Raw genomic sequence first — 226,454 nt, forward strand, 5'->3', positions numbered from 1 at the left:
CCCTGGACGCGTTCGGCCGGATCGACGTCGTCGTCAACAACGCGGCGACCAACCAGCCGTACGGCCCGCTCATGGACGCCGATCCGCGGGCCTGGCGCGAGGCGTTCCTGGTCAACGTGGAGGCGCCGCTGCGGCTGGTGCAGGGCGCGTGGCGGGCGTGGATGCGGGAGCACGGCGGTACGGTCGTCAACATCTGCACGGAGGGCGCGGACCATGTGGGCCCACAGGTCGGTGCCTACGGGACCAGCAAGGCGGCCCTGCTCCATCTCACCCGGCAGCTCGCGGGCGAACTGGCCCCGCGGGTCCGGGTCAATTCCGTCTCCCCCGGTCTCGTACGCACGGAAATGGCCCGTTTCGTATGGGAGCCGGGCGAGGACGACCTCGCGGCGGGGCTGCCGCTCGGACGGATCGGGGAGCCGGCGGACGTGGCCCGGGCCGTCATCTGGCTGGCCTCGGACGCGGCCGAGTGGGTGACCGGGGCGGACCTGCTCGTGGACGGGGGGACCAGCGTGCGGGCCGCGTACTCCTCCGGGACGTACGCGGTGCACGAGCGGCTGCGCTCACGGGCGCCGGGAACCGGCTGAGTGCGGGTGCCCGAGATCAAAGCGGTCGCGCGGTGCCCTCCGACAGGGCGACAGGCCCGCGGGTGGGCCTGTATGGGATCGAACCACGAAGAACGCGTGACCATCGCACCGGGCACACCGGCGCTCCACCGTCACGGTAGAACGCCGGCACCCGGGCCCGCGAGCGAATAAGGGCCTACCACTTGCCGGGCGCGTAGTCCTTCAGGAAGACGCCGTACAGGTCCTCGCCCGCCTCACCGCGCACGACCGGGTCGTAGACGCGGGCCGCGCCGTCGACCAGGTCGAGGGGGGCGTGGAAGCCCTCCTCCGCGAGGCGCAGCTTGTCGTAGTGGGGGCGCTCGTCGGTGATCCAGCCGGTGTCGACGGACGTCATGAGGATGCCGTCGCTCTGGAACATCTCCTGGGCGCTGGTCCGGGTGACCATGTTCATCGCGGCCTTGGCGGCGTTGGTGTTGGGGTGGCCCGCGCCCTTGTAGCCGCGGCCGAAGACGCCTTCCATCGCCGAGACGTTGACGACGTAGGCGCGGCCGCTCGCCGCCTTCTTCGCCGCCTCGGCCATCGCCGGGCGGAGCTTGCTGATGAGGATGAACGGCGCCGTGTAGTTGCACAGCTGGGTCTCGAGGAGTTCCACCGGGGAGATCTGCTCGATGGTCTGCACCCAGGTGTTGGTGTCGACGACGTCCGGGACGAGGCCGCCGGCGTCGATGGCGGTGCCGTCCAGGTGCCGGGCGACGCTGGCGTTGCCGGCGACCAGGGCGAGGTCGGCGACCTGCTGGGCGTCGAGGCCGCTGATGCCGGCCGGCAGCGCGGCGAGGCCGTCCACGGCGCCGGAGCCGAAGGCGCCGATGACATGGTGGGCGGGCAGCTCACCGGCGGGCAGCGGGGCGCTCTCGCCGTCGACCAGGGCGGCGTAGGCGGAGGGCAGGCGGCGTACGGTCTGTGTCGCGTTGTTGATCAGGATGTCCAGCGGGCCCGCCTCGGCGACCTGGTCGGCGAGGGCCACGGCCTGGGCCGGGTCGCGCAGGTCGATGCCGACGACCTCCAGGCGGTGGATCCAGTCCGCGGAGTCGTCCATGGCCTTGAAGCGGCGGATGGCGTCCTTGGGGAAGCGCGTGGTGACCGTGGTGTGCGCGCCGTCGCGCAGCAGCCTGAGCGCGATGTACATGCCAATCTTGGCGCGGCCGCCGGTGAGCAGGGCGCGCTTGCCGGTGAGGTCGGCGCGGACGTCTCGCTTGTCCCGGTTCAGGGTGGCGCAGTCCGGACAGAGCTGGTGGTAGAAGTAGTCGACTTCCACATACCGGGTCTTGCAGGTGTAGCAGGAGCGCGGGCGCTGGAGTATCCCGGCGATCCTCCCGGCCTCGGTGACCGACTGCGGCAGGATGCCCTCGGTCTCGTCGTCGATGCGCTGGGCGGAGCCGGTCGCCGTGGCCTCGGTGACCGTCTTGTCGTGCGCGGTCTTGGCGGCCCTGCGCTCCTGGCGGCGGCGCTGCTTGACGGTGCGGTAGACGCCGGCGGTGGCCCGGCGCACGGCGATGGCGTCCGGGTGGTCGACCTCCAGCTTGTCCAGCTCGTCGAGCACGCCGAGGCAGACGGCCAGTCGCTCCGGGTCGATACCGGGGCCGTACACGACCTCGTCACCGGGCTCGTGGACGACCTCGTCCGTGGTCGCCGGGCCTTCCTCTGTCACCGTCATCGCGCTGCCGTTTCCTTGGCTCACCGTGCGGCGCTCCGACCGCGTCCGCTTTCGAACAGGGAATTCTACGGAGCGCCGGGCCGGTCCTCCAAAAACGGGGACGGTCAAGCCTCGCAGGCGGTGATGAGCGTCTCCACCTCCGCGGTGATCGCCTTGGCCAGGACGTCGAGGTCCGGTACCGCCTCGGCGTCGGCGACGAGGCCGTAGTGGACCTGCCCGCGGTACGTCGAGACGGCGACCGCGAGGGACTGGCCGCGGGCCAGCGGCGCGAAGGGGAAGACCTCCGTGACCACGTTGCCGCCGAGCTTCAGGCCGATGCCGGGCAGGGGGACGCTGGTGACGAGGATGTCGAACCAGAGCCGGGCGGCCTGGCTCACCAGCGGCCCGCCGAGGCGGTGCCCCAGCGCGGGGACGTGGTCCGCGAGCAGGGCGACCGCGCCCGCGCCCCGGTTGGGCCCCGCGTCCTTGTTGCGGTCCATCGCCGTGCGGACCGTCTGGAGGCGGGCGAGCGGGTCGGGGTCGTCGACCGGAAGCCGCATCAGGTAGCCGGAGAGCCGGTTGCCCTGGGGGTGCGCGGTGCGCGGGCGGCGCCTGGAGACCGGGATCAGGGCACGGGGCGCGACGCCCTCGCTGCCGTCGCCGCGCTCGTCCAGCCAGCGGCGCAGGGCGCCGGCGACGACCGCGATCAGGACGTCGTTGACGGTGCCGCCCTGGGCCTTGCGGACCCGGTGCACGTCGTCGAGGTCCACGACGACTCCCGCCGTACGGCGGGTTCCGCTCGGCTCGGAGGTCAGTGCGGAGGACGAGCGCACCCCGACGGTGGACAGGGCGACGGACGCGCCGATGTCGAGGGCGCGGCCCACGTCCGAGACGGTGTCCTTGATGAACCCCCGCAGCTTGCGCACGTCGGGGAAGAAGCCCTTCGCGGGCTCCTCGGGACGCGGCTTGCGGGCCGGCAGGTCCATCGGGTCGAGGATGGCGGCCGCGAGGGTCAGCGCGCGCAGTCCGTCGGCCAGGGCGTGGTGGAACTTGAAGAGCACGGCGAAGGAGCAGCCGTCCTCCCCGGGGAGGACATGGGCCTCCCACGGCGGGCGGCCCCGCTCCAGCGGACGCTCCATGAGCCGCCCGGCCACCGCGTGGAAGTCGGCGGTGGGCGCGTGCAGCCGGACATGGTCCAGGGGGTCGAAGTCGGGGGCGGGCTCGCGCGTGGCGCCCCCGAAGGCCAGTGGCTGCCAGACGTCCCGGATCCGCATCCGCAGCCCCGGCACGGCCGCCGCCCGCGCGGCGAGCAGGTCGGCCGCGTGGGCCCCCGCGGCGGGCGAGCAGGCCGAGAAGACGCCGAGGGCGCCCAGGTGCATGGGGTGTTCCGGGGACTCGATGTTCCAGAAAGCCAGGTCGAGAGGGGCGAGCAGGTCAGAATTCAATGGCTTGCCTCGCGTCGACGACGGGTGGGCAAGCAGTCAATCGTCCACACGCGATTACGGTCAAGTACGATCGAGCTACGCACAGTTAACAGCAGATTAAGTCCAGCCATGGGCGCCCCAGCAGCCACAGGGCGCCCTTCACTGTGTCTCAGGGCACCTGCTGGCCCTTCCCGAGCGCGATCACGCCCCCCTTGGAGACGGTGTAGAGCTCCGCGTCCCGCCCCGGATTCACCCCGATCGTCGCACCCGGCGGCACCTCGACGTTCTTGTCGAGGACGGCACCGCGCACCACCGCGCCCCGGCCTATGTGGACGTTGTCGTGCAGGATCGAGCCCTGGACCACCGCCCCCGGGTCCACCCTGACGCCCGGCGACAGAATCGACCGCGTGACCTGACCGCGGATCAGGCAGCCCGCACTGATGATCGACTCGCTGGCCATGCCGCCCGCGTTGAACCGGGCCGGCGAGAGCTGGCCTGAGTGGGTGTAGATGGGCCACTGCCGGTTGTAGAGGTTGAACGCGGGGCGCTCGGCGATGAGGTCCATATGGGCGTCGTAGTAGGCGTCCAGGGTGCCGACATCACGCCAGTAGCCCTGGTCGCGGGTCGTCTCACCGGGCACATGGTTCAGGCTGAAGTCGTACAGCTGTGCCTCACCCCGGTCGGTGAGCTGGGGCAGGATCGAGCCGCCCATGTCGTGCACCGAGTTCTCGTCCTCGGCGTCCCGCTGCAGCGCCTCTATCAGGGCCTTGGTGGTGAAGATGTAGTTGCCCATCGAGGCGAAGACGCACTCCGGGTCGTCCGCGAGACCGGGCGGGTCGGCGGGCTTCTCCAGGAAGCGCTCCACGGTCAGCCCGTCCGACCCCGGCGTGATCACACCGAACTGCGAGGACTCCGAGCGCGGCACCCGGATGCCGGCCACCGTCACGCCCGCCCCGCTCTCGATGTGCTGGGTGAGCATCTGCCGCGGGTCCATCCGGTACACATGGTCCGCGCCGAACACCACGACGTACTCGGGCTCCTCGTCATGCACGAGGTTCAGCGACTGCAGGATGGCGTCGGCGCTGCCCAGGTACCAGCGCGGGCCGAGCCGCTGCTGGGCCGGGACCGGGGTGACGTAGTTGCCGAGCAGGCTCGACATCCGCCAGGTCGTGGTGATGTGCCGGTCCAGCGAGTGCGACTTGTACTGCGTCAGGACACAGATGCGCAGGATGTCGCCGTTCACGAGGTTGGAGAGGACGAAATCGACCAGGCGATACGTTCCTCCGAAAGTGACCGCTGGTTTCGCGCGGTCCGCGGTCAGGGGCATCAGGCGTTTGCCTTCTCCGCCCGCCAATACGATGCCGAGCACCGAAGGTCCGCCACGACGCATGGCCGCTCCCCTCACCCTGATTGACCCATGCCTGCCCTGGACCGGCCTCTAGTACGCCTGTTTGAGGATCTCCTCATAGAGCCGCACCGTCCGCCGCGCCACCGCGTCCCAGCCGAACTCGCCCACGGCGCGCTCCCGCCCCGCCTCGCCCATCCGCCGGGCGCCCTCCGGATCACCGAGGACCGAGTCCAGCGCACGTGCCAGCGCGGGCTCGAAATCGTCGTCCACCCGGACGAGCACACCGGTCTTGCCGTCCTCGACGACCTCCGGGATGCCACCGATCTGCGAGGCCACCACGGGGGTTCCGCACGCCATGGCCTCCAGGTTGACGATACCGAGAGGTTCGTACACCGAAGGGCAGACGAACACGGCGGCGTGTGTGAGGAGTTGGATCACATCCGGACGCGGCAGCATCTGCGGGATCCAGTGGACGCCCTCGCGGACGCTGCTCAGCTCCTGGAACAGCTCGCGGAACTCGCGGTCGATCTCCGGGGTGTCGGGCGCCCCGGCGCACAGCACGACCTGAGCGGCCGGATCGATGTCCCGTACCGCGCGCAGCAGATGGGGCACGCCCTTCTGCCGGGTGATGCGGCCGACGAAGAGCACGAAGGGACGGTCCGGGTCGACGCCGATGCGGGTGAGGGCCTCGGTGCCGTGGTCGGGCCGGTAGAGCGCGGTGTCGATGCCGTTGTGCACGACGTGCACCCGGGCCGGGTCCAGGGCCGGGTAGCAGGCGAGGATGTCCTCGCGCATCGCTCCCGACACGGCGATCACCGCGTCGGCGGACTCGATCGCGGTGCGCTCGGCCCAGCTCGACAGGGCGTACCCGCCGCCGAGCTGCTCGGCCTTCCAGGGGCGCAGCGGCTCCAGTGAGTGGGCGGTCATCACGTGCGGGATGCCGTACAGCAGCTTGCCGAGGTGGCCGGCGAGGTTGGCGTACCAGGTGTGCGAGTGGACGAGTTCGCGGCCTTCGAGGCCCGCGGTCATCGCGAGGTCCACGGAGAAGGTGCGCAGTGCGTCGTTGGCGGTGTCCAGGACGGGCCAGGGGCGATGGCGTGCGACGCCCTCCGCGCGGCCCTCGCCCCAGCAGTGCACGTCGAGGTCGATCAGGGAGCTCAACTCCCGGGCGAGGAACTCGACATGGACGCCCGCGCCGCCGTACACATCCGGCGGGTACTCCCGGGTCAGCAGTCCCACTCGCACCCGGAACCCCCTGATCTCAGCGGCTGATTGCTCTTCATGGTCACCCAGATGCGGCGCCCGGGGAAGACCGCGGGGGCCGTGTGAAGCAACAGTCCCCGCAGACGCCCCCGCCGGGCACGCGGTAGTAGAGGCAGCAGCTGCGCCGCCGGAGGGTGCCCGCGTCGAGCGTTCCGGCGAGACCGGGGTGGGTGAGGAGTTCCGCGAGCAGGGCGCGGGTGCGGGCGACGGCTTCGGGACGGCCGTTCGCCCGCGCCCATCCCGCCAGCTGCCGGGCGGCGCCGGCCAGCGCGGAGGCCGCGTTGCCGCGCAGCAGACCGGCCGCGACCCCGTGCCGGGTGCGCAGCGCCTCCGCCAGCGGTTCGAGGTGGCCCACGAGGACGGCGTCCGCGAGGCTCGCGGCGTCCCCGGGCAGCGGGCGGACCTCGCAGAGCCACAGGTCGTCGGGGGCGCTGCCGTCGGCGTCCCAGCGCACGAGCCGGGCGTCCAGGTCGGGAATGCGGCCGTACAGGACGGCACAGCCGAGCGCCGCCGACCACAGCCGGGACGCGAGTCCCTGGTGGGCGAGCGAGGCGGCGACGCGCGACTCGGGGGCGCTCAGCAGGTCGGAGACCTTTTGGATACGGAAAGTCATGGAATTTCCGTAAACATCACACTTTCCATCTTCGTACGTCTGAGCTAGCGTCGGCAGTGTTGAACGCGGCGCTGCACCCGTGCGTAGGGGAAAGAAGCCGCCGAGCGGGCGGAGCGCGGCGAGATCGGCGTCGAGGTCCACGAAGAGCAGTAGTACCAAGGCCCCTAGGGGGTGCCCCCAGCGGGGCTCTGCGTGGTGTCACCCACCTTGGGGAGGACACGCCCTCCGTAGTACTCCATCGGCAGTAGGACCCATTGCCTGCTCAGGTACGACGACGGGAATGGCTTTTCGCGGCATCGTGTTGCACATGGAAGCCGACCGTTCGCCGCGCCGGGGCCATCGCCCCCGCCTCTCGCAGAGGAGCAGCTCATGAGCGCCCTCGCGTTGTCCGTGGTCCTGTCGCTCGTTTCCGCCGTCGCGTACGCCGGTGGGGCGATCGTCCAGGAGCAGGTCGCGGTGTCCTCCCCCGAGCAGCAGTTCGCGCCCCTGCGGCGGGCGAGCTGGTGGGCGGCGGTCGCGCTGAACGGTCTGGGCGGACTGCTGCACGTGGTGGCGCTGGCGTACGGACCGCTGAGCCTGGTGCAGCCGCTGGGCGCCCTGACCATCGTGTTCGCCCTGCCCATGGCGGCGCTGTTCGTGCGCCGCAAGGCCGGGGCGACGGCCTGGCGCGGCGCGATCATGTCGACCGTGGGTCTGGCCGGTCTGCTCTCCCTGGTCGGCACGTCCGACGCACAGTCGCTGGGCACGACGCAGCGGGTGGCGGTCGCCACGGCCACCGGTCTCGCCGTCGTCGCGCTGATGATCGCGGGCCGGGCGGCCCACCGGCATCCGGCGGTGCGCAGCATCCTGCTCGCCACCGCGTCCGGCATCGCGTTCGGCATGTCCTCGGTCTTCACCAAGACCGTCGCGGTCGACTGGACCGGCGGTGTGTCCACGGCGGACGTGCCCTCCCTGGCCGTGATCGGCGTCCTGGCCACGGCCGGTGTGCTGCTCTCCCAGGCCTCCTACCGCGGTGCCGGTCTCGCGGCCCCGCTGGCGACCCTCACGGTCGTGAACCCGGTGGCCGCCGCCGCGGTCGGCATCACGATGTTCGGTGAGACGTTCCGCTACGGCACCACGGGCACCGTGCTCGCCCTGGGCTGCGCCGTGGTGACGGCGGGCGGTCTGATCCTGCTGACGACCGAACGGCTCGCACGCACCGAGACGCCGGCACTGCCCGAGCCCGCCGCGGCGCTGCCCGAGCCCGCCGCGAGGGTGAGCGTGCCGACCGCCAGGGTGAGCGTGCCGGAGGCCGTCTCCGCCCAGAAGCTGCTGGCCGGCCTGGCCGAGCCCGTCACCGCCGAGCAGCTCCTCGCCTGCCTCCCCGAGCAGTCGGCGGTCCGGGAGGAGGTCCTGGTCCCGGAGTCGGTCCAGGACCTCGCGCCGCAGGACCCCGACGACGCCCCGCTCTTCCTCTACGGCCCGCTCTACGGCGCGTCGTACGTCCCGATGCCGGTCCCGAGCCGCCATCGCATGCGTGTCAAATCCTGACCGCACGCGACCGCGTCCCCGACAGACCTCAGAGCCTGACACCGCCCGTCCGCAGATACGCGACCGGATCGATGTCCGTGCCGAAGCCCGGCCCCGTCCGCACTTCGAAGTGCAGATGCGGGCCGGTGCTGTTGCCCGTGGACCCGGAGCGGCCGATCCGCTGGCCGGCGCCGACACCCTGTCCGCTCTTCACGGAGATCGCCGACAGATGCGCGTACTGGGTGTACCTGCCGTCCCCGTGCCGGATCACCACCTGGTAGCCGAACGAACCGGCCCACCCGGAACTGACCACCCGCCCCGCCGCGACCGCCTTCACGGAGGTACCGGTGGCAACCGCGAAGTCGACGCCGGTGTGATAGCCCTTCGACCAGGAAGAACCCGCCTTGTGGTACGGCGTTCCGGTGGGGGCGTCGACCGGCGCGACGAGGGAACGACTCGTCTCCCGCGTCTCCTCGGTGTCCGAACCGGACTTCTCCGACGTGGACTTGGAGGACGTCTGGGTGGTCGTCGTGACCGCCTTGCCCCGCAGACTGAGCCGCTGCCCCGGCAGGATGAGGTCGGGATCGGCTCCGATGGCCTTCCGGTTCGCGGCGTAGAGCCGCTGCCAGCCGCCCTTGACGTCCTCCCGCTCGGCGATGCCGGAGAGGCTGTCGCCGTGGACCACGGTGTACATCTCGGCCGTCCCGGCCCGGGACTGGGGCGTGGTCTGCGGCTGTACGTCCTGGACGGAGCTCTTGACGGACCCGGCGGGGTGGATGTCCGGGGTGTCGCCGCCGCGGGTGAGTCCGGCCTCGACCGAGCACGCCGGCCAGGCTCCCGGCCCCTGCCCGTCCAGCACCTTCTCCGCCACGGCGATCTGTTCGTCCTTGGTGGCGAGATCGGCCCGCGGCGCGTACCGCGTGCCACCGAATGCCTCCCAGGTGGACTGGGCGAACTGCAGTCCGCCGTAGTACCCGTTGCCGGTGTTGATGCTCCAGTTGTTCGTCGACTCGCACGCGGCGACCTTGTTCCAGGTGTCCACGTCGGCCGCCTGGGCCGTGCCGGCGCCGATGAGCGGCATCGCCATTCCGGCACCGCCCGCCGTGACGGTGAGTGAGGCGCGGTTGATCCTGTTCGGCTGATACCGGCGGTGCCGGCCGCGTACGGCCATGGAGCTCCCCCTCGACATTCGTCAGGAGGGCCAAAAGTAAGCGCCCCGAACAGGCCATGACAAGACGGCAATCAGCCGCCCTGCACCGCGAACGACCAGGAACGCGCCGCGCTTTCACCACGGCTGAGGCGGACGGGGCCGTCGTCCGTATCTGCGTACGTCACGCCCGGCACCCCGGACATGCGCTCGGCACAGCGGCACGTCAGGATGGCCGGTGGGGCGATACTGACGTGCACGACCGGCACCACCGATACCGGATCCTTTAGGAGCCAACCGAATGAGCAATACAGCCCAGATCGGCGTCACCGGACTCGCGGTCATGGGCCGCAATCTCGCCCGGAACTTCGCGCGCAACGGCTACACGGTCGCGTTGCACAACCGGACGGCGGCGCGTACGCACGCCCTGGTCGAGGAGTTCGGGGACGAGGGCGACTTCATCGCGGCGGAGACCGCCAAGGAGTTCGTGGCGGCACTGGAGCGGCCGCGCCGGCTGGTCATCATGGTGAAGGCCGGCGATCCGACGGATGCGGTGATCGACGAGTTCGCGCCGCTCCTGGAGCCCGGCGACATGATCATCGACGGTGGCAACGCGCACTTCGCGGACACCCGCCGCCGTGAGAAGGCGCTGCGCGAGCAGGGCATCCACTTCGTCGGCATGGGCGTCTCCGGCGGCGAGGAGGGCGCGCTCAACGGACCGAGCATCATGCCGGGCGGCCCGAAGGAGTCGTACGACTCGCTCGGACCCATGCTGGAGAAGATCTCCGCGAAGGCGGTCGACGGTGCGCCGTGTGTGACGCACGTCGGTCCGGACGGCGCGGGGCACTTCGTGAAGATGGTGCACAACGGCATCGAGTACGCCGACATGCAGCTGATCGGCGAGGCGTACCAGCTGCTCCGCGATGTCGCCGGGTACTCGCCCGCGCAGATCGCGGACATCTTCCGGACCTGGAACACGGGCCGGCTGGACTCCTACCTGATCGAGATCACCGCCGAGGTGCTGTCCCACGTGGACGCGGCGACCGGCAAGCCCTTCGTGGACGTGGTCGTGGACCAGGCGGAGCAGAAGGGCACCGGGCGGTGGACGGTGCAGATCGCCCTCGACCTCGGCGTCCCGGTCTCCGGCATCGCCGAGGCGGTCTTCGCCCGGTCGCTCTCCGGGCACGCCGAACTGCGGGAGGCCTCGCGGGGCCTGGCGGGGCCCACGGCGACCGCGCTGAGCGAGGCGGAGGCCGGCGCGTTCGCCGACCGTGTCGAGCAGGCCCTGTACGCCTCGAAGATCGTGTCGTACACACAGGGCTTCCACGAGATCGCGGCCGCCCGCGAGGAGTACGCGTGGGACATCGACCTCGGTGCGGTGTCCGCCATCTGGCGCGGTGGGTGCATCATTCGCGCCGCGTTCCTGGACCGGATCCGGGCCGCGTACGACACGCGGGCCGATCTGCCGAGTCTGCTGTCCGACGAGACGTTCGCCCGGGAGATCGCCGACGCGCAGGACGACTGGCGTGAGGTGATCGTCGCGGCGACCCGGCAGGGCGTGCCTACACCGGGCTTCTCGGCGGCGCTGGCGTACTACGACGGGCTGCGTTCCGAGCGGTTGCCCGCGGCGCTGACGCAGGGGCAGCGGGACTTCTTCGGGGCGCACACGTATCGGAGGGTGGACCAGGAGGGGTCGTTCCACACGCTGTGGGGCGGGGACCGGTCCGAGGTGTCCGCGTAGTGGGGTGAGTGCGGGCCGGTGGGGGGCTGCTCGCGCCCACGCGGCGGAGCCGCACATCAGATACAGCCCCTCGCCCCTGTGGACACACCCGGGTGGGCGGCGTTTTCACGCCGCCCACCTTTTGTGTTCTACGAGAGCGGAGGTCCCGGCTCGGGATTCGGTACCGGCTCCGGGCCCGGGGGGACCGGGGACGGTGGTGTGGGGTCAGGGGTCGGGACCGGGCCCGGTGCCGGAGGGGTCGGCTGCGGTGGGGGGTCCGGTTGAGGGCCCGGGGTCGGGCCCGGGTGGACGGGGTCCGGGAACGGGTTGGTCATCATGTCCTCCAGCCAGTGGTGACGTCGGCTCTGGACTACTCCCCCGCGTACCCGGCGTCCGCCGCACCAGTCACCCGGATGGCCCGCGTCAGAAGCGCCCGGGGTGGGCCGCCAGCCAGCGCTTCGCCGCGCGGAGCAGCTCGGGGTCGGCGGGCGGGGCCTCCTCGGGGTGGCGTTCGGCCCACTTGACGACGTACGGGCAGAGCGGGGCCACCACGACACCCTCGCGCTCGGCGGTGGCGTAGAGCTCGCGGGCCAGGGAGCCCGCGATGCCCTTTCCCTCGTGGGCCGGTTCCACGATCGTGTGGACGGGGACCAGGGCGCGCCCGGGCGATTCGAGGACGAAGTACTCGATACGGCCCACGACTTCACCGTCGCCGAGGGCCTCCAGGCGGCCCGCCGGGCGGTCGTCGCGGATCTCGATGTCGCTCATGGGCACGCTCCTGGTCGAATGCCGTACAGGGATCAGACCGGTACCGACTGCGGGCTGCGCTCCTGGTCGGAGCCCGGCACCGGCTCCGACGGGTCCGCGCCCAGGGCCACGATCCGGTTGTCGCGGTCCACGTGCACGACCCTCGGCTCCAGCGCCCGCGCCTCGGCATCGGTCACTTGAGCGTAACTGATGATGATCACCAGGTCGCCGGGGTGGACGAGATGTGCGGCGGCCCCGTTGATACCGATCACTCCGGAGCCGCGCTCGCCCTCGATGACGTACGTCTCCAGGCGGGCACCGTTGGTGATGTCGACGATGTGCACGAGCTCGCCGGGCAGCAGGTCGGCGGCGTCGAGGAGGCCCGCGTCGATGGTCACCGATCCCACGTAGTGCAGGTCGGCCTGGGTGACGGTGGCGCGGTGGATCTTGGACTTGAACATGGTACGAAACATGAGGAAGCTCCCGTTTTGTCTGCTCCCTGCCTGCTGTGCAGGTCAAGGGCGTTGGCGGCAGCGTACATCCCTTCGCGTACGGATCAGCTCAGCTTCTGCTCACACTCCTCGAGCGCGAACTCGCCGAAGCTGTCCGCGATCTCCTCCATGAGGCCGCCGTCGAGGACCCCCGGGTTCCAGGCGAAGACGGGATACTCGCCTTCCTCGTCGGGCCGGGACGTGTCGAGCACGGCGAACAGCCACACGTCGTCGAGCAGGACCACCATCAGTTCCTGCTCCAGCCGGTACGACGGCGGGAAGGTGAGACCCATCTCCCGCTCGGCCCGGGCGATGGTCTCGGCAGAGCACCCCGGGCCGTAGGACGCACTGTCCTCGTTGGCACGCAGCAGCTCGATGACCTTCCGGCTCGCTTCCGTACCCGTCATCCGCCGCGGTCCTTCACCCGGAGTGATCAGTGACGCGGACGGCCCCGGTGGTGACGCCGGCCGGCACAGCCGGGCGCGCCGACGTCGCACCGGGCCGTCAGCTACGTCGACCGATCGGCTCAGCCGCCGCTCTTGCGCCGGAACGAGCGCTGGCTCGAAGCCGGGCCGTGTGCGGCACGTACCTTCGACGCGTCGGTGTTGGCGGCGACATCGGCGGCGTCCGCCTGGGCACCGCGCTTGCGGGCCAGGGCTTCGCGGAACTTGGCCTTGAGGTCGTAGTTGCCGTCACTGTCCGGCGTCAGAGGTGACGACTCGGCGGCAGCCGGCTCCGAACCTTCCGGGGATGCGGGCTCTGCGGTCATGGTGACCTCCTGGGTTCGGGGTGGGGAAGCACAGCTTGTCATGCCGGGGGCGGTGCGGGGAGCCGGGTCCCGGCCGCGCACCGGGACCCCCGCCACGTCGTGGTTCGCCTCACTCCAGGCCGGTGGGCCTCCGTGACGCCGCCATCGCCTCATCCACGTCCGTCAGCGGCCGCAGCCGGTAGGTGTAGGCGTAGTCGCGGTCGGCGAACAGTTTGTACTCGTCGTGGGTGTGCGCGCCCCAGCTGTTGTCGCCGCCGACGCCCATCTGGTGGTGGCTCAGTCGCAGGACGACCTCCTTGCGCGGGGTGAGCTGGTAGTCGTGGCGGGCCCCGACCGAGAGGTCCTCCGGGGTGAAGTGGGAGGCGTTGACCTCCAGGAGCGGTTCGCCGGTGACGAGCAGCCCGGGGCCGTCGCCGCCGGTGAGGGCGATCCAGCGGACGTCGGTCTTGTTGCCGCTCTCCTGGGGGCGCAGATAGGAGGTCCGCTGGCCGGTGACGGTCCCCGAGTACAGGCCCACGTCGGTGGCGTTGTTGCGGTCCCAGTGGTTCTCCTCGGGCCCGCGGCCGTAGTAGCGCAGCTTCTCCAGACGGGCGGGCAGGAACAGCAGGGTGCCCACCTCCGGGATGTACGGCAGCGAGGAGGCGCCCGGGTGCAGGGTGTTGTCGACCTTGATCTCGCCGTTCCCGAAGACCGTGTACGTGGTGGTGTACGTCGACTCGGTCGTGGTGGGCAGGGTGCCGGCGACCTTGATCACGACGGCCTTGTCTCCCCGGGTGCTGACGCCGACGTCCGTGACCTTGCGGCCGGTACCGGCGTCGCGCCAGGTCTGGTTGCGGGTGTGCTGGCCGTTGCCGTGGTCGTTGTCGGTGGGGGCCCGCCAGAAGTTGGGGGCGGGGCCGGAGGTGATCAGCTCGGCGCGTCCGGCGCGGTAGGAGGTGATGACGCCGGTCTTCTTGTCGACGGTGACGGAGAAGCCCTTGCCCGTGACGGTGACCGTCCCGTCGGCGTCCCTGTGGCTCAGGGCGGGGACGCGGGCCAGTGGCAGCGGTGTCACGGCGGGGCTGCCGGAGTCGACGGCGAGTTGCTGCCCGGCCACCTCGAAGCCGGCCTTGGCCCACTTCGTGGTCTCCCTGGTGGTGAAGGACAGCCGCAGGAAGTACTCCGCGCCTGGCGCCGGGTCGTCCGGCACCTCGAAGGGCACGGTGATGTCCTTGCTCGACAGCGGCGCGAGGTCCAGCTGGGCCCGGCTCAGTTTTCCGCGCCGGACCGCCTTTCCGTCGGCGACGAGCTCCCACCGTCCGTCGAACTCGCGGAGGTTGGTGAAGAGGTACTCGTTGGTGAGGGTCACCGCCCCCGGACCACCGGACGCCCAGGCCGCGTTGATCGCCTGGTAGATCTGCTTGACCTCGGCGGACTTGCCGGTGAGTCCGCGGTCGGCGGTGACGATGCCGTCCCCGCAGAAGGCCCCGTCGTTGGGGTTGTCGGCCCAGTCGCCGCCGTAGGCGTAGAACGTCCTGTCCCGGGGCCGCTCCTCGGTGAGGCCGACGGTGGCGGCGTCGAACCAGAACCGTACGCCGTCGTCGCCGGGTCCCCGGCCCGCGGCGGCGATGTCGGCGGCGCTCAGCGCGCGGGCGTACACCCGGGCCCGCCGGATGGTGCCGCTGAACTCCCGGGTGGGGTTGTCGACGTCGGTGGCCAGGGCCAGGGACGCGGTGTTGTTCGAGGGGCGCCGGGTGGTGGTGCGGGTGGCCCGTGTCTCGCCGTCGACATGGAGGGTCAGGGTGCCCGCGTCCGCGTCGAAGACGCCCGCGATGTGGTGCTCGCGCCCGGTCCAGTCGTCCGGCAGCGCCCAGCTCACGCTGACCCACTGGCCGCCGCCGTAGATGAAGAACTCCAGGTTCCTGTCCGTCTGCTTGAGGGCGTACTGGGTGTCGCCCTTGGCGAGGATCGGCTGGTGGTAGCCGGTCACCTGCGGGGTGACCCAGGCCTCCAGGGTGAGGGAGCCGGTGAGGTCGAGGCCCGGGTCGCGGGCGAAGACGGTGCCGCCACAGACGCCCTCGGCGCGGGTGAACGTGCCGGCGGGGGCCTGGATCTCGCCGCGCAGTGCGGCCGGTCCGGACTCGGTGAACCGCTTGCGCGTGGGCGTGGGCCACTCGAGGGCCTGGTCGACGAAGTCCCAGATCCAGCCGCCCTGGAGGACGTCGTAGCGGCGGACGATGTCCCAGTACTTCTTGAAGTTGCCGTTGGAGTTCCCCATGCCGTGCGAGTACTCGATCATCACGTACGGCCGGGTGTCGTTCGTGTCCTTCGCACGCGCCTCGACGCGGGAGGGACTGTCGTACATCTCGGAGCGGATGTCGCTCATGCCCGGGCGGTCGTCGCCCTCGTACTGGATGACCCGGGTGGTGTCGTACGACGTGATCCAGTCGTACATGGCGTTGAAGGTGCTGCCGCCGCCCGCCTCGTTGCCGAGCGACCAGATCACCACCGAGGCGTGGTTCTTGTCGCGGTGGACCATGTTGCGGGCGCGGTCCACGCAGGCCTCGGTCCAGGCGGCGTGGTTGCCGGGGTACTCGCCGCGGATGCCGTGGGTCTCGAGGTCGGTCTCGTCGACGAGGTACAGGCCGTACTCGTCGGCGAGTTCGAGCCACTGCGGGTTGTTCGGGTAGTGCGAGGTGCGGACGCTGTTGATGTTCAGCCGCTTGATGATCTCGATGTCCTCGACCATCTCCGCGCGGGTGAGGGCCGAGCCGCGCACCGGGTGCATCTCGTGGCGGTTGGTGCCCCGGAAGGAGACCGGCTTGCCGTTGATGCGCATCAGGCCGTCCTTGAGCGCGAACTCGCGCAGGCCGACGCGGTGGGAGAGGGTCTCGATCACCTTGCCCGCCGGGTCGCGCAGGCGGAGCACGGCGGTGTAGAGGTCGGGGCGTTCGGCCGACCACAGCCGCGGCCGGGGCACGGACTTCGCGGCCTGTACGGTCTCCTCCTTGCCGGAGTCGAGCGCGACGGCCTGCTGCAGCGGTCTGGGCCAGACCGGGTGCCCGTTCGGGTCGTACAGCTGGGTCTCGACGGAGTACCGGCCGCCGCCCCGGCCGCCGTAGTCCCGCACGCGCGCGGTGACCGACAGTTCGGCCGCCTTGTAGTCGTCGCTCAGCGGAGTTTCGAGCCTGAAGTCGCGCAGGTGCACGGCGGGCGTGGAGTACAGGTAGACCGAGCGGAAGATGCCGCTCAGCCGGATCATGTCCTGGTCCTCGAGCCAGTCTCCGTCGGAGTAGCGGTAGACCTCGACCGCGATCTGGTTGGTGCCCGGCTTCAGGTGCGGGGTGATGTCGTACTCGGCGGGGTCGTAGGAGTCCTCGTGGTAGCCGACCAACTCCCCGTTGATCCACACGTAGTGGGCGGACTTGACCCCCTCGAAGTGGAGGAAGGTCCGCCGGCCCTTCCAGTCGCGTGGGACCGTGAAGGTGCGGCGGTACTGGCCCACGGGGTTGCGGCGGGTCGGTGCGGCGGGTGGCTGCGCCTCCTCGCCCAGGCCGTTGGGGCCCCACCAGGGGTAGGTGATGTTGACGTAGATCGGGCGGTCGTAGCCGTGCAGTTGCCAGGCGGAGGGGACGGGGACGGTGTCCCAGTCGCTGTCGTCGACGTCCGTGCGGTAGAAGTCCGCGTCGCGGTCGTCGGGGCGGTCGGCGTACGCGAACTTCCACTTGCCGTCGAGGCTCAGCCGGTACGGGGAGCGGGTGCGGTCCGCGGCCAGGGCCTGTCTCACGTCCGCGTACGGCATGAGGGTGGTGTGCGCCGGCTCGGAGCCCAGGCGGAAGACGGCGATGTTGCCGTTCCACTCGGGAGTGGCCGCCGCGTCGGCCGCTCGCGCCGCGGTGATCGATCCGGGCAGGGCGAGCGCGCCGAGGACGGCGGCACCTCCCTCCAGCAGACGGCGGCGGCTGACGGGAGACACCGGAAAGTGCGACATGACCGTGGCCTTCCTCGGGACGACAGTGTGGGGGCACTGCTTGAGTGAGCGTCAGATCCTGTTCGGTGCTGTTGGGAAACCGAACGCACACTAGGTTGTCGGCCCGAGCGAGGCAATGATGTTGTCGGTCTTTGTGTGAACCTGCGGGGTTGACGTGCTGCGTGCGACTGATCTATGCGGCCGTCTCGACCTCCGTGACGTCGCCGGGCCGCTCCGCGAACTGCGTCCGGTACAGCTCGGCGTACCGCCGGCCGGCCGCCAACAGCTCCTCGTGCGTGCCCCGTTCGACGATCCGCCCGCCCTCGACCACCAGGATCTGGTCGGCCGCCCGGACCGTGGACAGACGGTGGGCGATGACGATGGCGGTCCGTCCTTCCAGCGCCTCGGTCAGCGCCTCCTGGACCGCTGCCTCCGAGGTGTTGTCCAGGTGGGCGGTGGCCTCGTCGAGGATGACGACGCGCTGGCGGGCCAGCAGCAGCCGGGCGATGGTCATGCGCTGTCGTTCGCCGCCGGACAGGCGGTAGCCGCGCTCGCCGACCACGGTGTCGAGGCCGTCGGGGAGGGAGTCCACGAGGGCCTCGAGGCGGGAGCGGCGCAGGGCGTCGCGGAGTTCGTCCTCGGTGGCCTCCGGGCGGGCCAGCAGCAGGTTGGCGCGGACCGTGTCGTGGAAGAGGTGGCCGTCCTGGGTGACCATGCCGAGGGTGGCGCGCAGCGAACTCGCGGTCAGGTCGCGGACGTCGGTGCCGCCGATCCGCACGGCGCCCTCGTCGACGTCGTACAGCCGCGGGAGCAGTCCGGCGATCGTCGACTTGCCCGCGCCCGAGGAGCCGACGAGCGCGATCGTCTGGCCCGGTTCGGCACGGAAGGAGATGCCCTTGAGGACCTCGTCGCCGCCGCGGGTGTCGAGGGAGGCGACCTCCTCCAGGGAGGCCAGGGAGACCTTGTCGGCGGACGGGTAGCCGAAGCGGACGTCCTCGAACTCGACCGCGACGGGCCCGTAGGGGGCGTCGAGAGCGTCCGGCTTCTCCTCGATCAGCGGCTTCAGGTCGAGCACCTCGAAGACCCGCTCGAAGCTGACCAGGGCGCTCATCACCTCGACGCGGGCTCCGGCGAGCGAGGTGAGCGGGGCGTACAGCCGGGTCAGCAGCAGGGCGAGGGAGACGACCGCGCCCGGCTCCAGGGTGCCGCGCAGGGCGAACCAGCCGCCGAGGCCGTAGACGAGGGCCAGCGCCAGGGCGGAGACCAGGGTGAGGGCGGTGATGAACACCGACTGCGCGGTGGCCGTGCGGACACCGATGTCGGCGACCCTGCGGGCGCGGGCCGCGAACTCCTCGGACTCCTGCTCGGGGCGGCCGAACAGCTTGATCAGCGTGGCGCCGGGCGCCGAGAAGCGCTCGGTCATACGGGTGCCCATCGCCGCGTTCAGCGCGGCCGCCTCCCGCTGCATCCGGGCCATCCGGCGCCCCATGCGGCGGGCCGGGATCACGAAGACCGGCAGCAGGACCAGCGCGAGCAGGGTGATCTGCCAGGACAGGGTGAGCATGACGGCGAGGGTGAGCAGCAGGGTGACGAGGTTGCTGACGACTCCGGAGAGCGTGTTGCTGAAGGCTCGCTGTGCACCGATGACGTCGTTGTTGAGTCGGGAGACCAGCGCTCCCGTACGTGTCCGTGTGAAGAACGCGACCGGCATGCGCTGCACATGATCGAACACAGCCGTCCGCAGATCGAGGATGAGCCCCTCTCCGAGCGTCGACGACAGCCGTCGCCCGAGGATGCCCAGCGCCGCCTCGGCGACCGCGATGAGCGCGATGAGCAGGGCGAGCCGTACGACGGTGCCCTCGTCGTCGCCCGTCACGATCGCGTCCACGACATGCCCGGCGAGCACCGGGGTCGCGACGGCGAGCAGCGCGGTCGCCACCCCGAGCGCCACGAACTGGGCGATGCGGGTGCGGTGCGGTCGGGCGAACGCGCCGATGCGGCGTAGCGTCGTGCGGGCGAAGGGCCGCGTCTCCTGCTCGGCGTGCATCACGCTCTGCAGCTGTGTCCAGGCTGTGGTTTCCATGCTCATGGGAGCGAACGTACGACCTCAAGCGTTGTTGAGGTCAACACCCCCTGGACGTCCGTCCCCAGGATGTCCGTCCCCAGCACCTCTCCCCGCTCGAAGGATCCGATGACCGTACGCAATCCCCCGGCCGCCCTTCCGCAACCCGCGGTTGGCACGGCACCGAGAACCTCTGAGGACGTGAGCCCCCGTCGCGTCCCCGCCCGCAGGATCCGTCAGATCCTGTGTCTGCTTCCGCTTCTGCTCGTCACGGTGGTCGCCGTGCAGCACCGCACGGTCCTCACCGAGGGTTTCGGCCATCTGGAGTCCGCCGAGTGGCCCTGGCTGCTGGTCGCGGTCTGCTCGACCTGTCTGACCTGGGTCGCCGCCGCCTGCACCCGCCAGGGCGCGGTCGTGCAGGCCCTGCCCAAACGGCGGCTGCTGGCAACCCAGTTCGCGGCCGGCGCGGCCAATCACCTGCTGCCCACAGGCCTGGGCGCCAGCGCGGTCAACCTCCGGTTCATGACGGTGTGCGGGCTCCCGCTCGCCCGTTCCTCGGCCGCCCTCGCCCTGTATCTGCTGGCGGAGTCGATCGGCCGGCTGGGCCTGCTGGCCGCGCTGCTGATCGCCTTCCCCGACGCGCTGAGCCTGGGAGCCCTCCTTCCCGAGGGCGCGCTCGGCGCGCTGCTGCCCGCCCTGGGCCTGGTGCTGGTCGTGGCGGCGGGCGTGCTCGTGTTCGTACGGCGGGTGCGTACGACCGTGACCTCGTTCCTGCGCACGGCGCTCTGCGAGGCGCGCGAGGTGCACACCCGGCCCGCCCGGGCGTTCGCCCTGTGGGGCGGTTCGCTCGCCTTCCCCGCGCTCCAGGCGGCCGGACTGGCCGCGGTGGGGCAGGCGTTGGGGCTGCCGGTGCCGCCGCTGCACATCGCGGTGGCATATCTCGCGGCTACGGTCGCCGTCGCGCTGGTGCCGACACCCGGCGGGATCGGCTCGGTGGAGGCGGCGCTGGTCGTGGCGCTGGTGGCGGCGGGCGGTCCGGCGGCGATCGCGACGGCCGTGGTGCTGGCGTACCGGATCATCACCGTGTGGCTTCCGCTGGTTCCGGGGGCGTTGACGCTCGGGGCGCTGGTACGCATGAAGGTCATCTGAACGAAGGTCGCCTGGCCCCGAGGAGCCGCGGTGAACTCGGCTACGGCGTGGGCGTGTTGGCGGAAGGCCTGGAGGGCGCCGCCAGGTTCGCCTCCGGGGCAGGGCGGCACGGGTCGTTCAAGAACCCCTGGACGGTGACGGCCACCCGCGCACCGGCACGGGCGGCGTCGGCCGCGCTCTGCCCCGGGTGCAGCAGACCGCCGGCGGCAAAGACTCCGGGCCGTGAGGTCTCGGGGGCCAGGGTCAGCCCTCCGCTGCGCGCCAGCTCGTTCTCGGGCACGAAGTCGCCGGTGAACACGACGGTGTCGCACGCCAGGACAGCCGTACGACCGTCTCGGTGCCGGACACGGACGCCGGACAGCCGTCCGTGGCCGAGGAGTTCGACGACCGCGGTGCCGGTGAGCAGGGGGACGCGTCGGCGAAGGCGGGCGTCCTGGGCGCGGAGCCGGGTGGTCCGTGCCCGGTCCGACTCCGTGACCATGGCGACGACGTCGGCTCCTGCGGCCCGTACCGTGTCGGCGGCCGAGTACGAGACGCCTTCCGCACCGACGATCACCGCCCGCGTCCCGATCCGCTGCCCGTACAGGTGCACGGCCTGCTGAAGTTCACCGGTGGTGCAGACACCGGCCGGCCGGGTCCCCGGCACCAGGCGGGCGGCGCGCGGTCGTTCGCGGGCGCCGGTGGCCAGGATCACGGCCCGCGCCTCGATGGTCTCGGGGCCGTCCCGGCCGACGGTGGCGAGCGCGAGGGGGCCGTGGGGCGGGCCCGCCCAGTCGAGGACACTCACTCCGGTCCGTACGACCGCCCCGGTCCGCAGCGCCGCGTCCACGAGGAGCCGTGCGTACCCGGGACCGGTCAGCGGATGCAGCCAGGTGCCGTAGCCGCCGTGCGCGCAGTGCCGTGGCACTCCCCCGGCCCGTTGCTCCCGGTCCAGCACCTCGACCCTCCCGGCGCCGCCGACGGCCAGGCGGGCCGCGGCGGCGAGACCCGCGGGACCGGCACCCACCACGAGGACGTCGACCCTGCGCGTCACCTCCGGGCCTCCTCGAACAGCTCCCGCACGGCCGCTCCGCAGTAGAACCCCTGGCAGCGTCCCGACCGGGCCCGGGTGCGGCGGCGCAGCCCGTCGAGGCCTCCCGGCGGGACCGTACTGGCCAGGGCGTCGCGGATCTCGCCGCGGGAGACGCGTTCGCAGTGGCAGACGAGGGTGCCGTACTCCGGGTCGGCGGCGATGAGTTCGGGACGCTGGTAGGGGCGGGGGAAGGCTTCGCCGAGGTTGGGCATGTGCACGGGATCCAGGTCGCGCGCGGGTCCCAGGTCGAGCCCGTGCTCGGTGAGTTGTCCGACGACATGTCCCGCGATGGCGAGCGAGGCGGTCAGGCCGGTCGAGCGGATGCCGCCCACCGTGACGTAGGACTGTTCCGGGTGGACGTGGATGCGGTAGTCGTCGTGCTCGGTGGCGGCGCGCAGTCCGGCGTAGACGGCGGTGACCTCCTCGTCGAGCAGTGCGGGCAGGACGCGGCGGCCCTTCTCGCGCAACTGGGACAGGCCTTCGGCGGAGGACTGCGTGGCCTGTCGGTCGTCGAGGTCCTCGGCGGTGGGGCCGAGGAGGACGTTGCCGTACACGGTGGGTGCCACCAGGACGCCCTTGCCGAGGGCTGTCGGGACGGGCAGGAGGATGTGGCGGACCAGGCTCCGGGCGAACTTGTCGAAGACGACGAGCTGGCCGCGGCGCGGGGTGACGGTGAAGTCGTGGTGGCCGAGCCGCCGGTCGAGGGTGTCGGCGTCGAGACCGGCCGCGTTGATCACCCAACGGGCGTGGAGGGCACCCCGCGTCGTGACCTGGACGCCTTGTTCCACCCGGCAGTTGAGGTGCAGGTCCACTCCGTGCCGGACGGCCTGCGTGGCGTAGGCCAGCGTTGTGGTCCAGGGGTCGATGATGCTCTCACCGGGGACCTCCAGCGCCCCCAGCGCACCGGGGCCCAGGTGCGGCTCGCGCTCGTACACCTCGGCCGCGCCGAGCAGCCGGGACTCCTTGTAGTCGTTGCGCTCGGCCTTCTCCGCGAGGCGGGGCAGCGCGGCGAGCTGTTCCTCGTCCCAGGCGACGAGGAGGGCGCCGACCGGCTCGACGGCGATGCCCGACTCGGCGGCGAATCGCGCCAGTCGGCGGGAGCCCTCGCGGACGAGCCGCGCCTCCAGCGAGCCGGGGACGGCGTCGAACCCGGTGTGCAGGATCGCCGTGTTGGCCTTCGAGGTGCCCTGCCCCACGTCGTCCCGCGCCTCGACGAGCGCGACGCGCAGCCGCGGGTGGCGGGCGAGTTCGCGGGCGATGGCACAGCCGACCACACCGGCGCCGACGACGGCCACGTCGTAGGTCGTGGCGGGCAGCGGTCCGGCCGTGGTGACCGTCATGCGGGTGTCCGGTCGAGCAGTGCGGCGACCTCCGTGCGGAAGCCGGCGCGGCGCTCGGCGGCCTCGTCGGGAGTGATGCGCGGCTCGTAGACGGCGGCCGGCTTCCAGTCGGGCAGCGCTTCGGCGACCGTCAGGCCGGGCTGTGCGCCCAGCCGGGCCAGGGCGCCGACGCCGAGCGCGGTGGCGTCGGGCAGGGCGGACACCTCCACGGGGCGTTGCAGCAGGTCGGCCTGGGTCTGCATGAGCAGGGCGGAGCGGGTGAGGCCCCCGTCGACGCGCAGGGTGGCGAAGGGCGCGCCGAGGTCGGTGCCGGCCGCGTCGGCGAGTTCGGCGACCTGGGCGGCGATGCCCTCGCACAGGGCGCGCACGACGTGGCCGGGACCCGTGTCGAGGCCGAGCCCGGTGAGCGAACCGCGCAGGTCGCCGCGCCACCAGGGGGCGGCGAGCCCGGCCAGTGCGGGGACGAAGGTGACGCCGGCGCTGTCGGGCACCGTGGCTCCGACGGTGTCGAGGTCGGCGGCGCCCTTGATGACGCCGAGGTCGGTGAGCCAGCGCACGGCGGACGCGGCCGTGTACACCTGGCCGTCGAGGCAGTAGCTCGCTTCTCCGCCGAGCCGCCAGGCGACACAGCTGACCAGCCCGGAGGTGCCGCGTCTCGGGGTGTCGCCGGTGTGGGCGAGGAGGAAGGCCCCGGTTCCGTAGGTGCACTTGGCGGTGCCGGGTGCGGTGACGCGCTGGGCGAGCAGGGCGGCCTGCTGGTCGACAGCGAGGCCGGTGAGCGGGATTTCGGGTCCGAACTCCTTGGTCACACCGATTGGTTGGGCGTTGTCGACGACCCTGGGGAGCCGTTCGTCGGCGAGTCCGTACAGGTCGAGGGCGCGCGGTGACCAGCGGACGCGGTCGAGGTCGAGGAGCTGGGTGCGGCCGGCGGTCGCGGCGTCGGTGACGTAGGCGCCGGTGAGACGGTGGACGAGCCAGGCGTCGGTGGTGGTGACGACGCCCTCGCGGGTGCGGTGGCAGCGTATCCAGGCCATCTTGGGCGCGGCGAAGTACGGGTCGAGGGGCAGGCCGGTCAGTTCGCGCAACTCGTCGGCGTACGGGGTGAGTTCCTCGCACACCGACTCGGCGCGGCGGTCCTGCCAGACGAGCGCCTCGGTGAGCGGGCGGCCGGTGCCGGGATCCCAGGCGAGCACGGTCTCGCCCTGGTTGGCGAGGCCCAGCGCGACGACGGGTTCGCGCGCCTCGGCCAGCGCGCGGTGGCCGGCGTCGACGACCGAGGCGTACAAGTCCTCCGGGTCGACCTCGACCAGGCCGCCGGGCAGATGGCGCGGCCGCACCTCGGCGAAGCCGGCGCCGATGACACCGCGTTCGGGGCAGACGACGAGGGCCTTGGTGCCGGATGTGCCCTGGTCGACAGCGAGCACCGGACCTGTCATCGAGCCCTCCCGGGGGCATGTCGTCGGATCATCCCTCGGCGATCACCGTGCGACAGCCTGCCGTCGTCGGACACATCGCGTCAAGCGGAGCTGACTGTGAGTCAACCCTTCGGTGTCGCAAAGGAGTTCGAAAAGATCGGGAAACGGGGGGAGATGCGGAACCGCCGCCTCTATAGTGACCGCCGCGACCGACGTGAGCTCCCCAACTGCCGCCCAGAGGAGGGCTGTTGTTACTCCACCCTGCCGCCAGAACCCGCCCGCTGCCCGGGGCGGGAGGCTGATGGCCAGAGAAGGAGCCCGCCCCGCCTACGATCCCGCAGGCCACGACACCGCACTGCGCGCCACCCTCCAGGAGTTACGCACGGGGCGCTGGATGTCGATGCGCCGGCTCCTCACGGAGACCACGGCCTGGTGGCAGTGGACCCGGCGCACCCAGGTCCTCGCCACCGCGGCCGCCGGCACCGACGTGGTGCGCACCTGGCTCGAGGAGGAACCGCACAGCGTCCCGGCCACGGTGATGCATGCCAGGGTCTGCGTGGAACGGGCGTTGCGGGCACACCGCGAGGGCCACCCCCACACCCTCGACCTGTGGCACGAGGCCTGGCGGGCGAGCCACACCGCGACCCGGGCCGCCCCGCCGGACCCCGTCCCCTGGGTGTGTCTGATGGCGCTGGCCCGGCTCGACCGGGAGCGGCAGTGGGCCGAGCACCGGGTGGCACCGCCCGGGCCGATGCTGCCGCCAGGCCCGTGGGGACTGCTCGCCGAGGCCGACAAGCGCGACCCGTACAACCGCGAGGCCCACCACCGGATGCTCCAGTTCCTCTACGAGCACGGCACCTCGGGACGGCTCGCGGAGGCCGCCGGTTACGCGCACTGGGCCGCCGACACCGCTCCCCCGGGCTCCGCGCTGCACCTCCTGCCGCTCTACGTCCGGGTCGAGCGCTACCGCCGCTCCGGCGGCCGCGACGCAGCGCTCGACCTGCACTGGGTCGCCGAGGACGCCACCCGCGAGGCCCAGCGCGCACTGTACGCCTGGTTCGAGCAGACCTTCACCGCCGAGCGCTCCCTGCTGGACCTGAACCATGTCGCCCACGCCCTGTGGGGAGCCCTCCAATTCACCGACGCCACACGGCTGTTCGAAGCGCTCGGCCCGTACTGGACGCCCCAACCCTGGGCGTACCGCACCCCCGATCAGGGCGACACCGCCCAGGCCGTGGAGATCTTCCTCCAGGCCCGGGCGCGCTGCCGCCCCGCGTGATCCCCCACCAGTCCCGGAGGTACGCATGTCCCGCACCACCGACGGCCGCCCACCGCACGACGAGGAGCAGCGCCTGCGCGAACTCGGCTACCGGCCGGTCCTCGCCCGGCGCATGGGCGGCTTCGGCAACTTCGCGATCAGCTTCTCGGTGATCTCGATCCTGTCCGGCTGCATGACCCTGTACGGCTTCGGGCTCGGCGCGGGCGGCCCCGCGGTGATGCTGTGGGGCTGGGCCGGCGTCGGCCTGTTCGTCCTGTGCGTGGGCCTCGCGCTCGCCGAGGTCACCAGCGCGTACCCGACATCCGGCGCGCTCTACTACATGGCGGACCGGCTCGGCGGCCGCCGCTGGGGCTGGTACACAGGTTGGCTGAATCTGCTCGGTCTGCTGGGTGCGATCGCCGGCATCGACTACGGCGCGGCCCTGTTCGCGGGCGCGTTCGCCAATCTCCAGTGGGGCTTCGAGCCGACGCCGGAGAAGACGATGCTCATCTTCGTCGTGATCCTGCTGCTGCACGCCGTACTGAACCTCTTCGGCGTGCGCCTGGTCAGCGTCCTCAACTCCATCAGCGTGTGGTGGCACCTGGCGGGCGTCGCGCTCATCGTCGGCGCGCTGGCGGTCGTCCCGGACCACCACCAGTCGCCGTCCTTCGTCTTCACCGAGTTCGTCAACGACACCGGCTGGTCGAGCCCCTTGTACGTGGCGGCGATCGGCCTGCTCCTGGCCCAGTACACGTTCTCCGGCTACGACGCCTCCGCCCATCTGTCCGAGGAGACCTCCAACGCCTCCGTGTCGGCCGCGAAGGGCATCGTCCGCTCCATCTGGGTCTCCTGGATAGCGGGCTTCGTCCTGCTCGCCGGTCTCACCTTCGCCATCCAGGACTACGACGCCACCCGGGCCACCGACACCGGGGTGCCGCCGGCGCAGATCCTGCTGGACGGCCTCGGCACGGACGGCGCCAGCGCGCTCCTCGTCGTGGTGATCGTCGCCCAGCTGTTCTGCGGCAACGCCGAAGTCGCCGCCGCCAGCCGGATGGTGTTCGCGTTCAGCCGGGACGGCGCACTGCCGGGCTCGGCCCTGTGGCGCAAGGTCAGCGCCCGCACCCAGACCCCGGTCGCGGCCGTGTGGCTGTCGGTCTCGGTGGCCGGCCTCCTCGCCCTGCCGTCCCTGTACTCGGCGACGGCGTACGGCGCGGTCACCGCCATCAACGTCATCGGCATCACCCCCGCGTACGCCATCCCCGTACTGCTGCGGCTGCGCGCGGGCGACCGGTTCCAGCCGGGCCCCTGGAGCCTGGGGCGGTGGAGCAGACCGATCGGGTGGGTCGCGGTGGTGTGGGTGGCGTTCGTCACGGTGCTCTTCTGTCTGCCGCAGTCCTCGCCGGTGACGGTCGACACGATGAACTACGCGTCCGTGGCCCTCGCCGTCGTACTCGTTCTCGCCACCGTGTGGTGGTACGCCGCCCGCCGTTCGTACGGGACGCCCACCACGGCGGCGTACGGCTCCGACCGTGACCAGGCGGAACTGGCCGAGGGAATCGTCTGAGCGGGGGCGTCCGCCCCCAGGCCGTCTACGAACTCCTGTGCCGGATACGGCAGGATGAGCGGTCGCGCCCGTCGTGGCGCCGCACGGTCCGCGCGGCCGCTCATCCAGCACTTCCGAACAGGTGGCAATGTGACAGCATTTCAACGGGATCTCACCATGGACGACCTGGTCGTCCCCGGAATCGCCGTGGTCGCGGGCCTGGTTGCCGCGTTCCTGCTGCGGATCCTGCTCAAGTGGCTGGGCAAGCACGCCGACCGCACGAAGTGGAGCGGTGACGACGTCATCGTGGCCGCACTGCGCACGGTGGTGCCCGCGGCGGCGATCGCGGGCGGCATCGCCATCGCCGCGGCGGCGCTGCCGCTGACGAAGGCGACCCAGCGCACCACCAACCAGGTTCTGACCGTTCTGCTGATCTTCGTGGTCACGGTGGCGGCGGCCAGGCTGGTGGCCAGCCTGATGCGGTCGGTCACCCAGTCCCGTCCCGGCGTCGCCGGCTCGGCCACGATCTTCGTCAACATCACGCGCGTGCTGGTGCTGGCGATCGGCTTCCTGGTGGTGCTGCAGACCCTGGGCGTCTCCATAGCGCCGATGCTCACCGCCCTCGGCGTCGGCGGCTTGGCGGTCGCGCTCGCCCTCCAGGACACCCTCGCCAACCTCTTCGCGGGCATCCACATCCTCGCCTCCAAGACCGTCCAGCCCGGTGACTACATCCGGCTGAGCAGCGGCGAGGAGGGCTATGTCGAGGACATCAACTGGCGTCAGACGACGGTCCGGGCGCTCTCCAACAACCTCGTCGTCATCCCCAACGGGGAGCTCGCGAAGTCGAACATGACCAACTTCATGCGCCCCGAGCAGCAGTTGACGATCCTGGTCCAGGTCGGGGTCGCCTACGACAGCGACCTGGAGCACGTCGAGCGGGTGACCATCGAGGTCGTCGCCGAGGTGATGACCGAGATCACCGGCGCGGTCCCCGACCACGAACCGCTGGTCCGCTTCCACACCTTCGGCGACTCCCGGATCGGCTTCACGGTCATCCTGGGCGTCGGCGAGTTCAGCGACCAGTTCCGCATCAAGCACGAGTTCATCAAGCGCCTGCACAAGCGCTACCGCGCGGAGGGCATCCGCATCCCCGCGCCGACGCGCACGGTGGCCCTTCAGCAGGGTGCCGTGGTCATCCCGCAGCAGCGAGGTGCCGGGGAAGCGGGCGAAGTGACCGCCGCCCGCTTCGACTGAGCCCTTACAAAGTCGCCGAGTTGTCGTGGTATCCGCTCGGCCGACTCTCGGGCCGGCGCGGTGACTAGTTCACCGGCGTCACTGTCCAGTCCGGGGGGCCGGGCATCCGCTGGGGAGGACATCTCGACCTTCAGGCCGGGGAGGTATCCGGCTTCCCGGCCGGCCGAGCAGGAGAAGGCGAATCGCCGCTTGAAGATTCGGCACTCCCCACGGGAGCACCAAGAGCGACCTCCAACAGATGCAGGATCTCGGAGTTGACGGACCGCCGATCAATTGCGGCCTGAGCTGTCAGCCGGGCGTGCAGGACGCCGGGCACGCCCGGTACACCTACCGACTTCGCATGTCGTCCACGGCCCGTGCTGCTCTGATGGCGGAGTGGGACAGGTGCCGCTGGATCTGGAACGAGTGCGTGGCTCGCTCGAAGAAGGCACACACCGAAGGCGAGAAGGTCGGGCCCGCTGGACTGGACAAGATGTTGACCAAGGCCCGCGCGGTCACGCCTTGGTTGGCCGAGGGCTCCAGCGTTCCGCAACAGCAACTCATCCGCGACTTCGGCAAGTCACGCGCCAAGGCAGTCAAGGACATCAAGGAACGGCTGCCGATGCACCAGCGTGCCGGGATGCCGAGGTACAAGAAGAAGCACGAGTCGCCGCCAACCCTGAACTACACCCGCCGCGGCTTCCGTATCAAGGACGGCAAACTGCATGTGGCAGGCGGCGTCGCTCTGACCGTCGTGTGGTCGCGGCAGCTGCCCGCCGCCCCCTCGTCCGTCCGGGTCTATCAGGACACCTTGGGACACTGGTACTGCTCATTCGTGGTCCCCGTCCAGGCCGAACCACCGCCAGAGACCGGTCGCGTCATCGGTGTCGACTGGGGCGTGAGGGAGACGGCAACCACCACGAGCACCTCGCACGACCTGTCACACCCCGAACACGGCAGGAAGACCCAGGAGAAGCCGGCCCGCTACGACCGGATGATGGCCCGACGCAGGCCGAAGCAGGGGCAGGCTGCCTCAAAGGGATACCGAGAGGCCGGACGCCTGCGGGCCAAGCTGCACAAGAAGGTCGCCCGGCAGCGTCAGGACACGGGCCGCAAGTGGGCGAAGAAGACGGTGACCGACCATGACACCCTCGCGGTAGAGGACTTCAAGCCGAAGTTCCTCGCCAAGACCACCATGGCCAGAAAAGCCGCTGACGCTGCCATCGGCGCCACCGAACAGGCCCTGATCGAGATGGGACGCAAGCACGCACGCCGCGTGCACCTGGTACACCCCGCGTACACCACGATGGACTGCGCGCAATGCGGAGCGAGAGCCAAGCACGTACTGCCGCTGGGTGAGCGCACTTACACTTGCACCGCGTGCGGAGCCGTATCCCCCAGGGACAAGAAGCACATGTGATGCTCGTCCGGGCGGGTCTGACCCCGGCTGGCGCTGATCGCGTAAGACTCGATCACTCGATCACTCGTTGAGCGACCGAGCGGCGTGAGCCAGGAGTCCTCCTGCTGCAGCCGGAGGAGCAGTCAATCTGGTGCGATATCTCATGGGCCCGCTTTCGTTCGGGCGGCCGAGCGGTCGGCCCAGCCGTCGCGTGAAAATGGCGATCACTCCGCATGGCCACGGGATCAGACGCCTTGGCGGCCTCAGAGGACACACAGGTTCTCGGACAGCGTGCGCGGACCGCTGTCGAGCCTCGGACGGACAGGAGATATCTTGATGTCGAGCAATGTTGCAGACGTGGAGCGGAGCACCCGGTGACTGACTCGACCATCATCTATACGCACACTGACGAGGCCCCGGCCCTGGCGACGTATTCCTTCCTGCCGGTGGTCCAGGCGTACGCCTCGCAGGCGGGTGTCGCCGTGGAGACGCGGGACATCTCGCTGGCCGGGCGCATCATCGCGGTGTTCCCGGAGTACCTGACCGAGGACCAGCGCATCCCGGACGCCCTGCACGAGCTGGGCGAACTGGCGAAGACGCCCGAGGCGAACATCATCAAGCTGCCGAACATCTCGGCGTCCATCCCGCAGCTCAAGGCCGCGGTCGCCGAGCTGCAGGCGCAGGGCTACGCGCTGCCGGCCTACCCCGACGACCCGAAGACCGACGAGGAGCGGGACATCCAGGCCCGCTACGACAAGATCAAGGGTTCCGCGGTGAACCCGGTCCTGCGTGAGGGCAACTCCGACCGGCGCGCCCCCGCCTCGGTCAAGAACTACGCCAAGAACCACCCGCACCGCATGGGCGCCTGGTCGTCGGAGTCCAAGACGAACGTGGCGACCATGGGGCAGAACGACTTCCGCTCCACCGAGAAGTCCGTCGTGATCTCCGAGGCGGGTGCGCTGCGGATCGAGCTGGTCGCCGAGGACGGCGCCACCACGGTGCTGCGCGAGTCGGTACCGGTCCTCGAGGGTGAGGTCGTCGATGCGTCCGTGCTGCACGTGGCCGCGCTGCGGGAGTTCCTGACGGCGCAGATCGCCGAGGCCAAGGCCCAGGGCGTGCTGTTCTCCGTGCACCTGAAGGCCACGATGATGAAGGTCTCCGACCCGATCATCTTCGGTCACGTGCTCCGCGCGTTCTTCCCGAAGACCTTCGCGCAGTACGGCACCGCGCTCGCCGCGGCCGGCCTGACCCCGAACGACGGTCTGGGCGGCATCTACAAGGGCCTGGAGTCCCTGCCGGAGGGTGCCGCGATCAAGGCGTCCTTCGACGCCGAGCTCGCCGAGGGCCCGGCCCTGGCCATGGTCGACTCCGACAAGGGCATCACCAACCTGCACGTGCCGTCCGACGTCATCGTCGACGCCTCGATGCCGGCCATGATCCGCACCTCCGGCCACATGTGGGGCCCGGACGGCCAGGAGGCCGACACCCTCGCGGTCCTCCCGGACTCCTCCTACGCCGGTGTCTACCAGGTCGTCGTCGACGACTGCCGCGCCAACGGCGCCTACGACCCCTCGACCATGGGCTCGGTCCCCAACGTCGGCCTCATGGCGCAGAAGGCCGAGGAGTACGGCTCCCACGACAAGACCTTCGAGATCAAGGCGGCCGGTACGGTCCGTCTGGTCGACCAGGCCGGCAACGTCCTCATCGAGCAGCCGGTCGCCGAGGGCGACATCTTCCGTGCCTGCCAGACCAAGGACGCGCCGATCAAGGACTGGGTGAAGCTCGCCGTCACCCGCGCCCGCGCCACCGGTGACCCGGCCGTGTTCTGGCTGGACGAGACCCGCGCGCACGACGCCAACCTGATCGCCAAGGTCAACGCGTACCTGCCGGAGCACGACACCGAGGGCCTGGACATCCGGATCCTCGCCCCGGTCGAGGCGACGAAGCTGTCGGTGGAGCGCATCCGCCGCGGCGAGAACACCATCTCGGTCACCGGCAACGTGCTGCGCGACTACCTCACCGACCTCTTCCCCATCCTGGAGCTGGGCACCAGCGCCAAGATGCTGTCGGTCGTCCCGCTGATGGCGGGCGGCGGCCTCTTCGAGACGGGCGCCGGCGGTTCCGCGCCCAAGCACGTCCAGCAGCTGGTCAAGGAGAACTACCTGCGCTGGGACTCCCTCGGTGAGTTCTTCGCGCTGGTCCCCTCCCTGGAGCAGTGCGCGACGGCCACCGGCAACCCGAAGGCCAAGGTCCTCGCCGACACCCTCGACCGCGCCACGGCGACCTTCCTCAACGAGGACAAGTCCCCGACCCGTCGCGTCGGCGGCATCGACAACCGCGGCAGCCACTTCTTCCTGTCCCTGTACTGGGCGCAGGAGCTGGCGGCGCAGACCGAGGACGCGGACCTGGCGAAGGCCTTCGCGCCGCTCGCCGAGACCCTCGCCTCCAACGAGCAGAAGATCGTCGACGAGCTGGGCGCCGTCCAGGGCAAGCCGGCCGACATCGGCGGCTACTACCAGCCCGACCCGGCCAAGGCCGCGAAGATCATGCGCCCGTCCACGACGTGGAACGACGCGCTGGCGTCCCTGAGCTGACGCAAGCACTCCGTACGGCTCCGCCCCGGTCGGGTTCTCCCGGCCGGGGCGGGGTGCGTCTCACCAGTTCCGTGCGGAGATCAGCTCCTCCGCGTCCGCGTCCGCGAAGCCGTAGGCGTGGGCGATGAACCAGAACTGCTCGCCTATCTCCTCCCGCGCGACGGTCTCGATCTCGCTGCCCGCCTCGTCGAAGGCCGCCTCGAGGTCGTTGAACTCCTCGGTGGCCGCATGCGTCAGCACGTACAGCGCGGCGAGATCGGCGGGCTGTTCCGTCTCGATCCGCTCGCACAGGCGCAGCAGGATCTCTCTGCCCCGGTCCAGCACGTGGTTGGGGTAGTAGTCGTCCGCGTACAGCGCCTTGAGGAACGGATGCGCGGCCACCTGCGGATTGCTGATGTTCATGCTGTGATCGTGCACCACGCCACTGACAATGCCCCCGGAGCCGCCGCATGACCTCTACCGAACCGTCCTTCGAGCTGGTGCCCGGAGCCGGGGAGTCGCCCGTGATCCTGCACCACGCCACTGACAATGCCCCGGGAGCCGCCGCATGACCTCTGCCGAACCGTCCTTCGAGCTGGTGCCCGGAGCCGGGGAGTCGCCCGTGATCCTGCATGTGCCGCATTCGGCGCGGGAGACACCGGTCGAGGTGCGGGCGGGGATCGTGCCGAAGGGCGCCGCGCTGGAGCGGGAGCTGGACCACATCGTCGACGCGCACACCGCGGAGCTCGCCGCACAGGCGGCCGGGGCGTCGCGCGTCGCTCCGTGGCGGTTCGTGAACCGGCTCTCCCGGCTGGTCGTCGATCCCGAGCGCTTCCCGGACGAGCGGGAGGAGATGCTCGCGGTCGGGATGGGCGCCGTGTACACCCGGACGACCCGGCGCGCGCCCCTGCGGCCCGAGGGCTTCGATCCCGAGCCGTTGATCGCGCGGTACTTCCGGCCGTACGCGCGGGCCATGACCGATGCCGTGGCCGGGCGGCTCGCCGCCACGGGGCGGGCCGTGATCGTCGACGTGCACTCCTACCCCACCGCACCGCTCCCCTACGAACTGCACGGCGACGGCCCGAGGCCGCCGGTGTGTCTGGGGACCGACGCCTTCCACACCCCTCCCGAGCTGGTCGAAGCCGCTCAGGAGGCGTTCGCGGGCTGTGGGGGGATCGGGCTGGACAGTCCGTTCAGCGGGACGTACGTGCCGTTGGAGTTCTACGGCCGTGATCCCCGCGTGTCCGCGCTGATGGTGGAGATCCGGCGGGACACCTACATGAGCGAACCCGGCGGGCCCGCCGGCCCCGGGCTGCGGATTCTGGCGTCGGCCCTCGCCGCGCTCGTCGACGCCGTCACCCGCTGACCTCCGGCTGGAGCACTCCCGCGCGACAGGCACCACAGGGCCGGTGAGGCTGGGGGGCATGAGCGAGGAGACCAGCACGCTGACCGGCCAGGATCTGCCCGACGTACGGGACTGGCCCACCCTCGACCTCGACGGCACCGAGTTCGATCCGATCCTTGCCGACCTCATGCGGGAAGGGCCGCTGACCCGCATCCGGCTGCCGTTCGGCGAGGGCTGGGCGTGGCTGGCCACCCGCTACCAGGACGTCAGGGCCATCACCAACGATCCGCGCTTCAGCCGGACCGCGGGGATGACCCGTCAGGTCACCCGGATCGCCCCGCACTTCAGTCCGCAGCCGGGCTCCCCGGCGTGGGCCGACCAGCCCGATCACAACCGGCTGCGCAAGACGGTGGCCGGCGCGTTCACGGTGAGCGCGATGAAGCGGCTGCGGCCTCGCGCGCAGGAGATCCTGGACCCGCTGGTGGAGGGTGTTCTGCGGGAGGGGCCGCCCGCCGATCTCGTCGAGCGGGTGCTGGAGCCCTTCCCGGTCGCCGTGATCTGCGAGGTCATGGGGGTGCCCGCCGCCGACCGGGAGCGGATGCACGCCTGGGCGGCGCAGATCGTCTCCACCAAGGGCGGGGCCGAGGCTTCCGCGGAGGCCAAGAAGGGCATGTTCGGCTGGATCTTGGACACCGTCCGGGCGCGCGCCCACAGCGAGAGTGACGACGTGTACTCGCTGATCGGCTCGGCCGTGCGGCGGGGCGAGATCAGCGAGGCGGAAGCGGTCGGGCTGGCCGCGCCGTTGCAGATCGGCGGTGAGGCCGTCACCCACAACTGCGGCCAGATGCTGTATCTGCTGCTCACGCGCCCCGAGTTGATGGCGAGGATGCGGGAACGACCCGCGGAGCGCGGCCCCGTCCTCGACGAACTGCTCCGCTACATCCCGCACCGCTCCTCGGTCGGCCTGGCCCGGATCGCCCTGGAGGACGTCGACCTGCACGGGGTGCGGATCGGGGCGGGCGAGGCGGTCTACGTCTCCTATCTCGCCGCCAACCGCGACCCCGACGTCTTCCCGTCCCCCGACCGGATCGACGCCGACCGCGACCCCAACCCGCACCTGTCCTTCGGCAACGGCGTCCACTACTGCACCGGCGCCGTCCTCGCCCGGCTGCAGATCGAGCTGCTGGTCGAGACCCTGCTCGACCGGCTGCCCGGTCTGCGTCTCGCGGTCCCGGCCGACCAGGTCCCCTGGCGCCGCAGAACGATGATCCGCGGACCCCGGTCGCTCCCCGTGACCTGGTAGGCCGACTCTCGCAGCGGGCTCAGACCCGCAGCCACTCCGTGACCACGACGTCCCCGCCCGCCCGCAGCCGCAGCGCGAAGGGGCCGACGGGCGGCGCGTCGCCGGTGAAGCGGCCCATGTCGTCGGTGACCAGGGGCGCGGCCGCCTGAGGGCCGGTGAGCACCTCGATCAGGGCCTGCTGGGGCGGCAGCACCTGCCCCAGCAGCTCCTGTCCGGTCACCTCGACGTCGACGGTGACCTCGCCTGCGCGGAAGGTCAGCATCCGCGGTGCGTCGACGGCTCCCCGCACGGGGATGGCGTCGACCACCGAGTCGAAGGTCAGCTCGGCGATGCGGGCGTCCAGGTCGTGCAGCGCGTAGGCCGCGACGGCCATCTCGCGCAGCTGGGCCGGTACCGGATCGAGGATCGAGGCTGCCTGACGGAGTTCCTCCTCCAGCAGGTCGACGTCGAACTCCTCGCCGTCGTGGGCCTCTTCGTCGAAGTCGTCGTTCACGGTGTTCACACCGCCCCCCTTGCTTCCATGCGTGCCCGCAGCCGGCGCAGACAGCGCTGGCGCAGGGGTCCGATGCTGCCCACGGCGATACCCAGGGCCGAGGAGACCTCCTGGTAGCTGGGCGGCGGTGAGGCCATCAGGATGCGCAGCAACTGCCGGCAGCGGTCGCCGAGTTCCTCGAACTCCTGCCACAGATGACGGATCCGCTCGCTTTGCACGGCCGCCTCCTCGGAGTCGAGCAGCGACTGCTCGGGGGTGCGGTCCTCGCTGACCCGGTCGAGCAGGTGCGGATCGTCCGTGGGCGTCAGCCGCCTTAAGCTCTTGAGCACCTTCAGGCATTCGTGCCGCGCGGTGCTCGCCAGCCACGAGCCGGCCTTCTGCGGTTCACGGATCCGGCCGAGATGCTGGGCGAAGCGGAACCACACCGTCTGGTACACCTCGTGCGCGTCGGCGTCGGACAGCCGGTGCGCGCGCACGACGGACCACACCAGCGGGCTCAGCCCTTCCACGAGCGCTTTCCAGGCCGCAGCGTCACCGTCGACGGCGGACTGGACCAGCGCGCCGACATCTGCTCGGTCCACGGCCCCACCCCTCGTGTACGGCATGTCATCGTACGCCGTGACGGGGGCGAGTTCGGCCCTCACAGTCGGACAGCCGTGCTCGGGCGCCAGGTCGGCGGAATGAGCGCGGTGACGTGCGCCCCTCGCACCTCCGCGAACTCGGTGTTGGCGGCGATCAGTTGCTGCCGGGCGGCCCGCGGGTCGCCCTCCTTGTTGGCGGTCATGTAGGCGGCCACCATGCCGGCGGCGGCAGGGGTGGCGAAGGAGGTGCCGCTCCAGTGCGCGAAGCCGTCGAACATCACCTGGTCCGGCTTGGCGGGGGTGCCGTCGTCGCTCAGCACGCCCGCGTGGCGCGGGTGCTGGCAGGTGCACAGGTAGCTGAAGTGGAAGCGGCAGGCCTCGTACGTGGAGTGCTGGTACACGTACGGGATGGGTGCGTCGAAGCCGGTGAGGGTGCTGGTGAGGCGCTCGCCGGGGGCGTAGGCGTTGACCCAGGAGCCGTGGTTGCTGAAGCAGGCGCCGTGGTCGCCGTCGGTGCGCAGCGCGCCGATCGACAGGACCGAGCCCGCGTAGTCGGGCAGCGAGGCGTAGGCGGCGGGCCAGAACGGCGTGGCGCTGGCGTTGTTGCCGGCCGCGGCGACCAACAGGGTGCGCTGCTGGCGGAGTTCCCGCATGAAGGCGTCCACGCCGAGCAGTCCGTCGGTGCGGCCGTTGGAGGTGCCCGCGGACAGGCTGATGATGTCGGGCCAGCCGCCCTCGTCGACGGCGGCGAACAGCGCCTCGCCGAAGTCGGATTCGAGGATGGCACCGGCGTCGTTGAGGGTGTTGCGCACGGTGATGTCCGTGTTGGGCGCGATGGCCGCGAGTATCCCGGCGATGAAGGTGCCGTGACCGACGTACTGGAGCAGGTTGCCCTGCGGGTCGGTCTCGTTGCCGTGCAGGTCGCCCTGGACGTGGGCCAGGAGCGGGACCAGCTGGTGGTCGTGGGTGAGGCCGTTGTCGATGACGAGGACGCCGACGGCGGTGTCCGCGTCATGACCCGCCTCGGCGGGGGCCGGGTTGGTGCCCTGGTTGAGCGGGGCGGGCACAGGCTCGTCGCCGGGACAGGAGTTCACCGCGATCGACACCACGTGGTTGCGGCTGACGAGACGGCGTCCGGCGCGTCCCTCCGGCTCGCGCATGGCGCGCAGGGCGCCCGCGACGGCCCGGTCGGCGCGCCGGTCGCCGTGGCCGGGGTCGCCGACCTGGATACGGGTGATGCCGGAGCGGTTGGTCTGCGGGCCGGCCCGGCGCACCTGGTCGCCGCTCAGACCGGTCGCGGCGGTGAAGTGGCTGCGCACGGTGTCCTCGACGAGTGCCGCCTCCTCACCGTCCCGGGCGAGGACCACACCCTTCTCGTAGATGAACTCGGCCGAATCGTCGGGCCCCAGTGCCAGGGCGACGTCGGGCATGGAACGCTGGATCTGGTCGAACTGCTCGTTGAATCGCTGTGGTGCCATGGCGTGTCCTCCCGCTGGGCGGTGGTCGTCAGTCAGAGTCGCGGGGCCGTTGATTGATACAGCGCCAAACCTGTGTGGCGCCCTACCCGGAGCACTACCATCCGTTGAGTGACGGCGAGAAGCGACTCGGTTCTCGAACTGCTGCCCATGGTGTTCGCCGCCCCCAACCAGGCCCTGGCGAGGGCGGAAGAGGTACTCGGCTCCGATCCCCTACCGCTGCACGCCTCCGTCGCCCACCAGGTCATCGGTATCTGGCAACGGGACTGGGGCGACCTGAGGATCGCGCTGGAGCATCTGCGGCGCGCCCGCGATCTCGCGGCGCGCGCCGAGTCGGCCGACCGCGAGGCGGATGTGCTGGCCGCGCTCGGGGTGGCCCTGGTGCACGCGGGGCGCACCCGGGAGGGCCTGGACGCGCTGGAGCGGGGTGTCGCGATCGGCAGCGGACACACCCGCGCGCGCGTCCTGTTCCGCCGTGCCTTCGCCTCGTGGGTCCTCGGCCGGCACCGGGAGGCGCTGGAGGACGTACGCCGGGCGATCCCCGTGCTGCGGCAGGCGGACGACGTGATCTGGACCGCGCGGGCGCTCACCCTGCGCGCGACCGTGCATCTGGCGCTGGGCGCGGCGGAGCGGGCGGACGCCGACTTCACCGCGGCCGAGGCGCTGTGGGACACCACCGGGCAGGACCACGACAAGGCCGATGTGGTGGAGAGCCGGGGTCTGGCCGCGTTCCGGTCCGGGGACGTCCCGGTCGCGTTGCGGCTGCTGGACGACGCCGAGGAGCGGTACGCCAAGCTCGGCACGCCGTCGTTCATGCTCTACATCCGGCGCTGCGAGGTCCTGATGGCCGCCGGGCTCGTCCCGGAGGCGCTGGCCGAGGCGGACGCGGCGATCGGGGTGCTCGACCGGATCGGCGGGCAGTCCACCCGCAAGGCGGAGCTGCTGCTGGCCGCCGCGCGTGCCGCGCGTCTCGCGGGCGATCCCCATACGGCGATCGCGCGGGCCGCGCTCGCCGTGCGGCTGTTCGCCGCGCAGCGCCGCCCCTGGTGGGAGACGCATGCCCGGCTGGTGCTGATCGAGGCGCGGGTCATGGCGGGGCGTGGTTCGGGGCGGCTGGTCGCCGACGCGGCCGAAGTGGCCGAGAAGCTGGCCTCGTTCGGCGCACCGGCCGCGCCGGAGGCCTCGTTGCTCGCGGGCCGGATCGCGCTCGGGCTGGGCTGGACGGCCGACGCGGAACGGCATCTGGCCGTCGCGGCCCGCAGCAGACACAGCGGTCCGCCGCTGGCCCGGATGACGGGCTGGGCGGCACAGGCGCTGCGGGCCCGGGCGGCGGGGTCCGGGCGGGGCGTGCTGGAGGCCTGCCGGCGCGGCCTGGACGTGCTCGACGATCACCGGATGACGCTGGGCGCCGCGGAGCTGCGGGCCCGGGCCACCGCCCAGGGTGCCGAACTCGCCGCGCTGGCCCAGCAGGCAAGTCTCGGCTCCGGTCCGCGCCGGCTGCTGGTGTGGAGCGAGCGCTGGCGGGCCACCGCGCTGTCCACGCCACCCACCCGTCCGCCGGCCGATCCGACGCTCCTCGGCGATCTGACCGCGTTCCGCGAGATCGCGGCGCGCGCGGAGGAGGCCCGCATGGAGGGCCGTCCGGTGCCGGCGCTGGATCGCGAACAGCGCCGGCTGGAGCGGGAGATCCGCTCCCGGACCCTGCACATCCGGGGGGACGCGCCCGGCTACGGCAGCCGGTTCGACCCGGCGAGGCTGCTGGAGCGGCTGGGGGACGGGATACGTCTGGTCGAACTCGCCGTGCTGGACGGGCGTGTCCAGGTGCTGCTGTGCGGGCAGGGGCGGGTGCGGCGGTTCGAGGCGGGGCTGCTGGCGGACGCGGTGACCGAGGCCGAGCATGTGCAGGCGGGGCTGCGGCGGCTGGCCCACCCCGGGGCGGAGGCACGGCTTCCGCTGGTGGTGGAGGCGGGGCGCCGTCTGGAGGAGCTGCTGCTCGGTCCGGCGGCGGCGCAGCTCGGGTCCGGCCCGGTCGTCGTCGTCCCCCCGGGCCGACTGCACCGGGTGCCGTGGGCGCTGCTGCCGTCGCTGCGGGAGCGGGTGCTCAGCGTGTCACCATCGGCGAGCGGCTGGCTGCGGGCCCGGGAGACCGAGCCGCCGCCCGGTGGGCGCCAGGTGCTGGTGCGGGGGCCGGGGCTGGCGACCGAGGGCGCCGAGGTGCCCGAACTGGCGGACCGGTACGGCGGGTCGACGGTGCTGGAGGACGACGACGCGCGGGTGCCTCGGGTGCTGGAGGAGCTCGACGGGGCCGCTCTCGCGCACATCGCCGCGCATGGCACCTTCCGGGCCGACAGCCCGCTCTTCTCGTCGCTGCGGATGGCGGACGGCCCGCTCATCGTGCACGACTTCGAGCGCCTTGACCGCAGCCCGTACCGGATCATCCTGTCCTGCTGCGACACCGCCCGCTTCGCGTCGGTCGGCGCCGACGAGCTGCTCGGCCTGGTCACCGCGCTGCTGCCGCTGGGCACCGCGGGCGTGGTGGCGTGCACGGCGCCCGTCAACGACGCGGCGGTGGTGCCGCTGATGCTCGCGCTGCACAAGGGGCTCGACGCGGGGCTGTCCCTGGCGGAGGCGCTGCGCGACGCGCGGGCCGCGCTGCCCGGGGACGCCACGCATCAGGCCACGGGGTGGGCGTTCTCGGCGTTCGGTGCGGCCTGAAGTCCTGGACAGGGCCGAGGGCGTGGCGACGATGTGGCGGCCTGACCCCTCCCCCGATCACGGGGGTCAGACCGCCGGTTCGTGGGCCGGCTCAGGCCGGCTGTGCGTCGGGCAGTTCCACGAGCCACGGCAGGGCGCCGCGGCCGCCCGCGCCGAGCCGGGCGTAGGCGCTGTAGAGGTGGTTGCCGACGGTGCGGATGGACAGGGTCAGCTTCTCGGCGATCTGCCGGTTGCTGAGGCCGGCGGCCGCGAGGGTGACGATCTGCCGCTGGCGGGCGGTGAGTTCACCGAGGACGAGACCGGACAGGGCCGGGGTGCGGGCCCCCTGGCAGCGGCGGGCCAGGTCGACCGCACGGGTGCGTGAGGTGCGGGCGGCCCGGGGGTCGCTGTGGATGTGCACGGCCTGGGCAGAGGCCTCGGCGGCGAAGAGGAGGAACCCCCGATCCTCCAGCCGCTCGGCCGCCCGGTCCAGGGCGGGCCCGTCACCCCGGGCGAGCGCGTCGGCGTGCAGCGCGAAGACCTCCGCGCCGGGCGAGTCCCCGGGGGCTCCCAGGCGTACGGCGTCGTAGGCGTCGGTGACCGTCTCCAGCGCCCCGTCGAGGTCGCCGCGTGCGGCCGCCAGCCAGGGCGCCGTGCGGGGGTCGGTGCGCAGCCGGGGGTCCGCACCGGGGTCGGTCATCTCGCCGGACTGCAGGACGGCCAGGGCGAGTTCGGCACCGCAGGCCGGATCGCCCGCCGTGTCCCGCAGCCCCTCCCTCGCCCAGGCCGCCGCCTCCCGCAGCTCTCCCCGCAGCCGCGCGAACCCCGCGCGCACGGCCGCGTACCAGGACGGCACCGGCTCGCCCTCCGCGACGAGCCACTCCCCCACGGGTGTGTTCAAGGTCCGTACGTCGGCCCGCTCCATCGCCCGTGTCAGCTCGGCCGCCTCGTCCTCCAGGGCCGCTTTGCACTGCTCCGGAGTACGGGCGAGCCGCCGCGCCCGCAGCCGGCCGGCCGCCGCCCGCAGGACGGGGCCGTGCAGGGGGTGGGCCAGGCGTACGCCGCCGTGGTCGTCGACCCGCACCAGGCCCTCGGCCTCCAGGTTCTCCAGAACACGCAGGTCGAGTCCGTCCATGTCGAGCGTCAACGGCTCGGCGAACGCGAGGAGTTCGAGCGTCTCGCGCTCCGGCCGGTCCAGGACGCCGGCCGTCCGTTCCCGCACGGTCGCCGTCACGGGCACCGGCCCGCGCCACGCCCGGTCGTCCGAGCCCGGCAGCCGGACGAGCAGCCCACCGTCCCGCACGGCACCGACCATCTCGCGCATCAACCGCAGATCCCCCCGGCACAGGCCGTGCAGCCGGTTCACTGTGAGCGGCTCCAGGCCGCCGCCGAGGCCCGCCGCCAGCAGCTGGGCCGTCTCCTCGTGGGGCAGTGGCTCCAGAGCAAGGCGGGGCAGCAGCTCACCGGTCCACAGCCGGGACACGGCGCCCGGGACGGGGACGCCGTCCGTGGCCACCACCAGGAGCCGGGTACGGCCGTGCACCGCGAGCTGGTGGACCAGCGCGGCCGAGGCGTCGTCGAGCAAGTGGGCGTCGTCCACCAGCAACAGCCGTACCGCGGACAGCAGTTGGACGGCCCGGTGCAGGGAGACCGCCTCGGGCAGCAGAGGGGCGAACGCGGCGAAGGGGATGTGCCGGGTCTCGGGCGTCCCGGCCACCCTGGCGCAGTCGGTGCCGCGTACAGCCTCCGTGACGAGCCGGGTCTTGCCGCAGCCCACCGGACCGGTCACCACGATGCCGTGGTGCCCCGCCGCCGAGGACCGGCGGATCAGCTCCAGTTCGTCCTCCCGGCCGGTGAACGGCCAGGGCAGTTCCAGGGTCTTCGCGTCCCGTTCGAAAATCGTCACGCCTACAAGAGCCCGAGTACTCACACCTGATACACAGGGACTTGAGTAGCCCTCGACTCAGGCGCCCGGCGAGCACCGACGGCACTCTTGGCGCATGCCCTTCCGCTACTGCTCCCTCGCGCAGCAGCCGGCCCCCGCTTTCGCACCGGGGCTGGCCGCCGAGAGGCTCAGTGCGCTCATCGGCGGAAGCCGGATGTGGGTCAACCACACCGTGCTGCACTACCACTTCTTCGACGGCGAGTCCGATGCCTCGGTCATCGCCGTACCGGGCAGCGGGGCGACCCGGCGGGTGTCGTGGGTCGGCGCCAAGGAGCAGCGGGACATGGTGCGCGAGTGCTTCCAGGAGTGGCAGGACCTCGGCATCGGCGTCACCTTCGCCGAGGTCGGCGACCGCGGCGAGGCGGAACTGCGCATCGGGTTCCAGCTCGGCGACGGCTCCTGGTCGACCGTGGGCAAGGACGCGCTGCGGGTCGGAGTGCACGAGCGGACCATGAACTTCGGGTGGGACCTGACCGCGCCCGGGGAGCGCGGGACGGCCCTGCACGAGATCGGGCACGCGCTCGGCATGCACCACGAGCACCAGAGCCCGTTCGCCGGGATCCTCTGGGACGACGAGGCCGTCTACGCCGATCTGGCGGGCCCGCCGAACTTCTGGACCCGGGACCGGACGTTCTTCAACATCCTGCGCAAGCTCGACGGGCGTGAGGTGAACGGTTCCGTCTGGGACCCGCACTCGATCATGGAGTATCCCTTCTCGGCGGGGCTGATCCTGGAGCCGGAGCAGTTCCGTGCCGGTCTGAACCCGCCGGGCACGCTCTCGCCCTCCGACAAGGAGTACGTCCTGCGCTGGTACCCGTCGGCCGGCCCGTCGCGGCCGCCCGGTCTGGTGCCGTTCCGTTCGGCCCCGCTCGGGCTGGGCCCGGGCGAGCAGGCCGACTTCACCGTCGAGCCGCCGGAGACCCGCGAGTACAGCGTGGGCACCTTCGGCGACAGCGACACCGTCGTGGTGGTCTTCGAGGAGCGGGACGGGGAACCCCGCTATCTCGCCGGTCAGGACGACGGAGGAGCGCCGCACAACGCTACCGTCAAGGCCCGTCTCGTCAAGGGCCGTCGATACTTCGTCCGTGTGCGCCTGTACTCCGCGTGGGGTTCGGGGGAAACCGCGGTCATGTGCTGGTGACAGCGCGTACAGACCGCACACGGGCGATGCCGGCCACTGTCCGGCGCCGGGGGAAGCGGCGGTGGCAGTCTCCTTCGGGGGAGGGAGACTGCCACCGCCCACGCCGTTTGCCCTCGCCGAGGAGTCGCTGGACATACTGCTCGCGGCCGTTGCCGCCGCCGGTCCGCCCGCCTAGGATCCGTTCATGCTTGCTTCGGACGGTGGCACGGGCGATGAGCTGCGGGGTTTCCTTCTGACAGTCCTGTGGCTGCTGCCGGTCACGGCGGGGCTGTGTGCCGTGTCCTGTGGGATGTTCTACGGCGCCGGACGCAGGCTGCGGGCGGCCGGTGAGACGTACGCCGCGACCGCCAAGGCGCGGAACGCCGTGGCGACCGGGATGCTCGCCCTGTTCCTCGCCGGCTGCTGGGGTGCCGCCGCCCTGATCGTCCAGTAGCGACCGGCCGTCGGCGTACCGTCTCCGCCATCAACTCCGTTGCTTCCGGCGGTCCGAGGAGCGCCGGAAGTGTGGCCGGGCCGGGCATCAGCTCGACTGGGCGCAGTGACCTCGCTTGCGCCACTCCTCGGCGAGCAGTTCGTAGGAGCGCACCCGGTCGGTGTGACCGTGGGTGATGGTGGTGATGAGCAACTCGTCGGCGTCCGTGGCCTCCTGGAGCTGTTCGAGGCGGTCGGCGACCGTGGCCGGGGAACCGACGAACTGGGTGTCGAGGCGGTCCTGCACCAGCTCCCGTTCCTCGTCGGTCCATGCGTGGGCGCGGGCCTCGTCCGGCGTCGGGAACGGGATGGCGCCCTCGGCGGTGCGGATGCTGCGGACCCACGGGCCGTAGCCGGTGGCCAGTTCACGGGCGCTCTCGTCGTCCTCGGCGACCACGATATCGGCCGAGACGCTGACGTACGGCTTGTCGAGGGTGTCGGAGGGCTCGAAGAAGGACCGGTAGCCGTCCACGGCCTCCAGGACGGTGGCCGGGCTGACGTGGTAGTTCGCCGCGAACCGCAGGCCCCGCGCGCCCGCCGTCTCGGCGCTCGTGCCGCCGCTGCTGCCCAGGATCCACAGTTCGACGTCGGCCCCCTCGCCGGGCACCACGTGCGCCTCGATGCCCTCCGGGGAGCGGTAGGTGCCGGCCAGCAGGGCGAGGATGTCGTCGATCTGCTCGGCGTAGTCCTGCGACTCGGCACCGGGCAGCAGGAGCAGCTTGCGCTGGAGGGCGATCCGGGGTGAGCCGAGGAGGCGGGCGAAGGAGAAGCGGGGCGGGATGAGCAGGCCGTTCGGTGCCCGGCCCGCGGTCTCGGAGGAGGCGGCCGGCTTGTCCGCCGGTGGTCCGCCGCCCGAGCGGCCCAGGCCCAGGTCGAAACGGCCCGGGTGCAGGGCGTCGAGCAGACCGAACTCCTCGACCGTGTTCAGCGCGGTGCGATGGCCGAGCTGGACGGCGCCGGAGCCCAGCCGGATCGAGGAGGTCGCGGCGGCCGTCAGGGCGAGAACGACCGCCGGTGACGTGCCGGCCACGCCCGGGTTGAGGTGGTGCTCGGCGAACCAGTAGCGGGCGTAGCCGAACCGCTCGGCCTGCCGGGCGAGGTCGATGGAGTTGCGCAGGGCGTCGGCGGCGGTGGAGCCGCTCGAGACGGGGACCAGGTCCAGGACGCCGAGGGGGATCTCAGGCATGGGCGGGCTCCTCCCATGCGGGTTCCCAGGGGAACGGCGGATCCGGGATGTCGCGCCGCAGCACCGGAGCGACCTGAGCCTGGAACAGCTCCAGCGAGTCGCGGTGCTGAGTGTCCGTCAACCCGCTCGCGTCGGCGTGCAGATGGAGGACCGTGTGGCCGAACTGCTCGTGATAGCGCCGCACTTTGTCGATGATCTGCTGCGGGCTGCCGATCAATGCGGAGCTGCGTTCGACGAAGTCCCCGAGGGTCTCGAAGACGACCGGCAGTCCGAACTGCTTCTGGAACGCCAGGGTCGACTCGAAGATCGGCCGGTAGAGCTTCAGCGCCTCCTGGGAGGTGGGCGTCACCAGGAGCCCGGCCGTCCCGGCGCCGACCGCGATCCGCGCCGGGTCGTGCCCGTAGTGCTCCCAGCGCTCGCGGTAGTGGCGGATCAACTCGGCGTACGGCTCGATGGGGTGGGTGACGTTCGCCGAGAACAGCGGGTCGCCGTACCGTGCCGCGAGGTCCACCGACTCCTTGCTGGTGGCGCTGCCGTGCCAGACCCGGATCGGCCGTTGGTACGGTCTCGGCCACACCTCGGCGTCCGTCAGTTCCGGCCGGAAGCGGGTCTTGGCGGTGACCTTGTCCTGTCGCCAGATTTTCCGGAAGACCTCGTAGCTCTCGGCGTTGCGGTCCCACTGGTCCTCGGGTGTGACCTGGAACAGCTCACGTTGGGCGGCGCCGTTGCCCTTGCCGATGATCAGGTCGAGGCGGCCCTCGGAGAGATGGTCGAGGGTGGCGTAGTCCTCGTAGGCGCGCACGGGGTCGAGCAGGCTCAGGGTCGTGACCGCCGTGAAGAGCCGGATGCGCCGGGTCAGGGCGGCGATGTGGCTGAGGACGACGGTCGGTGAGGAGGAGATGAACGGCCGCTCGTGCCGCTCCCCCACCCCGAAGCCGTCGAAGCCCAACTCCTCGGCCAGCACAGCATTGTCGAGCACTTCACGGAACCGGTCGCGCGTCGGCTTCCGCACGCCCGTGACCGGGTCCGGCCGGTGCACGATCAGCGTGATGGCGAGGAACTTCACGACGCCACCCGCTGCTCGCCCCGCGTCTGGTCCGGGTGGGCGAGGCCGAGGTGGTCGCGCAGGGTCGTGCCCTCGTACTCGGTGCGGAAGACGCCCTGTTCCTGGAGCAGCGGGACGACCTGGTCGGCGAAGACGTCGAGGCCGGTCGGGGTGATGTGCGGGACCAGGATGAAACCGTCGCTCGCGTCGGCCTGGACGTAGTCGTTGATGGTCTTCGCAACCGTCGCCGGGGAGCCGACGAAGTTCTGCCGGTTGCCCGACTCGATGACGAGGTCACGGATGGACCAGTTGTTGGCGGCGGCGAGCTCGCGCCATTCGCGGGCGGTGGCCAGCGGGTCGCGGTACATACGGACCTGGGCGCGGCCCTTGGCGATGTGGTCGCCGCTGACGTCCGGGTCGATGTCGGGGAGCGGGCCCTCCGGGTCGTACGAGGAGAGGTCCCGGTTCCAGACGAACTCCAGGTGCTTGAGGGCGGTGGCCCCGCTGACCTGCTGGCGGCGCACCTCCTTGGCGAGTTCCTCGGCCTCCTCGTCGGTGTCGCCGAGGACGAAGCTCGCGGCGGGCAGGATCAGCAACTGGTCGTGGCGGCGGCCGTACTTGGCGAGGCGCTTCTTGACGTCCGTGTAGAAGTCCTGGCCTTCGTCCAGCGTGGCGTACCGGCTGAAGATGGCGTCTGCGCTCGACGCGGCGAACTCGCGGCCCTCTTCCGAGTCGCCCGCCTGGAAGATGACCGGGCGGCCCTGCGGGGAGCGGGGGACGTTGAACTGGCCGTGGATGTCGAAGTGTTGACCGGTGTGGACGAAGGAGCCGGCTTTGGCGTCCCGCAGGAACTGCCCCGAGGCCTGGTCGGCGAGGATCTCGTCGCCCTGCCACGAGTCGAAGAGCTCGTTCGCGGTGGCCAGGAACTCCTTCGCGCGGGAGTAGCGCTCCTCCTGCGGGAGGAAGCCGCCGCGGCGGAAGTTCTCGCCGGTGAAGGCGTCCCAGGAGGTGACCACGTTCCAGGCGGCGCGGCCGCCGGAGAGGTGGTCGAGGCTGGCGAACTGACGGGCCACCTCGTAGGGCTCGTTGAAGGTGGAGTTGATGGTGCCGGTCAGGCCGAGGCGGTCGGTGACGGCGGCGAGCGCGGCGAGGACGGTGAAGGTGTCGGGGCGGCCGACGACGTCCAGGTCGTAGATCTTCCCGCCCTGTTCGCGCAGCCTCAGTCCCTCGGCGAGGAACAGGAAGTCGAACTTGGCGCGTTCGGCGGTCTGCGCGAAGTGGGCGAAGGAGCTGAACTCGATATGGCTGCCGGCCTCGGGGTCGCTCCACACGGTGGTGTTGTTGACGCCCGGGAAGTGGGCGGCCAGATGGATCTGCTTCAGCGGCTTGGTCATGGCTCTGCGGGGTCCTTCCGGCTCAGGCGGCGTAGCGGTTGGCGGGGCGGGCGAGGCCCAGCAGACCGCGCAGGGTGTCGGCCTCGTAGGCGTCGCGGAAGGCGTCGCGGCGCTGGAGTTCGGGGACCAGGCCCCGGGTGATGGCCGGGAGGTCGTGGCCGAGGACGGCGGGGCGCAGCCGGAAGCCGGTCAGTCCGGCGGAGTGCAACTCCTGGAGGAGATCGGCGAGTTGGGCCGAGGTGCCGGTGAAGATGCGGGCGTCGCTCTCGTACGGCTCTCCCGCCGCGGCGTCGAGGCGCTCACGGCGTGCCGCGGCGGCCGCGGGGTCGTCGTCGAGGAAGACCACCAAGTCCCCGAAGATGTGCAGGGGTTGGTCGGCGCGGCCGGCCCTGTCCTGTTCGGCGCGGATCTCGGCGACGATGGCCCGGGCCTGGCCGGTGTCGTGCGGGGTGACGTAGCCGACGTCGGCCTGGCGGGCCACCAGCCGGTACGGGACGGTCTGGTGCGCGAGGGCGCTGACCAGGGGCTGGCCCTGCGGCGGGCGCGGGGTGATGGAGGGGCCCTTGACGCTGAAGTGCTTGCCCTCGAAGTCGATGTAGTGCAGCTTGTCGCGGTCGATGAAGCGGCCGGTGGCGACGTCCCGGATCTCCGCGTCGTCCTCCCAGCTGTCCCAGAGCCGGCGGACGGCCTCGACATGGTCGGCGGCCTCGTCGAAGAGATCGCTGACGAGTTCCTGTCCGGCGGGGCTCTGGAGCTCGGCCAGGCTCAGCGGCGGGACGGTGCGGCGCCCGAAGTGGTCGGCCTCGTCCGGGCGGGGCGAGATCTGCAGGCGCAGCCCGGCCCGGCCGGTGCTGACGTAGTCCAGGGTGGCGATCGCCTTGGAGATGTGGAACGGCTCGGTGTGGGTGGCGATCACGGTCGGCACCAGCCCTATGTGCCGGGTCAGGGGCGCGACGCGGGAGGCGATGAGTACGGCGTCCAGACGGCCGCGGACCTGGTCGGTGCGGCCGTCCAGCTCACCGAAGACCGACGACTGCAGACCGAGGCCGTCCTCGAAGGTCACGAAGTCGAGCAGGCCGCGCTCGGCCTCGGCGACCAGGTCGGCCCAGTAGGCGGCGGTGAACACGTCCCGGGGGCGGGCGACCGGCTCACGCCAGGAGGCCGGGTGCCAGCCGGTGCCGTCGAGGGCCACGGCGAGGTGCAGGGAGGAAGAAGGGGACACGAGTGGGTGCCTTCCTGGAGATCCGTACGAGATCACCGGCCCGGGCATGCGGCACTCAGGGCACGGTGGCGGAGAAGGAGGTCAGGGGCGACAGAGGGCGCCGGCGACACGCTGGAGGTCGATGTAGGGACGGGAGTGCAGAAGGAGTCGGTCGATGTGCCGCACGTCCCCGCCTCCCGCCCTGGTGGTGCGTGTCTCGTCCCGACTCACAACGCCCTCGCCCGGGCATCTGTTCCCGGCGTGCGTACCTGGAGGATGGTCGTCCGGCGGCGCAGGGTGAAGCCGATCGACTCGTACAGCCGGATCGCGGTGGCGTTGTTCGCGGCGGCGTGCAGGAACGGGGTCTCCCCGCGCTCCCTGATGCCCGCCGCGACCGCGCGCACCAGACGGGTGCCGAGGCCCCGGCCACGGTGCGCCGGGTCGGTGCAGACGGCGCTGATCTCGGTCCAGCCGGGCAGGTGGAGCCGTTCGCCGGCCAGGGCTACGAGCCGGCCGTGGTGCCGGATGCCGAGGTAGGTGCCGAGGTGGACGGTGCGGGCGAGGAAGGGTCCTGGTCCGGTGCGGGCGACCAGGTCCAGGATGTCGGGTACGTCGTCGGGGCCGAGCCGTACGGCCTCCGGGGCGGGTTCGGCCCGCAGGTGGGTGTCGACGAGCTGGACGCCCTGGCCGCCGCCGACGACGTCCCATCCGTCGGGGGCGGTCTCGACTCCCTTGACCCGTGCGGTGGTTGCCGGGCCGAGGAGGGTGTGCAGGTCGCTCCAGGCGGCCGGATCCGCCGGGTCGGCGAGCGCGGCGAACGCGTACACGTCCGCCGGGTAGCGCGCCGCCCGGCCCGTCCGCTCGGCGAAGGCCGCGTGCGGTCCGTCCAGGGCGGCCCAGACGGGGTTGTCCAGGAGACGGGTTCCGAGGGCGATCTGGTGGACCACGACGGCCTTTCTCACAGCGCGTTCTGACGGATGATCAGGAGTTGGTGAGCGGTAGCCCGGGCGGGTTGATCTCGGACTTGGCGACGGCCTCGCCCGAGAGGTTCCAGGCCTTGAGCCACTTCGCGTACTGACCGTTCTCGATCAGGTGGTTGATCGCGGCGGCCAGCGGCTTCGCGAGGCCGCTGTCCTTCTTGGCGGTCGCGGCGATCAGACCCTGGAGGCTCTCGCCGGCACCCGAGAACTGGCCCGCGACACGAGTCGCCTGGGGCGAGTTGGCGGTCTGCGTCGCGTGGTAGGAGAGGTTCGGGCTGGGGCCGAAGTAGGCGTCGATCTTGCCGCTGTTCAGCGCCAGGTAGAGGCTGTTGGTCTCCTGGAAGTACTTGACGGTGAGCTTCTTGCCCTCCTTCTCCAGCTTCGCCTTCCACTCCAGGAGGAGCTTCTCCTGGTTGGTGCCGTTGCTGACGGAGACCGTCTTGCCGGCGAGGTTCTCGTAGTTGTTGTCGAAGTTCCAGGTGTCGTCCTTCTTCACCTCGAACGCGAGATCGTCCTTGCGGTAGGAGGCGAACTCGTACTTCTGCTTGCGCTCCTCGGTGTCGGTGACGTTGGAGAAGGCCACGTCGACCTTGCCGCTGTCGAGGCCGATGAACAGGTTCTCCCACGTCGACCGCCGCACCTGCGGCTCGAGCCCGAGGACGGCGGAGACCAGGCGGGCGAGGTCGATCTCGGAACCGGTGAGCGACTTCTGGTCGCTGCCGATGAAGCCGAGCGGCGGGCTGCCGGAGGGCAGGGTGCCGGACCCGATGACCAGCTTGCCGCTCTTCTTGATGTCGTCGGGCAACAGGGAGCTGATGGACTTCACCTCGGCGACCTTCAGGGCGGTCTCGGTGGCCGCGCCGTTGGAGAGCCGGCCCACGGTCACCGTGCCGGCGGTGTCGGAGGTCTTGGTCGCGGCGTCACTCTCGCCCCCGCAGGCGGCGAGCCCGGCGGCGAGGGTGACGGCGGCGGTGGCCGCGGTGATGCCCCGTATCAGGCTGCGTCGGGAGAACTGGGTAGGCATGACTGTCCTTTGTGGCTGGGAGAGGGTGGTGAGGGTGATGCCGTGGGGGAAGTCGTGGGGGGAAGTCGTGGGCGGTGCTCAGCACACCGCGTGTCAGAACACGGCGTGTCAGAACACCTCGCGGGTCAGAGCACCTTGCTGAGGAAGTCCCGGGTCCGCTCGTGCCGCGGCCTGTCCAGGACCTCGGCGGGCGGGCCCTGTTCGACGATCCGGCCGCCGTCGATGAAGACGACCCGGTCGGCGATCTCCCGGGCGAAGCCGATCTCGTGGGTGACGATCACCAGGGTGGTGCCGCTCTTCGCGAGGTCCTTGATGACGGCGAGGACCTCGCCGACGAGTTCGGGGTCGAGGGCGGAGGTGGGCTCGTCGAAAAGGATGACGCCGGGCCGCAGCGCGAGGGCGCGGGCGATAGCCACACGCTGCTGCTGTCCGCCGGACAGCTGCCGCGGATAGGCGGCCGCCTTGTCGGCGAGGCCGACCCGGTCCAGGAGTTCGCGGGCGAGTTGCCGGGCCGCGGTCCGGTCGAGCTGTCCGGTGGCCGCCGGGGCCGCGGCGACGTTCTCCAGGACGGTCAGGTGCGGGAAGAGGTTGAAGTTCTGGAAGACGAACCCGATCCTGCTGCGCTGGGCGAGGATGGCACGCTCGCTCAGCTCCTTGAGCCGGTCGCCGTGCCGGCGTACGCCGATCAGCTCGCCGTTGATGCTGACGTGGCCGATCTCCGGCTTCTCCAGGTGGTTGACGACCCGGAGCAGGGTGGACTTGCCGGAGCCGGACGGGCCGAGGATCACGGTGACCTCGCCGGGCCGCACGCTCAGGTCGACGCCGTCCAGGACCCGATGGGTCCCGTACCACTTGTGCACGTCATGGACCTCGACGGCGGCGGGCACGGCCTTGACGGTCGCGGTGGTCATACGGCGGCCTCCCTGCGGATACGGGCGCGCAGGTCGGTGAGGGCGGTGCGCAGCTTCTGCAACGGGGTCGGCGGCAGGGTGCGGGTGGCGCCCCGGGCGAAGTACCGCTCGACGTAGAACTGGATGACGGAGACGACCGTGGTCAGGATGAGGTACCAGACGGTGACGACCAGCAGCAGCGGCACGATGTCGCCGGGGTAGGTGGCGCCCATGGTCTGGGCGGCGCCGAACAGGTCGAGCAGCGAGACGTAGAACACCAGCGAGGTGGCCTTGACCAGGTCGATGAGCTGGTTGACGTAGTTCGGCGTGATGGAGCGCAGGGCCTGCGGGAAGACGACCTTGCGGAACTGGTAGCCCTTCGGCAGCCCGAGCGCGGCGGCCGCCTCGTGCTGGCCCTGGTCGACGGAGAGGATGCCGCCGCGGACCGCCTCGGCCGCGTACGCCGCCTGGTTCAGGCTCAGCCCGACGACGGCGACGGCGATGTCGGTGGCGAGCCGGGACTCGTCGAAGGTGAAGAAGGCCGGCCCGAAGGGGACGCCCACGCTGAGCGTCTGGTACAGGGCGCTGAAGTTGTAGAGGAAGAGCAGGATGACGATCAGCGGGATGGAGCGGAACGTCCAGATGTAGGTCCAGCTGACCGCCCGCAGGACGGGGCTCTTCGAGAGCCGGGCCAGCGCGAGGACGATACCGCCGAGGAGGCCCAGCACCGCGCTGTAGGCGGTGACTTCGAGGGTGATCAGCAGTCCGTCGAGGATCGTCGGCCGCAGGAACCAGTAGCCGAACCGGTCCCACTGGTAGAAGGGGTTCGACACCAGGCCGTGCACGAACTGGGCGGTGAGGACTAGGACGACGGCGGTGGCGATCCAGCGTCCGGGGTGCCGCAGCGGCAGAACCCGCTGCGCGGTCAGCTCTTTTGACGGGGTGTCGGCGACCGGCGGTGGCTCCGTGACGGAGACGGCGGCGCCTGGGGGTTCACTCATGAGGGGCTCCGGCGGGATCGGATCCCCCGGACACGGGCGCACGGAACGTGGCTACGACGGCCGTTCTACGGCGGGTCGTGGCACACGGGGACGCACGGGAACCGGGGGCTGGGCGGACAACGGCACACCGCGCGGGCGGTGTTCGTCGGGAACGCGGGGGCTGCGGAGGGGGACGTCAGCCCCGACAGCGGGCTCGGCCCGGTGCGGTACACAGTGCGCTGTTCACGCGCAGGAGGTCGACGGAGCGATCGGCGACAAGGAGGTTCGCGTACGGCGGTACGCAGCTCGAGGTACGGCGCGTGGCCGTCCTGGGAGCTGCGTACATGTCCGTCACCGTCATCGTTCTCAGGGGCCGCCAAGGCCCTTCTGCGTCAAGAGTGCCGTAAGTGAAGCCAGTTGTCCGAGCGTCTGTCAACGCCGGTCCACCAGGTGGAACGTCTAGCGGGTCCGCGCGGTGTGCGCCGCCCAGTCCAGGATCTGCACGGCCGATCCCGCGGCCTCCAGGCCGCGGCAGTGGGCATGGTGGCGACGGGCGATGCCGTCGAGGTCGAGGTGCGCGCCGAAGGCGGGGTGGGCCGCCAGCCGGCGGGCGTACGCCCACAGTGCGGGGTGGGCGGCGATCCGCTGCACGGCGGAGGCGTCCAGGTGATGGCGGTGCACGGTGTCGAGCTGGACCAGCGTGACCCACAACTCGACGTCCGCGGCGGTGATCTGATCCCGGATCAGGTACTCCCGTCCGGTGAGCCAGCGCTCCAGCGAGGCCAGGGTCTCCAGCAGCGTGTCGAGCGCCGCGGCACGCGCGTCCGGGTCGGTGCCCGCCGTACCGGCCTCCTGCGCGGCCCGCTCGATGCCCTGGGCGCACAGCCGCTCCACGGCCTCGGTCTCCGACTCCGCGCCGCACGGGTACAGCGCCGGGCGGTCGCCGTCGAAGCGGGCGAGGTCGCGGGTGATGTCCGGGGCATGGGTGCTGACGATGCGGCCCGACCAGTCGTCGCTGAGCACGGGGCCGACGGCGGCGCCCTTGTAGCGGTGCGCGCTGGCCTCGTAGAGGGGGCGCAGCGCCGTGTGGCCGCCGTCGGGACAGTCGGGGATCGCGTCGAGGAACGTCACGGGACAGGCGTCGTCGAGGCCGAGCAGGCTGTGGACGACGGCGATGCGCAGTCCGTCCGGACAGGCGGGCGACAGATGCAACCGGTAGCGGCGCGGCACGGCGTAGTGCCCGCTGCGCGCGTCCCGGCCGATCCGGCCCCGGAACGCGGCGGTGGACTGCGCGGTCGAGGCGGGGGCGAGCGGTGTGACGGACATGGATCTCCCCGGGTTTGGGCGCGCGGACGTACGCGCGGTGGAAGCGACGTCGGGCCAGGACAGGGGGGTGCGCCGGTGCGCGGCGGCGGGGGTGCGGAGACGGGCGGGGCTCAGCCGAGCCGGCGGATCGCGCTGCAGACGCGCTGCAGGTCGATGTGGCGGCGGGAGGTCAGAAGAGGCGACGGCCGAGAGGTACGGCTCACTCGGCCGACTGCCGACTCAAGGCGCCTCATGTTTCCCTACCTGTTCACTAGGATTCCCATCTGGAGTGTCGATCGGCCGCGCGAGGACGTCAAGAGGGCGTCCACGAGGCGGTCACCGAGGCGGGTGGGGACGTCCGTCTTCTGGGGTGCGACGACGCTGGCACTCTGGGAGCGCGGCCGACGATCCAGGCGGGGGCGGGCTCCATGGCATTGCTGCGCGAGCGCCATCTGAACGCGTCCACGATCGGCGCCACGGGCCACGCCGCCGCCGCGTTGCGGCTGTTCACCGGGCTGGAGGCGGACTGCCGTTCCCGGCTCGGGGACGACGCCTGGTTCACGCTCGTCGTACGGCACGGTGTCGCGTACTGGACAGGCGTGCGCGGCCGGGCCCGGCAGGCCAGACAGCAGAGCCAGGACCTGCTGGACGTGTACCGGGAGCGACTCGACGACCGCGACCACCGGGCCCTACGGCTGCTGCGCGACGATCTCGCCCGCTGGACCGGAGAGCCGGGCGGCGCCCAGGACGCCGCGCGGCGGTACACCGAACTCCACCGCGACACCGACCGGATCCTGGGCCCGGAGGCTCCGGAAACCCTCCTGACCCGCCACAACACGGCCTACTGGGCGGCAGCCCACAGGGCCCGCGCCCGCGCCCGCGCCCTGGCCGATTGCCGCGCCCTCCTCGACGACGAGCACCGGGTCAACGGTCCGGCCCATCCGCACACCCTCGCCGTACGTCACAACATCGCGGGCTGGACCGAGGCCGAGGGCGAACCCCGGGAATCGCTGGGCCTGTTCACCACCCTTCTCGAGGACCGCACCGCCGCCCTCGGCCACGAACACCCGCACACCCTCCTCAACGCCTTCCATGTGGGCCGACTGACCCGGCACCACCGGAACGCGTCGGCCGGGGACACCCGACTCGTCGAGCTGTTGCCCCTCTTCACGCGCGTTCTCGGCGGGGACCACCCCTGGACGCGGCGGCTGCACCGGGAGCTCCGGGCCGGACAATGACCTCATGGAGCTCTCCTTCACCGGCCGTGTCATCGAATGGCGTGGTCCGGCGCCCTACTACTTCCTCCCCGTTCCGGACGAGGAGTCCGCCGACATCCGCGAGGTGGCCGCGATGGCCTCCTACGGCTGGGGGGTGATCCCGGTCGAGGCACGCATCGGCGCGACCACCTTCACGACATCGCTCTTTCCCAGGGACGGCCGCTATCTGCTGCCGCTCAAGAACGCCGTACGCAAGCCGCAGAGCATCGCGGCCGGGGACGACGTCTCCGTGCGGCTGACCGTCCTGCTCCGACTCAGATGATCGCCTCGGCGAGCAGGTCGATCTGGTCGAGCCCCGATCCGGTGGGAACGAAGATGAGTTCGTCGCAGCCGCCGGCCGCGAACGCGTCGACGTAGGACGTGACCATCTCCGCGCTCACCGCGGCACTGTCCGCGATCTGCCGGGCGAAGTCGCCGAGGAAGCCGTAGTAGTCCAGCAGGTAGGCGTCCGCCTGCGTGCGGGCTTCGGGGCCCAGCCCGAAGTAGGCCAGCGACAGCTTGCGCGGCGTGCCCGCGCGCCCCGCCTTCTGCCAGGCGGCGTCGACACCGGCCGCGGCCTCGGCGAACGTGTCCGGCGAACCGCCGCCCATGATCCAGCCGTCGGCGAACTCGGCGACGCGCCTGAAGCTTGCCTCCGTGGAACCGCCCAGGATGAGTTCGGGGCCGCCCTCGCGCCCCGGGCGGGGCCCGATCGCTCCGGCGAACCCGTACTCCTCTCCGGCCCAGACGCGCTTCATCTCGGCGAGCTGCTCGTCCAGGCGCCGACCCCGGCCTTGCGTGGACACGCCGCTGGCCGCGTAGTCGTCGTCGCGGGCGCCCAGCCCCACACCGAGGACGAAACGGCCGCCCGATATCCGCTCCAGCGAGGCGGCCTGCTTCGCGAGCAGGGCGGAGTTCGTGTAGAGCGGCGCCAGCAGCACGCTGGTGGTGAGCCGTATCCGGCTGGTCACCGCGGCCGCGGCGGTGAGGGCGATCAGTTCCTCGTAACCGCCGTACACCAGCCGTCCGATGGTGCCGAGGGTGCTGAATCCGGCCTCTTCCGCCCGCCGGGCCCAGTCGAGAAGGGACTGGGGATCGGTGCCGGGCACCGTGTTGGGCAGGCCGATTCCGATGTCCATGTGGGCCTCCGTTCATGGGGAACGCACAGTCGACGCCATCATGCCTTCGCCTGCCGCGGTCGCGGGACGGGTACGCACAGGCCAACCGGCCGGAAGTCACCGGTGGCCGCCCCGCCACGGCAATCCGCAGCGCGCCGGGACCGGACCAATGCCGGCCCTGCCGGGTGGGCTCCTCCCGCACGCCGGACGCCCTCTACTGCCGCAGACTCGGCTGACCCGGTCAGGCCGCGCCGACGGCGGACCCGGAGCCTCAACTCGCCTACTTCAATACTTACTTCATCCCTTGACGCGACTGGTCCATACCTTTAGCTTCACGGGTCAGCACCGCCACCTGCGACGCACTCACCCCCCGACACACCCCAGGAGCGTCCTCAGCCATGCCCCTCTCCGATCGCATAAGGTCCCGCACCCGGCTCACGGTCCTCGGCGCGCTCTTCGCCATCCTCGCCGCCCTGTTCACCGCGACACCCGCCCAGGCGGCCACCGGCTCGATCACCGGCCTCGCGGGCAAGTGCGTGGACGTCGCGAGCGCGAGCAGCGCCGACGGCACCGCCGTACAGCTCTACGACTGCAACGGAACAGGTGCCCAGATCTGGTCCAACTCCGGTGACGGCACCCTGCGGGCGCTCGGCAAGTGTCTGGACGTCGTCGACCGCGGCACCGGGGACGGCGCGGCGGTCCAGTTGTGGGGCTGCTCGGGCGGCGCCAACCAGCAGTGGGTGGTCACCGCGGCGCGCGACATCGTCAATCCGGCCGCGAACAAGTGCCTGGACGTCCGGGAGAACAGCAGCGCCAACGGCACGCGGCTGCAGATCTGGACCTGCTCCGGCGGGGCGAACCAGAAGTGGAACGCGCCCGCGAGCGGCGGCGGCACCACGCCGTCCGGGTTCGTCGTCTCCGAGGCCCAGTTCAACCAGATGTTCCCGAACCGGAATTCCTTCTACACCTACGGCGGCCTCACCGCGGCCCTCAGCGCCTACCCCGGGTTCGCGGGCACCGGCAGTGACACGGTGAAGAAGCAGGAGGCGGCCGCGTTCCTGGCCAACGTCAACCACGAGACCGGCGGACTGGTCCACATCGTCGAGCAGAACACCGCCAACTACCCGACCTACTGCGACTGGAGCCGCCCGTACGGCTGCCCGGCGGGCCAGGCCGCCTACTACGGCCGCGGACCGATCCAACTCAGCTGGAACTTCAACTACAAGGCCGCGGGCGACGCCCTCGGCATCGACCTCCTGGGCAACCCCTGGCTGGTGCAGAACGACTCGGCCGTGGCCTGGAAGACGGGCCTGTGGTACTGGAACACCCAGTCCGGCCCCGGCACGATGACCCCGCACAACGCCATGGTCAACCAGGCCGGCTTCGGGCAGACGATCCGCAGCATCAACGGCTCCCTGGAGTGCGACGGCAAGAACCCGGCCCAGGTGCAGAGCCGCGTCGACGCCTACAACCGGTTCACCTCGATCCTCGGCGTCGCGCCGGGCGCCAACCTCTACTGCTGACAAGGCGGCGCGAAGATGCCCGAGTCGAAGTTCCAGTTCAGACCCCTCGCCCAGACGCTCCTCGGCGCGTTCGGCGCGCTGACGTTCGTCGTGGCCGTCCCGGCCACCGCCCACGCGGACGTCCTGACCCTGCTCCCCCAGAACGCCGATGGCCTGGAGCAGACCTTCTCCCCCGCGTACGACTACGACCGCGACGGCTGCTACGCCACCGCTGCGATCGGCGCCGACGGCACCCTCAACCCCGGCCTCAAGCTCGGCGGCGACGTCAACGGCAAGTGCCACGACCCCGCCCAACTGGCCAACGCCAACACCTACTCACGGGCGAAGTGCAACAACGGCTGGTGTGCCGTGATGTACGCCGGCTACTTCGAGAAGGACCAGGCGACGCTCGGCCCGGCGGCCATCGGACACCGGCACGACTGGGAGCACGTAGTGGTGTGGGTCAACAACGACCAGGTCCAGTACGTGTCGGTGTCCCAGCACAGCGGCTACCAGGTGGCCGCCCGCTCGGCGGTTCGCTTCGACGGCACCCACCCGAAGATCGTCTACCACAAGGACGGCATCTCGACCCACTGCTTCCGCTTCGCCGGCAGCAACGACGAACCGGCGGAGAACGCCACCGGCACCTGGTTCTTCCCCCGGCTCGTCGGATGGAACGGCTATCCGGCCGGCTACCGCGACAAGCTGACCGGCGCGGACTTCGGCTCGGCGACCCTCAAGATCGACGACGGCGACTTCCCGTACCACCTCGCCGCCTCGAAGCCGTCGGGCATCCCCTTCGACCCGTACGCATGACAAGCGGGGCCGCGGTCCGCCTACTTTGGTAGCCGCCCGTGCCATCCGAGGAATGGTTCTTCCCTCGACGATCGCCCGATGCCCGCCATCTCCCGCTTCCCCCAGGGTGAAGACACAACTCACCCTGGGGGAAGCATGGTGATCCTGCACAGTCGGACGAGAGCGGGCGCGCCGACCGCGGTGGCGCTGGCGATGGCAGTGGCGATGACGGTCCTACCGACCTCGGCGTCGGCCGAACCGCCCGCAGTCCCACCGCAGTTGTACGTCGCCCCGTGGGGCAAGGACTCCTGGCCCGGCACCCTGGACCGCCCCTTCGCCACCCCGGCACGCGCACAGCAGGCCGCACGCGCCCGGGCACCGGAGAGGACGTCCGGCCTGGTGGTGAACCTGCGCGGGGGGACGTACACCCTCAAGGAGCCGCTGCGGCTGTCGGAAGCCGCGGGTGACTCCGGGGTGATCTACCAGGCGTACGGCTACGGGACCCCGCGGCAGGAGCGGGTCACCCTCAGCGGCGGCCGACGGATCTCCGGCTGGCGACCGGACCCGGGGCAGCGTGGGTTCTGGCGCGCGGACGTGGGCGGACTGGAAACCCGGCAGCTCTACGTCGACGGGCGCCGCGCCACCCGGCTCTCCCGCGAGGGCGCCGGCTTCGACGGCACGCTGAAGGTGACGAAGAGCGGCTACGTCACCACCAGCACCGCGCCGCGGAGCTGGAAGAACCCCGCCGACATCGAGTTCGTCTACCGCGGCGGCTATGTCGAGGGCCGCTGCGGAGTCGCCGCCGTCTCCGGCACCGCCATCACGATGGACCAGCCCTGCTGGGACCTGGCCCAAGCCCTGTACGGCGGGCCGGAGTTGCTCACGTCACCGACGGCCGTCGAGAACTCCCCCAGCTTCCGGCCCGAGCCCGGCAGCTGGTACCTCGACCGCTCCCGCCCCGGTCACCATGAGCTGCTCTGCTTCCCGCGCCCCGGTCAGGACATGCGCCGCGCCGAGGTGATCGCCCCGGTCCTGGAGAACCTGGTCACCGGCACCGGCCGACCGGGCCACCCCCTGCACGACGTCGGCTTCCGGGGCCTGACGTTCGCGGACGCCACCTGGCTGGCGCCCAGCGAGCCCGCCGGATTCCCCTCCGCGTGGAGCATGTATCTGCGGCCCGGAAAGGGCGACGACGCGCGGCTGCTGACGGTGCCCGGTGCGGTCGCCTTCCGCACCGCCGAGCGGATCACGCTGGAGGGCAACCGGTTCACCCGTCTCGGCGCCCAGGCACTGGAGTTGTCGCGGAACAGCTCGTACAACACCGTCGACGGAAACCTCATCGACGACGTCTCCGACGGCGGCATCCTGGTGGGAGTGGTCCCGCCGGACCAGAAAGGCACCAACCGCGGCAACCGGATCACCAACAACCGGATCCACCACATCGGCGCGGAGTACCACGCCGCCTCCGCCATCTGGGACACCGCGACCCAGCACACCACCATCGCGCACAACCAGGTCGACCACGTCCCCTACACCGGCATCCTGTCCGGCCCCGCCGACGATCTGCGCGGCATCATGCGCGGCAACCGCATCCTCGGCAACCGCGTCTTCGCGACGAACCGGCTCCTGGCCGACGGCGGCGGCATCTACCTGCGGGGCGAACAGGGCACCTCGTTCGCCGACGGCGCCGTCATCAGCGGCAACGCGGTGACCAGCAGCAAGTACGGCGAGTGGAACGTCGGGATCTACACCGACGACAGCACCAACTGGACCACCGTGGACGGCAACGCGGTCTACGACTATGTCGCCGCCATCGGCGGATGCAGCGAGGAGTGGGGCGACCGCCCCGTCCGCAACGTGCGCTACCGCGGCAACTTCTGGGACGACGCGGTGCCCTCGTGGCTGGAGCGGCGGGACTTCCCCGGGGCCTGGCCACCGGCCGACGAGGCACGCCCCGACGAGGGGTGCGGAGACCCGCACGACCTCGAGTTCACCGGCAACACCCTGCTGCCCCCGCGCGACCCCGGACAGGCCTGCGCGGCCGACGCCCGCTGCGCGGCCGTACTGGCGAGCGCCGGACCTCTGCCGCGGTACCGGCAGCGGCTGGGCATGCGCTGACGGAACGACGAAGGGCCTTCGCGGGCTGCTGCCCGCGAAGGCCCTTCACACCGTCGGGACGACAGGATTTGAACCTGCGACCCCTTGACCCCCAGTCAAGTGCGCTACCAAGCTGCGCCACGTCCCGGTGCGACTCCCCCGGGCGAACCGCGGGAACACGCAGGTAAACCCTACCGCATGGACGTGACGACGGCGGACGTCAGCCGCGTACGGCCGTCGGCCGGCCGGCCTGCGACGGTTCGCCCGTGGCCCGCGCCGTCCCGGTCGCACGGCCCGTACGGCGGACCGGCACCAGCAGGGCGGCCAGGGCGGCGGCGAGGCACAGGACCGCGAGCAGGGTGAAGCCGTGGGTGTAGCCGGAGCCGTACGGCAGCCCGGAGGGCTGGAGCCGCCCGGTGACCAGGACGCTGGTGACCGCGGCGCCGATGGAGCCGCCTATGGTGCGGATGTTGGCGTTCATACCGGTGGCGGCGCCGGTCTGCTCGGGCGGCACGCTGCCGACGATCAGGTTGGCCATCGAGGCGAAGGCCAGTCCGATGCCGAGGCCGAACACTCCCGCGACGACGGCGATCTGCCACTGCGCGGCGTGCCAGAGGGCGAGGAACCCGAGGGCCACCGCGCCGAGCGCGGCCCCGGTGGTGAGCAGCGCCTTCGCGCCGACCACGGGTGCCAGCCGGCCGCTCAGGATGCCGGAGCAGAACATCGCCAGCAGCATCGGCAGCATCAGCAGTCCGGAGGTCGTGACGCTCGCGCCGAAGCCGTACCCGGCCGAGCTCGGCGTCTGCACGAAGGCCGGCAGGAAGGACCAGAGCGCGTACATGCCCGCGCCGAAGAGGAACGCGACGGTGTTGGTCGTCCACACCGCGGGCAGTCGCATGACCCGCAGGTCGATCAGCGGGGAGCGCGAGCGGGCCTCGGCCAGCAGCCACAGCGCGAACAGGACGACGGCCACGGCGAACAGGCCGAGCACCCGGGCCGACCCCCAACCCCATGTGCCCGCCTGGCTCAGCGGCAGCAGCAGGGCCACCAGCCACGCCGACAGCAGGACGGCGCCGAGCCAACTGACCTTGCCCTCGGCCCGGTTGGGTGACTCGGGGACATAGCGCAGGGCGATCAGAGTGGTGGCCGCGACGACCGCGACGGGGATCCAGAACAGCCAGCGGTAGTCGAGCGCAGAGACGATGGGTCCGGCCGCGACGATGCCGACGCCGCCGCCCGCGGCGATCACGGCGGACAGGTTGCTGATGCTGCCGGGGACCTCGGACGGGGCGAACTCGTCGCGGATGATGCCGAAGGACAGCGGGAACAGGGCGCCGCCGACGCCCTGGACGACCCGGGCGACGATCAGCATGCCGATGTTCGGCGCCAGGGCGGCTAGCAGACAGCCGGCCAGGACGACCAGCAGGACGGCGACGAGGGTGCGCTTCTTGCCGATCAGGTCGCCGATGCGGCCGAGGATCGGGGTGAAGACCGAGGCGGACAGCAGATACGCCGTCATCACCCAGGTCGCGGTGGACTGCGAGGTGTGCAGCGCGTGCTGGACGGTCGGCAGGGCCGGCGCGATCAGCGACTGCAGCATGGCGAACACGCCGGCACCGGTCGCGAGGACCGCGAAGGTGAGGCGGGTGGACTTGCGGGGCATGGAGAGCCTCTCCGAACACAGAGTGCGGCCGGAGCCTCGTGGGAAGCGGTCGCGGAAAGGGCAGGGACGCGCCTCGACTGATAAAGTGGAGGCACGCCTCCACTCTAGTGGAGGCACACCTCCGCTTCAACCCGGAACGGAGGTGGACCTCCGTTTCAGCCCCGGGAGGCTTCCGTGACCGCCCAGCCGTCCCCCGTCAGCGAGATCGTCGCGACCCGCCGGCCCACCCGGAAGGACGCCGCCCGCAACTACGACGCTCTGCTGGCCGCCGCCCGCGAGGCCTTCGCGGAGCACGGGGCGGAGGCCTCCCTGGAGGACATCGCCCGACGGGCGGGCGTCGGCATCGGCACCCTGTACCGGAACTTCCCCACCAGGCGTCATCTCTTCGAGACCGTGTACGCGGACGAGGTGAACACCCTGGTGCGGGTCGCCGAGGAGGTGGCCGACCGGGAGCCCTGGGACGCCCTGACCGCATGGCTCGACCGGTTCGCGGGCTACATGGTCACGAAGCGGGCCGTCCGCGAGGCCCTCAACGACGAGTCGGAGATCTTCACGGCCTGCCGCGAGTCGATGTACGCGGCCGGCCGCCCCCTGTTCGCACGTGCCCAGCAGGCCGGCGAGGCACGCACGGACATGGACTTCGTCGAGCTGCTGCGCATGGTCGCGGGCATCACCGCGACAGCCTTCGACGACGACGCCCAGCGCAACCGGGTCATGTCGATCGCCCTGGACGGCGTTCGCACGAAGGTCTAGCTTCTCCTTGCCTGACTCAACTAAGTTCGGCCGCATGCCCCTCTTGGCTCGACCCTCGATCGCCGGCCTCGTGGCCAAGGCGATGCAGCGAGCGACCCGGCTGGCCGGCCGACGCCTGGCCATCTCGTCGTACGCACGCTTCCCTGAATACCCGCGCAAGGTCAGGGAGTTGACGATCCCGACGTCGGTCGCCCCAGCTCGGGCGACGGTCTATCTGCCCGCCGTGAGCGAGGACGCGGCGCCTGCGGTGCACGTCAACTTCCACGGCGGCGGATACGTCATGACGCTGACCGAGCTGGACGACCCGCTGTGCCGGTTCCTGGCCGCGGAGGCGGGCGTGGTCGTGATCAACGTGGACTACGTGGTCGCCCCGCAGCACCCGTTCCCGGCGCCGGCCCGGCAGGCCTACGAGGTCGTCCGCTGGGTCGCCGAGCACGGCACCGAGCAGGGCTGGGACGGCGGCCGGCTCACCGTGGGCGGGCAGAGCGCCGGCGGCGGGCTCGCGGCGGCCGTGGCCCGGCAGGCGCTGGAGGAGGCCGGGCCCGAGATCGCCCTCCAGGTCCTGCACTACCCGCCGCTCGACCTGGCGACCGGCATCCGGCGCAAGCGGGCGGCCATCGCCAAACCGATGCTGCGGCCCTGGATGGGCGACGTCTTCGACACCTCGTACATCCCGGACGTACGGGTGCGCCGCGACCGGCTCGCCTCCCCCGCGCACCCGTCGGACACCGCCGACCTGAAGGGCATCGCCCCGGCGCTGATCGTCACGGCCGAGTACGACATCCTCAAGGCGGAGGCGCAGAGTTACGCCGCCCGGCTGCGGGCCGTGGGCGCGCTGGCCGGGCACCATGACGTGACCGGCGCCGACCACGGCTACGACGGCAAGGACGAGGTGAAGGCACGGGAGTCGTACGCGCTCATCGCCCGGCACCTGCGGGAAGCCGTCGGCTGACGACCGAGCCGAACTAAGCTGCTGGGCCATGCGATTGACAGTTCTCGGCGGCTGCGGCGCCTGGCCCACCGCCACTCAGGCATGCAGCGGTTACGTGGTCGAGTACGACGGCTTCCGTCTCCTCGTCGACCCCGGATACGCGACGCTGCCGCGTCTGTTGGCGCGCCTCACCGTCGACGCCGTGGACGCCGTCCTGGTCAGCCACGGCCACCCCGACCACTGCGCCGACCTCAACCCGCTGCTCCGCGCACGGGCGTTGAGCGACGAGCCGCCGCCCGCCTTGCCGGTGTACGCCCCGCACGGGGCACTCGACGCCGTGCTCGCCCTCGACAAGCCGAGCATGCTCGCCGCCGCGTACCGCCTGCACGAGTTCCGCCCCGGCGACCGGCTGAGGATCGGCCCGTTCACCGTCGGCACCCGGCTCCTGCCGCACTTCGTGCCCAACGCCGGTCTCCGGATCAGCACTCCGGAGGCCGTGCTCGTCTACACCGGGGACACCGGTCCGAGCGAGGACATCCCGCGCCTCGCCGAGGGTGCGGATCTCTTCCTGTCCGAGGCGACGTACGTCCACCGGGTCCCGTCGCCCGGTGACGCCCCGTATCTGCTGACCGCGCGACTGGCGGGCCGGTACGCCCGACAGGCGGGTGCCGCACGGCTGTTGCTCACCCACCTGTGGCCGGGCACCGACCCGGGGGCGGCTCTGGAAGCGGCCGGTGAAGCCTTCGCCGGCCCCCTCGACATCGCCGCCCCGGACCTCGTCGTGGACCTCTGACATGCCGGAAGCCGGTCTCCGCAGCGCATGCGGTGACCGGCTTCCGTCCTTGCCCCCGACCCGGTCAGTGGGCGCCGACCAGCTCCTGGTCCGCACCGCTCCGCGCGGCCGGCTTGGAGCTGCGCAGTGCGGCGATGCCGATGAAGACCATGGACGACGGTCCGGCGATCGCGAAGGCGGTGAAGCCGAACTCCCCGTTGCCCGCGGCGAGCAGCTGACCGCCGGGCCACGGGCCGAAGACGGCGCCGAAGCGGCCCATGCCGGAGGTCCAGCCGACGGCGGTGGCACGGCTGTCCGGGGTGGAGGCGATCGAGACCGTCGCGTAGATCATCGTCTGGGCACTGTTGAGGAAGACTCCGGTGAGAAAGACGACCGCCATGGTCACGCCCATCGGCATGTGGACGCCGAGCAGGAAGACGCCCGCGGCGGTCAGCGCGAACCAGAGTGCCGAGATGCGCGGGGCACCGAAGCGGTCGGCCGCCCGGCCCGCGACGAGCATGCCCGCGATGCCGCCGAGGTTGAAGACGACGACGAAGGTCAGCGCGTTGGCGAGCTCGTAGCCCTCGGCGCGCATCAGGGTGGGCAGCCAGGTGGCGACTCCGTAGACCAGGAGCAGTCCGCCGAAGGAAGCGAGCCAGTACAGCAGGGTCTGGATCCACTCGCCGCCGCGGAACAGGTTGAGCAGCGAGTTCCAGCGCTCGGCCGCGGCCTGCCTGCCGCCCTTGGCGGCGGGCAGTTCGACGTCGTACCGCTCGGCCAGCGCGCGGGCCTCCTCGGTGCGGCCCTTGGCGACGAGGAAGCTCAGCGACTCGGGCAGGAACCTGGCGAGCACCGGCGCGAAGAGCAGCGGGAGCACGCAGACCCAGAAGGCGGCCCGCCAGCCGACGGGGTCGATGAGCCACTTGGCGACGTAGGCGGAGAGGATGCCGCCCGCGTGGTGGGCGGTCATCAGCAGGCCGATGACGAGGGCGCCGCGGCCGCGCGGGGCGTAGTCGCAGACCATGCTGATCGCGGTGGGCAGCAGGCCGCCGAGGCCGATGCCCGCCATGGCGCAGACGCCGGAGGCCAGCGAGAAGAGGGTCACGCAGACGACCATCAGCTTCTTGCGGCCGATGCGGTCGGCGACGGTGCCGGCGGTGAGCGCGCCGATCAGCATCCCGAAGGTGGCACAGGAGCCGAGGTCACCGGCCTGGTCGGCGGTGAGACCGAAGGTCTTCGTCTCCAGCAGGTGCGGCAGCACCGAGCCGTGGACGAACATGTCGAGGCCGTCGAAGAGCACGGCCGGCCAGCACAGACCGACGCGGCCCTTTGCCCAGCTCAGACCACCGGTGGCGTCCCGTGCGTGTGGAACGACTCAATGGTCTGCAGACCCCAGGCCTGCCCCTTCTTGCGCTCCTGTTCGGTCCAGGTGATCAGCGGCCAGTCGGGCGCCAGGACGAGACGCGTGAGCGGGTTGCACAGCTCGATGCGGTTGCCGCCCGGCTCGTAGACGTAGAGGAAGAACGTCTGCTGGATGGCGTGCTTGTGCGGGCCCGTCTCGATGAACACACGGCTGTCGATGGCGAGATCGGCCGCGCGCAGGATGTCCTCGCGGGTGTCCGTCGCGAAGGCGATGTGGTGCAGCCGTCCGGTGCTGCCGGTCCGGTCCGAGGTGTAGACGACGTCGTACGACTTGTTCGTGTACGTCAGCCAGCGCGCCGCGATCCTCCCGCTGTCCAGCCGGATCTGCTCGGTGGGCCGAGCGCCCAGGACGTTCTGCTGGAACTCGGCGTTGGCGAGCACGTCGGCGGCGAGGAAGTTGATGTGGTCCAACCGCCGTACGCCCACGCCCCGGTTGGGTTTGGCCTGCGGCTGGTTCTTCAGCGCGGGCCTGACCTCCTCGGGGGCCCGGTAGTGCTCGCTCTCCCAGTACAGGGCGTGTTCATGGCCGTCCGGGTCGGTCGTGACGTAGAGGCGGCCGATACCCGGTTCGTCCTCGACCCACTTGCCCGTGCCTCCCGCCGCCTCGATCGCTTCGACACGGCGATGAAGGGCCTCCTCGCTGGAGGTGCGCAGGGCGAGCCGGCCGAGGCCGGGCTGTTCGCGGGCAGTGAGGACCAGGCTGTGGTGCTCGTAGTCGTCGAAGGTCCGCAGACGGACGGTGTCGCCGTCCTGTCCGTTGACCGTGAGGCCCAGGTAGTCGGTGAAGAAGCCGACGCTGGCGTCCAGGTCCGGGGTGAACAGCTGGGCGTGGCCGATGTGCGCGATGTCGCCGAGCGGCGGAGTCATCGGTGACCTCCTTGGGGTCGTGCGGCAGCCCTGGGGAAGACGGTGCCGTCGAAGATCTTGCGGGCCGTGCGGACCACGGCCGTGCGGCGGGCGGTGGGGAGGCCTTCGGGGGTGGTCCCGAGGCTGCTCTCGATGTCGAGGAATCCGGTGGGATGTTCTATGCGCATCCGGTCGCTGCCGGGCGGAAGCTCCGCGAGATCCGCCCCCACACTGCCGTCGATCCGCAGCCCGGCGGCCACGCTGGCCGCGCCGAGCACACCGATCGAGGTGTGACAGCGCACCGGTATGAAGGTGCGGGTGGTGACCGCGCCGCCGTCGCGGGGCGGCGCGAGGAGGGTGAGTTTGGGGACGGTGGTGTCCGAGACGTCGCCGAGGCCCATCAGCCGGCCCGCCTCCAGGCGGATCCGGCGCAGCCGGTCGGCGAGCGTCAGGTCCTCCTCCAGGTCCTTGGGCGACTCGTACCCGGTGACCTTCAGCAAGTCGGCGGCGATCAGCACGGTCGGCATTCCGTTGTCCACGCAGGTCACCTGGACGCCGTCGATCTCGTCGCGGACGCTTCCCGTGGGCAGCAGCTCGCCCGCGCCGGCCGGGAACTCGATGACCACCGGAGCGGCTGTCCCCGGCACGCCGGAGATCCGTGCGCCGCCGGTGTAGTCCACCCGGCCGCCCGGAGTGGGGAAGCTCGCCGTGGCGTGGTCGCCGGAGTTGACCATGCGGATCCGGACGCGGGTGCGCTCCTCCCCCGCCGGGACCAGTCCGCGCTCGACGGCGAAGGGGCCGACGCCGGCGAGGAGGTTCCCGCAGTTCTGACGGTCGCTCACCTCGGGTCGCTCGACGACGACTTGGAGGAAGAGATAGTCGACGTCGGCCTGCGGATCGGCGGACGGCGAGACGACGGCCACCTTGCTGGTGAGCGGGTGCGCGCCGCCCAGACCGTCGATCTGCCGCTCGTCCGGACTGCCCATGATGCGCAGCAACAGGTCGTCGCGCAGGGCGGGTTCGGCGGGGAGGTCGGCGGCGAGGAAGTAGGCGCCCTTGGAGGTGCCGCCCCGCATCAGCAGACAGGGCACCTCCTCGGGCACGGAGGTCATGACATCTCCCCCGCGTACTCCTCGTACGACCGGTACTCGACGCCGAGGCGCTTGAGCGTGTCCCGCAACCCGTAGCGGTCCAGGCCGAGTTGGCCCTCGGTGAAGGCGGCGCGCGTGGCGGCCTCCTTGGCCTCGCGGGCCTCGGACCTCAGTGCCGTCTCCCGGGCGCGCTCACGCGGGACGACCACGACACCGTCGTCGTCGGCGAGGATCACGTCGCCGGGGCGGATCACCTGGCCGTCGATGGCGATCGGTACGTTGACCGAGCCGCCGGTGGCCTTGACCGTGCCCTGCGAGGAGACCGCCCGGGACCAGGCGGCGAAGCCCATGTCGCGCAGTTCCTGGGTGTCGCGGATGCCGGTGCTGGTGACGACGCCGCGCACCCCGCGCTGCTTCAGGGCGGTCGCGAACAGCTCGCCGAACAGGCCGTCCGTGCACGGCGAGGTGGTGGTGACGACCAGGATGTCGCCCTCGCCGCACTGCTCGACGGCGGCGTGGATCATGAGGTTGTCGCCGGGCCAGCTGAGGACGGTGACGGCCGTGCCCGCGACCCGTACGCCCTGTTGGACGGGGCGAATCTCCGGGCCCAGCAAGCCGGTTCGGCCCATCGCCTCGCTCACCGTCGCCACACCGTACCCGGCCAGCGCGTCGACGTCGTTCAGGTCCGCCTTCGGCGGGTTGGTGACGATCACGCCCATCACGCCAGCTCCTTCGCGATCTGCGGGTAGGGGCGCATGTACGCCTCGGCCATGGTCCTGTGGGCCAGGCCCAGGTTCGGACCGGCGTTGCGCTTGAGCTGGACGCCCCGGCGGACGGCGAGGTCGGTGTAGTAGTCCCACAGGTGCTGCTGGGCAGCGAGGCACTCCATGGCCTTGCGCTTGGTGTCCCAGACCTCGGTGATGTCGAGGAGGACCTCGGGCTTGAAGCCGCTCATCTCGGGCTGGTGCGGCTCGAAGAAGAAGACCGGCGGGGCGCCGATGATCTCACCGGGGCCGGGGTAGCCGATGGCCTGCGCCAGGACGCGGGCCTCCAGGGCCATGCGGCTGGCGGCCGGGTGGTCGCCGTTGTACGGGTCCTCGACGGGGTGGGTGAGCACGACGTCGGGCTGGGTGTCGCGGTAGACCTCGACGAGCCGGTCGGTCAGTTCGGGGGTGACCAGCAACGGGTAGTCGCCGGCGTCGAAGAAGCGGACCTCGGCGCCGAGGGTGGCCGCGGCCCGCTCCGCCTCGTCCCGGCGTATCGCCTTGATCTCGTCCAGCTTCCTGCCCTCGCGCCACGCCTTGGCGGACTCACCGCGCTCACCGAAGGTCAGACAGGCGATGGTGACCTTCTCGCCGCGGGACGCCGCCAGGGCGATGGCGCCACCCGCACGCCACACGAAGTCGCCGGCGTGCGCGGTGATGACAAGTGTCGATCGTGGGCCGGCGGGCGCATTGGCCTGGGTCATGCTGAAATCTCCTCGCTGACAAGTGGGCGCCCGCCCCGCACCGCCGTGATCAGTCGCGCAGCGCCTCGATCACGCTGGTGAGGTGGGCGCGGACGGCCGTCTCGGCCGCCTGCGGGTCCCTGGCCCTGATCGCCTCGATCATGGTCAGATGTTCGTTCAGGGATTGCTGCGGACGTCCCGGGCGCAGCGCCAACTGGAAGCGGTGACGGACCAGTTGGGCATTGAGCCGCTCCAGCAGTTCCTGCGCGGTCTGCTGACCGGAGAACTCCCGGATACGGACGTGCAGTTCGTGGTTGAGCTCGGAGTAGGTGACCGGCTCCCCGTCGGCGACGGCCTTGGACATGGCCGTACCGAGGTCGGTGAGTTCGACCAGCTGCTCGTCGCTCGCCGCGACCGACGCCTTCGCCGCGCACAGCCCTTCGAGGACCATGCGGCACTCGGTGATGGCGACCGCTTCGTCCACGGTCACCACCCGCACCCGGGAACCACGGTTGCGGATCCGCTCCACGAGCCCCTGGGACTCCAGATCGATGAGTGCCGCGCGGATGCTGGCCCGCGTCACACCGAACTGCTCGGCGAGCTCGTTCTCCACCAGCCGCTGCGCCGGTGCCATCTCGCCGTGCAGGATCGCCTGCCGCAGCTGCGCGAGCGCATGCTGCTTGGCCTGCTCCCCGGTGCTCGGACGGGCTTCTTTCGGCATCGTGCCCTCCCTGAGTGAGTGCCTGTCGAACCTAAATCCAGCCAGACGAGATTGTCAACAATTTTGTCCGCTGTATTGCAGGCATGCTTGTCGTCCATGGTCGCAGCTCAGCCCTCGCGATACAGCGACGTGAGCAGTTCCCTCACCGACGGCAGGGCCGGATGCGGGTCGTCCCGCCACCACGCGAGCCGCACGGCGATCGGCTCGCCGTCGCGCACCGGCCGGTACACGACACCGGGGCGCGGGTACTGGTTGGCCGTCGATTCCGGCGTCATGCCGACACAGCGACCGGTGGCGATGATGTTCAACCAGTCGTCGACATCATGCGTCTCCTCGGTGGCCGGACGGACCTCCGGCGGCCACAGGTCAGCGGTCGCGGTACCGGTACGCCGGTCGACGAGGAGGACGCGCCCCGCCAGGTCGGCCAGCCGCACGGACCGGCGCCGGGCCAGCGAATCGTCGGCGGCCATCGCGCACAGCCGCCGCTCCAGGCCGACGATGACCGACTCGAACCGCCGCTCGTCCACGGACCGGCGCACGACGGCCAGGTCACAGGCGCCCTCCGCGAGACCGGCCGTGGCCGAGTTGACCCGCACCAGGTGCAGGTCGGTCGCCGGATGCTCCCGGCTCCAGCGGCGCTGGAAGGCGAGGGTGTGCCGGCCGAGCGCCGACCAGGCGTAGCCCATGCGCAGATGGGCGTGGCCCGACGTGGCGTCCCGGACCAGGTCGTCGACCTCGGCGAGCACCCGCCGGGCGTGCGCGAGCACCCGCAGTCCGGTCGGGGTCGGGGTCACCTCGCGCGAGGTGCGCCTCAACAGCCTTACCCCCAGGGCCCGTTCGAAGGAGGCCAAGGTGCGGGAGACGGCCGCCTGGGAGACCCCGAGGGCCAGGGCGGCGTCGGTGAAGGTGCCCTCGTCGACGATCGCGACGAGACAGCGCAGCTGCCGGAGGTCCACATCCATGACTTCAGCGTATAGATCGGCCGGGCCATGCATTTTGTGCAAGTGCCGAGGGCGCGCACCATCGGCCCATGCAAGAGGCACCCGCACGCCCCGCGGCCACTCCCCCGCCCGCCGCCGGGCCGTCCCGGACGAGCCCGGCCGGGGTGGCCACCATGGTGGGCAGCGGCCTGTCCAACCAGGTCGGTGCCGCGATCGGTTCGCTCGCCTTCCCCGTCATCGGCCCCGTCGGGGTCGTCGCGGTCCGCCAGTACGTCGCGGCGGCCGTCCTCCTCGCCGTCGGCCGACCCCGGTTCCGGTCGTTCACCTGGAGTCAGTGGTGGCCGGTGCTGCTGCTGGCCGTGGTGTTCGGGACGATGAACCTCTCCCTCTACACCGCCGTCGACCGCGTCGGCCTGGGGCTCGCGGTGACCCTGGAGTTCCTCGGCCCGCTGGCCATCGCCCTGACGGCCACCCGGCGGCGCGTGGACGTGTGCTGTGCGCTGCTCGCGGTGGCGGGTGTCGTCACGCTGATGCGCCCGCGGCCCTCCGCCGACCATGTCGGCATGGGCCTCGGCCTGCTGGCCGCCGGGTGCTGGGCGGCGTACATCCTCCTCAACCGCAGCGTCGGCCGCCGCCTCCCCGGAGCGCAGGGCTCGGCTGCCGCGGCGGCGCTGTCCGCCCTGATGTTCCTGCCGGTCGGGATCGTCGTCGCCGTGCGGCATCCGCCGACAGCGTGGGCGGTCGGCTGTGCAGTGGCCGCCGGTGTGCTGTCCTCGGCGGTGCCCTACCTGGCCGACCTGTTCACGCTGCGCCGGGTACCGGCCCCGGCGTTCGCCCTGTTCATGAGCGTCAACCCGGTCCTGGCGGCCATGGTCGGGTGGATCGTCCTCGGACAGCGGCTGGGCCGACCGGAGTGGGCGGGCATCGCAGCCGTCGTCGTGGCGAACGCGCTGAGCATCGGCATCTCCCGGAGAACGGCCCGTCGCCCCGCCGCCAGTGCCGCGATCCGCACCGCCGATCACCCACGACCCCGCCGTAGCCGCCCCCGCCCGCTCGACGCAGCCGCGCACCCGCACCGGCCTCCGGAAGACACATCCTGAGCGGTCCCGGCGGCATCCGGTGCGGTACCGCGCCCCCACCAAACGCGCGGGGCTGTGTCCGAAATGCCGCTCCCACGCGCCGGCCCGACCAGCCCCGTCGGCCCACAGGTTCACCCCCTGCCCTCCCAGCGGAGCGCTCAGCCACCCAGCCAGTAACCGAATCCCCGGCGCGTATGGATCAGCGCGGGCCCCTCCTCGTCCACCTTGTGCCGCAGCCGGGAGACGAGCTTCTCGATCGCCTGGTGTCCCCGGAACTCGCCCCACACATGCCGGCTGATCTGCTCCTTCGACAGCACGCGCCCCGCGTTGGCGAGCAGATGGCGCAGCAGCCGGTACTCGGCGGGCGTGAGGTCGAGCGGCCGGGGTCCGCGGTGGGCGCGGCACGTGGTGTCGTCCAGGACCAGATCGCCGTATCCGGGCATCCCGGGACGCGGCCCGGGACATCGGCGGCGCAGCAGTACCTGCGCCCGGGCCAGTACCTCGGGGACGCGTACGGGTTTGATGACGTAGTCCTCCTCGCCCAGGCCGAGTTCGGGCAGGAGCCGGTGCAGGGAGTCGCAGGAGGCCAGGAAGAGCAGTGGGGGCCGGTCCGCGGGGGCCGTCCGTCGGCCCCGGGCGAGGTCCGGCAGGTCGGGCAGGGCGGCATCCAGGACCACCAGGTCGAACCGCTGCCGGGTGAGTTGTGCCATGCCCTCGGCGCCGGTGACCGCGGTGCCGACCTGATATCCGGCCAACTCCAGTGTGGTGCTGAGCAGTTCGGCGTCGCCGGGATCGCCCACGACGACCAGGACGTGCTGTCCGTCGCCTCGGGGTGGTGACGGTTTCTCCAGGAGATGCGCGTACATGGCACGACCAATCGTGGGGGGAGTACGACGGCGGTACAGTCAGGCGGAGAGCGGCGGGCCGACGGGGTCCTCGGCATGGTCGGCGAAGTCGTCGACGAGCCGGCGGAAGAGGCGGGCCAGCTGTCGCAGATCGCCCTCGGACCAGTCGCCCAGGGCCTGTTCGAGGTAGCGGCGGCCGACCTCGCGGACCCGGCCGACCGCGGCCAGGCCTTTGTCGGTGAGCTGGACGCGCTGGGCCCGGCGGTCCTCCGGGTCCGCGACCCGGATCACATAGCCGCCCCGCTCCAACTGCCGCAGCTGGCGGGTGACATGGGAGGCCTCTACGGAGAGCCGGACCGCCAGCACGCCGGGACGCAGCGGCTCGCTCTCCGCGATGTGCCGCAGAATCGCCACGGCCGCGCGGTCGAGCGGTACCCCCGCCATCGCCATGAGGCGCTCGTGCCGTCGACTCCGCCCGGCCAGATAGGCGACCCGGCTGAGCACTCGCTCCATCTCGGCCAGGGTCGCCGGGGTCGGCGCTTCTGCGGTCATGACACCAGCCTAGATGTACTTGCCTAACTTAAGCAATGTGCGATTGGTTGCTTGACTTAAGTAACGCGGCCGTGCTTGCCTAACTCAAGTAAACCGGTCCGCGTGGGACGGGGTGTTCGACCACTCCCGACCACGCACACCCGGACCGGGGCCGCATTGAGCGGATGCGGCCCCTTGCGCCCGACCCGTGGGGACGGGGTACGGCGCGGTCACCGGGCCCGGCGGACGGGCCACTCCCCCTGCCCGCCGCCGGCCCCGGTGCCATTCACGACGCCGGTCGGGTCGCCCTTGCGCCCGACCGGTCAGGACGTGACCGAGCCCGGTAACACCTCTTCGCCAAACCTCCAGAAAGCGAGACTCTCCATGGACACGATGAAGTCCGTCCTCACCGCCAAGGACAAGGTCGACGTGCGGGACGTCGAGCGTCCCACCCCCGGCCCCACGGACGCGCTCGTCAGGATCCGCGCCTGTGGGATCTGCGGCACCGACACCTTCTTCCTCCATCTCGGCGGCATGCCGGCCGGTACCGACGGCTCGATGCGGGCGATCCCGCTGGGCCACGAGCCCGCCGGCGAGATCGTCGAGGCCGGCGCCGAGGTCACCGACGTCAAGGTCGGCGACCGGGTGGTGGTGAACCCCCAAGGCGTGCCCTCCGGGATCATCGGCTGCGGCGGCGCGCACGGCGCCATGAGCGAGTACCTGCTGATCGAGGGCGTCGAGACCGGTAAGAACGTCACGGTCTTCCCGGACACGGTGCCCTTCGAGGTCGCCGCGCTGAACGAGCCGATGGCGGTCGCCCGGCACGCCGTCAACCGTTCCGAGGCGAAGCCCGCCGACAAGGTCGTCGTCTTCGGCGCCGGCCCCATCGGACTGGGCGCCGCCGTCTGGCTGAAGCTGCGGGGCGTGGAGCACGTCGTGGTCGTCGACATCATTCCCGAGCGCCTCGAGACGGCACTGGCGGTCGGCGCCGACGCCGTCATCAACTCGGCCACGGAGAACGTCACCGAACGGCTGACGGAAGTGCACGGCCGGGCCGCCAACGCCCTCGGCCAGCCCCGCCCCGGCACCGACATCTACGTCGACGCCGCCGGCGCCCCCGCCGTCTTCCAGGCCGTCGTCGACAACGCCAAGTGGCACGCCAAGCTGGTCATGGTCGCCGTACAGAAGAAGTCCGACGCCATCGACCTCGGCGGCATGCTGCGCAGCGAGCTGACACTGATCGCCTCGCAGGGGTATCCGACCGAGATCTTCGAGGTCACGCCCGAACTCGTGGAGCACCACGAGCGGTTCGCCCGGCTGATCAGTCACCGGGTGCCGTTCGGCGAGGTCGAGCGGGCCTTCGAGCTGGCGCTGACGCCGGGGGCCGCGGAGAAGGTGGTCGTCACGTTCGACGGCGAGGCGTGAGCGCTCCGTCGGTAACGCCGGACCAGGCCGTCCGAACCGCGTGGACGGCCATCGGCTCATGGGGTTTCCGCCGGCCGCGGGAACCCCGGACCCGGACCGGAACCCCACACCATGAACGACCCTCTCCAGCCCCCCGTCGACTCGCGGCACCCGCTTGCTTAAGTCAAGCAATACGCTTATGGTTGAGTAACTCAAGCAATCCTTCTTGTTCACGGAGGCCCTGCCATGTCCGACGCCCTTGCCCGACCCACCGCAGCGGGGGACGCCCCGTCGCGGTCGAACGCCGTCGTGGCGGTGCTGGCCTTCGCCGGGATCGTCGTCGCGCTGATGCAGACGCTCGTCATCCCGATCGTCCCCGAACTGCCGAAGCTTCTTGACGCCTCGGCGTCGAACACCGCCTGGGCGGTCACCGCCACCCTGCTCGCCGCCGCCGTCGCCACTCCCGTGGTCGGCCGCCTCGGCGACATGTACGGCAAGCGCCGCATGCTCCTGGTCAGCATCGTCCTGCTGGTCTCCGGCTCGGTCGTCTGCGCACTGGCCGACTCCGTGATCCCGATGATCGCCGGACGCGCCCTGCAGGGCCTGGCCGCCGGTGTCATCCCGCTCGGCATCAGCATCATGCGCGACGTACTGCCCGCCGAACGGCTCGCCGGGTCCACCGCCATGATGAGCGCCTCGCTCGGTGTCGGCGGCGCCCTCGGCCTGCCCTCCGCCGCCTTCATCGCCGACAACTTCGACTGGCACATCCTCTTCTGGGCCTCCGCCGTCCTGGGCGCCGTCTCCTTCCTGCTCGTGCTGCTGATCGTGCCCGAGTCCGACGTGCGGGCCACCGGCCGCTTCGACCTGGTCGGCTCGCTGGGCCTGTCCGCCGGACTGGTGACCCTGCTGCTGGCCGTCTCCAAGGGCGGCGACTGGGGCTGGACGTCCGCCGGCACCCTGGGCCTCGGCATCGCCTCGGTAGTGATCCTGCTCGCCTGGGGCCTCTACGAGCTGCGGAGCAGCCAACCCCTGGTCGACCTGCGCACCACCGCCAAGCCCCAGGTGCTCTTCACCAACCTCGCCTCGGTCGCGCTCGGCTTCTCGATGTTCGCGATGTCCCTGGTCCTGCCGCAGCTGCTCCAGCTCCCCGAAGCCACCGGCTACGGCCTCGGCAAGTCCATGCTCACCGTCGGCCTGGTCCTCGCCCCCCAGGGCATCGTCATGATGGTCATGTCCGGCGTCTCCGCCGCCATCACCAAGGCCAAGGGCCCCAGGCTCACCCTGATGATCGGCGCCCTGATCGTGGCCGCCGGCTACGGCCTCAACATCGTGCTCATGTCGGAGGTCTGGCACCTCGTCCTGGTCTCCTGCGTCATCGGCGGCGGCATCGGCTTCACCTACGGCGCCCTGCCCGCCCTGATCATGGGCGCGGTCGACCCCACCCAGACCGGTGCCGCCAACAGCCTCAACACCCTGATGCGCTCCCTGGGCACCAGCTTCGCCAGCGCCATCGCCGGTGTCATCCTCGCCCAGATGACCACCGACTTCGGCGGCTACGCACTGCCCTCGGAGAACGGCTTCAAGGTCGTCATGGCCCTCGGCGCCGGAGCGGCCCTCCTCGCCTTCCTGATCGCCACCTTCATCCCGGCGAAGCGGGCCGCTGTCCCGGCAAAGACGCCGCAGGACAGCCCGAGCGAGGCGGCGGAGGTCACGGGCGCCAAGGCCTGAGGCACCTCGACAGCAACGGTCCGCCCCCGGAGTTCCGTACTCCCGGGGCGGACCCGTGTTCTTCCACGACGGTCAGGGCGGTCCGCCCTCGTACGCCGCCCGCAGCACCGCCAGCGCCCCGTCCACCGTGACCTCTCTGGGGTTGGCGTACGACTGGCCCGCCGCCTGCTCGGCCGCCACCGCCAAGTCGGCCTCCTTCAGACCGAGTTCGGCGAGGGACCGCGGAGCGCCGAGGTTCCCGGCCAGCTGCCACAGGGCCGTCGGGGCCTCGTCCGCGTCCAGGGCTCTCGCCACGGCGGCCACCGCGTCGGGGACCGCGGGCGCGTTGTACGCGAGGGCGTACGGGAGGACCACCGTGTGGGTCTCCGAATGCGGCAGGCCGAAGGTGCCGCCGAGGACGTGGCACAGCTTGTGGTGCAGGCCCATCGTGGTGGCGCCGAGGCAGGAGCCGCAGAGCCAGGCGCCGTACAGGGCACGGCCGCGGGCGTCCAGGGAGGCCGGGTCGCCGGCCACGTCGGGAAGGGCTCGGGCCATCGCCCGTACGCCCTCCTCGGCCATCAGCGCGATCAGGGGCGAGGCGTCCGGGGCGTACAGCGCCTCGACGCCGTGCGCGAGGGCGTTGACGCCACTGGTCACGGAGAGCGGTACGGGGAGGGAGAAGGTCAGTTCGGGGTCGTAGACGATGCTGCGCGGCAGGACGGAGGGGTCGCGGCCGGTGCGTTTGGCGCCGTGTTCGGTCAGGCCCCAGACCGGGGTCGCCTCGGAACCGGAGTAGGTGGTGGGTACGGCGATCAGCGGCAGGCCGGTGCGCAGGGCGATCGCCTTGCCGAGGCCGATGGACGAGCCGCCGCCGACCGCGACACATCCGTCGGCGTCCGCGGTCCGCGCCACCTCGACGGCCCGGTCGGCGACCTCCACGGGGACATGCATCCGGGCCCCGGCGTGCAGGCCCGCACAGGCCTGGCCGAGGGAGTCGGCGACCGCCCGGGCCGTGTCAGCACCGCGTGCGCCGGAGACGACCAACAGCCGCCGCAGACCGAGGCGCCGGGCCTCGTCAGGGGTAGCCGTCGTGGCGGCGCCGGGGCGCAGGACGACCCTCATGGGCGGGGACTCATGGACGAAGTCCGTCATGAGCGCTCCAGTACGAGGTCCACGCGCGCGTGCCGGAAGGGGTTCGGGACGCCGAACCCCTCGGCCAGGGCGGCGTCGTCGGTCGGGGTGAAGTCGCGGACGAGGCTCTGTTTGACGGCGAACACCGCGTCGGAGGCCAGACAGGGGTCGCCGGCCACGAAGATGTGCGTGGTGACGGGGTCGTGTCCGTCGGCCGAGGCGATGAAGTGGATGTGCGCGGGGCGGTAGGGGTGACGGCCGGTGGCGCGCAGGAGGTCGCCGACCGGGCCGTCCGTGGGGATGGGGTACGAGCTGGGCACACAGGTGCGGAAGCGGAAGCCGCCGTCGGCGTCCGTGGTGAACAGGCCGCGGCCGTTGCCCGGCGGCTGGATCCCGGGCTGCTGGACGTCGTAGTAGCCCTGGTCGTTCGCCTGCCAGACGTCGACCAGGGCGCCGGGCAGGGGAGTTCCGTCCGTCGAGAGCACCCGACCGCTCACCACGCACGGCTCGCCGCCGCCCACCAGGTCGATGTTCGCACCGAGTCCGCGGGCCGGTGACTCGGTCATGTGGAAGGGGCCGAGGACCGTCGACTCGGTGGCGCCGGGGGCGTGGCCGCCGTTGATCGTCTCCATCAGCATCGACAGGCCGAGCACGTCCGACAGGAGGATGAACTCCTGCCGGGTGTCCGTGCACGTCTGTCCGGTCGCCGTCAGGAATCGGATCGCGCCCTGCCACTCTTCCTGGGTCAGTCCGGTCTCGCTCGCGAAGGCGTGCAGGTGGCGGATCAGGGCGGTCAGCAGTTCCCGCAGCCGCGGATCGGCGGTGGTGCCGAGGCTGCGGATCGCCTCGTCGGTGACATCGCTCATGTGGGCTCCTTCCCCCGCGCGCCAGCTGGCCGAACCCGTGCGCTGCCTCACTTGATGACCGCGTTGGCCACCACGACCCCCACGCCGAGCAGTGCGTCCACGAGGCCGATCAGCAGGGCATAGGGCCAGGAGCGGTGCGACCAGCGGGCCGCCACGACGCCCAGGGTGAACAGCAGGGTGATGTTCAGGGTGAACGCCCGGTACTCCACGCCCTTCGCGGGCCACCAGCCCCAGCCCGCGCCCGCCAGGATGAAGACCGTGGGCAGGACCGCCGTGACCAGGGGCCACTCGTTGACGAGGGCGCGCAGGACTTCACCGCGGCGGTGCGGGGTGCGTTCCGCGATGTAGTGGGCGTAGCCGTGGGCGAGGGCGGAGGCCAGCGCCGTGACCAGGAGCCAGACGGCGTCGTAACGACGGGTCGCCCGGTCGGTGTGGCCGTACTGGGTGAGCGCGGCGACCATCGAGCAGGCCAGGACCGCGCCGTAGACACCGCCGAACAGGAGACTCTCGCGTGTGTTGTGCGCGTGCCGCTCGGACGCGGCAGCAGCCCGGGTGTCCGCCATGCCCTCCACGATCACCCGGGCGCGGGCACCCCGCCAGTCAGGCCCCGACGGAGTCTCCTCCCACCTGGGCCGATACCCCACATCCTGTCCACGGACGCGATCGGTTCGCCGGGGCTAGGGTCCTCCCATGACCCACAGTTTCGTTGTCCACATCCCCGACGCCGAGCTCGAGGCCGAGCCCCTCGGCCCGGAGCAGATCGTCTCCGGCACGCCCGAGGTGACCGGGAAGGTGGTCTGGGAGTCACCGGACGGCAAGCGGATCCGTGGGATCTGGCAGATCACGCCGGGCGTCGTCACCGACACCGAGGCGGACGAGCTGTTCGTGGTGATCAGCGGGTCGGCGACCGTCGAGGTCGAGGGCGGACCGACGCTGAAGGTCGGCCCGGGCGACATGGCCGTGCTGCGGGAGGGCGACCGTACGACGTGGACGGTGCACGAGACGCTGCGGAAGGCGTACTCGATCAACCTGTAGGCGGTGGCGCCGCCGTCGTGCCCCGGATCTCCAGCGTGGGCGCCGCCAGATGCACCCGGCCCGCTCCCCCGCCGCCCTCGAAGCGGTCCAGCAGACAGCGGGCCGCGCGGCGGCCGACCTCGTGGTTGGCGCTGTCGACGGTGGTGAGCCAGACGTGGCGCAGGCTCGCGATGCGGGTGTTGTCGTAACCGACGACGGACAGGTCGCGCGGGACGCGCAGGCCCAGTTCCTCGGCCGCCGAGAGTGCGCCGACCGAGGCGATGTCGTTGACGGCGAAGACGGCGGTGGGCCGGTCGGGGCGGCTCAGCAGGCGGACGGTGGTGCGGTAGCCGCCCTCCTCCGTCATGTCGCTGGCCTCCACCACCCCTGCCAGGCCGTGCGCCCGCATCGTCGCCTCGAAGCTGCGCCGGCGCAGCTCGCCGACGGCGCCGTAGCCCGCGATGTGCGCGATCCGCCGGTGGCCGAGGCCGATGAGGTGCTCGGTGACCAGGCGGGCGCCCTGTTCGTCGTCGTTGGCGACCATGTCCACGCCCGGCAGGACCGGCTCCCGGGCACCCGCGACGACGACCGGGATGCGCTCGGCGATCGCCCCGAGCGCGGCCGGGTCGGGGAGGGTGCCGATGACGACCAGGCCGTCGGCGCGCAGCTCGAGGAAGGGGCCGGTCATGTCCTGGCCGATGCGGCGGTTGAGGCGGGTGTCGGCCATCAGCATGTGCAGGCCGTTGTCGTGCAGCAGTGAGTTGAGGCCGTCGAGCAGGTCGACGAACCAGGGGTTGCGCAGATCGTTGAGGAGCACGCCGACCATGGGGGTCCCCCCGCTCGAGCGAAGCCGAGAGTGGGGGAGGGTGCGCTGCTCGCTGAGGCTGCGGGCGGCGGCGTTGGGCCGGTAGCCGAGCTCCTCCATGGCGCGCGTCACCGCCTCGCGCTTCTCGGGGCGCACCTGCTCGGAGCCACGCAGCACGAGGGAGACCAGGGATTTGGAGACGCCGGCCCGGTCGGCGACGTCGCGGATGGTCGGAGGTCTCATGGTATGGACCGTTCCATGAGGGCCATTGTCCTGTCAAAGGGTTGACACCTTGGGGAATGCGACCGAGGGTGGCCTGGACAGATTGTGGACCGGTCCAAAGAGGGGCTGTCATGGTGGATTCGCTCGGGGTCGCCGTCGTCGGGTTCGGCTGGATGGGCCGGGTGCACACCCAGGCGTACTCCCGCGTCCTGCACCACTACCCGCGGCTGGGCCTGCGTCCGGAGCTCGTGACGGTCGCCGAGGAGGTGCCGGGGCGGGCCGAGGAGGCCGCCGCGCAGTTCGGGTTCGCCTCGACGACCCGGAACTGGCGGGACGTGGCCGCCGATCCGCGGGTGCGGGCCGTCAGCATCACCGCGCCGAACTTCCTGCACCGGGAGATCGGGGTCGCGATGGCCGAGGCCGGCAAGCATCTCTGGATCGAGAAGCCGGTGGGGTTGAGCGCCGAGGACGCCCGCGCGGTGGCGGACGCGGCCGGGAAGGCGGGGGTCCACAGCGCGGTCGGCTTCAACTACCGCAACGCGCCCGCCGTCGAGGCGGCCCGCGCCCTGATCGCCTCCGGTGACATCGGCACGGTGACGCATGTCCGCATCCGGCTCTTCAGCGACTACGCGGCACATCCCGAGGGTGCCCTGACCTGGCGGTACGAGAAGGAGCGGGGCGGCAGCGGAGTGCTGGGCGACCTGGCCTCGCACGGGGCGGACCTGGCGCGGTATCTGCTCGGGGACATCGCGTCGCTGACCGCCGACACGGCGATCTTCGTGCCGGAACGGGCCCGCCCGACCGGTGCCACCGCCGGTCATTCCCGGGCTTCCGGCGGGGAGCTGGGCCCGGTGGAGAACGAGGACTACGTCAACTGCCTGCTGCGCTTCGCCTCCGGCGCCCGTGGTGTCCTGGAGGCCTGCCGGGTCTCGGTCGGCGAGCAGAACAACTACGGCTTCGAGGTGCACGGCACCAAGGGCGCGGTCTTCTGGGACTTCCGCCGGATGAACGAGCTCGGCGTGAGCCGCGGCACCGGCTACCAGGACCAGCCCGTCAGCACGGTCTACGTCGGCCCGGGCGACGGCGAGTTCGGGGCCTTCCAGCCGGGTGCCGCCAACGCCATGGGCTACGACGACCTCAAGGTGGTCGAGGCGCACCGCTTCCTGCGGTCGATCGCGGAGGGCACCTCGTATGGGGCCACGCTCGCGGACGCCGTGCACAGCGCCGTCGTACTCGATGCGATGGCGCGGTCGGCGGAGACCGGCGCCTGGGTCAGCCTGTGAGCACTGTCGGCATGTTGTAGGGCGTCACGACCTGTATCGCGGACGGCACCGTCGGTCCCGCGGGCGGCAGCGCGCCGTGCTCGCGCATGACCAGGTGGCAGGCCTCGCGCATGTCCTGGCGCAGGTCGTGGTGGAGGACGGCGGAGAGCCGGTGCTCGCGCAGCAGCCGGTCGTTGTCGTGGTCGAGGTCGTGGGCGATGAACACCGCGCACTTTCGGCCGAGGTCCTCGAAGGCCTTCAGCGTGGCGATGTTGCCGCCGCCGATCGAGTAGACCGCGCGGATGTCCGGGTCGCGTTCCAGAGCGGCCCGGACGAGGTCGTACTGGGTGGCGTCCAGGCCCTGGCCCTCGGCGATCTCGACCAGGGTGCGGTCGGGGTGACGGGCGCGCATGGCGCTGCGGAAGCCCATCTCGCGCTCCTCCTCGTTGCGGAAGAAGCCGCTGCTCAGGCTGGTGAGGACATTGCCGGGGCGGTCGCCGAGCCACTGGCCCATGAGGTACGCGGCGGTCGCGCCGGCGGCGCGGTTGTCGATGCCGACATAGCCGAGGCGCGGGGTGGCGGGCAGGTCGGTGACGAGGGTGACCACGGGGATGCCCGCCTGGGCGAGGCGGCCGACGGCGGCGGCGACCTCGGGGACGTCCGGCGCCTTGAGGATCACTCCCTGTGAGCCACGGCGGGCTATCCGGTCCAGGATTCTGACCTGCTCCTGGGCCGGGCCGGTCTCCCGGAAGTGGAAGCGGGAGCGCACGACCGCCGGGTGCAGGGCGGGCAGTTCCGTCTCCAGGGCCGCCCGGACGGCGGTGGAGAACCGCTCCGGCGCCTGCATCACTATGTCGATCATGAAGGTGCGGCCGACCAGCCTGACCTGGGTGCGTTGCCGGTCCAGGTCGGCGATGGCCTGCCGGACCTCGCGGACCGTGCTCTCCCGGACCCCTCCCCTGCCGTTCAGGACCCGGTCGACGGTCGCCTCGCTCAGGCCCGCCTGACGTGCGATCTCCCGGATCGGGAAGGGGTGGCCCATTCAGTGGCTCCTTGAGGGGTTTTTGATGGCCGCCTGCTGGTTGTTCGACGGGTTTGTACTGACAAGAATGGCAGCGCTGAGTCGCCCCTGTCACCGAGAGGACGCAGATGTCCTTCACCGCCGTACATCACCGTGCCTGGCTGTCCGAGCAGGACTGCGACCTCGACTCCTTCCGCGCGCTCGTCGAGCGGACCGTCGATCCCGCCGACTACCCGCACGCCACCGGCGTGGAGCGGAACGTTTTGCTGTACGACGCCGAGCGCCTCCTCGGCGCCGGGCATCGCCGGAAGGTCCAGGAGGAGCTCGTCCGGGCCCTCTGCGAAGGGCCCGGAGTGGTGGCCTTCAAGGGCGCCTTCCGCGATCACGAGATCGTCGACCGCGCCACCAAGGTGTTCGACTCACTGATCCGCGAGCAGGACGCGGCGGGCGCCACGGCCGGCGACCACTTCGCCAAGCCCGGCGCGAACGAGCGGGTGTGGAACGCGCTGGAGAAGGCGGCCCTCTACGACCCGCCGACCTTCGCCGACTACTACGCCAACCCCGTCCTCGCGCTGGTCTCGGAGGCCTGGCTCGGCCCCGGCTACCAGGTGACCTCCCAGATCAACGTGGTCAACCCGGGCGGCCTCGCCCAGACCGTGCACCGCGACTACCACCTCGGTTTCCTCTCCGGGGAGGTCGCCGCGGCCTACCCGGCGCATGTGCACCGCCTCTCCCCCGTGCTCACCCTCCAGGGCGCGGTCGCGCACTGCGACATGCCGGTGGAGTCCGGGCCGACGCTGTACCTGCCGTTCTCGCAGGCGTACGAGGCGGGCTATCTGGCCTGGCGGCGGCCGGAGTTCCAGAAGTACTTCAAGAAGCACCACGTCCAGCTCCCGCTCGCCCAGGGCGACGCCGTCTTCTTCAACCCGGCGCTGTTCCACGCCGCCGGCACCAACCGCACCACGGATGTGCGCCGCATGGTCAACCTGCTCCAGGTGTCCTCGGCCTTCGGACGCGCCATGGAGACCGTGGACCGGGAGACGGTGACCAACGCGGTCTACCCCGTGCTGCTGCGGCGCGCGTCGGAGGGCGTCGGCGAGGAGTGGCTGGAGAACGTGATCGCCGCCAGTGCCGAGGGCTATCCCTTCCCCACCAACCTCGACAGCGACCCGCCGGTCGACGGCATGGCCCCGCCCACGCAGGCGGACCTGGTACGGCGGGCGCTGCGTGAGCGATGGACGCCGCGGACTCTGCGGGACGAGCTGCGGGCGAGCGCCGAGCGGCGCGAGAGCTGAAAGGACCGGGCTTCATGGGACTTCTCGACGACAAGGTCGTCCTCGTCAACGGCGGCAGCCAGGGCGTGGGCGCCGCGATCGCACGGGCCGCGGTACGCGAGGGCGCGGTGGTCGCCGTGTCCGGGCGGCGCCCGGAGCCGGGCGAGGCGCTGGTCGCCGAGCTGACGGAGGCCGGCGGCAAGGCGCTGTTCGTGCGCGCCGACCTCGCCGACGCCGAGCAGGCCAAGGCGTCCGTGGCCGAGGTGGTCGCCGCGTACGGCCGCGTCGACTGCCTGGTGAACTCGGCGGGGCTGACCTCCCGCGGCACGCTCCTCGACACCACGCCCGAGCTGTTCGACCAGCACATCGCGATCAACCTCAAGGCGCCGTTCTTCGCGATGCAGGCCGCGGTCGCCGACATGGTCGGCCGCAAGGCCCCCGGCACGATCGTCAACATCATCACGTCCTCGGCGCACGGCGGACAACCGTTCCTCGCGCCCTACGTCGCCGCCAAGGCCGGGCTCATCGGACTGACCCGCAACGCGGCGCACGCCCACCGCTGGGACCGGGTGCGGATCAACGGCCTCAACATCGGCTGGACCGCGACCGAGGGCGAGGACGCCACGCAGAAGGCGTTCCACGCCGCCGGGGACGACTGGCTGGAGCAGGCCGCGGCCCGGCTTCCGATGGGCAAGCTCGGCCAGCCGGACGAGATCGCCGACTTCGTGGTCCTGCTGCTGTCGGACCGGTCGGGCGTGGTCACCGGTTCGGTGATCGACTGGGACCAGAACGTGCTCGGCGGACTCGACTGAGGCTCTTCGGGCCTCCCGTTTCGTGTAAAAGACCCTCAAGGAGCTGCAACCCCCATGCGCATCGGAATCCTCGGCCTCGGCCGCATCGGCGCCTTCCACGCCGAGACCCTCTCCGGACTCGACGTGGTCGAGTCGCTCGTCCTCACCGACCCGTTCGCGGACGCCGCCAAGACCGCCGCGGAGAAGTTCGGCGGCGAGGTCGTGGACTCGCCCGAGGCCCTGCTGGCCGCCGGCGTGGACGGCATCGTCGTCGCCGCCGCGACCGACGCCCACCCCGCGCTGATCCTGGCCGGCGTCGAGGCCGGTATCCCCGTCTTCTGCGAGAAGCCCGTCGCCAAGCACATGAGCGACGGCGTCGAGGTCCTCAAGGCGATCCAGGGCAAGGACGTGCCGATCCAGATCGGCTACAACCGCCGCTTCGACGCCGGGTTCGTCGCCGCGCGGGCCGCCGTGCAGGCCGGTGAGCTCGGCAAGCTGCACACCGTACGGTCGACCACGCTGGACCCGGCGCCCCCGCCGGCCGCGTACGTCGCCGCGTCGGGCGGCATCTTCCGCGACTGTTCGGTGCACGACTTCGACATCATCCGCTGGGTGACCGGCCGCGAGGTCGTCGAGGTGTACGCCGTCGGCGGCAACCGAGGTGCCGACTACATCAAGGAGGCGGGCGACGCCGACACCACCGGCGCGCTTCTCACCCTCGACGACGGCACCATCGCGGTGATCTCCAACTCCCGTCACAACGCCCGGGGTTACGACGTCCGCATGGAGATCCACGGCTTCACGGACTCCATCGCCGTAGGCCTGGAGGACAAGCTGCCGCTGCGCTCCGTCGAGCCGGGCGTGACCTTCCCGGCCGGGACGCCGCACGACTTCTTCATGGACCGCTTCACCGAGGCCTACCGTGCCGAACTCACCGCGTTCACCGAGGTCGTCGCGGGCAACCGCACCTCCCCGTGCACGGTCGAGGACGCCCTGGAGGCCGGCTGGATCGCCGAGGCGTGCACACTGTCCCTGCACGAGCACCGTCCTGTCACCATCGAGGAGGTACGGCAGGCATGAGCGAGCCGGGCCGGGAACCACTGCGCATCGGAGTGCTGGGAGCCGCACGGATCACCGAACGCTCCCTCGTCGACCCGGCCCGGATCACCGGCCACCGCCTTGTCGCGGTGGCCGCCCGCGACCGGTCCCGCGCCGAGGCGTTCGCGGGCGAGCACGGCGTGGAGCGGGTCGTGGACTCCTACGCCGACCTGCTCGCCGACCCCGAGGTCGACGTCGTCTACAACCCGCTCGCCAACGGTCTGCACGGGCCGTGGAACCTCGCCGCCCTCGCGGCGGGCAAGCATGTGCTGAGCGAGAAGCCGTCGGCGAGCAACGCCGAGGAGGCCGCCGAGGTGCGGGAGGCGGCGGCGAAGTCCGGGACCGTCTTCATGGAGGCGTTCCACTACCTCTTCCACCCGGTCACCCGGCGCCTCCACGAGATCCTGGAGAGCGGCGAGATCGGCGAACTCCAGCGAGTGGAGGCCCTGGTCGCGATCCCCGCGCCGCCCGGCACCGACCCGCGCTGGTCGCTGCCGCTGGCAGGCGGCGCGGTGATGGACCTGGGCTGCTACAGCCTGCACGCGCTGCGCATGCTCGCCCCCTTCGCGGGCGGCGCCCCACGGCTCGCCTCCGCGCGAGGCGGGGAGCGCGCGGGTGCGCCGGGCGTCGACGAGTGGCTGGACGCGGAGCTGGAGTTCCCGGGCGGGGCCACCGGGTCGGCGCGCTGTCACATGGGGTACGACGAGCTGGAGATGAGCATCCGGATCACCGGCAGCCGGGGCGAGTTGAGCGCGCCGAACTTCGTGCTGCCCCAGCTGGACGACCGGGTCGTGGTCCGCACCGGCGAGGGCGAGCGGACCGAGCGGCTCGGCACCCGGTCGTCGTACACGTACCAGCTGGAGGCGTTCGCGGCCCGGGTCCGCGCGGGTACGCCGCTGCCGCTCGACGCGGACGACGCGGTGGCGACGATGCGGCTGATCGACGAGAGCTACCGGGCGGCCGGGTTCGAGCCGCGGCCGCGGTCGGTCGTCGGCCGGTAGAGGAACGTCGGGTACGGCTTTCCCGTCGCCCTTTCCCACGCCTGCACGGTGCGGTCCGTCCGGGCCTCGGCGAAGGCCCGGACACAGGTGGCGTGGACGTCCGTGGCATCCCGCGTCGGGTGAGGGCGAGGAGGGAGCGCAGGGCGGTGACCTTTGCGTCGAGGTCGGTCACGACGGCCCGAGCCGGCTGGACCGGGCGGCTCGGGTGGGCGCGGCGCAGCACGACGACCGCTTCCTCGGTCCAGGCGAGCAGACGCGGGGCGGACTGGGCCGCAGCAGTACCCGGCCGGGGGTGAGGCACCGCAGCAGCAAGGCGCCGAGCAGCGGCTCACCCACCCCGGGCGCCAGCCCGGCCGGCCCGCGCGCCACCGGCAGCACGACCCTCATGCGCACCTCCGTGGCCCTCGCACGAAGGACAGCCGCGAGGGCACCCCGGGTTGCGCACCTGCCATGATCGACCCCATGGCCGTGCAGATCACCCTCGCCCAAGTCACCGACATCCAGCGGGTCCTGGCGGACCATCCACGCTACTGGGGCGACCGCGATCTGCGCTCGCTCCATCTCCTCGCCCTGGTGCAGGAGTTCGGCTCGACCTGCCTGGTCGCCCGCGCCGCCGACGGCATCCGCGGCTACCTCATCGGCTTCGTCACGCCCGACGGCACCGGGTACGTCCACCTGATCGCCACCCGCGACGACACCCGCGGCACCGGTCTCGGCCGCGAGCTGTACGCCGCGTTCACCGAGGCCGCCCGCGAGCAGGGCGCCGTCCGGCTGAAGGCGATCACGTCGATCACCAACGAGGGGTCGGTCGCCTTCCATCGCAGTCTGGGGTTCGAGGCGCGTGTCGAGGAGGAGTACAACGGCCCCGGTCAGCCGATGGTCGTCTTCACACGAGCTCTTCCCGGAGCACCGTGATCGCGTCCCCGGTCAGGGAAATGGATCAGTACAGGGGCGGTCGCTCCACCAACTCCACCTCCACGCGGCCACCTTCGTTCAGGGCCCGCACGCCCGCCTCGCACACGGCGGCGGCGGCGTAACCGTCCCAGGTACTGGGCCCGGTGACCTCGCCCCGCCGTGTCGCGTCGACCCACACCTGGAGCTCGCGGTCGTAGGCGTCGGCGAAGCGGTCGATGAAGTCCTGGGAGATGGTGCCGCCCCAGCGGCCTGCCATGTTGGTGACCATGGCGTGGCCGTCGCCGATGCGGGCCGTGCCGCGTTCGCAGACCACCTCCGCCTGGACCTGGTAGCCGAAGCCGCAGTTGACGAAGATCTCCACGTCGACGACGGCGCCGCCGTCCGTCTCGAACACCACGAACTGCGGGTCCTGGAGGTCCTCCGGCGCGTTCGCGGACGGTCTCGGCCGCAGCACGGTCACGGCGGTGATCTCCTGGCCGAGGAGCCAGCGGGTCACGTCCGTCTCGTGCGCGACCGAGTCGCTGACGAGCATGTCGCTGGTGAAGAAGGGCGGGCTGGCCGCGTTGCGGTGCCGGTTGTGCACCATCAGGGGACGGCCCAGCTGACCTGTCTCCAGCAGGGACTTGAGCTTCATGTACTCGGCGTCGTAGCGCCGCATGAAGCCGACCTGGACCCGGCGGTGGCCCAGCTTCCGCTCGGCCTCCAGCACCCGCAGCGCCGACGCCGAGTCCGGGGCGAGCGGCTTCTCGCACAGGACCGGGAGGTCGCGTTCGAGGGCGGCGACCAGGGCCGCCTCGTGGGCCGGCCCCGACGAGGCGATCAGTACGGCGTCGACGTCGGCCGCCGCGAGTGCCGTCGCCGCGTCGGTGTAGGCGGTACAGCCGTCGACGCGGGCCGCGACGGCCTTGGCCCGCTCGGCGTCGACGTCCACGACGGCGCTCACCCGTGCGCCGCTGACGACCTCTTCGATACGGCGCACATGGTCGGCGCCCATCTTCCCCGTGCCGATGACCGCGACTCGCAGCGGTGCACGCTGGGTCATGACCGTCCTCTCAGGCTTCGCGGGATCAGGCTCCGCAGGACCGCAGGAACTTGCGGGTGCGTACGGCGATCGGCAGCGGCTTGTCCGGTTCGCACGGGTACATGTCCTGCTCGACGATCGCGAACAGTTCCACGCCGAGCTTCTGCGCGGCCACCAGCACCGGCTCCAACTCCGGTACACCGGAGGGCGGTTCGCACATCACCCCCGCGCTGCACGGCCGGTCCGAACGGCATCTCCTTCGCCACGACGTCGGCGAGGATCGCCGGGTCGACCTGCTTGAGGTGGAGGTAGCCGATGCGTTCGCCGTACGTCTCGATCAGCTTGACGCTGTCGCCGCCGCAGTAGGCGTAGTGACCGGTGTCCAGGCAGAGGTTGACGAGCTCGGAGTCGGTCGAGTCGAGGAAGTGCTCGACGTGGTCCTCGGTGTCGAGGTGGGTGTCGGCGTGCGGGTGCACGACGATGTCGAGGCCGTACGCCTCCTTCACCTCGTGGCCGAGCCGCTCCATGCCCTTGGTGAGGTGGGCCCACTGCTCGTGGGTCAGCTCCGGGGGTTCGAGGATCTCGGCGGTCTTGTCGTCGCGCCAGAACGACGGGATGACGACGAGGTGCCGCGCTCCCATCGCCTGGGTGAGGGCGGCGACCTGGCTGACGTGCTCCCAGGTCGACTCCCACACGGAGGGGCCGCGGTGCAGGCCGGTGAAGACCGTGCCGGCCGACACCTTGAGGTCCCGCCTGGCCACCTCGTCCGTCAGCCGGGCCGGGTCGGTGGGCAGGTAGCCGTAGGGGCCCAACTCGATCCAGGAGTAGCCCGCTTCGGCGACCTCGTCCAGGAAGCGTTCCCAGGGGACCTGCCGGGGGTCGTCGGGGAACCAGACGCCCCAGGAGTCGGGGGCGGAGCCGACCCGGATGCGGTCCAGGGCGCTCACGACGCGTCCTCCTTGGTCGTCACCACCGGCGCCTTGAGGTCCTGCTCCTCCGGGAGCTCCTCGACGTCGACGCCGCGGACCTGGGACAACTCGTGCTTGAGGGCGGCGAGTTCGGAACCGCCGGCCATGTGGTTGGTGAGTTCTTCGAGGCTGACCTCGTCGCGGGAGGCGTTGAGCTCCATGGTGCCCAGGCGCAGCACGCTGAAGTGGTCGCCGACCATGTAGGCGTGGTGGGGGTTGTGGGTGATGAAGATGACGCCGAGGCCGCGGTCGCGGGCGGCGGCGATGTACTTCAGCACGACACCGGACTGCTTGACGCCGAGGGCGGCGGTCGGCTCGTCGAGGATGAGGACGCGGGCGCCGAAGTAGACGGCTCGGGCGATGGCCACGCACTGCCGCTGGCCGCCGGAGAGGGTGCCGATGGGCTGGTCCATGTCGTCCAGGACGATGCCCATGTTGCGCAGCTCTTCGTCGGCGGTCTTCTTCATCGTCTCGATGTCGAGGCGGCGGATCGGCCAGGGGCCCTTGGTGACCTCGGAGCCGAGGAAGAAGTTGCGCCACACCGGCATCAGCGGGACCACGGCGAGGTCCTGGTAGACGGTGGCGATGCCCTTGTCGAGGGCCTCGCGCGGGGTGGAGAAGTGCACCGGGGCGCCGTCGACGAGGAACTCGCCCTCGGTGTGCTGGTGCAGCCCGGAGATGATCTTGATGAGGGTGGACTTGCCGGCGCCGTTGTCCCCGAGGACACAGGTGACCTGGCTGGCGAAGACCTTCAGGTCGACACCGTGCAGGGCACGGATGTTGCCGTAGGACTTGCCCGCGTTGCGGAGTTCGACGATCGCCCCGTCGGTGGCGGGGGCGTCGTCGGTGAGGACGGCGCCGTGGGTGCCGGTTTCGTTGCTGGATGTCATTGCGGTCACCTCCGGGTCGCCGTACGGCTGACCCACAGATTGATCATTACGGCCCCGAGGAGCATCACGCCGAGGAAGGCCTTGAACCAGTCCGGGTTCCAGCCGGCATACACGATGCCCTGCTGCACCATGCCGAACATGAACGCGCCGAAGACCGGGCCGATCGCGGAGCCGGCGCCGCCGGTCAGCAGACAGCCGCCGATCACGGCCGCGGAGATGTAGATGAGCTCCTGGCCCACGCCCTCGCCGGACTGCACGGTGTTGAAGGCGAAGAGGTTGTGCATGCCGACGAACCAGGCGCCGAAGCCGACCAGCATGAACAGGGAGATCTTGGTGAAGGTCACCGGGACACCGACGGCCCGCGCGGAGTCCTTGTTGCCGCCGACGGCGAAGATCCAGTTGCCGTACTTGGTGCGCAGCAGCACCCAGGTCGCCAGCGCGGCGAAGACCAGCCAGTAGACGATGGTGATCTTGATCTGGACGCCGCCGACCTCGAAGGACGAGGCGAAGATCTTCTTCGCTCCGGCGAAGCCGTCCATGTCGCTGATGTCGTCGGTGGCCACGTTGCCGGTGACCAGCTTGGTGACCGCGAGGTTCACGCCCTGGAGGATCAGGAACGTGCCCAGGGTGATCAGGAAGCTGGGCAGACCGGTCTTCATCACCAGCCAGCCGTTGAGGAACCCGATCGCGAGCGACGCGATCAGTGCGGCGATGACGCCCACCCACACATTCATGGAGAGCTGGTAGGCGAGCATGCTCGCGGTGAGCGCCGAAGTGATGACGGCGACGCCGGAGGAGAGGTCGAACTCGCCGCCGATCATCAGCAGCGCCACGGGCAGCGCCATGATCCCGATGGTGGAGGACTGGTACAGGATGTTGGCCATCGAGCCGCCGTCGCGCACCGGCGGGGCGGAGATGAGGAAGAACACCCACACCGCCACGGCGCCGAGGAAGACACCGACGTCGGGGCGCGCCAACAGGCGCAGCGCCAGGGATCGTTGAGCGGTCCGGCCGTCGGTCTCCTTCGGGCCGGGGGCCGGCGGTGTGGTCACCGCCGGCTCGGCATGCTGGGTCATACCCATCACCGGGTGCCCTTCGAGGCGAACTCGGCGACCTTGTCGACGTTGGTCTTGTCGACGAAGGCGGGTCCGGTCAGCACCGGCTGCTCACCGCCGCCCATGTAGTTGCCGTTGTTCTTGTAGAGCCACAGCGAGTCGATCGCCAGGTAGCCCTGGAGGTACGGCTGCTGGTCGACCGCGAACTCGATGGTGCCCTTGCTGATGGCGCCCGTCAGGTCCTTGTTGAGGTCGAAGGTGGCGATCTTGGCCTTGCTGCCCGCGTCCGACACCGACTGCACCGCGGCCAGCGCGAAGGGGGCGCCCAGGGTGACGACGTAGTCAATGGACTTGTCGCTGAGCTTGGCGGTGATCGTCGACGTCACGGACGGCATGTCGGTGCCGTTGACGTTGAGCGTCTGGAGCTTGCCGTCGAAGGTCTTGTCGACGCCGTCGCAGCGCTGGGTCAGGCCGATGTTGCCCTGCTCCTGGACGACACAGACGGCGCTCTTGGCGCCGGCCTCGTTCAGCCGCTTGCCGAGCGCCTCACCGGCGACGGTCTCGTCCTGGCCGAAGAACTCCATCAGGCCGAGCTTCTGCCACTCACTGACACCGGAGTTGAGACCGACGACGGGGATACCGGCCGCCTTGGCCTTGCCTATGACGTCCTTGAGGGCGTCCGGCTTGGCGAGGGTGACCGCGATGCCGTCGACCTTCTGGTCGATGGCGTTCTGGATGAGGCCGGCCTGCTTGGCCGCGCTCGGGTCGGCCGAGTAGACCAGCTTGACGTTGTCCTTGGCGGCCGCGGCCGTGGCGCCCTTGCGGACGATGTCCCAGAAGGTGTCGCCCTGCGACTGGTGCGTGACCAGCGCGATCGTCATGCGCGGAGTGGTGGCCTTGCCCGCTGAGGCGCCGTCTGCGCTCTCCTCGGACTTCTTGCCTCCGGAGCTGCTGGAGCAGCCGGCGAGGGTCAGGGCAGCCGCCGCGGCGATCGCCACAACTGGGGCGAATCGACGAGAACGGGAGTGAGAAGAGCGGTCCATCTTTCCTGCACCTCACTGTGCTTACGGGGGAAAGGGAGAAAGATCCCGGGGGATTCCGAGGCCCGGGATCTTGGCATGTCCGGGTCGCGTGCCGCAAATACGGCGGTTGTACTGGGACGGGATTCCATCCCGTCCGGAGCCCGCTGTCAATACTTTGTTAAGACATCATTTCACAATCAGGTCCGAATGTAAGTACAAAGTCTTGACAGGGCTGCCCTCCGGGTCCTACATCTGGGAGGCGACAGGCCCCCTGGGACCCGAGGAGCGTCACACATGGCCGATTCATCCCAGCCCTTCGACTTGATCACGATCGGCCGCATAGGAGTTGATCTTTACCCACTCCAGACCGGCGTGCCACTGGGCGATGTGCAGAAGTTCGGAAAGTTTCTGGGTGGTTCGGCGGCCAATGTTTCGGTCGCCGCCGCCCGGCTGGGACGCTCCGCCGCCGTGATCACCCGTACCGGCGACGACCCCTTCGGCACCTATCTCCACACCGCGCTCAAGGAGTTCGGCGTCGACGACCGCTGGGTGACATCGGTGGCGGCGTACCCGACGCCGCTGACGTTCTGCGAGATCTTCCCGCCGGACGACTTCCCGCTGTACTTCTACCGCCGACCCAAGGCTCCCGACCTGGAGATCCATACGGATGAGCTGGACTACTTCGCGATCCGCGCGGCCCGGATCTTCTGGATCACCGGCACCGGTCTGAGCGAGGAGCCCAGCCGCTCGGCCACGCTCGCCGCGCTGAAGGCCCGCGCCAAGGCGGGCACCACCGTCTTCGACCTCGACTGGCGCCCCATGTTCTGGCGTGACCCCGAGGAGGCCCGCCCGTACTACGCGGAAGCCCTGCGCCACGTGACGGTCGCGGTCGGCAACCTCGACGAGTGCGAGATCGCCACCGGCGTACGCGAACCCCGCGCCTGCGCGGAGGCCCTGCTGGCGGCCGGAGTGGAGCTGGCCGTCGTCAAGCAGGGCCCCAAGGGTGTGCTCGCGGTCCACCGCGACGGCACGACCGCCGAGGTACCGCCGGTCCCGGTCGAGGTGGTCAACGGCCTCGGCGCCGGCGACGCGTTCGGCGGCTCGCTCTGCCACGGTCTGCTGTCCGGCTGGGAGCTGGAGCGGATCATGCGGTACGCCAACGCGGCCGGCGCCCTCGTCGCCTCCCGTCTCGCCTGCTCCTCGGCGATGCCGACGGCGGCCGAGGTCGAGGGCCTGCTGGACGGAGTCGCGTCGTGAGCACCGGCATCCGCGACCTAGCCTCCCTCAGGGCCCGGCATCCGGAGGCGATCGCCGAGGCGGCCGCCCGCCGCGCGCGGCGCCCGCTGCTGGGCGACAGCGGCCGGCTGATGATCGTCGCCGCCGACCACGCGGCCCGTGGCGCCCTCGGCGTCCGCGACCGCCCGCTCGCCATGGCCGACCGCGCCGACCTGCTGGAACGCCTCTGTACCGCCCTGTCCCGGCCCGGCGTGGACGGGGTGCTGGCCACCGCGGACATCCTGGAGGACCTGCTCCTGCTCGGCGTGCTGGAGAACAAGGTCGTCATGGGCTCGATGAACCGCGGCGGCCTCGCGGGCGCCGCCTTCGAGCTGGACGACCGCTTCACCGGCCACCGCGCCCAGGACCTCGCCCGGCTCCGCTTCGACGCGGGCAAGCTGCTGCTGCGCATCGACCACGACGACCCGGGCTCGCTGACCACGCTGGAGTCGACGGCCCGCGCGATCGACGACATGGCGGCCCACCGGCTCCCCCTGTTCGTGGAACCCTTCCTCTCCCGGCGGATCGGCGGCAGGGTCGTCAACGACCTCTCCCCCGAGGCCGTCACCAGGTCGATCGCCATCGCCTCGGGCCTCGGCGGCACCTCCGCGTACACCTGGCTGAAGCTGCCCGTGACCCACGACCCGGACGACATGGCGGAGGTCCTGGAGGCCTCCACCCTGCCCGCCGTGCTGCTGGGCGGCGAGGTCGACGACCAGGAGGCCGCCTACGAACGCTGGCGCAAGGCCCTCAGGCTGCCGACGGTCCAGGGCATGGTCGTGGGCCGCTCCCTGCTCTACCCGGCCGAGGGCAGCGTGGAGACGGCGGTCGACACGGCCGTCGGGCTGCTGTGACACGACGGGTACGGAAGGCACGGAGGCACCGATGACGTATCACCTCCCCGCGGGAAAGGCCCTCGGCGGCCCCTACCTGGTCGACGTGTCCCCCGAGTCGGCCGGCTGGGGCTCCTCCGCCCTCCGCGTCCTGGAGCTGCCGCCGGGCGGCACCCACACCTTCGACACCGGCGAGAGCGTGTTCACGGGCGTCAGCGACCTCGCGTACGTCCCCCGCGATTGCCGTACGACAGTCTCGACGACCGGCGGCGGACGCGGACCGGCCTCCGACGTACCGGTGGAGCTGCGCGGCACGGGCAACTGCTCCCGGCGGGTCAACAACTTCGGTGCGGCCGCCCGCGCCGGAGGCGCTGATGGACAGGGTCTGGAATGCGACAAGCTCATCCCCGGTGGCAACTGGTCGTCCTTCCCGCCGCACAAGCACGACGAGCACCGTCCGGGTGAGGAGGCGGTGCTCGAGGAGATCTACTACTTCGAGATCGACGGTCCGGGCGGCTGCGGCTACCCACGCGTCTCACCGTCCGGCCGGGGCCGCAACACCGACGTCCTGGCCGAAGTGCGCGGCGGCGACGTCGTGTTGATCCCGGACGGCTGGCACGGACCCTCCATGGCCGTGCCCGGTCACCACATGTACTACCTCGACGTCATGGCGGGCCCCGAGGCCGAGCGCGTCCGGCTGATCCGCGACCACCCGGATCACGCCGGCGTCCGCGACCCCTGGCCCGACCAGCCGGCCGACCCCCGGCTCCCCCTCTACACGGCACCGGAGAAGTCCTGATGAGCACGCCCACCCGCCGCCTGACCGTCGCCCAAGCCCTGGTGCGGTTCCTGTCCGTCCAGTACACCGAGCGGGACGGGGTACGGCACCGGCTGATCGCCGGTACCTGGGGCATCTTCGGCCACGGCAACGTGGCGGGGCTCGGTCAGGCGCTGCTGGAGGCCGGTGAGGGCGTGATGCCGTTCCACCAGGGCCGCAACGAGCAGTCCATGGTGCACGCGGCCGTCGGTCACGCCCGCCACCTCGACCGGCTCTCCGCGCAGGCCGTGACCACGTCCATCGGCCCGGGCGCGACCAACCTGGTCACCGGCGCCGCCCTCGCGACGATCAACCGCATCCCGGTCCTGCTCCTGCCCGGCGACTACTTCGCCACCCGCACCGCAGACCCGCTCCTCCAGCAGCTGGAGCACCCCACGGAGGCGGACGTGTCGGTCAACGACACCCTGCGCCCCGTCTCCCGCTGGTTCGACCGCGTCACCCGCCCGGAAGCCCTGATCCCCTCGGCCCTCAACGCCATGCGGATCCTCGCCGACCCCGCGGAGACCGGCGCCGTCACCCTCGCCCTCCCCCAGGACGTGCAGGCGGAGGCCCACGACTGGCCGGAGGAGTTCTTCGCCGACCGCGTGTGGCGCGTACGCCGTCCCGCTCCCGATCCCGTCGAGCTGGCCGAGGCGGTACGTGCCGTACGGTCCGCCGCCCGCCCCCTGATCGTCGCGGGCGGCGGCATCCACCACAGCAGGGCGGAAGAGGCGCTGAAGGCGCTCGTGGACGCCACCGGCATCCCGGTCGCCTCGACACAGGCCGGCAAGGGCTCGCTGCGCCACGATCACCCCGCCGACCTCGGCGGCATCGGCCACACCGGGACGTCGGTCAGCGACGACCTGGCCCGCACCGCGGACCTGGTGATCGGCGTGGGCACGAGGTACACGGACTTCACCACCGCCTCGGGCACGCTCTTCCTCGACCCCGGCGTGCGGTTCCTCAACCTCAACATCACCGGCTTCGACGCCCACAAACTCGCGGCGCGGACGCTGGTCTGCGACGCCCGGGCGGGGCTCACGGCGTTGACGGAGGCGCTGTCCGGCCACCGGGTGGACCCGGCCTACGAGTCCGAGTACCGCACCGGCAAGGAACGCTGGGAGCAGGTGGTCGACGCGGCTTTCGGCGCCGCCGACGAGAACGCCGTCCCGACCCAGACCCAGCTCCTCGGCGCTCTCGACGCGGTCGTCGGCGACGAGGACGTGGTGATCAACGCGGCGGGCTCGCTCCCCGGCGATCTGCACAAGCTCTGGCGGGCCCGCGGCCCCCGCCAGTACCACCTGGAGTACGGCTACTCCTGCATGGGTTACGAGATCCCGGCCGCGATCGGCGTCCAGCAGGCGAGCCCCGGCACACCCGTGTGGGCGCTGGTCGGCGACGGCACCTATCTGATGATGCCGACCGAGATCGTCACGGCCGTCCAGGAGGGCCTGCCGATCAACCTGGTCCTCATCCAGAACCACGGCTACGCCTCCATCGGCGGCCTCTCCGAGACGGTCGGCGCGGAGCGCTTCGGCACCGCCTACCGCTACCGGGCCGCCGACGGCACCTTCTCCGGCGCCCCGCTCCCCGTCGACCTCGCCGCCAACGCGGCCAGCCTCGGCATGGACGTGCTGCGCGCCAAGACGGTGCGCGAGCTGCGGGAGGCACTGGCCGCGGCCCGCGCCTCGGACCGGCCGACCTGTGTGTACGTCGAGACCGACACCGCCAACCCGGCCGCTCCCCCGACCGAGGCCTGGTGGGACGTGCCGGTCGCCGAGACCGCCTCCCGCGAGGCGGCCGTACGGGCCCGCGGGGAGTACGACCGCCAGGTCGCCGACCGCCGCCGCCACCTCTGAACCACCGCTCAGGAAAGGCCCCGCACCATGAAGACCCTCACCCACTGGATCGACGGCAAGCCCGTCGAAGGTCTCTCCGGCCGCCACGGCGCCGTCTACAACCCGGCGACCGGCGCACAGGAGAAGCAGGTCGCGTTCGCGACGGTCGACGAGGTGGACGCCGCCGTGGCCTCCGCCAAGGCCGCGTTCGAGAGCTGGGGCACCTCCTCGCTGGCCAGGCGCACGGCTGTCCTCTTCAAGTACCGCGAGCTCCTGGACGCCCACCGCGACGAGATCGCCGCGCTGATCACCGCCGAGCACGGCAAGGTGCACAGCGACGCGCTCGGCGAGGTGGCGCGCGGCATGGAGATTGTGGAGCTGGCCTGCGGGATCAGCGTGCAACTGAAGGGCGAGCTGTCGACGCAGGTCTCGACCCGGGTCGACGTCGCCTCGATCCGGCAGCCGCTGGGCGTGGTCGCGGGCATCACCCCGTTCAACTTCCCGGCCATGGTGCCGATGTGGATGTTCCCGCTCGCCATCGCCTGCGGGAACACCTTCGTGCTCAAGCCCAGCGAGAAGGACCCCTCGGCCTCCTTCCGGCTGGCCGAACTCGCCTCCGAGGCGGGTCTGCCGGACGGTGTCCTCAACATCGTGCAGGGCGACAAGGTGGCCGTCGACCGCCTCCTGGAGCACCCCGACATCGAGGCGGTCTCCTTCGTCGGATCGACACCGATCGCCAAGTACATCCAGCTCAAGGGGGTCGAGCACGGCAAGCGGGTGCAGGCGCTCGGTGGCGCCAAGAACCACATGCTGGTGCTGCCCGACGCCGACCTGGACTTCGCCGCCGACCAGGCGATCAACGCGGCCTACGGCTCGGCGGGCGAGCGCTGCATGGCCGTGTCGGTGGTCGTGGCGGTCGGCGACACGGGTGACGAACTGGTCGGCAAGATCGCCGAACGCGCGAGGAACCTGACGATCGGCCCCGGCGACGACCCGTCGTCCGAGATGGGTCCGCTGATCACGCGCGAGCACCGCGACAAGGTGGCGTCCTACGTGACGTCCGCCGCCGAGCAGGGCGCGGTGGTCGTCGTCGACGGCACCGGACACTCCGTCGAGGGCCACGAGGACGGCTTCTTCCTCGGCGTCTCGCTGCTGGACAAGGTGCCGCTGACGGCGGACGCCTACCGGGACGAGATCTTCGGCCCGGTGCTGGTGGTGGTCCGTGCGGAGTCGTACGACGAGGCCATCAAGCTGATCAACGACTCCCGCTGGGGCAACGGCACCGCGATCTTCACCCGGGACGGCGGCGCCGCCCGCCGCTTCCAGCTGGAGGTCAAGGCGGGCATGGTCGGCGTGAACGTGCCGATCCCGGTCCCGGTCGGCTACCACTCCTTCGGCGGCTGGAAGGACTCCCTCTTCGGCGATCTGCACGTCTACGGCAACGACGGCGTCGCCTTCTACACCCAGGGCAAGGTGATCACCACGCGCTGGCCGGACCCGGCCGACGCGGGCATCAACCTCGGCTTCCCCAGCCACTCCTGACGCTTCCTCAGAAGGGAGGGACGTTCCATGGCGAAGACCGGCGGCTCCTCACGTGCCGCTACCGCCCCCGCACTCGATGCCCTGGACTTCGCCCTGGACCGGGGCAGTCCGGTGCCGCTCTACTACCAGCTCGCCCAGCAGCTGGAGGCGGCGATCGAGCACGGGGCCCTCGCCCCGGGAAACCTCCTGGGCAACGAGATAGACCTGTCCGTACGCCTCGGTCTGTCCCGGCCGACGGTCCGCCAGGCGATCCAGTCCCTCGTCGACAAGGGACTGCTGGTCCGGCGGCGCGGGGTGGGCACGCAGGTGGTGCACAGCCAGGTCAAGCGCGGCCTGGAACTGAGCAGCCTCTACGACGACTTGGAGGCCGCCGGACAGGGGCCGACCACGGTGGTGGTGCGCAACGAGCACACCCCGGCCTCCGCCGACGTGGCCGCCGCGCTCGGTGTCGCGGAGGGCGGCGACGTCGTCGTCCTGGAGCGGCTGCGCGCCACACACGGCCAGCCGGTCGCGATCCTGTGCAACTACCTGCCCGCGACGCTCCTCGAACTCGACTCCGCCCGGCTGGAGTCGACGGGCCTGTACCGGCTGATGCGCTCGGCGGGCATCACCCTGCACAGCGCCCGCCAGACCATAGGGGCCCGCTGCGCCACGGCCGAGGAGGCGGCACGCCTGGACGAGAAGGCCGGGGCCGCGCTGCTGACGATGCAGCGCACGGCCTACGACGACACGGGCCGGCCGGTCGAGTACGGGACGCACATCTACCGTGCGTCCCGGTACGCGTTCGACTTCCAGCTACTGGTCAGGTCGTGAGGCTCGCGGTGAACGGCGTGACCGGCCGCTCCTCGCGTTCGCCGTCCACGGTGATGTCGACGGCCTCGTTGTAGAAGGCGAGGAGTCCCTTGACCGGGGCCACCGCGAGCAGCGGCTCCGGGTAACTCCACAGGATGTTGCGGGGGATGTCGCCCTCGCCGCGCCGGCTCCAGTACTCGGCCGTGCCCTTGTACGGGCAGCCGGTGCGGTGGTCGGTCGGGGTGAACAGGTCGAGGCGGATGTCCTCGCGGGGGAGGTAGTACCGCGTGGGCAGCGAGGTCTCGAAGAGCAGTACCGGTCGCCGGCTGTCGGCGACGACGGTACCGGCGATCTCGACCACGACATGGCGGCTGCTGGGCAGGGCGTCCACCCGTTTGTGCGGGTCACGGGGGTGGACGAAGATCTCTTCCTCCTCCTCGTACCAGTGGTCCAGGCCGCTGTCCCAGTGCCGGAACCACTCGAAGGCGATGTGCCCGGCGAGGTCGTCGGCCGGGAAGGTCCACGCCGCGTTCTCCACGAGCTCGCCGTCGACCTCGAGGTCGTAGAAGGTCTGCGATCCGGTGTGGGCGCCGGTGCGCGGGTTCTTCGCCGGGCGGAGGAGGTCCGTGCGGACCTCCTCGCGGGGGAACGCGTAGCACGGGACGGGGACGCCGGGCTCCCAGACGAGGACCGGGTGGCGGCTGTCGACGACGGTGACGTCGCGTTTGCGGCCGCGCACCCACCGCTCGCCGGGCTCCCACAGCAGGCCTTCGGGGGTCGTCCGGACGGACCGCTCGGTGGGGAACAGGCTCATGGCGCACTCTCCCTTCGGGTCCTTCGGAGCCTACTGCGGCCGTGGTCAGTGCGCCCCGTCCAGCCGGGCCCGCTGCTCCTCGGTCAGCTCCAGGTCGATCGCGGCCAGGTTCTCCTCCAGCTGGGCCACCGAGGACACTCCGGCCAGCGGAATGATCGGCAGCGTGCCGCCGATCTGCCAGGCCAGGACGACCTGGTTGACGGTCGCCCCGGTCTCGCGGGCCACCTCGCGCAGGACCTGGAGGCGGGCCGGGGTGCCCGGGTGGTCGAAGTCGGCGGGCAGCCGGTCCGGGTGCGTGTAGGCGCCCTTGAGCAGGGGCGAGTAGGCGACCAGGGTCAGGCCGGGCTCCTCGCGCAGATAGCCGAGGAGGTCGGGTCCCGCGTGGCCGAGGCTGCCGTCGGGGAAGAGGTCGTCGGGGACGTCGTAGCGCGGGCGGAGGTGGCTGTGGGCGTACTGGAAGACCTCGTAGCCGGGCAGTCCGGCTGCGGCGGCGATCGACCGGGCCCGCTCGACCCGCCACACGGCGTGGTTGCTGACACCGAGGAGGCCGACCGTGCCCTCGGCGACCAGTTCGGCGAAGCCCTCGACGGTCTCCCGCAGGGGCACCGCGTGGTCCTCGACATGGGCGTAGAGCAGATCGAGCTTGTCCACGCCGAGCCGTTCCCGGCTGCGCTCGGCGGCCTCGCGGATCACCTTCGCGGACAGGCCCTCCGCGTTGTCGACATAGCTGGTGCCGGGGGCGAGGGGGCGGGCGCCGAGCTTGGTGGCGATCACGATCTCGCCGCCGATGCCGCGGCTGCGCCGCCAGCGCCCGAGAAGCTCCTCGCTCTGGCCGCCCTGGCCACCGTCCATCCAGAAGGCGTAGTTGTCGGACGTGTCGATGAAGTTGCCGCCGGCCCCGACGTAGCGGTCGAGCAGGGCGAAGGCGGTCTCCTCGTCGGTGTGCGAGCCGAACAGCATCGCGCCGAGAGCGAGCACACTGACCTCGCGGCGGGTCTTCGGGTCGGTGCCGATCGTGCGGTACTTCATGGGAAATCCCTCCCGTTCACGCATCCGCGTTCGGGGTGCGCGAACGGGAGTCTGCAACCTGAAGTGCACTTCAACGCAAGGGGATTCACGCCTTACCGGCGAACGGTCCCTCCAGGGCCGCCCATTGCAGCAGCATGATGGTCTTCGCGTCGGCGATCTCCCCCGCGCGGATCATCTCCAGGGCCCGGCGGAAGGGCAGTTCGAGGATCTCGATGTCCTCGCCCTCCTCGTCCAGGCCGCCGCCTTCGTGGGTGTGGGTGGAGGGGCCGTACTCGGCGGCGTAGAAGCTGACCCGTTCGGTCACGGACCCCGGGCTCATGTAGACGTCGAAGACGTGCCGGACCTCGCCGATGGTGTGCCCGGTCTCCTCGATCACCTCACGCCGTACCGCGATCTCCGGGTGCTCGTCATCGTCGTCGAGCAGCCCGCCCGGCGTCTCGATCAGCATGCCGTCGGGGTGGCCGTTGACGTAGACGGGGAAGCGGAACTGCCGGGTGAGGAGGACGGTTTCGCGTTCGGCGTCGTAGAGCAGCATGGTGGCACCGTTGCCGCGGTCGTGGGTCTCGCGCTGCTGGGTGCTCCATGTGCCGTCGGCGAGTTGGAGGTCGAAGGTGGTGGCCCGCTCGACGTACCAGTGGCTGGACAGGAGTTTCACGTCGCGGACCTTGACGCGGGGGTTGCCGGTCAGGTCGAGGCCGGTGCGATGGAGTCCGGTGCGGCCCCGGCCGTCGGGGGTGTCGATGCCGGCGGTCATCGGGCGTTCCAGGTCGGGCGGAAGATCAAGGTGGTCATGTCTCCCTGTCTATCAGCCCCGGGAGCTTCGGTGCGGGCAACCGCCGGTCAGGCCTTGGGGCGGACGCACCACGGAGGCGTCCCGCGCTCCGTGGTGCTCCTGGGGCCTCGGCTCAGGTGCGCACCTTGGCGGTCATGGAGAACTCGTCGGCCTCGGCGAGGTCGAAGTCCCCGTGGTCGCTGCCGAGCCCCTGGGCCACCAGTGCCGCCGCGGCACTGCCCAGAATGGCGGCTTCTCGCGGCGTGCGGTCGAGGCTGATGCCGCGCAGGAAGCCGGCGGAGAAGGCGTCGCCGCATCCGGTCGTGTCGACGACGTCGACCTCGAAGGCGGGGACGGCCTCGGTGCCCTCGGCGGTCACCAGCAGCGCGCCGTCCCCGCCGCGAGTGACGGCGACGAGCCCGGCCCCGGCGGCGACCAGCTTCTTCGCGCCGGTCACGAGGTCGCCCTCGCCGCTGAAGCCGAGGACCTGGTCGTCGTTGGGCAGCAGGTAGTCGACGTACGGGAGCAGCGGCTCGATCTGGTCGAAGGTGCCGAGCTCACCGGGGGCGAGAAGGTCCACGGAGGTGACGACGTCATGCTCCTTGGCGTGCGCCAGGATGCGCGCGGCGACGTCGGCGCCGATCAGCTCCGGTCCGCCCAGGTGGAGATGGGTCGCCTCGGCGACCGCGTCCCAGGGGACGTCGTCGAGGCCGTAGGTGATGTTGGCGCCGAGGAGGTGGAGGGAGGGGCGGTCGCCGTTGGGGCGGATGGGCAGGACGCTCGCGGAGGTGGAGGTGTCGATACGGCGGACGAGCAACCCGGTGTCGATACCGGCCTTGTCGAGCAGCCGCACCAGCAGGTCGCCCGTGGGGTCGGTGCCGATCGCCCCGGCGGTACGCACCCGCGCGCCGAGCTTGGCGAGGGTGAGCGCGGTGCCGGCGGCCGTACCGGCGGCGGTCATGCGGATGTCCTCCACCAGGGTGGCGCCCTGCCCCTCGGGTATGGCCTCCACCGGCCGTACCAGCACGTCCAGCACGTGCACGCCCATCGTGACGACCTTCATCAGGGTCCCTCCTGCACAGGTGGTACGGATTGTGTGGTGCCGTAATTGCGCGCGACGGCGGCCTCGATGACCGCGAGTTGCTGCTGTTCGTCGAGGACGCGGGGCTGCCCGAGGGCGGCCGCGCTCTGATAGACCCCGCAGGCCCACTCCAGCAGCAGGGCGTGCTCGACCGCCTTGTCGAGCGTCGGAGCGTGGGTGACCGCGCCGTGGTTGGCCATCAGTGCTCCGCCGCGGCCCTCCAACGCGGTGAGCACCGACTCGGCGAGTTCCGGGGTGCCGAAGGTGGCGTACGGTGCCACGCGTACGGTGCCGCCGAGAGTGAGCAACTGGTAATGGATGCAGGGCAGTTCGTCGAGGACGAGGGAGAGCGCGGTCGCCATGGGCGCATGGGTGTGGACGACGGCGCCGGTGCCGTAGCGGTGGTAGACACCGAGGTGCAGGTCCAGTTCCGAGGTCGGCCTGAGACGTCCGGACACGATCTTTCCGTCGAGGTCGACGACGGTCACCTGGTCCGGGGTGAGGTCGGCGAGGACCGCGCCGGTGGCGGTGATCGCGACGCGGTCTTCCGTGCGCACGCTGACGTTCCCGGCCGTGCCGATGAGGAGTCCCTCGGCGCCCAGCCGACGGCAGGCGTCGGCAACGGCGGCCCGCTCCGCGCTCCACGCCGAGCTTGAGTCGGTCATGCGCGCGACGCTAACCTAAACATGAAACAAAGTCACGTTCACGTTCGGAGGTTGTTGCGTGGCCGATCCCATCGCGGACACCGACTGGGCGGCGGGCGTCGCCTCGCTGCGCCGCACGCCCCAGCAGGCCCGCAGCAAGGCCCGGCTCGCCCGGGTCCTGGAGACCGCCGAGCGCGTGCTGGTCGAGGAGGGCGTCGAGGCGCTCACCACGACCCGGATCGCGGCCGAGGCGAGGGTCTCGGTCGGTTCGCTGTACCAGTACCTGCCGGACCGGGGCGCGATCATCGAGGCCCTCGCGGCCGGGTACTTCGCGAAGCTGGAGGCCGCGATGGACGACCTGGTCGACGCGGCCGCCGCGCAGCGCTGGGCCGACCCGGTCGGCATCCTCATCGACGCGTTCGCCTCCATCTACCGCACCGAACACGGCTTCCGGGCCCTGTGGTTCGGCAGCGGCCTGACCGAACAGACCCGCGCCGCCGACCGCGAGCACAAGCGCCGTATGGCCGACGGCATCCGCCGCATCCTCCTCGCCCTCGACCTCGCCGAGGACGACGAGGCACTGGCCCGCACCTGTCACGCGGCCATGCTCGCGGCCGACGCTCTCGCCCAGGAGGCGTTCCGGCGGGACAGGGCGGGGGACGCGGCGCTGCTGGACGAGGCGAAGGTCATGCTGCGGGGGTATCTGGGGGAGGTGGCGGAGCGCTACCGGGGCCGGACGCGGCAGGGCGACCGCTGAAACGCGACCGGCGGACCTGCCTCATCAGGCAGATCCGCCGGTGAACACCGTCGGGACGACAGGATTTGAACCTGCGACCCCTTGACCCCCAGTCAAGTGCGCTACCAAGCTGCGCCACGTCCCGGTGCGTTTTCGCGCGGTGAACCGCGTGATCGCGCGAAGAGCACTTTACCCCACATGGTGGGTCGCTTCGAAGACGGTCCGGGCCGCGCGGGACAATCGGCACATGGGCAGCACATCCTCAGGACAGCAGGCCGACGCCAGGGACCGGGACGACGAGGGCCGGGCGCGCAACGCCCGGCCGCGGGACGGGCTCGGGCGACCGCTGCCGTACGGCGCGGACGGGGTGGAGCGGCAGCCGGAGGGGGTGGTACGCACCCCCGAGCGGAGCGTCGCGGAGGCCCAGGAGCTGCTGGACGCGGGCAAGCCCTTCCACGCGCACGAGGTCTTCGAGGACGCCTGGAAGTCCGGACCCGAGGAGGAGCGGGCCCTGTGGCGGGGCCTGGCCCAGCTCGCGGTCGGCCTCACACACGCGGCCCGGGGCAACGTCACGGGCGGGGCGCGGCTGCTGCGGCGCGGGGCCGGGGCCGTCGAGGAGTGGGCGTCGGATACGGGAACGCAGCGGCCGTACGGGATGGACCTGGCCGGGCTCGCCGGGTGGGCTCGGGAGCTGGCGGAAGATGTGGAGCGGAGTGGCGGGGCCGTGGACGCGGGGCTGCGGGCACCGCACCTGCGACAGTGACACCGGAAGCGGCACCGGCCTGAAGCGCCCGGAGCCGGGGGCGCGCCCGGGTCTCGGGCCGACCCGAGGATGTCGAGCAGGGTGACGGAGCCATGGACGCAGGGCTGCGGGCACCGCACCTGCGACAGTGACACCGGAAGCGACGCCCGCCTGAAGCGCCCGGAGCCGGGGACGCGCCCGGGTCTCGGGCCGACCCGAGGATGTCGAGCAGGGTGACGGAGCCATGGACGCAGGACTGCGGGCACCGCACCTGCGACAGTGACACCGGAAGCAGCGCCCGCCTGAAGCGCCCGGAGCCGGGGGCGCGCCCGGGTGTCGGGCAGACCACGGCCTCGAAGGAGTCCCGGAGCGAGTGCACGGACTCGGATCCACGGGCCGGACTCGTCCCGGGGCACGGCGCCGGACCTCGGGCGCGACCTCTCCCCGCGTCCCTGTGCCGCGCCCGGACGCGGTGACCTCCCTGTCAGTGGCGTACGGCAGACTCGGGGCGTGCGAAAGATTCATGTCATCGGTATCGGCGCGGGCGACCCCGACCAGCTCACCCTCCAGGCGGTCAGGGCACTGCGGAGCACGGACGTGTTCTTCGTCCTGGACAAGGGCGAGGTGAAGAGCGACCTGACGGATCTGCGCCGGGACATGCTGGAGGCGCACATACCCGAGGGGACGTACCGCGTCGTCGAGGCGCGGGACCCGGAGCGGGACCGCAGGGCGGGCGGCGCGGCCTACTCGCCCGCCGTCGGGGACTGGCGCAGCGCCCGTGCCGAGATCTACGAGCGGCTGATCACCGAGGAACTGGGCGAGGACGAGAGCGGCGCGTTCCTGGTGTGGGGCGACCCCGCGCTGTACGACAGCACGCTCGGGATCCTGGAGGAGATCCTGGAGCGGGGTGCCGTCAGCTTCGCGTACGACGTCGTGCCCGGCATCAGCAGTGTCTCCGCGCTCGTCGCCCGGCATCGCACCGGACTGAACCGGGTCGCCCGGCCCGTGCAGATCACCACCGGGCGGCGGCTCGCCGAGGGGTTCCCCGAGGGCGTGGACGACGTGGTCGTGATGCTCGACGCCCACCAGACCTTCCGGCAGTACGCGGACGAGGACATCGACATCTACTGGGGCGCCTACATCGGCACCCCGGACGAGATCCTCGCCTCGGGCCCGATCGCCGAGGCCGCGCCCCGGATCGAGCGGCTGCGGGCCGAGGCCCGGGAGCGCAAGGGCTGGATCATGGACACGTATCTGCTGCGCCGCAACCCCGGGGAGCGGTAGGGCACCGGAGCGGCCACGTCCCGCAGGCGCCTCTGGGCAGCCGGTGTGACCGTGGGATCATCGACGCCTACGCCGACACCGTCCAGACCGTCTTCCTGTGGACGGTGCCGGTGGCGGCGCTGGGGTTCGTGGTCGCCCTGTTCCTCAGACAGGTCCAGCTGCGCGACAGCGCGCGGGCGGGCTCCACCGACATGGGCGAGGGCTTCGGGCAGCCGTCCGGGGCGGACTCGCAGCGGGTGCTGGAAGCGGCGGTCGGGAAGATCATCGGCACCACGGGGGTGGAGGACGCGCGCCGTATCGTGGCGGCGTCCGACACCCGTCTGGACATCGCCGGTGCCTGGGCGGTGATGCAGGTGGAACTGTTCACGCGGATGACGGGCCACGCCGGCCTGGGCCTGATCGCCGCCCGCCGTCACATGCCGCCCGAGGCGCTGCTGCCGGTCTTCGACCGGATGATCGACGAGGGCTACCTGACTCGCGCCGGCAACTTCTTCTCGCACACCGACGCGGGCGCCCGCGAGGCCCGTGTCATCGGCAAGGCCTGGGCCACGTGGCTGGAGGAGCGGGTGCAGCAGGACATCGGCCGCCCGGCGGGCACGGATCTGCGGGCCGCGGTCGACGCGATCTCCAAGCGTCTGCTGGTGGAGGACCTGGGCAACGGACTGACGCAACGGTCCGGGGAACTCGCCTCCGCCCGCTGAGAATCCGGGTGCGGGACGGGCCGGGCGCTCGTCATACTCCCGGCATGCCTCCCCTCCGCTTCCACGATCCCGGCCTCGACGCGCACCACTTCAGCGGCTCGATGCTGGTCCGCTGCCCGCGCTGCGACCGGATCGCGCACTTCGAGCGGAGCGCGCCGCCGCAGCCTCGGGTGATCTGCCGGTCCTGCGGTCTGTGCCGGCCCACGAACCGGTGCGCCTGGCCCAAGCTGTGGCTGCGGGCCGAGACCCGTCACGGTGTCGTGTCGGCGTACAACCTCGAACACCTCGACCTGCTCAGGCGGTTCGTGGCGGCGGACCTGCGGGAGCGGGACCCCTGGTACGAGCACGGGCGCAAGATGACATACATCGGCCGGCTCCCCGCCTGGATCAAGAGTGCCAAGAACCGCACCGAGGTGCTGCGCGCCATCGACCGCATGCGGGCCTCGGTCATCTCCGGCTGAGGCCCAGCCGCTCCAGGGCCCCGGCAACATCGGGCACCGTCTCCACGCCCACGGGCAGCGGGGGACGTCGTACGACCACGACGGGCAACGCGAGTCGGCGTGCGGCCGTGAGTTTGGCGGCCGTCGCCGCTCCCCCGCTGTCCTTCGTGACCACGACGTCGACGCAGTGCGTGGACAGCAGCGCGGACTCGTCGTCCACGGTGAACGGGCCGCGTGCCAGCAGGACTTCGGTGCGCGGCGGCATCGGCGGCTCGGGCAGTTCCACGGAGCGTACGACGAAGTGGAGCTCGGTCAGGTGCGCGAAGGCCGCGAGGCCCAGGCGGCCGGTGGTGAGGAACACCCGGGGGCCCAGCAGCGGCAGCAGGCCGGCGGCCTCCGCCAGTGAACCGACCGGGTACCAGCGGTCCTCGGGACCGGGCCGCCACCCCGGGCGGCGCAGCACCACCGCCGGGACGCCGGTCGCGGCGGCGGCCCGGGCCGCGTTTTCCGTCATGGCCTCGGCGAACGGATGCGTGGCGTCGACGAGGGCGTCCACACGCTGCTCCCGCACCCAGTCCGCGAGCCCGTCCGCACCGCCGAAGCCCCCGATCCGCACGTCCCCGGTGACCGCTCCGGGGCGTTTCACACGACCCGCGAGCGAGGTGGTGACGCGAACACCGGGGAGCGCGGTGAGCGCGGCGGCGAGTTCACGGGCCTCGGTGGTGCCGCCGAGGATGAGGACGTGGGGGGCCATGAAGGAGAGCGTACGAAGGACGTGCGGGAGAGCGGGCACGGGGGGACTCGTTCGATCTGTCCACGATCACCGCGCCCTGAAGTGTGGGGGTCGTGTGGCATGGGTCCGGATCGCTCCGCCGGACCGGGCGGATCGCTATCGTCCTGCCATGGACTCCGTGCGCGCCGTACTGATCGACATCGACGGGGTTCTCACCGTGTCGTGGGAGCCGTTGCCGGGTGCGGTCGAGGCGTTGCGGGAGATCCGCGAGGCCGGTTTCGCCGTCGCGCTGGTCACCAATACGACGTCCCGGACACGGGCGTCGATCGCCGGGACGCTGGCGGAGGCGGGGTTCCCGGTGACGGCGCGGGACATCCTGACCGCGCCCGCCGTCACCGCCGCGTACATCGCCGAGCACTTCCCAGGGGCCCGCTGTGCGCTGCTGAACAGCGGGGACATCGGGGAGGACCTCGGGGACGTGGACGTGATCGGTGCCGGGGACACCGGGACGGTCCCGGACGTCGTGATCGTCGGGGGTGCGGGGCCCGAGTTCGACTACGTGGCGCTGAACCGGGCGTTCGGGCATCTCCAGCGCGGCGCGCGGCTGGTGGCGATGCACCGGAATCTGTACTGGCGTACCGACGACGGGCTTCAGCTGGACGCGGGGGCGTTCCTGGCGGGGCTGGAGAAGGCGGCCCGTACCGACGCGGTGGTGACCGGGAAGCCGTCGCGGGCGTTCTTCGCCTCGGCGCTGGCCCGGCTGGGGGCCGGTGCGGACGAGGCGGTGATGGTGGGGGACGACGTGGAGTCGGACGTACTGGCGGCGCAGGCCGCCGGTGTCACGGGCGTCCTGGTCAGGACGGGCAAGTATCTGCCTGAGACGCATCGGGACGCGAGCGGCACCCCGGACCATGTGATCGACTCGTTCGCGGAGCTGCCCGCGTTGCTCCGGGCGTGGTCAGCGGAGCAGTAGCTGGAGGCCGCCGACGATCGTCGCCGCGATCACGAGCTGTTCGAAGAGCCGCTGGTTGATCCTGTTCACGGCCCACTTGCCGAGGAACGCGCCGGGCACGACGAACGCCACGAGTGCGGCGTCGAGCAGGAGCGAGTGCCCGTCGATCAGGCCGAGGCCCACGCTGAAGGGCACCTTGGACGTGTTGACGATCAGGAAGAAGAAGGCGGAGGTGCCCAGGAAGCCGAGCTTCCGGAAGCCCGCCGACAGCAGGTACATCGACATCACGGGGCCGCCGGCGTTGGCGACCATGGTGGTGAAGCCGCCCAGGACGCCGTAGGAACGGGCCTTGATCCGGCCCGTCCTCGTGGCGACCGAGTCCGGTTCGTCGGCCTGGTCGGCGGCGCGGCGGCGCCACACCGTCACGGCGGCCATCAGCAGCAGGATGGCGCCGATCGACGTCCGGACCATCTCGTCGTCGGCCCACATCAGGAAGAGCGTGCCGGCGACCACGCCCGCCGCGACCGCCGGGAACAGCTTCCACAGGGTCGGCCAGTGGGCGTGGCGCCGGTAGGTGAGGACGGCGAGCACGTCCCCGGCGATCAGGATCGGCAGCAGCACGCCGGTCGAGGCGCGGGCGGGCAGGACCGCGGCGAAAATGGCGAGGCTGACCGTGTTGGCCCCGCTCACGGCGGTCTTGGAGAAGCCGACGAGGGTTGCAGCGAAGGCGAGGGCGGCGAACTCCCAGCCGGTGATGTGCCAGAGCGTCATCGTGTTCATGCGGGACCCGATGCTATGCGCATCCAACGGGTGCCGTAAGGAGCGTCTCGCCTGATGACCCTTCCCGTGCCTAGTACCTCTCCACCAGCACCGCGCTCCCCTGTCCCACGCCCACGCACATCGTCGCGAGGCCCCGCGCCGCTCCCGTGCGCCGCATGCGGTGCAGCAGTGTCGTGAGGATGCGGGCCCCCGAGCAGCCCAGCGGATGGCCGAGGGCGATCGCGCCGCCGCTCAGGTTGACCAGCTCCGGATCGATACCGAGGCGGTCCACGCAGGCGAGGGCCTGGGCGGCGAAGGCCTCGTTGAACTCGGCCTCCTGGAGGTCGCCGACGGTCCAGCCGGCGCGGGCGAGCACCTTCTGTGTGGCGGGGACGGGGCCGATGCCCATCACGTCGGGGTGGACGCCGGCCGAGGCGCCGGCGACATAGCGGCCGAGCGACTCCAGGCCGAGGTCGTTCAGCGCCTCCTCGCTGACCAGGAGGAGGCCTGCCGCGCCGTCGTTCATGGGTGAGGCGTTGCCCGCCGTGACGCTCCCGCCCTGCCGGAACACCGGCTTCAGCCGGGACAGCTTCTCGTACGAGGTGTCCTCACGGATGCACTCGTCGGCGTCCACGACCACGCCGTCCGGTAGCTCCACGGGCAGGAGTTCGTCGTCGAAGTGGCCGTTCTTGCGGGCTGCGGCGGCGCGTTGATGGCTGCGCAGGGCGAACTCGTCCTGGCGTTCGCGGGAGACGGCGTAGCGGTCCGCGACCTCCTCCGCCGTCTCGCCCATGGACAGCAGCCCGTGCAGTTCCTTCATCGCCGGGTTGACCAGCCGCCAGCCGAGCCGAGTGTCCACCGTCTCGACGCGGTGCGGCAGGGCCTCGTCGGGGCGGGGCAGGACGAAGGGGGCGCGGCTCATCGACTCGGAGCCGCCGGCGAGCACGATGTCGGCCTCGCCCGCGGCGATGGTGCGGGCGGCCGTCGTCACCGCTTCCAGCCCCGAGGCGCACAGCCGGTTCACCGTGGCGCCCGGCACGGTCTCGGGCAGGCCCGCGAGCAGCGCCGCCATGCGGGCGACGTTGCGGTTGTCCTCACCGGCCTGATTGGCGGCGCCCCAGTAGACGTCGTCGACGCGGGCGGGGTCAAGCGCGGGCACATCGGCGACGAGCCCGCGGATGACGGCCGCGGCGAGGTCGTCGGGGCGCACGCGGGACAGGGCTCCGCGCAGCTTTCCGATGGGGGTGCGGCGGGCGGCCGCGAAGTGGACGGGACGCACGGCTGGTCTCCCCGGTCGAATTAATTAGCACTGCTAGTTTCGGAGTGTAGACCGCCCCCTCACACCCTGGGAAGATCCCCGGGGACCTTCACCGACGCAGCTGGAGGAGACATGACCGAGGCCCGGGAGCACACCCTCGACGGACTGGTCGTACGCGAGTGGCCGCACCCGCGGCCGCGCCGGCTCGCGCTCGTCGTGCACGGGTACGGCGAACACATCGGGCGCTACGAGGAGCTCGCCGACGTCCTCCACCGGCACGGCGCGGCTGTCTTCGGGCCCGACCACCGGGGCCACGGGAAGTCGGCGGGCGAGCGAGTGCTGGTCGAGGACTTCGAGGACGTGGTCACCGATGTGCACACCGTGGCCGACTTCGCCCGAGCCGCCCACCCCGGCCTGCCGGTCGTCCTGATCGGACACTCCATGGGCGGCCTGATCTGCGCCCGCTTCGCACAGCGCCACGGCACCGAACTCACCGCGCTCGTCCTGTCCGGACCGGTGATCGGCGACTGGGAGCTGCCCCGGCGGCTGATCGCCCTGGACGAGATCCCGGACACGCCCGTCAGTCCGGCCTCGCTCTCCCGTGATCCCGCGGTGGGAGCGGCGTACGCGGCGGATCCGCTGGTCTGGCACGGGCCGATGAAGCGGCCGACGGTCGAGTCGTTCCTGCGCACGCTGGAGACCGTGGCCAAGGGCGGTGACATCGGCCGGCTCCCGCTGCTGTGGCTGCACGGAGACGACGACCGGCTGGTGCCGCTCGCCGGCAGCCGCGTCGGGGTCGAGCAGCTCAGCGGGGGTGTCCTGACCGAGCGGATCTATCCGGGCGCCCGGCACGAGGTGTTCAACGAGACGAACAGCGCAGAAGTCTTCGCCGACCTCACCCGTTTCCTGGACGTGGTGCTCGACGGGTGATCCCGCGGCGTTTGCAGCGATTCGCCCTGGGCACCCGCGCCGACATGGAGTGGTCGGCAGACCGCCTGTGACCAGGGACGCTGTGACCAGGGACGCGTCGCACCGCTCCGGATCGGCACGAACCACGCCAGAAGGAGGAGCACGGTATGACCGTGGTGAGGAGCACCCTTCCCGAGGACGCCCGCCGGATCGCCGGGGACGCCCTGCAGAGCACGCTCGTGGATCTGCTCGGGCTGTCGCTGATCGGGAAGCAGGCGCACTGGAACATCGTCGGCCCGCGCTTCCGCTCCATCCACCTGCAGCTGGACGAAGTGGTGGACACGGCCCGCAGCTACTCCGACACCGTGGCGGAGCGCGCCGCGGCGCTCGGGCTGCCGCCCGACGGCCGCCCGGAGACGATCGCCAGCGCGTACACCCTGCCCGGCCCGAAGGAGGGCTGGCAGCGGGACAACGACGTCGTCGCCCTGATGATGGAGACCCTGGAGACGGCGATCGGCCGACTGCGCGAGCGCATCGCCGCGACCGAGAAGGCGGATCCGGTCACCCAGGACCTGCTGATCGGCATCACGGCGGAACTGGAGAAGCAGCGCTGGATGTTCGACGCGGAGAACTGGCCGAGGGACTGACCGCCACCCGCACGTACGGAAGGTGCACATGATGACCGACGCCCTCGAACTCGACGCACTGTGGGAGGACTTCCACCGCGTGGTGAACATGACCTCGCAGGAGCTGGCGGCCTGGCTGCGGGTCAGCGACGCCGACGAGGACACCGAGCCGCTGCCGGAACACGCCGGGTCGCCCACCGGGCAGCACGTCCTGGCGATCCTGCAGAAACGGCGCACGGATCTCACCGATGACGACGTGGAGGTGATGTACGAGGTGGTGGACACCGTGTCGGCACAGGCGGACCCGGAGAACGAGCCTGCGGCGGAGGACACGCGGCGTCGGCACCTGCTGATGACGCTGGGCCACGATCCGCTCAAACCGTAGGAATGACACCGCAGTTGACCTGAACCGGGTGGCCGAAGACCGACTCCGCCCGGCCCGGATGATCGTGCGAGACTGCTCGCAACCTTGACCGGCGAGCAGAGGAGTCACAGTGACCGGGACCGAGCCGGCCGCCGTCCAGCGGATCGACACGACCAAGCCGCACCCGGCCCGCGTCTACGACTGGTACCTCGGCGGCAAGGACAACTACCCGGTCGACGAGGCCCTCGGCCGTCAGATCGCCTCGCTCAGCGGCGACGCCCCGCGGGCCGCGCGCGCCAACCGCTGGTTCATGAACCGGGCCACCCGTCAGTTGGTCGCGAACGCGGGGATCCGCCAGTTCCTGGACATCGGCACCGGTATCCCCACCGAGCCCAATCTCCACCAGATCGCCCAGCAGGTCGCCACGGACGCCCGCGTCGTCTACGTCGACAACGACCCGATCGTCCTCGCCCACGCCGGCGCCCTGCTGCGCGGCACCGAGGAGGGCGTGACGGAGTACATCGAGGCCGACGTGCGTGAGCCGCGGACGATCCTCGAACAGGCGGGCCGCATCCTCGACTTCGACCGGCCCGTCGCCCTGTCGCTCATCGCGCTCATGCACTTCGTCGCCGCCGAGGACGGCGCGTACGACCTGGTGGACACGCTGGTCGGCGCGCTGGCCCCGGGCAGCGCTCTGGTGCTGTCCGCGATGACCGCCGACTTCGAGCCGGAGAACGTACGGCGGGGCATCGAGGCCTACGCGGCGGGCGGGGTGACGCTGGTGGCCCGTACGCGGGACGAGTTCGGCCGGTTCTTCAAGGGACTCGACGTGCTGGAGCCGGGGATCGTGTCGGTCAAGGACTGGCGTCCCGAACTCGCGGTGAACGAGGCGCCGGACCCCGCGGCGGGACCGGTGTCGCTGTACGGGGCCGTCGGGATCAAGTCCTAGCCCAGCAACCACCCCCCGTCCACGGCGAGTTCGACGGCGTTGACCGACCGGTTGCGCAGCAGGAAGTCCACGGCGTCCACGACGTCCGCCATCGTGGCGAGCCGTCCGCTGGGTGTCCTGGTGCGTAGTCCGGCGAGCACCTCCCCCGGTTTGGCCAGCCAGTACGGGCTGTCCCCGACGACACCGGGGTGCAGGGCGTTGACGCGGACGGGGGCGAGTTCGACGGCGAGGGTGTGCACCAGTCCGCGCACGCCCGCGTTGACGGTCGCCACGGTCGTCGCGCCCGGGTAGGGCCGCTCCTTGGCCTGTCCGCCGAAGACGACGATGGCACTGTCGTCGTGCAGCCGGTCCCGGAGCGCGTGGACGACCTCGGTGTAGCCGACGAGCTTCAGCGTCACCAGGTTCAGGGCGGCCTCGATGTCGTACGCGCTCACCCGGTTGTCGTCGCGGGCGACACCGGCCAGGACCAGATGGTCGACAGGACCGATGCCGCCGAGCGCCGCCGCGATCTCCCGCGGCCGCGACAGGTCGAGGGCGATGCCGCGCAGCGCACCGGTCTCCTTGGCCGCCGTGTCGGCACGATGGGCGTCCCTGCCGGTGAGGACCACCTCGTCCCCCCGCCCCGCACGGAACCGGGCGAATTCGCGGCCGATCCCCGACGTACCGCCGACGACGAGCACACTGCTCATGACTCCACCACCTCCCTCAGGTACTCCCAGTCCCGTGTGAACCGGTACGAGTGGCGGACCGGCGGCTGCGGCGCCTGTGTCTCCAGCCAACGCACCGGCCCCGCACCGGCGTTGGTGAACCCGTGCACACAACCGGCGCCCGCCCAGGCCACATCGCCGGGCCCCAGCCGGTACACCGAGCCGTCGAAGGTGGCGTCGACGGTCCCTTCGAGGATCAGGTACGTCTCCTCGAAGGGGTGGTCGTGCGTGCCCGCGACACCGTCCGGGGCGTACTGCACCATGAACATCGTCGAGGCGACCGCGCCCAGGTCGCCGTCGACCATCATCTTCACCGTGATCCCGCTGTAGACCAGCAGCGCGGTGCGCATGCTCGCCGACACCGCGAGCAGGTCCTGGGACTGTTTGCCGGGTTCCATCTGCGCGGGCTCGAAGTGCCCGAAGGACCGGGTGCGCGGGTCACGGACGTCGAGGCGGACGGGGTCGCGGCGGGGCAGCGCGGGCACCGCCTGGGTGTCGTGGCCGTAGCGGGCGCGCGGCACGGGCGCGAGCATGTCCGCCCAGCGTGCGACGGTGTCCCCGGCGCCCCGCCAGGCGTGCGGGACACCGGTCGGCAGCAGCCCGTAGTCGCCCTCTTCGAGGAGGTAGGACCCTTCGGGCACGTCGAGGACGACGGTCCCGTCGAGCACGCAGAAGCTCTCCTCGTACGAGTGGACGTGGGGCCCGATCGCGCCGTCCGGCAGCAACTCGCAGATGCCGAAGCCGGTATGGACACTGCCGTCGTCCTCGCCGACCAACCCCCGCCGCCGGTGGCCGTGTTCGTCGTACGCCGGTGGCGGTACGTCGGTGGCGCGGCGCACCAGGTGAGCGGTCACCGGGCGGCCTTCGCGGCCAGGAGCCGGTCACGGGACTCCTCGACGAGGCGCCGGGCGCGGGCCACGTCGGCCGTCAGCTTCCCGTCCCGCTTACGGATCACGCCGTCGACGAGCACGGTGTCCACATTGGAGACATCGGCGGACAGCGTCACCGCGGCCGCCGCGTCGTGCACCGGCGCCACGTTCAGCGCGGTGGCGTCGATCGCGACGACGTCGGCCCGCTTGCCGGGGGTCAGCGAACCGGTGCGGTCCTCCAGTCCGGCGACATGCGCGCCGTTGAGCGTGGCGATCTCCAGCATCCGACGGGCCGTCAGCATCGCTTCGGGCACCGGGACATCGGCCTGCCAGCACTCCGCGTTGACGCGGGCCCGTTCGGCGCCGAAGGCCGCACGGATCTGGGTGAACATGTCGCCGGGGACGGTGGTGACGACGTCGATGCTCAAGGAGGGCCGCAGTCCGTACTCGATCGCCTTCATCACCGGCGGCCAGCCGTGCCCCATCTGCGTCTCGACCTGCGGCGCGACGGACACCGTACCGCCGCTGTCGGCGACCATCCGCCACTCCTCCTCGCTGAGGTAGCAGCAGTGGATGTAGGTGGTGTCCGGGCCGAGGAGCCCCAGGTCGTGGAGTTGCTTGACCATGCCGAAGCGGCCGGCCAGCCGTCCCATGCCGACATGGACGGTGAGCGGGATGTCCAGTTCCCGGGCCAGACCCCATTCCGCGGTGACGACGTCGTTCACACAGAAGCCGGGGCCGCGGGTGGCGAGACCCATGGTAAGCAGGGAGTCGTCGGAGGCGAAGTACTCGGCGCGGATCCGTCGTACGTCGTCACCCGGGATCGCGATCTTGCTCTCGAACCAGTAGTCGGCGAGGGAGGTGTTGGCGCTGCCGTAGGCGTACTGGGCGCGGATCCCGGACTCGGCGAGGGCCCGGATCGCGGCGTCGGGGTGCTCGGGGGTGTTGTTGATGTGCGACCAGTCGACGAGCGTGGTGATGCCGGCGTTCAGGCACTCCAGGGCGCCGGCCAGGTTGGCCGCGTACACGTCCTCGGGGGTGTAGAGCGGCGCGAAGGTGTCGAGGATGCCGACGAAGTAGTCGTCGAGCGTGGCGTCCGGCGCGACCCCGCGGATCGAGGCCTCCCAGGTGTGGCGGTGGGTGTCGACGAAGCCGGGGATCACGATCCGGCCGGTCATGTCGAGGGCTTCGGCATCGGCGCTGATCTCGGGCCGTACGGCTGCGATCCTCCCGTCCTCGATGAGGACGTCCCCTCGGGGAAGGTCCCCGATGTCGGGGTCCATCGAGATCACGTGACCTGCGCGCAGGAGTGTCCGAACGGTCATCGCCCTTCCTCCTTCGGGGTGTTCAGTACGCGGTGAGGTCGCGGACGGTCGCCACGACCTTGTCGACGGTGGGGATGACCCGCTCCTCCAGCGCGTCCGCGAACGGCAACGGGACGCACTCGCCCGCCACCCTGCGCACGGGCGCGTCCAGCAGGCCGAAGCCCTCGTCGGCGACGACCGAGACGACGGTGGCGCCCCAGCCGCCCTGGTACGGGTTCTCCTCGACGGTGACGAGCCGCGAGGTCCGGGCGAGCGAGGCGAGCACGCAGCTCATGTCCAGCGGCACCAGACAGCGCAGATCGACGACCTCGGCCTCGACACCCTCCTCGGCGAGCCGGGCGGCCGCCCGCAGCGCCACCGGCACCATCGCGGCGAGGGCGACGAGGGTCACGTCGGCACCTTCGCGCACGACGGCGGCGCGCCCCAGCACGACCACGTGGTCCGGTGGCGGGGGCGAACCCTTCGACGCCAGCAACCCCTTGTGCTCGAAGAAGACCACGGGGTCGTCGCTGCGGATCGCCGCCGCCATCATGCCGATCACGTCGGCGGGCGTCGCCGGAGCCGCGATCTTCAGGCCGGGGACGGTGAGCGCCCAGTTCTCGGTGGCCTGCGAGTGCTGGGCGCCGAAACCGAGCCCGCCGCCGTTGGCGGTGCGCACGACGAGGGGCACGGTGACCTGACCACCCGTCATGTAACGCACCTTGGGTATCTCGTTGGCGAGGTAGTCCCAACAACAGGCCAAAAAGTCCGAGAACATGATCTCCGCGACGGGCCGCATCCCGGTCATGGCGGCGCCCATCGCCGCGCCCACGATGGCCTGTTCGGAGATCGGCGTGTCCCACACCCGCTCCGGCCCGAACTCCTGGAACAGCCCGGCGGTTGTCTTGAACACCCCGCCGGCCTCCCCGATGTCCTCTCCCAGGCACACGACGGCCGCGTCCCGGCGCATCTCCCGCGCGATGCCCTCGGCGACCGCCTCCCGGTAGGTGATCACGTCCGCCATGCGGCACCCCCGTCGGCCCATACGTCGGTCAGCGCCTGCTCCGGATCGGGCGCGGGCGCGCTCTTCGCCGCCTCGACCGCCTTGCGTACGACGTCCTGGGCGCGCTCGTCGGCCGCGGTGAGCGTCTCCTCGGGCACGCCCAGCTCGGTCAGCCGTCCCCGCGCGATGTCCAACGGATCGTGCTTGAGCCAGCGTTCGACCTCCTCGGCCGGACGGTAGGTCGCCGGGTCGGACCGGCTGTGACCGAAGTGCCGGTAGGTCGCGGCCTCCAGCAGGGCGGGCCCGTCTCCTGCCCGGGCCCGCCCCGCCAGGGCGGCGACGGCGTCCCGGACCGCGACGACGTCGTTGCCGTCGACCGTCTCGCCCGGAATGCCGTAGGCGGACGCCCGGTCGGCGGCGGGCCGGGCGACCGCGGTGACGGAGGCGATCGGCGTGTACTCCATGTACAGGTTGTTCTCGCAGACGAACAGCACGGGCAGCTTCCACACGGCGGCCAGGTTGAGCGCCTCGTGGAAGGCTCCGATATTGGTCGCGCCGTCACCGAAGAAGGCCACCGCGACCTGGTCGGTGCCGCGCAGCCGCGCCGACCAGGCCGCGCCGGCCGCCATCGGGAGGTGGGCGCCGACGATGGCGTAGGAGCCGAGCATGCCCGTGGCCGCCTTGGTCAGGTGCATGGAGCCGCCCTTGGCGCCGCACAACCCCGTCGCCCGGCTCATGAGTTCGGCGAGGCATTCCTCGGGGGTGGCGCCCCGCGCCAGGGCGTGGTGGTGGCCGCGGTAGGTGGCGAAGACGTAGTCGTCGGCGCGCAGGGCGGCGCTCGCGCCGACGGCGATCGCCTCGTGTCCGGCGGCGAGGTGGGTGGTGCCCTTGACGAGGCCCTGGAGGAACAGGTCGTGGGCGGCCTTCTCGGTACGGCGGATGAGGACCATCTGCTCGTACAGGGCGAGGAGTTCGGCGCTATCCACCATGGGTGTCACCACCCCGGTTGAGATGGGACTGCGACTCCCGCCGGGTGTTGAGTTCGCCACCGACCGTCCAGTACTTGCGGCCCGCCACCAGCAGTTCCTCGGCCGGGAACTTGGTGATGACCTCGCAGCCGTCGGCGGTGACGACGAGCTCCTCCTCGATCCGGGCGGCGGACCAGCCGTCGGCGGCCGGCCAGTAGGTCTCCAGGGCGAACACCATGCCCTCTTCGAGGACTTCGGGGTGGTCGAGGGAGACCAGACGGCTGAAGATGGGCTTCTCCCAGATGGACAGCCCGACCCCGTGGCCGTACTGCAGCGCGAAGGCGGCGGTCTCGTCGGCGAAGCCGAACTCCTCGGCACGCGGCCAGACCCGGACGATGTCGGCGGTGGTGGCGCCGGGGCGGACGAGCGCGATCGCCTCGTCCATGTACTCCCGGCAACGGACGTAGGCGTCCCGCTGGGCGCCGGACGCGCTGCCCACGGCGAAGGTGCGGTAGTAGCAGGTGCGGTAGCCGAGGTGGCTGTGCAGGATGTCGAAGAAGGCGGGGTCGCCGGGGCGGATCAGACGGTCGCTGTAGACGTGCGGGTGGGGTGAACAGCGTTCCCCGGAGATGGCGTTGACGCCCTCGACGTACTCGCTGCCGAGGTCGTACAGGACCTTGCTGACCAGCCCCACGCACTCGTTCTCGCGTACGCCGGGCCGCAGATAGCCGTACAGCTCCTCGTAGGCGGCGTCCACCATCGCGCAGGCCTGGGCCAGCAGGGAGATCTCGTCGCGGGTCTTGATGCGGCGGGCCTCCAGGAAGACCTGCTGGCCGTCGACGACGTCGATGCCCTCGGCGCGCAGGGCGGCGAGGACCGGCATCTCGGCGACGTCGATGCCCAACGGCTCGTCCGCCAGGCCGTGTTCGCGCAGCTCGGCGGCGATCTTCGCGGCGACATCCGCGGCGATCCCGGCGTCCGGGTGGAAGGCGCCGCGGAGGGTGGAGATACCGGCCCGGGCGCCGGTGGGCGGGCCGCCCTTGCCGTCGCTGTAGTCGAGCCAGGGGTTGTAGAGCTGGTGGTGGCGGGCGGCGGAGCCGAAGTCCCAGACGACCGGTTCGCCACCGCGCGTCAGCAGCGCGAAGCGGATCAGCTTGTCCATCGCCCAGGTGCCGATGTGCGTGGCGGTCATGTAGCGGATGTTGGCGAAGTCGAAGCTGAGCACCGCGCCGAGGGAGGAGCGGTTCAGGGTCTCGTGCAGCCGGGCCAGCCGTTGTCCGCGGAGCCGGTCCAGGTCGACGCGCTCTTCCCAGTCGACGGCGTTGGGTCCGAAAGTGCGGATCGCCATGGCGACCACCCCCACTTTCGAGTCAACGACCGTGTCCCGGAAGTGTCAAGTGCTACTGAACACTCCGGCCCGCGACGAACCAGACCCCCACGGCCGGTTCGGCGCCGTCGTTGCGGTAGCGGTGCGGGGTCGTCGACTCGAAGCAGACGGCGTCGCCGGGGCGCAGGACGCGTTCCTCGAAACCGAGGGTGAGGACGAGTTCACCGGAGGTGAGGTAGCCGTACTCGGTGCCCGCGTGCCGCATCAGACCGCCCGAGGTGGCGGAGGAACCACCGGGCCGGTAGGTCACCAGCAGAAAGTCGGCGTCCGTGCCGGGGACGTGCCCGAGCCGCTCCCACACGACACCCGAGTCCAGCTCCAGAACCTCCCGCTCACCCGGGGTGACCAGGGGACCTATGCGTCGGCCGGGGTCGGCGGCGAAAGCGGCCATGGCGTGCAGCGCGGCGCCTGCGACCGTCGCCGCGGCGGGCTCCCGCGCCTCGAAGAGCGACTCGACGGAGATGCCGAGTGCCGTCGTGATCGCGTACAGCGTGCTCACCGACGGCTGGCTCTTGCCGGTCTCGATCTGCGACACCAGGCTCGCGGAGACCCCGACCTCCCGCGCGAGGGCCCGCAGACTGAGCCCGCTCTCCAGGCGCGCCCGCCGAATGCGCGCGCCGACGGGCGGCACGGCGACAGGTGACACCGGCGACTCCTCTCCCTCGCGGGAATGTGCAGCACCATTGAACAGCCGGGACCCACCGCACGGCCAGCACCGCAGGCAGGCGCGGCACGACAGCTCGCACCGGACGGATGGGCGGGACCGGACGACGGGCACGTCGCGGCGCCGCGGTGTTCGGTGCGAGCGGAGCGGTCCTCGCCCTGTCGGGTACCGCGAGAGCGGTCGAGGACCGGCATGGCCCCCCAGCACCAGCGCCTCGGCCCGTGACACCGGCGCCCGCACTCCGAGAGGGTCCGTGGGCACGGGCGCTTCGGCGGGAAACGGCAGGGCCCGGACGAAGCCCTCGGCCTCGGCGCCCCGGCCGGGAACGTCGGCGCCGGAGTTCCGGCCGGAAACCGATGGCATGCCGGTGACCCGTGGGCGCGGGCGCCGGGCGGTGAGATCGGCCGAACGGCCGACCCTGACCGCCGCGGTCATGGCCGTATGGCCGAGGCGCGCACCCGGGCCCGCGGGCGAGGCTGGAGCCACTTCAGCGCCACCCGGAGCTGCCACTCCGGCCCCCTCCGACCCGCCCCCGTCCCCTCCACTCGCAGGAGTTCACGATGCAGCGCAGCAAGTTCCTCGTCGGTGCCGTCGGAGGCGCGACCGCGGTCGTCGCCGTCGGCGGCCTCGGCACGTACCTGCTCTCCGGGACGGAGTCGACCACCGGGCTCGACGACATCAGCACGGTGACCGTCGACGGGCACAGGGCCCTGTCGGGCACGGTCGTCGCGGGCCGCACCCAGAGCAAGTACCACCCGCTGCCCTGGGTCGGCGAGAAGGTCACCGGTGTCACCTGCCCGACCGGTCTGAAGGCCGTGGCGGGGGCCACCGTCACCTGCACCGGCAGAACCACGGGCGGCAAGGCCGTCACGATCCCGGTCTCCGTGGTCAAGGCCACGCATACGTCCGTCACCTGGAAGTTCGAGCGCTGACAGAAGGCCACCTCACCTCATGAGCACTGTTCTGGCCGGTCGCGGCCTCGTGAAGAAGTACGGCTCCACCACCGCCCTCGCGGGCGTCGACGTGGAGGTCGGCGAGCGGGACTCCCTCGCCATCATGGGCCCGTCGGGCTCCGGCAAGTCCACCCTGCTGCACACCCTCGCCGGGATCGTCCGCCCCGACGGCGGTCAGGTCCTGCTGCGCGGCGAACGCATCGACACGCTGGGCGAGAACCGGCTCAGCGCCCTGCGCCGCAAGCGGTTCGGGTTCGTCTTCCAGTTCGGCCAGCTGCTGCCGGAACTGCCCGCCGACGAGAACGTCGCCCTGCCGCTGATGCTGGAGGGCACCCCCCGCAAGCAGGCCGTGGAACGCGCCCGCCGCTGGTTCGCCCCGCTCGGCCTCGACGGCCTGGAGCACCGCAGGCCCGGCCAGCTGTCCGGCGGACAGGCCCAGCGCGTCGCCATCGCCCGCGCCCTGGCCGTCGAACCGGACGTGGTCTTCGCCGACGAGCCGACGGGCGCCCTCGACCAGACCACCAGCACCGAGGTGATCCGTCTGCTCACCTCCGTCACCCGCGAGCAGGGCGCCGCCCTGGTCATGGTCACCCACGACGCCGACGTCGCCGCCCACTGCGACCGGGTCCTACAGGTCCGCGACGGCCGGATCAGCAACCACAGCCAGTTCACGGTCGCCTGAGCCTCTCGGAGATGTGATGCGCTCCCCCGTCCTGCCCCTGACCTGGCACCTGGCCCGGTCCTCCGGCCGCCGCGGCCTCCAGAGCCAGTTGCTCGCAGCCGGTGCCGCCGCCGTCGGCGTGTTCGTCATGCTGGTGATGATCGCCGCCACGACCGGTTCCGCCGTCCGCGCCGACCGCACGGCCTGGCGCACACCCGACGCCGTCGAACACGGCACGGCCGTCCAGGCGCTGGCCACGACGTACGTCCGCCATGAGCCCGTCACGGTCGTGTCGCTGGCCCAGCTGCCCGACCGCACCCCGACCCCCGCACCGCCCGGTCTCCAGAACTTCCCGAAGCAGGGCGAGGTGTACGTCTCCCCCGCCCTGGCCGACCTGCTGCACAAGCTGCCGGCGGACCAACTCGCCGAGCGTTTCCCGAAGCCGGCGTCCTACGGCACGATCGGCTCCGCCGGTCTCGCCTCGCCGGACGAGTTGGTCGCCGTGGTGGGACGGGCGCCGAGCGCCGCCGCGGTGTCCTCGGCCGCCGAGGGCGGCGCCACCTGGTACGACATCGGACAGGCCTGGCGCGCCGAGATCTCCGGGTTCTCCGGCACCGCGCGGAGCCTGTTCACCGCCTCCGACCAGGCGGCGGCCATGCTGGGCGTCGTGCTCCTGGGAATGCCCGTGGTCGTGCTGGCCTCCGCGGCCGGGCGGCTCGGCGCGGCCCGGCGCGAACAGCGGCTCGCCGCCCTGCGGTTGGCCGGGGCGACACCGCGCCAGATCATCGCGATGACCGCCCTGGAGGCGGCCACCGTCGGCCTGGCCGGGGCCCTCACCGGTGCGCTCGCCTACGCGGCCCTGCTGCCCGCCCTCGCGAGGATCCCGTACGGCATCGGCGGCTGGTACACGAGTCAACTCTGGGTCGGGACCGGCTGGTTCGCGGCCGTCGTGCTGGGCGTCACCGCCCTCCTCACCGTCAGCGCGGTGTCGATGCTGCGCCAGGTGGCGACCTCGCCGCTCGGCGTGGCCCAGCAGGCGAATCCGAGGCGCACCCGGATGATCCGTCTGGTGCTGTTCGTGGGCGCCCTCGGCTACATCTGGGCGACCTCCGGCGGTGGCGGCCAGCTGAACAAGCGGCAGCTCCTGACCCTTCTGCTGCTGTTCTACGGCACGTTCTGGCTGTTCGGCCCGTGGGTCGTGGACCGGCTCGGCCGGGTGCTGGGCCGCTTCGCCCGCCGACCGGCGACCCTGCTGGCCGCGCGCCGGCTCAGCGACGACCCGCGGGGCGCCTGGCGTACCGTCAGCGGTCTGGTGCTGGCCGGGTTCGCGGCCGGGTTCTTCTCGATCAGCATGCTGGGCAGCGACACCGGGCAGTACCGGGACCAGGTCGCCGTGGTCACCGCCGACGCCGGCACCGCCCGGCATGCCGCCGCCGAGGCCCGTACTCTCCTGCACCGGGCCGGTGTCACCGCGACCGTCACCGCCGGGCGGGAGGACGACTTCGACACCCTGCTGGGCGGCGCGCCGGGTGTCATCGCCCAGGTCTCCGGCGGCACGGAACGTATCGACACCGCCGTCACCGCGCTCTCCCCGCTCGCCCCGGGCACACCGCCGTACTCCAGCGACTACGCCGGCGCGAGCGACAGCATCGCCACCGGACGGATCGCCCAGGTCAGCATCGCGACCCTGGCCCTGAGCTTCGTCGTGGCGAGCGCCTCGGCGGGTCTGACCGCCGCCGCGAACGTCCTCGATCGGCGCCGCGTGTACGGCCTGCTCCGGCTGGCAGGCACCCCGCTCAAGGTGCTGGACCGGGCCCGGGTACGCGAGACGGTCGTCCCGCTGGTGGTCCTGGCGGGTGGCACCACCGCGATGGGCATGTACGGTGCCGGCAAGCTCAACCAGGCGCTCGGCACCACGGTCAACGCCACCGGCCTCCTGCAACTGGCCGTCTGCGCGGTGCTGGGCGCGCTGGCGATGTTCGCCGCGATCAGCGCCAGCCGGCCGCTGCTGCGGAGGGTGACGGCCGATCCGGCGCAGACCGCGGACTGAACCGACCCTCCGCGCACGGCCCGCCGCCACGACAGCGGCGGGCCGCCCGGCCACCCGTATCCGTGAGGCATGATCGAGCCATGACCGCTCCCAGCCCGGCCGGCGCCCCCGGCAGCCCCATCCGGGTGCTCATCGCCGACGACCAGGACATGGTCCGCACCGGCTTCCGTTTCTTCCTGAACGCGCAGCCCGACATGACCGTCGTCGCCGAGGCCGCCGACGGTGAGGAGGCGGTGGCGCTGGCCCGTGAACTGCGTCCGGACGTGTGTCTGCTGGACATCCGGATGCCGAAGCTGGACGGTCTGGCGGCCACCCGGCTGCTGGCCGGGCCGGACGTCGCCGACCCGCTGCGGGTGGTCGTGGTGACCACCTTCGACCTCGACGAGTACGTGTACGGCGCGCTGCGCGGCGGCGCCTGCGGCTTCCTCCTCAAGGACTCCGGTCCCGCGCTCCTCGCGGAGGCGGTCCGGGCCGCCGCGGCCGGCGACTCGCTGGTCTCCCCCTCGGTCACCGTCCGCCTGCTGAAGCATGTGACGGACGCCCCGCAGCCGGCCGCCCCCACCCGCCCCGCACCCGTGACCGAGCCGCTGACGGACCGCGAACTCGACGTGGTCCGGCTGGTCGCCCTCGGCCGCACCAACGCCGAGATCGCCGCCGAGCTGTACGTCTCCCTGTCCACGGTCAAGACGCACCTGTCCAGCGTGCAGCTGAAACTGCGGGCACGGAACCGCGTGGAGATCGCCGCGTGGGCCTGGCAGCACGGACAGGTCACGCCCGGTGCCTAGGCCCTGTCGTCACATTCCCGCCTGCCCCGCGACGCCATGCACGCTCCCCCACTGCCTTGAGGGCGTGGGGGAGCGTGCCGGGCGTCGCGACGGGGCAAACGTTGCCTGCCGCGGCACTAGTCTCCCGACCGGATGAGCCCCGTCAGATACCGCCACAGCGACGACCGCCGCTTGACGGCCGGGTCCTGTGCCTCCGGTACGCCGTCGGCGGGCGCCTCGGCCGGTACGGGCCGCGGCACGAACGTGCCGGACAGCTCGTAGCGCACCGGCAGGGATCGCAGCCCCCGCATGAACGGCGAGGAACGCCAGGGCAGTTGGTCCACCGGCAGGGCGAGCTCCAGATGACCGAACCGTTCGACGATGCGGCTCACCCCGGCCGCCGCGATCGTCGACGCCAGCTCCCGGGCCGGGCACTGACGGGGGCCCGCACCCCACGCCAGATGCGCCCGGCTGCTGATGCTGGAGGAGCCCGGTGTCATCTGCCCGGCGAACAGGGGGTCGGCGTGCGCGGCGGCGGAGGAGACCCACACGGGGTCGCCGGCGTGGATGGTGTAGTCGCCGAGCGGGGTGTCCGCGGCCGCGAACCTCGGCACGAAGTTGACCAGCGGCGGCTTGCGCATGACCACCCGGTTCATGGTCTCCCGGACCATGCCGGCGGACAGCGTCTGGCGCACCCCGCCGTCGCCCTCGCCGGAGATCACCTCGACGACGGTGTTGGAGATGAGGATGCCGACGTGGTCGGAGGTCATGCCGAGCAGCATGAACAGTTCGCGGGCCAGTTCGTCGACCGTGAGGTCCGGGTGGGCGGCGAGCAGATGGGAGGGGAAGTCGTCGCCGGGCTTCTCCCGCTTCGCGGCGGCCAGCTCCGAGAGCGTCACCAGCAGTCGCGCCAGGGCGGGTTCGGCGTCCGGGCCGGCGTCCAGCACCCGCCACATGTCCATCAGGGCGTCGTCGCCCTGCGAGCCGGGGAAGCCGAGAAGGTGGCTCGCCGCCATCAGCGGCAGCGGGCGGGAGAACTGCGCCGACAGGTCGGCGTTCCCCGTACGGCCGCCCTGCGCGAGCAGGCCGATCAGCTCGTCGGCGTAACCCGTGACGGCGGCCTTGAGCCGCTTGGCCTGCGGATGGCGCGGGTCCTGGAAGGGCCGCAGGGCGGTGTCCCAGGCGCCACGGAGCCGGGGGTAGCCGGGGCCGCCCTGGATCAGTACGTGGTTGACCTCGAGGGAGGGGCCGAGCGGCCAGTCGGCGGGCACCCGCCCCTCGGTGCGGGCCCGCCAGTTCTCCAGACCCTTCGGCCAGCCCGCGTCGTCCTGGAGCACCTGGAGCGACTCGCGGTAGCCGAGCACGAGCCAGGCGGGCACGCCCAGCAGGTCGACCGGCGCGACGGGACCGTGGCGCTCACGCAACCGCTCGTAGACGAGCGCGGGGCGCGTCTCGTAGTCCCGCGTCAGCAGGGGTTCGGGAGCCAGGTCCTCCAGCCGTGCCCCGTCCGACGTGGACTCCACCTCGTCGACCACATGGAACTCCATCGTGCTGTCGCCCCCTTCGGCACCCCGGCCATGACAGACCGCACGGGACCCTACCCGAGGCGTGACAGGCGTCAAGTGCCGGGGTACTGACCGGTAGCGATCAGTGTCGTTCACCCTTCTCTGCCACCAGCTGCTCCAGCCGGTCGAACCGCTCGTGCAGCGCCTGGACCGCCTCGTGGCCCAGCCGGTGGCGGCGCTTCTGTTCCCGGCCGACGAACCAGGTGGCCAGGGCCGCGGTGACCATGCCGTACGTGGTGATGCCGACGACCATCACCACCGTGCCGACGACCCGGCCCCACGGCGTCACCGGGTAGAAGTCGCCGTATCCGACGGTCGTCGCCGTCTCGATCGACCACCACAGCGCCTTCGGGTACGACGTCAGATTGGCGCCCCGCGCCCCGTCCTCGGCGGCCACCGCCGCCCACGAACCGAGCAGCATCACCACCGCGAGAACGGCCGTGGCACCGCCCGCCGCCTTCAGATGGAGCGAGCGCCCCTCCCGGGCCAGCAGCAACTCGACGGCCCTGGTCAGGTATCCGGGCAGCATGGCCACTCCTTCGGGTGCGGGCGCTTGGAGTCAGTGTCGGCGGCGGTGCGCGGGCGGGCATGCCGGGCGGCTCGTTCGAGTTGCCGTGCGCCGCACGCCGTCATCTGCTGGGGCCGACGCACCCCACGCGACGGAGGAGCCATGGCGCCGGAGCCCCGATCGGTGCCGGAGACCTTCGCGTTCGCCTGCGGAGACTGCGGCCACTCCTGGGAGGCCACCTTCCAGGTCATGTTCTTCACCGACCCGCTGGACGCCTCGGGCCTGACCACGCAGGAGTACGTCGACGAGGCGGGCAGGGCCATCAGGTCGCCCCTCGCCGACGCGGTCTGCTCCGAGTGCGGCGGCCGCAGGGTGAACGTCCTGGAGGCCGGGCACGCCGAACACACCCGGCACGCGGAGCCGGAACCCCGCACCCGCCACAAGCACCGCCTCCATCTCCCCCACCGCTCACCCGAACGGTCCGACTGAGCTGGTGAGCCGCGCGGGCCGGTGATGCGCTGAGGGCACCCCCGCGCCCCCAGGAGGCATCCGCGATGACCCGTTGTCCGTCCCGACCCGCCCGCTTCCTCGCCCCGGCCCTGGCAGCGACCGTGCTGCTGACCTGTGCGGCCTGCTCGGACGACGACAAGGACGCCGGCGCCTCGGTAATCGGCGCCTCCCCCCTGGCCGCCGACTCCCCGACCGCCTCCGCTCCGGCCCGCCTCACCGAGGCCGGGGCCCGCCGGGCCCTCATCACCGAGACCGACCTCGAGGACGACTGGACGCGGGTCGAGGACGCCGCGACCTGGCGCGACAGCCTGCTCATCGGCAAGGTCGACGTGGCCGACTTCCTCACCGCCAAGGCGGACGCCGCCGACTGCCAGAAGCTCCTCGACGGCCTCTACAGCGAGGAGTTGCTCGGCAAGCCGTCCGGCGCCTCCGCGCTCACCGGCTTCGAGGAGGAGGACTCCCGGCTGCTCTACCAGGTGGGCGCCTACCGGCAGCCGGGCCTCGACGCCTCCCTGGCCTGGCTGAAGTCCCTGCCGACCAAGTGCGACCAGTTCGTCGCGATCGACTCCGCGGGCGACCGGCGCACCGTGCAGGTCACCGAGACCTCGCTGCCCGAGGAGGGCGACGCACGAGAGGGGCTGCGGGTGACGGTCCAGGGCACGTCCGGCGGCAACCCGGCCACTCTCACCCTGGACGTCGCCGCCGTACGCGTCGGCACGGACGCGATCACAGTGACGGCCGGTGGTCTGGACGGCGTCGAGGACGACACCGTCAAGGACGCGGTGAGCGCGGGCACCAAGCGCCTCGACGACGTACTGAGCTAGGACAACCCCTCTTCCGCACCGCCCACTTGAGCCGATCCCGGGACAGCTTGATCATCCGGCGGCACAATGGCGACGACGGGCTGCGGCGCCGCGGTCGTCGGAGCGAGGAGAGGACGAGACGTGAGTGACACCCCGGACCTGCCGTCGAGGCTGAACACCGGTGTCGCGCACAACGCGCGCGTGTGGAACTACTGGATCGGCGGCAAGGACAACTACGAGGTCGACCAGCGGGTCGGCGAGCAGGTCGCCGGGATGTTCCCGGTCATCCGGTCCATCGCCCGCGCCGACCGCGACTTCCTCGGCCGGGCCGTGCGCCACTTGGCCGCCGAGCGCGGGGTACGCCAGTTCCTGGACATCGGCACCGGCCTGCCGACGGTGGACAACACCCACGAGATCGCCCAGCGCATCGCCCCGGACGCGCGGATCGTCTACGTCGACAACGACCCCGTCGTCCTCGCGCACGCCCACACCCTGCTCACCAGCACCGGCGAGGGCGTCACCGCCTACATCGACGCCGACGTCCACGAGCCGGAGGCGATCCTCGAACGCGCCGCGCACACCCTGGACTTCACCGAGCCCGTCGCGGTGATGATGCTGGGCATCCTCAACTTCGTGCTCGACTACGACAAGGCGCGGGACATCGTCCGCCGGGTGCTGGCCGAAGTCCCCTCCGGCAGCTGTCTGGTGCTCACCCACCCCACTTTCGACGACGCCCTCGGCGGCGCGGGCCAGATCCCGGCCATGAAGTTCTGGAACGAGAACGCCACCCCGCCGATCACCGCCCGCAGCGGCACCGACATCGCCGCGTTCTTCGAGGGACTGGACTTCCTGGAGCCGGGTCTGGTGTCGTGCTCGCAGTGGCGCGCCGAGACCGACTCCCCGCACGTGGTACCGCAGTTCGGCGCGGTGGCCGTGAAACCCTGACACGCTGGCCCAGCCCGTCGTGGAGGACGTATGACACCCCTTTCCGACCCCGCCGACCCGGTCCCCGGCGGACGTCCCGGTGACGTCGACCGTGCCACCGCCCTGAGCGACGAACTGGCCGAGAGGGGCGTGCACGGCGTCGTGCTGTCCTACGTCGACACCGCGGGCGTCGGCCGGGTGAAGACGGTCCCGACGGCCAGGCTGGCCTCGGCCGCGGCCTGGGGCGTCGGTATGTCGCCGGTCTTCGACACCTTCCTGGCGAACGACTCCATCGTCAGCACCGACGTCCTCGGCTCCCCGGACGGCGACCTGCGCCTCTACCCCGACCTCGACCGGCTCGTGGTCCTGGCCGGGCAGCCCGGCTGGGCCTGGGCGCCGGTCGATCGCGTCACCCAGGAGGGCGAGCGGCACCCGGGCTGCACCCGCACCTTCCTGCGCCGGCTCGTCGCGGACGCGGAGCAGCGGCACGGGATCACCTTCAAGGCGGCCGTCGAGGTCGAGTGGGCGATCGGCCAAGGCCCGTCGGCCGAGGGGGACTTCGTCCCGGCCCTGTCGGGTCCGGCCTACGGCGCGATCCGCCAGGTCGAGGTCAGTGACTACACGGCCGATCTGCTGGCCGCGTTCGCGGCACAGGGCGTCGACGTCGAACAGCTCCATCCCGAGTACGCGGCCGGGCAGTTCGAGGTCTCGGTGGGCGCCCTGGACCCGGTGGCGGCGGCCGACCGGAGCGTGCTGGTGCGGCAGACGATCCGCGCGGTGGCCGCGCGCCACGGGTTCGTGGTCTCGTTCGCCCCGGCGGTCCTCGCCCAGGGCGTCGGCAACGGCGGCCATCTCCATCTCTCCGCCTGGCGCGACGGCACGAACCTCCACGCGGGCGGCGACGGCCGCTACGGCATGACGGCACAGGCGGAGTCCTTCGCGGCCGGGGTACTGGCCCACCTCCCGGCCCTCACGGCCGTCACCGCCCCCAGTCCGGCCAGCTATCTGCGCCTCAAACCCTCCCAGTGGGCAGGGGTGTTCACCGCCTGGGGCCGCGAGACCCGCGAGGCGGCGCTGCGCGTCGTCACGGGCACCCTCGGCCTGCGCGACCAGGCGGCCAACCTGGAGGTCAAGCCGGTCGACCTGGCCGCCAACCCGTATCTGGCGCTGGGGAGTGTGATCGCCGCGGGCCTGGACGGCATCACGTCGTCCACGCCGCTCCCCGAGGAGATCACCGGCGACCCGGCCCGCCTCGAAGCCGGCACCGCGACGGCCCGCGGCGTACGCCGGCTGCCCGCGTCGCTGGCGGAGGCGGTGGTGGCGTTCCGCGGGGACAAGACGCTGCGCGGCGCCCTGGGCACGGTGCTCGCCGACGCCGTGATCGCCGTACGGGAAGGCGAGATCGCGGCCGTGGCCGGGCTGGACGACGAGCAGGTCGCGGCGGCGTACCGCTGGAAGTACTGACATGGGCGCGGTCCACGAGGCGCTCGCCGCCCTGAGTCTGGTCGACCACCACTGCCACGGTGTCGTGACCGCCGACCTGGACCGGCCCGGCTTCGAGTCGCTGCTGACCGAGGGCGACCGCTGGCCGGGCGGCTCGCCCTTCGACACCCCGGTGGGTGTGGCCGTACGCCGCCACTGCGCACCGCTGCTCGGCCTGGACCGGCACGCCCCGCCGCGGGAGTACCTGGCGCGGCGGACGGAGCTGGGCTGGCGGGAGGTGAACCGGCGCTTCCTGGCCGCCGCCGGCACCGGCACGTACTGCGTGGACACCGGTTTCGGTCCGGCCGAGCTCGCCGCGGACGACGTGTACGAGGTCGTCCGGCTGGAGAGCGTCGAGGAGGCGATGGCGGCCGGGGGCGTGGAGCCCGACGCATACGCGCGGGCTTTCCACTCGGCCGCGCGGCAGGCGGTGGGGCGGCCGGGCGTGGTGGCGGTGAAGTCCGTGGCGGCCTACCGGACCGGCTTCGATCTGGATCCGGCGCGTCCGTCGGCGGCGGAGGTCGAGCGGGCGGCGCGGCACCGGCTCGCGGCGGGCGGCCGGCTGGAGGACCCGGTCCTCGTCCGGAACCTGCTCTGGACGGCGGTCGACCTGGGCCTTCCGCTCCAGCTGCACACGGGGTTCGGCGACAACGACATCCGGCTGCACCGGGTGGATCCCACGCACCTCACGGACTGGCTGCATCTGACCGCCGGTACGATCCCGGTACTGCTGCTGCACTGCTGGCCGTATCAGCGGCAGGCCGGCTATCTGGCGGCGGTCTTCGAGCAGGTGTACCTCGACGTGGGCCTGACCTTGCACCACGTCGGTCCGGCACGGGCACGGGCGGTACTGGAGGAGGCGTTGGAGATCACACCGTTCCGCAAACTGCTGTACAGCTCCGACGCGTACGGTCTGTCCGAGTTCTACGCGCTCGGCGCGCTGTCCTTCCGCAAGGGCCTGGGCGAGCTGCTCCAGGACCGGGTGGACGACGACGAGCTGAGCCTGTCCGACGCGCTGCGGCTCGCAGAGTGGGCGGGAGCACACAATGCCCATCAGGTCTACCGTCTTTCCGGCTCCTCCTGAAAGTATGATCAAGCAATGTCTGACATGACCGAAACCACGCCCGGCTGGCTGACTACGGACGACCTCGAGCAGGCGCGCGCCCGTATGCCGATCCTGTACGTCGAGGCCGTGCCCGTACGCGTCGACGACAGCGGCGAATTGACCAGCGTCGGCCTGCTGCTGCGCATGGGTTCCGGCGGGACGGTCAGCCGGACGCTGGTCTCCGGCCGTGTTCTGCACCACGAGCGCGTCCGCGACGCCCTCATGCGGAACCTGGAGAAGGACCTCGGCCCGGTGGCGCTGCCCCGCATCCCGGCGGCCCCGCAGCCCTTCACGGTGGCCGAGTACTTCCCGACGCAGGGCATCACGCCCTACCACGACCCCCGTCAGCACGCGGTGTCGCTGGCCTACGTCGTCCCGGTGACCGGTGACTGCCGCCCCCGCCAGGACGCCCTCGACCTGGTCTGGTTCAGCCCCCAGGACGCCGTGTCGGAGGCGGTGCAGAGCGAGATGCCCGGCGGGCACGGCGTGCTGCTGAAGCAGGCGCTGGCACACCTGGGCTGCGCGGTCTGACCGGCCGGCCCTATTCGGCGTTGCGCTGGGTCGTGCCCGGCTCGCCCGTGTCCCGCCGCCACTCGACGACCAGCTCGTCCTTGGTGCCGAACCGGACGAGATGCCGTCCCACCACGTCCTCCAGGACGGCGAGGTGCTCGGCATCCGTCTCCACCGCGAGCAGCAGGGCACCCTCGGTCGCGGTGAGCGTGCCGGTGCCGTTCTGGAACACGATGCCGCCCTCCCCCGAACCCTCGTCCCAGCTCGTCTCGCTGCGGCGGCCCAGATGGGAGGCGAGCTGTTTGGCGTAGCGGTGGGGGCGGTCGGTGGCGACTCGGGCTTCCGATCGGGGCATGGTGGTACTCCAGCTGTGGATTCCGGTGCGGTCGGGTGCCCTGAGCTTACTGAGACCTCACGGATCCCTGAGGAGTACAACCATTCGGCGAGCGCTGACGTCTCACTCCCGGGAACTCGCGTTCCCCGCGGTTCGACCGACCGCCACCGCCGATTCATACAAAGGGACCCGCATGTTCCAGGCCGTTCCCGGCTCTCGTACGCTCCGACAGACCACCGGTGCGCTCGGCGCCGTCGCGCTGCTGGCACTGGGCGCCACGCCCGCCGTCGCCGACGACCCGACGCCCGAGCTGGTGCTGGGCGAGATCGCGCCCGTGACAGGGCTGAAGCCGGGCAGTGCCTTCGACGTTCCGGTCTCCTTCACGAACACGGGCACCGAGGCGCTCGGCAAGGTCTGGCTGTCGTACTCCCTCACCCAGGGGCTGAGCCACACCGAGCTGCCCTCCAACTGCGCCCGCTACGAGGTCGGTTCCTTCGACGAGGCGCCCAGCTACTCGTACGCGGTCTGCGAGTTCGACCAGACCGTGGAACCCGGGATCGTCTACGCGCCCGAGAGGTCACAGGAGTTCAAGGCCCTCGGCAAGGCCTACACCGATGAACTCCGTGCCGTCGTCTCCGCGGACGACCCCGCGCCCACGGAGGGCGTCGACGAGGGGCCGGTGCCCGGGACCGGGCCCGCCGTGAAGCTCGTCGAGCAGCCCGACGCCACTCCGGCCGCCCCGGGCTCCGGCGAGCACGAGGGCTGGGACGCCGCCGATGTGCCGGTGAACGCGGTCAACACGGCCGACTTCCAGGTGTCCGGTGCGAAGTTGAAGGGCAAGGTCGGCGAAACCCTGTCCTTCGAGGTGAAGTTCACCAACGCCGGACCCGCGTGGGTGCGCAGGGAGTCCGGCACCGGGGCGACCAAGGTCGTCGTCAAGATGCCCGCCGGGACGACCGTGACCAAGGCCCACGGATTCTGCGACAAGACCGCGGCCCGTACCTACGAGTGCGGCACCAGCCAGGCCTGGGTCGACCCGGGCGACGGTCAGACCTACACCTTCAAGCTGCGGATCGACAAGGCGGTGGCCGGAGCCGAGGGCTCGGTGAAGCTGGCCGGTGAGCCCAGGCCGTTCGACGAGAACACGGCGAACGACACCGCCGCCATCCTCCTCGACGTCGCCGGCAGCGGCGGCGGTTCGACGAGCGGAGGCGGCACCGCGAACGGGGGCGGGTCCACGGGCGGCGGGGGCTCCACGGCCACACCGAGCGCTGACCCCACCGACGGTGGCGGCTCCACGTCGGCCACCGGCGGTTCCACCACGGGCGGCTCCTCCACCCTCGACGGCGACCTGGCGAGCACCGGCTCCTCCTCGACGCTGCCCCTCGCGGGCGCGGCGGCCGCGGCCGTCGCCGCCGGAACCGGTGCCGTGCTGGTGGTACGGCGTCGGAAGGCCCGCCCGTAGCGGTCCTCAGCCGCCCCTCCTGATCTGCCGCAGGATCGTCTCGTCGCTGATCTTCGTGTCGGCGGCGAGAAGCTGCGCCTTGCTCAGGATCAGCGACAGCCGGTCGTCCTCGAACGGCAGGAACACCTTGCCCTCGGCCCCGCGGCGCGCCGGGACGATGCACAGATAGGAGTCGTCCGGCTCCATCAGGATGTTCGCCGAGCCGAGGTGGATCCGGTACGTCCGCAGATCGCCGCGCACGCTCAGCCAGCGGCCGGCAATCGCACACCGGTCGGCGATCTTCAGGCGCGGCAGGATCCGTTCCAGTGCCTCGCGGCGGACCTCGGCGCTCGCCGTCAGGTCGCCGAAGCCGGCTCTGCGCCAGTAAGCGGCGTGACGGCTCTCGCCCCGGTCGCTCCACTCGGGGTCCGCCGCGATCGAGGTGACGCCCACGAACAGATCGATGTCGCGCATCGCCTCGCTGAACACCAGCGGCTCCACGTCGGCCAGCGGAGTCTCGCGCCAGCGCCGGCCGTCTCTTCGTTCGAAGCGCACCTGGTCGGTGGCGGCGCGCTCGATGTCGTGGCCCCCGTCGTCCGCGGGTTCGTGGTGGAAGCAGACCCGCCACCGGCCGTCGGCGAACTCGGCCCGGGCCTCCCCGTACCGCCCGCCGTCGTAGTGGCCCAGGAAGTTGCTCTGCCAGCCGCGCTCCTTGAACAGCGCGTAGAGCTGCCGGTAGTGGACGATGTGGGCGGCGAACCGGTTGGAGTAGACGCCGGTCTCCTCCTCGGCCGGAGTGAGCAGATAGAGCTCCCGGAAGGCCTGCTTGAACGGCTGCCGCAGCCGCTCGCCGACGATCCGCTCCCGCCACGCCCCGATCTCGTCCACCGACGCCCGGATGGGGTGCCACAGCCGCACCCGCTCAGGCCGCCCGTCCGGTCGAGCGGCCGGTGCCACGGCGTGCCACTCCCCGTCAGCGCCCTGGAACTCCCAGATCAGACCCCGCACGAGCACACCGGTGACCGGGTGGTCGCGGTAGTGGCGACACCATGCGTCGTACGGCCATTCCCGAGCCGCCGACATCAGCGCCTCGAGCCGGCCCCGCTCCCCCGCCAGTGTGCCGCGCACCTCCCTGACCAGGTCCTTCAGCTCCTTGAGCGCCTCGGGGAACCCGTCCTTCAGCCCGGCGGGCGCCGTGCGGGACGTCCGCCCGTCGGGGGCGGTGAAGCCGATCCGTACGGTCGTCGCGTCCTCGATCTCCACCCGGACCCGGTGGCCGCCCACCTCGCGTTCCAGCGAGCCGTCCGCTGCCAGACCGTGATCGGGCACGCTGCGCTCGACGAGCTGCTCCGGGGTGATGCCCTGCCGCCCGGCTGCCGCCGTGAGTGCGGTGTCGAGCTGCTTGCGCAGACCCCGGTGCCTGATCCGGGACCGGAGCCGCCACAGGGACTCCAGGGCGGCCGGGTCGTCGATCTCGGCCAGCGCGTTGATCGCGGCGCCCGCGAGCTTGAGGTCCTCGACAACGCCGGTCGGCCGGGCGGCGCCGGTGCGCAGCGCCAGGGCGTCGAGACAGGGCACCGCGGCCGGGCCGGCGGTCAGGGCGGCGGCCCAGACCGTGCCGCGCGCGAGGTCGCCGTCGTTCTGGTGGACGAGGTAGTGGTAGTGGTGGTCGCCGTACTCCCAGGCGGTCTGCCGTCCGCGCTCCCTGCTGCACAGCGGCTCGCCCTTCGCCAGTGCCCTCAGTGTCTCGGCGACGAGGTCCCGCGCCGAGGCCGCTTCGACGGCCGCCAGACACCTCCGGCGCCAGCGCTGTGTGGGACGCGGCGCCGTCAGGTCGGTCAAGTGACGTATGAGTCCGGCCAGTTCGGCACTGGGGGCGGCGACCGCCCGAGCGCGGAGCGGAGCGGCCCAGGGCGCCTGTTCGGGGATGAGGCCGTCGGGGATCTCCGCGCCGTCCACGATCGCGAGCAGGGCGCGGAGACGACGGGCGAGGGAGGCGGCTCCCGATCCGATCTCCGTGTCCAGGAGCTCCGTGTGCGCCCACCGCAGCCAGGGCACGAGCGTGCGGAGGTTCTCGGCGTCGAGCTCCTCCGCGGCGGTCAGGGCGGACCCGAGCGCGTCGGCGAACCAGAAGCCCATGTCGTACTCGGCGGAGCGCAGCAGCATCACTGCGACCTCGGCGGGCGTCCACCCGCGCACCCGTGAGACCAGGGAGCCGATTTCGGATTCGTACTGCCACAGCGTGTCGCCAAAGCTCGCGGCGAGCATCAGGCTCAGGACCGCGGCCCGGCCCTCCTCGTCCCCGCAGGCGGCGAGGCCCGCGTCGATCTCGGCCCGGGTCACCGCGAGCCGCGCCTCGTACTGTTCGTGCGGGCCCGGACCGTGCACCACCGATCCGAATTCGGCTCGCTGCCGTTCCAGAAGATCGACGAGCCACCGCGCACGGGCGAGCGCGCCCGCCCGCACGTCGTCGAACGGGTCGTTCCTGCGGGCCTCGGCCACCAAGGAGTCGTAGAGCATGGCGGGATGATGGCAGGGGGCACTGACAACGCGATCAAGCGATGCAACGAAAAAGGGCCCACCAGGCTCTCGCCTGTGAAGACCCTTCACTGAGTCGCGTCGCTTGAGTCACCGGGTACGGGAATGCGGATCGCGCCCTGTGATGTGCATCGTCAGTCCGCCCTCTCTGGATGCGTAAGGTTCGCTCCGGTCGCCGGGTCGAACACGTGAGCCTTGGCCATGTCGACCTGCAGCTCTACGGGTTCGCCCTCGCGGGCACGCGTGGCGGCGTCCAGACGGGCCACGACGTGCTGGGTGTCGGCACCCGTGTCGCGCAGGCCCGAGTCCTTGGCCAGCTCCTCCAGTTCGGTGGTCGTCGCGGGCCCGCCCTCCGCGGTGAAGTAGACGAACACATCGGAGCCCAGCGACTCCAGTACCTCCACGGTGGCGGTGAAGACCGGACCCGTCCGGTCCCGGTCTTGCGACAGGGCGACGTCCTCGAACGCCTCCGGTCGTAGCCCGACGATGACCTCGCGGGGCGCGTTCTGGCGTTCCAGCGCCTGCCTCGTACGGTCGTCGAGGGTCAGGTCGCCCAGGGACGAGCGCAGGGCACCCTCTTCCAGGGTGGCGTTCACGAAGTTCATCGCCGGGGAGCCGATGAAGCCCGCGACGAAGATGTTGCGCGGCAGGTCGTACAGCTCGGCGGGGGTGCCGATCTGCTGGACCAGGCCCTGCCTCATGACCACGACCCGGTCGCCGAGCGTCATCGCCTCGGTCTGGTCGTGGGTGACGTACACGGTGGTCGTGCCGAGGCGCCGCTGCAGCCGGGAGATCTGGGTGCGCATCTGCACCCGGAGTTTGGCGTCCAGGTTGGACAACGGCTCGTCCATCAGAAACGCCTTGGGATCACGGACGATCGCCCGCCCCATGGCCACCCGCTGGCGCTGACCGCCCGAGAGGTTGGCGGGCTTGCGGTCCAAGTGGTCGGTCAGGTCGAGGATCCGGGCGGCCTCCGTCACCTTGGCGTCGATGGTGGCCTTGTCCACCTTGGCCAGGCGCAGCGGGAAACCCATGTTCTCCCGGACGTTCATGTGCGGGTACAGGGCATAGCTCTGGAACACCATGGCGACGTCGCGTTCCTTGGGAGCGAGGTCGTTGACGACTTGGTCTCCGATGCGCAGGGTGCCCTCGGTGATGTCCTCGAGTCCTGCGATCATGTTCAGGGTGGTGGACTTGCCGCATCCCGACGGCCCGACCAGGATCACGAACTCCCCGTCGGCGATCTCGAGGTCCACGTCCTTCACGGCGAGGGCCCCGTCGGGAAAGCGCTTGGTTACTCCCTCGAGGATGATCTCGGCCATGGTGGTGTCTCCTTGCCTTCATGCCTTCCGGGTCCGAGTTCTGCGGTCGGTGTCTCGGACCGGGGCCTGTCTGCCACGGTAGGCCCGTTCACCCCTTGACTGCCCCGGAGGTCAGTCCGGCGACGATCCGTCGCTGGAAGAACAGGACGAAAACGATGATCGGGATGGTGATGACCACAGCGGCGGCGGCGATCGACCCTGTGGGCTGCTGGAACTGGGAGCTCCCGGTGAAGAACGCGATCGCGGCGGGCACCGTGCGCGCGGACTCGGTGGACGTCAGCGAGATCGCGAACAGGAAGTCGTTCCAGCAGAAGATGAACACGAGGATGGCCGTGGTGAACACGCCCGGCGCGGCCAGCGGCACGATGACCATCCGGAAGGCCTGCGCAGGCGTCGCCCCGTCGACCTTGGCGGCCTTCTCCAGATCCCAGGGGATCTCCCGGAAGAAAGCCGACAGGGTATAGATCGCGAGCGGCAGGGAGAAGGTCATGTACGGGATGATCAGCCCGACCCAGGTGTCGAAGATCCCGATGATCCGCTCGATGTTGAACAGCGGTGACACCAGGGAGATCGGCGGGAACATGGCGATCAGCAGTGACATGCCGATGAGCACCCGCTTGCCGGGGAAGCGGAGCCTGGCCACCGCATAGGCGGCCATGGTGCCGAGCGCCACCGCGATCACCGTGGCGATAAGGGCGATACCGATCGAGTTGATCAGGGCCCGGGTGAACTCGGCGGTCTCGAAGATGCCCCGGTAGTTCTCCCAGGTCCAGTCCGTGGGGATGTAGTTGCCGTCCGTCAGGGTGGCGGGGTCCTTGAACGACAGCGCGGCGATCCACCAGACGGGGAACAAGGCGTACAGCACCACCACCACGTTGATGACACCCCAGCGGGCGGCATGCGACTTCCCGACCTCGGCCATCAGCGCTTCACCTCCGCGCCGGGTGCTGCGGTGCCGAACAGTTTGACGAAGGTGAAGGCGATGATCCCGACGCAGAGGAAGATCAGGACCGAGATCGCCGACCCGATGCCCAGGTTCAGCGAGGTGAACAGGTTGTCGTACCCGAGGATCGACAGGGAGCCGGTCCCCTGGGCGCCCGCGGTCAGGATGTAGATGTTGTCGAAGATCCGGAACGCGTCCAGTGTGCGGAAGAGCAGGGCCACCAGGACGGCCGGTTTCATCAGAGGCAGCATGATCTTGGTGAAGCGCTGCCAGGCGGTGGCACCGTCCACCATGGCTGCCTTCATGGTCTCCTCAGGGACCAGCGCGAGGCCCGCGAGCAGCAGCAGGGCCATGAACGGCGTCGTCTTCCACACCTCGGCGAGGATGATCAGCCAGAGGGCGGGCCACTGCTCGGTCAGTGGGGCCTCCCCGTCGGGCAACAGCTCGGCGAGGTACCCGAGTTCCGGGGTCCAGGCGTACTGCCAGGAGAAGGCGGCGACCACGGTGACGATCCCGTACGGAATGAGGACGGACGTGCGGACGACGCCGCGCCAGAAGATCGTGCGGTGCATCACCAGGGCGAGCCCCATGCCGAGGACCAGTTCGATCGTCACGGACACGGCGGTGATGAACAGCGTGACCCAGAAGGCGTCCCACCAGAACGGGGAGGACAGCACTGCCCCGTAGTTGCTCAGGCCCACGAACTCCGCCTGTCCGGGAAAACGCAGGTCGTACCGCTGGAGGGACAGATAGACGGCGTACCCGATGGGGTAGGCGGTCACGGTGATCATGACGACGACAGCGGGCGCGCAGAGCAGCCAGCCGAGCCGCCGCTCCTGCCTGGCGCCCGCCGAGAGCGCCGCCCGGCCCGGCCCCGCCTGCTCCTTCTCCGCCTCAGGGGGTGGCGGGGTTCCGGCCGGTTGCGCCCGCGTACTCATCTCGGGCCGTCCGGGAACGAGGCCCGCGCGCCGCGGCGCCGGCTGACCAAGTGGTGCGGGAGGAGGTGGTTCATGGGATCACACCCTCGGATCGCAGGGCATCGTCGATCTGCTCCCTGATGGTGTTGACGGAGCTCTCCGGTTTGATCCCGGACGGCGGAGACAGCGTGTGGGAGACCGCGATCGACACGTTCTGGTAGACCGGGGTGATCGGGCGCACGCTCGCCGACTCCAGGGCGGCCAGCACGTCCTTGGAGAAGGGGTACTCCTTCATGAACGCGGGCTCGTCGTACAGGGCGCGCAGGGTGGGCGGCAGACCGCCCTCGAGCGCGGCGGTGAGCTGGTTCTCCCGGTTGCGCAGGCACAGCGCCGCTTCGAAGGCCAGGTCGGGGTGGCGCGAGTAGGCGCTCACCGCCAGGTCGATGCCGCCGATGGTGGGTCGTGCGGGGCGGTTCGCGTCGACCCGGGGGTACGGGGCCCAGCGGAAGTTCTTGAACAGTGCGGGGTTGTTCGCCTTCATCGACGGATAGACGAACGGGTAGTTGAGCTCGAACGCCGCCGTCCCCGACTCCATCGCGAGGCGGTTCTGGTCCTCCATCTGGTTGGGCAGGGAGGGGTCCGCGGCGGGGGACCTCGCCAGATCACGCATGATCCCGGCGGCTCGCACGGCAGGAGCACCGAGGGAGGGCTCGGTCGCGCTCCGGTTGAGGATGGAGCCGCCCGCACTGTTGATCAGCGTGTTGAACCAGACGGTCAGGCCCTCGTACTGGGCGCCCTGGATCTCCACGAAGTGCGGTTTGCCCTGCCGGGCGAGGGCGCCGGCCATGTCCAGCATCTCGGCCCAGGTCCTCGGTGGGGTGGGCACCAAATCCTTGCGGTACCACAGGAGCTGGGTGTTGGTGTTGTACGGGACGGCGTACAGCTTGCCCTTCCAGGTCGAGGTCTGCAGCGGTACGCGCAGGGTGCCCTCGGTGGCCTGTCGCTTCGCCGCCCCCGTCCATTCCCGGATCCAGCGTGCTTCGGCGAACTCCGCGGCCCAGGTGACGTCCAGGCCCAGGATGTCGAGCGAGTCGTCCTCGGCGGCGAGTCTGCGGACGAGCTGCTGACGCTGGCCGTCCGCGGCACGCGGGAGCTTGTTGTAGCTGATCCGGTAGCGGCCGCCCGACGCCCGGCTGCACCGGTCGGCCGCCTTCTGGAGCGCACCGGAGTCGTCGGGGAAGTTGTACCAGTTCAGGGTGGGCCGACCGGAGCCCTCGTCACTGCCACAAGCGGCGAGCAGAGACACCAGCAACGGCATTACTGCGAACGCCCGCAGCCATCGCGTCCCTCTGAGGCGTCCCTTCTGACCCGAAGGGAGCCGACAGCCGCACCTCGCATGCACGCGCTTCACACCTCGCTTCCGGACGGTGGCACGGGACTCGGACCTCGCAGCGATTCCCTCCCGGCGAACACTAAAGACCACATAAAGCAAGATCAAGCACATATCGCATCTAATCGCCCAGCTCTACGGCATGGTGCGCGTGGTGCGGGGCGGTCGCGAACGCGTCGACGCAGCGCCGAGAAGTTCTGCGACGAAGGCGTTCCTGCGCGCAGGAGACACGACACGGACGGATGGTCGACCACTTTGAGGGCCCGACCGGGTTGACATGACCCCTCCGCACCCTCTCCGGTGGCGTCTTCCCGCCTACGACCCTTGACGCTGGGGAGCAATAGGTGGAAGGTCGTATATACACCGTAAACATACGGCGCAGCTCACTCGCGATCAGGAGGGCCTGCTATGACGCGCGGTGAGCTGGTTTCGGCAGATCTTCCCAGGGCAAAACGCCAGCTTGCGCAAATCTCGGACGGCGACGCCTCGCGGTCGCCGACGGCAACCCCGTCTGCGGACGCCCGTACCCGGTCCGCACCGTCCGCCCGACGCCCTTCGCACCCGCGCCCCCGCCCCGACTGCGATCACACCCCCGCCCCGATCTGCCTGGCCGAGTTGATCCGCCCGTCGAGCGCCTCCGCAGGGGCCTGTGCCGCTGCACCCAGCTCCCGGGGCCTCATCGCCATGCTGCTCGATCCGCCGGCGCGCCGCCTCGAACGAATGCCCGTCGTCCCGCTCCTCGGTCTGATGACCTTCCACTACTTCGTCCGCTCCGCCGACGGCACGGCTGTCACTCGCCCTCGGGTTCCTGTCATCGCTGCCGACAGTCGTGGCCATCACACCTCCTGCCCGGGATACGCCACCGCCCTGGGCCGGTGAGGTGTGGTGAACACGGACCGACGCCGCGCGCACAAAGGAGCCACGCCCATGAGTGCACCGTCAACGGTCCTGGTCACCGGTGGAGCCGGCTTCATCGGCAGTCACGCCTGCGTCGAACTGCTGGACCACGGCTATGAGCTGATCGTGGTCGACAACTACTCCAACAGCACACCACAGGTCTTCGCCCGCGTGGAACGGATCGCCGGCCGTTTCGTCGGTGCCGTCTACGACCTGGACATCCGTGATCGGCATGCCCTCTCGGCCGTTTTCGACCGCCATCCCGTGGACGCCGTCGTGCACTTTGCCGCGCACAAGGCGGTGGGCGAGTCGACACGGATGCCCATCGAGTACTACGACACCAACGTCGGCGGCACGACCGCCCTGATGCGGACCATGCACGAGCACGGCGTGCACCAGCTCGTGTTCTCCTCCTCCTGCTCGATCTACGGCGACGCCGGACACGGACCGCTCGACGAAGCCACCCCCGCCCGGCCCGCCAATCCGTACGCGGCCTCCAAGTGGGTCTGCGAACAGATCCTCGCCGACGTCTGCCGCCGATGTCCCGAATACACCGTGCTGTGCCTGCGGTACTTCAACCCGGCCGGCGCCCACCCCAGCGGTCTGCTCGGCGAGGACCCGCGGGGGACGCCCGAGAACCTGATGCCGTACCTGGCGCAAGTGGCCGTCGACCGACGGGAACAGCTGCGTGTGTACGGGGGCGACTACCCCACGCCCGACGGGACCGCGATCCGCGACTACATCCACGTCCTGGACACCGTCGAGGCACACCGCGTCGCGCTCGACCACCTCACCGACGCCCCGGGTATGCACGTGTACAACCTCGGCCTCGGCCACGGCAGTTCGGTCCTCGACGTCGTCGCCGCGTTCTCCAGGGCGTGCGGCAGACCCGTTCCGTACGAGGTCGCGCCGCGCCGCCCCGGCGACGTGGCCGAACTCGTCGCCGACGCCTCCGCCGTGGCGCGCGCCTGGGGCTGGCGCCCCCTCCGGAACCTCAACGACATGTGCCGGGATGCCTGGCACTTCCAGCGGCTCAATCCCCACGGCTACGCAGGATCTCCCCGGCGGCCGAGGGCGCAGGAGAGCTGACCGACCGGTGCCGAGATGCAGTCGGCGCCTCACCTGCCTACGATCGATGAAGAAGGCCCAGGTCGACGCGTAGTCCGCGCCCGGCCTCCTCCGAGCAGGGGAGGCTCGCCTTGCGATTGCTGCTGGCCCACCGGCTGATGGTTGTCTACGTCATGCCGGCCGCGGGCGCCGCCGCTCTCTACATGACCATTCCCAGCTTGCGGACGCCCATGTGGGCCCTCATGAGTCTGGGAGGTGCCGCGGCCATTCTCACCGGTGTCCACGTCAATCGGCCGGCGCACCGATGGCCCTGGCTGGTGGTCGCCGCCGGGCTGCTGGCCTTCGCGGCGGGCGACATCTACTCGCCGTCTTCATCGGCGAACGCGTACCGAAATACAACATGCTGGTTGACGGCGGCATCCAAGGGCTGACAAAACTTGTGCTGCCTCCTGTCCTGCTGGGCCTCGGCTCGTTCGGCATCGTAGGGGCGTCCGGAGGCGGCTACTTGGCTGCCTTTCTCGCATCTCTGTTCTTCATGCGACGGAGACTCGGCTTCCGCTTCGATGCCCGCCTGGTCCGCACCCCTTTGGTCGAGCAGGTCAGATTCTCCGCCGCAAGCTACATCTCAACGGCGCTCGCCCTCGCGCCGATCATGGCGATTCCGCTGATCACGCTACAGCAGCTAGGTGCTGCCGCAGTTGGCTACTTCTACGTGGCGTTCCAGATCGCGAGCCTGCTCAATACGCTGTCGCACCAAGTCGGTGAGGCGGTGTTCGCCGAGGTCTCCCACGAGGAGTCACGCTTCGCCGAGCTCCTGCGACGCTCGGTAATCATCGTGGCTGTTGTACAACTCCCTGCATCTGTCGCTGTCGCCGCAGCCAGTGGCTTCCTGCTGCAGATATTCGGGGACAGCTATGCAACCCACGCACGGACACTGCTTGTCGTTTTGGTGGTCGGCGCCCTCAGCACGGCGCTGAACAGCTTGGCAAGCTACGCGCTCAAGCTGGCCCGACGCCTGACACACCTCGTGCTGAGCCACATCCTCCTCGCCGCTGCGACTATCGGCCTGGCCGCCATGTGGGCGTCCCACGGACTTGTCTGGATCGGCTGGGCCTGGTGCATCGGCAACCTCGCGGCCGGCATCTACGGCATGGCGGCGGCCCTGACCAGCCTACGCAGCCACCCAGCTCCAGCCCCGGCAGAACCACTCGTTTCAAACCAGGAAGGTCACCGAGACCGTCGTCGAACCCACTCGCCGTGACCCGAGCATCTCGGTTCGGGTCAATCAGGAGGCATCTCATGAGAACGCGTACGGTCCTGCTTGCCTCGGCGTACTTCTCTCCCGATCGCGGTGGTCCGGAGCGGTATGTGTGGCATCTCTCAAGAACACTGCACTCCCGGCAGGGCTACCGCGTCATCATCGCGACGACCGCGCCCCGCAGGACGAAGCCCGGCAGGTACGAAGGCCCCGACGGCATCCCGGTGTATCGCATCGCGGCGCCCTGGATGGTGCCAGACACGCCGGTCGGCCTGTACTGGCAGCGCAAGCTTCGCAGCATCATCGACGAAGAGCAGGTGGATCTCGTCAACGGCCACGCGCCCATGTCGCTCTTCGCCGACGCCGCCGCGCGCGCGTGCAGCGACCTGCCGTTCGTGTTGACCTACCACATCGGTCGCCTGCGCAAGGGCCGCCTACTGCCCGAAGCAGCGTGCACCGTGTGCGAACGCGCGGTGCTGGCCAGAGCCGCGCGCCGTGCACAGGAGATCGTGTGCTCCTCGGACTTCATCGCGGCCGACCTGCAAGATCTCTTCGCGGGACGTGCCACAACAATCGCGCCAGGTGTTGATCTCGGATCCTTCACCGCGAGCCCGGTGCGGGAGGTGCGCTGGGAGCAACAGTGCGACCGCACTGTCGAGGTCTTCGACCGTGCTGTCGATAGAAGGAGCCGCCCGGGGCGCACCGTCGCCGTCGTCACGCCCAACTACCCGCCGTTCATCGGCGGCGCCGAGAACTATGCTGCGCGCGTCGCACACGCGATCGCGGACGACCCCGCGCTGCGCGCCGTCGTCATCACCGCGAGCACGACGGGTTGGCGTACCTCGGTCGGGGCCGACGGTGACGTGCCAGTCATTCGACTCGGAACCTGGCTACGCCGGGACACCATGCCGGTCAGTCCGTTGTGGCCGCTACAGCTGCGCCGATGGTTCCGCCGGCTCCAGGTCGACGTCGTCAACGCCCATGCCCCGGCCCCCGGCCTCGGGGACATCGCGGTCGCCGTCTCCGGGCGGCGCCCGACTGTCATGACCTACCACTGCGGATCTATGATCCAGGGCCACACGTTCCGTGACCGAAGGGCCGGCTGGTACGAGCGGCACATCCTGCCCCGAGTGTTCGCGCGCGCCAGTGCGCTCGTCGCCGAGGCACCGGTGTCGCTGGCCTCCCGTTATCCGGGCGCCATCCAGATCACTCCAGGTGTCGACCTGGAACGGTTCACCCCGGGCCCGCCTCCCTCGACACGGCCACGCACCATCCTCTACGTCGGACGCATGGATCGCGGGTCGTCATGGAAAGGTATCGACGTCCTGTTGCGTGCGTTCGCAGTCCTGTCCGACCTGCCCGACGCGCGACTGCGCTTGGTGGGCGGCGGGAATGCCCTCCCCGACCACGTCGCACTCGCCGAGCAACTCGGCATCACCGACCGTGTGGAATTCACCGGTGCGCTCACCGGGGATGCCCTCGTCGCCGCCGTGCAGAGCGCCGCGATGATCGCGCTAGCCTCACGAACAGAGGCGGAATGCCACCCACTTGTGCTGATCGAAGCGATGGCCTGCGGTACACCCATCGTGGGTTCCGATGCGGGAGGCATCCCCTACATCGTCACCCCGGGCATCAACGGGCTGCTCGTCCCACCTGACGACCCCGAAGCACTGGCTGCGGCCTGCCGTCGCCTGCTCCAGGACGGCGACCTCGCCGACCGCATGGGCACAGCCGGCCGACTGCGCGCGGTCGAACGCTACGCCTGGCCGACCCTGACCGACCGCTACCTCCAACTCCTCCGGTCACTGCTTCCTTGAACGCCGACCAGTTGCCGAGCGCGCGCCCCGCGCGGGGTGCAAAAGGCAGGCTTGGTGCTTCCATGGGCACGGACGCCCACAGCAGCGGGCGGCGTGCAACATCAGTGCACGGTCAACGGGGCTCGACCGCCACGGCGCAGCGCGTCCGCGACAGCCAAACCTGCCATTCCTCGATCGCGCATGTCGTCTCTGCCCGCCCGCCCTCGCCGAAGTGGTGAGCGCGCCCGCTGCTGGACGCGCTGGACAGGGCTCTCTCTGCTCTTGACTGTGAGGGTCCTGTCCTGCAATGTATATATACGACGTAAGCTTACATACTTCCCCGAGGGAGCCGTCCGAACTGCCGATCTAGTACCGCAAGCGCGGTGACGAAGGCAGGACGGCGACCTTGCCGACCGCATAGCACAGCCGGCCAACGGCACGCTTGGCGTCAGCCTCGACAGGCTACTCAGCAGGCGCGGCGGAGCGGGCGGGATGGTCCGGCATTGAGGAGCTCTTCGACGCCCTCAAACACCACTCCGGGGAGGTTGCGACAGGATGAAGACCGTCTTGGGACATCCATCCGACCGCACTGTCGAGGTCTTCGAGCGTGCCGCAGACGGCAGCGGCGGCCCGCTGCACACTATTGCCGTCGTCGCGCCCAACTACCCGCCGCGCGTCGGCGGCGCCGAGAACTATGCTGCGCGCGTCGCACACGCGATCGCGGACGACCCCGCGCTGCGCGCCGTCGTCATCACCGCGAGCACGACGGGTTGGCGTACCTCGGTCGGGGCCGACGGTGACGTGCCGGTCATCCGGCTGGGGACATGGGCTCGCCTGTCGAACACGCCGGTAAGCCCATTGTGGCCGCTACAGCTGCGCCGATGGTTCCGCCGACTCCAGGTCGACATCGTCAACGCCCACGGCCCGGTGCCCGGGCTGGGGGATCTGGCGGTCGTCTTCTCCGGGCGGCGCCCGACTGTCATGACCTACCACGCCGGATCTATGATCAAGGGCCACAGGTTCCACGACCCGCTGGCCGGCTGGTATGAGCGGTACATCCTGCCCCGGGTGTTCGCGCGCGCCAGTGCGCTCGTCGCCGTGGCACCGGTGTCGCTGGCCTCCCGTTATCCGGGCGCCATCCAGATCACTCCAGGTGTCGACCTGGAACGGTTCACCCCGGGCCCGCCTCCCTCGACACGGCCACGCACCATCCTCTACGTCGGACGCATGGATCGCGGGTCGTCATGGAAAGGTATCGACGTCCTGTTGCGTGCGTTCGCAGTCCTGTCCGACCTGCCCGACGCGCGACTGCGCTTGGTGGGCGGCGGGAATGCCCTCCCCGACCACGTCGCACTCGCCGAGCAACTCGGCATCACCGACCGTGTGGAATTCACCGGTGCGCTCACCGGGGATGCCCTCGTCGCCGCCGTGCAGAGCGCCGCGATGATCGCGCTAGCCTCACGAACAGAGGCGGAATGCCACCCACTTGTGCTGATCGAAGCGATGGCCTGCGGTACACCCATCGTGGGTTCCGATGCGGGAGGCATCCCCTACATCGTCACCCCGGGCATCAACGGGCTGCTCGTCCCACCTGACGACCCCGAAGCACTGGCTGCGGCCTGCCGTCGCCTGCTCCAGGACGGCGACCTCGCCGACCGCATGGGCACAGCCGGCCGACTGCGCGCGGTCGAACGCTACGCCTGGCCGACCCTGACCGACCGCTACCTCCAACTCCTCCGGTCACTGCCCCCCCCTCCGACACCCGTCCGCCACCGATCACGTCAACAGCGTCGCACAGCACGCTGAGAAACAGGCTCGGCACTGCCGTCCACGCGGCGCTGCCCTCGACAGTCGGCTCGGCGGGCATGGCGCGCCGGAGCATCGGGCAGCACCGTGGGCCACACCACGGCGTCAGGGAGTTCCTCTACGCCGCCCTCAGAAAGGTTACGACAGGATGAAGATCACTCCGGAGCGCCAGTCCAACTGCACAGTCGAACTCTTCAATCGTGCCGTAGAGCGTAGCCACCGCCCTGTGCGCACTGTTGGCGTCGTCGCCTCCTACTACCCACCGCACATCGGTGGCGTCGAGAACTATGCCGCCCGTATGGCCCATGCGGTCGCGGACGACCCCGCGCTGCGCGCCGTCGTCATCACCGCGAACATGGCTGGGTGGCGTACCTCGGTCGGGGTCGACGGTGACGTGCCGGTCATCCGGCTGGGGACATGGGCTCGCCTGTTGAACACGCCCGTTAGCCCATTGTGGCCGCTACAGCTGCGCCGATGGTTCCGCCGGCTGCACGTCGACGTCGTCAACACCCATTTCCCCATCCCCGGCCTGGGAGACATCGCGGTCGCCGTGTCCGGGCGGCGCCCGACCGTCGTGACCTACCACTGCGGATCTATGATCAACGGCCGCAGGTTCCGCGACCCTCTGGTCGGCTGGTACGAGCGGCACATCCTGCCCCGGGTGTTCGCGCGAGCCAGTGCGCTCGTCGCCACGTCACCGGTTTCACTGGCCTCCCGTTTCCATGCGGGCGTCCTCCAGATCACGCCAGGTGTCGACGTGGAACGGTTCACCCCAGGTCCGCCCGCTTCGACGCGGCCACGCACCATCGTCTATGTCGGACGCATGGAACGCGCCGCGTCGGATAAGGGTATCGATGTCCTGCTCAGGGCGTTCGCGGCGCTGGCCGATATGCCGGACGTACGGCTGAAACTCGTAGGGGGCGGGAATGCCCTCCCCGACCACGTGGCGCTGGCCAAACAGCTCGGAATCACCGACCACGTGGAATTCACCGGCGTGATTTCCGATGACTCCCTAGTCGCCGCAGTGCAGAGCGCCGCCATGCTGGCACTGCCATCGCTGACGGAGGCGGAGGGCTTCGGCATGGTGCTGGCCGAAGCGATGGCCTGCGGCACACCCGTCGTGGGTTCCGATGTGGGAGGCATCCCGCACGTCATCACGCCGGGTGTTACGGGACTCCTCGTTCCACCGGGCGATGCGGAGGCGCTGGCTGCGGCCTGCCGTCGCCTGCTCCAGGACGGCGACCTCGCCGACCGCATGGGCACAGCCGGCCGACTGCGCGCGGTCGAACGCTTTGCCTGGCCGGCCCTGACCGACCGCTACCTCCAACTCCTCCGGTCACTTCCCTCTACAGCACCCGTCCGACAGCGACGCCCAGCACGCTGAGAACAGGCTCGGCACCGCCAGCCGCACGGCGCTGCCCTTTCCACACGCCAAGTCTCAGTAGTCGCGCCAACGCGGGAAGTCCGACCCCATCGATGCGGAGAATGCCGCCCGCGCGGTGCCACTGCGACTCCGACCCCGAAGAGCGCCGAGGGCACAGTGGAGATGATCCACCACACCAAGATCGCCCGAGATACGGCTGTGAAGTCCCGGACCCAGGCCATGGTCACCCTCAAGGCCCTGATCGTCACCGTCCCCGACGAGTGCGCGAACAGCTTCGGGGCCGGTCGAAGATGGCCCTCATCGACCGGTGCGCGACACAGCTGCCCGACCCGGTCACCACCGTCCTGGCCTCGGCCAAACGCTCCCTGCGATCGCTGGCCCGCCGCTGGCTGGACCTCGACCAGGAGACCAAGGGGCACGACCAGCTGCTGGGCAAGCTCACCAAGTAGCAGGCTCCGCCCTCGTGGACGCGTTCGTGATCGGCGCGGACACCGCGGCCGAAGTCCTGGTCGTGGTCGGCGACAACCCCGGATGGATCCACTCCCAGGCGGCGTTCGCCAAGCTCGCCGGCGTTTGCCCCGTCCCGGCCTCGTCCGGCAAGACCAACCGGCACCGGCTCAACCGAGGCGGCCATCGACAGCTGAACTCCGGCCTCTACCGGGGCGTCATCGTCCGTATGGCTTCCACCAGCCCACCATCGACTACGTGGCCCGACGCACGAGCGAAGGCACGACGAAAAGAGAGGTCATCCGCTGCCTCAAGCGGTATCTCGCACGCGAGATCTACCAGGTGGTCAGGCATCCAACCGGACCCGTCCCAGCGGCTTGACGAACTATAGGAGCGTCAGCGCACACTCCGCCCCGGCCCGCCCCTCAGACGGCGGCACCGGCAGCCCCAGCAGTCCGCAGTAACAGTTGTCGATGGCTGCGCACATCACCTCCGGCGCAAAGGCCTCCCGCACACGCTCGCGCCCATGCTCCCCCATGGCGCAAGCCTCCCGCGGATGGTCAAGCAGCCAGCCAACCGCCCGGGCCAGACCCTCCGGATCAGCCGGCGCCGCGAGCAGCCCCGTAGCCCCGTGCTCCACCAGATCAGGCACACCATTGACAGCCGTCGCGGCCACCGGGCGGCCGGTGGCAAGCGCCTCGGTGAGTGCACGGCCGAGCCCCTCGTAAAGCGACGTGATCACGAAGACATCCATCGCAGCGACCAGCCAAGCGGCGTCCGGACGGAAGCCAGTGATCCTTATGCGCACGCCGAGTTCGGCGGCGAGCCGTTGGACCTCCTCCGCCAGCGGCCCGTCACCGACCATGATGAACGCTGTGTTCGGGTGCTCGGCATGTACTGCGGCGGCCATCCGGACGAAGTCCAGCGGGGCCTTCTGTGCGTCGATCCGGCCGACCGTGCCGACGAGAGTCGTACCGCGGGGCACGCCGAGCACATGTCGGGCGACGGGATCGAACCGCTCGGGAATGTGCCGCAGGTCCACGGCGGACGGCACCACCTGTACGCGACCCGGCGGAGCCAGTCGCTCCTCGACGGCCTGCTCGGCCACGCGCGGCGCGACGGCGAGGAACCGGTGGGTGAAGCGGCGCGTCGCCCGCTCCAGCCAGCGGTAGGCCGTGCGCTTGGGCCGGGACAGGTACGGATGGAAGCTGAAGCCGTGGAAGGTGTGCACCACCACGGGTGTGCGGCACAACCGCGCGGCGATCCGGCCGAGGAATCCGCCCTTGGCCGAGTGGGTGTGCACTACGGTGAACCGCTCCCGCCGGAGGAGCCGCACCAGCCGCCACAGAACCAGCAGATCCGCGGGGGTCAGGGTGTGCCGGTATCCCGGTATCTCGACCGTGCGTACCCCGGCGGCCCTGGCCCGCTCCCACAGTTCGCCGCCCGGCACTCCGGTGATCCAGACCTCGTACCGGTTGGGGTCCATGCCCGCGGCCGACAGCAGCGTGTTACCACCAGCTCCCGCGTGGAACCGCGTGATGACGTGCAGGACCTTGATGCGGGGCAGCGCCGGCGGCAACGGCAGCAGCGCCGCCGGCGCCACCTTCGGGGGTGGCGTGGGCCAGTCGGCGGCCGTTGCGTCCGACGGCCGCGAGTAAGTGGCAGGGGTCCCGCTCCGCATCATCGATCACCACCGGAGTTTCAGGCGTATATATACATTGTACTCTTCGAGCGATTCGAGGTAATCCGCCCCAAGATGGGGTGTACGAGGCGCGCGTCGAGTCGAAGGGATCCCGTATGCCCCTCGTCGAGCTGACAGCCGTCGAAAAGCTGCTGGTGTGCCCGCGCTGCCGGTCGGACGTGGTGTCCGAGCCCGGCGGCTTCCGTTGCACCGCTCCGGCCTGCCCATGCCACGTCCCGGCGGCCTTCCCCTGGGCCGGGCCATGGCCGGTGCTCGTCGACTTCGAGCGCAGTGTCGTGGACCGGGCGGCGGTGTTGGCACGGGCCGGTCGCCGTGACGCAGCGGAGCTGCCGACCGCCACGGGTGCCGAGGGACTTCCCGCTCCCCTGCGCCGCATCGCCAAGCCTCCCAACCGCGTCGCCGCCCGCAACATTGACCTGCTGCTGCGCGGTCTTCCCGGCCCCTCGCCGAGACTGCTTGTCGTCGGCGGGGCCACCGTCGGCAACGGCGTCGGCGCCGTCTACCGCGATCCGCGGGTCCAGGTGATCGGCTTCGACATCGTCGGCAGCCCGCTGACCCAGTTCATCGCCGATGCCCATGGGATTCCGCTGCCAGCGGGGAGCGTCGACGCGGTGCTGGTGCAGGCCGTACTGGAGCATGTACTCGATCCGGGCCTGGTCGTCGCCGAGATCCACCGGGTGCTCACGGACGGCGGTCTCGTCTACGCGGAGACACCGTTCCTGCAACAAGTGCACGCCGGTGCCCACGACTTCACGCGTTTCACCGCGAGTGGCCATCGCTATCTCTTCCGCCGGTTCGAGGAACTTGCCGCGGGCTCCGTCGCCGGCCCCGGCACCCAACTCCTGTGGAGCGTCGACCATGCGATCCGGGGCCTGACCCGCTCTGCCCTCGCGGGCCGTGCGCTGCGGGGCCTCATGTTCTGGCTGCGCGCCCTCGACCACCTGGTCCCACCGACCTTCGCGGAGGACGACGCGTCGGCCGTCTACTTCCTGGGGCGCAAGCGGGAGCGGGAGATGACGGCCGCGGAGATCATCGGCTACTACCGCGGGGCGCAGGTGTCCGACTGACCGGACAGGCGGCGCCGTCCCGTGCCCCTGACGCTGGTTGTGGAGCAGGGTCCTTTGCGTGCGACACCGGCGACGATGTAGCGCGAAGCTTCGGGTGCGAGGCGTTCGCAGACGACCCGGTCCACCGCTCCCAGGGCGCGACGCTGCTTCTCCGAGCGTCCCAGCAGACCGAGCACCCCGAGCGTCGTGACCTCGTATTCCTCGAACGGAGACAGCAGTGTGTCGATCTCCCCCAGCGAAGGGTAGAGCCAGCCTCTCTGCCCCCAGCCGAAGTGATGGCGAAGTGCCTCGTGTACCCGGCTGCCTCGCGCTCCTTCGACGAACCACAGTTCGCCGTCGGCCCGCAGAGCCCGCCAAATATTCCGCACCGCGGTGCGCTGCAGCGTCATCGCGTCCCTGTCACCGATGCCGAAGACACCGAGCAGCGACTTGAAGGCGACCACGTCGAAGCTCGCGGTGTACGGGAGGTCCAGCACGTCGATCGCCTTGTACTCGACAGCCTGCCCGACCCCGTAGGCGGCGTGGCAGTGGCGAAGCGCGTCCGACGGCTCCTCCACGCCCGAGCAGACAACGCGGAAGCCCTTCGCGGCGAGCCACAGGGTGAGGTTTCCGTGCGTGCCGCCGGCGCCCACCTCCAGAGCCCGCAGTCCGGTCGGGCGCAGGCTCGTGTGCCGTTCCCAAAAGGCGAGCGCCCTGGACCAGTTCACCGTGTCCCAGCCCACGCTCTCCTCGATGAGCTCCTTCCGTAGCATCATCTCGTCTCGCTTCCGTGCAGATCTCGGCGCCCGCGGAGGGCCGGAGCGACGGACGGGCCCGCCGACTCGTCTCGGTGTGATGCGCGTTCGGCGGCGACCATCGCGGCGAGCCCGGTACGGATGTCTGTGACGGGCCGGTAGCCGAAGGCGTCCCGTGCCACGGCGATGTCGGCCGCCGTGCGCCGGGCGTCTCCGGGACGAGCGGGCCCCGACACCACGTTCACCGATGCGGTCAACTCCCCGAGCAGCGCGATGACCTGGTTCATCGTCACCTCGCAGCCGCCGCCGAGGTTGGCGACACCGTTCCACGGGGAGAGCGCGGTCTCCCGCATGGCTGTCACCACGTCCCCGACATAGGTGAAGTCACGGCTTTGGCCACCGTCCCCGTAAAGCGGGAAGGGGCGATGCGTACAGGCGGCCGCCACCAACCGGGAGAACGCCATGTCGGGCCGCTGCCGGGGGCCGTAGACACTGAAGAGCCTCAGGGAGGCCGTCGGGACGCCGAATACGGTGCGGTAGGTCTCGCACAGCTGCTCCGCGGCGAGCTTCGTGACGCCGTACGGGGAGACCGGCCGCGGGCGGAGGGTCTCCGGCGTCGGGTACGTCTCCGCGTCCCCGTAGACCGACGAGCTGGACGCGAAGACCAGTCGGCGCAGCCCCGTGTCCCGCGCCGTCTCCAGTACGCGCTGGGTGACGAGGACGTTGCGTTCGAGGTAGACGGCGAACTCCCCGCCCCAGGAGCCACGGACGCCGGGCTGGCCGGCCAGGTGGTAGACGGCGTCGGAGTCCGCGAACAGCGGCTCCAGGCGGAGGTCCAGAAGGTCGCCCTGCCGGAAGGTGAAGCGGTCATGCCCCAGCAGCCGGTCGAGGTTGTGCCGCTTGCGCGCGGGCTCGTAGAAGTCCGTCATCGCGTCGATGCCGATGACCTCGTCCCCGCACGACACCAGATGCTCGCACAGGTGCGAGCCGATGAATCCGGCCGCGCCGGTCACCATGGCGCGCATCAGGCCTCACCCCCTCGATCGTGCCGGCCGACTCGTTCCCACGGGGCGGTCAGCACGTACAGAACGGTTCGGGCCGCGACCCGTACGACGTTCCCCACTGTGGCGTGGCTCAGGAACTGCGCGTCCAGCGCCACTCGTTCGGGTACGAGCACCGTCAGGTAATACCCCTCGGGATCCGGGCGCCCGTCGAGCTGCGCGGCGTACGCGTGCGATCGGAGCTGGCAGGGCCCGGTCAGCCCCGGGCGGTGCCGGAACACCCATCGGCACTCCGGCGGGTAGCGCCGGGCGAGGTCGGGGACCTCGGGACGCGGGCCGACCAGCGTCATGTCCCCGCGCAACACGTGCCACAGCTGGGGCAGTTCGTCCAGGCTCAGGCGGCGCAGCAGCCGTCCCGTGCCCGTCACCCGCGAGTCCGAGCTGCCGGTGACGCCAGGACCCGCGCTGCTCTCCCGCATGGTGCGGAACTTGTAGAGCGTGAACTCGCCCCCGCCTGCCCGTATCCGTCGCTGCCGGAAAATCACCGGCGGGCCACTCGTCGCCCTCACCAGCAGTACGAGGAGCCCGAGCAGCGGTGCCAGCAGAAGCAGCAAGGTCGAGGCGACGACGATGTCCAGAACCCGGCGCCCCAGCGCCACCCGCACGATGTCCACGGGGGGCAGTGCCTGCCGGGGGACGCGGTCAGTGATGTCCATGCGGTGCCCTCCTCGATCCGGAGGCTTGCAGATACCGTATATTTACATTGTAAACACAATATGCCGCCGATCGTGAGGGCAATGTCGAACGCACTCCGGCACCGCGGCCCCGGTGGCGGGTCAGCAGTGCGCAACGTAGGTTCGAAAGGACGGTGATCTTCCTGCTGACCGTGAGGATGAGCAATGTTCGAGCCGTACTACTTCTCGAGCGACTCCTTGTCAGCCCTCGCCGCCTCCCATCGTGAGCGGTTCCGTACCGCCGAGCCGTTTCCACACGTCGTTCTGGACGACTTCCTGCCCGAAGGGGTTCTGGACCGTGTGGTGGCAGAGTTCCCCGATCCTGGCGAGATCCCCTGGAATCAGTTCGACAGGGCGACGTCGAAGAAGCTGGCGAGCGAAGGGGACGAACTCTTCGGGGAGTTCACCCGGCATCTGATGGCGCAGTTCAACTCCTCGGCGTTCCTCCGCTTCCTCGAGGAGCTGACTGCCATCGACGGCCTCGTCCCAGACCCGTACTTCGAAGGCGGCGGCCTCCATCAGATCGAGCGCGGCGGGTTCCTGAAAGTACACGCGGACTTCAACTGGCACAAAAAACTGCGCCTTGATCGCCGCCTGAACGCCATTCTCTATCTGAACCGGGACTGGGAGGAGTCCTACGGCGGAGCACTGGAGTTGTGGGATCGGAACATGACACACGCAGTCAAGAACCTTCTTCCGGCGTTCAACCGCTTTGTTGTCTTCGCGACCACGGATTTCGCCTATCACGGGCATCCGGAACCGCTGACATGTCCGCCCGACCGGACCCGGCGCTCGCTCGCGCTCTACTACTACACGAACGGCCGCCCGGCAGAAGAACGCAGTTCTGCGCACAGCACCCTGTACCAGAGGCGACCCGGAGAACGCGGGGGCCGCACCCGCAGGGCGGTGGAGCGCATGACTCCGCCGGTCCTGCTGGACGCCGCGAGACACGCCAGGCGACGAGCGCGCTCCGCCAGCCGTGTTGATCGCTAGTCGTACTGACACTGCTGGGGGCTGCCGCAAAGCCAGCGCAGGAACTGCCAGTAGACGGGCACCGTGGCCCGCAGTTCCACCCACCGCCCCCGCAGCGCCGCCGCGGCCAGCCGCACGGCCGGTTCCAGGAACAGGGTCAGTGCCATCAGCGTCCACGCCCGAGGCCTCGTCCAGTGGCGGAAGGCGTACGTGCTGCGGCTGCGCAGCAGCAGGTAGTGCCGCCAGGGCCCCAATTGTGAGGAACTCACCTGTCCGGCGTGACGGACCCGTACCTGCTCCATGTAATAGGAGAGCCAACCGGCGCGGCGCGCACGCAGGGCGAAGTCGACGTCTTCGAGATACAGGAAGTAGCGCTCATCGAAGCCGTCCAACTCGGTGAACAGTTGTCGGCGTACCAGGAAGAACGCTCCGATGACCTGGTCCACGGGGCCCGACCCGGTCAAGTCCTGTGGCCGAATGTGATGTGAGGGGAAGAAAGCGGGCGCGACGCGGTCGAGCCCGGTCATCTTGCCGAGGTAGACGCGCAGGGTGGGAAATCTCGAGCACGAGACCTGCCGATTCCCGTACTCGTCGAGCATGAGCCCTCCGAAGATCCCGATGTTCTCCGCAGGCGGTGTCCCCAGGAACGGGCCGAGAGCCTCCAGAGTGTCGGGGTAGAGCTCCGTGTCCGGGTTGAGGAAGAGCAGCAAGTCGCTGTCGCCGTACGCGGCGCCCTGGTTGCAGGCGACGGCGAAGCCGCGGTTGCGGGTGTTGCGCACCACCTCGAGCGGGATGTCGGCCGCGTCCAGTCGCTGGAGGGAGGAGTCGGTGGAGGCGTTGTCCACAACGACGATCCGCGCCACCCGCAGCTGCGACCGATCGGCCCGGACGATGGAACGGAGGCACTCCCCCAGGTGCCGACCGGCGTTCCAGTTCACGATCACGACGTCGGCGGCCGGGACGGTCCGCGGTGCCGCAGTCATCGGGACGCCGGTCCCAGTTCCAGGGCCCTCGTCCACCGGGACAGCCACGCGTCGTACGAGTACCGCCGGGCAGTGATCTCCCGGGCAGCGCGTCCGAGCCGCTCCCGGGTGGCGGCGGCGTCCTCGATCAGGCCGAGGATCGCACTCGTCCACTCGTCCTGCGTGCGTACCGCCGGCATGCCGAACTGGGACAGCAGGTCGGCGTTGACGCCCAGTGGTTCGGCCACGGCGGGCACCCCGGCGGCAGCGTACTGGAGGAGTTTGTAACCGCACTTGCCGAGGCTGTAGGCAGTCACCGGCAGCGGCATCAGCCCGATGTCCATGGCAGCCAGTGCCGTCCGCTGGGTCCCGGGGCTCCAGGCGACCCGGTCGATGAACGACTCCAGGCCGCCGAGCGACGGGGTGGTGGTGCCGACGAGCGTCAGCCGCGCGCCGGTGCGCCGGTGCACCTCGGTGAGCGCCGTGCCGATCAGCCGGAGGTACGCCTCGTTGTGCGGCGAGCCGATCCAGCCGAGCCGTGGCGGGTCGCGCAGCGCGTACGAGGTCTTGGGCTCGTAGTCCTCCAGGGCCACGCAGCTCGGGATCACCACGACGTCGTGATGGTATTGAGAGGCCCAGTCCGCCAGTACAGCGTTGCCCGCGATGACCCGGTCCGCGTGGCGCACGGCCACGTGCACCTTGCCCGCCTTGGGCGCCAGTCTGCGGACGAGACCACCCTCGCCCAGGTCCCACTGCAGGGCGTCGTCGAAGTCGTACACGGCGAATTCTGCACTCCGCAGCAGCCGCCGCTCCCACCAGCCGCGGCTGAGCGGGGAGGCCTCCCGGTGCAGCAGCAGCCGTCCGGGACGGGCACCGGCAATGGCGCCCAGTCTCAGTTCCGCGCGGGCCAGGGACACCGGGTGACGCACGAGTCGGCTGGCGGAGGCGTCGGACAGCGACAGATAGCTGCCCACGGTGAACTCCGCGCCGATGCGGTCCAGCCACCCGAACACGCGGACCCGGGAGCTTCCCGCTCCCCGGCCGTATGGCGTGACCACACAGCGATCCAGATGACGAGCCATGTTCCCTGTCCACTCGTATGCTGATACCGTACATTTACGACGTAAACACATATTGCGCCCCCGGTCGGATGACGTCAAGAGCACCCGGACCAGCCCGGACGAAGGGGAACCCCATGGATTTTCACGAGCTGATGACCGCGGTGCGCCGCCGGTGGCGGTTCGTCATCCTGTGCGTGCTGCTCGGACTGGCAGGGGCCGCCGCCGCGACCGCCCTGATGCCGCGCACCTACACGGCGACAGCCCAGCTGTTCGTCAGCACCCGCGACAAGGCCAGCGCCGACGCCTATCAGGGAAGTCTGTTCACGCAGCAGCGGGTCAAGTCCTACACACACATCGTGACCACCCCGGCGGTCCTCGACGGGGTCATCTCCCGTCTCGACCTGCACACGACGCCCGGACACCTCTCGGAGAAGATCAGCGCCCATGCACCGCTCGACACCACCCTGGTCGACATCCGGGTGACCGATGGGTCGGCCACCCGGGCCCAGGCGATTGCTGACGAGACCGCGCGTCAGTTCACGACGTACATCTCGACCGTCGAAGGCTCGCCGACCGCGGCATCACCGCTGGTCAAGGCCGACGTGGTCGGAGGATCCCAGCCGCCGTCAGCGCCGACCAGCCCACGCCCGGCGGTGAACACGGCCATCGGCCTGTTCGCCGGAGTCGTCCTGGGTGTCGGGGGCGCGCTCCTGCGGCACTCCCTCGACACCACCCTTCGCTCGTCGGACGACATCGGCGCCCACCTGGGCCTGACCACCCTGGGTGTCGTTCCCCCGCCCGACCGGCGCCACCTGCCCAACGGGCCACGGGCCGGCACCTCGCGGCGGGAGGAGGCCCTGAGTCAGCTGCGCACCCGTCTCGGCTTCGCCGCCGGTGACGACATCCCCGGCTCGTTGCTGATCGCAAGTGCTCTGCGCGCCGAGGGCAGAACCCGTACCGCGGTCGATCTGGCAACCGCCGTCGCCCGCACCGGCAAGCGGGTGATTCTCCTGGAGGCCGATCTGCGCCGGCCGCGACTGACGGCGGAACTGGGCCTGCGCGGCACCCCCGGACTCACCGGTGTCCTCAGGGGCGGTACACCGCTCTACGCCGCCCTGGAGAGCTGGGAGGACGGGCGGATACGCGTGCTGCCGAGCGGTAACGTTCCGGCGGACCCCAACACGCTCCTGTCCGGACCGGACATGGTGCAGCTGGTACGCGCCCTGGAGGCCGACGCGGATCTCGTGGTCGTGGACAGTCCGCCGCTGCTGTCGTTCGCCGACGGTGCAACGCTCGCCGCCGCCGCGGAGGGCGTGCTGTTCGTGGCCCGGGCCGGCAAGACCCACCGCGAGGACGCGCTCCGCGCCCTGGACACCCTCTCGGCGGTCCGCGCGCGGGTGCTCGGTGCCGTCCTCACCGGGACGCGCGCCAAAGGGCTCGCGCACTGGAAGCAGCCCCGGGGCTCGGAGCCCCCGGACGGCGTCCTGCCGGTCGACGGGCCCGCGTCCTCGCCGGTAAAGGCCAGGGCCGCCGCACCCGGCCGGCAGCACGAACAGGCGGGGTGAGTACCGGATGACGCAGGATCCGAACCGCATGACGCTGATCATCGGCATCATGGCCCTGCTGTCGCTGGTCCCCGCGACGTTGGCGCTGCGGCGCGCCCGCACCTTCAGGGACTGGAACCTCACCTCGACCATGGTCTTCCTGATCGGTGTGCTGGCCAATGTGCCGACGACCGCGTACGTGCTCCATACGGGCAGTCGGGTGCGGATCGACTCGTTGCGCGAAGTAGAGATCGGGTTCCCACAGTGGGTGAACCAGATCGGAACAGTCACCAACGGCGTCCTGCTCGCGGGCTGCGTCCTCTTCCTTCTGTACCGGCTGCTGATCGCCCGGGCACGGATCAACGCCCTGCCGCTGCTCGCCGCCGCGATAGCCGTGCTGTTCGCCCTCTCCGACGGTCTGCACGGACAGCAACTCCTCGTACCGCGACAGCTCGTCCTGCTGGCGGCACTGCTCGCCGCGGCCGTCGCCCGCCCGGGCCGTTCGGCGTTCCTGGGCGCGGCGGGCGTCGTCCTGTTGTTCAGTGTCCTGGGTGGGATCGAGGCGCTCGTCGCGCCGACCACTGTCCTGCGGGAGTGCCGCCCCGACAACCCGTGCGGCATGCTGGGAGTCCACTACGCGGGCGTCTTCACCAACGAGAACATCTTCGCCCTGCTGCTGGTCCTCGGCCTGCCCTTCCTCTGGTTGGGGCTACGCGGACGCGTGCGGGTCGTTCTCGTGTGCTACGTGGCCTTCCTGGCCGTCGCCACCGGCAGCATGCTGGCCGATGTCACCGCGGTCGCGACCGTGTCCCTGTTGATGCTGCTTCGCCCGAAACTCCCCGACCAGGCCGCCATGGACAGCGCGCGCAGCTCACCCGGGCGCGTCCTGCTGACCGTGCCGGTCCTGATTACGGCAGGCGTCATCGGCCTCGCCACGCCGTTCCACCACCCGAGCACCGAGCGTCTCGGGGACCGCGCCACCATCTGGGACATGGCGAGGGACGAACTGAGCGGGTCACCGCTCGTCGGGTTCGGTGGCAAGGCGTGGTCCGCCAAGTATCAGACCGGTGAGATTCCCGCGGCCGTCTCGCCGTCCCTTCACAACCAGTGGATCGACGTGCTGTACGGAGGCGGGATCATCGGCCTCTTCCTCTTCCTGCTACTCCTGACGCACATGCTGGTCAGGGGCGGTGTTCGCGGCTTCCCGGCCGCCGCGAGCGTGCTGCTGCCGGTGCTGCTCGCCTCGGTTCTGGAGCGCCCCTGGTCGTTCGGCATCAGCAACTCGTTGACCTTCGCGCTCGTCGCCGCCGTACTCGTGCCTACGGCCGTTCCTCGAGCAGCGTCTCCAGCGGCTGGAGGGTCCGGTTCCAGTCCAGCCGCCGCGCCTGCTCGTGCGCCTCGTCGGCGGCCCGTTCCCACCGCGCCCCGTCTCTGAAGTGGTCAATGATCGACGCGAACGACTCCTCGGTGTAGGGCACAGATCCGCGCAGCAGGTCGAGGTGGCGCCGCCAGTGGGGCACGAGAACGGGAAGTCCGTACGCCAGGTAATGCAGGTGCTTGGCCGAGAAGCCTTCCCGGCGGAGCAGATCACGAGTGCAGGTGATGAGTCCGAACTGGTACTGCCGCAGGACTTCGGACGAGGCGTAGCCACGGTAGTTGAGTCCCAGCGCCGGATCGGGCGGCGGTCCTCCGTAGACATCGACGTGCGGGTATCGCCGACTGAGTCTGGCCAGCAGCCCGAGGTCGATGAACTGCGAGCTGAGCGAACCGAGATAGGCCACACGCGGCGGATCGGCGAACCTGGCCCGCTCCGCCGACGGGGTGCACCCCCAGTTGAGCTGGACGTAGTTGCGTCCGCTCAGCCCGTAGTGCTCCCTGGCGTACCGTCCGTAGGACTCCCAGGAGAACGACAGGTGGTCCATCTCCTCCAGGAAGCGCGTCTCCCAGCGGCGGAACCTCCGATGCTGACGGCCCGTGAGCCGGTGTTCGTGGAACACCTCGTCGGCCCAGGGGTTGGGGCAGTCGTAGAAGGTCCGTGCCGAGGTACCGGTCGTCAGGACCCCGGCGTCGTAGGGCGTTTCGCAGATGACGAGGTCGTACTCGTCGAGGTCCAGTTCTTCCGCGAGGATGTGGCGCCTCAGTCGGTGATCGGCCAGCAACACGTAGTACGACAGATGACGTCGCCCGAAGGCCCACCGGCGGGTGAGGACCTTGGAGGCGACGTCGTTCAGGTAGAGCGCGAGCCGGGCGGGCCGGGCGGAGCCCGGCAGCATCCGGCCCAGAGACCCCTGCTCGCTGGAGGCCCTGGCCAGACAGCTGGTGTCCAACAGCCGCACGTCATGGCCGCGTTCCCGCAGGAAGCGCTCGATGGCCAGAGGTTTGACGCTGTTGGCGTAGCCGTCCAGCTGGGCCACGATGAGAATGCGCCTGACACGGCGTGCCGTTGCGGTGGCGGAGCCCATGGAGCCTCCTTCGTCACGCTTATTCGTCACGGACAGTCCTTCGGATCGCGGTGGCGGCGAGGTGCGGCAGGAGTAGCGCCGCGGCAGTGGCCAGGCCGACGAGCACGGGCAGGACCGCCAGCAGCAACGGCAGCACCCCATGCCACCCCACCCGCAGGACCAGCAGGTTTCCCAGGACGGCCACGCTCGCGGCTGCCGCGGTCGCGAGCAGCCAGCGCCTCGGCAGCCGCCGCTCGCGCAGCCCCGCCAGCCGCCGGCACAGGACCACGAAGTACGTGGAGCCGGCCATGAGGCCGACGGAGGTGGCCAGGACCACGCCGACGACGCCGAACACCAGGGTCAGCGGAACGGTGAGGACGAGGTTGACCACCGTCGAGCACCAGGAGTAGCGGGTCTCGTACCCGGGCCGGCCGATCGCCCGCACGAAACAGGTCCGCGTGCCGGTGAACGCCACCTGTACCGAGTACCCCGCCATCAGGATGGCGGCGACGGCTCCGCTGAGGCCCAGCCCGGGGCCGAGCCAGATCTGGACCGTGAGACCCACTGCGGCCGTCGTCACCACCCCGTAGGTGAGGACGGCGGGCAACCAGCGGGGCTGCAGCAGGTGGAACTCCCGCACGGCACCCGGAAGTCCGCGCGCGGCATAGACGTGCGTCATGCGGGTGAGCATCGGCGGAAAGGCGTACAGCGGCAGGCTGCGCAGGGCGTTCGCGACCTGGTAGCCGGCGGCGTAGATTCCGACGTAACGCACAGGCAGCAGCGCGACGACCACCAGGGCGTCGATCTCGCCGTTGAGGAAGACCGTGAAGCCGGACAGCTGCATGCGTACGGCATAGCTCCAGAAGTCGCGGCGCTCACTGCGCGGAGGTAGCAGCGGCCGCCGGATGCGGATGTGGCGTGCGCCCACGCACAGGCCGCCGACCGTCACGAGCAGATACCTCCCGGCCGCCAGTACCGCGAGCAGCGGCAGGTCCGCTCCGCGGTCGATCAGCACGATCACCGCGGCCACATACGCCAGACAGGATCCGCCGCTGACCCCCGCCAGGGCGCGGAAGCGGCCGTTGGCCTGCAGAAGCGCGACGGACGAGTTCGAGGCCAGGGCGAGGGTGAGTAGGGCTCCGAGGGCGAGCAGCAGCTGTCCGGCCTCGCCCTGCAGCCGGGGCGGTACGCCCGCGGCGGCGGTGATCGCGGGCGTGACCAGCAGACACAGGCCGGTGACCGCTGCGCCCAGTGCGACGAAGAGGACGAGAGCGCCGCTCACGAGCCGTCCGGTGCCTTCCCGGTCGCCGCGCGCGGCGTGGTAGGCGTAGAAGCGGGCCAGTGACGCACCGACGCCACCATCCAGCACGGTGAGAGTGGCGAGGAAGACCAGCACCAGCGACCAGACACCGAAGCGGTCGAGGCCCAGATGGCGGATGAGGTAGGGCGTGAGCACCAGGTTGGTGAGCAGTGGTGCCACCTGGGCCAGTGCGCTGAAGCCCACGGCGGGCAGCAGGGTCCGATCGGACGGAGCCGTTGCGGCGCGGTCGGAGTCGCGGGGGGCTGACGGCGGGGCGTCCCCGGCGAAGGCTCGGCCGACCGGGTTCCGGAGGCGCATCGGGTGCCTCACTTCCCGGTGCCGGGCGGATGTCCCGTCTCGGCCGCCCGCCACGTCTCCCGCAGTTTCTGTCGGTCCAGGATCAGGGCGTACTGTCCCTTGATCATCTCCGAGCGAACGATCGGCGCGGTGGAGAAGGAGGCGTCGGAGGCGGCCAGGTTACGTAGGCCGAGGGCGAGGTTGCGCAGGTCGCCGTTGGACATGCGGTCGTCCATGCTCACGGTGCGGGTGATCGCGTCGAGCATGCGATCGGTGCCGAGCGGATCGGTGAGGCTGACCCCACCGCGCACCTCGACGACCAGGCTGCGCAGGAACTGCTGCTGGTGTCTGATGCGGTCCAGCTCGCCGCCGGGGAGGCCGTGGCGTTGCCGCACGTACGCCAGCGCGTCCTCACCGTTCATGACGTGGGTGCCGGCCGTGAGGTGCCGATGCTGCTCAGGGTCGTAGGAGTCCTCCTGGACGGTGACGGGTACACCGCCGACGGAGTCGGTGAGGGCCCTGAAGCCGTGCCAGTCGATGATGCCGAAGTGGTCGACACGGGTCCCGGTGAGCTGCTCCACCGTCTGGACGAGGAGGGACGGACCGCCCCAGGAGAACGCGGCGTTGATCTTGGCGGAACCGTGGCGCGGAATCGGCACCCAGCTGTCCCGCGGTATGGACACCGTGAACGCCGAGCCCTCGTCGGCACTGAGATGCACCAGCATCAGCGTGTCGCTGCGCTGTGCCCCGTACGTCCACAGCTGCGCGGCGGCGTCGGTACCGGTCGTCGGTTTTTTGGAGCGGCTGTCGACGCCGGCGAGCAGGAAGGTCGTACCGCCGTCGTATCCCTCGGGCTTGGGCGGACGGGGGCCGCTGGGGAAGGCATCGGGGATGCGGGTGACCTGGTCGCCGTAGTGGTTGGTGGCCCACCAGGCGCCGCCGAGGCCCAGGCCCAGCAGTGCGAGTACGCCGACGAGGGCGATCGCCAGCGCGCGGCGCAGAAAGCGGCGCGGGGACCGGACGCTCTGCCTGGGCGCCCTTTCTGGCCACTGACGGGGCGCGGTCATCAGAAGTCGTCCGGGTACGGGTCGGCCATGCCGGCGTGTGGCCGGGGAGTCGACTGTGACGCGGGGAATCCGGGAAGGAATTCGGCGAGTACACGGCGCACCTCGTCGGTGTCGTTGCGCTCCGTCGCGGTATACAGGGCGGGGAGGTTCTGGGCGAGGGCGGCCGGGCGTTCGTGCCGGGCGGTGGACGTCGCGGCGAGGATCCGCGGGTGGGCGGTACGCGCGTGCCGCTCGTGGGCGGCGAACAGCGTCTCGTTGAGTTTCTCGCCCGGCCGCAGGCCGGTGAAGCGGATGTCCACGTCGGGGACGTGCACGGAGCGGGCGAATTTGCGGACAAGGTCCACGATCCGCACGGGGACGCTCATGTCCAGGACGAACACCTCACCGCCGCGGGCCATGCGCGCCGCCTCCAGGACCAGGCCGACGGCCTCCTCCACGGTCATGAAGAACCGGGTCGCCTCGGGGTGGGTGACGGTCACCGGGGACCCCGTGCCGATCTGCTGCGCCACGACCGACAGCAGCGAACCCCGGCTGCCCAGCACGTTGCCGAAGCGGACGGCCGCGAACACGGTGCCGGGCGGGGCGTCCTGCTGGCCGCTTTGCACAATGAGCTCGGCCAGCCGCTTCGTCGCGCCGAGCACCGACACCGGATCGGCCGCCTTGTCGGTGGAGATCAGTACGAAGCGTCCGGTTCCGGCCGCCGCGGCCGCGCGCACCAGGTTCTCGGTGCCTCGGACGTTCGACTTAACGCCTTCGCAGGGGTGCAGCTCGAGGAGTGGGAGGTGCTTGAGCGCGGCGGCGTGGAAGACCACCTCCGGGCGCAGTTCGCGGAAGATCTGGTCGATGCGGGGGCGGTCCCGGATGTCCGAGATCACCACGTCGTCGGCGCGTAGGGCATCGCCGTAGAGCTCCAGTTGGAGCCGGTGCAGGTTCGACTCGTCGTGGTCGAGCAGGAAGAGGCGGCTCGGGCCGAAAGCCCGCACCTGGTGGCACAGTTCGCTGCCAATCGAACCGCCGGCACCGGTCACCAGCACTCGCCGCCCGGCGATCGTCGAGCCCGTGTCAGGGCTCACCACGTGTATCTCGGCGCGGCCGGTCAGCTCGTGTACGTCCAGCGACCGCATGTCGCTGCCCATCACGTCGCGGCGGAGCGCCGCGATGAACGACGGCAGGTAGCGCACGCTCATCCCCGAGGCGCCGGCGGCCCGCGCCACCTGGCTGAAGCGCTCCGGGCCAAGACCGGGGATCGCGACGACCACCACCTCGATCCGGTGGGTCAGCGCTGCCGTCCGGGTGTCGTCCAGCCCTCCCAGCACGGGCAGGTCGCCGATGACACCGGCCCGGCGTTTGGCCGGATCGTCGTCGAGGAAGCCGACGGGCTCGAGGCCGAACTGCGGGGTGTGCGCCAGATCCCGGGCGAGCGCCTCTCCGGCCTCCCCAGCGCCAATCACCAGGGTGCGCAGTCCGGCCGACGGTAGCGTCTCCGCCGGGTGAGCAGCGGCCGGGGGAGCCAGCCGGGTCAGCTCCGCACAGACACGGTCGACAGCCCGCTCGGTCAGGCCCGGGTAGAGGGGCAGCGACAGCAACTGCGGGAACAGGGCGTCGGCGCCTGGCAGGCCGCCCGGCGGAGTGATCGCGGCGTGCTGGAGGTACGGCATGTGGTGCAGGGGGATGAAATGCACGGAGGTGCCGATGCCGAGCTCCGCCAGGCGGTCGATCAGCTGGTCCCGGCCCGTCCCGTACTCGTCCAGCACGCGCACCACATAAAGATGGTGGGCGTGCCGGCCCGGGGTGGCGGACTGAAGCGGCTGGAGTCCTGGTACGGTCGCCAGCGCTTCCTCGTACCGTGCGGCCAGGGCCCCCCGCCGCCGCTGCCAGTCGTCGAGCCGGTCCAGCTGGGCCCGCCCGATGGCCGCCTGTACGTCCGTCATGTTGGCCTTCAGGCCCGCCTCCTCGACGGTGTACCGCCAGCTGCCTCCCGGCAGGGATCGTCCCCATGCGTCGGCGGACATGCCGTGGAGTCGAGTCCGCCGGATTCGCTCGGCGAGATGCGGGTCGTCCGTGGTGACCATGCCGCCCTCGCCGATGGGCAGGTTCTTGGTGGCGTAGAAGCTGAAGCAGGTCGCCCGCGACAGGCCGCCAACAGGCCGGTCGCCCACCGACGTGCCCAGAGCATGGGCGGCGTCCTCGACGACATGGGTGAGGGACAGCCGCGCGGCTTCCGCGAGGTCGGCGACGGGCGCCGGGGCTCCCCCGTAGTGCAGGACCATCATCGCCTGAGGGCATCCGCACACCCGGGCCGCCCGGGCCACGGTAGCCGGCGTCGGCATCGCGGTGCGCTGGTCGACGTCGACCAGCACGGGCCGCAGTCCGGCGTGCAGAACGGCCTGGGCAGCGCCGCAGAAGGTCACGGCCGGGACCAGGACCGTCCCGCCGGGCGGCAGTCGCAGGGCGCGCAGCGCCAGTTCGAGCGCCGCCGTGCACGAGCTCACGGCGACCGCGTGCTCGGCCCCCACGTAAGCCGCGAACTCGCTCTCGAAGCGCTCCGTCTCATGACCGGTGGTCACCCAGCCCGAGGCGAGCACGCGCTGTGCCGCTCTCCGGGCCTCGGGGCTTATCCGGGTCACGGCGAAGGGCACGTCCGGTACGTCCGTGCGCTCCACGATGAGAGCGTCGGTGGGGGGCACACCGTTCAGGGCAGGCCGGGGACGACCGGCGGATTCCCGCCGGGGCCGGAGACGGTGGACTGTCATTTCACGCTCCCGGTTCGGGCTCGCTCGGGGACGATGTCCCCATCCTTTCAGATGACGTATATTTACGTCGTATACATACACTCTGCCCCCGCTGGTGTATAAGTCAACACAGGGAACATGGCGCGGGTCGACCACGGGAGGCTGGGCATGACCAGGGAGCAGGCCAAAGGGCGGGGGAAGGGTGCCGGAGCCAGTCCGGCGCGCCGCGCCAGCGACCGTGGCCGTTATGGACGGCTGAGCCGGGAGCGCGTGCTGACCAGCGCCCTCGAGCTGGTGGACCGGGAAGGCCTCTCGGCGCTGAGCATGCGAAGGCTGGGCGCCGAGCTGGGCGTGGAGGCGATGGCGCTCTACCGGTACGCGGACAGCAAGGATGCCCTCCTGGACGGCCTGGTGGAGGCCCTGTATCTCGAGCTGGAGGAGCGGCTGGCCGCCGAGCCGGGCCCGAGCGCCGAGGAGCCTGCCTGGCGCAGCGAGCTCCATCGCATCGCCAGGGCGACATACGACGTCTGCCTCGCGCACCCCCAGGCGGTCCCGCTACTCACCACGCGCATGCTGACGGTCCCGCTCGCCCAGCGCCCCCTCGCCGTCCTCAAGGACCACGAGAGAGTGCTCGCCCTGCTCCGTGAAGCGGGCCTGGACGAGACCCGCGTCCCCGCCGTGTTCCGTGCCTTCACCGCGTGGCTCCTCGGCTATGTGTCGGCGGATCTGCGGCCCATGGTGGACAACGCCGACGAGCCGGATCCCGCCTTCCGTCTCGGACTGCACCGTATGCCGCCCCAGGAGCTGCCCACGCTCAGGGAAACCGCCCCCGCACTCGTCGACCGGGGCGGAGCGGAGGGCCTGGCGGCCGGATTGGACGCACTGCTCGACCGCTTCGCGGAAAACGGGTGAGGGACGACGCGGCAACCGTTCGGCAGGGAATCGACGCGTTGCACGCGGGGGCATTGGCCCGACGCCGCCACGACCCCCGACCACATGCGCTGTGATTTCAGGCACGCGCGCGTCCCGAGATCGCCGGGCCGGTAAGGAACCAAAACCCTTCCACGTCCGGCCGATTCGGCCACCCGGCCATAAGAACGCCCTGCCCCGCGACCACACCACACAGGTAAATGATCAAGTTTGGGGACAGCTCGACCTTTATGCGAGGCCTGGCGATTTGGTAGCTTCCCGGCAGCGCGCCGATCCGGTGCTGATCACTGAAATCGATCCCTACACCCGGAGTACCTGGTTTGTTCCGAGCACGGAGATCACCGGTGGAGATATTCACCGCCTCCCGCCCCCGATCCCGCCGGTCGATGTTGGCACTGGCGGCAATTCCTCTCATGGCCGCAGCGCGACGCCCTACCCTCGACGTCGTTCGCGTGGTGGACTACGCCACACCGCAGTTGGCGGCCAACGCCGCCGCCAACAAGCGTCTCGTCTTCCCGTCAGGACAGACATATACGGTCACTTCGCTGTCGATTCCGGCGAACTGCTACGTGGAGGGCAACGGCTCGATCCTGCGATTCCCGGACAACTCCACTACATCAACCACTCACAGCGACGAAATCCTGAGGGTGGGTGGATCGGGCGTCACGATCGACAACCTCACGTTCGACGGACGTGCGGCGAACCAGGGAGCCACCTGGTCCCAGTTCCGCCACTGCGTGAAGATCCATGGAAACTTCAGCAACGTGGTGGTCAAGAACTGCGAGTTCAGGAACATCATCGGAGACGGCGTCTACGTGAATATCGGCAGTTCGGCCAGGAACTGCACCATCGGACCGAACAACACCTTCACGTCCGACTACTTCAACCGGAACGGTGTCTCCGTCGTCACCGGTACGCAGATCGAGGTGTACAACAACACCTTCGTCAAGTGTTCGCGTGCCGGGATGCCCGGGCCCATCGACCTCGAACCGAATTCGTCCACCGAGACCCTGGCCGACGTATTCGTTCACCACAACACGATCATCGGCGGTTCCACGACCGGTACGGGTACGTTGCCGGGTGTTGTGTACAGCGGGTTCCAGAACGCGGCGGCCAACAACATCAACATCCACGACAACGACATCAGTGGAACCAGGTTCACGGACGGTGTCGTGATCATCGGAATCAATGGCGGTCCGTTCAACGCTGTGAGGAACCTGAACGTCTTCAGCAACAACATTCACGAGATCGGGAATGCGGGCAGGTTCGGCGTCAGCATCAACTACTGCATCGCCGCGAATGTGTATGCCAACACGTTCAACGGCATGCAATGGGCCATCTACAACTACAAGGCCGTTCTGGGCACTTCGACCGGCAACACGTTCGTCGGAGTGGCAACGCAGATCACCAATGACGATCCCTACTTCGTATAGGCGAACAGGTTGAGCACCGCCGTCTCGGTCAGCTCATACGGCGGTGCTTGAGCAGGATCTCCGTCAGACCGCGGTGCGGGGTGAGGTAGTGGTCGCCCTGGGCCCGAACCCCAACACCCCAGCGGCAGCCGCGGCACCCGCAGAACAGCAGCACCGACAGCGCCGCCGGCATCGTCGGAGTAGCGGGCAGCAGCCGTCCTGAGGTCGGTGACCACGACCGCCTCGAAGCGGGCCTCCGGCACCGGGTGTTGGCCGGCTTGCAACCGCCGTGCCTCACCCGTGCGGAATCTCAGGTCGCTGTCTGTCTTGGTGACGGCTCTCGCACCTCGCACGGTACGGGGGCCAGCAGCGCGACGAACGTGATCAGCGCGATCCCGTCGCCTCGGCGAGGCGGCGGGCGGGCAAGGTGGCGGCGGGCATCGGCAGGCTGTCGCGCGCGGTGCTGTGGAGGCGCTGCACGTACTCCTCTCGCGGTACGAGAACACAGCCCAGGTCACGGACGTGCGGGCTGTCCCGCTGCGCGTCGAGCAGCTCGCCGCCGGATTGTGCGAAGCGCTCCGCAAGGTCGGTCACCGCGACCTTCGAGGCACCGGGACGGTGGAAGAACATCGAGTCCATGCTGAAGACCGATCCGACCTGCAGGCCGAAGACGCCGCCGATCAATTCTCCGTCCTCCCACACCTCGACGCTGTGGGCATGACCCAGATCGTGCAGGCGGACCAGGCTTGCGATCAGCTCGTCGGTGAGCCACAGGGGGACGCGGTCGGCGCGGCATTCGCGGACGACCCCCTCGAACCGCCGGTCCAGGCTGGTCGACCACGGCAGCCGGTTGCGCAGCCGCCGGGCGAGGTTCCGACTGAGGTGCGTGGCCGAGACGGGCAGCACCGGCCTGGGGTCGGGCGACCACCAGGAGACGGCGTAGGGATCGGCCGATTCCTCGCCCACGAGCCGGATGCGGCCCTCCTGGACCTGATCGGCGAAGACCACCTCGTTCAGAGCGCGGGTGTACTCGTCGGATGCCGGGAACGGATAGACCCCGGCGCGGTACGCCGCCAGGAGGCCGGCGGGACTGAGGTCGGCGCCGAAGGCCACCGGCCCGTCGGGCGCCGCCCCCAGCACGTCCAGCGCCTCCCAGCGAGGGCATCGGCTCACCACCGTGGCGCTCCCTGCCCTTGGCCCTTCACCGGCCGGACGTCGTCGGCCTGCTGGAGGAAGTCGATGCAGCGGTCCATCATCTCCGCGCCCACCGGCGGGATGTCGATCCCGGCCTCCACCAGCGCCCGTTCCGCGTTGGCGCGGGTGAACTCCGTGAAAACGCCCTGGAAGTACATCTCGCTCACGGTGATGTCGGCGCGCGCACACCGGTCGACGAAGAGCGGGACGAACGGGGTGATCGGGTCGGTGGGGTGCCCGGCCGCGTACTTCACCAGAGCGGCGACCCACTCGGCGTACGGGATCTCCTGGACCGGGTAACCCCGCCGGCGCAGGCGCTCGGCGAGAGAACTCAGCAGCGTGGGACGGGGGTTGGTCAGGTGGTAGACCTCGCCGCGGGCGGGATGGCGGGTGGAGATGTGTCCGATGGCGCGGGCGAGGTGGTCGGCCGGCAGGAAGTCCAGCGCCAGCCGGGCGTCCGGGCACAGCCCGGTCCGCGCGATGAAGTCGAAGAGGGCGGCCAGCTCGCTGCTGGTGTTCATCACGCCGGTTCCGTTGCGGCCCGTGATGTCCATCAGGCGGTAGACGGCGACCGGCAGGCCCGCGTCGGAGGCTTTCTTCAGCAGCGCTTCGCCGACCCATTTGGTCTCCACGTATCCCACCGACAGATACTCGGGGAAGCGCAGCGGGGTGTTCTCCGTCACCTCGCGCACCCCGGCCGGCCCGAATCCGGCGAGCACCGCCATGCTGGAGGCGAAGTGGACCGGGACGGCCCGGCCGGCGGCTAGGCGGATGATCTCGTATGTTCCGTCGACGTTGACCGCGCGCAACTCGTGGTACGGGTAGATGAAGTTGACCTGGCCGCCGAAGTGGTAGACGGCGTCGATGGTCGATCCCAGCTCCTCGAACCGGTTTGGGGACAGCCCCAGTCCGGGCTTGCCCAGGTCGCCGACGACCGGCTGGACGCGCTCGCTGGACAGATCCGTGAGGACGTACCGCTGGTGGCTCGCGCGGATCCGCTCCATGCCGCGCTGGTCGTCGGAGGCCCTGACCAGGCAGAGGACCCGCCCTGTCGTCCTGCGCAACAGCTCGTCGATCATGTACGCGCCGCAGAACCCCGTCGCCCCGGTGAGGAGGACGTCGCCGGGGCGCCGGGGGTCCGGAGCCGACGCGTCACTGCCCACTGCCGGCATGTGCCGACCGGTCTCGGCGGCGAAGTCGACGCTCCCGCCGTCCGGGTGGGCCAGTGTGCCGGCACGTGCCTGGCGTACGGACTCCGCGAACGCGGCGAGCGTCGGATACCGCAGCAGCGAACGGGTCAGGTCGCGGATCTGCGCGACGCCGATGCCGAACACGACGCGGGTCCGGGCGAGCATCTCCATGGCCAGCAACGAGTTGCCGCCCAGCTCGAAGAAGTCGTCGTGCGGACGGACATGGTCCACATCCAGGATCTGGCCCCACAACTGGGCCATCCCCTGCGGCACCGGACGGTCGTCGGCGCCGGTCGTCGGCGCCGCGGTCGCGGGTTCCGGCACGGCCCTGCGGTCGAGTTTTCCGCCGGGTGTGACGGGCAGCCGCTCCACCGCGTGGAAGGCCGCCGGGATCATGTGGCCCGGCAGGACCTCGGCGAGTGCCGACCGCAGCCGTGCGCGCAGCACCTCGCCGCCGGCCGGCGGCGAGGTCGGCGTGAAGTACGCGATGAGGTCCCGCTCGCCGCCTGCGCGTGTCCGGGCCACCACCATCGCCTGCCCGATCTCCGGGTGGGAGGCGAGCGCGGCCTCGACCTCGGCCGGGTCGACCCGGAACCCGCGGATCTTCATCTGGTCGTCGACCCGGCCCAGGACTTCCAGGTTGCCGTCCGAGCGTCGGCGGCCCAGATCCCCGGTGCGATACATCCGGTCCCCGGGCGCCGAGCCGTGCGGGTCGGGCAGGAACTGCTGTGCGGTCAGGGCGGGTTGTCGCCAGATACCGCGTGCCAGCGCCGGGCCGCCGATGTAGATCTCGCCGCGCTCGCCCGGCGGCACCGGGCGCAGTTCGGCGTCGAGCACGTGGACGTGATTCCCCTCCAGGGGCCTGCCGATCGGGGCGACGGCGGTGTCCGGCGCGGCGAGTACTTCCTCGTTCAGATCGCAGAGCGTGGAGGTGATGGTGGTCTCGGTGAGTCCGTAGGCGTTGACGAGCCGCGCACCGGGGATCCGGTGCAGAATGGCGCGGCAGTCCTTCATCGTGACGATCTCGCCGCCGACGATGACGAGTCTCAGCGACGTGAGGCTCTGGTCGCGGTCCGGGACGGAGACGATCCGATGCCAGTAGGCGGGCGTCAGGTCGGCAACGGTGATCCCGTGCTCCGGGAGGCGGTGCAGCAGGTCGGTGGGCGCCCACGGGTGTGTTCCCGCGAGGACGAGTGTCGCGCCGCTGATCAGCGTGGCGAAGATCTGCTCCAGTGACGTGTCGAAGCCGAGCGCCGCGGTGTGCAGCACCCGGTCACCGGGCCTCAGTTCGTATGCCCGGGCCGCCGCGGTGAGGGAGTGGGCCATTGACCGGTGGGCGATCATCACTCCTTTGGGAGGTCCGGTGGATCCGGAGGTGTAGATCACGTAGGCGAGGTCGTCCAGTCGGGGGTCGGGGGCAGAACGCGTTCCCTCCGGCGCGTGCGTGGCCGGTTCCCCGGCGTGGACGATCCGCACCTCGCACCCGGCGAACAACGGGGCGTGCTCGCGGCTCGAAACGATGAGGCGTGAACCGCTCTCCCTGACCAGACCGGCCATCCGTTGCCGCGGAGTCGCCGGGTCGAGGGGCAGGAACGCGCCGCCGGAGTTCAGCACCGCCAGCAGCGCGACGACCAGCTCGGGTACGCGGTCGAGGCACACGGTGACGACGGACTCCGCGTCGACACCCGACTCCCGCAGCTGGTTGGCAAGCCGGTCGGCACGGCCGCTCAGTTCGGCGTAGCTGAGCCAGCCCTCGTCCGAGAGCACCGCGAGAGCGGACGGCTCACGCCGCGCCCGTTCCCGGACCAGCTCGGGCACAGTGCTCGGCCCGGACTCCGGGGGTCGCCGCTCGGCGCGGGCGCTCGCGGGCCGCATGTCGGTCCACAGGCGGTCGACCAGACTCCCGCACCACGCGGCGGACTCCGGTCCGCCGATCCGACGCCACCCGGCCGGAATCCGGCGGTCGGTGGGCCAGATCGCGTACTGCTCCTCGTCGTTGCGCAGCACGACGCACGGCGCAGCCGACTCTGCCGACAGGTGATCACGTTCCGTCACCTCGGACCTCCTGCCTCCCGCGGTGCCCTGCGGAGTACAACCTGCGCCCCCCGAGAAAGGGCCGCCGCCCTCACCGCTTCCTTTCCGCGGGCGCCCCGGGCAATCCAGCCAGGCGGCCGAGCGGCGGCGCGAGGACGAGGTGCTTCGCCTCCTCGGCGCTGACCGGCTTGGCGAAGAGATACCCCTGGCCGAGTCGGCAGCCCATGGAGATCAGCAACTCCTGCTGCCTCACGTCCTCCACTCCTTCGGCGATCACCGTGAGGCCGAGGGTGTCGGCGAGATGCGTGATGCCCTCGACCAGGGCGTACTGCTCGGACGAGCGTCCGAGTTTGTCGACGAACGACTTGTCGATCTTGAGTATCGAGATCGGGAACTCACGCAGATAGCTCAGCGACGAGTAGCCCGTTCCGAAATCGTCGATCGCGAAGCGGATCCCGAGGTCGGTGAGCAAACTCATCTCAGCCAGGATGCGCTCGTCGTTGTACATCAGCACACTCTCGGTCAGTTCCAGTACGAGAGACGACGGTTCGATGCCGGAGAGTTCCAGGGCACGCCGCGCCACGTTGTGGAACTCGTCGTCCCGGAACTGACGCGGCGACACATTCACGCTGACGTAAGGTGCGTTGCGGTCGGCCGTCCCGGCGCGCAGCACAGTGTCCTCCCACCGGACCGCTTCGGCCGCGGCCTGGTCGAGCACCCAGGCGCCGAGGGGGACGATCTGCCCGCTCTCCTCGGCCAGCGTGATGAACTGCTCCGGCAACACCATGCCGCGCGTGGAGTGGGGCCAGCGAACGAGTGCCTCAAAGCCGGCGATCTGCCCGCTGGCCAGCTCCACGATGGGCTGGTAGAGCACCATGAACGACGTCTCGATCGACGAACTGTCCAGACCCGCCTGCAACTTGGCACGCTCGGCCATGCCGCTCTGCAGCTCCGGGTGGTAGCTGCGCCACTGACGCTTGCCCGCCGTCTTCGCCGCGTACAGGGCGAGATCGGCGTGCGTCAGCAGTTCGACCGAGTCGATGCTGTCCTCCGTCGTCGCGACGCCGACGCTGGCGTACATGCTCACCGGCCCCACACTGAGCCGGAACGGCTCGGCGAACACGGACATCACGTGTTCGGTGAACCGCTCCACGCCCGCCGACGTGACGGAACCCTCCACCAGGAGGGCGAACTCGTCGCCGCCGATGCGCGCGGCGGTGTCGGAGGCACGGACGGTGGTCTGCAGCCGGAGTGACAGCGCGACCAGGAGTTCGTCGCCCACACCGTGGCCGTGTATGTCGTTGACGACCTTGAACTCGTCCACGTCGACGATGAGCACGCCGACCACCGTGCCCTCGCGCTGAGCCTGCACCAGGGCGTGGTTGATCCGCTCCTGGAAGAGCACGCGGTTGGCCAGGCCGGTGAGCGGGTCATGGAACGCCTGGTGGGTGAGTTCGCGTTCGAGCTTGCGCTGTTCGGTCACGTCCCGCAGGGTGAGCACCACTCCGCCGACGGTGGCCTCCTCGCGCAGGTCGCTCCACCTCACCTCGACCTCGATGGTCGCCCGGTCGGTGCGGACCATGCGCCAGTGCTCGCGCCTGGTCTGGTACTCGTTTCTCCGTATCCGGTCGAGCGTCTCGGCCACCGCGCGGCTGTCCTGCGGCGGCACCAGATCGATCAGCTGGGTGCCCTCCAGGTTCGCAACGCCCAGCATCTGGTCGGCGGAGGGACTGGCATAGCGGACCCGGTCGTCGTCGAGGATCAGGATGACGTCGGAGGCGTTCTGGACCAGCGTGCGGAAGTACATCTCGCTGTTGCGCCGGTTGACCTCCTGGGCGAGGGTGACCCGCGCCGCGGCAAGTGCCGTCTGCGTGGCGAGAGTCTCCACCGTGTCGCGGAACATCAGCAGGTCGTGCTCTTTCCCGGCCACGATCAGCGCCCCGATCTGCGGGTCGCCCGAGGGGTGATCCTGCGAGGTGAGCGGGCAGACCAGCGCGTGCCCGGTGTGGGGCGGCACCTCGTCCGAGCCCGCGAGGCGGGCGGCAAGATCGGGCCCCACACTGTCGAGGGTCACCAGGCGGTTCTCGCCGGACGCGATCAGTTCCCGTACGGCTGCGGTCGCCCGTGCGGACAGGGGCTCGCCTGCACCGCCGTGCGCGCCGTTCACGCAGAGCGTGTTGTCCGGCAGGGTGAGCAGCGCGGAACGCGGCGGGCCGTGCGACATCAGCTCCGTCACCGCGGAGTGGACGGCGGCGGCCACATCCCGCAGATCGCCCGCTCCGCCCAGCGACGACACCGCGTTGCGCAGCACCTTCTCCCTGCCGACCGTCCGCCGGAGGGTCGCCACCACGCCCGCCAGGCGGTAGAGCACAAGGAGGAAGAGCACCGCGGAGAACACCCCGATGACGCCGACGTTGGACCTCACACCGCGCACCGCCTCCGTCAGGAGGATGGCCGGTGCGATCACCGACGCCAGGGTGAGCAGGCTCAGCCGGCCCGTGACGGCCTCGGCGCGCCATGTCACCGGCTGCGTCAGGGACCGCATGGACGGATCGAGCGCGGCGGTAGCCCAGGCACCGTACAGGACGGCCCAGCCGAGTTCGACCGCGCTACCCGTGCGCCATGTCCCGTTCAGCTGGATCAGGCCGTACAGCACGTCGGCGGTGAGCAGGCCGAGGGTGCCCGCGGTGAGGAGCATGAGCGAGCGGCTCTTGCCGCCATGGCCGACGAGCAGGCGCAGCAGCATCGCCAGGACGAGGATGTCACCGAGCGGATAGGCGATGGCGAACGCCTTCTGCACCCAGGTGAGACCCTCGACGCGGGCATACGGATCGATGAGGAAGAGCCACGACAGCAACGCCAGGCCGACTGTCAGCGTCAGCGCGTCGACGAGGCTCGCCCGGTCGCGCCAACTCGTGCTCCAGTGGACAAAGCCCAGCAGCCCGGCCGCATAGAGCGGATATGCCGCGAGATAGAAGCCGTCGGCGATCGACGGAAACGGGATCTCCTCCTGGAGCGACCCCATGAGGATGATCTGCGTGGCCTGGCCCGCGACGAAAGCGAGGTTTCCCGCGGCGAGCAACAGCCAGGGGAGTCGGTGCGCTGGGCGGTTGAGACGGACACCAAGGAGAATACCGACAACGCCGGTCGCCCCAATGGCTACGAAGATCATCCGCTGTTCCGGGAATATGTAGTAGAACGCTGTCAATACGACGATGCATGTGCTGACAGCAGCCATCGCAGCCTGGCTTCGCAGTCGCACGTTCATCCCAACTAACCTCCGGGGAGGGTTACTTGTCGGGCGGGCCGAGCTGGGCGACTGGCACCGGGAAGCGGAGAAGCCCGTGAGATCGGGCTGACAAAGGAGAATTCTCCGGGCCGGGACTCGGCCTGGTCACCTATGAACGATCGCCGGTATACGTGGTCTCCGGTATACACGGCCGCCGTTATTGCGGGCTCCTTCTCGCTGAGACATAGACGTGTCTTCCATCCAGCTTACCCGGATTGCCATTTGCCGCACGCGCACGGAGGGATACCGCGTGCGTCCCTGGATACGGCGCCATGCACGAAAATGGAGTACAAGGAGAACGCAGTATCCGGGTCTGCTCTTCTCGGGCGTGCCCAGCATGGGCGCGCTCGTCAGGTCCCGCTCGGCGGAGATCCACCGGGAGTCACCGCGGCTGCTGCACACCGCGTTCTCCCTGGGGTCGGTGCTCGACGAGGCGATCTACGTCGTCGACCCCGCCCTGGCGATCACGCTGTCGACCAGCGTCAGCCCGTGACGGACGCGCTGACCTCCGGGCCCCGCTGTTGATCGCGTCCAACCGCCCGGTCGGCTCCTGCATGCTCGCCTTCGACGACATCCACCGGTTCCCCGACGACGAGCGTGGCCTCCTCACCGCGCTGGGCGGCCTGATCGCCCAGGCCCTCGAACGCGCCCGGCTCCACGACGCCGCATTCGTACTCGCCCGCGGCTCGCAGGACGCACTGCTGCCCACGCTGCCGGGCCTCCGCGTCACCTGGCGCCATCTTCCAGGCACCAGGGGGATGGACATCGGAGGCGACTGGCACGACGTCATCCCCATCGGTGACGAGGTCGCGTTGATCATCGGGGACGCCGAGCGGCACAACGTGGCCGCCGCGGCCGCCACGAGTCAGCTACGCAGCGCGATGCGGGCCTTCGTCACCGCCGGCCATCGGCCGAGCGACGTCGTCGCCAGTACCCACCTGCTCCATATGGACCTCGACCCCGCGCTGCACGCCCTCTTCCACCCCGGTTCGGGCGGCGTGCGCATTGTCCGCTCGGCGTCGAGGCAATGCCCGACTGCCCGGAGACGGGAGTTGCACCTCGCGTCCGGATCGGTCCTCGCCCTCCACACCGACGGGCTGCTGCGGGATGCCTGCCGGTCCCCCGACGCCGCTGTCAGGTGCCCCAGATCTTCCGGTACGCATCCCGGTAGCCCGCCGGGTCCCAGGTCGTGGCACCGTCGCTGTTGTCAGCCGTGGTGATGTGGACGGGAGCTACATATCCGCTGGCGGGATGGCCAGAGAAGGCGCGGTTGAACTCGTCGACGATCTGCCAGCCCTGCAGGGACAGCGGCTCGGGCACGGTGGCCGCCTGGTACTGCTCGCTGTTGATGCGCTGGAAGGCGGAGGGGTCGCCGTCTCCGGCGCCGATGTTGAAGGGCGGGCCGGAACCCTTCTTGCCGGCACCACGGAAGGCCGGAGCGGCATCGGCGAAATAGAGGTCGTTGATGGCGACGGAGTGGGTCCACTCGTTCTGGAAGCGGGAGAGGAGCGAGGAGATCTCCCGTGGGGTGCGGCTGCTCGCGTCCGGGATCGGGATGTTCTCGTACGCCAGCAGCTTCACGCCGGAGCAGGTGACAAGCTCCTTCCTGATCAGCTCGGACTTGTTCTTGGCGAAGGGGATCGAGGCGTCGGTGAAGACCACGACCCCGGCGTGGCCGTTGGAGTGCGAGATGACCCATTGCGCGCTGACTCTGGCCACCTCCTCGACGTTCGTGGTGACGTTGGTGAAGAGCCTGGGTCGCCGGCTGGGGCCGGGGGAAGCGACCGCGTGCCAGCCGACGAGCGGGATACGTGCCGCGTTGGCCCGGGAGACCTGCTGCGAGGTCGAGTTGGGGTCGAAGCCGCCGATGACGATGCCCGAGGGCTTGAGGGTTACGGCCTCGCTCATCGCCGCCTGGATGCCGGCGGGGGTACCGCCGCCGTCAATCACCCGGACGTTCCAGCCGATGACCTGTGCGGCTGCCCTCACGCCTTCCGCGACGCCCGCGACCCCGGGATTGGTCATGGTCTGGGCGACGTAGACGATGGTCCTGCCGGACGCGGCCGGCGGGCCGCTGGCCGGTCCGTTCCAGGGGGCGTCCGTCTTCTCCGCCTGTCTGACGGCGGCCTGGGCCCTTGCCTGGGCCGCGGGGCAGCCGCTCGTGCCCGTGGTGGAGCCCTCCGGGCCACTGGACGAGCCGCGTTCGCAGCCGGCAAGGACGGTTGCCGCAGCCAGCAGGGCGGCGACGGACCGGGCCTGGAGCGCGCCGGGGGTGGCTTTGCGGTTGCAGTGCACGGGAGCTCCTCACAGAGATGAGCGGGAGGATGAGGCCGGGGCAGCCAGGTGGTGCCCATGGCGTGGTTCATGGAGAGGTGCCCGCTGCGCCACCGTCCTGCGTCGCGGAGGATGGCGGCTCCGTCGGTACGTCAGGCGAATCGCGGGCCGCGATGGCGCCGGTGCGCAGACGGCGCGCGGAGTAGCCGGCCAGGCCGACGGCGAGGAGCAGGGTGCCCCCGTAGAACAGCGGGACCGTCCAGAAGTCGGCGCCCATCTGGCCGATGCCGGTGAGGCCGACGGCGAGGACAGCGACGGCGACGAGGGTGCCGATCGCGTTGGGGCGGCCGGGTCTGATCGCGGTGGAGCCGAGGAGGGCGCCGACGAAGGCGGGCAGCAGGTAGTCGAGTCCGACGCTCGGATTGCCGATCTGCTGCTGGGCCGCGAGCAGCACACCGGCGAAGCCGACGATCAGCCCCGATGCGGCGAACGCGTAGACGCTGTACCTGCGGGTCGGGATGCCGATGAGGTCGGCCGCGCGCGGGTTCGAGCCGACGACGTACAGGTACCGGCCGAGCGGCAGCCGCTCCAGCACCAACCAGAGGACGACGGCGAGGGCGAGCACGTAGAAGGCGGGGACCGGGAGGCCGAGGAACGTGGAGTTGTAGAGGTCGGTGAAGGCGGCCGGGAGGCCTTGCGGGCCGGGGACGATCCGGCCGCCGCCGGTGATCCAGCCGGTCATGGCGTACAGCATGCTGCCGGTCCCGAGAGTGGCGATGAAGGAGTCGATCCGGCCGAACTCGACGACGACGCCGTTGAGGACGCCCACGACCGCCCCTCCGACGATCACCACGAGGCAGGCGAGCGGCCAGGACCATCCGTCGTTGACGACGAGCTGCATCACCATGACGTGCGCCAGGCCGAGGCCGTAGCCGATGGAGAGGTCGAACGAGCCGGTCACGATGGGGACCATGGCGGCGAGCGCGAGAACGGCCGGGATCGACTGGTTGGAAAGGATCGAGTCGACGGTGTCCAGGGTGGGAAAGGTACGCGGCAGGGTGAGGGAGAAGATCAGCAAGAGCAGGGTGGTGAGGGCCAGGAGGCCGTAAGCGCCGATGAGGTGCCCGCCCAGGCCGTGCAGTCGGGCAGACCGACTCAGCCTGCCCAATCGGCCGAGTCGGTTCGGTCGGCCCTTTTGATGCGGTCGTGGCCGGGGCGAGGAGGGGGAGGGAGTCACGGGTTCGGCGCGGTTCCGGAGGGGGGCATGGCCGAAGCCGCCCGGGTGAGCCCGGCTACGGTGAGGTCCGGACCGCTCAGCTCGGCCGTCATGGACCCGCGGACGAAGACCAGGGCGCGTCGGCACACGTCCACGACCTCCTCGAAGTCGGTGGAGATGAGCAGGACCGCGAGACCGCCGGCCAGTGCCTCGTCGAGCAGGCGGTGGACTGCGGCCTTGGCCCCGACGTCCACGCTCGCGGTCGGCTCCTCCAGGATCAGCAGGCGCAGGCCCACCCGGAGCCACCGGCCGATCATGACCTTCTGCTGGTTTCCGCCGGACAGGGTGGCGATGGGGGCCTCACTGTCGCGGGGACGCACCGAGAACCGTTCGATCAGGGTGGCGGCCTCGGCGCGTTCTCGGCGAGGGCTGATCCAGCCGAGCGCCGACAGGCCTCCCGCACGGGGGTTGGCCAGGAGGTTCTCCCGTACGGTCAGCTCGGCGAGGCAGCCCTCCTGCTGTCTGTCGCCCGGCACGAAGGCGACACCGAGTCCGACGGCGTCGGCGACCGTACGGGGACGGTACGGGCGGCCTCCAAGAAGGGCACATCCCTCGAGGAGGGGTCGGGAACCCGCGAGGGCTCGGCCCAGGTCCATGTGTCCGGCGCCCGAGAGGCCGACCAGGCCCAGGGCTTCCCCGGCCCTGAGCTCCAGGCTGACCGGTCCCGCGCCGACGGTCCGGACACCGTCGAGGGTCAGGACGGCCGGGCCGTGGACCGAAGCCGCGGCGGGGTGGTGCTCGGTCAGCTCCTCGCCGACGATGTCGTGCACGAGGCGGGCAGGGCTCTGGCCCGCCAGCGCTCCGCGCCTGACCAGGTGGCCGTCGCGCAGGACGGCGAAGGTGTCGGCGACCTCGTACACCTCGTCCAGACGGTGGCTCACGTAGAGGATGCCGTGCCCCCGATCGCGCAGGGCGTGCAGCACACGGAACAGCCGGGCGCAGTCCGCGGCGGGGAGGCGGGCGGTCGGCTCGTCGAGGACGATGAGCTTCGCCCGTGCCGACAGGGCTCGTGCGATGGCGACCAGTGAACGCTCGGCCGGGACGAGCCGGGCGATCGGTGCGTCGGGATCGAGGTGTCCGGCGACGATACGCAGGGCCTCGGCGCATCGCTCTCGGTTCCGCCGCCAGGAGATCAGTCCGGCGCGCCGCGGATACCCGGCGCTCAGGGCGATGTTCTCGGCGACCGTCATCCATTCCACCAGACCGAGATCCTGGTGGATGAAGGACATGCTGCGGGATGCGGCATGACTCCCGAGCGGGTGCCCGTCCACCGTGATCTGCCCTGCGTCGGCGTGGTGGACGCCGGCGAGCACCTTGATGAGCGTGGACTTTCCGGCTCCGTTGGGACCGAGAAGGGCGAGGACGCTGCCGGCGTGGACATCCAGGTCGACCCCGGCCAGCGCGAGGGTCCCGCCGAACCGCTTGGCGAGCCCGCGGACGCGGACCAGAGGTTCCACGGACTTCTCCAGTGATCGTCCTGGCAGGTTCTTCCCGAGGCCATGAGCGATGCTAGCCGAACATATAGCTACACATCAGACATTTACCCCCTCCCGTGCCCCCAACGGCTCAGCGCCGCGCTCGCCCCGCCCTCACGCGCCGTCGAGCCCGCATTCGGCCCAGATGACCTTGCCGTCCGGGGTGTAGCGGGTACCCCAGCTCTGTGACAGCTGCGCGACGAGGAAGAGTCCACGGCCGCCCTCGTCGGTGGTGGCCGCCCGGCGCAGGTGCGGGGCGGTGTTGCTGGTGTCGGAGACCTCGCAGATCAGTGTGCGGTCGTGGAGCAGCCGTACCCGGATGGGTCCGGCACCGTGGCGGATGGCGTTGGTGACCAGCTCACTGAGCATCAGTTCCGCGGCGAACGCGGCCTCGTCGAGCCCCCATTCGGCCAGCTGTCGGGTGGCGGAGGCGCGGACTTCGCCGACGAGGGCCGGGTCGGCGGCCAGCTCCCAGGTGGCGATCCGAGCGGAGTCCAGGGCGTGGGTGCGGGCGACGAGCAGAGCGACGTCGTCGCACAGGTGGGCGGGCGCCACGGTGTCCAGGATCGCCTGGCAGGTCTCCTCGGGTGAGCGCTCCTGATGGTGCGCCAGGGCCACGCGCAACTGGTCCAGGACCACGTCGACGTCGCGGTGACGGTCCTCGATGAGTCCGTCGGTGTAGAGGACCAGTTGGCTGCCTTCCGGGAGGTGGATCTCGACCGCTTCGAAGGGCAGGCCGCCGAGGCCGAGAGGAGGCCCGGCGGGCAGGTCGGGAAACGACACGTTGCCGTCGGGGTGGACCAGCGCGGGCGGGGGGTGGCCGGCACGGGCCATGGTGCAACGCTGAGAGGTCGGGTCGTAGATGGCGTACAGACACGTCGCGCCGATGATGCCGGCGCCGCCGGAAGCAGGGTCCTCCCGGTCCAGGCGTCCCACGAGGTTGTCGAGGTGGGTGAGCACTTCGTCCGGGGGAAAGTCGAGTTCGGCGAAGCTCCGTGCGGCGGTACGCAGCTGGCCCATCGTGGCGGCCGAGAGCATGCCGTGCCCGACGACATCGCCGACGAAGAGGCCGACGCGAGTGCCGGACAGGGGGATGACGTCGTACCAGTCTCCGCCGACGTCGGATTCGGACGGCAGGTAGCGATGGGCGACCTCTACGGCGTCCAGGTCGGGCAAACCGTGCGGGAGCAGGCTGCGCTGCAGGGCCAGGACCATGGTGCGTTCGCGCGTGTACCGCCGGGCGTTGTCGATGGACAGGGCAGCGCGGGTGGCGAGTTCCTGGGCCAGCGCGCGGTCGTCGTCTCCGAAGGGGGCGGGGTCCTGCGAGCGGTAGAAGGCTGCGACGCCCAGGACGACACCGCGGGCGACCAGGGGCACCGCGATGAGGGAGTGGACTTGGCTCAGCAGTTGTTCGGTGTGCTCGGGATCCTGCGCGAGCCAGCCCGCGGCGACCTTCAGGTCCGGTTCCAGCACTGCCTCCCTGCTGGTCAGACACCGCAGTTGAGGCGTTGTCGGTCCGTAGTCGACCTGCTTGCCGACGGGATGGAAGGGCCAGTCGGCACGGCTGCCGTGGACCACCGTACGGCGCAGGTCACTGCGGGGATCGGCGGACTCCTCGCCACGCAGTACAGGCTCGGGCAGATCGATGGTGACAAGGTCGGCCAGTCGCGGCACCGCTGTCTCTGCGAGTTCTTCGGCGGTACGGCGCACGTCCAGGGTGGTGCCTATGCGGGTGCTGGCCTCGGACAACAGCTCCAGACGGCGCCGCGCGGCCAAGGCGTACGTCCCCACGTGCGGCTCCCCCACCATCACGAGCCCTCTCGCGGGAGGCGGGGAGTCGAGGTGACCGTCCGTCGCACCGCCGACGTCGGCGGTCGTACCGCCCGCAGCGACGTGGCCGGGTACCGTGACGGAGAGATGCCTGGGCGCCGCGACGCCGGGAACGGCCCCGGAAGTCAGGAGTGCGGAGGCGACGGCAGGCTCGGCGGGGAGGCCCAGCTCCACGTCGACCTGGTGCGGCACCGTGAAAGGCTCGCGCTGCAAGGGGGCAGGGAGGACGGCCTCTATGGCGATGCCCTCGACTCGGGAAGCACTGGTCATCGGACGGCTCACGAGCGTGACTTGCCGGCCGTCGGACAGGGACACCGTGACCGCGGCCCGCTGCGCGCGTGAGATCAGCTCTGCGGCCTTCTCCATGATGATCGCCCGGTCACGGGGGTTCAGTTCGAGGGCCAGTCGGTCCACGCCAACGCGGCGGAAGCCGGCGGCGACTTCGGCTGCGGTGTCCAGGTACGCCCGCAACAGTCCGTGCTCACGCGCGGAACTCTGTGCCAGCAACCGCCGTTCGATGGCCTCGGCCGACTTGCGTATCACGAGGTCCAGCGCCGGGTCCTCGGCGCTGCGCGGGTAGCCGAAGCACAGGACACCTTCGATGCGGCCGCTGAGCGGGTCGCGGACGGGAAGCGCGCGGCAGGCGCTGCCCTGGGAGCGCTCGGCAAAGTGCTCAGCACCGTAGACCCGGATGAGTCGCCGCTCCGCAAGGGCGAGACCGATGCCGTTGGTACCGGCGACCTGCTCGGCGAACACGAAGCCTGGGATGCTCTGGATCGCCGGGAGACTTCGGGCCAGCGACGTGTCTCCGAAACGGCGCAGCAGAACCATCCCGCTCGCATCGGCGACGGAGATGTTCATCGCGCTGCCGGCGAACCTGGACTGCAGCCGGTCGAGCACCGGCACGGCTGCGTGGACGAGTCGGCCGTCGGGATCGAGATCCCCCCGGAAGGGAAGGTCGGACTGGTCCGCCGACAGCCCCATGGACCGGCAGCGCTGCCAGGAATTCAGGATCGACGTTCGCACACCCGCCTCGACCGGCTCCCCCTGCAGAAACCGCTCACGAAAGCGGGCGGGCCCCGTGCCGCCTGTCGCACGCCCCGTCGGTATCGATTCGCCGCCGGACCGAACCACGCTCCGCCTCACTCACACTTCAGATAATCGACATTTCGAAATTATCCGACATTGACGAGGATACGGGCATCAGGGAAATGCGTCACGGTTCGTAAGGCCTCTCACGCACGGTACCGGACCGGTAGCCCAGGCGGCCTGAGCCCGGTCGCGGGTGGCTGCGGGTTGTCATCACGCCGCCGGTCACGTGTCACACGAACGACAACAGCGGGCCTGCCGATGTCGGCAGACCCGCTGATGAACACCGTCGGGACGACAGGATTTGAACCTGCGACCCCTTGACCCCCAGTCAAGTGCGCTACCAAGCTGCGCCACGTCCCGGTGTCCGTCTGACCTGGGCTTTCCCCCGGCCGAACGTGCAGGGAAACAATACCGCACTCGGGTCGGTGGTCGCGCACCCGTTTATGCGGGGCCGCCGGTCCCGGGGCGGGCGTCGGCGCGCACGAGGTCACGTATCGCGGGGACCGTGAGCAGGGCGGCGCAGACGACGAGGCTGGTCGCACCGGAGACGAGGAGGACGTGGTCGGCGCCGAGGACCGCGGCGGAGGGGCCGGCGAGGGCCTGGCCGACGGGCATCAGGGCGAGGGAGCCCGCCACGTCGTAGGCGTGGATGCGGTTGAGGGCGTCGGCCGGGACCTGGGTCTGGACGCTGGTCGACTACATCACGCTCCAGAACGCCATACCCACTCCGGCGACCGCGGCACCGGCCGCCATGGCCGGTACACCGAGGCCGGCGCCGACGCTCGCCGGGAAGGCCCCGAAGCCGACCAGGGCGATCGCCCCGGCGCGGAGCATCCGGCGGGGGCGCAGTCGCAGCGCGAGCAGTCCGCCGATCACCGTGCCCGCGCCGAGGGCGGAGTTCACGAGGCCGTAGGCGCGTGGGCCGTGCTCCTGGACCACCTCCGTGGCGACCAGGGGGACGGTCGGGCCCGAGACGGCGATCATGTAGAGGCCCCAGATGGCGATCACGCCCCAGAGCCAGGTGCGGGATCTGAACTCCCGCCAGCCCTCGACCAGATCGGCCCCGAAGGTGCTGGTGGTGTGCGGGGGCCGGCCGTCGTCGGGGGCGCGCGCGGGCAGTCAGAGCAGGAGGAGGCACAGGGCGCTCACGGCGTAGGTGGTGGCGTGGGTCGCGAAGACGCCGCCTGGTGAGGCGAAGCCGACGAGCACACCGGCGAAGGCGGGGCCGGCGAGCTGGGCGCAGGCCTCGGCGACGCGTATCGCGCCGTTCGCGCCCTGGACGTCGGTGGCGAGGCGGCGCACCGTGCTCGCGACGCCGGGCTGGAACAGGGCGCCGGCCACGCCGTTGGTGAATCCGATGGCGCAGATCTGCCAGAGCACCACGTGCCCGGAGAAGAAGAGCGTGGCGGCCAGGGCCTGGGTGCCGACGCGCACCAGGTCGGCGCCGATCATCAGCCTGCGGGTGTCGAAGCGGTCCGCGATGACCCCGCCGAACACGACGAACCCGGCGAAGGCGGCCGCCGTGGCGGCCATGGCGAGGCCGACCGCACCGCCCCGTACCCGTGCTGGAGCAGTCCTGCGGCGAGGGCGACGGGCAGCATGGTGTCGCCGAGTCTGGCGACGGCCCGCGCGCCGAAGAACAGGGCGAAGTCCCGCGACCAGACGGTGGGACTCGCCGGCTTGCTCCCCTGGTCACCGGCGACGCGCTCGGCGTGCGACGACGTCCCGGTCACCTCTCACACCCTCCCGGCAGGTCCGCCCCGGCTCTCACGGCTCCGGATCATGCCACGGGGGCCGACGGCGTCCGAGGGAATTTCAGTCCGCGGCCGGTCTGCCCAACTCGGGGTGGCTGTCGAGGAGTCGGGGCGGGGCGGCCTGGCGCCAGGAGTCGGCCAGGATGGCCCGCAGTTCGTCCTCGTCCTCCAGCGCGGCGAGCCGGGCCCGCACCCAGGCGAACTGCGCCTCGTGCTCGGCGATCCAGAACTTTGCCGGCTCGGCCAGCACCAGTTCGTTCCGCTCCTCCTTGGGGCAGCGCACCGCGAGGGAGGTCTCCTCCTCGGGCAGCGTGGCGAACATCTTGCCCGCGACCCGGAACGTGGGCATGCTCCAGGCGATCTTCTCCGTGGTGTCCGGCAGGGACAGGGCGATACGGCGTACGTCTTCGGCATCCGGCATGGCAGGCACCGTAGTCGCTCGCACTGACAATCACCTGGTGGGAGCTGCTGCTCCCAGTTGCTTGAAGTAGAGGGTGGTCGGCCGCAGCACCCCGGCCGGGTCGGCCGCGTAGTCCGGGATCACGCCGGAGCGGGTCCAGCCGGCCGTCGTGTAGAGGTGCTCCGCCGGGCTGTCGGTCTCGGTGTCCAGGTGGAGGAGGGTGACGCCGGCCGCGACGGCGGCCTCCTCGGCGGTCGTCAGGAGTCTGCGGCCGAGGCCCCGGCCCCGGGCGTCCCGGTGCACCATCAGCTTCACCAGTTCGGCGCGGTGGCGGCTGTTGGGTTTGTCGGGAAAGGCCAGGCTGACCGTGCCGACCACCCGCTCGACGTCGTGGGCCGCCCAGATCGCGAGCGACCCGGCGGCCACACCGGCGGCCCGCTCCTTCCACCAGGCGGTGGCCTCGGCGTGGTCGAGGGGTCCGAGGAAGCCGATCGAGGCGCCCCCGTCCACGGTGTCGGCCATCAGGCCGGCCAGCGCGTCCAGCCGGTCCAGGACCTCCTTCTCGTCCAGGCGTGTCACGTTCACGGCAGCACCACCGCCAGGGCGTAGCGCACCGGCTCGGGTCCCGCGCACCGGAACCGCGTCGGCCCCCACACCCGCAGCCGCAGGCAGTCGCCGGTGTCGAGGTGGTGCTCGACGTCCTGGGCGGTCACGTCGAGCGCCCCCTCCAGGACCCAGATGTGCTGTTCGAGGCCGGGTACGGGCGGCCGGTCGTAGGCGATGTCGGCGCCCGCGGCGAGCCGTCCCTCGACGAGTTCGCCGCGCAGCCCGGTGTGCGGCGGTGACACGGACCGCCGCAGGAAGCCGGAGGCCCGGTCCTCCCACACCGGCTGTTCGGCGGCCCGCACCAGCGGGGCGGGTTCGGCCTCGACCTCGCTGAGCAGCTGGGACATGGTCCGCCCGTACACCCCGCACAGCCGGTTCAGCAGTGAGGCGGTGGGGCTGGTCTCCGCCCGCTCGGCCCGCGACAGGGTCGACCTGCTCACTCCGCTGCGCTCCGCCAACTCCCCCAGCGACCAGCCGCGTTCGGCCCGCAGCTCGGAGAGGCGGGCGCCGAGCCGGACGTCGACGGGGTCGGGTCCCGTCTCGACGACGACATCCTGTTTCATATCCGGGATGCTATCCCGGATACGGGACGCCGGTCATCGTGACCCCTCTCACTCCCGCCTCACTCCCGTCCGCCGAACGCCGCCAGTGTCCGCTCCAGCGCCGGCATCGCCCGCACCACCCGCTGCGAGCGGATCAGCAGGTCCCACGCGGGCTCGAACTTCTTCCAGCCGCCCGAGTACGCGAGGTGCCGCAGCCGCTCAGGACGGCCCGGCTGGGCCGCCGATCCGCGCCAGATGTTGGACCAGCGGTAGAAGTCGCGGTACGCGCGCCAGTAGCCGTCCTCCAGCTGACGTGGCGTCATCATCTGGGGCCGGTAGACGACATGCCGGGTGTCGTACAGGTCCCAGTCGCGGTGCACGATCCGGTCCTCGGACTCCATCTGCTTCCACAGTCCGGTCGACGGATAGGGCGTCATGATGTGGAAGGTCGCCGTTTCGATGCCCTGCTCGACCGCCCACGCGACGGTGCGGTCGAAGACGTCCGGGCCGTCCTGGTCGAGTCCGAACACGAAACTGGCGTTGACCATCACCCCGGCGTCGTGCAGGCGCCGTACCGCGGCCGCGTAGTCGGCGCCGATGTTCTGGTTCTTGCGGCGCTCGGCGAGGTTGGCGTCGTTGACCGTCTCGAAGCCGACGAACAGGCTGCGCAGCCCCGCCTCCACGGCCTTCTCCAACAGGCCCGGCTTCAGTACGGAGTTGACCGTGCCCGCCGCCTGCCACAGCCGCCCCATACCCTTCATGCCGTCGAACAGGGCCTCCGCGAAGCGCCGGTTGCCCAGCAGATGGTCGTCGAGGAAGTAGAGATGGCGGCCGGGCAGCCGGTCGATCTCCGCGAGGGCGTCGTCGACGGTCTGGGTGTAGAAGGACTTGCCGCCCTCGAAGAAGGCATCCTTGTAGCAGAAGTCGCAGTGGTGGGGACAACCCCGCGACACCACGAGGGAGTTGGGCACCAGATAGAGGTGACGCTTGATCAGGTCGCGTCGGATGGGCGGCAGTCCGGCCAGGGTGCGCTGGGTCGAGTCGTAGCGGCGGGCGGGGACTCCGTCGCGGAAGTCCTTCAGGAACAGGGGCCAGGTGTCCTCACCGGGGCCGGTGAAGATCGTGTCGGCGTGGGCCGCCGCCTCGTCGGGGAGCGAGGTGACATGCAGACCGCCCATGGCGACATGCACACCCCGGGCTCGGAAGTGGTCGGCTATCTCGTAGCTGCGCCTCGCCGAGGTGATGTACGGCTGGACGACCAGGAGGTCGGGGGTATCGAGGGCCTCGAGATCGATCCGCTCCACGTGTTCGTCGTGGAGGGTGACCTCGTCGTCGGGGTCCAGATAGCCGGCCAGGGTCGCCAGGCCCAGGGGCGGGAACAGCGAGTACTTGATGGGCCGGAACAGCGGGCTGGTCGCCTCGGTCAGGGCCGGGAGGATCATCGTCACACGCATGACAGCTCAGACTGCTTTCGGCCGGTGGCCGGTTCCCTACGGCTGGGCGGCTTCTTCGAGCGCTTCGAGCACCGGGCGGATCAGCGGGTGCCCCTCCGCTCCACGCCGTACGGCCGCGAAGACCCGGCGGGTGGGCGCGACGCCGTCGACGGGCCGTACGACCACGCCGGTCAGATCCATGCCGATCAGCGCGGACCGCGGTACGAGCGCCACGCCCGCGTCGGCCGAGGCCAGGGCGACGACGGCCCGGAAGTCGTCCGAGGAGTGCTCCAGGCGGGGCTGGAACCCGGCGTTCTCGCAGGCGAGGACCACCACGTCATGACAGGGGTTGCCCGGGTAGGGGCCGATCCACGGGTCCTTGGCCAGCTCCGCCAGCGGCACCTCGCTCACGTCGGCCAGCCGATGGCGTACGGGGACGACCGCGTCGAAGAGCTCGGCGTACAGCGGGACGTGGGACAGCCGGGGGTCGTCGGCGGGCGGCGCCCCTCGGTACTCCACCGCCACGGCGACGTCGACCTGGCGGTCCAGCACCATCGGCAGACTGGCGTCGCCCTCGGCGTCCTGGACGCGGATGCGGATGCCGGGCGCGGTGTCGGCGAGACGGGCCACCGCGGGGGCGACGACCAGGGCGATGCCGGTCGCGAAGGAGGCGACGGTGACCGTGCCGGCCTGCCCCGTGTCGTACGCGGCCAGCTCGGCCTCGGCCCGCTCCAGCTGGGCGAGGACGGCGTTGGCGTGGCTGAGCAGGATCTCGCCGGCCGGGGTGAGCCGTACGCCCTTCGCGCCGCGCTCGACCAGGCGGTGCCCGGTCTCCTGCTCCAGCGCCGTGAGCTGCTGGGAGACCGCCGAGGGGGTGAGGTACAGCGCGGCGGCAGCCGCCGTCACCGTGCGGTGGTCGGCCACCGCACGCAGGATGTGGAGCCGCCGCGCTTCGATCATGAGATCGATTGTCTCAAATGCCCCGTGCGCTCCGGCTCAGCCCCCCAGCTCCGCCCGCGCCGCGACGAAGGCGTCGACGGCCCGGTCGACGTCGGCCGTGGAGTGGGCGGCCGACAGCTGAACGCGGATACGCGCCTGGCCCTGGGGGACGACCGGGTACGAGAAGCCGATCACGTACACACCGCGCTCCAGCAACAGCTCCGCCAGGCGTCCCGCCTTGCCCGCGTCCCCGATCATCACGGGTGCGATGGCGTGGTCGCCGGGCAGGATGTCGAAGCCTTCCTCGGTCATCCGGCGGCGGAACAATGCGGTGTTCTCGGCGAGCCGGACGCGCAGGTCGTCCGCCGACTCCAGGAGGTCGAGCACCTTCAGCGAGGCGGCGGCGATCACCGGCGCGAGGGTGTTCGAGAAGAGGTACGGGCGGGAGCGCTGGCGCAGCAGGGCGACGATCTCCGCACGGGCCGCCACATAGCCGCCGGACGCCCCGCCGAGCGCCTTGCCCAGCGTGCCGGTGATGATGTCCACGCGGTCCATCACCCCGTGCAGCTCGGGAGTGCCGCGGCCGCCGGGACCGACGAAGCCGACGGCATGGGAGTCGTCGACCATGACCATGGCGTCGTAGCGGTCGGCGAGGTCGCAGATCTCGCGCAGCGGCGCCACATAGCCGTCCATCGAGAACACGCCGTCGGTGACGATCAGACGGCGTCGCGCGTCGGACGCGTCCTTCAACTGGGCTTCCAGGTCGGCCATGTCACGGTTGGCGTAGCGGAGGCGGCGGGCCTTGGACAGGCGGATGCCGTCGATGATCGAAGCGTGGTTGAGGGCGTCGGAGATCACCGCGTCCTCGGGGCCAAGGAGCGTCTCGAAGACACCGCCGTTGGCGTCGAAGCAGGACGAGTAGAGGATCGTGTCCTCCTGGCCGAGGAACGCCGAGAGACGGGCCTCCAGCTCTTTGTGCACCTCCTGCGTCCCGCAGATGAAACGCACGGACGCCATGCCGTAACCCCAGCGGTCGAGTGCCTCGTGGGCGGCGGCGACCACCTCTGGGTGGTCGGCGAGACCGAGGTAGTTGTTGGCGCAGAAGTTGAGGACCTCACCGGGGCGGCCGCCCGCGGTGACGGCGACGGCCCTGGACTGCGGGGTGCCGATGACGCGCTCGGGCTTGTGCAGACCGGCGGCGCGGATCTCGTCGAGGGTGGCGCGCAGGTCGTTACGGACGGTATCGAACATCTCGGGCTCCAAAGAGGGACGTAAGGGCGAGTGAGCCGAAGGGGCGCGCCGATGTCGAGAGGGCGAGCGCGCGGAGGCCCGAAGGGCTGAGCACGGTCGGGCTCTCGACATCGGCAAAAGGCGCCCCGGAGGCGAACCGAGCCAAAAATTCAAGCAGACCAGTCGAGGATGACCTTGCCGCCGCGGCCGCTCGCCGCGTCGGCGAACGCCGCCTCGAAGTCGCGGTAGCCGTATCGGCCGGTGATCACGGGGGCGAGGTCGAGGCCGCCCTCCAGGAGCACCGACATCGCGTACCAGGTCTCGAACATCTCACGGCCGTAGATGCCCTTGATGGTGATCATCGAGGTGACGATCCGTGCCCAGTCGACCGGGAACTCCTGCGACGGCAGGCCGAGCATGGCGATCCGGCCGCCGTGCGTCATGTTGGCGATCATGTCACGCAGCGCCTCGGGCCGGCCGGACATCTCCAGGCCGATGTCGAAGCCCTCGCGCAGCCCCAACTCCCGCTGCCCGTCGGCGATCTGCCCCTGCGCCACATTGAGTGCCAGGCTCACGCCGATCTTGCGGGCCAGCTCCAGCCGCTCCTCGCTCACGTCGGTGACGACGACGTTGCGGGCACCGGCGTGCCGGGCGACCGCGGCGGCCATCAGCCCGATCGGACCGGCGCCCGTGATGATGACGTCCTCGCCGACCAGCGGGAAGGACAGCGCGGTGTGCACGGCGTTGCCGAACGGGTCGAAGATCGCGGCGACGTCGAGGTCGACGGGGACGCGGTGCACCCAGACGTTGGCGGCGGGCAGGGCGACGTACTCCGCGAACGCGCCGTCCCGTCCGACGCCGAGCCCGACCGTGGCCCGGCACAGATGGCGGCGCCCGGCGAGACAGTTGCGGCACTTCCCGCACACCAGGTGGCCCTCACCGCTGACCCGGTCGCCGACGGCGATGTCGGCGACGTCCCGCCCGGTCTCGACGACCTCGCCCACGAACTCGTGCCCGAGCACCAGCGGGGTACGGATCGCCTGCTGCGCCCAGCCGTCCCAGGACCGGATGTGCAGATCGGTGCCGCAGATGCCGGTGCGCAGCACCTTGATCAGTACGTCGCCGGGTCCGACGGCGGGCTCCGGGACGTCCGCGAGCCACAGCCCGGGCTCCGCCTTCTCCTTGACCAGCGCCTTCAACGCGGCTCCTGTGGGTGCGATCCCCGTGCGCGGACATACCGAAGAAGCCCGCGTCCGGGGAGAGGGGGTGGGATCGCGTAGCAATCTGCCGTACGGCAGCGCCCCAGGTCCATCGAGGTTTTCTTAACCCGCGCCGCAGCTCCGCTTCACGCCCGCCACCGGTGAACCCTTCCGTGGGGAACACCGGGCCGCGGATGCCCGTTGGAATCCCTGAGGACGCCATGGACCCACGGGGAGCCGCACATGAACACCGCACGTGATCTCGCTCTGCTCGCTCTGGGCGCGGCGCCCGAGGCTCCGGTGGAGCAGGGCGATGTGTCGCTCGCGCTCGCGGGCTCCGAGCTGCTGGACCTCGTCGAGGCCGGTGCGCTCCAGGTGGACGACGACCGGATCGTGCCCGGTGCGCCGCAGGTCACGGGCGACCCGCTGCTGGACGAGGCCGCCGCCACGCTCATACGGGACGAGCCGTACGAGTCGGTCGGGGACTGGCTGTGGCGCAGGGGCGACGGGCTGTCCTCCGCGTACCACTCCGCCATCGAGCGGGAAGGGCTGGCGGCCCGGCCGGGGGGCCGGGTGCTTCCGCCGCGGAGCGGACGGACGACGCTGGTCGACTCGCCCGAGCGGACGCGCGCCGAGACCCGCCTCGCGTCCGGCGACCCGGCCTTCACGGCCCTGGTGGCCGCCGCCGGGATCCGGGAGGAGCCCGCCGAGACCCTCGAGATCACTGACGACGTGGTCACGAGCGTGCTGGCCGCCGTCGGGGACGCGGTGATGGAGCTGGAGGCGGTGCGGCAGCGGCGGGCGATAGAGAACTCCGCGTTCGACAACATCTGGCGGGGCGGGGTCTGAGCCTCGGCGCGGCGAGGCGGGGGCTTCAGAGCGGGAGGCCGTCGGCCTCCATCCGCTCCAGTCTCGTGACGAGTTGCGCCGCCGACGACTTGATGGTTTCCAGGCCGGGCCTCCCCCAGGGCCGCGGCTCCACGTCAACGACACACACCGTGCCGAGGACCATTCCGGTTCTGTCGATGAGGGGCGCGCCCAGATAGGAGCGGATGCCGAACTCGTCGACGACCGGGTTACCGGCGAACCGCGGGTAGTCGCAGACGTCCTCGAGGACCAGGGCCTTGCGACGGACGACCACATGCGGGCAGAAGCCGTGGTCGCGCTCCAGATGACGGCCGAGCTCCGGTTTGGTCTCTTCGGCGCGCACCACCACCGGCCGGGCGTCCGGGGTGTGCAGTCCGGCGAAGAACTGCCGTTTCTCGTCGATGAAGTTGACCATCGCGTACGGCGCTCCGGTCAGCTCGGCGAGCCGGTCCGCGAAGGCGTCCAGGGCCGGCTCCGGCCGCTCGCCCAGACCCAGCCCGTGCAGTCGGGCGGCCCGTGCGGGCGCCTCCTTGTCCTCGGGGGTGAGCAGCAGACGACCGGCGGGGCGCACCGGGTCGTAGCTCATCGGCGGGTTCCGTCGCTGTGGGTGTGGGTCATATGCGCTCCGTGGCGTCGGGTGCGGGGATCACATGTGGGCGCCGTGGCTCGGCGCGGGTGCCGGAGCGTGGGCGATGAGGTGCCGTACGAGGGTCAGCAGGGTCTGGACGCCGGAGCTGGAGATCCGGGCGTCGCAGCGGACGATGGGGATCTCCGGGGCGAGGTCGATGGCGGCGCGGACCTCCTCGGGGTCGTAGCGGTAGGAGCCGTCGAACTCGTTGATCGCGACGATGAAGCCGAGACCGCGTTGTTCGAAGAAGTCGACGGCGGCGAAGCAGTCCTCCAGCCTGCGGGTGTCGGCGAGGATGACCGCGCCGAGCGCACCCTCGGAGAGTTCGTCCCACATGAACCAGAACCGCTCCTGCCCGGGCGTGCCGAACAGGTACAGCACATGTTCCGGATCGAGGGTGATGCGGCCGAAGTCCATGGCCACGGTCGTCTCGACCTTGTTCTCGATCCCGTCCAGGTTGTCGGTCGCGGCGCTGACCGTGGTGAGCAGTTCCTCGGTGCTGAGCGGCGCGATCTCGCTGACCGCGCCCACGAAGGTGGTCTTGCCTACTCCGAACCCTCCCGCCACCAGGATCTTGAGTGCGGTGGGGAAGGGGTCAGAGCTGTCGTCGTAGTCCATCGAGCACTGCCTCCAGAAGGGCCCGGTCAGTCGGGTTGTGGGTGAACTCGGGGGGCTTGGTGGTGAGCGCCCCGCAGTCGACGAGGTCGGACAGCACCACCTTGGTGACGGCCGCCGGCAGTTTCAGATGGGCGGCGATCTCGGCGACTGAGACAGGTGCCCGGCACAGATCGAGTGCCTGGGTGTGTTCGAGGCCGAGATAGCCGAGGGGGGTGGCTCCGGTGACCATCACCTGCGACAACAGGTCGAGCGCGATGGTGGGTCTGGTGCGGCCGTTGCTGACCGTGAAGGGGCGCACCAGGCGTCCGGCCGCGTCGTCGAGCCAGGGCCCGTCACCGGCCGCCGTCACATTCAAGGCCTCATCGCCGTCGGTTCGCCTGCGTGCTGCCGGGGTGCGGTCACCAGATAGGGGCGCACGCTCTTGACCAGCATCGCCATCTCGTAGCCGAGGACGGCGGCGTCGGCCTCGCGGCCGGCGAGCACCGCGAGACAGGTGCCGGAGCCCGCGGTGGTCACGAACAGCAGGGTCGCGTCCAGTTCGACGACCACCTGGCGGACGTCTCCGCCGTCCCCGAAGCGGACTCCGGCGCTGCGGCCGAGGGAGTACAGGCCGGAGGCCAGGGCGGCCATGTGGTCGGCGCTGTCGGTGTCGAGACCGTGGACCGACTTCACGAGCCCGTCGCAGGACAGGAGTACCGCGCTGGTGGTGTGCGGGACACGCTGCACGAGGCCGCTCATCAGCCAGTCGAGATCGGATACATGGCCGGTCGGCGCTTCGCTCGCCATGGTGGATCGACTCCTTGAGGTACGAAGGTCTGCGGGAGCGCTGGGGGGTGGGGTGGAAACGGGGGTGGTCATCCGGCTGTTGCGCTCCCGTCGTGCCGGGTGGGGGTGTGGTCGGGGCGGGCCGCGGACCCGCCGTCGTGCGCGCCGCGCACCTCGGCTATCCGGCCCTGGTCCATGGCGGGGGCGTCCTGGGGTGCCGGGGCGGGGTGCGGTGCGCCGAGGTACGTGGGCCCCGTCCGGTCCGTGTCGAAGCGCACGGCCTCCATGTGCGGGGCCTCCGGGCGGCCCGCGTCCGGGTGGGGCGCCCCCGTGTGCTCGGCCTCCAGGTGCTGCTGTGCCTCGGCGAGGCCGACGCCGCGCTGAAAGGCCGCCATGAGACCCGGGTCGTGACCGGCGAGGTGGTCCGTCTCGGGACGCGGTGCCGCCGGGCCGTCGCGCAGCTGGGGTGCGATGTGTTCCTGGGCGCGGCGGCGGGGCAGTTGGGGCTTGCCCATGGTGCCGCGCACGGTGCCGGTGCGCGGGGCGGGAGGCACGGCGGTGCGGTCGTCGGCACGGTGCCGGTCGTCGGGGCGGACGCCGGGGACGGCCTCCGCCGGGTTGGGCCGGGCCTGGTGGGTGCCGCGCACGGGCAGCGGTACCGCCGCGCCGGTGTCGGGCGCCGGGACGGCGGCTCGCGGGGCGTCCGGCTGCCGGCGAGGCGCGAAGGGTACGACGCGCTGCGGCCCGGTATCGGCGACGGCACCGCCATCAACACCGGCTCCGGCTCCGGCGTACGGATGCTGCGGCGGCGGTACGGAGACCCCCGTCCTGTCCGTCGAACCCTGCGGCGGCACCGGCGGACCCGGAACGCCCGGGCCCGTGTCCGGCGCTCCTGTCCCGCCCGGTGACCGCGGCATGGCGCCCGGCGCGTCCGGGTCCGCGCCCAACAGCCCCTGCGGTACGACGAGTACGGCCTGTACGCCGCCGTAGATGTTCGTCTGGAGCCGGACGTTGATGCCGTGCCGCCGGGCGAGCTGCGAGACCACGAACAGGCCGATGCGGCCGTCCGCCAGCAGGCTGCCCACATTGACCTGGTCGGGGTCGGCGAGCAGGGCGTTCATCTTGTTCTGCTCGCCCACGGGCATGCCGAGCCCGCGGTCCTCGACCTCGACGGCGAGCCCGGAGGTGACGAGGTTGGCCCGCAGCAGGACCTGGGTGTGCGGCGCGGAGAACACCGTCGCGTTCTCGACCAGTTCGGCGAGCAGGTGGATGACGTCGGCGACGGCGTGCCCGCGCAGGGTTCCGTCGATGGGCGGCACGAGCTTGACCCGGGAGTACTGCTCGACCTCGGCGATGGCGGAGCGCAGCACCTCGGTCATGGAGACGGGGTGGCTCCACTGCCGGCGGGAGACGGCGCCACCGAGCACGGCGAGGTTCTCCGCGTGCCGCCGGATGCGGGTGGCGAGGTGGTCGACGTGGAAGAGGCCCTTGAGCAGGTCGGGGTCCTCGATCTCGTTCTCCAGCTCGTCGAGGATGGAGATCTCGCGGTGCACCAGTGACTGGAGGCGTCGGGCGAGGTTGAGGAAGACCTCGAGTTTCTGCTCGCTGCCCGCTTGGCTGGAGAGCTGGGCCGCGTGGACCACCGCGGTGACGGCGCCGTCGTGGGCGCGGGTCAGGTCGGCGGCGAGGAGTTCGAAGTCGTCGGCGTCCTCGGGGGGACCGCCGCGCGGCTTGCGCTGGGGCGGTCCGTCGCCGCGGCGCAGCGCCTCGACGAGGGCCCGCAGATCCGCCTCGCCGCGCGCGCTGGTGCGGCGCAGGGCACCGATGCGGTCGCTGACCGCCTTGGCCGCGCGGTCGGCGGCCACGGCGGCGATGAGAATGCCGGCGAGGGCGACCGAGAAGGCGCCGGCGAGCACGCCCCACAGGGTGAGACCGGGCTGTGCGCCGGTGGAGCGGACCGTGAAGAGGACGGCTGCCGAGCCGCTGAGGCCGACCGCGATGGGCGGCAGAACGGCGAGCCGCAGCAGCTGTGGCCGTAGGTGCGTCTCGGGCAGCGCGGGTGCGGGCCGGGCGGCCGGCCTTCCGTGCCGGCCTCCTTCGCGGCGGTCTGCGCGTGTCGCCGGTGCGCGGAGCTGAGCCATCGGTGTCCTCGTACTGGTGGTCCGTCGGGCCTGGTCGCCGGGCGGGCCCGGATGCCCGCGGGCGGGTTCCCGTGGTCCGGTGCGTGCTCCCGCCTGTTCCCCGGCGCGCTCGCCGCGGGCGGCGCGCACTCCGACGCGGTCGTCCGTCACCGGCTTCCCCCGGTGCCCGGTTGCGGTCGAGCTGGGGGGATCCCCATCGCGTCGACTCCCTCCTCCGGCTCGCGGCTGCACGTACCAGACCCCGCTCCCTGATCCGGTCGGATTCCGATGACGCCCCGGCAGGGTGTGCGCCATCGCGGCGTCGGTCGAGAGCGCCGAAAAGGCGGCCCTGCGTCGCCCGACGGACACTCACAGTAGTCGGCAAGGCATCATGTGCGGTGGGCAGTTGACAAACTCGTACGCGGAGCGTCCCGCTCTGGTATGAGGCTTCGTACGACAGCCCGATAAGCCCTCGGACGTCCGCTCGGGAACGAGCGGGCTTCGATCGGACCTGGTCAGAAGCGGTCACGAGAAGACGGCGAGGGCCGGAGAGCGTGACGCTCTCCGGCCCTCGCCGTCAGTCGCTGTTCGGCCCGGGATCAGCCCGCGGGCACGGGTTCGGGCTCTCCGGTGCCCTCGGTCGCGGCACCGGGAATGTCACGGGCCGTGTCAGCCGCCGGGCCCGCCTCGCTGCCCACGCCGTCCGCGGGCCACCCGCCCGCCGGCACCGCCGCGACACCTCGCCACCACGGCTCGCCCGGCACGGTCTCGGCGGTGGGCTCGAAGGGCTCGCCCGGCCGGGGCAGGGCAACCCGGGACCCGGCCCGGCGGGCGGCCGCGAGGGTGCCCTCCCCCGGGTCCGCCCACGCGTGCGTGGCCAGGTTGAAGGTCGCCCAGTGGATCGGCAGCATCGGTCCGGCCGACGGTCCGCCCTGGAGGTCGAGGTGGGCGCGCATGCCCTCCTCGGGCGTCATGTGGATGTCGGGCCAGAAGTCGCTGTACGCGCCGATCTGGATCATCGTGGCGTCGAACGGGCCGTGCTCGGCACCGATGTCCTTGAAGCCCTCGAAGTAGCCGGTGTCGCCGCTGTGGAAGACCCGGTGCTCCTCGCCGGCGACGACCCAGGAGGCCCAGAGGGTGTGCTGGGTGTTGCGCAGGCCGCGGCCGCAGAAGTGGCGGGCCGGGGTGGGGGTCAGGGTGAGACCGCCGACCTTGGTCGTCTCGTGCCAGTCCAGCTCGCGCAGCCGGTCGGCGGAGACGCCCCAGTGCTCCAGGTGGGCGCCGACGCCGAGCGGCACCGCGAAGAGGGTGTCGGTGCCGGCCAGCGCCTTGATGGAGGGCATGTCCAGGTGGTCGTAGTGGTCGTGCGAGATGACGACCACGTCGACCGGGCCGAGCGCGGCCAGCGGCAGGGGGACCGGGTGGAGGCGCTTGGGGCCCGCGAAGGGGATCGGGGAGCAGCGCTCGCCCCACACCGGGTCGAAGAGCACCCGGTGCCCGTCGATCTCCGCGAGCACGCTGGAGTGCCCCATCCAGGTCAGCCGCAGTCCGGTGGCCGGCGGCCGGGAGATGTCGGCGAGCGTGGTGGGGTGCACGGGGATCCGGCCCTCGGGGGCGCGGTGGGGCCGCTCGTCCTTGTCGAAGAAGACCTTCGCGAACTCCACCGTCGAGCCGGAGGGCCGGGTGCGAGCGAAGCCGCCCGGGTTCTGGAAGACCCCGTCCTTGAAGTGCGGGGATCTACGAATGCGTGCGAGGCGCTCACCGCTCGGGTCCACGCCGAAGGCCGCGGGCTGCAGCGCGCGGAGCCCGGAGCTCAGGGAACGGAAACCGGACACGGTACCTCCAGGTGGAGTCGGTGAGGCGTTCCATTATGGTCGGCTTCTCCGACAAACCAGGACCGCCCTGGTCACGGCCGCGTGAATTCCACCTCGGCACTGCCCCACGCCGTGACGTCCACCTCGTCGCCGACCGCCAGCTTGCCCTGCCGCAGCACGGAGAACTTCACGCCGAACACGGTGCCGACGGCGCCGCGGCGGTAGCCGGCCAGGGTGCGGATGGGTTCCGGGCCACCCTTGGCGCCGCGCTCCTGGTCGACCAGAGTGACGGCACAGCGGACGGCGAGCTTCGCGTAGGCGAGCTTGGTGCCGCCGATCAGCATGCGGTGGGCGCGGTCCTCGGTGTGCGGGGTGTCCCAGCCGCCGATCACGATGTTGGGGCGGAAGCGGTTCATCGACAGGGGTTCCCCGCCGCGCTCGGCGATCCTCTCGTTGAGCAGGTCGAGGCTGGAGCGCGAGAGCACGTGCAGCGCGCCGCTGTCCGCCCAGCCGGCGGTGCCCGGCGTTCTGCCGTCGGTCACCCGGTCGTGCTCCGGCGGTACCCGGACGAGCCGGCTCGGGACGCCGAGCACGTCGGTGAGCCACCGCGCCGCGGAGTCTCCCTGGTCGATGCCCCGGAACGGCTTCCCGAACAGTTCGACGGGCCGCCGCTCTCCGATGGTGTCGACGTCGACGGCCACCTCGCCATGGTCCGGCGCGCGCAGCGTGAGCCGCTCGCCCGCGGCGTCGATGCCGGGCAGGATCAGCGCGAGCCGCGGGTCGCGCCGCTGGGTCCGGAACACCCCTTCGTCGCTCACGACCATGAAGGCGCGGTCGTGGGCGAGCCCGGCCGGCGTCACCATCGCCTCGCTCGCCGAGATCCCGGCGCATCCCTTCACCGGGTAGTACGACAACTCGACGACGTTCGCCACGTCCCCGCCCCCATCCACCGACCAGTACGTTCCCGAACGGAACGTAACAGCCCCGGATCCGGACCCGTCAACCGGTTTCCCCTCGCGTTGACAGCGCCCCGACCACCTCCCGATACTGACTCACCATTCAGTAATCGACCAGGAGAAGCCTTCATGACCACCCCCCTGCTGTCGCTCACCTGGACCGACCATGTCACCGGCCGCCAGGGCTTCCTGGTCGTCGACCGGCTGGTGCGCGGCGTGTCCAGCGGCGGGCTGCGCATGCGCGAGGGCTGCACCCTGGACGAGGTCACCGGACTGGCCCGCGGCATGACGATGAAGGAAGCGCTGCACTACGACCCCGAGGGCCGCTACATCCCCCTGGGCGGCGCGAAGGGCGGCATCGACTGCGATCCCCGGGACCCGGCGGCGTACGGCGTCCTCGTGCGTTTCCTGCGAGCGATGGGACCGTACGTCGAGAGTCTCTGGACCACCGGCGAGGACCTCGGCCTCACCCAGGACCTCGTGGACCGGGCGGCGACCGAGGCGGGGCTGGTCTCCTCGATCCAGGCCGTGTATCCGCTGCTCGACGACGAGACGGCGGCCCGGCGACGGCTCGCGGAGGCGTTCGCGGTCGAGGTGGACGGCATCGGGCTCGACGAACTGGCGGGCGGCTGCGGGGTCGCAGAGTCGGTGCTCGCCGCCCTGGACCGGGCCGGGGTGCCGTACGCGGGGACGCGGGTCGCGGTGCAGGGGCTCGGCACGATGGGCGGAGCCACGGCACGGTTCCTTTCGCGCGCGGGGCTCCGCGTCGTGGCCGTCGCCGACATCAAGGGCACGGTCGCCAACCCCGCCGGCCTCGACGTGGAGGCGCTGCTCGCCGCGCGGGACGCCTACGGCACCGTGGACCGTGCCGTGCTGCGCCCCGGTGACCGTGAACTGCCGGGCGACGCCTGGCTGTCCGCCGACGCGGAGGTGCTGGTGCCCGCGGCGGTGTCCTACGCGATCGACGCCTCGAACCAGGGCCGGATCACCGCCCGCTGGATCGTGGAGGCCGCGAACATGCCCGTCCTGCCCGCGGCGGAGGCGCTGCTGGCCGCGCGGGGCGTCACCGTGCTGCCCGACGTCGTCGTGAACTCCGCGACGAACGCCTGGTGGTGGTGGACCCTGTTCGGCGACATCGGCGCCGACGCGGAGGAGGCGTTCGCGCACACCCGCCGCGCCATGCGGGCGCTCGTCGAGCTGATGCTGGCCCGCGCGGAGGCCGACGGGTCGTCACCGCGCGCCGCCGCACACGCGATCGTCGCGGACCGGCTGCCGGTGATCGCGGAACGGTTCGGGTGGTACCGGTGACAGCGGTCCCTCGGCCGCCCGGGGGACACGCTGGATAGGGTGGCCGCGTGGCGAGAGTGCGGTTGAGTGTGGCCGAGCGGCGCGAGGAGCTGCTGCGGGCCGCCGTCGAGCAGATCGAGGCGCGGGGCGTGGCGGCGGTCAGGATCGCCGACGTGGCCTCGGCGCTCGGGGTCAGCAACGCGCTGGTGCTCTACCACTTCTCGACGAAGGAGAAGCTGGTCGCCGCCGCGTTCCGGCATGCCGCGGAGGACGACCTCGCACAGCTGCGCAAGCTGCTCGGCCGCCGCACGACCGCGCTGCGCCGCCTGCGGTCCGCCGTGCGCTGGTACGCCCCGACCGGCCAGGCCAAGGGCTGGCGGCTGTGGATCGAGGGCTGGGCGGCGGCGCTGCGCGAGCCCGCGCTGCAGGAGGTCACCCGGGACCTCGACCGGCGGTGGAAGGCGGCGATCGCCGAGGTCGTCCGGGAGGGCATGACCGCGGGCGAGTTCAACTGCCCCGACCCGGACGGCACGGCCCTGCGCCTCACCGCCCTGCTCGACGGTCTCGCCGTACAGCTGACGTCCTATCCGGGAGCCGTGTCCCGGTCCCGCGCCCAGGAGTGGGTGGACGAGGCCCTGGCCCGGGAACTCGGCCTGGGGGCCGGGACGTTGAGCGCACAGGAGCGCTGAGGGGCCGCACCGGCCCCGCACGTGGAGCCCCTCAGATCCTGATCCGACCTCGTCCGCAGAGAGGGCCCCGCCCGTGGTCTTACCGACTGCCTCACCTCCCCTGCCCGGCACGACGAAGGTGCTGTCCGTCGGACTGCACCCGCGGGTGCTCGACTACAGCCGGATGCCCGAGGGTGTCGACGAGGTGGCCTTCACCGCCCGCATCGAGGCGGCGCACACGGCGCTGCGCGAGGCGGGGTTCGATGTGGTCCCCTGTCTGATCGACACCGATCCGAACCGCTCCGAGGCGGCCGTCCGGGAACAGCTGCGAGCGGATGCGTTCGGCTTGGCGATGATCGGGGGCGGCGTACGGATGGCGCCGGAGCACACCGTGCTGTTCGAACGGCTGGTCAACGTGCTCACCGAGGAGGCGCCCGGGATCCGGTTGTGCTTCAACTCGTCGCCGGAGAACACGGTCGAGGCGCTGCGGCGCTGGATCCGGGCGTAGCCGCCCCGGGCCCGTCCGCACCCGGACGGTTCGTCAGCCCAGTGCGTACACCGCCGTGACCCAGGCCGTCGCCCTGATCTCCCCCGGTGCGAGGGGTGCCACGCCGATGCCCGCGCCCGGCACGTCCCCGGAGACCGGTGGCATCGGGAGGACGTACCCGGTGCCGCCCTCGCTGAGCGAGACGAGGCGGCCGAGGCGGTGGCCGCCGAGCCTGGCGTACTGCGCGGTCTTGGCGTGGGCGTCCCGGTACGCGGCCTTGCGGGCGCGGGCCTGGAGCGGGCGGCGGTCGTCGAGATCGAAGACGACGGAGCTGATGCGGCCCGCGTCGCCCGTGGCCTCGGTGACGGCCGTGCTCAGGGCGCCGGTGGTCGCCACCTCGCGCACCTTGATCGAGAAGGACTGCGCCGCCCGGTAGTCCTTCGGCGTCGACTCGCCGTCCTGGTAGTCGTACACGGGGCTGAGGGAGACGTTCTCGGTACGGATGTCCCGGGCGGCGATCCCCTGGGCACGCACCGCCTTCAGCAGTGCGGCGGCCGCCTGGTTCCGCGCGTTCAGCGCGGCCCGGGCGGTCTTGGCGGTGGCCTCCACCCCGGCGCCGACCACGGCGATGTCGGGCTCGGCGACGGCGCTGCCCTCGCCGGTCACGGTGACGGTGGCGGGCGCCGACGTGACACGGGCCGCGGGGACGGCAAGGCTCGCGGCGGCGGCCCCGGATGCGGCGACGGCGGGCACGCCCAGGGCCAGGAGGATGACGGCGACCGCCGTGCCGGTCGTACGGGGAACGGGCATGCGCGTCCGGTCCTTCCGGGGGCCGGGTGACGGTGTGCCGTCATCCCAGCACCGGCCCCGGGACCGGACCGCGCACCACTCCCGCGCGGTCACCTCACTGGTCGAGCCGCCACCGCGCGGCCCGTACCGCCGTCACGCCACCGAGGCGATCCGCATCTTGATGTCGTCCGGCGACAGCGCGCCCTTGGCCGTCACATGGTCGCCCGAGGACTCGCCGCGCAACCGCCGCCCGATCCACGGCACCAGGTACTCGCGCGCCCAGTGCACATCGTCGCGCCGCACGTCGAGCGTGCCGCGCGGCGGCAGCGGAGGCCACGGCTGGTCGGGGTCGGCCGGGACCTCCAGGCCGAGCACCTGACCGGCGCGCAGCGCCACGCGCGTGTGCCCGTCGGCGGAGAGATGGAGCCGGTCGCCGTCCCAGGCCCTGCGGTCCTGGATGGTCTTCAGGGACCACAGGTCGAGGACGGGACAGCCGTAGCGGTCGGCGACCGCCCGCACATGTCCGTTGTACGTGGCGATCTTGCCGCGCAGGTGCTTGAGCACGGGCACGTCACGGGTGTCGAAGCCGGTCGTCACGATCACGGTCCCGCACGCCTCGGAGAGCCGGGCGATGGCCCGCTCGAAGCGCTCGGCGACCTCGTCGGGGTCGGTCCCTGGTCGGAGGATGTCGTTGCCGCCGGCGCAGAAGGAGACCAGGTCCGGTCCGAGTTCCACGGCCTTGGGAAGCTGGTCCTCCACGATCTGGTCGAGCAGCTTCCCGCGAACGGCGAGGTTGGTGTACATGAAGGCGCCCTCGGGCCGCCGGTCCGCGAGAAGTACCGCGAACCGGTCGGCCCAGCCGACGAACGCCCCGTCGGGGCCGGGGTCGCCGACGCCCTCGGTGAAGCTGTCCCCCACCGCAACGTACGACCCGATCACTCTTCTGCTGTCACTCTTCGAATCGTCTGCCACACCCGGCATGATTCACCTTCGAATGTGACCTACGCGACCGTAAGGAAAGGTTGACGGGCGGTGAGATAAGCCACTCCTAAAGTGTTGGCCAAGCCCGGAATACCTCTCCGATCAGCGATGTTGAGGGCTCAGCTGCCACACTCTGAAGTGGTTCAGACGGAAGTGGCTCCACGTCGTCCGGAAGGCGAAGTGCCCGCTCGTGTACGGCTCCGGGTCGGTGTAGTCGAAGACGAGGCGCCCGTTGTTCCACCACCGCTGGGTGGAGCCGTCGGAGACGATCCGGACCCGGTGGGGCGCGTTCGCCACGAGCAGCGGCTCCGTGTAGTCGTAGATCAGCGGACGGACGCCGGCCTCACCGACGTAGCGCCGCAGCCGGGTCGTGGTGTTGGTGTTGGCGCCGTAGCCGACGTAGTACGTCTTGAGGTAGTCGTACTCGGCCAGCGCCCCGCCCCGCCGGGTGGCGAAGAGGTCCTCGGGGGAACGGACGTCGACCGCGTTCCAGAAGTTGTTGAGGTCGGAGACCCGGTCGTTGACGCCGCCCTCGGACACGGGCGTGGCCGTGTACTCGATGACGTAGGGGCCTTCGAGCCGCTTCTTGAACCAGATCGTCGCACCGGCCGGTACCTCGACGTCCAGGGTGCCGCGGGAGGTGGTGACGGTGCCGCCCTTCTCCAGCTCCACGGCCCACTGACCGAGGCCGTGGCGGAAGTCGTCGTGGGCGATGAGACGGCCGCGCCGGTGCGAGGAGTGGGCACTGGCGGTCGTGGCGGGGGCGAGGGCGGCCAGGGCGGCCCCTGCCGCGAGGGTGGTGAAGGCTCTACGCGTGGTCGTCACTGCGGACGGCTCCTTCCGGGAGGGTGATCGAGGGCTTCGGCACCCGGCGGGTCTCGGTGCCGAGGTAGTAGTCGGTGTACGTCGACTGCAGATAGCCGCGCACGGTCCAGCCGAGGCGGTACTCGGCGTTCTGCGCGAGGGTGTAGAGGCGTGTCCTCGTCGGCTCGGTGGTGGTGTAGAGCCGCAGCGCGGTGTGGTCGGCAGTCTCGGCGAGGATCTCCTCGCGCCAGTCGCCCACGATGTCGCCGTAGAACGGGGTGGCGTTGCGGGCGCCGGAGACGACACCGGACGGCTCGAAGATCTTCGAGGTGGTCTCGGACGCCGGGTCCCACTTCTCCACGTGGGTGAAGTCGAGGTTCTCCGAGGCCTTGTCGCCGTCCCACCAGATGCGGAAGTTGACGCTGGGCGTGGTCGTGGAGATTTTGCCGTCCTGGACGTTGCGGACGCCGGCGCCGGGGGCGGTGACGTCGGCGGTGGAGGTCCAGTACTCGTAGCCCGGGTGGTCCGGGTCGATGTCGCCGGTGCTGCCGCGGCCGACGTCGATGTCGGTGTCGTTGACCCAGTCCGCCGGGTGCTGTCCGGTGACCAGTCGCTCGCCGGTGTCGGCGTCGTAGTAGTACCAGGGGAAGGTCGGGATCACGCCCGACTCGGCCTGCTGGATGGCGAATCCCTCCAGGCCGGGGCGGTCGGGGTCGAGGTCGGCGATGTGGAAGCGGTCGCCGTGCCCGGCGCCGTCGACGACGTACCGGAGCGTGCCGTCGCTGTTGACGACGTAGTTGCCGTCGGCGATCTCGTCCTTGCCGTCGAGGTCGACGTCGACGGTGCGGATCTGGTGGAAGCTGGTCGCGCCGCTGGTGGAGGGGACGACGTACTTCCAACGCGGTGTCAGGCCGGCGCCGTTGAGGTCCCAGGTCTGGAAGAGGATCCGGAAGGAACCGCGCTTGGCTCCGACGCGGGTGACCAACTTGGTGACCAGGCTGGGGTGTTCGCCGTCGAGGTAGGCGATGCCGAAGTGGCCGCCGGAGGGTCCGTCGGCGACGAAGTCGTCGGGGACGGGCTGTCGGGTGCGCTCGGTGCCGGTCAGGCCGTCGATCACGGAGACGAACTGGTTCGCGGGCGAGGCCGCGGTGACCTTGGAGCCGTCCGCGAAGGTGGTGCCGTCGGCCGTGTGCACGAGCACCTCGGCCTTGCCGTCACTGTCCAGGTCGAACACCGTGACGTTGTCGTCGTTGCGGTAGCCACCGATCGCCGTGGAGCCGCTGATCGCCGCGGGCGCCGGGTCGTTGGCGCCGTTCCCGCCGGCCTGGGTGTACGAGCCGGGCCCCTGGTCGACGCGCCACAGCCGCTGGCCGGTCAGCGTGTACGCCTCCAGCAGATCGGGCTTGTCGCGGGTCCCGGAGAGCCGGCTGACGACGATCTCGTACAGCCCGTCGCCGTCGAGGTCGCCGGGCCAGGCATGCTGCACGGTGTAGCCGTCGGCGGTCGCGAGCGGGATCTCGGCGTAGCCCTGCGCGAAGTCGAGCGCGGCCGAACTCCGCTTCTGCTCATGCCCGTTGACGACGGCTCGCACGGCGTAAGCACCCTTGCCGGGAGTGTTGTCCTGGTACGTCGTGGACTTGGTGACCGGCGTGCGGTTCAGCCGCCGTCCGTTCTTGTACACGTTGAAGGCGATGGCGTTGCCGTGGCGCGCGTACTCGGTGCCGAGCAGGCGCCAGCTGAGGAAGGCGCCCTTTCCGGAGGGTACGGCGACCAGTCCGCGGTCGAGGTTCTCGACGACCCGGCGCGGGGCTTCCGCAGCGTGTCCGGCGGGTGCGGAGAACAACCCGGCCAGCAGGGCCGCCGAGGCGACGGCGACGGTTCTCCGGCGGTACGGGCGGTGCACTAGTGCTCCTTTGCAAGAAGGGCGATCAGTCGGTCGGCCGCCTTGCGATGGCCCTGGGAGCTCGGGTGGACGGTCCCGTTGAAGTCCCCGTCCGTCAGGGAGAGCCAGTCGGTCGTGTCGACGAACTCGGTCCGGGTGTCGGCGAGTTCGGCGACGGCGGCGGCGATGTCCTCGGCGTGTGCGCCGTTGAACGGCCGCAGCGCGAGGATGCGCGCATGCGGTGCCGCGGCCCGCAGCGTGGCGAGGTAGGCGCGATAGGCGGCACGGAACTCGTCCGGTCGACGGCGTACCACCGCTTCGGGCCGCCGTCGACCGATACGTAGATCTGCGCGGGCACGGTGATCGACGAGACGTCGAAGAGGGCGTGGACGCTGTCACCGGTGAAGCGGAAACGCAGCCGCGCACCGGAGTTGACGGTGGTCGCCGCCTCGGCGGTGCGGCCCCAGTGGCCCTCGTAGGCCAGGCGCCGGTCGTCGGGGCGCACGACATCGCCGGTGGCCGCCACGGGCCGCACCGCCCCCATGACCAGCCCCGCGGCCACCGCCGCGATCAAGCAGGTACGTCTCATGACGGGATCCGGTCTCCGATCAGGGCGAGGTTCTGGATCGCGGCGAGGGCCCACTGGGCCGAGGAGTTGGTGGAGATCCACGGGATCTCCTCAGTGGTGCGCAGGACTGCCGGCGTCCTGACGGTGACCGGGTTCCAGTCGTTGGACGGGAAGTAGGTGTCGCTGCCGGTGTAGAACTCGTTCCACGCACGCTTGGCGAGCGTGGCATCGTCCTGGTGGTGCGCCGCGTAGGCGGTGATCCGGGAGTGGGCGGCGGGCAGCGCCGACTTCCAGGTGGAGCCGGTGAGTTGGCGCTTCTGGGCGTCCGTGGCGTTGTAGTACTGCGCGTAGTTCAGCCAGGCGGTACGGAACTCGGGCTCCTCGTCCCCGAACAACGACACGAGCTCGCTGTTGGTCTCGACGAGCCCGAACACGGCGCTCAGATGCGACACGCTCACGGCGGTACTGGTCGTGACGGCGAACTTGCCGGTGTCCGCGTCGAGCAGCCCCGTCCCGGTGAAGAAACCGTTCGGCTGAGCGGCGATCGACCGCACCGAGTTGACCAGCTTGGCCTTCGCCTCCGCCGCGTTCGGGCCCTGCCGCTCCCACTCGGTGAGCCAGGCCGCCGAGATGCCGCCCCAGTCGGTGCCGAAGCCGACCGACAGCGCGTGCTGGTCGCCGGGCGTGTAACCGTCGGCGCGGACCTTGCGCTGCGGGTCGACCTCCAGGAACGTCCGCTCCACGTCGACGAGTTCGCTCAGCAGATCGCCGGTGCGCTCGTCACCGGTGAGGAAGTAGTAGAAGCGGCGGTTGGCGGCCGTGGAGATACGGACCTGCTTGGCACTGTCCGCCCAGTGCTGCACGCCGTGCCGGGTGCCCAGGCCCGCCCACTTGCCGAGGTGGTAGACATCGACCTCGCCGGTGTGCCGGGTCATGGCCTCCGCGAACCGGAAGACCTCGGCGGAGCCGGTGCGCAGGAAGTGGTACCAGAGCCACAGGTCGGTGCCCAGCTCCGAGTTGTCCCAGGCGAATCCGCCGATGTCGTACCGCCAGACGCGCCGGTCGTTGTCGTAGGTGTGCTGGACGTCGCCGTAGTCCAGGAAGCCGTACCAGCGGTGCTGCTCACGCTGCCCGACGTAGTAGGCGAACAGCTCGTCGAGGCGATCCTCGACGACCGCCCTGGCCTTGTCGGAACGGTCGACGGGCGCCCAGTCTCCGAACACCCCGGCCGCGTGCAGCCGTTCAGGCGTGGCGGTGAGGAGCGGCGGCGTCGCGGTGGCGGCGGCCTGCGCGGCGAGCACACCGGCCGACGGCGTCTTCTCCACGGCCCAGAAGGTCAGTTCACTGGTCCGTGCGATGCCGTACGGCGTACCGAAGCCGGGCTCGTAGTCCTCGTAGGTGATCTCCAGACCACCGTCGGACTGCTTCTCGTACGTGTCCTGCCCCAGCCCGTCGTGGTAGAAGCGCAGGTCGAGCGGGAGCGCCTCGGGCGAGTACAGCCATACGGTGGCCTCGGCGGCGTCCGTATGGGCGCCCCGGACGTCCAGTTGGGCCGGGTGGCGCTGCCAGAAGTCCCTGAGTCCGAAGGAGAGTCCGCCGCTCGCGCCACCGACGTAGCCGAAGCCGCCGGCGCGCCGCCCGGCCGCCGCGTGGATCCAGCCGTAGCCCGCCTTGGTGCGCTTGCGGACCGTGTAGCCGTCGGCGTTGGGCTGGGTGAGTGTGTAGTCGCCCCAGGCCGGGATGTAGGCGAGGCGGCTGGAGACGCGGGTGTCCCAGGTGGCGGTGTCGGGCAGCCTCTCCCCGGCGATCTGGGCGCCGCGGACCGCCGCGCCCGGGTCGCGTCGCAGCCCCGTGATGCCCTGGACGGCCTCGCTGAACAGTCCGCCGTCGGAGTCGGCAAACCGTATGTGCCGGTCGTAGGGCTGATCGCTGAGCGGCACGGTGAAGCGGACGCCGAGGCCGCGCAGGAAGTCGCCCTGGTCGGAGCCGGGCTTCTGTTCGCCGTCCCAGACGAAGGTGTGCACGAGGCGGAAGGAGTCCGCGCCGGCGAAGAAGGAGAAGCGCAGGGTGTACGGCAGCCAGTCGCGGCCGCCCTTGCGGTGCCGGCCCTCGACGCGGACGACGGCCCGGACCGGACCGTCCTGCTCGACCTCGACCTTCTCGACCCGGCCGGCGAAGCTCTCGACGTCCGCGCCCTCTCGCACGGACTCCTGTCGCAGGGCGACCAGCTTCCCGTCCCGCGCGATCTCGGCCGCACCGCGCCGCACGCTGCGCACGACGGTGTCGGAGCCCTTGGTGCCGAACACGGCCGTGATCACACCGGTCGACACCTCGACGCGGCTGCCGGACCGGGTGACGGCGACTTTCCGCTCGGGGGCCGCCGGGCTGCCCGCCGCGAGGTTGTACGCGGAGGCCTTCGGGGCGCCGGGCGCGATCACGTGCGCGGTCCACTTCACCGAGCCGTCGGGCCAGTGGCCGGTGACCCAGCTCTGGACGGGAACGTCGTCGCCGGCGGCGGTCGTCAGCCGGAACCTCTGCTCCGGCCGGTGTGTCCCGCGGGCCCATGGCACGCCCCAGGTGGTGCCGGCGTGGGCGTCGGGCGTCGCGCCCTCCAGCCAGTGGAGTTCGGTGTCGTCCGCGTCGGCCGCGGCGGCGGTGCGGGACTGGGCCCAGGAGAACTGGGCCGCGGCGGCCGCGGCTGCGGCGCCTTTGATGACGGTGCGTCGGTCGACGCCGGGCACGGGGACCTCCGGAAGATGCGAATAGAAAGCGCTTGCATCACTACGGAGATCACTCTGTCCCCACCCTCCCCTCACTGTCGACGCTTTGGAGAGCCGTGCCACAAGAACGCAATAAAGTGATCATGAAACCGCAAGAACGAACACCGAAGGCCGGACCCGGGGATCGGGATCCGGCCTTCGGTGGCACAGGGGGCGGGCGTCAGCTGACGGAGACGCCCTTCGCGCGGAGGTAGGCGAGCGGGTCCACGTCCGAGCCGTAGTCCGGCGTGGTGCGGATCTCGAAGTGGAGGTGCGGGCCGGTCACATTGCCGGTCGCGCCGGAGAGGCCGACCTGCTGGCCCTCGGCGACGGTCTGGCCGGACGAGACCGAGAGCGAGGAGAGGTGGGCGTACTGGGCGTAGTAGCCGTCGGCGAGCCTGATGACGACCTGGTTGCCGTACGCGCCGCCCCAGCCGGCGGAGACGACCGTGCCCGCGCCCACGGCCTTGAGCGAGGTGCCGGTCGGGACGACGAAGTCGACGCCCGTGTGGTAGCCGCTGGACCACATGCTGCCGGACATCCGGTACGGGGTACCGACGGTGGCGCCGGCCACGGGGAGGGTGAAGCCGCTGGAGCTGCCGGCGCCGGTCGTCTCGCTGCTCTGCGTTGCCGTCGTGTTCGACGAGGACGCCTTCGAGGATTCGGCGGATGCCGAGGACGCGGACGAAGAGGACTTCTGCTTCTCGGCCGACTTCTGCGTCCCCGCGGACTTCTCCGTGCTCGCCGCGGCCTTCTTGCCGAGGGTGAGCTTCAGACCGGGGTGGATCAGCGACGGGTCGGAACCGATGGCCTCGCGGTTGTCGGAGTAGAGCTTCTTCCAGCCACCGCTGACGTTCTGCTCGTCGGCGATTTTCGAGAGGTAGTCACCGGACCGCACCGAATAGGTGCGCGCGGTCGCGGTGTTCGCGGCGCTCTTCTCCGCTGTCTTCTTCTCGGTGGCCGTCTTCCCGGCGACCGGAAGGGACTGGACGGCCTTCGCCGAAACGGACTGCGGGGTGGCCGCGTGGGCGCCTGCGGCACCCATCAGCGGGAGGGCGAGTGCGGCGCCACCGGTGCCGGCGACGGCGATCGAACGGGTGAGGCGCTGGGCCTTCGGACGGCGGTGCTTACCCTTCGCGGGCATGGCGAATTCCTCTCCGGCGCCTGCGAGGTGAGCTGTCGGGTTCGGGCTGGAGATGCCCGGCCGCACCGAGGTGCGACTTAACCCCTAGCCGTTCCGGAGACCGGAACAGGCGGTTGTACCTGTGGGTCCCCCGCTCCTGCCGTTCACGGGTGAGTTGTGCGGTCCCCGGGCGGCGGCAGGATTGGGCGTCCGTCCGGATTGATGGCGAACGTAGGCGAGCAAGACGCAAAGGGACAAGTGAGAGGTTCCCGGTGAATGCGTTCCTCTTGATCCGCTGTGAGAATTACCGGTCACCCTGCGTGAATTGCGCACGCCTCCCGCCATGCAAAACCCCTGAAAAAGAACGGGAATTACGTGAACATGACGGGCGACACACGGTCACGGGTATGACGCTCCTCACGTGGCACCTTCACAGCTTCCCTTATTCCAGAGCGAGTTGGAATGAAGGATGATGAAGGCGCCAATTCGGACAGACAGCTCAGATGCGACGCAGCCGGAGAACTGCCGCATCCAGGTCGCCGCGCAATCCGACGCGAAGTCCGTGATGCAGCAATACGGCACCCCTGTGAACTTCGCCCGTTTCGAGGCATTCGTACGACGCTGTCGGGTCGAGCCCGCGCAGCCGCAGCGCCGGTACGGGCTCGCCGTAGCTCTGCGCCTGGAGCCAGGCGAGCACGACGGTCTCGTCCCCGAGGACGTACTGGACGGCACTGAGCCCGCCCCGCGGCGGTCGCAGCCGGTGGAGGTCACCGCGCTGCACCACGGGCCGGATCTCCTTGTAGAGCTCCACCCACTCACCGGCCTCGGCGAGCTCCTCCTCGCTCCACTGCGTGAGGTCGCCGCCGACGCCCAGCACCCCGGCCATGGCGCTGACGAACCGGAAACGCAGCGAGCTGACCCGGCCGTTGAGCATGGCGTTCGGGCTGTCGGTGACCCAGGCGGCCATCACGCGCGCGGGGTGAATCTGGCCGAAACCGTGCTGGATGGCGAGCCGGTCGAGCGGGTCGGTGTTGTCGGAGGTCCACACCTGGTCCGTGCGGCCCATGACACCGAGGTCGATACGGCCGCCCCCGCCCGAGCAGGACTCGAAGGCGACGCCGGGATGGGCGGCCCGCAGCCGGTCCAGCATGGCGTAGTAGGCGCGCACATGGTCGATCCAGAGGCGCTGCGGGTAGGCCTCTCCCGGCCAGCCGGCGTCGGTGAAGCTGCGGTTGAAGTCCCACTTCACATAATCGATCGGGGCGCTGCTCAGGAGTGCGTCGAGATGGCCCCAGAGGTACTCCTGGACGTCCTCGCGCGCGAGGTTCAGCACGAGCTGATTACGGAACTCCGTCCGCTTTCGTCCCGCTTGGTGCTGCACCCAGTCCGGGTGCGCCCGGTACAGCTCGCTGTCCGGATTGACCATCTCGGGCTCGACCCAGATGCCGAACTGCATGCCGAGCGCGTGCACGTAGTCGGCGAGGGGCTTCAGGCCGCCCGGGAAACGGTCGCGGTTGGGCGTCCAGTCGCCGAGGCCGGCGCGGTCGCTGGTGCGGGTGCCGAACCAGCCGTCGTCGACCACGAACAGCTCGACGCCGATCGCCGCGGCCCGCCGGGCGAGGGTGCCCTGCTGCTCCTCGGAGATGTCGAACTCGGTGGCCTCCCAGGAGTTGAACAGCACCGGCCGGTCCCGGTCGGCGTCCGGGATGACGTACGCCCGCTGGTACGCGTGCCAGGCCCGGCTCGCCCCGCCGAAGCCGCCGTCGCTCCACAGGCCGGCGAAGACGGGCGTCGTGAAGGACTCCCCCGCCGCCAGCCGCAGCAGGCCCGACTCGTCGTGTCCGACGCCGCCGGTGATCTGCACGCGCGCGTCGGAGAGCTGGGCCACGGCGATGCGCCAGGAGCCCGACCAGCCGAGGGCGCAGCCGTAGACCTCGCCGCGCTCCTCGGTGGCGTCCGTGTCCAGCGCCACCCACGGCAGGTACTGGTGCCCGGTGTGCCCGCGGCGGCTGCCGATGACCCTCTCGCCGTAGGTGAGCGGGGCGCCGGTCAGCCGGGACTCGGCGGCCCAGCGGCCGTGCAGATGGGACAGCCGCCAGTCCTCGCGGTCGGGCAGGGTCCAGGTGGCGGAGTCGGCGCGCAGGAGCTCCACGGTCTCGGGCCCCTGGTTGTCCAGGGTCACCCAGCGCTCCACCACATCGCCGCGCATCCGGTAGTGCAGCGTGATCGCCAGTCCTCCGTCACGGAACCGGAGCCGCAGCTCGCCGCCCTCCGTGTCGCCGGAGGTCTCGTGGGACTCGAAGGTCCACTCGGTGCCGCGTCGCTCGTCGGTGCGCACAGACAGCGCGGGCCGCACGAAACGGGGGCCGCCCTCGACGGGGTACTCCTCGCGACCGTCGAGCGGGGACTCGAAGCCGCGTTCGGCGGGCAGGGGGCGGGCGGCGAGTTCCTCGGCGTCGGCGAGCTCGATCCTCGGGCCCCAGTGGAGATGCAACAGGACGTCGTCCCCGGTGAGGTGGACGGCATAACTGCTGGCAGGCCCGGAGAGAAGCCAGGTACGGCCGGTTTCGGAGATCTCCAGCATCAAATCCTCACAGATACAAACAGGTGCGCTCAAGTGCCAACATCATCAAGGGCCGCGAGCCCTGGTTGCAACGCCTGTGGACAACTGATTGCCCCAGGAACCGATGTCGTATCGTCGAGGAGGTGCCCGCTGACGAGCCGTGGCGGCGGGACCGGCTGGGAGGAGCCCCCGTGACGCAGCAGATCCCGTCGACCGAGCCCGAGCTGACCGGAGTCCGCAACTTCCGGGATGTCGGCGGTCTGCCGACGGTGGACGGACGGCGGGTGCGGTACGGGGTGCTGTTCCGCAGCGGTCACCTGGCACACGCGACCGACGAGGACGCCGCGTTCCTCTCCTCCCTGGGGCTGCACACGATCTTCGACTTCCGCAACGCGTCGGACCAGAAGCTGGAGGGCCCCGACGTCGAGCTGCCGGGCGTGCGCAATGTGAACCTCCCGCTGAGCGACCCGGCGGACGGCTCGGAGTTCTGGAAGATGGTCCGGGACGGCGAGATCGAGCAGCTGCGCGAGATCCTCGGCGACGACAAGGCGGCGAACCGGATGATCGCCTCGTACCGGAAGATCGTGAAGGAGCGCACCGCCGAGCACTCCCGCGTCCTGCACTCCCTCGCCGAGGAGAGCGTCCCCGCGCTGATGCACTGCGCGGCGGGCAAGGACCGTGCGGGCCTGTCCATCGCCGTGACGCTGCTCGCCCTCGGCGTGGAGCGGGAGGCGATCGTCGCGGACTACCTGGAGTCGAACGCCAAGCACCGCCGCTACAAGGTGCACCGCAGCAGCAAGTCCGTCGCCGCCTACTCCCCCGAGGTGATGGAGCTGCTCGGCCCGCTCTTCGACGCGCGCGCCGAGTATCTCCAGGCCGCGTTCGAGACGATCGAGGAGACCTGGGGCAGCGTCGACACCTACCTGGAGCAGGGGCTCGGCCTGACCCCGCAGCTCAGGGACCGGCTGCGCGAGCGGCTCCTCGACTGAGAGCCGCCGCCGGGTCTACTGCTGGGCTCCGAGCTCGAACAGCAGGTAGATGAAGGCCGCGAAGAGGTGCCCCACCGCGATGTAGATGATCAGCCGCACCCAGATACCGCGCGGGAACCGCTCCTCCATGTCCTTCATGACGTCTCTCCAGGGGTGGGGCCCAGGCACAGCGTGGCCGTGGGGCTCTGCAGCAGGGTGTGGACGAAGAGCAGCTCGACCCCGTCGGGATCCTGGGCCGCGATGCGGTGCGGGGTCAGCGAGTCGAAGTGCGCGCTGTCGCCCGGGGGCGGATGCGCGGTGCATTGAGTGCCCGAGGGGACGCGGAGGCAGTGCTGCGCAGCGCGTCCCCGTCGGCAACTGTCTCATCGGCTCCGAGACGGTCGTACCTTGAAGTTCTCTCCCTGGGCGGGCCTGGGAGACTCCCCTGGATCGCTCCGGGGAGTTTGACAGGTCACGCCCGTCCGGCGACGACCCTTCCGGCCGCCGGAGCAAGTCAGTGACTCGCTCGGGTTGTTGGAGCTTGGTTATCACCCCAACGGAGCACTGAGCGTACCAGGCGCACTACGAAGCGTGAGTCGCCGGCGGCAGCCCGGCGGCACGGGCCGCGGCCTCCAGGGTGAGGGAGGCGCGGCGCCGCAGCGCGCGGAGCTGCGGCGCGACGACGGTGAGGGCGTCGGCCGGCTCGGGTTCCGGAGAGCTCATGTCTCCATTCAGCCGGAGGTTTGCCTTCAGGGCAATTTTCTTGCCTCAGAGGCAAACCACTCCGACTACCGGTTGGCCACCGCCTGCTTGACCAGGGTCTTCCCGAAGTCCCACATCAGCCCGCCCCCGCCGTGCGCGTCGTCCATGATGTCCGTGAAGGCGTCGACGAACCGGTCCACCTCCCGCTCCCCGACGGTCAGCGGCGGGATCAGCTTGATGACCTCCAGATGGTCGCCGGAGACCTGGGTGAGGATCCGGTGCCGCTGGAGCAGCGGTACGACGACCATCTGCGCGAACAGCCCCTTGCGGGCGGCCTGGAGCATGGTCCAACGACTGCGCAGACCCAGGGACTTGGGCCGGCCGAACTCGATACCGACCATCAGGCCCCGGCCGCGGACATCGGCGAGCAGCTCGTACTTGTCGACCAGTGCCGCGAGCCGGTTCTTGAGCAGCTCGCCGGTGGCGCGGGCGTTCGCGGTGATCTGCTCGTTCTCCATGACGGACAGCACGGCCAGCCCGGCCGCCATGGCCTGCGCGTTGGACCCGAAGCTCGCCGAGTGGACCAGGACACGGTCGATCGACGAGAAGACCTTCTTGAAGATCCAGTCCTTGCCGAGCGTGGCGCCGACCGGCACATAACCGCCGGAGAGCGCCTTGGCCACGCACACCAGGTCCGGCTCGACGCCGTCCTCGTGCTGGTAGGCGTAGAAGTCGCCGGTCCGCCCGAGCCCCGTCTGCACCTCGTCCGCGATGAGCAGCGCCTTGTGCCGGTGCAGCAGTTCCTGGGCGGCGCGCAGATAGCCGGGCGGGGGCTCGAGGACGCCCTTGCCCTGGATGGGCTCGACGATCAGGGCGGCGACATCGCCCTTCTTCAACTCCCTTGCCAGGGCGTCGAGATCGCCGAGGGGTACGGCCGTGTCGGGCAGCAGCGGGGCGAAGCCGTCACGGAAGCCGTCCTCGCCGTTGACCGACAGCGAGCCCGTGGTGAGCCCGTGGAAGGCGTGGTCGCAGTACAGGATCCGCGGCTTGCCGGTGGCCCGCCGGGCGAACTTCAGCGCGGTCTCCACCGCCTCCGTACCGCTGTTCCCGAAGAACACCCGGTCCAGGTGCGGGCTGTGCGCGAGAAGCTTCTCGGCCAGCAGCCCGGGCAGCGGCTGGCAGTCGAAGCGGGTGAGATCGGCGAGCCCGGCGTCGAGGACGTCGTGCAGCGCCTTGCGGACGACGGGGTGATGACGGCCCAGGCCCATCACGCCGAACCCGGCGAGCATGTCCAGGTAGTCGTTGCCGTCCGCGTCCCAGAAGTACGCGCCCTCGGCCCGCTCGTAGACCTTGTCGAAGCCGATGGTGTGCAGCATGCGCGGGAGCTGGTGGTTCAGGTACTTCGTGTGCAGCTCGTAGCGCTCGGCTCCGCGCTCGGCGAGGAGTCTGCCGAGGTCGAACTCCGTGGTCATTCAGCCTTCTCCCTGACAGGGCCGCCGGTCTGCCCGCCGACGGCCGACGTTCCCTCGGCCTCCTTGGCGGCCAGCGTCTCCTCGGCCTCCTTGACCGCCAGACTCGCGCTGATCCGTCCGGCGACCTCCACCGGCGTGAGCCCGATGTCGGCGAGCACCTCACCGCGCTTGGCGTGCGCGAGGAACTGCTCCGGAATCCCGAACCGCCGCACCGGTATGTCGACTTCGGCGTCGCCCAGCGCGAGGGCCACCGCGGAACCGACCCCGGCGGCACGGCTGTTGTCCTCGACGACGGCGACCAACCGGTGCTCGGCGGCGAGGCCGGGCAGCGCCGGGTCGACGGGCTTGATCCAGCGGGGGTCCACGACCGTGCAGTCGATACCTCGGGCCTCAAGCAGCTCGGCGGCCTGGAGGCAGACGGGCGCCATCACACCGACGGCCACCAGCAGCACCTCGGGCCGCTCCCCTCGGTGCAGCACGTCCATGCCGCCCACGCGGTCCACCGCGGGGATCCGCGGGCCCACCGACTCCTTGGGGAAGCGGACGAGCGTCGGCGCGTCGTCCACCGCCACGGCCTCCCTGAGCTGCGAGCGGAGCTGGTCCGCGTCCCGGGGGGCGGCGATCCGCAGGCCGGGGACGACCTGGAGTATCGACAGGTCCCACATGCCGTTGTGCGAGGCCCCGTCCACACCCGTGACACCGGCCCGGTCCAGCACGAACGTCACTCCGCAGCGGTGCAGCGCGACGTCCATCAGGAGCTGGTCGAAGGCACGGTTGAGGAAGGTCGCGTACACGGCGACCACAGGATGCAGCCCGCCGGTCGCGAGCCCGGCCGCTGACACCGCCGCGTGCTGCTCGGCGATGCCGACGTCCCACACCCGGTCCGGGAACCGCGCCGCGAACTTCCCGAGCCCCACCGGGTGCAGCATGGCCGCCGTGATGGCCACGACGTCCTCGCGCTCCTCCCCGATCGCGAGGATCTCGTCCCCGAACACCGAGGTCCAGGAAGGCCCGTTGGAAGGCGCGAGCGGCTCGCAGGTGAGCGGGTCCATCACACCGACGGTGTGGAAGTGGTCCTCCTCGTGGGCGAGGGCGGGCTCGTAACCGCGCCCCTTCTCCGTCAGGCAGTGGACGAGGACCGGCCCGTGGAAGCGTTTCGCGCGCCGCAGCGCCGACTCCACGGCCCCGATGTCATGCCCGTCGATCGGGCCGACGTACTTCAGCCCGAGGTCCTCGAACATGCCCTGCGGAGCGAAGGCGTCCTTGAAGCCCTTCTTCGCACCGTGCAGCGACTCGTAGACCGTGTTGCCCACGACCGGGGTCCGCAGCAGTACGTCCTTCCCCCAGGCCAGGACCTTCTCGTAGCCGTCGGTGGTCCGCAGCGTCGCGAGATGGTTCGCGAGACCGCCGATGGTCGGCGAGTACGACCGCTCGTTGTCGTTGACGACGATGATCAGCGGCCGGTCCTTGGCGGCCGCGATGTTGTTCAGCGCCTCCCAGGCCATGCCGCCGGTGAGCGCTCCGTCGCCGATGACCGCGACCACATGCCCCTTGTCGCCCTGCACCTGGCAGGCCTTGGCCAGCCCGTCTGCCCAGCCGAGCGCGGTGGAGGCGTGGCTGTTCTCCACGATGTCGTGCTCGGACTCCTCACGCGAGGGGTAGCCGGACAGACCGCCCTTGCCGCGCAGCTTCGAGAAGTCCTGACGTCCCGTCAGAATCTTGTGCACATAGCTCTGATGACCGGTGTCCCACACAAGGCGGTCCACCGGCGACTCGAAGACCCGGTGGAGCGCGATGGAGAGTTCCACCACCCCCAGATTGGGCCCGAGGTGTCCTCCGGTCCTGGCCACGGAGTGGACCAGGAACTCCCTTATCTCTTCGGACAGTTCACCGAGTTCCGCCTCGGACAGCGCCTTCAGGTCACGTGGTCCCCGGATGTTCTCCAGAATCGTCACGTCGGGCCCCCTTCGGTCCGTGCTGTTCAACTCACGGTGACGGCCGGCTCCCCCGACGCGACGCCGTCCTGCTCCATCTGTTCGGCGATCTTCATCGCCTCCTCGATGAGGGTCTCCACGATCTTCGACTCGGGGACGGTCTTGATGACCTCGCCCTTGACGAAGATCTGTCCCTTGCCGTTGCCGGAGGCGACCCCGAGGTCCGCCTCCCGCGCCTCGCCGGGACCGTTGACCACACATCCCATCACCGCGACCCGCAGGGGCACTTCCATGCCCTCCAGGCCCGCCGTGACCTCGTCGGCCAGCTTGTAGACGTCGACCTGGGCGCGCCCGCAGGACGGACACGACACGATCTCCAGGCGCCGCTGCCTGAGGCCCAGCGACTCCAGGATCTGGATGCCGACCTTGACCTCCTCGGCGGGCGGCGCGGACAGCGAGACCCTGATCGTGTCGCCGATGCCCCTGCTGAGGAGCGCCCCGAAGGCCACCGCCGACTTGATCGTGCCCTGAAAGGCGGGACCGGCTTCCGTGACCCCCAGGTGCAACGGGTAGTCGCACTGCTCGGCGAGCAGCCGGTAGGCGTTGACCATGACCACGGGGTCGTTGTGCTTGACCGAGATCTTGATGTCCCTGAAGCCGTGCTCCTCGAACAACGACGCCTCCCACAGCGCCGATTCGACGAGCGCCTCCGGTGTCGCCTTCCCGTACTTCTGCAGGAGCCTGCGGTCCAGCGACCCGGCGTTGACGCCGATCCGGATCGGCGTGCCGTGGTCCGCGGCGGCCCGGGCGATCTCCTTGACCTTGTCGTCGAACTGCTTGATGTTGCCGGGATTGACGCGTACGGCCGCACAGCCGGCCTCGATCGCCGAGAACACGTACTTGGGCTGGAAGTGGATGTCCGCGATCACCGGGATCTGCGACTTGCGGGCGATGGTCGCGAGGGCGTCCGCGTCGTCCTGCGTGGGGCAGGCGACGCGGACGATCTGGCAGCCGGACGCGGTGAGTTCCGCGATCTGCTGGAGAGTGGCGCCGATGTCGGACGTACGGGTCGTCGTCATCGACTGCACCGACACCGGCGCCCCGCCCCCGACCGCCACCGGCCCGACCTGGATCTGCCGCGACACGCGCCGCTCGGCGATCGGCCGGACCGGTACCTCGGGGAGGCCCAAGGAGACGGCGGTCATGTCCTCACTCCCGGTTTCCGGAGACCGTCTCGCGCATCGCGCGCAGCGACTCCTTCAGCGAACCCATGGTGGCGAGGACGGCGGTGGGCTCGTAGCCGCAGTGCGCCATGCAGTTGGCGCAGCGCGGGTCCTTGCCGCGGCCGTACTTGTCCCAGTCGGTCTCCTCGATGAGTTCGCGGTACGTCGGCACGTACCCGTCGCTCATCAGGTAGCAGGGGCGCTGCCAGCCGAACAGCGAGTAGTTCGGGATCGCCCACGCCGTGCACGGGAAGTCGACCTTGCCCTCCAGGAAGTCGAGGAACAGGGGTGAGTGGTTGAGCCGCCACTTCTTGCGGTTGCCGCCCGCGAAAGCCTTCTTGAAGAGCTCGCGGGTCTGCTCCACGCCCAGGAAGTGCTCCTGGTCGGGCGCCTTCTCGTAGGCGTAGGCGGGCGAGATCATCATCTCGTCGACGTGCAGGTCGTCGTTGAGGTAGTTGAGCACCTCGATGACGGTCTGCGGGGTGTCCGTGTTGAAGAAGGTCGAGTTGGTGGTGACCCGGAAGCCGCGCTTCTTGGCCTCCTTGATCGCCTCGACGGCTTCGTCGAACACGCCCTCCTTCGCCACCGACTCGTCGTGCCGCTCACGCAGCCCGTCGATGTGCACGGCGAAGGCGAAATAGGGCGAGGGCGTGAACTTGTCCATCTTCTTGCGCAGCAGCATGGCGTTGGTGCAGAGGAAGACGTACTTCTTCTTCGCCACCAACTGCCGCACGATCTCATCGATCTGAGGGTGCATCAGCGGCTCACCGCCGGCGATGGACACCATCGGCGCACCGGACTCCAGCACCGCCCCGACGGCCTGCGCCACCGGCATGCGCTGCTTGAGCACACCCGCCGGGTGCTGGATCTTGCCGCAGCCCTCGCACGCGAGGTTGCACGCGAAGAGGGGTTCCAGCTCCACGATCAGCGGGAACTTGTCCCGCTTGCGGAGCTTCTGTTCGGCCAAGTATGTAGCGACCTTGATGGACTGACGCAGCGGCATGGCCATCTGGCTCACCTCCTGGGGAGCAGCAAGGAACGGTGCCATTCATAGAAAGCGGGAAGGACGGAACGAAGGACGCGGAAAGCTGATATTCCACCGCGCACCGTGCCGATCCGGACGAGTTCATGTTCTGGAGCGTCCACGACCACCCGGACGGCCGCAACGGGGCGTACCCCCGACCGCACGGCGCTGTGGAGCGTCGCCGCGGACTCCATGTCGACCGCGATCGCGCCGGTCGCGAGCAGATCGGACCGTTCGTGACCGCGTACGACGTGATCGGAGCCGGTGAGCGGTCCGGTGTGGACGGTGCGTCCGGGGGCCGCCCGCAGGAGCTCCTTGACGAGTAGGTCGGTCCCGACGCAGGGAACGGTTCCGTCCGGATCCCGGGTCTCCTCGGCGACGACGAGATCGCCGGGGTGCATGCCGGGGGCGAGCCCCGCACAGAAGCCGGTGGCCAGTACCGCGGCATCGGCGAGCGCGGGATCGGTGAGGGCGCGGGTGACGGCCCGCTCGGCCGCCTTGGGTCCCATGCCGGTGCGGAGCACGGTGACCGGCCCGTCGGCGCCGGCGCGGTCGCCGCTGCGCAGGGCGAGGTGCTCGATGCCGAGCGCGCAGGCGATCAGCAGCGGGGCGGAGGCCGGCCGGGTGGTCATCTCACGCCTCCCCCGCCTTGGCGAACGGCTCTCCGTGGACGTACCGGCCGAGTGCCGTGAGCGGGAAGACCTGCCGGTAGAGGTGGTAGTTGATGGAGAAGTCCCACGGGAAGCCGGTGCCGGTGAAGTAGGGCTCGTCCCAGGAGCCGTCCTCCCGCTGGGTGGCCGCGAGCCATGCGACGCCCCGCTCGACCGCGTTGGAGTCCTTCTCGCCCGCGGCCAGCAGGGCCATCAGCGCCCAGGCCGTCTGCGAGGCGGTCGAGGCGCCACGGCCGCTCCACACCGCGGCCTCCTTGTAGGAGCGCAGATCCTCGCCCCAGCCGCCGTCGTCGTTCTGGACGGACTCCAGCCAGCTCACCGCCCGCCGGATCGCCGGGTGCGCGGCGGGGATGCCGGCGGCGGTGAGCGCGGGCACCACCGACCCGGTGCCGTAGACGTAGTTGACGCCCCAGCGCCCGAACCACGAGCCGTCCTGCTCCTGTTCGGCGAGCAGCCACTCGATGCCGCGCCGGGTGCGCGGGTCGTGCGCGAGTCCCTCGACGGCCAGCATCTCCACCACATGGGCGGTGACATCGGCGGACGGCGGGTCGATGACCTCACCGAAGTCGCAGAACGGCAGCCGGTTGGGGAACGGGCTGGTGTTGTCGACGTCGAAGGCGCCCCAGGCACCGTTCTTCGACTGCATACCGAGGTTCCAGCGCACCCCGCGCCCGATCGCGTTCTCCACCCGGTCCGGGTCGTGGTGCCTGACGCGGCGCAGGGCGAGGACGACCTCCGCGGTGTCGTCGATGTCGGGGTAGTTGTCGTTGTGGAACTCGAACGCCCAGCCGCCCGGGGGCAGTTGGGGGCGCTTGACGGCCCAGTCGCCCGGCCGGACGATCTCCTCGCCGAGCATCCAGTCCGCGGCCTTGACGAGCTGCGGATGGTCGGCGGGCACTCCGGCGTCGGCGAGCGCGATGGTGGCCAGGCAGGTGTCCCACACCGGCGACTGGCAGGCCTCGATCATCCGGGACCCGTCCTCACGCCAGATGGCGAAACGGTCCAGCGACTCCAGTCCCGCCCGCATGACCGGGTGTTCGAGGTCGTAGCCGACCAGGTGGAGGGCGATGACCGAGTACACGGCCGGCGGCTGGATACCGCCCCAGCAGCCGTCGTTCTCCTGCCGTTCGATGATCCAGCGGGCGGCGGTGTTGATGGCCGCCTTGCGCAGCCGGCGCGGCACGACCTTGCGCGCCTGGTGCAGCGCCTTGTCCAGACGCTGGAAGGCGCCGTCCCAACTCGCCACCGGGGCAAGGGGCTTGGCCGGGTTGGGGTCGGCCGGATCGGTGTGCAGTTCGTCGAGCGGGAAGGGGGCGGGCCGTACCGGCCGCTTCGCCGAGACGATCGTCAGCGGGACGATGGTCTGCCGGGCCCAGCAGCCGAAGTCGTAGATGTTGAGCGGCACCCACTTCGGGAAGTAGATGAGCTCGGGCGGCAGTTCGGGCAGGTCCTCCCACTTCCACCAGCCGAACAGGGCGAGCCAGATCCGGGTGAAGACACGGGCGGAGGCGATACCGCCCTGGGCGCGGATCCACTCCGACGCCCTCGCCATGTGCGGCTCGTCGGGTGCGTCACCGGCCAGCCGGAGGGCGACGTACGCCTCGATGGTGGTGGAGAGTTCGCCGGGTCCGCCGTAGAAGGAGGCCCAGGTGCCGTCCTCGCGCTGCTCGCCGCGGATGAACAGGCCGGCCGCGCGGGTGGTGGACTCGTCGCCGATACCCAGAAACTGACGGAGCAGCAGATCCTCGGCGTCCATGGTGACGTTGGTCTCCAGGTCGCCCTTCCACCAGCCCTGCGAGTCCTGCCGTGCGAGCAGGTACTCCGTGGCGCGTTGCACGGCGCGTACGGCGGCTTCGTGTACCCCGGCCGCCGCGGGGGTCTCGATGT

Annotated in this window: 200 protein-coding genes, 3 tRNA genes, 6 pseudogenes and 1 riboswitch (2 of these 210 only partly in view); of the genes and pseudogenes, 81 read left to right on the forward strand and 128 right to left on the reverse strand. The window is 70.9% G+C overall.

All coding sequences use genetic code 11. The annotated features are described in order from the left end of the window. Positions 1–584, forward strand: the 3' portion of a protein-coding gene (locus QF037_RS08050) for an SDR family oxidoreductase (protein ID WP_307023283.1). Its footprint begins 223 nt before the window's first position; 584 of the gene's 807 nt are visible here — the last part of the coding sequence; its start codon lies off the left edge, out of view; it ends in the stop codon at positions 582–584. A gap of 175 nt (positions 585–759) precedes the next feature. Here QF037_RS08050 and QF037_RS08055 read toward each other — a convergent pair whose 3' ends face one another. The 5 genes from QF037_RS08055 to QF037_RS08075 form a co-directional block, all read right to left on the reverse strand. Next, positions 760–2,277 (reverse strand): SDR family NAD(P)-dependent oxidoreductase, encoded by a 1,518-nt coding sequence (locus QF037_RS08055; RefSeq protein ID WP_307023285.1) that lies wholly within the window; start codon positions 2,275–2,277, stop codon positions 760–762. Positions 2,278–2,381: 104 nt separating this feature from the next. Beyond that, a complete protein-coding gene (locus QF037_RS08060) occupies positions 2,382–3,701 on the reverse strand; it encodes a wax ester/triacylglycerol synthase family O-acyltransferase (protein ID WP_307023287.1) in 1,320 nt (439 codons plus the stop codon). Positions 3,702–3,849: 148 nt separating this feature from the next. Next, complete coding sequence (gene glgC / locus QF037_RS08065) at positions 3,850–5,070, reverse strand: glucose-1-phosphate adenylyltransferase (RefSeq protein WP_307023289.1); 1,221 nt, start codon at positions 5,068–5,070, stop codon at positions 3,850–3,852. A 48-nt stretch (positions 5,071–5,118) separates the two neighbouring features. After that, positions 5,119–6,273, reverse strand: coding sequence for a glycogen synthase (gene glgA / locus QF037_RS08070; protein ID WP_307023291.1), 1,155 nt, complete (start codon positions 6,271–6,273; stop codon positions 5,119–5,121). A 40-nt stretch (positions 6,274–6,313) separates the two neighbouring features. Continuing rightward, complete coding sequence (locus QF037_RS08075; RefSeq protein ID WP_307023292.1) at positions 6,314–7,063, reverse strand: (2Fe-2S)-binding protein; 750 nt, start codon at positions 7,061–7,063, stop codon at positions 6,314–6,316. Positions 7,064–7,273: 210 nt separating this feature from the next. On the opposite strand from QF037_RS08075, the gene QF037_RS08080 reads away from it, so the two are divergent. Then, entirely contained in the window at positions 7,274–8,434 is a 1,161-nt protein-coding gene (locus tag QF037_RS08080) for a DMT family transporter (protein WP_307023294.1), read from the forward strand. Between the two features lie 28 nt (positions 8,435–8,462). Here QF037_RS08080 and QF037_RS08085 read toward each other — a convergent pair whose 3' ends face one another. Further along, positions 8,463–9,584 (reverse strand): transglycosylase family protein, encoded by a 1,122-nt coding sequence (locus tag QF037_RS08085; protein ID WP_307023296.1) that lies wholly within the window; start codon positions 9,582–9,584, stop codon positions 8,463–8,465. A 277-nt stretch (positions 9,585–9,861) separates the two neighbouring features. On the opposite strand from QF037_RS08085, the gene gndA reads away from it, so the two are divergent. Continuing rightward, complete coding sequence (gene gndA / locus QF037_RS08090; RefSeq protein ID WP_307023298.1) at positions 9,862–11,301, forward strand: NADP-dependent phosphogluconate dehydrogenase; 1,440 nt, start codon at positions 9,862–9,864, stop codon at positions 11,299–11,301. A 402-nt stretch (positions 11,302–11,703) separates the two neighbouring features. Here gndA and QF037_RS08095 read toward each other — a convergent pair whose 3' ends face one another. The 6 genes from QF037_RS08095 to QF037_RS08120 all read right to left on the reverse strand — a co-directional run bounded on the left by QF037_RS08095 (position 11,704) and on the right by QF037_RS08120 (position 19,319). Then, complete coding sequence (locus QF037_RS08095) at positions 11,704–12,048, reverse strand: GNAT family N-acetyltransferase (RefSeq protein ID WP_307023300.1); 345 nt, start codon at positions 12,046–12,048, stop codon at positions 11,704–11,706. 32 nt (positions 12,049–12,080) lie between these two features. Continuing rightward, a complete protein-coding gene (gene panD / locus QF037_RS08100; RefSeq protein ID WP_307023302.1) occupies positions 12,081–12,500 on the reverse strand; it encodes an aspartate 1-decarboxylase in 420 nt (139 codons plus the stop codon). 83 nt (positions 12,501–12,583) lie between these two features. After that, positions 12,584–12,925 carry a hypothetical protein gene (locus QF037_RS08105; protein WP_307023305.1) on the reverse strand — a complete coding sequence of 114 codons (342 nt, stop codon included), beginning with the start codon at positions 12,923–12,925 and terminating at the stop codon, positions 12,584–12,586. Between the two features lie 119 nt (positions 12,926–13,044). After that, the gene (locus tag QF037_RS08110; RefSeq protein WP_307023307.1) at positions 13,045–13,287 is read right to left on the reverse strand and encodes a DUF5302 domain-containing protein; all 243 of its coding nucleotides are present in this window, start codon (positions 13,285–13,287) and stop codon (positions 13,045–13,047) included. Positions 13,288–13,396: 109 nt separating this feature from the next. Further along, complete coding sequence (locus QF037_RS08115) at positions 13,397–17,257, reverse strand: glycoside hydrolase family 2 TIM barrel-domain containing protein (RefSeq protein WP_307023309.1); 3,861 nt, start codon at positions 17,255–17,257, stop codon at positions 13,397–13,399. Between the two features lie 172 nt (positions 17,258–17,429). After that, positions 17,430–19,319: an ABC transporter ATP-binding protein gene (locus tag QF037_RS08120; protein ID WP_307037045.1), complete on the reverse strand. Its 1,890-nt coding sequence runs from the start codon at positions 19,317–19,319 to the stop codon at positions 17,430–17,432. Between the two features lie 108 nt (positions 19,320–19,427). Here QF037_RS08120 and QF037_RS08125 point away from each other — a divergent pair, with 108 nt between their 5' ends. Further along, entirely contained in the window at positions 19,428–20,447 is a 1,020-nt protein-coding gene (locus QF037_RS08125) for a lysylphosphatidylglycerol synthase transmembrane domain-containing protein (protein WP_444972112.1), read from the forward strand. A gap of 100 nt (positions 20,448–20,547) precedes the next feature. Here the strand turns inward: QF037_RS08125 and QF037_RS08130 are convergent. The 3 genes and pseudogenes from QF037_RS08130 to QF037_RS08140 all read right to left on the reverse strand — a co-directional run. After that, positions 20,548–21,480 (reverse strand): annotated as a pseudogene (locus QF037_RS08130) (NAD(P)/FAD-dependent oxidoreductase); the annotation flags it as partial. Then, positions 21,477–22,859, reverse strand: a complete 1,383-nt coding sequence (locus tag QF037_RS08135; RefSeq protein ID WP_307023313.1) for an FAD-dependent oxidoreductase — start codon at positions 22,857–22,859, stop codon at positions 21,477–21,479. The pseudogene QF037_RS08130 and the gene QF037_RS08135, both read right to left, overlap by 4 nt. After that, positions 22,856–24,295, reverse strand: coding sequence for an FGGY family carbohydrate kinase (locus QF037_RS08140; RefSeq protein ID WP_307023315.1), 1,440 nt, complete (start codon positions 24,293–24,295; stop codon positions 22,856–22,858). The genes QF037_RS08135 and QF037_RS08140 overlap by 4 nt, the downstream gene beginning before the upstream one ends. A 280-nt stretch (positions 24,296–24,575) precedes the next feature. On the opposite strand from QF037_RS08140, the gene QF037_RS08145 reads away from it, so the two are divergent. The 5 genes and pseudogenes from QF037_RS08145 to QF037_RS08165 all read left to right on the forward strand — a co-directional run bounded on the left by QF037_RS08145 (position 24,576) and on the right by QF037_RS08165 (position 32,301). Beyond that, the gene (locus QF037_RS08145) at positions 24,576–25,553 is read left to right on the forward strand and encodes a hypothetical protein (RefSeq protein ID WP_307023316.1); all 978 of its coding nucleotides are present in this window, start codon (positions 24,576–24,578) and stop codon (positions 25,551–25,553) included. A gap of 25 nt (positions 25,554–25,578) precedes the next feature. Next, entirely contained in the window at positions 25,579–27,096 is a 1,518-nt protein-coding gene (locus QF037_RS08150; protein WP_307023318.1) for an amino acid permease, read from the forward strand. Between the two features lie 156 nt (positions 27,097–27,252). Continuing rightward, positions 27,253–28,329 carry a mechanosensitive ion channel family protein gene (locus tag QF037_RS08155; protein WP_307037051.1) on the forward strand — a complete coding sequence of 359 codons (1,077 nt, stop codon included), beginning with the start codon at positions 27,253–27,255 and terminating at the stop codon, positions 28,327–28,329. A 340-nt stretch (positions 28,330–28,669) separates the two neighbouring features. Then, a pseudogene (locus QF037_RS08160) lies at positions 28,670–29,799 on the forward strand (RNA-guided endonuclease InsQ/TnpB family protein). Positions 29,800–30,081: 282 nt separating this feature from the next. Further along, positions 30,082–32,301, forward strand: coding sequence for an NADP-dependent isocitrate dehydrogenase (locus tag QF037_RS08165; RefSeq protein WP_307023320.1), 2,220 nt, complete (start codon positions 30,082–30,084; stop codon positions 32,299–32,301). Between the two features lie 60 nt (positions 32,302–32,361). Here QF037_RS08165 and QF037_RS08170 read toward each other — a convergent pair whose 3' ends face one another. Further along, on the reverse strand, positions 32,362–32,703 hold the full coding sequence (locus QF037_RS08170) for a DUF5713 family protein (RefSeq protein ID WP_307023322.1): 342 nt from the start codon (positions 32,701–32,703) through the stop codon (positions 32,362–32,364). A 145-nt stretch (positions 32,704–32,848) separates the two neighbouring features. On the opposite strand from QF037_RS08170, the gene QF037_RS08175 reads away from it, so the two are divergent. Continuing rightward, positions 32,849–33,646: an N-formylglutamate amidohydrolase gene (locus QF037_RS08175; RefSeq protein WP_307023324.1), complete on the forward strand. Its 798-nt coding sequence runs from the start codon at positions 32,849–32,851 to the stop codon at positions 33,644–33,646. 58 nt (positions 33,647–33,704) lie between these two features. Next, a complete protein-coding gene (locus QF037_RS08180) occupies positions 33,705–34,928 on the forward strand; it encodes a cytochrome P450 (RefSeq protein ID WP_307023326.1) in 1,224 nt (407 codons plus the stop codon). 19 nt (positions 34,929–34,947) lie between these two features. Here the strand turns inward: QF037_RS08180 and QF037_RS08185 are convergent, their stop codons facing one another. The 3 genes from QF037_RS08185 to QF037_RS08195 are packed head-to-tail and all read right to left on the reverse strand — an operon-like array spanning position 34,948 to position 37,480. Next, complete coding sequence (locus tag QF037_RS08185; RefSeq protein ID WP_307037054.1) at positions 34,948–35,421, reverse strand: hypothetical protein; 474 nt, start codon at positions 35,419–35,421, stop codon at positions 34,948–34,950. 5 nt (positions 35,422–35,426) lie between these two features. Then, complete coding sequence (locus QF037_RS08190; protein ID WP_307023328.1) at positions 35,427–36,002, reverse strand: RNA polymerase sigma factor; 576 nt, start codon at positions 36,000–36,002, stop codon at positions 35,427–35,429. A 59-nt stretch (positions 36,003–36,061) separates the two neighbouring features. Further along, a complete protein-coding gene (locus tag QF037_RS08195; protein WP_307023330.1) occupies positions 36,062–37,480 on the reverse strand; it encodes a S8/S53 family peptidase in 1,419 nt (472 codons plus the stop codon). A 147-nt stretch (positions 37,481–37,627) separates the two neighbouring features. Here QF037_RS08195 and QF037_RS08200 point away from each other — a divergent pair, with 147 nt between their 5' ends. Beyond that, positions 37,628–40,192: a CHAT domain-containing protein gene (locus QF037_RS08200; RefSeq protein ID WP_307037056.1), complete on the forward strand. Its 2,565-nt coding sequence runs from the start codon at positions 37,628–37,630 to the stop codon at positions 40,190–40,192. Positions 40,193–40,283: 91 nt separating this feature from the next. Here the strand turns inward: QF037_RS08200 and QF037_RS08205 are convergent, their stop codons facing one another. Further along, complete coding sequence (locus tag QF037_RS08205) at positions 40,284–42,077, reverse strand: LuxR family transcriptional regulator AbsR2 (RefSeq protein WP_307023332.1); 1,794 nt, start codon at positions 42,075–42,077, stop codon at positions 40,284–40,286. A gap of 94 nt (positions 42,078–42,171) precedes the next feature. Here QF037_RS08205 and absR1 point away from each other — a divergent pair, with 94 nt between their 5' ends. Together absR1 and QF037_RS08215 are read left to right on the forward strand one after the other, a co-directional pair. Beyond that, positions 42,172–43,257 (forward strand): beta-glucuronidase AbsR1, encoded by a 1,086-nt coding sequence (gene absR1 / locus QF037_RS08210; protein ID WP_307023334.1) that lies wholly within the window; start codon positions 42,172–42,174, stop codon positions 43,255–43,257. A 184-nt stretch (positions 43,258–43,441) separates the two neighbouring features. Next, positions 43,442–43,690 (forward strand): hypothetical protein, encoded by a 249-nt coding sequence (locus tag QF037_RS08215; RefSeq protein ID WP_307023336.1) that lies wholly within the window; start codon positions 43,442–43,444, stop codon positions 43,688–43,690. Positions 43,691–43,777: 87 nt separating this feature from the next. On the opposite strand, the gene QF037_RS08220 is transcribed toward QF037_RS08215, so the two are convergent. The 11 genes from QF037_RS08220 to QF037_RS50905 form a co-directional block, all read right to left on the reverse strand. Continuing rightward, positions 43,778–44,914, reverse strand: a complete 1,137-nt coding sequence (locus QF037_RS08220) for an LLM class flavin-dependent oxidoreductase (RefSeq protein WP_307023338.1) — start codon at positions 44,912–44,914, stop codon at positions 43,778–43,780. Further along, positions 44,907–45,980, reverse strand: coding sequence for an LLM class flavin-dependent oxidoreductase (locus QF037_RS08225; RefSeq protein WP_307023340.1), 1,074 nt, complete (start codon positions 45,978–45,980; stop codon positions 44,907–44,909). The genes QF037_RS08220 and QF037_RS08225 overlap by 8 nt, the downstream gene beginning before the upstream one ends. Further along, the gene (locus QF037_RS08230) at positions 45,977–47,353 is read right to left on the reverse strand and encodes an NtaA/DmoA family FMN-dependent monooxygenase (protein WP_307023341.1); all 1,377 of its coding nucleotides are present in this window, start codon (positions 47,351–47,353) and stop codon (positions 45,977–45,979) included. The genes QF037_RS08225 and QF037_RS08230 overlap by 4 nt, the downstream gene beginning before the upstream one ends. 22 nt (positions 47,354–47,375) lie before the next feature. After that, complete coding sequence (locus QF037_RS08235; protein ID WP_307023343.1) at positions 47,376–48,623, reverse strand: LLM class flavin-dependent oxidoreductase; 1,248 nt, start codon at positions 48,621–48,623, stop codon at positions 47,376–47,378. A 33-nt stretch (positions 48,624–48,656) separates the two neighbouring features. Then, complete coding sequence (locus QF037_RS50900) at positions 48,657–48,785, reverse strand: putative leader peptide (RefSeq protein WP_373463686.1); 129 nt, start codon at positions 48,783–48,785, stop codon at positions 48,657–48,659. Then, on the reverse strand, positions 48,782–49,516 hold the full coding sequence (locus tag QF037_RS08240; protein WP_307023346.1) for a GNAT family N-acetyltransferase: 735 nt from the start codon (positions 49,514–49,516) through the stop codon (positions 48,782–48,784). Before QF037_RS08240 ends, QF037_RS50900 begins: the two co-directional genes overlap by 4 nt. Before the next feature lie 19 nt (positions 49,517–49,535). Further along, positions 49,536–50,558, reverse strand: coding sequence for an ABC transporter substrate-binding protein (locus QF037_RS08245; protein WP_307023348.1), 1,023 nt, complete (start codon positions 50,556–50,558; stop codon positions 49,536–49,538). Positions 50,559–50,683: 125 nt separating this feature from the next. Then, positions 50,684–51,469 carry an amino acid ABC transporter ATP-binding protein gene (locus QF037_RS08250; protein WP_307023350.1) on the reverse strand — a complete coding sequence of 262 codons (786 nt, stop codon included), beginning with the start codon at positions 51,467–51,469 and terminating at the stop codon, positions 50,684–50,686. Further along, a complete protein-coding gene (locus QF037_RS08255; protein WP_307023352.1) occupies positions 51,466–52,449 on the reverse strand; it encodes an amino acid ABC transporter permease in 984 nt (327 codons plus the stop codon). The genes QF037_RS08250 and QF037_RS08255 overlap by 4 nt, the downstream gene beginning before the upstream one ends. 438 nt (positions 52,450–52,887) lie before the next feature. After that, on the reverse strand, positions 52,888–53,754 hold the full coding sequence (locus QF037_RS08260) for a glutathione S-transferase C-terminal domain-containing protein (protein WP_307023354.1): 867 nt from the start codon (positions 53,752–53,754) through the stop codon (positions 52,888–52,890). Between the two features lie 110 nt (positions 53,755–53,864). After that, the gene (locus tag QF037_RS50905; protein ID WP_323185116.1) at positions 53,865–53,987 is read right to left on the reverse strand and encodes a putative leader peptide; all 123 of its coding nucleotides are present in this window, start codon (positions 53,985–53,987) and stop codon (positions 53,865–53,867) included. A gap of 174 nt (positions 53,988–54,161) precedes the next feature. Between QF037_RS50905 and QF037_RS08265 the strand changes: the two genes are divergently transcribed. Then, positions 54,162–54,971 carry a hypothetical protein gene (locus QF037_RS08265; RefSeq protein ID WP_307023356.1) on the forward strand — a complete coding sequence of 270 codons (810 nt, stop codon included), beginning with the start codon at positions 54,162–54,164 and terminating at the stop codon, positions 54,969–54,971. 4 nt (positions 54,972–54,975) lie between these two features. After that, the gene (locus QF037_RS08270) at positions 54,976–55,272 is read left to right on the forward strand and encodes a DUF1905 domain-containing protein (protein WP_307023358.1); all 297 of its coding nucleotides are present in this window, start codon (positions 54,976–54,978) and stop codon (positions 55,270–55,272) included. On the opposite strand, the gene QF037_RS08275 is transcribed toward QF037_RS08270, so the two are convergent. Then, positions 55,265–56,128 carry an LLM class flavin-dependent oxidoreductase gene (locus tag QF037_RS08275; protein ID WP_307023360.1) on the reverse strand — a complete coding sequence of 288 codons (864 nt, stop codon included), beginning with the start codon at positions 56,126–56,128 and terminating at the stop codon, positions 55,265–55,267. The two genes, QF037_RS08270 and QF037_RS08275, sit on opposite strands and share 8 nt — an antisense overlap. Positions 56,129–56,505: 377 nt before the next feature. Here QF037_RS08275 and QF037_RS08280 point away from each other — a divergent pair, with 377 nt between their 5' ends. The 3 genes from QF037_RS08280 to QF037_RS08290 all read left to right on the forward strand — a co-directional run bounded on the left by QF037_RS08280 (position 56,506) and on the right by QF037_RS08290 (position 60,522). Next, positions 56,506–57,630 carry a chitinase gene (locus QF037_RS08280; protein ID WP_307023362.1) on the forward strand — a complete coding sequence of 375 codons (1,125 nt, stop codon included), beginning with the start codon at positions 56,506–56,508 and terminating at the stop codon, positions 57,628–57,630. A 15-nt stretch (positions 57,631–57,645) separates the two neighbouring features. After that, complete coding sequence (locus QF037_RS08285; RefSeq protein ID WP_307023364.1) at positions 57,646–58,425, forward strand: NPP1 family protein; 780 nt, start codon at positions 57,646–57,648, stop codon at positions 58,423–58,425. A gap of 135 nt (positions 58,426–58,560) precedes the next feature. After that, entirely contained in the window at positions 58,561–60,522 is a 1,962-nt protein-coding gene (locus QF037_RS08290) for a right-handed parallel beta-helix repeat-containing protein (RefSeq protein ID WP_307023366.1), read from the forward strand. Between the two features lie 53 nt (positions 60,523–60,575). Here the strand turns inward: QF037_RS08290 and QF037_RS08295 are convergent. Beyond that, positions 60,576–60,649 (reverse strand) — tRNA-Pro (locus QF037_RS08295). Positions 60,650–60,721: 72 nt separating this feature from the next. Then, positions 60,722–62,164: an MFS transporter gene (locus QF037_RS08300; protein WP_307023368.1), complete on the reverse strand. Its 1,443-nt coding sequence runs from the start codon at positions 62,162–62,164 to the stop codon at positions 60,722–60,724. A gap of 174 nt (positions 62,165–62,338) precedes the next feature. On the opposite strand from QF037_RS08300, the gene QF037_RS08305 reads away from it, so the two are divergent. From QF037_RS08305 to QF037_RS08315, 3 genes are read left to right on the forward strand one after another with little or no spacing between them, the layout of a single operon-like run. Next, a complete protein-coding gene (locus QF037_RS08305; RefSeq protein ID WP_307023370.1) occupies positions 62,339–62,917 on the forward strand; it encodes a TetR/AcrR family transcriptional regulator in 579 nt (192 codons plus the stop codon). A gap of 34 nt (positions 62,918–62,951) precedes the next feature. Then, positions 62,952–63,869 (forward strand): alpha/beta hydrolase fold domain-containing protein, encoded by a 918-nt coding sequence (locus tag QF037_RS08310; RefSeq protein WP_307023372.1) that lies wholly within the window; start codon positions 62,952–62,954, stop codon positions 63,867–63,869. Between the two features lie 28 nt (positions 63,870–63,897). Beyond that, positions 63,898–64,641 carry an MBL fold metallo-hydrolase gene (locus tag QF037_RS08315; protein ID WP_307023374.1) on the forward strand — a complete coding sequence of 248 codons (744 nt, stop codon included), beginning with the start codon at positions 63,898–63,900 and terminating at the stop codon, positions 64,639–64,641. Between the two features lie 64 nt (positions 64,642–64,705). On the opposite strand, the gene QF037_RS08320 is transcribed toward QF037_RS08315, so the two are convergent. From QF037_RS08320 to QF037_RS08350, 7 genes are all read right to left on the reverse strand, one after another. After that, positions 64,706–65,920, reverse strand: a complete 1,215-nt coding sequence (locus tag QF037_RS08320) for an MFS transporter (protein ID WP_307023376.1) — start codon at positions 65,918–65,920, stop codon at positions 64,706–64,708. Between the two features lie 38 nt (positions 65,921–65,958). After that, complete coding sequence (locus QF037_RS08325) at positions 65,959–66,909, reverse strand: VOC family protein (protein WP_307023378.1); 951 nt, start codon at positions 66,907–66,909, stop codon at positions 65,959–65,961. Next, positions 66,906–68,000, reverse strand: coding sequence for a 4-oxalomesaconate tautomerase (locus QF037_RS08330; RefSeq protein ID WP_307023380.1), 1,095 nt, complete (start codon positions 67,998–68,000; stop codon positions 66,906–66,908). Before QF037_RS08330 ends, QF037_RS08325 begins: the two co-directional genes overlap by 4 nt. After that, on the reverse strand, positions 67,997–68,701 hold the full coding sequence (locus tag QF037_RS08335; protein WP_307023382.1) for a 4-carboxy-4-hydroxy-2-oxoadipate aldolase/oxaloacetate decarboxylase: 705 nt from the start codon (positions 68,699–68,701) through the stop codon (positions 67,997–67,999). The genes QF037_RS08330 and QF037_RS08335 overlap by 4 nt, the downstream gene beginning before the upstream one ends. Then, on the reverse strand, positions 68,698–69,447 hold the full coding sequence (locus QF037_RS08340; RefSeq protein ID WP_307023384.1) for a PIG-L deacetylase family protein: 750 nt from the start codon (positions 69,445–69,447) through the stop codon (positions 68,698–68,700). The genes QF037_RS08335 and QF037_RS08340 overlap by 4 nt, the downstream gene beginning before the upstream one ends. A 49-nt stretch (positions 69,448–69,496) precedes the next feature. Then, entirely contained in the window at positions 69,497–70,147 is a 651-nt protein-coding gene (locus QF037_RS08345) for a GntR family transcriptional regulator (protein ID WP_307023386.1), read from the reverse strand. A gap of 107 nt (positions 70,148–70,254) precedes the next feature. Beyond that, a complete protein-coding gene (locus QF037_RS08350) occupies positions 70,255–71,109 on the reverse strand; it encodes a LysR family transcriptional regulator (RefSeq protein WP_307023388.1) in 855 nt (284 codons plus the stop codon). Between the two features lie 68 nt (positions 71,110–71,177). Here QF037_RS08350 and QF037_RS08355 point away from each other — a divergent pair, with 68 nt between their 5' ends. Next, positions 71,178–72,188 (forward strand): EamA family transporter, encoded by a 1,011-nt coding sequence (locus tag QF037_RS08355; protein WP_373463687.1) that lies wholly within the window; start codon positions 71,178–71,180, stop codon positions 72,186–72,188. Between the two features lie 137 nt (positions 72,189–72,325). On the opposite strand, the gene QF037_RS08360 is transcribed toward QF037_RS08355, so the two are convergent. Together QF037_RS08360 and QF037_RS08365 are read right to left on the reverse strand one after the other, a co-directional pair. Continuing rightward, positions 72,326–73,033 carry a response regulator transcription factor gene (locus QF037_RS08360; protein WP_307023390.1) on the reverse strand — a complete coding sequence of 236 codons (708 nt, stop codon included), beginning with the start codon at positions 73,031–73,033 and terminating at the stop codon, positions 72,326–72,328. A gap of 39 nt (positions 73,034–73,072) precedes the next feature. Beyond that, a complete protein-coding gene (locus tag QF037_RS08365) occupies positions 73,073–73,564 on the reverse strand; it encodes a MarR family winged helix-turn-helix transcriptional regulator (protein WP_307023392.1) in 492 nt (163 codons plus the stop codon). Positions 73,565–73,927: 363 nt separating this feature from the next. Here QF037_RS08365 and QF037_RS08370 point away from each other — a divergent pair, with 363 nt between their 5' ends. Then, positions 73,928–74,968, forward strand: a complete 1,041-nt coding sequence (locus QF037_RS08370; RefSeq protein ID WP_307023394.1) for a zinc-dependent alcohol dehydrogenase — start codon at positions 73,928–73,930, stop codon at positions 74,966–74,968. Between the two features lie 225 nt (positions 74,969–75,193). Further along, complete coding sequence (locus tag QF037_RS08375) at positions 75,194–76,675, forward strand: MFS transporter (RefSeq protein WP_307023396.1); 1,482 nt, start codon at positions 75,194–75,196, stop codon at positions 76,673–76,675. Between the two features lie 72 nt (positions 76,676–76,747). On the opposite strand, the gene QF037_RS08380 is transcribed toward QF037_RS08375, so the two are convergent. The 3 genes from QF037_RS08380 to QF037_RS08390 are packed head-to-tail and all read right to left on the reverse strand — an operon-like array spanning position 76,748 to position 79,214. Beyond that, a complete protein-coding gene (locus QF037_RS08380; RefSeq protein WP_307023398.1) occupies positions 76,748–77,806 on the reverse strand; it encodes a maleylacetate reductase in 1,059 nt (352 codons plus the stop codon). Continuing rightward, positions 77,803–78,651, reverse strand: coding sequence for an intradiol ring-cleavage dioxygenase (locus QF037_RS08385; protein ID WP_307023400.1), 849 nt, complete (start codon positions 78,649–78,651; stop codon positions 77,803–77,805). Before QF037_RS08385 ends, QF037_RS08380 begins: the two co-directional genes overlap by 4 nt. A gap of 47 nt (positions 78,652–78,698) precedes the next feature. Next, positions 78,699–79,214 (reverse strand): hypothetical protein, encoded by a 516-nt coding sequence (locus QF037_RS08390; RefSeq protein ID WP_307023402.1) that lies wholly within the window; start codon positions 79,212–79,214, stop codon positions 78,699–78,701. 127 nt (positions 79,215–79,341) lie between these two features. On the opposite strand from QF037_RS08390, the gene QF037_RS08395 reads away from it, so the two are divergent. Continuing rightward, a complete protein-coding gene (locus tag QF037_RS08395; RefSeq protein WP_307023404.1) occupies positions 79,342–79,686 on the forward strand; it encodes a cupin domain-containing protein in 345 nt (114 codons plus the stop codon). Here the strand turns inward: QF037_RS08395 and QF037_RS08400 are convergent. Continuing rightward, a complete protein-coding gene (locus QF037_RS08400; RefSeq protein ID WP_307023405.1) occupies positions 79,676–80,713 on the reverse strand; it encodes a LacI family DNA-binding transcriptional regulator in 1,038 nt (345 codons plus the stop codon). The genes QF037_RS08395 and QF037_RS08400 overlap by 11 nt on opposite strands. Positions 80,714–80,823: 110 nt before the next feature. Between QF037_RS08400 and QF037_RS08405 the strand changes: the two genes are divergently transcribed. Further along, positions 80,824–81,975: a Gfo/Idh/MocA family protein gene (locus QF037_RS08405; RefSeq protein ID WP_307023408.1), complete on the forward strand. Its 1,152-nt coding sequence runs from the start codon at positions 80,824–80,826 to the stop codon at positions 81,973–81,975. Here the strand turns inward: QF037_RS08405 and QF037_RS08410 are convergent. Next, complete coding sequence (locus tag QF037_RS08410) at positions 81,965–82,996, reverse strand: LacI family DNA-binding transcriptional regulator (RefSeq protein WP_307023410.1); 1,032 nt, start codon at positions 82,994–82,996, stop codon at positions 81,965–81,967. The two genes, QF037_RS08405 and QF037_RS08410, sit on opposite strands and share 11 nt — an antisense overlap. A gap of 107 nt (positions 82,997–83,103) precedes the next feature. On the opposite strand from QF037_RS08410, the gene QF037_RS08415 reads away from it, so the two are divergent. Genes QF037_RS08415 through QF037_RS08430 form a run of 4 tightly spaced genes read left to right on the forward strand, consistent with a single transcriptional unit; the run spans position 83,104 to position 87,139 of the window. Further along, positions 83,104–84,270, forward strand: a complete 1,167-nt coding sequence (locus QF037_RS08415; RefSeq protein ID WP_307023412.1) for a phytanoyl-CoA dioxygenase family protein — start codon at positions 83,104–83,106, stop codon at positions 84,268–84,270. A 14-nt stretch (positions 84,271–84,284) separates the two neighbouring features. Next, on the forward strand, positions 84,285–85,061 hold the full coding sequence (locus QF037_RS08420) for an SDR family oxidoreductase (protein WP_307023413.1): 777 nt from the start codon (positions 84,285–84,287) through the stop codon (positions 85,059–85,061). Positions 85,062–85,115: 54 nt separating this feature from the next. Beyond that, the gene (locus QF037_RS08425) at positions 85,116–86,120 is read left to right on the forward strand and encodes a Gfo/Idh/MocA family protein (RefSeq protein WP_307023415.1); all 1,005 of its coding nucleotides are present in this window, start codon (positions 85,116–85,118) and stop codon (positions 86,118–86,120) included. Further along, the gene (locus tag QF037_RS08430; protein ID WP_307023416.1) at positions 86,117–87,139 is read left to right on the forward strand and encodes a Gfo/Idh/MocA family protein; all 1,023 of its coding nucleotides are present in this window, start codon (positions 86,117–86,119) and stop codon (positions 87,137–87,139) included. The genes QF037_RS08425 and QF037_RS08430 overlap by 4 nt, the downstream gene beginning before the upstream one ends. A 168-nt stretch (positions 87,140–87,307) precedes the next feature. On the opposite strand, the gene QF037_RS08435 is transcribed toward QF037_RS08430, so the two are convergent. Then, positions 87,308–87,526, reverse strand: coding sequence for a hypothetical protein (locus QF037_RS08435; protein ID WP_307023417.1), 219 nt, complete (start codon positions 87,524–87,526; stop codon positions 87,308–87,310). A 75-nt stretch (positions 87,527–87,601) separates the two neighbouring features. On the opposite strand from QF037_RS08435, the gene QF037_RS08440 reads away from it, so the two are divergent. Further along, positions 87,602–88,054, forward strand: coding sequence for a GNAT family N-acetyltransferase (locus QF037_RS08440; protein ID WP_307023421.1), 453 nt, complete (start codon positions 87,602–87,604; stop codon positions 88,052–88,054). A 25-nt stretch (positions 88,055–88,079) separates the two neighbouring features. On the opposite strand, the gene QF037_RS08445 is transcribed toward QF037_RS08440, so the two are convergent. The 5 genes and pseudogenes from QF037_RS08445 to QF037_RS08465 all read right to left on the reverse strand — a co-directional run bounded on the left by QF037_RS08445 (position 88,080) and on the right by QF037_RS08465 (position 93,031). Further along, the gene (locus QF037_RS08445) at positions 88,080–89,096 is read right to left on the reverse strand and encodes a Gfo/Idh/MocA family protein (RefSeq protein WP_307023422.1); all 1,017 of its coding nucleotides are present in this window, start codon (positions 89,094–89,096) and stop codon (positions 88,080–88,082) included. Positions 89,097–89,121: 25 nt separating this feature from the next. Next, positions 89,122–90,022 (reverse strand): annotated as a pseudogene (locus QF037_RS08450) (sugar phosphate isomerase/epimerase family protein). Then, a complete protein-coding gene (locus tag QF037_RS08455) occupies positions 90,019–90,933 on the reverse strand; it encodes an ATP-binding cassette domain-containing protein (protein ID WP_307023423.1) in 915 nt (304 codons plus the stop codon). Before QF037_RS08455 ends, QF037_RS08450 begins: the two are co-directional and overlap by 4 nt. 5 nt (positions 90,934–90,938) lie before the next feature. Beyond that, on the reverse strand, positions 90,939–92,015 hold the full coding sequence (locus QF037_RS08460; protein WP_307023424.1) for an ABC transporter permease: 1,077 nt from the start codon (positions 92,013–92,015) through the stop codon (positions 90,939–90,941). Further along, on the reverse strand, positions 92,015–93,031 hold the full coding sequence (locus QF037_RS08465) for a sugar ABC transporter substrate-binding protein (protein WP_307023426.1): 1,017 nt from the start codon (positions 93,029–93,031) through the stop codon (positions 92,015–92,017). The genes QF037_RS08460 and QF037_RS08465 overlap by 1 nt, the downstream gene beginning before the upstream one ends. 273 nt (positions 93,032–93,304) lie before the next feature. Between QF037_RS08465 and iolC the strand changes: the two genes are divergently transcribed. Genes iolC through QF037_RS08495 form a run of 6 tightly spaced genes read left to right on the forward strand, consistent with a single transcriptional unit; the run spans position 93,305 to position 100,128 of the window. Then, entirely contained in the window at positions 93,305–94,267 is a 963-nt protein-coding gene (gene iolC / locus QF037_RS08470; protein ID WP_307023428.1) for a 5-dehydro-2-deoxygluconokinase, read from the forward strand. Continuing rightward, positions 94,264–95,139, forward strand: a complete 876-nt coding sequence (locus QF037_RS08475; protein ID WP_307023430.1) for a Cgl0159 family (beta/alpha)8-fold protein — start codon at positions 94,264–94,266, stop codon at positions 95,137–95,139. The genes iolC and QF037_RS08475 overlap by 4 nt, the downstream gene beginning before the upstream one ends. A gap of 31 nt (positions 95,140–95,170) precedes the next feature. Further along, positions 95,171–95,917, forward strand: a complete 747-nt coding sequence (locus QF037_RS08480; RefSeq protein WP_307023432.1) for a 5-deoxy-glucuronate isomerase — start codon at positions 95,171–95,173, stop codon at positions 95,915–95,917. Further along, positions 95,917–97,794: a 3D-(3,5/4)-trihydroxycyclohexane-1,2-dione acylhydrolase (decyclizing) gene (gene iolD, locus QF037_RS08485; RefSeq protein ID WP_307023434.1), complete on the forward strand. Its 1,878-nt coding sequence runs from the start codon at positions 95,917–95,919 to the stop codon at positions 97,792–97,794. The genes QF037_RS08480 and iolD overlap by 1 nt, the downstream gene beginning before the upstream one ends. Before the next feature lie 27 nt (positions 97,795–97,821). After that, entirely contained in the window at positions 97,822–99,315 is a 1,494-nt protein-coding gene (locus QF037_RS08490) for a CoA-acylating methylmalonate-semialdehyde dehydrogenase (protein WP_307023436.1), read from the forward strand. 27 nt (positions 99,316–99,342) lie between these two features. Beyond that, a complete protein-coding gene (locus QF037_RS08495; RefSeq protein ID WP_307023438.1) occupies positions 99,343–100,128 on the forward strand; it encodes a GntR family transcriptional regulator in 786 nt (261 codons plus the stop codon). Here the strand turns inward: QF037_RS08495 and QF037_RS08500 are convergent. The 5 genes from QF037_RS08500 to QF037_RS08520 form a co-directional block, all read right to left on the reverse strand. Next, the gene (locus QF037_RS08500) at positions 100,118–100,921 is read right to left on the reverse strand and encodes a DUF427 domain-containing protein (RefSeq protein WP_307023440.1); all 804 of its coding nucleotides are present in this window, start codon (positions 100,919–100,921) and stop codon (positions 100,118–100,120) included. The genes QF037_RS08495 and QF037_RS08500 overlap by 11 nt on opposite strands. A 45-nt stretch (positions 100,922–100,966) precedes the next feature. Then, on the reverse strand, positions 100,967–101,950 hold the full coding sequence (locus tag QF037_RS08505; protein WP_307023442.1) for an aldo/keto reductase: 984 nt from the start codon (positions 101,948–101,950) through the stop codon (positions 100,967–100,969). Positions 101,951–102,035: 85 nt separating this feature from the next. Then, positions 102,036–102,704: an NUDIX domain-containing protein gene (locus QF037_RS08510; RefSeq protein WP_266820163.1), complete on the reverse strand. Its 669-nt coding sequence runs from the start codon at positions 102,702–102,704 to the stop codon at positions 102,036–102,038. A gap of 151 nt (positions 102,705–102,855) precedes the next feature. Next, positions 102,856–103,785, reverse strand: coding sequence for a carbohydrate kinase family protein (locus QF037_RS08515; RefSeq protein ID WP_307023446.1), 930 nt, complete (start codon positions 103,783–103,785; stop codon positions 102,856–102,858). Then, a complete protein-coding gene (locus tag QF037_RS08520) occupies positions 103,785–104,468 on the reverse strand; it encodes a class II aldolase/adducin family protein (RefSeq protein ID WP_307023447.1) in 684 nt (227 codons plus the stop codon). Before QF037_RS08520 ends, QF037_RS08515 begins: the two co-directional genes overlap by 1 nt. Before the next feature lie 58 nt (positions 104,469–104,526). On the opposite strand from QF037_RS08520, the gene QF037_RS08525 reads away from it, so the two are divergent. Beyond that, positions 104,527–105,204 carry a TetR/AcrR family transcriptional regulator gene (locus QF037_RS08525; protein ID WP_307023448.1) on the forward strand — a complete coding sequence of 226 codons (678 nt, stop codon included), beginning with the start codon at positions 104,527–104,529 and terminating at the stop codon, positions 105,202–105,204. Between the two features lie 50 nt (positions 105,205–105,254). Here QF037_RS08525 and QF037_RS08530 read toward each other — a convergent pair. After that, positions 105,255–105,328 (reverse strand) — tRNA-Pro (locus tag QF037_RS08530). Positions 105,329–105,430: 102 nt separating this feature from the next. Between QF037_RS08530 and QF037_RS08535 the strand changes: the two genes are divergently transcribed. From QF037_RS08535 to QF037_RS08550, 4 genes and pseudogenes are all read left to right on the forward strand, one after another. Continuing rightward, entirely contained in the window at positions 105,431–105,946 is a 516-nt protein-coding gene (locus QF037_RS08535) for a DUF309 domain-containing protein (RefSeq protein WP_307023450.1), read from the forward strand. A 489-nt stretch (positions 105,947–106,435) separates the two neighbouring features. After that, on the forward strand, positions 106,436–107,209 hold the full coding sequence (cobF, locus tag QF037_RS08540) for a precorrin-6A synthase (deacetylating) (RefSeq protein WP_307023452.1): 774 nt from the start codon (positions 106,436–106,438) through the stop codon (positions 107,207–107,209). Beyond that, a pseudogene (locus tag QF037_RS08545) lies at positions 107,092–107,910 on the forward strand (MFS transporter); the annotation flags it as partial. The gene cobF and the pseudogene QF037_RS08545, both read left to right, overlap by 118 nt. 44 nt (positions 107,911–107,954) lie before the next feature. After that, on the forward strand, positions 107,955–108,371 hold the full coding sequence (locus QF037_RS08550; protein WP_307023454.1) for a hypothetical protein: 417 nt from the start codon (positions 107,955–107,957) through the stop codon (positions 108,369–108,371). Here the strand turns inward: QF037_RS08550 and QF037_RS08555 are convergent. After that, positions 108,358–109,104 (reverse strand): cobalt-precorrin-6A reductase, encoded by a 747-nt coding sequence (locus QF037_RS08555; RefSeq protein WP_307023456.1) that lies wholly within the window; start codon positions 109,102–109,104, stop codon positions 108,358–108,360. The genes QF037_RS08550 and QF037_RS08555 overlap by 14 nt on opposite strands. On the opposite strand from QF037_RS08555, the gene QF037_RS08560 reads away from it, so the two are divergent. Continuing rightward, positions 109,103–110,056, forward strand: coding sequence for an HAD-IIA family hydrolase (locus QF037_RS08560; RefSeq protein ID WP_373463688.1), 954 nt, complete (start codon positions 109,103–109,105; stop codon positions 110,054–110,056). The genes QF037_RS08555 and QF037_RS08560 overlap by 2 nt on opposite strands. Here QF037_RS08560 and QF037_RS08565 read toward each other — a convergent pair. Both QF037_RS08565 and QF037_RS08570 read right to left on the reverse strand, forming a co-directional pair. Continuing rightward, positions 110,042–110,815: a sulfite exporter TauE/SafE family protein gene (locus QF037_RS08565; RefSeq protein WP_307023460.1), complete on the reverse strand. Its 774-nt coding sequence runs from the start codon at positions 110,813–110,815 to the stop codon at positions 110,042–110,044. The two genes, QF037_RS08560 and QF037_RS08565, sit on opposite strands and share 15 nt — an antisense overlap. 70 nt (positions 110,816–110,885) lie before the next feature. Next, complete coding sequence (locus QF037_RS08570; protein WP_307023462.1) at positions 110,886–112,073, reverse strand: thiolase family protein; 1,188 nt, start codon at positions 112,071–112,073, stop codon at positions 110,886–110,888. Positions 112,074–112,184: 111 nt separating this feature from the next. Here QF037_RS08570 and QF037_RS08575 point away from each other — a divergent pair, with 111 nt between their 5' ends. The 4 genes from QF037_RS08575 to QF037_RS08590 all read left to right on the forward strand — a co-directional run bounded on the left by QF037_RS08575 (position 112,185) and on the right by QF037_RS08590 (position 114,900). After that, entirely contained in the window at positions 112,185–112,982 is a 798-nt protein-coding gene (locus QF037_RS08575; protein WP_307023464.1) for an alpha/beta hydrolase, read from the forward strand. A 146-nt stretch (positions 112,983–113,128) separates the two neighbouring features. Continuing rightward, on the forward strand, positions 113,129–113,608 hold the full coding sequence (locus QF037_RS08580; RefSeq protein ID WP_307023466.1) for a Dps family protein: 480 nt from the start codon (positions 113,129–113,131) through the stop codon (positions 113,606–113,608). Between the two features lie 31 nt (positions 113,609–113,639). Continuing rightward, the gene (locus QF037_RS08585) at positions 113,640–113,972 is read left to right on the forward strand and encodes a DUF3140 domain-containing protein (protein WP_307023468.1); all 333 of its coding nucleotides are present in this window, start codon (positions 113,640–113,642) and stop codon (positions 113,970–113,972) included. Positions 113,973–114,081: 109 nt separating this feature from the next. Further along, complete coding sequence (locus QF037_RS08590; RefSeq protein ID WP_307023470.1) at positions 114,082–114,900, forward strand: SAM-dependent methyltransferase; 819 nt, start codon at positions 114,082–114,084, stop codon at positions 114,898–114,900. On the opposite strand, the gene QF037_RS08595 is transcribed toward QF037_RS08590, so the two are convergent. From QF037_RS08595 to QF037_RS08625, 7 genes are read right to left on the reverse strand one after another with little or no spacing between them, the layout of a single operon-like run. Beyond that, entirely contained in the window at positions 114,897–115,589 is a 693-nt protein-coding gene (locus QF037_RS08595; RefSeq protein WP_307023472.1) for an SDR family oxidoreductase, read from the reverse strand. The genes QF037_RS08590 and QF037_RS08595 overlap by 4 nt on opposite strands. Further along, the gene (locus tag QF037_RS08600; RefSeq protein ID WP_307023473.1) at positions 115,586–116,461 is read right to left on the reverse strand and encodes a cupin domain-containing protein; all 876 of its coding nucleotides are present in this window, start codon (positions 116,459–116,461) and stop codon (positions 115,586–115,588) included. Before QF037_RS08600 ends, QF037_RS08595 begins: the two co-directional genes overlap by 4 nt. After that, entirely contained in the window at positions 116,458–117,801 is a 1,344-nt protein-coding gene (locus QF037_RS08605; protein WP_307023474.1) for an amidohydrolase family protein, read from the reverse strand. The genes QF037_RS08600 and QF037_RS08605 overlap by 4 nt, the downstream gene beginning before the upstream one ends. A gap of 22 nt (positions 117,802–117,823) precedes the next feature. Beyond that, positions 117,824–118,804 (reverse strand): alpha-ketoacid dehydrogenase subunit beta, encoded by a 981-nt coding sequence (locus QF037_RS08610; protein WP_307023475.1) that lies wholly within the window; start codon positions 118,802–118,804, stop codon positions 117,824–117,826. Beyond that, positions 118,792–119,769 carry a thiamine pyrophosphate-dependent dehydrogenase E1 component subunit alpha gene (locus QF037_RS08615; protein ID WP_307037060.1) on the reverse strand — a complete coding sequence of 326 codons (978 nt, stop codon included), beginning with the start codon at positions 119,767–119,769 and terminating at the stop codon, positions 118,792–118,794. The genes QF037_RS08610 and QF037_RS08615 overlap by 13 nt, the downstream gene beginning before the upstream one ends. Further along, positions 119,762–121,099 (reverse strand): M24 family metallopeptidase, encoded by a 1,338-nt coding sequence (locus QF037_RS08620; RefSeq protein WP_307023476.1) that lies wholly within the window; start codon positions 121,097–121,099, stop codon positions 119,762–119,764. The genes QF037_RS08615 and QF037_RS08620 overlap by 8 nt, the downstream gene beginning before the upstream one ends. A gap of 52 nt (positions 121,100–121,151) precedes the next feature. Then, positions 121,152–121,784: a helix-turn-helix domain-containing protein gene (locus tag QF037_RS08625; protein WP_307023477.1), complete on the reverse strand. Its 633-nt coding sequence runs from the start codon at positions 121,782–121,784 to the stop codon at positions 121,152–121,154. A 578-nt stretch (positions 121,785–122,362) separates the two neighbouring features. Between QF037_RS08625 and QF037_RS08630 the strand changes: the two genes are divergently transcribed. From QF037_RS08630 to QF037_RS08645, 4 genes are all read left to right on the forward strand, one after another. After that, on the forward strand, positions 122,363–122,734 hold the full coding sequence (locus QF037_RS08630) for a DUF4333 domain-containing protein (RefSeq protein ID WP_307023478.1): 372 nt from the start codon (positions 122,363–122,365) through the stop codon (positions 122,732–122,734). A 19-nt stretch (positions 122,735–122,753) separates the two neighbouring features. Beyond that, positions 122,754–123,437 carry an ABC transporter ATP-binding protein gene (locus tag QF037_RS08635; RefSeq protein ID WP_307023479.1) on the forward strand — a complete coding sequence of 228 codons (684 nt, stop codon included), beginning with the start codon at positions 122,754–122,756 and terminating at the stop codon, positions 123,435–123,437. A 16-nt stretch (positions 123,438–123,453) separates the two neighbouring features. Then, entirely contained in the window at positions 123,454–125,466 is a 2,013-nt protein-coding gene (locus tag QF037_RS08640; RefSeq protein WP_307023480.1) for an FtsX-like permease family protein, read from the forward strand. 80 nt (positions 125,467–125,546) lie between these two features. Then, the gene (locus tag QF037_RS08645) at positions 125,547–126,251 is read left to right on the forward strand and encodes a response regulator (protein WP_307023481.1); all 705 of its coding nucleotides are present in this window, start codon (positions 125,547–125,549) and stop codon (positions 126,249–126,251) included. Between the two features lie 116 nt (positions 126,252–126,367). On the opposite strand, the gene QF037_RS08650 is transcribed toward QF037_RS08645, so the two are convergent. Then, a complete protein-coding gene (locus tag QF037_RS08650; RefSeq protein WP_307023482.1) occupies positions 126,368–127,777 on the reverse strand; it encodes a cytochrome P450 in 1,410 nt (469 codons plus the stop codon). 100 nt (positions 127,778–127,877) lie between these two features. Further along, the gene (locus QF037_RS08655) at positions 127,878–128,324 is read right to left on the reverse strand and encodes a potassium channel family protein (RefSeq protein ID WP_307023483.1); all 447 of its coding nucleotides are present in this window, start codon (positions 128,322–128,324) and stop codon (positions 127,878–127,880) included. Between the two features lie 141 nt (positions 128,325–128,465). Here QF037_RS08655 and QF037_RS08660 point away from each other — a divergent pair, with 141 nt between their 5' ends. The 6 genes from QF037_RS08660 (at position 128,466) to QF037_RS08685 (ending at position 133,658) form a co-directional block, all read left to right on the forward strand. After that, positions 128,466–128,792 (forward strand): hypothetical protein, encoded by a 327-nt coding sequence (locus QF037_RS08660; RefSeq protein WP_307023484.1) that lies wholly within the window; start codon positions 128,466–128,468, stop codon positions 128,790–128,792. Positions 128,793–128,857: 65 nt separating this feature from the next. After that, entirely contained in the window at positions 128,858–129,637 is a 780-nt protein-coding gene (locus QF037_RS08665) for a hypothetical protein (protein WP_307023485.1), read from the forward strand. A 66-nt stretch (positions 129,638–129,703) separates the two neighbouring features. After that, positions 129,704–130,561, forward strand: coding sequence for an SAM-dependent methyltransferase (locus tag QF037_RS08670; protein WP_307023486.1), 858 nt, complete (start codon positions 129,704–129,706; stop codon positions 130,559–130,561). A gap of 30 nt (positions 130,562–130,591) precedes the next feature. Continuing rightward, positions 130,592–132,004, forward strand: a complete 1,413-nt coding sequence (locus tag QF037_RS08675; RefSeq protein ID WP_307023487.1) for a glutamine synthetase family protein — start codon at positions 130,592–130,594, stop codon at positions 132,002–132,004. Position 132,005: 1 nt separating this feature from the next. After that, entirely contained in the window at positions 132,006–133,106 is a 1,101-nt protein-coding gene (locus QF037_RS08680; protein WP_307023488.1) for an amidohydrolase family protein, read from the forward strand. Positions 133,107–133,121: 15 nt separating this feature from the next. Further along, positions 133,122–133,658 carry an NUDIX hydrolase family protein gene (locus QF037_RS08685; RefSeq protein ID WP_307023489.1) on the forward strand — a complete coding sequence of 179 codons (537 nt, stop codon included), beginning with the start codon at positions 133,122–133,124 and terminating at the stop codon, positions 133,656–133,658. Positions 133,659–133,668: 10 nt separating this feature from the next. On the opposite strand, the gene QF037_RS08690 is transcribed toward QF037_RS08685, so the two are convergent. Next, the gene (locus tag QF037_RS08690) at positions 133,669–133,992 is read right to left on the reverse strand and encodes a DUF2218 domain-containing protein (protein WP_307023490.1); all 324 of its coding nucleotides are present in this window, start codon (positions 133,990–133,992) and stop codon (positions 133,669–133,671) included. A gap of 172 nt (positions 133,993–134,164) precedes the next feature. Between QF037_RS08690 and QF037_RS08695 the strand changes: the two genes are divergently transcribed. Then, positions 134,165–135,436, forward strand: coding sequence for an LPXTG cell wall anchor domain-containing protein (locus QF037_RS08695; protein ID WP_307023491.1), 1,272 nt, complete (start codon positions 134,165–134,167; stop codon positions 135,434–135,436). Between the two features lie 6 nt (positions 135,437–135,442). Here the strand turns inward: QF037_RS08695 and QF037_RS08700 are convergent, their stop codons facing one another. From QF037_RS08700 to QF037_RS08720, 5 genes are all read right to left on the reverse strand, one after another. Continuing rightward, the gene (locus QF037_RS08700) at positions 135,443–137,935 is read right to left on the reverse strand and encodes a DUF4132 domain-containing protein (RefSeq protein ID WP_307023492.1); all 2,493 of its coding nucleotides are present in this window, start codon (positions 137,933–137,935) and stop codon (positions 135,443–135,445) included. A gap of 152 nt (positions 137,936–138,087) precedes the next feature. Then, positions 138,088–139,275 carry an ABC transporter ATP-binding protein gene (locus QF037_RS08705; protein WP_307023493.1) on the reverse strand — a complete coding sequence of 396 codons (1,188 nt, stop codon included), beginning with the start codon at positions 139,273–139,275 and terminating at the stop codon, positions 138,088–138,090. A gap of 88 nt (positions 139,276–139,363) precedes the next feature. Next, positions 139,364–140,197: a carbohydrate ABC transporter permease gene (locus QF037_RS08710; RefSeq protein WP_307023494.1), complete on the reverse strand. Its 834-nt coding sequence runs from the start codon at positions 140,195–140,197 to the stop codon at positions 139,364–139,366. Further along, complete coding sequence (locus QF037_RS08715) at positions 140,197–141,156, reverse strand: carbohydrate ABC transporter permease (protein WP_307023495.1); 960 nt, start codon at positions 141,154–141,156, stop codon at positions 140,197–140,199. Before QF037_RS08715 ends, QF037_RS08710 begins: the two co-directional genes overlap by 1 nt. Before the next feature lie 70 nt (positions 141,157–141,226). Continuing rightward, complete coding sequence (locus tag QF037_RS08720; protein WP_307023496.1) at positions 141,227–142,453, reverse strand: ABC transporter substrate-binding protein; 1,227 nt, start codon at positions 142,451–142,453, stop codon at positions 141,227–141,229. Positions 142,454–143,209: 756 nt separating this feature from the next. On the opposite strand from QF037_RS08720, the gene QF037_RS08725 reads away from it, so the two are divergent. The 9 genes from QF037_RS08725 (at position 143,210) to QF037_RS50910 (ending at position 151,572) form a co-directional block, all read left to right on the forward strand. After that, the gene (locus tag QF037_RS08725) at positions 143,210–143,404 is read left to right on the forward strand and encodes a hypothetical protein (protein WP_307023497.1); all 195 of its coding nucleotides are present in this window, start codon (positions 143,210–143,212) and stop codon (positions 143,402–143,404) included. Between the two features lie 48 nt (positions 143,405–143,452). Further along, entirely contained in the window at positions 143,453–144,511 is a 1,059-nt protein-coding gene (gene galE, locus QF037_RS08730) for a UDP-glucose 4-epimerase GalE (protein WP_307023498.1), read from the forward strand. A 110-nt stretch (positions 144,512–144,621) separates the two neighbouring features. Further along, a complete protein-coding gene (locus QF037_RS08735; RefSeq protein ID WP_307023499.1) occupies positions 144,622–144,921 on the forward strand; it encodes a hypothetical protein in 300 nt (99 codons plus the stop codon). Next, positions 144,891–145,751 (forward strand): lipopolysaccharide biosynthesis protein, encoded by an 861-nt coding sequence (locus QF037_RS08740; protein WP_307023500.1) that lies wholly within the window; start codon positions 144,891–144,893, stop codon positions 145,749–145,751. Before QF037_RS08735 ends, QF037_RS08740 begins: the two co-directional genes overlap by 31 nt. 38 nt (positions 145,752–145,789) lie before the next feature. Beyond that, entirely contained in the window at positions 145,790–147,565 is a 1,776-nt protein-coding gene (locus tag QF037_RS08745; protein ID WP_307023501.1) for a glycosyltransferase, read from the forward strand. 534 nt (positions 147,566–148,099) lie between these two features. Next, positions 148,100–149,350, forward strand: coding sequence for a glycosyltransferase family 4 protein (locus QF037_RS08750; RefSeq protein ID WP_307023502.1), 1,251 nt, complete (start codon positions 148,100–148,102; stop codon positions 149,348–149,350). A gap of 148 nt (positions 149,351–149,498) precedes the next feature. Beyond that, positions 149,499–150,734 (forward strand): glycosyltransferase family 4 protein, encoded by a 1,236-nt coding sequence (locus QF037_RS08755; protein ID WP_307023503.1) that lies wholly within the window; start codon positions 149,499–149,501, stop codon positions 150,732–150,734. Between the two features lie 260 nt (positions 150,735–150,994). Then, positions 150,995–151,183 carry a hypothetical protein gene (locus QF037_RS08760; RefSeq protein WP_307023504.1) on the forward strand — a complete coding sequence of 63 codons (189 nt, stop codon included), beginning with the start codon at positions 150,995–150,997 and terminating at the stop codon, positions 151,181–151,183. Positions 151,184–151,245: 62 nt separating this feature from the next. Continuing rightward, positions 151,246–151,572, forward strand: a complete 327-nt coding sequence (locus tag QF037_RS50910; protein ID WP_373463949.1) for a transposase — start codon at positions 151,246–151,248, stop codon at positions 151,570–151,572. Here the strand turns inward: QF037_RS50910 and QF037_RS08765 are convergent. Then, entirely contained in the window at positions 151,567–152,862 is a 1,296-nt protein-coding gene (locus QF037_RS08765; RefSeq protein ID WP_307023505.1) for a glycosyltransferase, read from the reverse strand. The genes QF037_RS50910 and QF037_RS08765 overlap by 6 nt on opposite strands. 116 nt (positions 152,863–152,978) lie before the next feature. Here QF037_RS08765 and QF037_RS08770 point away from each other — a divergent pair, with 116 nt between their 5' ends. Further along, positions 152,979–153,950, forward strand: coding sequence for a class I SAM-dependent methyltransferase (locus QF037_RS08770; protein WP_307023506.1), 972 nt, complete (start codon positions 152,979–152,981; stop codon positions 153,948–153,950). Here the strand turns inward: QF037_RS08770 and QF037_RS08775 are convergent. The 3 genes from QF037_RS08775 to QF037_RS08785 are packed head-to-tail and all read right to left on the reverse strand — an operon-like array spanning position 153,923 to position 156,401. Continuing rightward, positions 153,923–154,705 (reverse strand): class I SAM-dependent methyltransferase, encoded by a 783-nt coding sequence (locus QF037_RS08775; protein WP_307023507.1) that lies wholly within the window; start codon positions 154,703–154,705, stop codon positions 153,923–153,925. The two genes, QF037_RS08770 and QF037_RS08775, sit on opposite strands and share 28 nt — an antisense overlap. Next, entirely contained in the window at positions 154,702–155,709 is a 1,008-nt protein-coding gene (locus tag QF037_RS08780) for an NAD-dependent epimerase/dehydratase family protein (protein ID WP_307023508.1), read from the reverse strand. Before QF037_RS08780 ends, QF037_RS08775 begins: the two co-directional genes overlap by 4 nt. Next, positions 155,709–156,401, reverse strand: coding sequence for a sugar transferase (locus tag QF037_RS08785; protein ID WP_307023509.1), 693 nt, complete (start codon positions 156,399–156,401; stop codon positions 155,709–155,711). Before QF037_RS08785 ends, QF037_RS08780 begins: the two co-directional genes overlap by 1 nt. Positions 156,402–156,584: 183 nt before the next feature. On the opposite strand from QF037_RS08785, the gene QF037_RS08790 reads away from it, so the two are divergent. Then, positions 156,585–157,412: a 2OG-Fe(II) oxygenase gene (locus QF037_RS08790; protein ID WP_307023510.1), complete on the forward strand. Its 828-nt coding sequence runs from the start codon at positions 156,585–156,587 to the stop codon at positions 157,410–157,412. Here QF037_RS08790 and QF037_RS08795 read toward each other — a convergent pair. Both QF037_RS08795 and QF037_RS08800 read right to left on the reverse strand, forming a co-directional pair. Then, positions 157,409–158,374 (reverse strand): glycosyltransferase family 2 protein, encoded by a 966-nt coding sequence (locus tag QF037_RS08795; protein WP_307023511.1) that lies wholly within the window; start codon positions 158,372–158,374, stop codon positions 157,409–157,411. The two genes, QF037_RS08790 and QF037_RS08795, sit on opposite strands and share 4 nt — an antisense overlap. After that, entirely contained in the window at positions 158,371–159,411 is a 1,041-nt protein-coding gene (locus QF037_RS08800; protein ID WP_307023512.1) for a glycosyltransferase, read from the reverse strand. The genes QF037_RS08795 and QF037_RS08800 overlap by 4 nt, the downstream gene beginning before the upstream one ends. Before the next feature lie 137 nt (positions 159,412–159,548). Here QF037_RS08800 and QF037_RS08805 point away from each other — a divergent pair, with 137 nt between their 5' ends. Then, the gene (locus QF037_RS08805; protein ID WP_307023513.1) at positions 159,549–160,979 is read left to right on the forward strand and encodes a polysaccharide biosynthesis tyrosine autokinase; all 1,431 of its coding nucleotides are present in this window, start codon (positions 159,549–159,551) and stop codon (positions 160,977–160,979) included. Positions 160,980–160,986: 7 nt separating this feature from the next. Further along, the gene (locus QF037_RS08810; protein ID WP_307023514.1) at positions 160,987–162,393 is read left to right on the forward strand and encodes an O-antigen ligase family protein; all 1,407 of its coding nucleotides are present in this window, start codon (positions 160,987–160,989) and stop codon (positions 162,391–162,393) included. Here QF037_RS08810 and QF037_RS08815 read toward each other — a convergent pair. Genes QF037_RS08815 through QF037_RS08830 form a run of 4 tightly spaced genes read right to left on the reverse strand, consistent with a single transcriptional unit; the run spans position 162,278 to position 168,750 of the window. Beyond that, positions 162,278–163,450, reverse strand: a complete 1,173-nt coding sequence (locus QF037_RS08815; RefSeq protein WP_307023515.1) for a hypothetical protein — start codon at positions 163,448–163,450, stop codon at positions 162,278–162,280. The two genes, QF037_RS08810 and QF037_RS08815, sit on opposite strands and share 116 nt — an antisense overlap. Beyond that, the gene (locus tag QF037_RS08820) at positions 163,440–165,017 is read right to left on the reverse strand and encodes a lipopolysaccharide biosynthesis protein (RefSeq protein ID WP_307023516.1); all 1,578 of its coding nucleotides are present in this window, start codon (positions 165,015–165,017) and stop codon (positions 163,440–163,442) included. Before QF037_RS08820 ends, QF037_RS08815 begins: the two co-directional genes overlap by 11 nt. 8 nt (positions 165,018–165,025) lie before the next feature. Then, positions 165,026–166,063 (reverse strand): LCP family protein, encoded by a 1,038-nt coding sequence (locus tag QF037_RS08825; protein WP_307023517.1) that lies wholly within the window; start codon positions 166,061–166,063, stop codon positions 165,026–165,028. Beyond that, positions 166,063–168,750: a DegT/DnrJ/EryC1/StrS family aminotransferase gene (locus QF037_RS08830; RefSeq protein ID WP_307023518.1), complete on the reverse strand. Its 2,688-nt coding sequence runs from the start codon at positions 168,748–168,750 to the stop codon at positions 166,063–166,065. Before QF037_RS08830 ends, QF037_RS08825 begins: the two co-directional genes overlap by 1 nt. 213 nt (positions 168,751–168,963) lie before the next feature. Between QF037_RS08830 and QF037_RS08835 the strand changes: the two genes are divergently transcribed. Then, positions 168,964–169,707, forward strand: a complete 744-nt coding sequence (locus tag QF037_RS08835; protein WP_307023519.1) for a TetR/AcrR family transcriptional regulator — start codon at positions 168,964–168,966, stop codon at positions 169,705–169,707. A gap of 362 nt (positions 169,708–170,069) precedes the next feature. Beyond that, complete coding sequence (locus QF037_RS08840; RefSeq protein ID WP_307023520.1) at positions 170,070–171,158, forward strand: hypothetical protein; 1,089 nt, start codon at positions 170,070–170,072, stop codon at positions 171,156–171,158. A gap of 28 nt (positions 171,159–171,186) precedes the next feature. Here the strand turns inward: QF037_RS08840 and QF037_RS08845 are convergent, their stop codons facing one another. From QF037_RS08845 to QF037_RS08860, 4 genes are all read right to left on the reverse strand, one after another. Continuing rightward, positions 171,187–171,330 (reverse strand): hypothetical protein, encoded by a 144-nt coding sequence (locus QF037_RS08845; RefSeq protein WP_307023521.1) that lies wholly within the window; start codon positions 171,328–171,330, stop codon positions 171,187–171,189. 191 nt (positions 171,331–171,521) lie between these two features. Further along, complete coding sequence (locus QF037_RS08850; RefSeq protein WP_307023522.1) at positions 171,522–172,310, reverse strand: leucyl/phenylalanyl-tRNA--protein transferase; 789 nt, start codon at positions 172,308–172,310, stop codon at positions 171,522–171,524. Then, a complete protein-coding gene (locus QF037_RS08855; protein ID WP_307023523.1) occupies positions 172,307–175,576 on the reverse strand; it encodes an amino acid adenylation domain-containing protein in 3,270 nt (1,089 codons plus the stop codon). Before QF037_RS08855 ends, QF037_RS08850 begins: the two co-directional genes overlap by 4 nt. Positions 175,577–175,646: 70 nt before the next feature. Then, positions 175,647–178,637 (reverse strand): putative bifunctional diguanylate cyclase/phosphodiesterase, encoded by a 2,991-nt coding sequence (locus QF037_RS08860; RefSeq protein ID WP_307023524.1) that lies wholly within the window; start codon positions 178,635–178,637, stop codon positions 175,647–175,649. Positions 178,638–179,181: 544 nt separating this feature from the next. On the opposite strand from QF037_RS08860, the gene QF037_RS08865 reads away from it, so the two are divergent. Both QF037_RS08865 and QF037_RS08870 read left to right on the forward strand, forming a co-directional pair. Further along, positions 179,182–179,337, forward strand: coding sequence for a hypothetical protein (locus tag QF037_RS08865; protein WP_307023525.1), 156 nt, complete (start codon positions 179,182–179,184; stop codon positions 179,335–179,337). A gap of 28 nt (positions 179,338–179,365) precedes the next feature. Beyond that, the gene (locus QF037_RS08870; protein ID WP_307023526.1) at positions 179,366–180,064 is read left to right on the forward strand and encodes a PP2C family protein-serine/threonine phosphatase; all 699 of its coding nucleotides are present in this window, start codon (positions 179,366–179,368) and stop codon (positions 180,062–180,064) included. Here the strand turns inward: QF037_RS08870 and QF037_RS08875 are convergent. From QF037_RS08875 to tdh, 13 genes and pseudogenes are all read right to left on the reverse strand, one after another. Further along, entirely contained in the window at positions 179,979–181,139 is a 1,161-nt protein-coding gene (locus QF037_RS08875) for a substrate-binding domain-containing protein (protein ID WP_307023527.1), read from the reverse strand. The genes QF037_RS08870 and QF037_RS08875 overlap by 86 nt on opposite strands. 67 nt (positions 181,140–181,206) lie before the next feature. Next, positions 181,207–182,286 (reverse strand): ABC transporter permease, encoded by a 1,080-nt coding sequence (locus QF037_RS08880; protein ID WP_307023528.1) that lies wholly within the window; start codon positions 182,284–182,286, stop codon positions 181,207–181,209. Positions 182,287–182,351: 65 nt separating this feature from the next. Beyond that, entirely contained in the window at positions 182,352–183,851 is a 1,500-nt protein-coding gene (locus QF037_RS08885) for a sugar ABC transporter ATP-binding protein (protein ID WP_307023529.1), read from the reverse strand. A gap of 132 nt (positions 183,852–183,983) precedes the next feature. Further along, complete coding sequence (locus QF037_RS08890) at positions 183,984–186,833, reverse strand: SpoIIE family protein phosphatase (protein WP_307023530.1); 2,850 nt, start codon at positions 186,831–186,833, stop codon at positions 183,984–183,986. A 244-nt stretch (positions 186,834–187,077) separates the two neighbouring features. Beyond that, a tRNA-Pro gene (locus tag QF037_RS08895) sits at positions 187,078–187,151 on the reverse strand. An 81-nt stretch (positions 187,152–187,232) separates the two neighbouring features. Then, a pseudogene (locus QF037_RS08900) lies at positions 187,233–188,434 on the reverse strand (MFS transporter). A 172-nt stretch (positions 188,435–188,606) separates the two neighbouring features. Further along, the gene (locus tag QF037_RS08905) at positions 188,607–188,966 is read right to left on the reverse strand and encodes an MmcQ/YjbR family DNA-binding protein (protein ID WP_307023531.1); all 360 of its coding nucleotides are present in this window, start codon (positions 188,964–188,966) and stop codon (positions 188,607–188,609) included. Between the two features lie 30 nt (positions 188,967–188,996). Next, positions 188,997–189,530: a GNAT family N-acetyltransferase gene (locus QF037_RS08910; protein WP_307023532.1), complete on the reverse strand. Its 534-nt coding sequence runs from the start codon at positions 189,528–189,530 to the stop codon at positions 188,997–188,999. Then, complete coding sequence (locus QF037_RS08915) at positions 189,527–190,114, reverse strand: helix-turn-helix domain-containing protein (RefSeq protein WP_307023533.1); 588 nt, start codon at positions 190,112–190,114, stop codon at positions 189,527–189,529. Before QF037_RS08915 ends, QF037_RS08910 begins: the two co-directional genes overlap by 4 nt. Before the next feature lie 59 nt (positions 190,115–190,173). Then, the gene (locus QF037_RS08920; RefSeq protein WP_307023534.1) at positions 190,174–191,547 is read right to left on the reverse strand and encodes a B12-binding domain-containing radical SAM protein; all 1,374 of its coding nucleotides are present in this window, start codon (positions 191,545–191,547) and stop codon (positions 190,174–190,176) included. Positions 191,548–191,583: 36 nt separating this feature from the next. Next, entirely contained in the window at positions 191,584–192,486 is a 903-nt protein-coding gene (locus QF037_RS08925; RefSeq protein ID WP_307023535.1) for a LysR family transcriptional regulator, read from the reverse strand. Between the two features lie 36 nt (positions 192,487–192,522). Continuing rightward, entirely contained in the window at positions 192,523–193,716 is a 1,194-nt protein-coding gene (locus tag QF037_RS08930) for a glycine C-acetyltransferase (protein ID WP_307023536.1), read from the reverse strand. A gap of 149 nt (positions 193,717–193,865) precedes the next feature. After that, entirely contained in the window at positions 193,866–194,894 is a 1,029-nt protein-coding gene (gene tdh / locus QF037_RS08935) for an L-threonine 3-dehydrogenase (RefSeq protein WP_307023537.1), read from the reverse strand. Between the two features lie 243 nt (positions 194,895–195,137). On the opposite strand from tdh, the gene QF037_RS08940 reads away from it, so the two are divergent. Then, positions 195,138–195,743: a GOLPH3/VPS74 family protein gene (locus QF037_RS08940; RefSeq protein WP_307023538.1), complete on the forward strand. Its 606-nt coding sequence runs from the start codon at positions 195,138–195,140 to the stop codon at positions 195,741–195,743. Between the two features lie 25 nt (positions 195,744–195,768). Here QF037_RS08940 and QF037_RS08945 read toward each other — a convergent pair whose 3' ends face one another. The 7 genes from QF037_RS08945 to QF037_RS08975 all read right to left on the reverse strand — a co-directional run bounded on the left by QF037_RS08945 (position 195,769) and on the right by QF037_RS08975 (position 202,638). Further along, positions 195,769–196,347: a GAF domain-containing protein gene (locus QF037_RS08945; RefSeq protein WP_307023539.1), complete on the reverse strand. Its 579-nt coding sequence runs from the start codon at positions 196,345–196,347 to the stop codon at positions 195,769–195,771. Between the two features lie 60 nt (positions 196,348–196,407). After that, positions 196,408–197,007 (reverse strand): GTP-binding protein, encoded by a 600-nt coding sequence (locus QF037_RS08950; RefSeq protein WP_046257443.1) that lies wholly within the window; start codon positions 197,005–197,007, stop codon positions 196,408–196,410. After that, complete coding sequence (locus QF037_RS08955) at positions 196,985–197,356, reverse strand: DUF742 domain-containing protein (RefSeq protein WP_307023540.1); 372 nt, start codon at positions 197,354–197,356, stop codon at positions 196,985–196,987. The genes QF037_RS08950 and QF037_RS08955 overlap by 23 nt, the downstream gene beginning before the upstream one ends. A 2-nt stretch (positions 197,357–197,358) precedes the next feature. Continuing rightward, entirely contained in the window at positions 197,359–197,793 is a 435-nt protein-coding gene (locus tag QF037_RS08960; RefSeq protein ID WP_307023541.1) for a roadblock/LC7 domain-containing protein, read from the reverse strand. Positions 197,794–197,861: 68 nt separating this feature from the next. Continuing rightward, positions 197,862–199,913, reverse strand: coding sequence for an ATP-binding protein (locus QF037_RS08965; protein ID WP_307023542.1), 2,052 nt, complete (start codon positions 199,911–199,913; stop codon positions 197,862–197,864). Positions 199,914–200,491: 578 nt separating this feature from the next. Further along, entirely contained in the window at positions 200,492–201,727 is a 1,236-nt protein-coding gene (locus tag QF037_RS08970; protein ID WP_307023543.1) for an MBL fold metallo-hydrolase, read from the reverse strand. A 71-nt stretch (positions 201,728–201,798) separates the two neighbouring features. Next, positions 201,799–202,638: an MOSC domain-containing protein gene (locus QF037_RS08975; RefSeq protein ID WP_307023544.1), complete on the reverse strand. Its 840-nt coding sequence runs from the start codon at positions 202,636–202,638 to the stop codon at positions 201,799–201,801. A 153-nt stretch (positions 202,639–202,791) separates the two neighbouring features. Between QF037_RS08975 and QF037_RS08980 the strand changes: the two genes are divergently transcribed. The 3 genes from QF037_RS08980 (at position 202,792) to QF037_RS08990 (ending at position 205,125) form a co-directional block, all read left to right on the forward strand. Next, positions 202,792–203,970: a Glu/Leu/Phe/Val dehydrogenase dimerization domain-containing protein gene (locus QF037_RS08980; RefSeq protein ID WP_307023545.1), complete on the forward strand. Its 1,179-nt coding sequence runs from the start codon at positions 202,792–202,794 to the stop codon at positions 203,968–203,970. 47 nt (positions 203,971–204,017) lie between these two features. Next, entirely contained in the window at positions 204,018–204,638 is a 621-nt protein-coding gene (locus QF037_RS08985; RefSeq protein WP_307023546.1) for a TetR/AcrR family transcriptional regulator, read from the forward strand. Positions 204,639–204,711: 73 nt separating this feature from the next. Then, positions 204,712–205,125, forward strand: a complete 414-nt coding sequence (locus tag QF037_RS08990; protein ID WP_307023547.1) for a hypothetical protein — start codon at positions 204,712–204,714, stop codon at positions 205,123–205,125. Positions 205,126–205,158: 33 nt separating this feature from the next. Here the strand turns inward: QF037_RS08990 and QF037_RS08995 are convergent, their stop codons facing one another. The 8 genes from QF037_RS08995 to QF037_RS09030 form a co-directional block, all read right to left on the reverse strand. Then, positions 205,159–205,914 carry an SIMPL domain-containing protein gene (locus QF037_RS08995; protein WP_307023548.1) on the reverse strand — a complete coding sequence of 252 codons (756 nt, stop codon included), beginning with the start codon at positions 205,912–205,914 and terminating at the stop codon, positions 205,159–205,161. 132 nt (positions 205,915–206,046) lie between these two features. Next, a complete protein-coding gene (locus QF037_RS09000) occupies positions 206,047–206,832 on the reverse strand; it encodes an SGNH/GDSL hydrolase family protein (protein ID WP_307037062.1) in 786 nt (261 codons plus the stop codon). Between the two features lie 144 nt (positions 206,833–206,976). Then, positions 206,977–207,699 (reverse strand): DUF6250 domain-containing protein, encoded by a 723-nt coding sequence (locus QF037_RS09005; RefSeq protein ID WP_307023549.1) that lies wholly within the window; start codon positions 207,697–207,699, stop codon positions 206,977–206,979. After that, on the reverse strand, positions 207,683–209,581 hold the full coding sequence (locus QF037_RS09010) for a rhamnogalacturonan lyase family protein (protein WP_307023550.1): 1,899 nt from the start codon (positions 209,579–209,581) through the stop codon (positions 207,683–207,685). The genes QF037_RS09005 and QF037_RS09010 overlap by 17 nt, the downstream gene beginning before the upstream one ends. After that, positions 209,581–209,874: a GDSL-type esterase/lipase family protein gene (locus tag QF037_RS09015; protein ID WP_307023551.1), complete on the reverse strand. Its 294-nt coding sequence runs from the start codon at positions 209,872–209,874 to the stop codon at positions 209,581–209,583. Before QF037_RS09015 ends, QF037_RS09010 begins: the two co-directional genes overlap by 1 nt. Before the next feature lie 271 nt (positions 209,875–210,145). Next, complete coding sequence (locus QF037_RS09020; RefSeq protein ID WP_307023552.1) at positions 210,146–212,869, reverse strand: exo-rhamnogalacturonan lyase family protein; 2,724 nt, start codon at positions 212,867–212,869, stop codon at positions 210,146–210,148. A gap of 199 nt (positions 212,870–213,068) precedes the next feature. Beyond that, entirely contained in the window at positions 213,069–214,031 is a 963-nt protein-coding gene (locus QF037_RS09025; RefSeq protein ID WP_307023553.1) for a M23 family metallopeptidase, read from the reverse strand. Positions 214,032–214,035: 4 nt separating this feature from the next. Continuing rightward, positions 214,036–214,193: riboswitch (cyclic di-AMP (ydaO/yuaA leader) on the reverse strand. Between the two features lie 316 nt (positions 214,194–214,509). After that, on the reverse strand, positions 214,510–216,594 hold the full coding sequence (locus QF037_RS09030; RefSeq protein WP_307023554.1) for an alpha-galactosidase: 2,085 nt from the start codon (positions 216,592–216,594) through the stop codon (positions 214,510–214,512). Positions 216,595–216,764: 170 nt separating this feature from the next. Here QF037_RS09030 and QF037_RS09035 point away from each other — a divergent pair, with 170 nt between their 5' ends. Then, positions 216,765–217,562, forward strand: coding sequence for a tyrosine-protein phosphatase (locus tag QF037_RS09035; protein WP_307023555.1), 798 nt, complete (start codon positions 216,765–216,767; stop codon positions 217,560–217,562). 15 nt (positions 217,563–217,577) lie between these two features. On the opposite strand, the gene QF037_RS09040 is transcribed toward QF037_RS09035, so the two are convergent. From QF037_RS09040 to shc, 8 genes and pseudogenes are all read right to left on the reverse strand, one after another. Next, positions 217,578–217,700 (reverse strand): DUF6126 family protein, encoded by a 123-nt coding sequence (locus QF037_RS09040; protein WP_307023556.1) that lies wholly within the window; start codon positions 217,698–217,700, stop codon positions 217,578–217,580. Beyond that, positions 217,697–218,264: pseudogene (locus QF037_RS09045) on the reverse strand (XRE family transcriptional regulator). The gene QF037_RS09040 and the pseudogene QF037_RS09045 overlap by 4 nt, the downstream one beginning before the upstream one ends. A 65-nt stretch (positions 218,265–218,329) precedes the next feature. Next, the gene (locus QF037_RS09050) at positions 218,330–219,715 is read right to left on the reverse strand and encodes an aspartate aminotransferase family protein (RefSeq protein WP_307023557.1); all 1,386 of its coding nucleotides are present in this window, start codon (positions 219,713–219,715) and stop codon (positions 218,330–218,332) included. Then, on the reverse strand, positions 219,712–221,670 hold the full coding sequence (gene dxs, locus QF037_RS09055; protein ID WP_307023558.1) for a 1-deoxy-D-xylulose-5-phosphate synthase: 1,959 nt from the start codon (positions 221,668–221,670) through the stop codon (positions 219,712–219,714). Before dxs ends, QF037_RS09050 begins: the two co-directional genes overlap by 4 nt. A 26-nt stretch (positions 221,671–221,696) precedes the next feature. Beyond that, the gene (gene ispG, locus QF037_RS09060) at positions 221,697–222,854 is read right to left on the reverse strand and encodes a flavodoxin-dependent (E)-4-hydroxy-3-methylbut-2-enyl-diphosphate synthase (RefSeq protein ID WP_307023559.1); all 1,158 of its coding nucleotides are present in this window, start codon (positions 222,852–222,854) and stop codon (positions 221,697–221,699) included. 4 nt (positions 222,855–222,858) lie between these two features. Further along, positions 222,859–223,881: an adenosyl-hopene transferase HpnH gene (hpnH, locus tag QF037_RS09065; RefSeq protein WP_307023560.1), complete on the reverse strand. Its 1,023-nt coding sequence runs from the start codon at positions 223,879–223,881 to the stop codon at positions 222,859–222,861. Positions 223,882–223,886: 5 nt separating this feature from the next. Beyond that, positions 223,887–224,528, reverse strand: coding sequence for a phosphorylase family protein (locus QF037_RS09070; RefSeq protein ID WP_307023561.1), 642 nt, complete (start codon positions 224,526–224,528; stop codon positions 223,887–223,889). 1 nt (position 224,529) lies between these two features. Next, positions 224,530–226,454, reverse strand: partial view of a squalene--hopene cyclase gene (shc, locus tag QF037_RS09075; protein WP_307023562.1) — the 3' portion only. 67 nt of this gene lie beyond the right edge of the window; 1,925 of the gene's 1,992 nt are visible here — the last part of the coding sequence; its start codon lies off the right edge, out of view — the gene reads right to left on this strand; its stop codon occupies positions 224,530–224,532.

It is taken from the genome of Streptomyces canus (assembly GCF_030815415.1).
In the GTDB taxonomy this organism is placed as follows: Bacteria; Actinomycetota; Actinomycetes; order Streptomycetales; family Streptomycetaceae; genus Streptomyces; species Streptomyces canus_F.

Excerpts from the sequence above, each read along its gene's own strand:
- QF037_RS08110 (WP_307023307.1), bottom strand. The coding sequence starts at position 13,287 with ATGACCGCAGAGCCCGCATCCCCGGAAGGTTCGGAGCCGGCTGCCGCC.
- QF037_RS08340 (WP_307023384.1), bottom strand. The coding sequence starts at position 69,447 with ATGACCCAGGCCAATGCGCCCGCCGGCCCACGATCGACACTTGTCATC.
- glgC (WP_307023289.1), bottom strand. The coding sequence starts at position 5,070 with ATGCGTCGTGGCGGACCTTCGGTGCTCGGCATCGTATTGGCGGGCGGA.
- QF037_RS08505 (WP_307023442.1), bottom strand. The coding sequence starts at position 101,950 with ATGAAGTACCGCACGATCGGCACCGACCCGAAGACCCGCCGCGAGGTC.
- QF037_RS08755 (WP_307023503.1), top strand. The coding sequence starts at position 149,499 with ATGAAGATCACTCCGGAGCGCCAGTCCAACTGCACAGTCGAACTCTTC.
- QF037_RS08150 (WP_307023318.1), top strand. The coding sequence starts at position 25,579 with ATGTCCCGCACCACCGACGGCCGCCCACCGCACGACGAGGAGCAGCGC.
- QF037_RS08145 (WP_307023316.1), top strand. The coding sequence starts at position 24,576 with ATGGCCAGAGAAGGAGCCCGCCCCGCCTACGATCCCGCAGGCCACGAC.
- QF037_RS08845 (WP_307023521.1), bottom strand. The coding sequence starts at position 171,330 with ATGCCGGCGGCGCTGTCGGTGCTGCTGTTCTGCGGGTGCCGCGGCTGC.
- QF037_RS08360 (WP_307023390.1), bottom strand. The coding sequence starts at position 73,033 with ATGTACGCGCATCTCCTGGAGAAACCGTCACCACCCCGAGGCGACGGA.
- QF037_RS08285 (WP_307023364.1), top strand. The coding sequence starts at position 57,646 with ATGCCCGAGTCGAAGTTCCAGTTCAGACCCCTCGCCCAGACGCTCCTC.
- QF037_RS08440 (WP_307023421.1), top strand. The coding sequence starts at position 87,602 with ATGGCCGTGCAGATCACCCTCGCCCAAGTCACCGACATCCAGCGGGTC.
- QF037_RS08255 (WP_307023352.1), bottom strand. The coding sequence starts at position 52,449 with ATGAGTGAACCCCCAGGCGCCGCCGTCTCCGTCACGGAGCCACCGCCG.
- QF037_RS08520 (WP_307023447.1), bottom strand. The coding sequence starts at position 104,468 with ATGACCGACTCAAGCTCGGCGTGGAGCGCGGAGCGGGCCGCCGTTGCC.
- QF037_RS08405 (WP_307023408.1), top strand. The coding sequence starts at position 80,824 with ATGGTGGATTCGCTCGGGGTCGCCGTCGTCGGGTTCGGCTGGATGGGC.
- QF037_RS08135 (WP_307023313.1), bottom strand. The coding sequence starts at position 22,859 with ATGACGGTCACCACGGCCGGACCGCTGCCCGCCACGACCTACGACGTG.
- QF037_RS08785 (WP_307023509.1), bottom strand. The coding sequence starts at position 156,401 with ATGGACATCACTGACCGCGTCCCCCGGCAGGCACTGCCCCCCGTGGAC.
- QF037_RS08575 (WP_307023464.1), top strand. The coding sequence starts at position 112,185 with ATGACCGAGGCCCGGGAGCACACCCTCGACGGACTGGTCGTACGCGAG.
- QF037_RS08805 (WP_307023513.1), top strand. The coding sequence starts at position 159,549 with ATGGATTTTCACGAGCTGATGACCGCGGTGCGCCGCCGGTGGCGGTTC.
- QF037_RS08960 (WP_307023541.1), bottom strand. The coding sequence starts at position 197,793 with ATGGCGAGCGAAGCGCCGACCGGCCATGTATCCGATCTCGACTGGCTG.
- QF037_RS08250 (WP_307023350.1), bottom strand. The coding sequence starts at position 51,469 with ATGACCACCGCGACCGTCAAGGCCGTGCCCGCCGCCGTCGAGGTCCAT.
- QF037_RS08170 (WP_307023322.1), bottom strand. The coding sequence starts at position 32,703 with ATGAACATCAGCAATCCGCAGGTGGCCGCGCATCCGTTCCTCAAGGCG.
- QF037_RS08480 (WP_307023432.1), top strand. The coding sequence starts at position 95,171 with ATGACGTATCACCTCCCCGCGGGAAAGGCCCTCGGCGGCCCCTACCTG.
- QF037_RS08940 (WP_307023538.1), top strand. The coding sequence starts at position 195,138 with ATGAACACCGCACGTGATCTCGCTCTGCTCGCTCTGGGCGCGGCGCCC.
- hpnH (WP_307023560.1), bottom strand. The coding sequence starts at position 223,881 with ATGGCCATGCCGCTGCGTCAGTCCATCAAGGTCGCTACATACTTGGCC.
- QF037_RS08445 (WP_307023422.1), bottom strand. The coding sequence starts at position 89,096 with ATGACCCAGCGTGCACCGCTGCGAGTCGCGGTCATCGGCACGGGGAAG.
- QF037_RS08565 (WP_307023460.1), bottom strand. The coding sequence starts at position 110,815 with ATGAACACGATGACGCTCTGGCACATCACCGGCTGGGAGTTCGCCGCC.
- QF037_RS08825 (WP_307023517.1), bottom strand. The coding sequence starts at position 166,063 with ATGACCGCGCCCCGTCAGTGGCCAGAAAGGGCGCCCAGGCAGAGCGTC.
- QF037_RS08750 (WP_307023502.1), top strand. The coding sequence starts at position 148,100 with ATGAAGACCGTCTTGGGACATCCATCCGACCGCACTGTCGAGGTCTTC.
- panD (WP_307023302.1), bottom strand. The coding sequence starts at position 12,500 with ATGTTTCGTACCATGTTCAAGTCCAAGATCCACCGCGCCACCGTCACC.
- QF037_RS08705 (WP_307023493.1), bottom strand. The coding sequence starts at position 139,275 with ATGGCCGAGATCATCCTCGAGGGAGTAACCAAGCGCTTTCCCGACGGG.
- QF037_RS08765 (WP_307023505.1), bottom strand. The coding sequence starts at position 152,862 with ATGCGGAGCGGGACCCCTGCCACTTACTCGCGGCCGTCGGACGCAACG.
- QF037_RS08555 (WP_307023456.1), bottom strand. The coding sequence starts at position 109,104 with ATGGCCCCCCACGTCCTCATCCTCGGCGGCACCACCGAGGCCCGTGAA.
- QF037_RS08995 (WP_307023548.1), bottom strand. The coding sequence starts at position 205,914 with ATGCCCGTTCCCCGTACGACCGGCACGGCGGTCGCCGTCATCCTCCTG.
- QF037_RS08390 (WP_307023402.1), bottom strand. The coding sequence starts at position 79,214 with ATGGCGGACACCCGGGCTGCTGCCGCGTCCGAGCGGCACGCGCACAAC.
- QF037_RS08810 (WP_307023514.1), top strand. The coding sequence starts at position 160,987 with ATGACGCAGGATCCGAACCGCATGACGCTGATCATCGGCATCATGGCC.
- QF037_RS08095 (WP_307023300.1), bottom strand. The coding sequence starts at position 12,048 with ATGAGCGACATCGAGATCCGCGACGACCGCCCGGCGGGCCGCCTGGAG.
- QF037_RS08695 (WP_307023491.1), top strand. The coding sequence starts at position 134,165 with ATGTTCCAGGCCGTTCCCGGCTCTCGTACGCTCCGACAGACCACCGGT.
- QF037_RS08645 (WP_307023481.1), top strand. The coding sequence starts at position 125,547 with ATGACCGCTCCCAGCCCGGCCGGCGCCCCCGGCAGCCCCATCCGGGTG.
- iolD (WP_307023434.1), top strand. The coding sequence starts at position 95,917 with ATGAGCACGCCCACCCGCCGCCTGACCGTCGCCCAAGCCCTGGTGCGG.
- QF037_RS08720 (WP_307023496.1), bottom strand. The coding sequence starts at position 142,453 with ATGCCGTTGCTGGTGTCTCTGCTCGCCGCTTGTGGCAGTGACGAGGGC.
- QF037_RS08315 (WP_307023374.1), top strand. The coding sequence starts at position 63,898 with ATGCGATTGACAGTTCTCGGCGGCTGCGGCGCCTGGCCCACCGCCACT.
- QF037_RS08220 (WP_307023338.1), bottom strand. The coding sequence starts at position 44,914 with ATGCCTGAGATCCCCCTCGGCGTCCTGGACCTGGTCCCCGTCTCGAGC.
- QF037_RS08610 (WP_307023475.1), bottom strand. The coding sequence starts at position 118,804 with ATGGCGGACGTGATCACCTACCGGGAGGCGGTCGCCGAGGGCATCGCG.
- QF037_RS08120 (WP_307037045.1), bottom strand. The coding sequence starts at position 19,319 with ATGGAAACCACAGCCTGGACACAGCTGCAGAGCGTGATGCACGCCGAG.
- QF037_RS08775 (WP_307023507.1), bottom strand. The coding sequence starts at position 154,705 with ATGATGCTACGGAAGGAGCTCATCGAGGAGAGCGTGGGCTGGGACACG.
- QF037_RS08420 (WP_307023413.1), top strand. The coding sequence starts at position 84,285 with ATGGGACTTCTCGACGACAAGGTCGTCCTCGTCAACGGCGGCAGCCAG.
- QF037_RS08260 (WP_307023354.1), bottom strand. The coding sequence starts at position 53,754 with ATGTCCGTCACACCGCTCGCCCCCGCCTCGACCGCGCAGTCCACCGCC.
- QF037_RS08345 (WP_307023386.1), bottom strand. The coding sequence starts at position 70,147 with ATGCCGAAAGAAGCCCGTCCGAGCACCGGGGAGCAGGCCAAGCAGCAT.
- galE (WP_307023498.1), top strand. The coding sequence starts at position 143,453 with ATGAGTGCACCGTCAACGGTCCTGGTCACCGGTGGAGCCGGCTTCATC.
- QF037_RS08725 (WP_307023497.1), top strand. The coding sequence starts at position 143,210 with ATGCTGCTCGATCCGCCGGCGCGCCGCCTCGAACGAATGCCCGTCGTC.
- QF037_RS08230 (WP_307023341.1), bottom strand. The coding sequence starts at position 47,353 with ATGACCAAGCCGCTGAAGCAGATCCATCTGGCCGCCCACTTCCCGGGC.
- QF037_RS08630 (WP_307023478.1), top strand. The coding sequence starts at position 122,363 with ATGCAGCGCAGCAAGTTCCTCGTCGGTGCCGTCGGAGGCGCGACCGCG.
- QF037_RS09025 (WP_307023553.1), bottom strand. The coding sequence starts at position 214,031 with ATGCCCGCGAAGGGTAAGCACCGCCGTCCGAAGGCCCAGCGCCTCACC.
- QF037_RS08155 (WP_307037051.1), top strand. The coding sequence starts at position 27,253 with ATGGACGACCTGGTCGTCCCCGGAATCGCCGTGGTCGCGGGCCTGGTT.
- QF037_RS08395 (WP_307023404.1), top strand. The coding sequence starts at position 79,342 with ATGACCCACAGTTTCGTTGTCCACATCCCCGACGCCGAGCTCGAGGCC.
- QF037_RS08310 (WP_307023372.1), top strand. The coding sequence starts at position 62,952 with ATGCCCCTCTTGGCTCGACCCTCGATCGCCGGCCTCGTGGCCAAGGCG.
- QF037_RS08925 (WP_307023535.1), bottom strand. The coding sequence starts at position 192,486 with ATGATCGAAGCGCGGCGGCTCCACATCCTGCGTGCGGTGGCCGACCAC.
- QF037_RS08365 (WP_307023392.1), bottom strand. The coding sequence starts at position 73,564 with ATGACCGCAGAAGCGCCGACCCCGGCGACCCTGGCCGAGATGGAGCGA.
- QF037_RS08865 (WP_307023525.1), top strand. The coding sequence starts at position 179,182 with ATGGGCGCGCTCGTCAGGTCCCGCTCGGCGGAGATCCACCGGGAGTCA.
- QF037_RS08965 (WP_307023542.1), bottom strand. The coding sequence starts at position 199,913 with ATGGCTCAGCTCCGCGCACCGGCGACACGCGCAGACCGCCGCGAAGGA.
- QF037_RS08580 (WP_307023466.1), top strand. The coding sequence starts at position 113,129 with ATGACCGTGGTGAGGAGCACCCTTCCCGAGGACGCCCGCCGGATCGCC.
- QF037_RS08605 (WP_307023474.1), bottom strand. The coding sequence starts at position 117,801 with ATGACCGTTCGGACACTCCTGCGCGCAGGTCACGTGATCTCGATGGAC.
- QF037_RS08560 (WP_373463688.1), top strand. The coding sequence starts at position 109,103 with ATGAAGGAGAGCGTACGAAGGACGTGCGGGAGAGCGGGCACGGGGGGA.
- QF037_RS08280 (WP_307023362.1), top strand. The coding sequence starts at position 56,506 with ATGCCCCTCTCCGATCGCATAAGGTCCCGCACCCGGCTCACGGTCCTC.
- QF037_RS08595 (WP_307023472.1), bottom strand. The coding sequence starts at position 115,589 with ATGAGCAGTGTGCTCGTCGTCGGCGGTACGTCGGGGATCGGCCGCGAA.
- QF037_RS08400 (WP_307023405.1), bottom strand. The coding sequence starts at position 80,713 with ATGAGACCTCCGACCATCCGCGACGTCGCCGACCGGGCCGGCGTCTCC.
- QF037_RS08655 (WP_307023483.1), bottom strand. The coding sequence starts at position 128,324 with ATGCTGCCCGGATACCTGACCAGGGCCGTCGAGTTGCTGCTGGCCCGG.
- QF037_RS08745 (WP_307023501.1), top strand. The coding sequence starts at position 145,790 with ATGAGAACGCGTACGGTCCTGCTTGCCTCGGCGTACTTCTCTCCCGAT.
- QF037_RS08290 (WP_307023366.1), top strand. The coding sequence starts at position 58,561 with ATGGTGATCCTGCACAGTCGGACGAGAGCGGGCGCGCCGACCGCGGTG.
- QF037_RS08055 (WP_307023285.1), bottom strand. The coding sequence starts at position 2,277 with ATGACGGTGACAGAGGAAGGCCCGGCGACCACGGACGAGGTCGTCCAC.
- QF037_RS08080 (WP_307023294.1), top strand. The coding sequence starts at position 7,274 with ATGAGCGCCCTCGCGTTGTCCGTGGTCCTGTCGCTCGTTTCCGCCGTC.
- QF037_RS08435 (WP_307023417.1), bottom strand. The coding sequence starts at position 87,526 with ATGAGGGTCGTGCTGCCGGTGGCGCGCGGGCCGGCCGGGCTGGCGCCC.
- QF037_RS08235 (WP_307023343.1), bottom strand. The coding sequence starts at position 48,623 with ATGCCCGGGCCGGTGATCTCGTACGGATCTCCAGGAAGGCACCCACTC.
- QF037_RS08550 (WP_307023454.1), top strand. The coding sequence starts at position 107,955 with ATGCCTCCCCTCCGCTTCCACGATCCCGGCCTCGACGCGCACCACTTC.
- QF037_RS08195 (WP_307023330.1), bottom strand. The coding sequence starts at position 37,480 with ATGGCACCACAGCGATTCAACGAGCAGTTCGACCAGATCCAGCGTTCC.
- QF037_RS08495 (WP_307023438.1), top strand. The coding sequence starts at position 99,343 with ATGGCGAAGACCGGCGGCTCCTCACGTGCCGCTACCGCCCCCGCACTC.
- QF037_RS08265 (WP_307023356.1), top strand. The coding sequence starts at position 54,162 with ATGGCATTGCTGCGCGAGCGCCATCTGAACGCGTCCACGATCGGCGCC.
- QF037_RS08425 (WP_307023415.1), top strand. The coding sequence starts at position 85,116 with ATGCGCATCGGAATCCTCGGCCTCGGCCGCATCGGCGCCTTCCACGCC.
- QF037_RS08325 (WP_307023378.1), bottom strand. The coding sequence starts at position 66,909 with ATGACTCCGCCGCTCGGCGACATCGCGCACATCGGCCACGCCCAGCTG.
- QF037_RS09050 (WP_307023557.1), bottom strand. The coding sequence starts at position 219,715 with ATGACCACGGAGTTCGACCTCGGCAGACTCCTCGCCGAGCGCGGAGCC.
- QF037_RS08710 (WP_307023494.1), bottom strand. The coding sequence starts at position 140,197 with ATGGCCGAGGTCGGGAAGTCGCATGCCGCCCGCTGGGGTGTCATCAAC.
- QF037_RS08330 (WP_307023380.1), bottom strand. The coding sequence starts at position 68,000 with ATGACCTCCGTGCCCGAGGAGGTGCCCTGTCTGCTGATGCGGGGCGGC.
- absR1 (WP_307023334.1), top strand. The coding sequence starts at position 42,172 with ATGCCCTTCCGCTACTGCTCCCTCGCGCAGCAGCCGGCCCCCGCTTTC.
- QF037_RS08375 (WP_307023396.1), top strand. The coding sequence starts at position 75,194 with ATGTCCGACGCCCTTGCCCGACCCACCGCAGCGGGGGACGCCCCGTCG.
- QF037_RS08355 (WP_373463687.1), top strand. The coding sequence starts at position 71,178 with ATGCAAGAGGCACCCGCACGCCCCGCGGCCACTCCCCCGCCCGCCGCC.
- QF037_RS08430 (WP_307023416.1), top strand. The coding sequence starts at position 86,117 with ATGAGCGAGCCGGGCCGGGAACCACTGCGCATCGGAGTGCTGGGAGCC.
- QF037_RS08585 (WP_307023468.1), top strand. The coding sequence starts at position 113,640 with ATGACCGACGCCCTCGAACTCGACGCACTGTGGGAGGACTTCCACCGC.
- QF037_RS08930 (WP_307023536.1), bottom strand. The coding sequence starts at position 193,716 with ATGTTCGATACCGTCCGTAACGACCTGCGCGCCACCCTCGACGAGATC.
- QF037_RS08105 (WP_307023305.1), bottom strand. The coding sequence starts at position 12,925 with ATGACGGGTACGGAAGCGAGCCGGAAGGTCATCGAGCTGCTGCGTGCC.
- QF037_RS08215 (WP_307023336.1), top strand. The coding sequence starts at position 43,442 with ATGCTTGCTTCGGACGGTGGCACGGGCGATGAGCTGCGGGGTTTCCTT.
- QF037_RS08835 (WP_307023519.1), top strand. The coding sequence starts at position 168,964 with ATGACCAGGGAGCAGGCCAAAGGGCGGGGGAAGGGTGCCGGAGCCAGT.
- QF037_RS08790 (WP_307023510.1), top strand. The coding sequence starts at position 156,585 with ATGTTCGAGCCGTACTACTTCTCGAGCGACTCCTTGTCAGCCCTCGCC.
- QF037_RS08905 (WP_307023531.1), bottom strand. The coding sequence starts at position 188,966 with ATGCCGGATGCCGAAGACGTACGCCGTATCGCCCTGTCCCTGCCGGAC.
- QF037_RS08635 (WP_307023479.1), top strand. The coding sequence starts at position 122,754 with ATGAGCACTGTTCTGGCCGGTCGCGGCCTCGTGAAGAAGTACGGCTCC.
- QF037_RS08915 (WP_307023533.1), bottom strand. The coding sequence starts at position 190,114 with ATGAAACAGGATGTCGTCGTCGAGACGGGACCCGACCCCGTCGACGTC.
- gndA (WP_307023298.1), top strand. The coding sequence starts at position 9,862 with ATGAGCAATACAGCCCAGATCGGCGTCACCGGACTCGCGGTCATGGGC.
- QF037_RS08665 (WP_307023485.1), top strand. The coding sequence starts at position 128,858 with ATGACCCGTTGTCCGTCCCGACCCGCCCGCTTCCTCGCCCCGGCCCTG.
- QF037_RS08115 (WP_307023309.1), bottom strand. The coding sequence starts at position 17,257 with ATGTCGCACTTTCCGGTGTCTCCCGTCAGCCGCCGCCGTCTGCTGGAG.
- QF037_RS50905 (WP_323185116.1), bottom strand. The coding sequence starts at position 53,987 with ATGAGGCGCCTTGAGTCGGCAGTCGGCCGAGTGAGCCGTACCTCTCGG.
- QF037_RS08650 (WP_307023482.1), bottom strand. The coding sequence starts at position 127,777 with ATGGAGTTCCATGTGGTCGACGAGGTGGAGTCCACGTCGGACGGGGCA.
- QF037_RS08740 (WP_307023500.1), top strand. The coding sequence starts at position 144,891 with ATGCTGGTTGACGGCGGCATCCAAGGGCTGACAAAACTTGTGCTGCCT.
- QF037_RS08920 (WP_307023534.1), bottom strand. The coding sequence starts at position 191,547 with ATGCGTGTGACGATGATCCTCCCGGCCCTGACCGAGGCGACCAGCCCG.
- QF037_RS08140 (WP_307023315.1), bottom strand. The coding sequence starts at position 24,295 with ATGACAGGTCCGGTGCTCGCTGTCGACCAGGGCACATCCGGCACCAAG.
- QF037_RS08780 (WP_307023508.1), bottom strand. The coding sequence starts at position 155,709 with ATGCGCGCCATGGTGACCGGCGCGGCCGGATTCATCGGCTCGCACCTG.
- QF037_RS08455 (WP_307023423.1), bottom strand. The coding sequence starts at position 90,933 with ATGACATCCAGCAACGAAACCGGCACCCACGGCGCCGTCCTCACCGAC.
- QF037_RS08795 (WP_307023511.1), bottom strand. The coding sequence starts at position 158,374 with ATGACTGCGGCACCGCGGACCGTCCCGGCCGCCGACGTCGTGATCGTG.
- QF037_RS08820 (WP_307023516.1), bottom strand. The coding sequence starts at position 165,017 with ATGCGCCTCCGGAACCCGGTCGGCCGAGCCTTCGCCGGGGACGCCCCG.
- QF037_RS08410 (WP_307023410.1), bottom strand. The coding sequence starts at position 82,996 with ATGGGCCACCCCTTCCCGATCCGGGAGATCGCACGTCAGGCGGGCCTG.
- QF037_RS08660 (WP_307023484.1), top strand. The coding sequence starts at position 128,466 with ATGGCGCCGGAGCCCCGATCGGTGCCGGAGACCTTCGCGTTCGCCTGC.
- QF037_RS08180 (WP_307023326.1), top strand. The coding sequence starts at position 33,705 with ATGAGCGAGGAGACCAGCACGCTGACCGGCCAGGATCTGCCCGACGTA.
- QF037_RS08175 (WP_307023324.1), top strand. The coding sequence starts at position 32,849 with ATGACCTCTGCCGAACCGTCCTTCGAGCTGGTGCCCGGAGCCGGGGAG.
- QF037_RS08715 (WP_307023495.1), bottom strand. The coding sequence starts at position 141,156 with ATGAGTACGCGGGCGCAACCGGCCGGAACCCCGCCACCCCCTGAGGCG.
- iolC (WP_307023428.1), top strand. The coding sequence starts at position 93,305 with ATGGCCGATTCATCCCAGCCCTTCGACTTGATCACGATCGGCCGCATA.
- QF037_RS08490 (WP_307023436.1), top strand. The coding sequence starts at position 97,822 with ATGAAGACCCTCACCCACTGGATCGACGGCAAGCCCGTCGAAGGTCTC.
- QF037_RS08500 (WP_307023440.1), bottom strand. The coding sequence starts at position 100,921 with ATGAGCCTGTTCCCCACCGAGCGGTCCGTCCGGACGACCCCCGAAGGC.
- QF037_RS08950 (WP_046257443.1), bottom strand. The coding sequence starts at position 197,007 with ATGGACTACGACGACAGCTCTGACCCCTTCCCCACCGCACTCAAGATC.
- QF037_RS08945 (WP_307023539.1), bottom strand. The coding sequence starts at position 196,347 with ATGAGCTACGACCCGGTGCGCCCCGCCGGTCGTCTGCTGCTCACCCCC.
- QF037_RS08980 (WP_307023545.1), top strand. The coding sequence starts at position 202,792 with ATGACCACCCCCCTGCTGTCGCTCACCTGGACCGACCATGTCACCGGC.
- QF037_RS09070 (WP_307023561.1), bottom strand. The coding sequence starts at position 224,528 with ATGACCACCCGGCCGGCCTCCGCCCCGCTGCTGATCGCCTGCGCGCTC.
- QF037_RS08460 (WP_307023424.1), bottom strand. The coding sequence starts at position 92,015 with ATGGGTATGACCCAGCATGCCGAGCCGGCGGTGACCACACCGCCGGCC.
- QF037_RS08370 (WP_307023394.1), top strand. The coding sequence starts at position 73,928 with ATGGACACGATGAAGTCCGTCCTCACCGCCAAGGACAAGGTCGACGTG.
- QF037_RS08675 (WP_307023487.1), top strand. The coding sequence starts at position 130,592 with ATGACACCCCTTTCCGACCCCGCCGACCCGGTCCCCGGCGGACGTCCC.
- QF037_RS08350 (WP_307023388.1), bottom strand. The coding sequence starts at position 71,109 with ATGGATGTGGACCTCCGGCAGCTGCGCTGTCTCGTCGCGATCGTCGAC.
- QF037_RS08415 (WP_307023412.1), top strand. The coding sequence starts at position 83,104 with ATGTCCTTCACCGCCGTACATCACCGTGCCTGGCTGTCCGAGCAGGAC.
- QF037_RS08245 (WP_307023348.1), bottom strand. The coding sequence starts at position 50,558 with ATGCCTACCCAGTTCTCCCGACGCAGCCTGATACGGGGCATCACCGCG.
- QF037_RS08275 (WP_307023360.1), bottom strand. The coding sequence starts at position 56,128 with ATGGACATCGGAATCGGCCTGCCCAACACGGTGCCCGGCACCGATCCC.
- QF037_RS08385 (WP_307023400.1), bottom strand. The coding sequence starts at position 78,651 with ATGAGCGATGTCACCGACGAGGCGATCCGCAGCCTCGGCACCACCGCC.
- QF037_RS08300 (WP_307023368.1), bottom strand. The coding sequence starts at position 62,164 with ATGCCCCGCAAGTCCACCCGCCTCACCTTCGCGGTCCTCGCGACCGGT.
- QF037_RS08535 (WP_307023450.1), top strand. The coding sequence starts at position 105,431 with ATGGGCAGCACATCCTCAGGACAGCAGGCCGACGCCAGGGACCGGGAC.
- QF037_RS09040 (WP_307023556.1), bottom strand. The coding sequence starts at position 217,700 with ATGAAGGACATGGAGGAGCGGTTCCCGCGCGGTATCTGGGTGCGGCTG.
- QF037_RS08125 (WP_444972112.1), top strand. The coding sequence starts at position 19,428 with ATGACCGTACGCAATCCCCCGGCCGCCCTTCCGCAACCCGCGGTTGGC.
- QF037_RS08465 (WP_307023426.1), bottom strand. The coding sequence starts at position 93,031 with ATGGACCGCTCTTCTCACTCCCGTTCTCGTCGATTCGCCCCAGTTGTG.
- ispG (WP_307023559.1), bottom strand. The coding sequence starts at position 222,854 with ATGACCGCCGTCTCCTTGGGCCTCCCCGAGGTACCGGTCCGGCCGATC.
- QF037_RS08510 (WP_266820163.1), bottom strand. The coding sequence starts at position 102,704 with ATGACCGCCGGCATCGACACCCCCGACGGCCGGGGCCGCACCGGACTC.
- QF037_RS08685 (WP_307023489.1), top strand. The coding sequence starts at position 133,122 with ATGTCTGACATGACCGAAACCACGCCCGGCTGGCTGACTACGGACGAC.
- QF037_RS08200 (WP_307037056.1), top strand. The coding sequence starts at position 37,628 with ATGGTGTTCGCCGCCCCCAACCAGGCCCTGGCGAGGGCGGAAGAGGTA.
- QF037_RS08690 (WP_307023490.1), bottom strand. The coding sequence starts at position 133,992 with ATGCCCCGATCGGAAGCCCGAGTCGCCACCGACCGCCCCCACCGCTAC.
- QF037_RS09030 (WP_307023554.1), bottom strand. The coding sequence starts at position 216,594 with ATGCTGGAGATCTCCGAAACCGGCCGTACCTGGCTTCTCTCCGGGCCT.
- QF037_RS08270 (WP_307023358.1), top strand. The coding sequence starts at position 54,976 with ATGGAGCTCTCCTTCACCGGCCGTGTCATCGAATGGCGTGGTCCGGCG.
- QF037_RS08085 (WP_307023296.1), bottom strand. The coding sequence starts at position 9,584 with ATGGCCGTACGCGGCCGGCACCGCCGGTATCAGCCGAACAGGATCAAC.
- QF037_RS08515 (WP_307023446.1), bottom strand. The coding sequence starts at position 103,785 with ATGAAGGTCGTCACGATGGGCGTGCACGTGCTGGACGTGCTGGTACGG.
- QF037_RS08770 (WP_307023506.1), top strand. The coding sequence starts at position 152,979 with ATGCCCCTCGTCGAGCTGACAGCCGTCGAAAAGCTGCTGGTGTGCCCG.
- QF037_RS08680 (WP_307023488.1), top strand. The coding sequence starts at position 132,006 with ATGGGCGCGGTCCACGAGGCGCTCGCCGCCCTGAGTCTGGTCGACCAC.
- QF037_RS08640 (WP_307023480.1), top strand. The coding sequence starts at position 123,454 with ATGCGCTCCCCCGTCCTGCCCCTGACCTGGCACCTGGCCCGGTCCTCC.
- QF037_RS08700 (WP_307023492.1), bottom strand. The coding sequence starts at position 137,935 with ATGCTCTACGACTCCTTGGTGGCCGAGGCCCGCAGGAACGACCCGTTC.
- QF037_RS08620 (WP_307023476.1), bottom strand. The coding sequence starts at position 121,099 with ATGGCGATCCGCACTTTCGGACCCAACGCCGTCGACTGGGAAGAGCGC.
- QF037_RS08380 (WP_307023398.1), bottom strand. The coding sequence starts at position 77,806 with ATGACGGACTTCGTCCATGAGTCCCCGCCCATGAGGGTCGTCCTGCGC.
- QF037_RS08670 (WP_307023486.1), top strand. The coding sequence starts at position 129,704 with ATGGCGACGACGGGCTGCGGCGCCGCGGTCGTCGGAGCGAGGAGAGGA.